Genomic DNA, 230686 nt, shown 5'->3' on the forward strand with positions numbered 1-230686 from the left:
ACCCACTGATAAACGCCGTAAGGTTTGGCTGTATAAAAAGACGATTGCGCTCTTATCTGATAGGTAAGGCAGTTTTTTTTGGTTAAATGCCGACTGGATTTTTTTAATTTTTAATTTTTAATTTTGGACTTGGGGATTGTGATGCAACGATTTTTTACATTAACGCTATTTATTTTATTTTCCATGCCTATTCAAGCAAGTAGTATATTTGTTGAGCATACTACTGACAACGATTTTGCTAGTGTTGAAGAGGATGTTGTGCTGGCAATTATAGGACAAGGTTTGGTAATCGCACATCGTTCTGATGTTGCCACTATGCTCAATCGTACTGCCAAAGATTTGACTCGGCAAGCTTTTAATATGATGACCAGTATGATGCCGGTTGCCCCTTTTAGAAATCAAGTTGTCAAAACCACTTATAGACACGGCACAGTAATAGAATTTTGTAGCGTTGATTTGTCTACATTAACAACGGCGGCGGATCCAAATAATATATTATTTTGTCCTTTTTCGATTGCAATTTTTCAATTGTTAAACGAACCTAATCGAGTGCATGTCAGTTATTTACGCCTCAGTCGATTTGCCGATACGGACAATCCAAAATCAGTATCAGCATTGACAAAAGTGGAAAATATGTTGGCTGAAATCGTAACAGAAGCGCTCAATTAACCACAATATGAGCCATCAAAATCTACTTTCCACCCAATTTGACAAGGATTGATTTTGCCAACCCCCAATCGTCAATAAAAAAATGATTGACAAAAGTAACCTTACCGCCGTCATATTAGCAGGTGGGCGCTCAAGTCGGATGATTGGTGAAGACAAAGGTTTGATTTTATTAAATGGCAAACCGATGATTGCTTATGTGGCAACTGTTGTAAAAGAAAAAGTTGGACACTTATTCATCAGCGCTAATCGCAATATTGAGCAATATCAAGAATACGGCAAAGTCATTACTGATGCACTGGATGATTTTCAAGGGCCATTAGCAGGCATTTTGCAGGCACTTCAAAGTGCAAATACCGATTATTTATTAATTTTCCCCTGCGATGCACCATTGCTCAACAAAGTGGCTGTAGATCAATTACTCAATTCCATGCGCCAAGATATGGATATAGGCGTGGCAGATGATGGCATTAGAATGCACCCAACGATGATGATTGTCAAAACGAAATTGGCACAAAATTTAGTTGATTTTTTGGCATCTGGACAAAGGAAATTAGGCTTGTGGGTTGAGCAAAATAATTTCCTTAAAATTGATTTATCCGCTTATCCAGAAATATTCACCAATCTAAACACCCCAGAAGATTTTAACAAGTGCCTTACTCCCAACACTTCGTTTGATTGACATCCGTGGTTTTTGCCTGCACCCAATGACTGCCACTTTTGGTATGCTCTTTTTTCCAAAAAGGCGCTTGCGTTTTAAGATAATCCATCACAAATTCACATGCTTCAAAAGCCGATTTTCGATGCTTACTAGTGGCAATAACCAACACAATTTGCGCATTTACTGGCAAATCACCCACACGATGAATGACAGTAATATTGCCTAATATCCAGCGCTTATGTGCTTGATTGACAATGGCAGACAAAGCCTTTTCAGTCATTTTTGGATAATGTTCAAGCGTCATTTTACTCAATGGCTTGCCATCCAAATCACGCACTGTGCCAACAAAACTAACCACCGCACCAATGCCACTATCTTCTTCTCTAGCGAGATTAACCTCAATACTCAAATCAAAATCTTCTTGCTGAACGCTTATTTTATCCATGGAATTATTTTACAACAATCTCAATTCTTTCTCATATTTTTTAGTAATGCCCATTTTTTTCCTTCCATTTTTATTTGACCGACTAAGTTATTACTTAAGTTGAGAGCTTTGCATAAATATGAATAATCATCAAGAATCCACTTTTCACCCACTTGGTGATTTTTTTAAACCCAGCCTTAGCCCTGCTAGGACAAAATTTAAGAAAATTACCAATGGCACAAAAATTGAATTTTGCTAATCATCCATATTTATGCAAAGGCCTCAAGTTATAATTTCGCAAAAATATCAGGAATCCTGATGTGGCTATTAATGTGCAAAAAAAAGGTGAATATTTATGGCATTACAAGGCAGTAGTTTATGAAAAAAATAGCAGTATTTGGCAAAAGCGGTGGCGGTAAATCCGTATTTAGCAAAAAACTATCTTTGGCGACTGGCATACCATTTTTCCCACTTGACCTTATAGAATATTCAAAAAGCGGGGAAAAAGTTTCTAAAGATGAATATTTGCAAAAGTATCACGATATTTTGAACACTGAATTCTGGATAATTGAAGGTTTTGGCACCATGGAAACTTTTATAAAGCGCCTACAAGAAGCCGATACATTGATATATATAAACCTTCCAATGCGGATACATTATTGGCGAGTTACAAAGCGCCTTCTCTTAAGTCCATTTATCAAACCCGAAGGCTGGCCTGACAAAAGCCCAATGATACGCAGCACCTATAATTGTTATGTCCATCTATTTGGCGTTGCGCCGAAGTTTTGGAATGCTAATTTTTTAAAGCGATTAGAAAGTATGTCTCAAGAGAAAACTGTGCACCACTTATCTTCAACAAAAGAACTTAATAAGTTTATTGAACAATCCATGCAACCAGAGGCTAAGAAATAAGGGAAAGCGATAACAGGTTGAGAAAAAATAAAAGTTGTAATTATTAATGCTGAATGGATTGGACAGGGCAAAAAATAAAGACAGAAAAGCATTTACCCTTCATTTTTTTCGTTCTCAATTTTTTGCAAATAAAATTTGAAAACAAGGTATAATCAGGATTTTATTATCCCCCAAAAGAAGACTTATGGGGGTGCAATAATAAAATTAAAATGAGGCCTTTGTATAAATATGGATGGTTAGCAAAATTCAATTTTTGCCCAATTAGCGATTTCTTTAAACCTTGTCTTAGTAAGACTATAGGTTTAAAAATTTCCAAGTGGGTGAAAAGTGGGTTCTTGATGATTGTTTCACTTTATGCAAAAGTCTTACAAGATGAAAAAATAAAAAACAGGAAAAAATAAACATGCAAGTAAAAACACAAAAGCAAGTTACAACATTGCAAAATAAAGCGCAGAAAGTCGCTAACAAACTTAATGAAGAAGTTATTACTATCACCAAGGGCGTTCAACACATTCAAGTTCAAGCAGGTGTGGCTTATCAATTAAACACCAAAGATTTTGACACGAAAAAATTAAATTTAATCGCTAAAAAAGTCAGTGACGATTTAGAGGTAGCACTAGAAGAGGGCGTTGTCATCTTTGACAACTATTTTAATATTTGTGCAACTGAGTTATCTTGCTTAGTTTCCCTACCTGCCAAAGACAATGGACTTTACCACATTGTTGCTGATGCATTCTTTACTTTAGAAGATGGTACACAAGTTGTGTATTTTTATGGCGAGCAATCTATTGTTTCCACAGAATCTAGCACAACAAGTGAGGATAGCGGTCAAAGTTTTGGGGATATTATCACTTCAAATATAGAAATAGCAATTGCGGCTGCGGTTGCAGTTATTGCGATTATTGTTAGCAGCAGCAGTAGTGACGACGATAAAAGAACCTTAGATGATCCAGAAATTAAAATAGTAGGAACGATACACAACAATGTAAATCAAATTACAGTGAAGGCAGAATCAGGCAGCAAAATAACCGTTGTCTTTTCTGCAAACAATGAGACTGTTACTAGGGTAATTGAATCTGCCTCAGGTGATGCACAAAATTTTTCACCTTTAACAGAAACCGAACTCAATAAATTAGGTAGTGGCTCAATCAAGATGACAGTTACCTTAACTAAAGATGGCGCCAAGGAATCTACAAGCACTAGTAACTTTATGCTTGATATTGTGGCACCAAGTAAGCCAACGATTGAAGTAGTGGCTACAGATGATGTGATTAATTTTTCCGAGAAAGGTACAACTATTACTGGCACAACGGAGGCTGATAGTACTGTTATGTTGTCTATTGGTAATAACAACAAACAGGCGACAGTTACAGGCACAACTTGGGTTTATACCTTAACAGATTCTGATATTACTGCCTTAGGTCAGGGTTCAGAAAAAATTATCACTGCAACTGCGACTGACGCTGCGGGTAACGCAACCGTATCAGAGAATAAAGTTGTTGTGGTTGATACACTCAAACCCCAACCCACAATTTCTTTAGTAGAAGACACGGGTAGTAATAACACTGATAAGATAACCAATAACAAAGCGGTATCCGTTTCGGATCTTGAAAACAACGCTACTCGCACTTATAGTTTAACGAAAAATGGCAACCAGATTGATGGTGTTACCGATGCAGCAACTTATAATGCCTATATGAATGGCGGCAGTGAAGGTAGCAAGATAGATGATGCTGTCTATAAGCTTACTATTACTGATACTGATGTTGCAGGTAATGTTGGCGATACTACATTTGAATTTACGCTTGATACAACGGCACCAAATAAGCCAACAATCAACATGGTGGCTACAGATGATATGGTTAATGCTTCCGAGAAAGACGCAGTAAATATTACTGGTACAGCAGTAGCCAACAGCACTATTATGTTAGCTATCGGCAATCAGAGTACATCGGTGGGAGTTGCAGGAGATGGCACATGGACGCACACTCTTGATGCCACTGGCTTGGATCAAGGTTCAATAATTATCACTGCAACTGCAACTGACATTGCGGGCAATGCAATCGTATCAGATGATAAAGTTATTGTGCTTGACACTATAGACCCGATAATGATGAGCGCAGATCAATCTACTACAGTTTATACTTCTACTGGAGCACCTAGTGGAACTATTGTTTTTAACGCTAAAATGACCAACCTTGTAGGTGGTGTTGAGGATGAAGGTATTACTTATAGTATAAAAGAGGGTTTGGGAGATAATGCCAGTAAATTTTCAATTACTTCTGACACTGGATACTTGGCTTACAACACAAAGCAAGATTTAGCACATAATGACGATACAGTTACCATTATTGCTACTGATATGGCAGGCAACACAAGAGAGCAGAGCGTTACTGTGTCAGTAGTAGATGCTACCTTAGCAACTACAGTTGCTTGGAGTAATTCTGGGACTGATGCTGTTATCAATATTAATGAAATGAAAACAATGGCTTTAGGTGGTACAGTTAGCGGAAATCCTGGAACAGGCTTACAAATTACCAGTATTGTTTTTAAACAAGGTGATGCCGTTATTTACACCATAGATTCTTCTCTTCCAGTTATTAATGAAACTGACAAAACTTGGGCTTTAGCCAACGACGACACTTGGATTTCAAAACTTACTGATGGTGATTATACTGTTGCTGTTAATCTTTCTGGTGATAATGCTAGTATTGGTTTAGGCGTATCAACAGCGATAACGGTTGATATGGTCATTCCAATGGCAACGATGGCAAAAGCAAGAGTTTTGGTTTCAGGCGAAGTTTCTGTTATGAGTAGTGAAAAAGGTACGGCTTATTTGGTTGAACAAGGTGCCAATATTTCTTCCGACTTTACTAAGACTGACTTTGATGGCTTAGTAACCAGTGGTACGGCAATAAATGCGGGAGTTTTGGCTAATAGCCATACAGTTATGTCAACCACAAATATGAGCTCAGGTAGTTATGTTCTTTATGTTATTAGCGAATCAGGCAATGTCTCAAGCCCTGCTGCAAATCAAATTGACATCATTGCTGGCAATAGTTTAGGGGTTACTGATAATAATGATGCCTTATTAATAGGTGGCACTAGCGATGATACGATTGAAGGTGGCACTGGCAATGATGCTCTAATAGGTGGCGCTGGTGACGATACTCTGATTGGTGGCGCTGGCAGTGATGCGATTACTGGTGGCGTTGGTAACGATACTTTAACAGGTGGCACAGGTGTAGATACTTTCTTTTACACAAAAACAACAGCTGGCAACGATACCATTGAGGATTTCACATTGGGTAGTAATGGTGATAAGTTGGATTTTAGCGAACTATTATTGGCTCACTCATTTGCTCAACTTCAAAAAGAAGTCAATGTAACAGACAGTAATGGCGACACTGCTGGTGGCGATCTTATTATTAAAGTTAAAGTAGGCAATACTTCTGATAATTATGACGGTACCAACCCAGACTTCACAATTACTTTAAAAAATGTGGGCAGCACTGGCACTACTGACCTAATGGCTTTATTGGCTGACAACTTTATTATAAATACCCCCCCTGTCGTTGAATCATGGGCAATTGGTTCATCACCATCAGGTCAACTTGGTTTCGGCAAAGGTGATGTCGTTACCTTAACTTTGACATTTAATGAGGCATTGCAACTAGGTGATATAACAGGCTCTAAAGTAGTAATTGGTGCCAAAGAATTTGAGTTAAAAAAAGACGAATCCACTACTGCTGGCAACAATAAATTGGTGTTCCAATACACTGTAGTAGAAGGTGATAACATTAGTTCTGTTGATTTTAATGTTAATCTATCTACAATGATACTTAATAATATAAAGGGTGTTGACAACAACCAACTTACCTTTGCTGACGAGACAGTCAAACTTGGTAATCGATTATTATTCTCTGAAGAAATAGGCAATAACAATCCTTTTGATGGCATAGATGTGGGTGTTTTTAGTAAGCCGACCTTTGCTGATATTAATAACGATGGCAAGTTGGATTTGATAGTCGGGAGTTCAACTAATACGCTTGAATACTTCCAAAATACAAGTTCTCAAGGAGTGCTTAGTTATACAAAAATATCAGACAACAGCAATCCTTTTAAGGATGTTATTGGGGCTCAGAGGGAATTAACCCCAGCTTTTGCTGATATTAATGATGATGGTGTTTTAGAACTGCTAGTAGGTGGTAGAAATGTAAGAGACGAAAGTTCTGGTAATGGAGGCAACAGCTTCTACTACTATGTAAAAGACTCGACCAGCGGTCAATATGTAGAGGCATCAATCAGAACTTCTTATTTTAATTTTTCTGATACTTTGGCGAACGGGTCTACTTCCCCAACTTTTGTTGATATTGATGGCGATGGTGATCTTGATTTAATATCAGGTCAATTATCGGGTGGCATACTCTACTACAAAAATGTGGGCACAAAGCAAACACCTGTTTTCGAACAGAAAAAAGGTGATGGCAATCCTTTTAATGGTCTTGATATAGCACAGTTCAATGTAGCACAGTTCATCCACCCAACCTTTGGCGATGTTGATGGCGATGGCGATTTGGATTTAGTGGTAGGTAGCACAAGAAGTGTGAATGGGGTTAATGCAAGTGTACTTGATTATTACCAAAACATAGGCACTAGTGAGAATCCTGTTTATGAAAAACAATCAAACAGCAGTAATCCTTTTGATGGTGTTGAGGTAAGTCATGGTACTCCAGTTTTGGTTGATGTTGATGGTGATGGTTATTTGGATGTAATAACTGGCGAATCTGGCGGTACCCTTCAATACTTCCGCAACCAGACTTTCTTTGTTGATACTACTGCTCCAACAGCAACAATAACAGTAACAACAATTTTGGTTTCAGCCAACATTTCTGTTATGAGTAGCGAGAGCGGAACGGCTTATTTGGTTAAACAAGACACCAGTATTCCTACTGATGCCACTAAGGTTTACTTTGATGGTTTGGACAGTAGCATAGCAGCAAGTGTAAAAGTTTCAGCTATGAATGAAATAAGTCTATCGACCACAAGTAATATGACTCCAGGTAGTTATATTCTTTACACTATTGACGAAGCAGGCAATATTTCAAGCCCCACTACAAATCAAATTGAGATTGTTGATGCTGACGACAATACCTTAACGGGCACTGATAGTGCTGATATCCTAATAGGTGGTACTGGCAACGACACCCTGAATGGTGGTATTGGTCACGACACCCTTTCTGGTGGCGCTGGCGACGATACTATTAATGGTGGTGCTGGCAATGATACCCTTGCTGGTAATGCTGACAACGACACCCTTTCTGGTGGCACTGGCGACGATACTATTGATGGCGGTACTGGTAACGATACCCTTTCTGGTAATGCTGACGACGACATCCTTTCTGGTGGCGATGGTAATGACAACCTTGACGGTGGTGCTGACAATGATAAGCTTATTGGTGGTTCTGGTGCTGATACTTTGACAGGTGGTGAGGGTGCAGATATCTTTGATTACGATGCTTATGCTGATAGTTTAAAGGCTAATTGCGATACCATTGTTGACTTTAATGTTATGGAAGATAAATTAGATTTTAGTGATCTCTTTACTGCGTATCGTGCTGGACCGATTCTAAGTAATTTATCTAAATACATTAACGCCACAGTTGATGATAGTGATGAAGCTAATGTTAACCTCTATATTGCTTCTCGTGGTATTACTGATGATGGTATTGTAGATAGTTCTAATGCAAATGCGCTGATTAAATTCACTGTAGCTGATGCTGTCGCTCAAAATGCGCTTGTTGCAGCACTTAACAATAACACTTTTGATGAATATATCTTTTAACTAACTTTTGGAAAGTAAAAAAACCACTCTTTGGAGTGGTTTTTTTTCGCCCAAGGATAATGGAATAAACCAAAACCTTTATATAAATATAAATATGAATAATCATTAAGCATCTACTTTCATCCATTGGGAAGCCCCCTGCATTAGACATATTGACTAATACCATTTTCAAAAAATAAACCAAACAATCTGGCATTCATCCTCACTCAAGTATTAACAGTAAAAATACCTATCAATAAGTAGTATAGATATTTTTACTGTTAATACTTGGGCGATTATAAGCGCTATATTGTTCATTTTATTTTTGAAAATGGTATAAAAGCCAACTTTCACTCATTTGTAAATTTTTATAAAGACTACATTAACTCTGTTAGAATAGGCTTTAATATCTTTATGTTTGTTATTTTTTTGAATTAAGGAGTGTGTTGAAAAAAATATTATAAATAACTAATATAGTTGACTTTTGGTTTGGTATAATGATATTACATTGTCCAATGGTGGATGATAAAAAAACATTGGCGTTTACTTGGATTCTATTTTCAATAGAGTTAGGTAAGCGTTTTTTTTGGCTGGTTCAAAGTTGGAATGAGTCAAAAATGGCATTGAAGCCAGTTAAGTATTTATTGTAATGATAGGTATTTAACTGGCTTTTTTTATGAGATTTTTTTGCATAAGTATGCAAGGCACTTAATAATTTAAAAAACAAGGAAATAGGATGAAAAAATTAATTGTAGTAGGCTCGGGAATGAGTGCGATGAAGGTGGTGGATGAAATTTTAAAAATAGACCCCCTAATGTATCAAATAACAATTATTGGTGCAGAAACGGTGTTGCCTTACAATAGAATTATGCTGTCTCCAGTTTTGGCAGGTGAAAAAAGTTTTGATGATATTAAAACCCATGACGAGGCTTATTTTTCCCAGCATCACATCACCTTCAAGCCGGGTTTTGAAGTTACGACAGTAAATAGAAGATTGAAAAATGTTTTGGTTACCAATATCAAAGACAAAACAACTGACAATATTATTTATGACCGATTGGTGATTTGCACAGGTTCAACGCCGTTTATTTTGCCATTGCCAGGCAAAGAATTAAAGGGTGTGGTTTCATTTAGAGATATTTATGATGTTGAATATATGCAATCAGAGGCTGGAAAATCTAAAAAAGTGGCTGTTATTGGCACGGGTTTGCTAGGACTTGAGGCGGCTAATGGGTTGAATGAGTTAGGTTTCAAGGTAACGGTTATTGGCAATATGGACTCCATTATGAATATGCAATTAGATGCTTCATCTGGACATTTATTGCAAAAAGTGCTAGAACAAAAAAACATTAATTTTAAATTAGGGGCGATAACCACCAAAATTACTGGCAAGGATAAAGTTGAGTTGTTAGAATTTGAAGATGGAACAACATTAAAGACAAATATGGTGGTTATGTCTGTCGGTATTATACCAAACGATACTTTGGCCAAGCACATTGGCTTGCAAACAGACAGAGGTATTATTGTTAATGATACGATGATGACCTCAGACCCTGCCATTTATTCAGTAGGCGAGTGCATCAAACACCGAGGTATGTCGTACGGCTTAGTGGCGCCACTTTTTGAACAAGCACGCGTGTGTGCTGAGCAAGTGTGCGAGGTGTCTCATCACATGTATACGGGTTCAGACATTTCTACCAAGTTAAAAATCTCAGGCGTGGATGTATTCTCAGCGGGTGAATTTAACAATGCGGATGATGAGGTTATGTGCTCTAAAGACCATGCACTGAATACTCGTAAGCGACTTTCTATTAGGGGCAATAAATTGGTTGGTGCAGTTTTATTTGGCGATTCAACAGATGGATTGTTTTATTTTGATTTGATTAAAAAAGAAACAGACATTAGCAGCATTCGCAAAACCTTATTGTTTGGTGATATTAATATTGACGGTTCAAGCGCTGGTGCCGCAGGCGTTGAAAAAATGGCAGACGATGAGCAAGTGTGTGGTTGTATGGGTGTTACTAAAGGCGATATCGTGAGTGCAGTTACAGGAGGTTGCGATACCTTTGAAGCCATGCAAGAAGAAACAGGCTGTGCAACAGGATGTGGTGGTTGTGGCTCAGTGGCAAAGCAAATTTTTAGTTTTGTATCGGGTGCAGAATTGGTTAGTAAAGAAACACTTTGCGATTGCAGTAGCCATTCAACTGAAGAAGTGCGCGAATATATTAGAGCGCTTGATGCCGTCAAAACCATTGATGAAGTGCGTTCAGCATTAGATTTCACCAACACTTGTGAAGCCTGTGGCGCGGCAATTAATTATTATTTGTCGTCGCAGTTTAACGATGCGTATGTGCATAACGATGCAGAGCGTCCACACAATGAAATGATGCACGCAAACAAACAAAGAGATGGCACATATTCTATTGTGCCACAAATGCAGGGTGGATTAACAACGCCAGCAGAACTTAAATCGTTAGCAGAAATTGCAGTGAAATATGAGGTGCCAACTGTGAAAGTAACAGGTGGACAGCGTATTGATTTGCTGGGCATTCCTAAAGAAAATCTGAATGATATGTGGGATGAAATTGCCGCAGCAGGTATGGAATCTGGTTATGCGTATGGCAAAGCCACTAGAACTTGCAAATCTTGTGTTGGCACAGATCATTGTATGATGGGGACGCAGGATTCAATGGGCTTATCGGTGAAGATGGAAGATGCAGTTTGGTCACACTTTATGCCACATAAATTTAAAATGGGCGTGAGTGGTTGCCCGCGTAATTGCGCCGAAGCAACGATTAAAGATTTTGGGGTAATTTGCACCGAAAAAGGCTATGAAATTCATGTGGCAGGTGCTTGTGGTATCAGAACCAAAGCGTGTTTAAAAGACCGTTTCTTTGAAACCGAAGCCGATGTGGTTGAATATCTTAAAGCCTTTGTGCAGTTATATCGCATTGAGGCAAATTACCTTGAGCGAGTTATGCATTTTGAAGAGCGTGTTGGCTTAGAATACATTCAATCGCAATTAAATACTCCAGAGAAGATTAAAAAATGGGCAGATGCACTGCCGAAAACGATTAAGAATCCATGGGAAACAACAGACCATAGAAAATCGGCTTAACTTAAGGATAAACAATGGAAGACAAATTAAATTTATTTTCATTTAAAGGTAAATATCGGATTTTACATCTAACTTGGTTTGCTTTTTTTATGTCATTTATGGTGTGGCTCAGTCTTGGGCCAATGATGCCCTTTATTCGTGATGCATTGGGATTGAGCGAACAACAAGCCAAAGTATTGCTGATTTTGAATGTGGCAATGACAATTCCTTCCAGAATTGTGGTTGGGATGTTGGTGGATAAATTCGGTCCTAGGATTATGTTTTCCTCTATTTTGGTGCTAGGTGGCATGATATCTATTGCCTTTAGTTGGATGCAAACTTATGAACAACTGGCATTATTGCGATTTTTATCGGGCTTTATTGGCGCTGGCTTTGTGGTTGGTATTCGATTGATTTCTGAATGGTTTCCAGCGAAGCAAACAGGTATTGCACAAGGCATTTATGGAGGTTGGGGCAATTTTGGTTCTGCTGGTGCGGCAGTGACTTTGCCTTTTATTGCCAGTAGTTTTGGTGATGCTGATGGCTGGCGTTATGCCATTACTATGGCCAGTCTTATGGCGATTGCGTACGGCATCTTTTATTACTTTAGCGTAACCAATACACCAAAAGGCTCTACTTATTTTAAGCCAAAAAAATCAGGTGCCATGGAGGTCAGCAGTTATGCTGATTTGGCACTTTATATTGCGATGAATATACCACTATATCTTGCCTTATCGTTATTAACATGGAAGTTATCACCTAAGGCAATGGGGATGATTTCATCAACTGTAGAGATGAGTGTCTATGTAACATTGGGTATTATATTTGCCTTTCAAGTGTTGAAAACTTGGCAATTAAATGCCGAGCATTTAAAGGCTGGTGTGCCAAAACAGCACCGTTATAAATTTAAGCAAGTTGCTATTTTGGACTGGGCTTATTTGGTCACTTTCGGCACAGAATTGGCAGTGGTGTCAATTCTTGCGATGTTTTATGTTGATTGGTTTGAATTGCCTAAAATCACAGCGGCATTGTTGGCAGGTGTTTATCCATTTATCAATTTATTCGCACGACCCGGTGGCGGTTATTTAAGTGATAAATATGGCAGAAAACTCATTTTAATGGTGGTTTTCACAGGTGTTACCTTAAGTTTCTTAGCCTTGGGCACCGTGGATAAAAGTTGGTCAATTTACCCAGTGATTGCATTAACCATTGCAGGCGGTATCTTTTCTAAGGCAGGATCGGGGGCTATATTTGCAATGGTACCACTTATTCAAAGGCGTTTAACTGGGCAAATTGCAGGTATGGCAGGTGCGTTTGGCAATGTTGGTGCGGTGATGTTTTTAACGGTAAACTCTTTGGTGGATTACGACCAATTCTTTATGTTAATTGGCATTGTGAGCGGCATTGTATTGATATTAATTGTGGTTTTCTTGGAAGAGCCAAAAGGACATATGACGGAAATTTTAGATGACGGCACAGTTGAGATAATCAAGCTGAATTAAAATGAAACAGTTGAAAGTTACCGTTAATTCTCATTCTATCGCAGGCGTTAAATCTGAAAATCAAGATGCCTGCGCCTATCATACGCCAGACAATCAAGCCCTAGAATACAAAGGCATTGCCAGCGTTATGGCAGATGGTGTGAGTGCTTGCGATAGGGCATCTGAGGCAAGCAGTTGCTGTGTAAAAGGCTTTTTGAGTGATTATTATTCAACACCAGATTCTTGGAGTACAGAGCATGCAGCGGTTAAGGTCATTTCAGCGCTTAACAATTGGCTTTATTCGCAATCTATTCGTGCAGGCGAAGAATCTTCAATGTTGTCAACGCTCAGTGTTTTTATTGCCAAATCCAATACGGCGCATATTTTTCATGTGGGTGATTCTCGTATTTATCGTTATCGTAATGGCATATTAACGCAGTTAACCAAAGACCATGTGTTAAATGTTAATAAGAAAAAAACTTATCTCTCCAGAGCAATCGGCTTTGATTTAAGGGTCAGCGTGGACTATCAAACTTTTGATATGCAAGCACAAGATTTGTTCTTATTGACCACCGATGGTGTGCATGATGTGCTGAACAAAGAAACTTTGCAAGCGTGCTTAAAGCAACAATCCAGTTGCCAAGATTTGGTTAAAAAAGCCATGGAAGCCGGCTCTCAAGACAACATTTCAGCCATGATTTGCCAAGTGCAACAATTGCCTGAGAAGAATTTAGATGAAGCATTTGATGAACTAACCCAAAAACCCGTGCCACCTGATTTGAACAAAGGTATGAAAATTAACGGCTTTGAAGTAGCGTCGTTATTGGTGTCTAGTGCAAAAACTCAATTGTATTTGGCAAAAAATATTGCCACAGGGGAATGGGTTGCGCTAAAAACACCATCGGTTAATTTTGAAGATGACACCCAATATTTACAATACTTTATGTATGAACAGTGGGTTGGGCAGCGTATTCAAAGCCCAAATGTGGTTAAAATTCACAAATCCAATGCCCAAGATAAATTCCTTGCGTATGCAATGGAATACATTAAAGGCAAAACGCTCAGACAATGGATAGATGAAAATCCATCACCAGATATGGATGTGGTGTTGAGCATTGTCAAGCAAATTATTAGCGGTATTAGAGCATTTCACAGGCAAGAAATGCTGCACTGTGATTTAAAGCCAGAAAACATTATGATAGATGAGATTGGGCAAATCAAATTGATTGATTTTGGTTCTGCCAAAATTGCAGGTGTGGTGGAATTAATAAGCCCCATTAATACTAGAAATAATCAAGGCACACAAGGTTATACCGCACCTGAAACCATTTTACAAGATGAAGTATCGCAAGCATCCGACCAGTTTAGTTTGGGTGTGATTGTCTATGAAATGTTGGCAGGGTGTTTGCCTTATGAAGACAAATTAGACAAGAATTTAACGGATAAAAAAGTATCTAAATTGTTGTACAATTCCATTCTCAAATACGACCCCCATGTGCCGATTTGGGTGGATGGTGCAGTGCAAAAAGCCTGTTGCTTAAACAAAACAGAACGCTATGAAGTGTTGAGCGAATTTTTATATGATTTGTCACACCCTAATCAGGCGTTATTTAGCACAAAAGAAGTGCTTAAACCCGAAGTTGCGTCGAAAACCTATCGCTTGTTAATCGCTTTATCGTTTTCGTTCAATATTGTTTTATTGTTATTATTGGTTCGTTAGGAGAAAATATGTTATTTGGCAGAACACAAAAAAACCCAATTAAAATTACAGATAAAAAAGTTGTAGATTGGCAGTACGCCACCTGTGGTTATTGTTCCACAGGTTGTTCAATTGAAGTGGGCTTAAATGCTGATGGCAAAGCAGTTTCCTCGCGTGGCGCAGCGGGTGCGGATGTGAATCGTGGAAAATTGTGCCTTAAAGGCATTATGGAGCATGAATTATTTGATTCTGTTGGACGCGGAGATACACCGTTGATACGCCAGCATTGGCATCAGGATTTTGCACCAACTTCGTGGGATGAAGCTTTAGACACCACTGCAGAAAACATTAAAGCCATTCAGAAAAAATATGGACGCGATGCTTTTGCCATTATTTCCACTGGACAAATGTTCACAGAAGAGTTTTACACTTTGGGCAAACTCACCAGAGGATTAATTGGCACCAACAATTATGACGGCAACACCACTTTGTGTATGGCATCTGCGGTATCGGGCTACAAGCGTTCATTCGGTTCAGACGGGCCTCCGGGTTGTTATGAGGATTTTGAACATACAGATTGTTTAATTGCTTGGGGTTCAAACTTACCAGAACAACATCCGATTATCTATTGGCGTATGAAAGAAGCCCAAGAAAAACGCAAATTCCCCCTAATTGTAATTGACCCCCGTGTTACTATGTTGGCACAAAATGCCGATATTCATCTGCCAATTACACCGGGTACCGACATTGTTTTAATGAATGCCATGATGTATGTTATTTTTTCTGAAAACCTACACGATATCGACTATATCGCAGCAAATACCAATGATTTCGACAAACTTAAAGCCGAAACAGACAAATACGACCCAACAACAGCAAGCAAAATTTGCGGCATTGATGAGGACACCATTCGTGTCGTAGCACGCCTATTTGCCAAAGCAGGAGCAGCAATGCAGATTTGGACAATGGGTATTAACCAATCCACACACGGCTCAGATGGCGTGGTAGGCATTAATAACCTTGCACTGATTACTGGGAACATCGGCAAAAAAGGCGGCACCAGCCTATCAATTACCGGGCAGTGTAATGCGATGGGCACACGAGAATGGTCATCTTGCTCAGGCTTGCCTAATCATCGTTTGCTGGAAAATGAAAGCGACCGTGAAGAAATGGCAAAATTTTGGAATATTGAGGTAGATTTTTTGCCAAAAAAACGCGGTATGTTTCAAACCGATATTTATCGTGCCATTGAAACTGGCGAGATTAAAGGCATTTGGCTAATTGCCACCAACCCCTTATCCTCACTACCGAATACCGCCCGCATTCGCAAAGCCATGGAAAAACTTGAATTTTGTGCAGTGCAAGATTGCTACCTTGATTCCGAAAGCAATCAATATGCCAATGTTTTTTTACCCGCAGGCACTTGGGCAGAAAAATCAGGCGTTATGACCAATACCGAACGCCGTGTTAATTTAATCAAGCCCATTATGCAACCCCCCGGAGAATCCAAAGCCGACTTTTGGATTTTTAACGAAATGGCAAAACGCTTTAACCCACAAAACAAAGTGCATTTCCCTCAAACCACCGAAGAAACTTTTGAAGAAATGAAAGTACTATCCGTTGATCGTTTATGCGATATTAGCGGTATGAGTTATGCCAAAATTGAAAAAAATTGCGGTATCCAATGGCCCTACACACAAACACAAGTCGAAAACAACGAAGCACCACCCGCAGGCGGCAAACGCATTTACACCAAAACCGCCGAATTCCGCTACCCCGACGGCAAAGCAAAACTCATTCCCTTGCCCTATATCGAAAACAACGAAATACCCGATGAAAAATTCCCCATTTGGCTCAACACAGGCCGCTTAATCGAACATTGGCATGGTCGCAGTAAAACGGGCAAAGTGGCAAACAACAACAAATTCAGTCCCATCCCCTTTATCGAAATCAACCCCGATTTAGCCCTTGACCTAAACATCGAAAATGGCAACTATGTACGCCTAATTTCACGCCGCAGCGACGCCATCGTCATGGCAAAATTCACCCAACGAGTAAGCAAAAATATGGTCTTCCTCCCCTTCCACTTCCACGATTGCGCCAACCGCCTCACCCTCGGACTACTCGACCCCCACTCCCGCCAACCCGCCTACAAACAACAAGCCATCCGCATTGAAAAAATCGACGACCAAGCCGCCGCTGCGAAGTTGAGTATGGAAATGCGGAAGTTTTAGAATTATGGGGATCAAGTTAAACAACAACAAAAAAGTGGTTATGCAAATAATCAGTTTAAAACAACGCTTGAAAAAGTTTGATAAAAATATTCATAGCGGTGAAGTTATGAAAATTGATAAATTAGTGGGTAAAGAAAAAACATGATGCAAAAAATTAGATGGAACCTCAGAGAGGCATAAGTTTTGGTTTAATAGTAATCAAAAACATTGGATTCACCAATTTGAATAATTATCAAAAAAAGAAAAGCTTAAATTAAATCAAAATCGTGATAGAAAATATTTATTGTTACAAAAACTACAAAATAGTAAACAAGGAAAACTATGTTTAAAACAAGAAAAAACGAGCCCCAATACGCAAAACTTTGGGACAAGGAAACTAAGAATAATAATGTGTATGGTGACAGTATAGAAACGGTTACTAAGGATGATATTCGTCGAGAGGTTAGTTTGAATATTAATGGGGATGGTGAGATTGGGGATAATCCGAACCGTTATAAGCAGCATGGTTTTTATTTTAATGCGGATAATTGTATTGGTTGTCATGCGTGTGAGTCGGCGTGTAGTGAGAAAAATGATGTGCCGTCGCATTTGGCGTTTCGTTCGGTGGGGTTTGTGGAAGGGGGGTCATTTCCTAATTATCAGCGGTTAAATATTTCGATGGCGTGTAATCATTGTGATAATCCGGTTTGTTTAAAGGGGTGTCCGACACGGGCTTATACCAAATTTGCGGAATATGGGGCGGTGTTGCAGGACCCGGATATTTGTTTTGGTTGTGGGTATTGTACTTGGGTTTGTCCTTATAATGCGCCGCAACTTGATCCGGTTGAAGGGGTGGTTTCCAAGTGTAATATGTGCGTGGATAGATTGGAAGTGGGGTTAAAGCCGGCGTGTGTGGCGGCGTGTTTGGGTAATGCGTTGGATTTTGGTGTGATTGACAATGTGCCAGAAAATCGTGAGCAGGCAAAAACCAATATACCCGGTTTTCCCACGACAGATATTACCCATCCCAATATTCGTTTTCAGCAAACTAAAGACACACAGAGAGATATGACGCGTCCTGATGGGATGCCTATTAAATATCACAAAACTGATGAAGGTGAATTTCGATCTATGCTTGACAATAAGAAGCACAGTCATCAAAAGCATTGGGGGTTGGACAAATTGTTTGCTTCGCACGAAAATGCGCATGCGATTTTTACCATTTGTGCGCAAGCGGTGATGGGTGCGACTATGTGGGTGATGGCATTGGATTTGTTGGGGTTGGTTGAGCGTCCTAGTATTTTTGTATTAAGTGTGTTGTTGGTTTTGTTGGGGTATGGGTTGTTTACATTGAATATGCATCTTGGCAAGCCACAGTTTTTTTATCGTGGATTTTATAATCTTAGGCATTCGCCAGTGAGTCGAGAAATTGCGGGGGTGAGTTTGTTCTTTATGGGGTTAATGGCAATGCTTGTCGTGCAAATATTGTCATTGGATTTTCTGTTGCCAATGGCTTATGGAGTGGCATTTTTTGGGTTGGTGTTGGGTTCGTATTATATGATGAAATTGTATCTTATTCCTGCGCGTGCATTTTGGAATCATTGGCAAACGGGTACGGCGTTTTATGGCACTATGCTTAGTTTGGGCGGTTTGTTGTTTGCTGTACTGTTGTCGGTGTTTGGTGCTAATCCTAAGGTGTTGAGTTTTGTGGCTGTGGTGGCTGTAGTTGGCTTGGTGCTTGAAAGTATTGGACTGGTTGCGCACAAAAAGGCCAATCAAAAAACTGGCGAAGGGCAGGCGGCAGATTTTGAGCAGACCACGACTTTTGGCAAAACTGAGCGACTTCGTTATACATTGCTTGGGGTGAATGTGCTATTGATGTTTGCTTTGATGTTCAATCCAAATATTTGGTTATTAGGCATTGGTTTTCTGAGTGTTTTGACCTCAGTATATTTGGGTCGGATTTTGTTTTATGCAGTGGTTATTCCAACGACTATGCCGGGGGCATTTTTCTGGAAAAACGACCAGTTTAAAGCGCATGCAATTGAATCGGGATTATCGGATATGCCACAGATGGGTGTAATGCCACAGCGTCATCATAAATTTGATGTTAAGGCGTTAATGACTGTGATTAAGCAAACCACGCTTAAAGACGCATTCGCTCAAATCAAATCAATCGTTAACGGAGGCTAAGGGAATGGAAATAGAAGGCAAAGTAATTGAATTGGACAATGAAGGGTATTTAGTTGGGCAACGCAATGTGGCTATGGAGTTGGCAAAAAGGGAAAATTTAGAATTACATGATGAGCATTGGATGGTGCTGGATTTGATGCGTGATTTTTATAACGAAGAAGGGGTTATTCCTGATGTTCGTCATATTTTTAAGCAAATGAGTGTGGATTTGAATATCAACAAGAAAGAGGCTAAAGCCAAATTGTTTTCTTTGTTTCCTTATGGGTATGTGCAACAGGCCTGTAAGATTTCTGGCATGAGACGACCTAGGGGTTGGAGTACGGGTTAGACTATGGGTAGTTTGGTTTGGCTTTGGTAGTGATGCCATTCATAGCGAACGGGATAGTTGCGGCGGTAGGTTTCAAAATTGTTGAGGTTTTGAATGGCGTTTGTGTCTTGTTGGAAATCGTAGATTGTTGTTAGCGTGTCTTTTAAGTTGTCCTGATTGACGGACAGGGTGCCGGGGTTGATTAAATGTGTAATTTTTTCATCTTGTGTTACGCCTAAAAAATCACACAGCGCCTGATACACCATAAAACTGCCCATAAATTTAGCATCAACTGAATGTCCAGCGATGTGTGGCGTTGCCCAATATGCATTTTTTTGCAGTGTTTGGTTGATGTTGGGTTCGTTTTCCCAGCAGTCAATGACATTTTCGAGGGTGTGGGTTGTTTGCCAAATTTCTTCTTTGATAACCCCCCCTCGGGCGGCATTAAAAAGGATGGTGTTTTTGTTAATATGATGAAAATTATTTTCGTTTAACAGTTGGTAAGAAGGGTGCTTTCCCGTCAATGAAAGGGGTGTGTGGAATGACACTATATCGGCGCTTAACGCATGGTTTAAATCCACAAAATGAGGCAAGTTTTCTGTGTCTTGTCGTAGCGGGTCATTTAGACGAGTTTTAATGCCTAATAATTCGGCTTTAGCGGCAAGTCTTGAGCCAACATTGCCCACACCGATAATGCCTAAGGTTTTTGTGCGATAATCAAAACCGTGTTTGTCTGCTAAATTAACAATGGCGCTAATAACAAATTCTGCCACTGCCATGGCGTTACAACCTTGGGCGGAAAAAAATGTAATATTGTGGTCTTGTAGATATTGCTGGTCAATGTGGTCTAATCCAGCCACTGTTGAGCCTACAAATTTAACGCACGAACCTGCCAGCAATTTTTCGTCAACACGGGTGCGAGAACGCACAATAAGCACCTCGGCATTTTTGACAGAATCGGCGTCAATATCACGCCCAGCCATAGCGGTAATATTGCCAAAATCACCAAATATTTTTTCGTATGCATAACACGCATCGTCTATTATTAATTTCATTTTTACCAGCTTATTGTTTTTTGATTGTGCATTTTAAGGTATTCGTTGGTTTTAGAAAAATGTTTGCAACCAAAAAAACCTTTGTGCGCTGAGAAGGGAGAAGGGTGAGCGGCACTTAAAACCAAGTGTTTGTCATGGTCAATCAGTGCTGCTTTTTGTTGGGCATACGCACCCCATAATAAAAATACCACCTGTTGTTTTTGGGCGCTGATAATGTCAATAACCCCATCGGTAAAGTCCACCCAGCCTGATTTTGCATGTGCACTGGGGGTGTTTTTTTCTACGGTTAAAACGCTATTAAGTAACAACACGCCTTGTGTTGCCCAGCGTTCAAGATTGCCACTGGCATTCGGCCCAATATTAAGGTCCAATGCCAATTCTTTGTAAATATTTTTTAGAGAAGGGGGTGTTGCTACACCATTAGGCACAGAAAAACTTAAGCCATGTGCTTGCCCATCGCCATGGTAAGGGTCTTGTCCCAAAATCACGACTTTAACCTTGTCAAATGGCGTTAATTCAAAGGCTTTAAACCAATTACTAGAGTGGGGGAAGATGATTTTATGGGCTTGTTTTTGTTGTTGTAGAAAAGTTTTTAGGCTTTGTGCCGATTCGTTTGCCAATAAAGTGGCAATTTGAGGGTGCCATTTTTTAATCATAAGCCAACCCACCAAAGTCGAATTTTATAGCCAAGCGTTGTTACATAGCCAACTTCAACAAACTGAATGTGACCTTTGGGGTTGATGAAAAAACTACTGGGCGTGGCACGCACACCGAATAATTTAGCCAAAGAGCCAGAATTGTCATTAATAATATTATCGAGACGCATATTGTGTTCATTGGCATACTTTATCAACTCGGCATTTGTGCCTGATTGCATGGCAATATTAAGCACTTTGTAATCTTTACTAAGTGCCTGAATATTGTCATTTTCAAGTGCACAAATACCACACCAAGTTGCCCAAAAATGTATTAGTAGCGCTTGATTGGACAAAGGTTTGCTATTGATAGTATCGCCACTTAGGGTTTTGGAAGTAAAACTTGGCGCCACCCCAGTAGTTAAATTTTGTTGTTGCCACGCACGAACCACAAAAACAGCTAAAATAACCATTATAAATTGCATGAGAGTTTTACGAGAAGGTCTTTTAATATTCATATTGCATATTATAAAGAGACCTTTGTGTAAGTATGGATGATTAGCAAAAATCAATTTCTACCCTAGAGGATTGCTGTGTAGTTAATCTAATTGGCGATTTTTTCAAACCCCTACGGCTGGGGTTTACCCTTTTTAGGAGGGCTATCGGGTATTTCTAGAAAAATTTCCAAATGAGTGAAAAGTGGATTTTGATGATTATTCATATTTATACAAAGGTTTCTATCAAAAAACAAAAGATAACGACTATAAAGGAGAATAACAATGATAGATTGGATACAGCGCTGGGAAAACGGAGAGACAGGTTGGCACAGGGAGGTAACGAATGACAAGTTAGTGGAATTTATTGACAGTTTGAAATTGCAGGCAGGCGGAATGGTATTTGTGCCCTTGTGTGGCAAGAGTTACGATATGATATATTTATTAAAACAAGGGTATAAAGTGATTGCTGTGGAGATGAGTGCTTTGGCAATTGAGGCTTTTTTCCACGAAAATGCGATTGCATATACTGTGCAAAAGGCTGAGAAATTCAGTGTTTATAATGCCGATAATATCCGTATTTTTTGTGGCGATTACTTTGATCTTGATGCGGATCATTTAAGCAAGGTTGAGGCTGTATATGATAGAGGGTCGTTAATTGCATTGCCTGCGGATTTAAGGGTAAAATATGCCCAACATTCGCACACTATAATACCAAGTGGTTGCCGAGTGTTATTGTTGACGCTACATTATCCGCAATCACAGATAGATGGACCTCCTTTTTCGGTAAGTGAAGCGGAAGTGGGTTCACTTTTTGAGGGATTTGAGTGTCAACAATTGCAGTGTTTTAACGATATCAAAAATGAACCTAAGTTTCAAAAAGCAGGCGTTAGTTTTGTTGAGAAAGCAACTTATTGTTTGCATAAAAAATAAAAAAGGAATAAAAGGAAAAATGGAAAAAAAAATAAAAGGTAAGGTTACTCAGTTTGGCACTAAAGGCTATGGATTTATTGCAGGTGATAATGGTAATCAATATTTTGTGCATCAGAAAAATGTTTTTAATCAGTCTCGTTTAAAAGTAGGCACGCGTGTCGTTTTTAATGCTGAGAATTCTGAAAAAGGTTGGGTGGCAATGCATGTTACTTTGGAAAAAAATGCCAAAACCCCTAAAACTGAATCTAAGTCTAAGTCATTATCGGATGGCACAGTAAAAGTTATGTTTGCCATTTTATTTATTGCTCAAATTGCAGTTATTTATAAGGTATTTAGTTAAGGGCATTTCCAGAAGCCCCAATACAATTTATGAAAAGTATAAAACAGTACCTTTTTCATCCAAAAATTCATCAAATAGCGGGCTATTCTCCTCATTTTTGGCTAAAAAATGCACTATTTTCTAATTCCCCTAAATCGCACTGGGGTTTTTGGAGATGTCCTTAATGAAGAAATTGCTATTTGTTGTTTTACTCCCCTTGATACTTTCTGGGTGTTTTTCAACACCTGCGATAACAGTGAACAACATTTGCCACTTGCTAGATGAAGAAGTTAGTTGGTATCAGGCAGCAAAAGCCAGTGAGAAAAAATATGGCGTACCTATGTATGTGCAATTAGCGATTATGTACCAAGAGTCGAATTTTAAGTCAGACGCACAACCGCCCAGAAGTAGATTATTTGGCTTTGTGCCATGGACTAGACCAACCAGCGCTTATGGTTTTGCACAAGCAGTAGATGCAACTTGGGAATGGTATCAACAAAGTACGGGTAATGCTGATGCTGATCGTGGTGATTTTGCAGATTCTATAGATTTTATGGGCTGGTATATAAATAAGTCTAATAAACTCTCTGGTATTTCTAAAACAAATGCTTATCATCAGTATCTTGCTTATCATGAAGGTCATGGTGGCTTTAATCGTAAAACGCATAACCGCAAACCTTGGCTTAAGCGGGTTGCCAAAAAAGTAGCCAGTAATGCCAGACGATATAAGCGACAATTAACGCTGTGCTCTGCACAATTGGATAAAAATAGCACTTGGAGCTTCTTCTAATGTGGGTAAAAGCACTGGATTCTGCACCCAAAGAAGGTACCATGCTCAAGGCAACGGTCAAGGGTAACAAAGTGTTTATCACGCTGAATAATGGCCTATTGTATGCAGCGGATAATCGTTGCCCCCATGAGGACATTGAATTAACACTAGGTTGTTTAAAGGGCAATCGAATCAAATGTTCGCTACATGGGTTCAGTTTTGATTTAACCACGGGAGACAGTTCGCAAGTGGATGTTGATGATTTGCGTGTTTATCCCGTCAAACAAGAAAATAATAAAATTTATATTAATATTTAAAACAATGAAAACTTCTCAAACATTAATGCATTCAATCATTCAGCGCATAGCAACAGGGCCTGATTTAAGTAAAAATATTGACCTCGAAGAGGCCAAAGCAGGCATGCAAGGCATATTGCGTGGCGAAATTGACGATGTGCAATCGGCTATCTTTTTGATTGCTTTGCGAATGAAACGAGAAACCATGGATGAGAATGAAGGCATTTTAGCAGCCATTCTTGCAGAGAGCGACAGGCAACAAGTTGAAGTTGATGAGTTGGTGGATTTGGGCGACCCTTATAGTGGTTATAATCGCTCTATTCCCGTGTCGTCATTTTTACCACCATTGTTGGCTGATCTTGGATTGCCAACGGTTATTCATGGGTTGGACAGTGTATCACCCAAGTTTGGGCTAACACATCGTCACATTAATGCCGCTTTGGGCTTGGATGTTAACCATTCAACTGCACAAGCAAAAACTCGATTAGAAACCCCTTCAATTGGCTGGAGTTATATTGACCAAGCCAGTTATTGCCGAGGTTTGCATGACTTAGTACCATTGCGTGGCAGACTGATTAAGCGCACTGTGATTAACACTGTGGAAACGCTGATTGCACCGTTGCGTGGCAAGACAACACACTCGATTTTGGGCTATGTACACAAACCTTATCCACCGATTTATGCACATTTGGTGAATGCCAGCGGTATGGACAGTGCATTGTTGGTGCGTGGCGTTGAAGGTGGGGTTATTCCTTCACTTCGGCAAAAGGGTTTAATGATTTCTTACCAAGGTTCAACTGAGCAAGGCAGGGTGGATATCGACCCTAAATCGCTCGGTATTGAGCAAACATTGCGTGCCATTGCATTCCCTGAGGGGTTAAGTGTTGAAAATGACCTTGAAAAATTGGCGCAACATACCGTTGACTTGGGTAAGGCGGCACTTGCAGGTGAAAAAGGGTTGTTTTATGATGGCTTGGTTTTGGCGGCAAGTTTGGTTTTATGGCATACTAAAAAAGCCACTTCATTGGCTTTAGCGGCTGAAATGACAAGAGCAACTTTGGATGCTGGCACAGCGTTAAAGCGTTTATAAATATATTTCAAATTAAAAGCAAAAAAAATATGAATAACACAATCAGAATCACAGTTAGTTGGATAATTGCCCTATGGACATCAAATGTTTTTCTCACCTCATTGTTTTATAAATTTGATGAAACTGCCTTAGAGCCACAACATATTTTTAGCACTATCGGCACTTGGATAGGGGAGACTTTACATGTTACATTGGGTGCACTGTTCACTGAATATGGTGCGATTTTTATTGGTTTAGCAGAGTTAGCAACTGCTTCGGTATTACTTGCTCCAATTGTTTTATGGAAACACAGAGCAAAACTTCACTGCATTGGTGGATTGATGGCGTCAGTGGTAATGGCGGGTGCAATATTTTTTCATTTATTCACGCCATTGGGTTGGAAGCCAACTTGGTCGGTGGATGATGAAGCGGCTTGTCAAGCGGTATTTTCTAATCCCGGTTTATGCACGGATACGCTATTGGCAAATGCAGCGTTGTCTATTCTTATTTTAGGTATTGTTTTATTATTCATTAATAGAAAATCTTAATACTGAATGCTGATGCAGAAAAATCTATCAAAAACAATTGATATTTTAAACCTCAAGTTTTGAAAAAATCTGAAAATTTTATCAATCATCAAAGTGTTAAAACATTAAAAGAAAAACCCAATTTGAGCACAGTGTCTCAATCTTGGAATTTCATAAATGTTAGGAGAAGCGCTTGACAGTTAAATTAATTTTTTACTATATTCTCTGGTCAATACGCCTTGGTATTCCGCCGTGGTATTATTTTCAGATTAATGCTGAGTGGTATAACAAAGAAAAAGGTTTTTATTCTAAAATTGATATGGACAAGCACATTCCTTTGCAATGGCGCTTGCAACAATGTTATTTTGATAAAAATCATTTGCCCGCTGAGTTCCCTGTGTTTTTAAAGCCAGAATGGGGGCAAAATTCCAACGGCATCGTCAGGATTGACACAAAAGCGGCATTTTTAAATATTAAGATAAAAAGCAAAATCTCCTACATTGTCCAGCAAGCGGCATCCGAAACGCAAGAATATGAAATTTTCTACATTCGGGATGTTGACAATCTGCAACAACTTGCAGTGCTAACCATTACCCAGTCGATTAACCAATCGGATGAGCGTTATCCTATTAATAACATTTACAATTCCAATGTTATGTATCAAGACTGTAGTGATACTTTTAGTCAAAATGAACTTAAAAAAATCACCTCACATCTGCAAGCATTGCCCAATTTTCGCATTGCCAGAGTAGGGCTTAGGGTTAATTCTAGAGCTGATTTATTGGCAGGGTTGTTTCATATTATTGAAGTTAATTTGTTCGCCCCTTTTCCTATAAATTTATTGGACAATAAACTGTCTAAAAAAGCCAAGCATCGGTTTATTAAAAACAGTATGCATCATCTGGTTAAAGCAAGTGGCTCTATACCCAAACAACATTTTAATCGCTTTGTGTTTTTTAAGAAAATCATCAAGCATTACCAATCAAAAGTTAAATGACAAAACCTTGGCTACATCGATTTTTATCACGATTTTTTCTCTCAGGTTGTAGTGATTACAATCCACTTGAAGTGCGTCGTGCCTGCCGTTCTAAATCACAAGCACGAACAGCTTTTGCGCAAAATAATCTGCCGTATGCACAAGGCAGCACCTTTGTTAATCCAATCAGCGCTCTAAAGTTTGCCAAAAAACACGCCTTCCCCTTGGTGGTTAAACCCAATGTTGGCGGCTTTTCCAGAGGTGCGTATTTCCCCATTAACAACAACACCGCATTGTTAAAAGCCAGTATTGGCGTTAAAAAATGGTGGCCAGTGAGCATTATTGAGCAATATTTATTGGGTAAAAATTATCGTGTGGTTATGACCAAACTTGGTGTAATGTCTATTCTTAGGCGCTACCCTCCTTTTGTTATTGGCAACAGCACGAGCGATATAAGTCAACTGATTGATGACGAAAATTTAATTAGAAAACAGATGGATTTATTACCGATTGTCCATCCTATTCCTAAAAATTCAGCCATTAAACGACACTTAAAGCAACAAAAAATGTGCCTTTCTAGTGTGCCTGTGGCGGGGCAAAAAGTGTATTTGCATCACAAAATAGCGCTGAAATTAGGTTCTAGCGTTGAAATTATTGATAAAAAAGTCTTAACCAGGCAAAACAAACAGGATTTGGAAAAAATACTCACTTTTTTTGATGCCAATATTCTCGGCATTGATGTGATTTGTGAGCAAGGCATTGAGGTTGATTTTAATGCGCAAGCCTGTATTTTTTTAGAACTTAATTCACGCCCCTTTCTAAAAATGCACGACAAGCCCAGATATGGGGAGCAAGAAGATTTGTCTGATTTTTACCAACAATTAAATAAAATAAAGGTTACTGATAATGAAAAATACTAACAAAAAATATCTGTTTTATGGGTTTATTGCGCTCAATATAGCCGTCGTTGCTTACCTATATTTGATAGATTATAAAATTGATCCCGAGATGATTAAGGCTGTTTTAACTGAGCAACATTTTTTAATTGCCTATATTGGTTATATTTTAATTCTGATTATCAGAGGATTAACGCTGTTACCCGGTACCGTATTCTTATTGGCAGGCATTTACCTTTTTTCTTTCATTCAAGTGTTTTTTGCTATTCAAATCGCAATTATCAGCTATTGCCTGATAATTTATCATTTTTCCCATAAACTTAATTTCAAAGTGCCAGAAAAAATACTTCAATTTGAACAAAAAATCAAAAGTAAAGAAATCCCCATTATTTTTTCCCTATGCTTTATTCCAGGCGTTTCAATCAATGTGCTAATCTACTTTCTTTCTATTATCAATATCAAACTCAAAAATATCCTCATTGGTGTCATTGCTGGCACCTCCATCACCTCAGCAATCTACATTTCCATTGTTACTGGTGTGTATAAAGCAACAAGTAGCGTTGTTTAATGTTATTTTCTTTGAAAATGGCGTAAGCCATCATTATTGACACCTTTATTTTCTTTCATTCGAAGTGCGTTCAATTTTATTTCCCTTAAAACGCTCAAACAATGCCTTGTGGGCGCTTAATGAAAACTCATCTTCTCTAACAGGATAATCACTTACCCATTGCAATAACATACCTAAGTTTTTATTTTGCGCTTCTGCAGTTTTGTATTTATGAGGCTCCCAAGGCCGAGCTTTGCAATTACTTGTACAAGTATCGACACCGGGGTTTAAGAAAATCATTTTTGTCGCAATACTTTCTAGCAAATCAAGCAAATCTGAATAACAACCTTCAATAACCCAACTCTTATTTTTTTTCACAAATGCATTAATGAGCCTAGCACTTTCCTTCAAAGGCTTACGCTCAGGTATTTTTGTATCCAACCACGCCAATTCATCAAGATCCAAGTGTGGAAGATCGTGCTTATCAGCATAGTTTTTAGCCAAAGTGGTTTTGCCTGAACCAGCATTGCCAAATATTAAGATTCGTTGAGTATTGTTATTGCGCATAATGCTTGATTTTACCTGTGTGGTTTTTGTAGAATTTGGTTTGTATCTGTTGGCAGCATAATGAAGTAGCTTATTGGAGAGAGAAGTCCAGGGTGTTTTGCGTTAAGATATTTTTTTTGACTGGGTAAAGCATTATTAATAAACCTTTTTTTTTGCTACAATGTATAAATTAATAGAGTATTTAAATGCACTTTAAGGTTTGAGTTGCCTTTAGAATAACGATTGTAAATAATATAACTATACTGACAATGTGTTTGAATACTTTGTGTATTATTGGTTGTTTATTGCACGGTTTTAAAAGATGGAAAATCGCTATTGGCGAGGCATCGTATCTATAAATTTAGGGGAATATAAAAAATGAAAGCATCTGATTTATTTGTAAAAGCATTGGAAAACGAAGGCGTGGCGTATATTTTCGGTATTCCTGGTGAGGAGAATTTGGATTTATTGGATTCTTTGAGGTCGTCATCCATTCGCTTTATTCTTACTCGTCATGAGCAAGGGGCGGCTTTTATGGCGGCGACTTATGGGCGTTTAACGGGTAAGGCGGGGGTGTGTTTAGCGACGCTTGGGCCGGGGGCGACCAATTTGGTCACTTGTGCGGCATATGCGCAACTTGGGGCTTTTCCGATGTTGATGATTACAGGGCAAAAGCCGATTCATTCTAGCAAACAGGGGCGGTTTCAGATTATTGATGTGGTGCGGATGATGGAGCCATTGACCAAATCTAGTCGGCAAATTGTGAATGGCGGTATGATTCCACCAATGGTGCGGGATGCGTTTCGTTTGGCAGAGGAGGAAAGGCCGGGGGCAGTGCATTTGGAATTGCCCGAAGATGTGGCTGCTGAAGAGGTGAAAGAGTGGCGTTTGTTTCCTGTGAATGAAATTCGTCGTCCTGATGCGGACAAGCAGGCGATAGAAATTGCGGTGGAAATGATTAAAAAGGCTAAAAATCCGTTGGTTTTAATTGGTGCTGGTGCCAATCGGAAAAAATTGTTTAAACCCATGCAAGATTTTATTGATAAAACTTGTATTCCTTTTTTTAACACACAAATGGGCAAAGGCGTGGTAAGTTGCAAAAGCCCTTTGTTCCTTGGTACGGCGGCATTGTCAGAGGGTGATGTGTTGCACAGAGCGGTTAAAATGGCAGATTTGATTATTAACATTGGGCATGATGTGGTGGAAAAACCGCCGTTTTTTATGCGTGAAGGTGGTACTCAGGTTATTCATGTTAATTTTAATTCAGCGCAAGTGGATGAGGTCTATTTTCCACAATTAGAGATTATTGGCGATATCCAAACGACTGTTAATAGACTGGCTGAGGCGCTGGATTCTGTCTTAACAAATTGCTCGTTAGAATTGTTGAATTTTAAAAACAGCATCAAAGAAGTTATTCATGAACAAGATAATAACAATGCCTATCCACTGTTGCCACAAAGAATTGTTGCTGATGTTCGTCGTGCCTTGACTGAGGATGCTATTATTGCCTTAGACAATGGTATGTATAAACTCTGGTTTGCACGCCATTATCATACTTATATGCCCAATACGGTATTGCTGGATAATGCTTTGGCAACAATGGGTGCAGGTTTGCCGAGTGCAATGGCTTGCGCGTTGTTATATCCTCAGCGACAAGTGATGGCGATTTGTGGTGATGGTGGGTTTATGATGAATTCGCAAGAAATGGAAACGGCGGTGCGACTTAAATTGAATTTGGTGGTCTTGATTATAACCGACAGTGCTTATGGCATGATTCGCTGGAAACAAGAAGGGCAAGGGTTTGCAGATTTTGGTTTGACATATAACAATCCTGATTTTGTTAAATATGCTCACAGTTATGGTGCACAAGGACACAAAGTACAAAGTACCGATGAATTTAAGCCGTTAATTGAATCTTGCTTTGCCCAAGGTGGGGTGCATATTATTGATGTGCCAATTGATTATCAAGAGAATGATAAATTATTGCCCAAACAATTACAAAAGGTATAAAAATGACAATGATAACCGTTAAACAGGCTTACACTGGCGCAGTTCTTGCTGAGTTAAAAATGCATGACAGTGCGCAGGTGGAGCAAATGTTATCCAACGCACAAAAGCGACATCAAGCAGGACGCTTGTCTGAAACTCAGCGTATTGAAATTTTACAAAAATTAGCCGATTTGGTTGAATCTGAGCATGAGGATTTTTCTCACCTAATTGCTAATGAAGGCGGCAAACCTATTCGTGATGCCAGGGTGGAAGTAACCCGTGCTATTAGTGGTATTCGTATTGCCATTAGAGAATTGGACAATATAACGGGTGAAGAAATTCCAATGGATTACACCCCAGCAGGTGCAGGGCATAAGGCACATACAATCCTTGAGCCAATTGGTGTGGTGGTGGCAGTTAGTGCGTTCAATCATCCGTTAAACTTAGCGATACATCAAGTTATTCCTGCAATTGCCACGGGTTGCCCTGTGATTATTAAGCCCGCCAGTTTGACGCCATTATGCACATTGAGATTAGCGGAATTGATTCAGCAAGCAGGTTTGCCAGTAGGCTGGGTGCAAGTGGCGTTATTGAGCAATGAAAATGCAGAAAAATTGGTTACCGATTCTCGTGTGGCATTTTTTAGCTTCATTGGCTCTGCTAAAGTTGGCTGGCATCTTAAGTCAAAACTTGCTTACGGCACTCGTTGTGCCTTAGAACACGGCGGTGTTGCGCCGTTAATTTTTGATGAATATGCAGATGAAGAAGGTTTTGTGAATGGCGTGGTTAAAGCCAGTATGTATCATTCTGGGCAAGTTTGTGTTTCGGTGCAGCGAGTTTATGTGCCTGAGAAGCGTGCGCAAGATTTGGCAGAAAAAATTGCCACTATTGCAGCAAAGCAAGTGGTCGGCGATGCAATTAACGAAAATACCGATTTAGGCCCCCTTATCTCACCGCAAGCAACTGATAGAATTGAGGCTTGGGTCAATGAGGCTATTGCCTCGGGCGCACAGTTAATGACTGGTGGAAAGCGTATTAATGCAGTGAGTTACGCACCAACTGTGTTGTTAAATCCTGCTAAAGATGCCAAGGTTTCTACTCAAGAAGTCTTTGCACCTGTGGTTTGTATTTATGGCTATAAAACGCTAGAAGAGGCTGTTGAGTGGGCAAACAGTTTGGATGTTTCTTTTCAATCCTCAGTGTTTAGTGACAATGCAGAAACGGCAATGACAATAGCAAAAAAATTACAAGCTTCTGCGGTCATGATTAATGATTACACTACTTTTAGGGTTGATTGGATGCCGTTTGCTGGGAGAAAGCATTCGGGTTATGGGATTGGCGGGATTGGCTATAGTATGCGTGATATGCTTGAGCATAAAATGATAGTGACGAAAAGGTGATATTTTTTTATACCAAGTGTTTGTAGTTATACCATTTTCAAAAATAAACTAAACAATATAGTGCCTATAATCGCCCAAGTATTGGCAGTAAAAATACCCATGCTACTTATTGATAGCACGGGTATTTTTACTGCCAATACTTGGGATGAGGATGGGTGCTAGATTGTTTAGTTTATTTTTGAAAATGGTATTAAGTGGGCGTTAAAAAAGGTTGCAAACCTTTCTCTACTTGAGGGCACCTCCAAAAACCTCAATACTATTTATGAAAAGTATAAAATAGCACTTTTTTCATCCAAAAATTCATCAAATAGCGGGCTATTCTCCTCATTGTTGGCTAAAAAATGCACTCTTTTCTAATTCCCCTAAATCGCACTGGGGTTTCTGGAAGCGTCCTTGAGTTAGTCGAATTGATATTTGTATAATGAGGCGTATTCGCCATTGGCATCAAGTAAGTCTTGGTGCGTGCCTTGCTCGACAATTTTCCCTTGGTGAAGGACCACAATCTTATCTGCTTTTTGTACCGTGCTAAGGCGGTGTGCAATGATGATAGTGGTGCGGTTTTTTTGCATTTTATCGATGGCAGTTTGCACTTGTTTTTCGGTGGCAGAATCTAGTGCTGAGGTGGCTTCATCAAGGATTAAAATTGGACTGTCTTTGGCGATTGCTCTGGCAATGGCTAATCGTTGCCGTTGTCCACCAGAGAGTTTAACGCCATCTTCGCCAATTTCAGCGTCAAACTGAGCGCCTAACGCCTGTATAAATTCATAAGCGTTGGCAACTTTGGCGGCATTTTCAATTTTTTCATTGCTCATGGTGTTGGTCTGACCAAGGGCGATATTGCCCTTTACACTGTCATTAAATAGGCGCACATGCTGATCAACAAAGGCGATTTGCGCACGCAATGAACTAAGGTCAAAATGATTGATGTCGGCGCCATCAATGGTGATAGAGCCTGAGTTTGGCGAATAAAATTTTGCCAATAATTGAATAATGGTGGTTTTTCCACTGCCTGTAGAGCCAACAATGGCAACGGTATCACCGGCTTTAATGTCTAAATTAATATTATTTAGAACGAGATTATCCTCTGCATACCCAAAACAAACTTGTTTAAATTGAATGGCACCTTTAGCGTTATTAAGTTGTTTTTTCCCTGTGTTTTCTTCTAATTTTTCATCCATCAGCCCAAACACACTTTCGCCAGCTGCCATGGCAGTTTGCAAGGGTTTGTTAATATTAATCAAACTTTTTGCAGGTTTGATTAGCATGCCCATTGCGGTGAAATAAGACAAAAAATCGCCTGCACTCATTTTTAGATAAATGGCAGAAAAATACACCACGCCACTCAGAGACAAACCAATTAAAGTATTGACAAATGCTACATTGAGAGCGCCAGTCATATCTACTTTAAAGCGTTGTTGACGAATGTTTTTAATTAAATTGCCAAACTTATTGCTTTCTTGATGTTGTGCATTATAAATTTTAATCAACGAATTGCCAGAAATGTTTTCATCAAGCAAGTGCGTCATATTGCCCATTGATTGTTGCACCTGTTTGCTGGCGTTGCGCATACGATTGGAGGATAATTTAACAGCCAAAAACATCAAGGGAAAAAACACAATCAAACTCAAACTAAGCGCCCAACTTTTATAAAACAAATAACCAATGAGAATCACCACAAACACGAAAGATTTAACAAAACTCAGCCACATTGTGGAAGCCGCACTGGCAATTTGCTCAACATCATAGGTTAATTTAGAAAGAATTTTTCCGGTTGGATGCTGGTCAAAATAAGCCTTTGGTAATTTGATTAACTTAGCGAACATATCGCTACGCAAATCCATAATTACTTTGTTAGAAACCCACGAACTGGTCGCCGTGGAAGTGAGTGAAAACAAAGAGCTTAGTATAATAATTACCAACAATAAGCCCGCATAAAATATAGCAGTTTGTTGATTGCGATCACCAATAAAGAGGTCGTCAATAATGCGTCCCGTTACTTCGGGAATTGAACTTTCTAAAGCCGTCGCTAATATTATTGTCAGCGAGGTAAAGACAAGTTTGATGATGTGTGGCTTTAGATAAAAAAACAGCCTTGAAATAAAGTTTTTGTAGCCCATTGGATGGATTTTACCTGTCGGTTGCAACGAAATAGTTAAAAAATTACAAAATTAAGGTATCATTACTTTTTCAACTTTGTTAGTTTTCAATGGCAACAAAATACATATTTATCACTGGTGGCGTGGTTTCTTCCTTGGGCAAGGGCATCGCTTCCGCTTCTTTGGCGACACTCCTTGAATCTCGTGGTTTAAAAGTAACCCTGCTGAAACTTGACCCTTATATCAATGTTGACCCCGGCACAATGAGCCCGTTTCAACATGGTGAAGTTTTTGTGACCAACGATGGGGCGGAAACGGATTTGGATTTAGGGCATTATGAGCGTTTTGTGCGCTTGCAATTGGGTAAGAGAAATAATTTTACCGCAGGGCGTGTATATCAGCGTGTGATTGAGCGGGAACGGCGGGGTGATTATCTTGGTGCAACGGTGCAAATTGTGCCGCATATTACCAATGAAATTAAAGAATTGACACAAGCTGGGGCAGTTGGAGCAGATGTTGCTTTGGTTGAGATTGGTGGCACGGCAGGTGATATTGAATCTTTGCCATTTTTAGAAGCCATTCGGCAGTTGGGGCTTGAACTGGGTCGTGAAAACACTTTATTTATACACCTAACTTTATTGCCCTATATCAAAGTTGCAGGCGAACTCAAAACTAAGCCAACTCAGCACTCTGTGAAAGAATTGCGTGGCATTGGCATTCAGCCTGATATTCTTATTTGCCGTTCTGAACATGAATTACCTGATGAAGAACGCGCTAAGATTGCTTTATTTACCAATGTAGCCTCAGATTCCGTGTTCACTTCGCTGGATGTGGATACCATTTATAAAGTGCCAAGGGCGTTGCACGATCAAGGTTTGGATGATGTTGTGGTGAAGAAATTGTCACTTGATTGTAAGCCGACTGATTTAAGCGAATGGGATACAGTGGTTGAGCGACTGAATGCACCCACTGCAAGTGTTGATATTGCCATGGTAGGTAAATATATGGATTTAACCGAGGCATACAAGTCGTTATCAGAGGCTTTATTGCACGCCAGCATCAATACCCAAATTAAAGTTAATATTCATTATTTTGACTCTGAAGACATTGAAAAAACAGGCGCAAATTGCCTAAGTAATATGAGTGCAATTTTGGTACCCGGTGGTTTTGGCAATCGTGGTGTTGAAGGCAAAATTGCCACAGTAACTTATGCGCGTGAAAACAACATTCCTTATTTGGGCATTTGTTTAGGCATGCAAGTTGCCGTGATTGAATATGCACGCAATGTGGCAAATATGGAGGGTGCTAATAGCACTGAGTTTGATTCTTCTGCACCTTATCCAGTGGTGGGCTTGATTACTGAATGGCAGGATGAAGAGGGCAATAAGCAGAGGCGTGATGAAGATTCAGATTTAGGCGGGACAATGCGTTTAGGTGGGCAGGAATGCGCTTTGTCTGCCAACTCTAAAGCCAGAGAAATTTATGGCAAAGAGGTGATTACCGAACGCCATCGCCATCGTTATGAGGTTAACAATACTTTGATTGAGCCATTGGCAGCAGCAGGTATGCGGATTTCTGGTCGTTCAATTGATGGTTCTTTGGTGGAAATGGTGGAAATTATCGACCATCCGTGGTTTGTGGCTTGTCAATTCCACCCAGAATTTACTTCTTCGCCACGAGACGGGCATCCGTTGTTTGAGAGTTTTGTTAAGGCTGCTTTAGAAGTGCGTAATCTTATTTTATCTTCGTGAATTTTGACGCCATTTGACGAGAAAAAAATTAAATCTTTGATACTCGGCAATCAATCATTGCTTATTAAATGCTGTCAACACAGTGGTAATATTGATGAGTCTTCTATTCGCATTATCCTGCTTTCAAGTGTTGAAACTATGCAAAGATTTCAATTAAAGATTGGCGTATTTTTCCGTGAAGTGCTCACAGGTTGTGCCTGTAGCGATGACCCGCTACAAGCGATAATGTATGAAAATGGATATTGTGAATTGCACGCTGAACTCAACAAAACAACAGCACTTATTTCTTTTTGAGCAAAGTGTTTTTTCAAAAAAAAGCCCCGTGAAAATGGGACTTTTTTTTGAGTGAAACTTTGGTTAAGACTCCCGTATTAGGTAAATATTAATTTGAGGGTAACTTTCACTCATTTGTAAATTTTGCCCTTTATTCAACATCCATGTCAAATAAAGACACCTCATTTAGAACTTCCAGCGGAGGGTGCCTTCGATGATGTTGCTGTAGGCTTCGTTGTTGGTGGATTGGATGCGTTGGTAGTTGACGGAGGTACTGGTATCGCCTTCTTGATAATCAATGCCGATTTTTAGTTCGATTTCTTGTTTGGCATTTTGACTGAGATAGTCCTCTTCGTCGTCATTTTGACCGAGGTTGGCTTTGTATTCTACAGAGAGAAAATGGTTCAGTTTGCTGTTTTGGTAAGCGACTTCATTGTTGATGTCGATGCCAATAGCGAAGTTGTTGTCAGTGGCCGTTTCGGAAGTAAGGATGTTGTCGGTTATTTTGATGCTGTTGATGTCGTAGCGGAGGAAGGGAGACAGGTTAAATTCGTCTGTTTGTAGGTTGGCACGGTAGGCGATGCTAGCGAATAAGCTATTACTGTTTTGATTAATAACATTGGTTTTGTGCGCCCCTTGGGTGATGCCAAGGATGGCTTCGATGCTATTTTGTTTGTCAATTTCTAATGCACCGTAGCTGGAGAGACTCCATTGGTTGGTGTCCACATCGCCTGAGAAATCGTTGCCTGTAACGGTGCGCTCTTCTTTGCCGAAACCGAGGGAGAAGCCGAGGGTTGTGTCTCGGTTTAGTTGTTTGTCAATGCCAATATTAAAGGATTTTAGACTGAATTTAGTTTTGTCTGTGTTTTCTCCGTTGCTTTCACCGATGACGATTTTGGCACTCGTCCAAGTGTCCCAAGAGTTGATTTTGGGAATTGGGGTTTTGATGGTGTTGTTGAGTTCATTGGCGTTTAATATATGGTTAACGAGAGTGTTGGTTTGGGTATCGGCAAAATTGACTTGGATGCCTTCGGCAAAGCCATTGGCGTCAAAGTTGCTGCGTTTGTTTTGTTGGTGACGGAGGTAGGATAATCTGCTAATGATGGTTTTGCTAACACGAGAGAGTAGGATTTTAACGGCAGCTTTGCTTTCTTTGCGTATGGCTGCAGCTTTGGCAATGGCTGTGGTTTCGGCGTTGTTGACAGTAACGGTGGTAGTGGTTTCAATAGTTTGTCCATCGCCTGTTGCAACCACTTTAAAGGTGAAGGTTTCACCCTCCATGACTGGGGTGGTGGTAAAGCTGATAGTTGGGGTGTTTGTTAAGTCTTTATTAAGCGGCGTGCCAGTGGTTTGTGTCCATGTGTAAGTTATTTCGCTGTCAACATCATCAGCGTGAGCAGTTAAGGTAACGATTTTGCCAGTGTCGATTTTGCCACCGCCAGTGATGATTAGGTTGGTTGGGGCTTCGTCGATATTTGTTAGAGTAACAGTGATGGTTTTGGTTGCAGTTTCATCACCTTTGGTGGCTTTTATATTGACGCTGTAAGTTTTACTGTCTTTTTCTTTTTCGTAGTCGGTGGCTTTAAAAGTTAGGTCGTTGCCATTTATGGTAAATCTACTTGCATCTGCACCCTCTACAATAACAAAGGTTGCACCTTCTTTGTTGGCAACCAAAGTTATTATTTTATCTGCATTTTCAGGTGTGACAATGTTATCGGTAATAATGGTGAGCGCACGAGTAATTGTTACACTGATACTGACTTCAGTTGTTTTGTTGTCAGTGTCAGTAACGGTTACTTTAAAGGTAAGGGTTTTCCCACTCATGGCATCGGTGGGGGTAAAGGTGGCAGTGGCAGTGTTGGCGTTTGCAAGAGTAACGGAAGGAGTGCCAGCAGTTTGCGTCCATTGGTAAGTTAAGGCGTTGTCGTCGCCGTCGGGGTCGGTGGCTGCGGCTTCAAGGGTAACTTGGGTAATGGTTTGTTTCTTGCTAACATTGACGGATGGCTTTTGTTGTAGTGGGGTGTCGTTAACGGTAATGGTAATGGTTTGTTCGGCGTTTTGGTTGACTCTGGTGCCGGTGGTGGCTTTGATTTTGACGGTGTAGGATGTTGTGTTGGTGTTGGTAGCGTTGAAGGTTAAGGTGTTGTTGTTGAGGCTGAATAAGCCACTGCTATCTTCGGTAATGCTAAAAATAGCAGCAGGGTCAATGGCAGTGAGAAGGTGGTTAAAAATAGAGCCTTTATTGGTGTTAAGGGCACTGTCCGAGGTAATCACAAGTTTGGCAAAAATAAAATTAAACTTTATGTAATCTTGAACAGCGCTATTATTTGTATTTTTGGCTAATATGGCAGTAAGGATTAGAGTGGCTGAATTGTTGCCACTCTCGTCGGCTTTCGCAAAACCGTTGTTAAGCTTAATTTTCATTTGTTGACTGTAATTAGAAACTGGATTTATAAGTTCTGTTTCAAAAACCCTACCTTGAACTGCTTCACCTACATAATATGTAGTGCCAGAATAGAGTGTTATTTTTATTGTGCTAGATGATGCGGGAAGTTTAACAGGTTGGTTAAAAGTAACGATCATCGTATTATCGCTTGTTCTTTCGACTTTTATAACGACTGGGTTTTGTGACTCATCAATGGCAAATGTTTGTGAGGCAAATAAAACCAATAAGGCGCTGACAATAAAGCGATTAAGTATATTCATAGTAAAACTCCTTGGGTTAGTAATTAAATTTTTAAGTAATGGCAAATGAAAGCGTCATTACTATGAGTATTGACTGCTGTTGCTAATACATGGTTGGATTATAGTATTATATTATCCATTTTTATTTTTGAAAATGGTATAAATGACGACTACAACATATCCAAGTGTTAAATTATCCCATAAAAACATTTTTTTATTTGAGTTTCCTATATTGGACATGTGTCTAATGTAGGAGGCCTCATTGCGGATATATCTATTTTTTCCTTAGAGATATTTTCTTAAAAAAAAGCCCCGTGAGAACAGGGATTTTTTATTCATATTCCCACGCCGTGGGGATGTGCATTAGCGTGTGGAGCGTTTTTTATAGCCATCGCCACAATCGGCTTTACCAGGTTGATCGTCATCCAGTAGGCAAAGGGTAAATCTGGCTACGATTGGCTTGGAGTCAAATACCATTGAGACGGGCTTACCTGCTTGGTAGCCTGGGTATGTTTCGCAGAATTCTGGGTGGAGGGTTTTGATGTATTCAATGGGTTTTTTGCTGGTTTTTTTGTCCGTTTGAGTTGGGCATTTTGCTAGGAGTGGGAAGCCACCAAAGTCTGCTAAAGTGAATACTGATCCAGTATGGTCAATGAGTGTTACGATGACGCCAGAGCCGCCTTCGTTTAGGTAAAGTTTTTCGCTCCAGTCGGGGTTAAGGTTGACGAAGGTTTGTTTGGGCGTTTGCATAAGTGTTTTTTTTCATTGCATGCACCTAATAAAAGCACTGATACTAGAACTAAAATTGAAGTAATGTTTTGTTTTGTTTTGTTTGCATTGTCATTGTGCTTTTTGTTGAATAATAGTAGGCAATTTTTACATAAAAATTAATGTCTTATGCATGACCCTTAAATTGAGACCTTTGTATAAATATGAATAATCATCAAGAGTCCTCGTTTCACCCACTTGGTAATTTTTTAAACCCAGTCTTAGCCCTGCTAGGACAAGGTTTAAGAAAATCACCAAGTGGGTGAAAATTGAATTTTGCTAATCATCCATATTTATGCAAAGGTCTCTTATTGATTTTTTTATCATTCCTCATGCTAAAAACTTTGCTTGATTTATCTACTCAGCGGATAAGTCGCCGTTTTCTTCTGATTAAATAATAAGCACCTAATATCATCAGCAGGATAAAGCCCATATCAAATCTAGCAGGTGCATTAGGGTTATAAACACAACCGCCACCACTGCTAGCAGGCGTTGCTATTGAAATAGTGCTTTCAACTACGCCATTGGCTTGACCACCATCGGTGTCGTTTTCGCCGCCATCTTTGATGGTTAATTTAAGGCAAGTTGCACCTACGATTAATCCAGTTTTCCAAGTGCTATCATTGGTGCAAGTGTTGTCTGTACTAGATTCAATTGTATTCTCAGTGTCAACTATAAAATTATCCCAACCACTTGTCAACGAATATTTACGCAACTCTGCATCCTTAGGAATTGCAGTAGTAAGTTCAATAATCACTTGAGTGGAGGCACCAACGGCACTTAAGCCTTCAACTATATAGTCATAGATATCGCCAGTGGTTGCCGTATCACTGGCGTTGTTGGTTAGTTTGTTGTCTGCTATATATTGTTTCACTTGTTCAAGGGTTAAACGCCCAGAATCTTTGCCCATGATGCCTAATAATACTCTAGGTTTTCCTGAGTTTGAATTTGAATTTGGGTTTGGACTTGTATTTATATCTATATCTGGATTCAAATTGGTGATGGTTTTACCCTCACCTGCTTGGATTTTATTGCCTGCGGTATTGTTGTCTTTGTTATTGGGGATGCCATCGTTGTCACTGTCGTTGTTATTACTGTCGACATCGCCTGCAATCAATTTAAGTTTCAAAACTCTTGTTGATGAATGCAGGTCATCGTTCTTAGCCTCTAATTTAATGGTCAAAATACCAGGTTCTATGTTGGCGGGGTCAAAAGAAAAAATTGTATTGGCGCTTGTGCCAGTAACATTAGACTTACTCCAATCGTAAGTGTTTGCAGTTACCAAGGCGTTTACGGTAACTGTTCCGCCATTTTTACTAATCAGCCGACCACTATTTCCACCTTGGGTTACGATGAATTGCTTGACTACTGGAGTGATGTTTGTATTAACGGCATTAAAGGCAATGTTAAAGTTTTCTGTAGAGGTTGAAGTGCCATCTCTGACAGTGATAGAGATGCGTATTGGAGATGTGAATATTTTTGCAGTTGTGGCAACACTAGATTTGACTTTTAGTTGATTGCCAGTAATTAAAAACCAACTGCTAGGATTGACCCTGTAGGTTAATTTGCTATTGTCTGTATCTACATCCGTTGCAGACAAGATGCCTACGATTGCACCAGCAGTTGCGTTGAGTGCAATGCTTACTCTAGTTAGGACAATGTTGGTGGGGGCAGTATCGTCAATGTTGCCGACTGTAAAATTGAATTTTCGATCAAAACTGTGATGGTTGCCATCGGTTACGGTAATGGTGGTGCTGAAACTGGTGGCACTCTCATAGTCTAAAGCAGCGTTGAGTTTGAGTTTGCCACCGTTAATGCTCAATATGGCATTGCTACTGGTATAGGTAAAAGTGTTGTTAGTATCGGCATCAGTGGCAGAGAGGGTGCCTAATTCAGTGCCAATGGCGGTGTTTTCATTGATGGTGAGATTGTCTTTTAAGGTGATAGCAGTAGAGGTTTCTTCATTGATGGCGAAGGTAATGGCAGTAGGAGTTTCATCGTTGAGGTCAATAAGCTTAACGGTAATAGTTTGTTCGGCATTCTCATTATTTGTATTGTTTTCAGCTTTGATTTTGACAGTATAGGATTTTTTGTTGCTTTCAAAGTCGGTAGTGGTGCCGTTGAATTTTAGGGTGGCGTTATTAGTGCCACTGAGGCTGAATAAACCGTCGGTATTTTCAATAATTCTGAAAGTGGCAGTATCGCTGGCGGCGAGAGTGTGGATAAGTTCGGTACCTTCGTTGGCATTAAGAGTATTGACGGAGATAAAGCTAAAGTGATAAAGAGAAAGATTGGTAACACTATGAGCATCAGTCATCCATTCAGTAGGATTAGAGTTATTGCTCCAGCCATAACTACGAACACGCATTTCATCAATAGTCGTTATATTGTCATTGTCCATATCAACAAGTTCTACTACTTCCATTTCCCATGCAATAGCATAGCCTTTGGTATTTGGATTGACAGCAACGACTGTTCTAGAATGTTCGCTATTACTAGTGCCCACATAAATTTTTCCATTCGTTTTCATGTATATTCCATAATTGGCATTGGGATCCCTCCCCTTAACAGGCTGATCGTGCGTAATGGTAAGTGTAGTCAAACCTGTTCTTTCAATTTTTATAACCTTTGGGATAATGGCAAATGCTTGCGAGGCAAATAACATTAATAACGAAGTGACAATAAAACGATTAAGTGTGTTCATAATAAATCTCCTAAATTAACAGACAATAAGTAATGGCGAATAAAGTCGCATGTTATAAGCGTTGTATTTTCTTTGGGTAGTGTCATAACGAGCGAATCAAGTTCTAGGTGGATTTGTTATTGTGTGAGCGTTGACGAAAATTGGAAAGCCATTAGCATAGTGCAACATATTCATTTAATAAATTATTCCATATAAACGAATAGCCGTGTAAGTTTTTTTGTCAAATGAGGGGTGCAGGTATTCACAAGTAGGGCTGGTAAACTTATTTCTACTTGAGACCTTTAAGACCCCTGCATAGCACCCTAAAACCAACCATCAAAACCCAAAACCCTCAATTTTTGACTTTTCAAAGTCAAAAAACATATAAAATCCAGCTTTCATTAAAAAAATCATCAATATCAACTATAAATCGCTCATTTTTTACTCTTTTTTGTACTGTTTCCACAAAAAAAGACACAATAATCCCTAGGTTGTATTTAATCCCTTGTTAATATAAACATTCGCCGCTCTAACTAGATTATAAGCAATAGCTTTAAGATTAACTTCGCTGGCAACTTTCTCTAAACCAATATAACGACTTCTTGCCAAACCATAAGTGCGTTTGAGCGTACCAAAGGTGCGTTCAACCACAAACCTTCTTTTGCTGATTGCTTTATTGCGTAATTTATTCCAATGACTCATTTGCTTGCCTTTGGGTTTTTTGCGCATAATACCATCTCTTAACTTTTGTGCTTTAAGTGCTTCACTATTAGCTTGAGAGGCTGCTCCTTTGTCGTATAAAACTCTTACGCCTTTTTGATTGCCTGCCTGTTTAACATTTTCTTCAAAATGAGTCATTTCACTATCATTAGCAGGGTGCGTAGTGGCTTTGTTAATTAATCCATTGGCATCAGTTGTTACTACTGATGAATATCCATAAGTGTATTTTCCCGCCTTAAATGTCCATCTTGCATCTTTATCATCTGAATATTGAATTGGGTTACTATCAATCTCATAAACCTCACCAGTTTTGTGTGTTGTAATAATCTTCTTAGTGCGTCTAGCACTTTGAATTAAGGTTGCATCCATGGCAACATGTTTGCCATTAGAGAGTTTGAGTTGATTGTTCTCAAGCATAAGATTGATGCTACTCAAAAGTCTATCAAATAGATTTTGTTTGATTAGTTTGGTTCTAAATCTGCCAATGGTTGTAGCATCAGGTTTGTTGCCACTTAGGCTAAAGTTGCAAAAGTTAATAAAGACTAAATCTCTACTAAGACTATCAGCCAACTTCTCATCAGAGAGATTGTGCCATGTGCCTATTAATAGCGCTTTAAACAGACTAACAGCAGAATAGTCAACTTTAATATGAGACAGATCTTTGGCTATAACTTCCCAATCGATAACTTTGTTAATGATGTCTAGTTGGGAGTTTGGTATGTTGATAAAACTATCAGCAAAGGTTTGTTCTTGAGTGGTTTTAACTCGCATTTTTTTGTAAGTGTCTGATAATTATAGTATTTTATCATAAATGCTAATGTTTGCATAAGGTTTTGAGGGTTGATTTGTGATTTTTTGTTGGGTTTTTTAGTTTAATGCAGGGGTCTTCCTTTGCATAAATATGGATGATTGGCAGAATTCAATTTTTGCCAACTTTTGATGGTGTATGCATTTCCATACACAGTACAAGAACGAGGCGTATAAAAAATAAATTTTGTACCTTTTGATTGGGGTGATGAGTTGTTGCTAATGACAATATAAGACCAGCTTATTTCTTTTTAATGAACTTCATTAAACGGCGTCTTTTGGCGATTTGTCTGGCGTTCAGTTCATTCTTTTTGCCTTTAAATGGATTGTCTCCACTTTTGTATTCGATTTTTAAGGGGGTGTTGGTAAGTTTTAATGCGTCAATGAAGAAGTTTTTTAAATAGCGGTCATAGGCATTGGGAACGCTTTTTAAGTGGTTGCCGTGGAAGGTTAATGTGGGTGGGAATATGTCAGTTTGATTGACATATTTAACTTTGAGCCTTCTGCCTTTTACGGGTGGGGGCTGGTGTCCAGTGTTGGCTTTTTCGAGGATTTTGTTTAATACTGGGGTGCTAAATTCGGTGCCAGCATTGGTATAGGCTTTGGTGATGGGGGCGAATAATTTACCAACGCCTGAGCCATGGAGTGCGGAAATATAATGTACGCTGGCGTAATTGACAAAAGACAATTTAACTTCTAATTTGCGTTTTACTTCTTGTTTTTGATATTCATCTAAGCCATCCCATTTGTTAATGGCAATCAATAAGGCTCGACCGCGTTCAGCAATCATTCCTAATAAGGTGGCATCTTGCTCGGTAACGCCTTCGTGAGCGTCAAGGATTAGTATTACTACATGAGAGCGCTCTAGGGCTTCGCGTGCTTTGATAATGGAGAATATTTCAATTTTTTCATGTGTGGAACGCTTGCGACGAATGCCTGCGGTGTCGATTAAGGTGTATTTTTGCCCTTCGCGTTCAAAGGGGATGTAGATGCTGTCACGGGTTGTGCCGGGTAAATCAATTGCCAAAACACGCTCTTCCCCTAGAATACGATTGATTAAAGTGGATTTGCCTACATTGGGTCTGCCGAGGACGGCAACGGCGATGCCTTCTACTGTTTCTGTTTCTTCCTCTACTTCTATTGTGGGTAATAAAGGTAGGGTGTGATCAATCAAATCGCCAATGCCTTGTCCATGTTCTGCGGATATTAAGATAGGCTCGCCCATGCCTAATTCGTAAAATTCTGCTGCTAGGGATGGGTTGAGGCCTTCGGCTTTGTTGCACACCAAAACGATGTCTTTTTTGAGTTTTCTCAATTGTGCGGCAATCTCTCTATCTAAGCCAATTACCCCATCTCTACTGCTGACGATAAAGTAAATAACATCGGATTCTTCTAGGGCATTTAGTACCTGTAATTGAATGCCGCTGTCAATGATATTGTCTTGATGGGTTAAGCCACCAGTGTCAATAATGGTGGCAAAAGTTTCACTGTCTTCGTCAAACAAAATCTCGGCGTATTGACGGTCTCGTGTTAGGCCTTCAAAATCAGAAACCAAGGCTTGGCGTGATTTGCTGAGACGATTGAAAAGCGTGGATTTGCCAACATTTGGGCGACCAACTAGGGAGATAATAGGCATAAAGGCTTTAGTCAATATCGCTGAGTTTGGTTTTAATTAAGTTTTTTAATTGAGACTTATCGGGCAATTGAGCAAGTGCTAATTGATAATGTTTTTTAGTGGCAGGAAGGTCATTTTTTACAAAGTACGCATCACCTTTAACATGATTGTATAAGGCATTAAATTCCTTGTCATCGTTGTCTTTTAATATTGAAAGTGCTTGGTCAGGATTGCCCATTTCTAAGTATAAATTGGCAATTCTGAGTTTTACAGTATGGGCAATGAATTTATCTTCATTGTCCACAAATGGCAGTAAATAATCTAAGGCACCTTGGTAATTGCCGTCGCTTACTGCTTGTTTTGCTAGGATTAAATTTGCTTGTTGTGAGTAGATGTTATCGGCATATTTTTCTTTTAAGGCATCGATGGCCTTTGCGTCACTAGGATTGTCAACCATTGCTAAATAGTAACTTCGTGCTTGCATGGTTTGCTTGTATTGTTGAGTGTTGTAATAATTAACCCCCCAGATTCCTGAAAGTCCTAGTGAGACACCAATAATAACTTGCGCTCCGTTCTTTTTGACCCACTTTTTAATTTGTTCGGCTTGTTCTTCTTCAGTTTTGCCTACTTCGATAAAATTCTTCATTTTTTTCTATCCTTTTTTGAAATATTGTATTGCATCTTCAAGGGACATTTGTTGTTGCTCACCTTGATTTTTTAAGGGCTTAATTGCCACTTCGTTGTTGTTTAACTCTTCTTCACCTAAAATAATCGCAAAATCTGCTCCAGCTTTGTCTGCTTTTTTAAATTGTGATTTGAAACTTCCCAGAGAGATGTCATTATAAAGGATTATCTCTGGTAATGCTTGTCGTAGTTGTTCGGCAATTTGTAATGATTTTAATTGCGCTTTGTCGCCTAATGCCACCATATAAATAGACAAAGGCGGGGTGCCAATTGTCAAACCTTGCGCTTGTAATAATAAAATTAAACGCTCCACCCCTAAGGCAAAACCAATGGCGGGGCAGGGCTTGCCTCCCATTTGTTCCACCAAACCATCATAACGACCCCCTGCACAAATCGTGCCTTGTGCGCCTAAATCGGTGGTTGTCCATTCAAATACGGTGCGATTGTAATAATCTAAGCCACGCACCAAGCGAGTGTTAATTTTATAAGTAATATTTAAACAATCCAAATAAGTTTTAAAGCTCTCAAAATGCTTGGCTGACGCTTCATCAAGGTGATCCATTAATTTCGGTGCGGCTTCAATTAAGCCACGCAAATCTTCATTTTTAGAGTCTAAAATCCTGAGTGGATTGGTCTTTAAGCGCCTGGTAGAATCTTCATCCAGTTGGTTTTTATGTTGGGTGAAATAATCCACTAATAGGGTGCGGTAATTTACTCGTGCCTCCGCCGAACCTAGGGTGTTGATTTCCAAAGTAACTTTTTTTAAACCTAAGTTTTGCCATAAGGTGTGGGTCATGGCGATGAGTTCAGCATCTATTTTGGCATTATCAACGCCAAAGACTTCTGCACCGATTTGGTGAAATTGGCGATAACGGCCTTTTTGCGGGCGTTCGTGGCGAAACATTGCACCTTGATAAAATACTTTTTGAATGCCTTCCCTGGGTAGATTGTGTTCAATCATTGCCCGTACTACGCTAGCAGTATTTTCAGGTCTGAGGCTTAATGAATCCCCGTTTGAATCTTTCCAAGTATACATTTCTTTTTCCACAATATCCGTTGCTTGCCCGATAGCCCGATGAAAAATATCGGTTTTTTCTACCACAGGTGTACGGATATTTTTAAAACCATAAGACATAAACAAATCAATGATTGTTTTTTCCAACGACAGCCACAAAGTAGAATCCTTTGGCAGGATGTCGTTCATTCCTCGAATGGCATTGATTTTATTCGACATGATAAAATTTAAATAATAAAGTGCGCTTATTTTACTTTATGGAGCCTTGATGATTATTCCTATTTATGTGAGACCTTTGCATAAATATGGATGATTAGCAAAATTCAATTTTTGCCCACTTGGTAATTTTCTTAAACCTTGTCCTAGCAGGGCTAAGGCTGGGTTTAAGTCTCTATGTAAAGGTCTCTTTATTTGTAATTCCATTTGGCACATGCCCAGTGGAGACATATTGGGCGGCTGATTGACAATGTTTGTGCTGGTCGTCAAAGAAAATATCAGCACCAAATTTTTTCAAAAACATACCTTTGTCAAGCCCACCTAAAAAGAAAGATTCGTCAATACGAATATCCCAAGCACGCATGGTGTGGATAACCCGTTTGTGTGATGGTGCGCCTCTGGCGGTGACTAATGCGGTTCTGATGGGATTGTCTTGTTCTGGGAATGAAGATTGAATGTCGTGTAATGATTTTAAGAAGCATTTAAAAGGGCCTGATTTGAGTTCAACATTGGCAAATTTTTCTTCATTTTTTGAAAAAGCATCAATGCCATGTTGTTGATAAACTTTTTCTGCTTCATCGGAAAACAGCACTGCATCACCGTCAAAGGCGATGCGCAGTTGTTTTTTGTGGGTGTGTTTAGACCCCGTGCCAACTATTGAGGCGGCGGCAAAGCCAGATTCAAGTGCTTTTTGCACATCTTCATAATGACTGGAGAGGAACAAATCCGCTTCAAAGGCATCTAACAAAGTGTGCGTAGGTTCGCCACGGGTAAAGGCAGCCCGTTCAATTTTTAAGCCATAATGTTCGATTGAGTTAAAAATACGCAAACCCGTATCGGCACTGTTACGAGAGAGCAGAATAACATCAACAGGGTTGTTTTGGTTATTCAAAGCCAGTAGTTTCTTCACCAAAGTAAAACCAACACCCGGTTTTAACACCACATCTTCATTTTCTTGTTGATGTTTGGCGTATGCTTCAACCCCTGCTTGTTTGTAGATTTTGTGTGATTCATCCAAGTCAAACAATGCCCTTGATGAAATGGCAACAACCAATTTTCTTTTTGTATTTACAGTGTCTGCCATAACCTTCCTTGATATTTATCTAAACAATAATCTAACCACTTTTCCATAAAAGTATTAAGCTCCCATTGTATGTTCATATCGCTGCATTGTGCAAGATATGGGTGTGAATTATTCAGTGTGCTTTCATTGCAAACTGACAGCACTTCTAACAATTTGGCATCAAAAAATACTTTGAATTTAATATCAGGTCGATTGATTGCACCTGATTCTAACGCCAAGATGTGCGTGAGGATGAAAGTGCCTGTATAAGGCGTTCTTTCTTCAACAAACAAATACAGGTCTTGTTCGTTGTCGTGATATATTACGCTGTCGCGTGTGATTTCTTTTAGCGTGGGAAGCAGTTCTAAAATCTTTTGATAATTCAACTCAAACAAGGCCGAAACTTCTGAATAAGTTTTAGGATTGTGTTGCGTGTATAGGGATTTGAGGAAATTGTCTTCTATATCCATTGCGTTTTGTATTCCAAATGACCGTTATTGTTTAGCGTGTAATGATTAAAGCCAATGCGTTTTTCATCGGTAAATTGCACAGCAGTTGAAGGGCAGGCAATAATTTTTAAACCGTTTCTTTCAAATTCTGCTGCTTCGTGTGCATGGCCAAATAACACCGCTTGTATTTTAAGGTGTTTGTCTAAGACGGTAAACAAATCTTGTGGATTTTCTAGAGAAAGAGTATCGTCCCAAGTGCTACACATCGGCACAATGGGATGGTGTAATACCACAAGAATGTATTTGGCTTGTGAATTAGCCAGTTGTTGATCCAATTCAAGCAACACATCTTTTGTTAAATAACCACTGGTTTTTTTTGCTTGCACCGAATCAACGCTAATAATATCCCACACCCCCATTGATAGAGTGTTAAACAAGCAGGCTGAAAATACAGCAGCAAGATTGTGTGGATTATCGTGATTTCCTGCTAGGACAAAAATGTTGCTTTGAACAGGGGCAAGAAGTTCTTTTAATTTTTTGTAAGAAGTTAGCGTGCCATGATGGGTTAGGTCGCCACTAATCAATAAAGCGTCACTCTGCATGGGGGCGATTTTGTCAATAATATGTGTTAGATTTTGGTGTGTGTTGACCCCCATTGACTGTTCGGCGTCATCAATATGACAATCGCTGATTTGGATAAAATGCTTCATTTTATGTGCCACGAACAACAGACACACGGCCACTAATGCCCGTTAATAATTCATAACTAAGGGTATCGCTATATTGTGCCACAGTTTCAACCCGAAGTTTTTTATGCCCCCATAAAATGGCTGTATCGCCAATTGACACAGTTATATGGCTCACATCTATTGCTATCATATCCATAGAAACACGACCCACTAAGGGACACAGAATATCGTTTATCAATACTGGTGTGCCGTTTTTTGCATGTCGTGGATAGCCGTCGCCATAGCCAATGCCAATAATGGCAATTGTGGTTGACTGATCAGCAATCCAAGTTGAGCCATAGCCAACTGTTGCTCCTGCTTGAATGGTTTTAATGGCTGTTACCGGTGCAGACAATTGCATTACTGGTTGCAGATCGTGATCATTGTCTGCAAAAGGTGATGCACCGTAGAGCATAATGCCGGGGCGTATGAAATCAAAATGTGCGGCTGGATTTGACAAAATTGCTGCGGAATTTGCCATGGAGCGATTGTTGTTATTGTCGGTTAATTGCTTAAAGGTTTTTAGTTGCAATAAATTCATTGGATGGTTTAACTCATCTGCACAGGCAAAGTGACTCATAACGCCTTTAATGGTAATCAATGCATTGGATTCAAAATCAGGCAAACATTGTCGGTATTCGTCATGTGATAAGCCCAGTCTGTGCATACCTGTATCAATTTTTAGCCAAATGCCCAGTGCTTGCGTGTTGTGGTTAATTAATACGATTTGCGCAGGGTGGTGGATGACAATTTGACACTTTAAATCAATGGCTTGTTGCAATTCTTCAGAGGTGTAAACGCCTGATAATAACAAAATAGGTTGATCGGTTAGTTGTCGTAATTTCTGGACTTCTGACAATTCACTCACTGCCAATAGATCGGCATTTTCAATCAAAGGTGTTATTAAATTTAGGTGATGACCATAGGCGTTGGCTTTAACCATGGCGATGATTTTTGCTGACGATTTGTTTTTAACAATGGATAGGTTGTGCGTTAGTGCAGATTGGGAGATTAAGGCAACAGCAGGCATATTTTTTTAGCGTTAGAATTCTTCTGTTTCGAAGTTGGGTGCATTGTTGGCATCGGCAGCATCTATTTGCCAGTCTTCAGGTGCATTTTGCATTTGGTCGTCGGGGGCAAGATTTTCAAAGCGGGTGTATTCTCCAATCCACGACAATTTAATGTTGCCAGTTTCGCCATTACGGTGTTTGGCAATTTTTAAATCTGCTTTGCCAACTTCTTCGGGGTCGGAGTAACTTTCATCGTGATATTGCTCATCTCGGTAAACAAAGGCAATAATATCTGCATCTTGCTCAATCGAACCTGATTCACGCAAATCTGACATCTGTGGCATACGGCCTTTGCCTGCTTTGGGGCGTGATTCAACGCCACGATTAAGTTGCGATAGGGCGATGACGGGCACATTGATTTCTTTGGCCAATGCTTTTAACGATCTGGATATTTCAGAAATTTCTTGTACTCGATTTTCACTTTTCCCATGCACCGTCATTAATTGTAAATAATCCACCATAATAACAGCCAATTCGGGATATTGTCTTTTAACCCGACGGGCTTTTGCACGGATTTCTGTCGGTGTAATCGAAGGGGTTTCATCAATTAAGATGTTGTTTTTTTCCATGGCACTAATTGAGTGGCTAAAACTGTTCCAATCGGTTTCTGTCATTTCACCTGCACGGATTTTTTTGCTATCAATGTGTCCAAACGAGGAAATCATTCTAAGGATGAGTGCATCAATCGGCATTTCTAGCGAAAATACCAATACTGGCTTGCTTTGCTCAATAGCCACATTGCCGACAATGTTCATTGCCAATGCGGTTTTGCCCATAGAAGGACGACCTGCAATAATAATCAAGTCGCCTTTTTGTAAGCCTGAGGTTTTTTTGTCTAACTCGGTAAAACCTGTTTCCAATCCCGTTAACGAGCCCGCAGTTTCTGCCCATTCTTGCACTAAATTAACCACATCTTTGGCTTTGTCTTTGACATTGATAACCCCTTGCTTGCCACGGGTAATTTGTTCTGCAATTTCAAATATTTTTCTTTCAGATAAATCGATTAATTCTTGCAATTCAATGTCTTTTGGACGGTAAGCAGAATCGGCAATTTCTTGGCTAATGATAATCAATTGACGATAAACAGAAAGTTCACGCACATGCTGGGCGTAGGTTTTGATGTTTGAAATGCTGGGCGTGTTTTCAGCAATTTGTGCCAAATAAGCAAAACCACCCACCGTTTCTTCATCACCTGTTTTCTTAAGTCGCTCTTTAACCGTCAAAATATCCACAGGTTCACTGTGCTCTAATAACATGTGAATGGCATCAAAAATAACACGGTGCGAGGTGTTGTAAAAATCATCTGTTACCAATACATCTGCCACCTCATCCCAAGCCTCGTTATGTAGCAACAAGCCGCCGAGAACGGATTGCTCTGATTCAATAGAATTTGGTGGTACTTTAATGTTTTCGATGTTCATAATGGTTGGTAAGTATTTCTCTTGAAATAAAAAAAACCCTCAATAAGAGGGTTTTTATTTTAACTTAACTTGAGCTCGTTACCTTAAATTTTTAAAAGATAACGAACCACTGTTTTTTTACTGCTCATCTTCCGAGGCTTCAACAACAATCTTAATGTCAATGTCGATATTGGTGTGTAGCGTAATGCTAATATCGTATTCACCAATATGATGAATGGCTTCAGATAAGTTAATGTTGCGTTTTTCAACTTCGTGACCTAACTCAGCCAAGTTTGCCACAATATCTGCTGTGGTAATAGAGCCGAATAACTTGCCTTCTTCACTGGCATTGGCTTTGAGCATGCAAACCACACCCGCCATTGCTTCTGCTTTTTCTGTTGCCATTTTAACAGTGGCCATTTCTTTCGCTTCTAAGCCAGCCTTAATTGTTTCAAATTCAGCCATATTAGCCGCCGTTGCTGGCTTGGCTTTGCCTTGAGGGATTAAGAAGTTGCGTGCATAGCCAGATTTAACATTAGCAATGTCACCTAAGCCACCTAATTTACCAATTGTTTCTAATAAAATTACTTGCATGGTTAACTCCTATTTTTTATGTTTATCAGTGTAAGGAATCAATGCTAGAAATCTAGCACGCTTAATTGCAGTCGTTAATTGACGCTGAAACTTAGCACTGGTACCGGTCATTCTTGACGGGGTGATTTTGCCACCTTCGTCAATGTTCTTTAGTAACACATCTACTTCTTTGTAGTCAATTTCTTTAACGCCTGCTGCCGTAAAACGACAAAAAGTGTTGATTTTAATTTGAGGTCTGCGTTTTCTCTTTTGTTGCTTAGCCATAATAATCTCCTATCGCTTGTTTTTGTTCTCGTCTGAGTCTTTGGCAGTCATCATAACTGAAGGCTCAGTAATTGCCGCTTTTTTAGAAATGATTAAATTTCTTAAAACAGCATCGTTAAAACGGAAGTTATAATTTAATTTATCAAGTGTTTCTTGATTACATTCAATGTTAAACATTAAGTAATGCGCTTTATAAATTTTCTTGATTGGATAAGCGAGGTGTTTACGACCCCAGTCTTCTTCACGGTGGACGCTGCCACCGTCAGAAGTAATCATTTCTTTGTATTTGTCCAACATCGTGCCAACTTGTGAAGATTGGTCGGGATGCACAATTAGTGTAATCTCATAGTGTCTCATGAGTGTTTTCTCCTTATGGTTATTAAAAAAAATAGCCTGCCAAGTCAGCACTCGGTCAAGCAAGGGAAAGCGGATTATACCCTGTTTTATATTTTTATATTGAGACTTTTGTATAAATCATGGAGGATTGACAGTATTCAATTTTTGCCTTGCTTTTATTCTTCTAGGGGTGTGTGTTAGTCTAATTGGTGGTTTCTTTAAACCTTGTTTTGGTAGGGGGAGGAACGGTTATAAACCGTTCCCTACGGTTGGGTTTGTGCTTTGAGAGGGTTGTTTATATATGAGACTTTTGTGCAAATATGAATTATCGTCAACAATCTACTTTTTACTAAATTGGCAATTTTTTAAAGCCAGCCTTAGTCCTATTAGAACAAGGTTTAAGACAATCATCAAGTTGGCAAAAATTGAATTTTGTTAATCACCCACATTTATGCAAAGGTCTCCATAAAGGTTTCATAATTAGAGTATTTTGTTTTTATGTTATTGATATAATGCTTGCTTTCCCATTGGCACTACAATAAACCTTATGTTTGAACAAACTTTTAAAAATATAGACGACATCTTGCACAAGGATAGCGGTTGCGGCAGTGAATTAGATTATGTGGAGCAAACTTCGTGGATTTTATTCTTAAAATATTTAGACGATTTAGAAAAAGACAAGCACACCGCCGCAAAACTCTCAGGCACTACTTATCAGCAAATTATTGAGGAAAAATTTCAATGGCACCAGTGGGCTGCCCCTAAATTAGCAAACGACAAAATTGATCACAACGCAAAAACAGGTGATGACCTAGTAAATTTTGTCAACAACGAACTGTTTCCTTATTTTAAAAAATTTAAAGGCAACGCCATAAATGCCAACACCATTGAATATAAAATTGGTGAGATTTTTAGCGAATTAAAAAACCGCATTCAAAGCGGCTACAATTTACGCGAAGTGGTTAATTTAGTCAACGAATTACGCTTTAGAACCCACAAAGAAAAACACGAGATGAGTCATCTATATGAAGGCAAAATCAAAAATATGGGCAACGCTGGGCGCAATGGCGGCGAATATTACACCCCTCGCCCCCTGATCAAAACCATCATCAAAGTGGTCGCCCCCGTCATTGGCGATACTATTTATGACGGCGCCGTAGGTTCAGCAGGTTTTTTGGTAGAAGCCTTTGATTATCTAAACACCAAAGACCTGTCTGCCAGTCAAACCGACATTTTGCAAAAAAACACCTTTTACGGCAAAGAAAAAAAATCCCTCGCCTACATTATCGGCATTATGAATATGATTTTGCATGGCGTAGAAGCCCCCAATATCATTCACAGCAACACCCTCGCCGAAAATCTAGCAGACATCCAAGAAAAAGACCGCTACCAAGTTATTTTAGCCAATCCCCCTTTTGGCGGCAAAGAACGCAACGAAGTGCAACAAAACTTCCCAATTAAAACAGGCGAAACCGCCAGTTTATTCTTACAACACTTCATCAAAATTTTAAAAGCAGGCGGCAAAGCAGGCGTGGTCATTAAAAACACCTTCTTAAGCAATACCGACAACGCCTCCATCGCCCTGCGCAAAGAATTATTAACCTGCTGCAATTTACACACCGTCCTCGATTTACCCGGCGGCACCTTCACAGGCGCTGGCGTTAAAACCGTCGTCTTGTTTTTCGAAAAAGGCAAAGCCACACAAAAAACTTGGTTCTACCAACTCAATTTAGACAGAAACCTAGGCAAAACCAACCCACTCAACGAACAAGATTTAGCCGAATTTATCACCCTCCAAAAAACCCAAGCCAGCAGCGAAAACTCTTGGACACTAAACACCGCCGACCTTGATCAAAATACATTAGATTTATCCGCAAAAAACCCCAATACTCCCGAAGAAGCACCCCTTAGAGAGCCAAGCGAGATTTTAGAAAGTATGGCTAAATTGGATGAAGAAAGCCAATTGATTTTGGAAACAATCAAGGATTTAATATGAACAAACAACAAGACATTATTATTTATAACACGGCTGATGGCAAAGCTTCTGTTGCACTTTACGCCAAAGATGGTGTCGTTTGGATGAACCAAAATCAACTGGCAGAACTTTTTAACACCTCTAAGCAAAATATCAGCCTTCATATTGCAAATACATTAAAATACAATGAGTTACAACAAAAATCAGTTGTCAAGGATTACTTGACAACTGCCTCTGATGGCAAAAAATATAAGGTCGCTTTCTACGCTTTAGAAATGGTTTTAGCAGTTGGTTATCGTGTGAAAAGCATAAGAGGAGTACAATTTAGAACTTGGGCAACTGACACTCTAAAAAAATATAGAGTTAAAAGTTTTTTACAAACAATTAAAGAATAGTTATGAGCGAAAATAAAGACATTAGATGGAAACAAAGATTTCAAAATTATTCAAAAGCATTCGCACTATTGCGCATTGTCATTGAAGAAAACGAAGACATCTTAACTTTATCCGACCTAGAAAAAGAAGGACTTATCAGACGATTTAAATTCACCTTTGAACTGGCATGGAGAACGCTCAAAGATAAAATGCAAGAAGACGGTATTATGATAGACAAAATCAGCCCAAAATTCATCTTAAAACTGGCGTATAACAGTAAATACATTAACAATATAAAAGTATGGATAGCAATGGTAAACGATAGAAATCTAATGAGCCATACCTATAACTTTGACAACTTTAACAAAGTTTTGAAAGCACTACAAGACACCTATTATTTCCACCTAGAAGAACTTTATATAGACTTTATGACACAAGATTTAAACGAATGATGTTTGGACTAAACACAACTCAAGCGCAAATACTACAAAGTATTTTTAAAAAACACCTTAAAACAGGATTGGTAATTGTTTACGGATCAAGGGTTAAAGGCACCTACACAAAATATAGCGATATAGATTTGGTTTTAAAAGCCACCCATCTTAACGCCCATCAAGTCGAGGATTTAATTGACGATATTATAGAAAGTGATTTTCCTTATTTGTGCGATATACAATTATTTGAAACTATCAACAATCCCAGTCTGTTAGATCATATTGATAGAATGGGAGAGGTTTTTTATCGGGGTGATGATAATGAGTAGTGGGGGTTTGAAATTGCCGAAAGGGTGGGAGGTTAAGAAACTGGGGGAAATATCTTTAGTCGGTGCAGGGAATTCTGCACCTCAAAATAAAGAGTTATTTAAAAATGGAAAGTATTTTTTTATTAGAACTTCTGATGTTGGAAAAATAAAAAAAGGACATATAAATTCGAGTAATGATTTATTGAGTGAAGAGGGAATTCTAAAATTAAAGTTACATAAAGCAGGAACAATACTTTTCCCAAAAAGCGGGGCATCTACATTTCTAAATCATAGGGTAATAATGGATATTGATGGCTATGTATCAAGCCATTTAGCAACCATAAAACCCAATAAAAGGATTAAAGATAGATATGTTTGGTTCTACTTAATTATGATTGATGCAAAGGATTTAATGCAAAATATTGCTTACCCTTCTTTGAAATTATCTGATATAAGAAAAATCCCAATCCCAATCCCATTATTCCCCGAACAAAAACGCATAGTCGCCATTCTTGATAAAGCCTTTGCCGAAATAGCCAAAGCAGAAGCCATCGCCAAAACCAATTTACAAAACGCCAAAGAATTATTTGAAAGTTATTTGGATAATGTTTTTAAAAACAAAAGTGACGATTGGGAGGAAAAACTTTTAGGGGATATTTGTAAAATAGAGTCCAAGTTAATTGATCCAAAAGAATTAAAATATCAGGATTTTATTCACATTGGAGCAGGAAATATTGTTTCAGAAAAGGGAATGCTGATTGATTTAAAAACAGCAAAAGAGGAGGCTCTTATTTCTGGAAAATTCTTGTTTGATGACTCAATGGTTTTGTATAGTAAAATACGACCGTATTTAATGAAAATTGTAAAATGTGAATTTAAGGGGTTGTGTAGTGCAGATATTTATCCATTAACGCCAATTAAAGGTAAATTGGTACAATCATTCTTATACTACTTATTGCTCTCAAGTCATTTTACAAAATATGCAATTGAAGGATCCCAAAGAGCAGGAATGCCAAAAGTAAATAGAAAACATCTTTTTAATTATTCGTTTTACTGCCCCTTGGTAAAACAACAAAAACAAATTATTCAAAAGTTAGATCAATTGCAATTTGAAATTAAAAAACTAGAGAAGATTTACCAACAAAAAAATGAAAGTTTAATAGCGCTTAGAAAATCAATCTTACAAAAAGCATTTGAAGGAGAATTATAATTATGGAAACAAGGGAGCAATATGCAAATTAAAAAAATCGAAATACTTAATTTTAGATTGTTGAAAGATTTTAGTATTGACCTTGAAGACAACCTGTCTTTAATAATTGGCAAAAATAACACTGGAAAAACATCTTTGCTTTCACTTTTGGAGCTATTTTTCTCAAGTAAGACAAACCATTTTACTTTACATGATTTTAATCTTGAATTCCAGCAAGAAATTAAAGGTATATTAGATGAAGATATAACAAAAGAAAATTACAATAATTTAGAAATTAACCTTAAATTTTATATTGAATATTTTGAATCAGATAATTTGAAAAACATATCTGATTTTATTCTTAATTTAGATCCCGAAGAAAACTATCTTGTTCTATCGTTTAGTTATGTATTGGAATATGAGAGCTATTCAAGGTTAAAAGGTGACTACAAGAAATTTAAAAATGAATTCAAAGATAAATCTGCAATAGACTTTCTTGGTAAAAATCACAAACAATATTTTTCAATCAAAAAAACAGTTGTTGAACATAACAAGGAAGAAAATGAAAAAGAAATAAAAGATGAGCAATTGTCAAAAATTATTTCACTTGAAACTATCAATGCCAAAAGAGATGTATCAAATGGAGAAAGAGGAGGATTTACAAGCAATAAAACTCTTTCAAGACTTTCGTATCAATTTTATAGTCATTCAAACAAGTCAAATCCAACTACTGTTTCAGATTTACAAAGTGAATTAATTAGAACAGATGGCAAGTTAAATAAAACTTATAAAGCAATATTTGAAAAAGTAGTTGGTGACATAAGAAAATTCAGTGTTAACGATTCAGAAGTTTTAATAAAATCAAATCTTGAAGAGATGAATATCTTAAAAGATAATACTTCTGTTGTGTATAAGCAGGGGGATATGGAATTACCAGAAGATTATAACGGTTTAGGGTATATGAATTTATTCGCCATGGTATTTAAACTTCATTTAATATTTGATTCCTTTAAAAAGAATGATGTAAATCAAGGGGGGCAAGCCGATATAAATTTATTGTTTATTGAAGAACCAGAGGCACATACCCACCCTCAAATGCAATATGTTTTTATTAAAAATATTAAAAACTTATTAGCCGAAGGAAAGGAGGAATTAAATAATTTACAAACTATTATTAGCACTCACTCTTCTCATATTGCATCTCAAAGTGAGTTTAATGACATTAAGTATTTCAAAAAAATGGATAACCAAGTTACCTGTAAAAATTTATCTAATTTGGAAAACGAAGAAAATTCTGAAGATCGCGAAAGAATGAATTTTAATTTTTTAAAACAACATCTTACGCTTTACAGAGCAGAGTTGTTTTTTGCTGAAAAGATTATTTTTATTGAGGGGGACACAGAAAGAATTTTATTGCCTGCTATGATGAAAAAAATTGATGAAGAAAAAAAAGAAGATGAAGGGTATATTCCTTTGTTGTCTCAAAATATTTCAGTTGTAGAAGTTGGTGCCTACTCTCATGTTTTTGATAAATTTTTAAACTTTCTTGGAATTAAAACTTTAATAATAACCGATATTGATTCAGTTGATTCAAGTAAAAAAAAATGTGTTGTTGATGATGGAAAAAATACAAGCAACGCTTCTATAAAGTATTTTTTAAAAGATAAGGGGTGGGATGCCTTACAAAAATTAGAGCACACATCAAAAATATTATCAAAAACTGGGTCTTTGTGGGAGAAGAATGGAGATGGATTGCTTTGTATTGCCTACCAAATAAAGCAGAATAATTACCATGCCCGTAGTTTTGAAGATTCTTTTATTTCTATTAATATTAACTTTATTGAAAACAATAAGAAGAATTTTAAAAGTTTGAAAAATATAATAAAAATAACATCGACACCCCCTAATTTTTATGAAATTGCAGATAATTGCATTGATAAAAAAACTCTTTTTGCAATGGATATTCTTTATTACAGTAGCGAAAGTTATAAAGAATGGTGTGTGCCTGAGTATATAAAAGAGGGGTTAGTGTGGCTAGCGAAATAATTAATAAAATCAAATCTCAAATTAAAATAGGCAATAATTTTCTTATAAGTGGTGGTGCAGGAAGCGGCAAAACCTATTCTTTAATGAAAGTCATAGATTTAATATATGAGATAGACTCTTCATCAACTATCGCTTGTATTACCTTTACTAATATTGCAGCAAATGAGATTAAACATAGGGCAAAACATGAGAAATTAGAGGTATTTACAATTCATGATTTTTTATGGAAATCAATAAAAAATTATCAAAATGATTTAAAAAAATCTCTTGTTGATTTAGTTATAATGGAAAAAGAAGTGGAAAAATCAGGCATTAAATATACTGGAGAAAAAGATATATCTATTGAATATTTACAGGACAAAGAAATAAATTATAAAGACTATAGAAAAATAGATAATGGCATATTGTCACATGATGATATTTTTAAAATATCAAATTATATGTTTAAAACATATCCGTTATTATGTGATGTTTTAAAGGATAAATACGGATATATTCTTATTGATGAATATCAAGATACCGAAGAACAAGTTATTGACATTTTCCTAAAGTATTTACCAAAGTCAAATGATAAAAAAAATATTATTGGTTTTTTTGGCGATTCTATGCAGTCAATATATTCGAATAGAATAGGCGACTTAAAGCAGTATATTAAAGATGGCTTAGTTTTTGAAATAAAAAAGAATGACAATTGGCGATGCTCTGAAACAGTTATTGATCTTCTTAACAAAATTAGAACTGACGATATTCAACAAACACGAAAAAGAAGAGGTGATGAGATAGATATAGATTTGAGTGGTAGTGCAAAATTCATTTATTCAAATGCTGAAGATATTGATTTTGAAAGCATAAAAATCAACCCGCTGTTTGAGCATTGGGATTTTAATGATGTCAATGAAACAAAAGAGTTGTATCTGACACATAATTTAATAGCAGATAAGGCTGGTTTTGGTAAAATATTTCAAATTTATAACAATGATGAAATTATTAAACAAGTAAAAAAAATTAAAAAAAAATCAGAGGAAGGCAGTTCATTAGATGACATTAAAAGTAAGACATTTGAAGAAGTTTTAAATATGGACATCGCCAAAGAAACACTGGCTTTTCAAGGATTTATTTCCGAGAATGGGGAGCTATTTAATCAAACTAAATCTATTTTTTTTGAGGAATTATCAAGAATTCGTTTAAATACAGACCAACTTATAGGTAATAATTCTGACAAATTATGCATTCATCTCAAAAAAATACAGGAAAGAATTGATTTATACGAAACAAAACAGGTTAATGAGTTTACAAGAAAAGTAGATTATAAAATTTTATCAATTAACGACAAAAAAGAGTTAAAAAGTGCAATAGATACCATAGTTAATCAAAAAAATGAAACGATAGAAACTATTGTTAATCTTGCAGATAGCATGAACATTGTGAAAAAAGATGATAATTTTACTAATTTTATTAATGAAAATCAATATGTGTACGATAGAGTTAAGAGTTTGCCGTTTACTGAAATAACCAATCTTTATAAATTTGAAGAAAAGAAAACCCCCTACTCTACGCAACATGGAATTAAAGGGGCTGAATTTAATAATGTTTTTGTAATCTTAGATAATGGCAAGTGGAATCTATACAATTTTAAACACTTTTTTGAAGAAACTGCTAGAAAGGAGTCTATAGTCGAGCGAACAAACAAAATGTTTTATGTGTGCTGCTCCAGAGCAAAAAAGAATTTGATTGTATTTTATCATCAACCTAGTGGTATAGCGTTAACAAAAGCAAAAGAGTGGTTTGGGCCTGAGAATGTACTGGAAATATAATGACTTTAATGTCACAAAAAAAATCATGAAAAAATGAAAAATCTACATAAATTACAATTATTCCAAGACCAAAAAATAAGAAGCCACTGGGACGAGGCAGCAGAAAAATGGTATTTTTCAATTATTGATATTGTGGAAATACTAACTGAACAAAAGGATTATCAGGGTGCAAGAAATTATTGGAAGGTTTTAAAACATCGGCTTTTAAAAGAAGGCAATGAAACGGTTACAAATTGTAACCAGTTGAAAATGTCTTCTGCTGATGGAAAAATGAGGCTAACCGATGTTGCTGATACTAAAGATATTCTGCGTTTAATCCAATCCATCCCCTCTAAAAAAGCCGAGCCCTTTAAACAATGGTTGGCACAAGTTGGCAAAGAGCGATTGGACGAAATAGAAAATCCAGAACTTGCTCAAGTGCGAATGAAAGCGCTTTATGAGCAAAAAGGTTATCCAAAAGATTGGATTGATAAGCGACTACGGGGCATTGCGATTCGTCAGAATCTTACGGATGAATGGCAGGAAAGGGGCATTAGCGAGCAGCGAGATTATGCGATTTTAACGGCTGAAATTTCCAAGGCGACTTTTGGAATGACGCCAAGTGAATACAAAGCGTTTAAAAATTTGCCGGTAAAATCAAAGGCCAATTTGCGTGATAATATGGATGATTTAGAGTTGATTTTTACAATGTTGGGTGAGCGAGTAACCACTGAAATATCCAAAGCGGAAAAGCCAGATACTTTGGTAAAAAACAAAAAAGTTGCCAAACGAGGTGGTACAGTGGCAGGTAATGCTAGAAAAGACACCGAAAAGGAATTGGGCAGAAGTGTGATGAATGCGGATAATTTGTTGGATTTGGGTAAAAAATTAGGGAAAAATAGCCGTTAGGTATTGGCAAAATAATAAGAAAAATCAGTGGGCTGTTTTTTTCTTGACTGGTTCTTGACTGTTGCAACTTATAGGTGTTAGGATAGTTAAATAAAACTATATAAATCAAACGCTTATTGTAATTTTAGTTTCTTGACTGGTTCTTGACTGTTGCAACTTATAGGTGTTAGGATAGTTAAATAAAACTATATAAATCAAACACTTATTGTAATTTTAGTTTCTTGACTGGTTCTTGACTGTGAATAAATAAGGTAAATAACTTAATGAAAATAAACACTTAAAATAATGATGAATGAAGCAGAAACGAGGGCGGAGTTAATAGACCCACAACTAAAGGCGAGTGGCTGGGGTGTTGTAGAGGGGTCGAAGGTATTGCGTGAGCGAGATGTTTGTAAAATTACTGAGGGTAGGATTCAGATTGGTGGTGGGCGTAAAAATCCGCTTATTGCGGATTATATTTTGGCTTATCAAGGGTTTAAACTGGCGGTTGTTGAGGCTAAAAGTGCTGATTTGGCGGTGGGCGAGGGGGTGGCACAGGCTAAATTGTATGCGCAAAAATTAAATTTAAATTACACTTATGCTGCTAATGGTAAAGAAATTTATCAAATCAATATGAACACTGGTGAGGAGCGGTTTGTTGCTGGTTTTCCCACGCCTGATGAACTTTGGAGAGCTGTTTATGGTGAGCAAGATAAATGCTTAGATGCGTTTTCAAAGGTGCCTTTTGAGGATAAATCGGGCACTTGGAAGCCGAGGTATTATCAGGAAATTGCGGTGAACAAGACGCTTGAGGCGATTGCAAAAAATCAAATGCGTATTTTGCTAACTCTGGCGACAGGTACGGGCAAAACAGCGATTGCGTTTCAAATTGCTTGGAAATTGTTTCATACGCGTTGGAATTTAAGCAAAGATGGGCAAAGGCAGCCGCGAATCTTGTTTTTGGCAGACCGTAATATTTTAGCCGATCAGGCGTTTAATGCATTTTCAGCCTTTAATGAGGATGCGATGGTGCGTATTAAGCCAAAAGAAATTAAGAAAAGGGGTAAGGTGCCAACCAATGGCAGTGTCTTTTTTACCATTTTTCAATCGTTAATGGCAAATGACAATACGGCTGAATTGCCAGAAGATGAGGAGCGAGATGAGGCAGAATTTGACGACAAAACTGCTTATTACCATCAATATGCACAAGACTTTTTTGATTTAATTATTATTGACGAGTGCCACAGGGGCGGGGCCAATAATGAAAGTAGTTGGCGTGGGATTTTGGCCTATTTTTCTCCTGCGGTGCAGTTGGGTTTGACGGCGACGCCAAAACGCCAAGACAATGTGGATACTTATGAATATTTTGGTGAGCCTGTTTATGTTTATTCTCTGAAAGAAGGGGTGAATGATGGTTTTTTGACCCCGTTTAAAGTCAAGCGTATTAAGACAACCTTGGATGATTATATTTATATCAATGAGGATGAAATACTGGAAGGCAATGTTGAGACTAGCAAACTTTATGAAGAAAAAGACTTTAACAAAAACATAGAGATTAAAGCGCGTGAATTTAAACGGGTGCAGATTTTTATGGACGAAGTTAATCAGAATGAAAAAACCATTGTTTTTTGTGCCTCTCAAGCGCATGCATCGATGGTTAGGGATTTGATTAACCAGTATAAAAACAGTGTTGATGTGAATTATTGTGTGCGAGTTACGGCAAATGATGGGGAGCTTGGGGAGCAATTTTTGCGTGAATTTCAAGACAATGAAAAAACTATTCCCACCATTCTAACCACTTCGCAAAAACTCTCAACGGGGGTGGATGCCCGTAATATTCGTAACATTGTGTTGATGCGAGAAGTGGGGCAAATGATTGAATTTAAACAAATCATTGGGCGTGGCACACGACTTTTTGAGGGCAAAGACTTTTTTACCATTTATGACTTTGTGGATGCTTATCAAAATTTCTTAGACCCTGAGTGGGATGGTGACCCGATTGAGCCAGAAGCGTGTTATGGCTGTGGAGAATGTCCTTGTGTTTGTGAAAAAATGCCATCGAAGTCTTGTAAAAAATGTGGACAATCTCCTTGTGTGTGCGTTAAGGGAACTTGTGAGGGTTGTGAACAAAGCCCTTGTGTTTGCATTAAAAAAGTGAAAATAGAATTGGCTGATGGCAAAGCAAGAGAAATTCAGTATATGCTCACAACTTCGTTTTGGGGTGCGGGTGGTGAGTTGATTTCAGCAACAGAATTTTTGCAAAATTTGTTTGGTGAATTGCCTAATTTTTTCAAAGATGAAGAGGAATTGCGGGAGATATGGGGGCATCCAAGCACCAGACAGGATTTGCTGCAAAAATTAGAGGTTGCGGGTTTTGGTAAACAACAATTAAACAGTTTGAAAAAACTTATTAATGCGGAAAATAGCGATTTATTCGATGTGCTTGAATATGTATTTAATAGCGATTTTCAACTGATGACCCGACAAGAAAGGGTGTCTGAGGCAAGGGCAAAAATACTGTTTTCTTTGAACGAAGTCCAGCAAGAATTTATAGAATTTGTTTTGAGTAAGTATATTGAAAGCGGCGTTGAAGAACTTAAGCGGAGTCAATTATCAACTTTGTTAACAATAAAATACCAGTCGCTGGAGGATGCTAAAGAGGTATTAGGCGAGATAGAAGACATTGTCCCTTTGTTTGTTGATTTTCAAAAATATTTATACCAAGCAAAGGTGGCGTAAATGAGTGATTATTTATCTTTATGTGAAGATTTCTTATTAATGAAAAAGCAATTATGACAATAAAAAACTGGCACGAAAACGACAGACCCAGAGAAAAAATGATTAAATTTGGCGAGGACAGTTTGAGCGATGCAGAGTTGTTGGCTATATTTTTACGCACCGGTATTAAGGGTAAAAGTGCGGTGGTATTGGCGCAAGATTTGCTTGATCAATTTGGCTCTTTGCATAATTTGTTAAATGCAAATGAGGAGGAATTTTGCAAAGGTAAGGGCTTGGGGCCAGCAAAATATGCCAATTTGCGTGGGGTGATGGCGATGGCAAAACGGTATTTTGAGTCGGGTATGAACAAGGGTGATACTTTTACTCGACCAGAGCAAATTGCCAGTTATTTGCACTTGCATATTGGCAATTCACATCGGGAGACTTTTGCGATGTTGTTGTTGGATCAAAAAAATCATTTGATTGAATTGGTGGAATTATTTACTGGCACGCTAAATAAAGCCAGTGTGCATCCACGAGAAGTGGTTAAAGCCGTGTTGCATAACAATGCAGCGGCTGTGATTTTGGCACACAATCATCCGTCAGGCGATCCAACGCCATCACAATCTGATATTAATATTACTCACAAAATTAAAGACGCATTGGCGTTGATTGATGTGCGTGTGCTAGACCATATTATTGTAGGCAACGGTGGGCGTTTTGAGAGTTTGGCACAGCGGGGTAATATGTTGTGAAGTGGTTAAAGCGCTTAATTTTATGGTTAATGTTGCTTATTGTTGTTGTTTTTTCTGCTTATCTTAATCATCTGCATGGCGTGGTTAAAGATGAATTTTCTAAGCCGTTAGATGCAAAAAATTCCACCTTATTGCTGGCACAACAGCCGCAGGCGCTTATTAATATGTTGTTAATAGTAGAAGACCAGTCATTTTTTCAGCATAATGGGGTGGATTTTAGAGAAATCACCAGAGTGGTGCGTGATTATTATTTGCATGATAAGCCCATGAGGGGTGCCAGTACCATTACCCAACAATTGATTAAAAATTCATTGCTCACGCGTAAAAAAACCCTGACTAGAAAACTTAATGAAGCGTTAATGGCATTGTTGTTGGAGGCTACATTTGACAAAGAGATGATTTTGAATCGCTATATGAACAGTGTGTATTTGGGGCAACATGGGTATTATGAAGTGCATGGATTTCAGCGTGCGGCGCAGTTTTATTTTAATGCAAAGCTTGAGGATTTACCCCTGAAACACTTAGCAACTTTGGTGGCATTGATAAAGGGGCCAAGTTATTATCATCCAACCAAACACCCGAGGCGCTTACTAAGGCGCAGAAATTTAGTGTTACAACTGTATTATAAGTATAAAAAAACGATAAAATGGCACAATGCAAAATACACAAAATACACAAAATATGCAAAACATACTGGCAATTGACACTTGCACCGAAGTTTGTTCTGTGAGTCTTTATACACAAGGTGAGATGGTTTCACGCTTTGTGCAAGATGTGGCAAAAAGTTCCAGTTTAATTTTACCGTTGTGCGATGAAGTGTTTGCCGAAGCCAATATAACAAGTGCAGATTTGGATGTGATTGTTTACACCAAAGGCCCCGGTGCATTTACAGGTGTGCGTATGTGTGTGAGCGTGGTGCAAGGAATGTCTTTGGCGCACAATATTCCCACTGTGGGGTTTTCTACCCTTGAAGTGGTTGGCTTTGGTGCTGTGCAAAAATACAAAATTGATAAACTTGCCATTGCCCTTGATGCGCGTATGAATGAGGTCTATTGGGGGATATATCAAGAAGGGGTGTTAAGTGTTGAGCGTTTGGAAAAGCCTGATTTGGTTGATGTGCTGGGTGTTGATTTTATGGGGGTAGGCACGGGTTGGGGTGCTTATGCGGAGGTACTTGCAGCACGCACAGGGATTGATAATTTTGTGGCAAATTTTTATCCAAAATCTGAGAATTTAATCGCTTTGTTTTTAGCCAAAAACACTGAGATTGGTGCCGAGTTGCCGTTGCCAACTTATTTGCGTAACAATGTTGCACAAAAATCGTTAAAATAACCAATTCAATCTTAATTTTGGAATCATCAGTATGTGGAAATGGATTCAAGCATTTGCTTCACCACAAAATTTTTATCAAACCAGTGCTAAAATTATCCCTTGGTTTATGATTCCTTTTGTTGCCCTGTCCTTGGCAGGGCTGTATTGGGGCTTAGTGGTTTCTCCCGCTGATTATCAACAAGGCGATAGCGTCCGCATCATGTATGTGCATGTGCCTGCTGCTTGGATGAGTTTATTTATTTATATGGTGATGGCAATTTCAGGTGCCATTGGCCTCATTTGGCAAATTAAATTAGCACATATAGTTGCCAAAGTATCGGCACCAATTGGTGCATTATTTACGCTTTTGGCATTAATCACAGGCAGTATTTGGGGCAAACCCATGTGGGGGACTTGGTGGGTGTGGGATGCGCGTCTAACTTCTGAACTTATTTTGTTGTTCTTATATTTGGCTTATATGTCGCTTAATAATGCCTTTGACAATCCGAAAACAGCCTCTAAGGCATCTGCTATTTTGGCGATTGTGGGCTTGGTCAACATTCCTATTATTTATTATTCAGTTGAATGGTGGAATAGCCTGCATCAAGGCTCATCTATCGGTGTAACAAAGGTTTCTATGCAAATCGATATGTTTATTTCGCTGATGTTAATCAGTTTTGCCTTTAAGTTTTTATATGGCGCATTGATGTTAATGCGTGCCCGAGATGAGGTATTGGTAAGAGAGCAAAATTCACGCTGGGTAAGAACCTTAATAGAGGGCAAAGAATGATGGATTTTTTACTATTTGATAAATACACAACTTATATATGGGTGTCGTATTTGCTCACTTTTGCCATGGTGGCGTTTTTATTTATCAGCGCCAAGGTAAATCGTACACGCGTTATTACACAATTACGCATTAAATACATTAGAGGGAGAAATGACAATGACTAAAAGGCAAAACAGAATGGTGCTTGTGGCAATATTAGTTGCCGGTGCAGTATTGGCGGTAACGCTTTTATTTCAAGCATTGGGGAATAATGCCAATTACTTTTATTCACCCACTGAAGTGGCAGAAGGCAAGGCGCCGATTGGCAAAAGTTTCCGCTTGGGTGGTTTGGTTACTGTGGGTAGTTTTAAGCGGGAAGATTTAAAATCTACCTTTGATGTTACCGACAATAAAAACAAATTTACCATCCAATACACAGGTATTTTGCCCGACTTATTTAGAGAGGGGCAGGGTATTATTGCCATGGGCTCTTTGGTGGGCAAGGTATTTATAGCAACAGAAGTATTGGCAAAGCACGATGAAAATTATATGCCTCCCGAAGTTTCTGATGCTTTAGAAAAAGCGAAGGAGTAATCATGAATAAATTCTTACCTTTGACAATTTTTGTTGTTTTGGCATGGTTTTTATATAACGGTTTAGGGCGAGATACGAAAAAAATCCCTTCACCTTTAATCGGCAAAACCTTCCCAAGTCTTGAAGTTGAAGATTTTCAAACGGGTGATAAATTTACACTACCAAGTCGCCTAAAAAACAAAGTATCGTTGGTTAATGTGTGGGCTTCTTGGTGCGTTACTTGTAGAGCAGAACATAAAATGTTGAACAATATTGCCCAAACCAGCAGTGTACAAATGGTCGGTATTAACTATAAAGACAGCAAAAAAGAGGGTGAGCGTTTTTTACGCACACTTGGCAATCCGTTCGATTTCATCGTATTTGATGATCGGGGTAAGCTGGGCTTGGAATTAGGTGTGTATGCCACACCTGAGACCTTTGTGGTTGACAAAAAAGGTGTTATCCGATTTAAGCGTATTGGCGACATTACACCAAGCATTTGGCAGCAACAAATATTGCCATTAATTGAGCAATTACAAAAATAATAGATTTTTTTCTAAAATCTATTGACAGCAAGCATTTTTACTGGATAATCCTATTTTTCAAAGTTTTTAATTTTAAACAATAATTCACACAACAAGGAGAAGTAAGAAAATGAATAAATCAGACTTAATTGATGCCATTGCATCAACAGCAGACCTTTCTAAAGCAGACGCAGGTCGTGCATTAAATGCAGTAACAGACGCAATTACAAATTCATTGTCAAAAGGTGACAATGTTGCTATTACAGGTTTTGGTAATTTTCTAGTAAGAGACCGTGCAGCACGCACAGGTCGTAATCCACAAACGGGCGCAACGATTCAAATCAAAGCATCTAAAGTTCCAGCGTTTAAAGCAGGAAAAACATTGAAAGAAGCAGTAAATTAATTTTTTTATTAAGTATAATACCTCGGTGCTTAATTAAGTATTGAGTATGTTTTTTGGGCGCTTAGCTCAGTTGGTAGAGCATCGCCCTTACAAGGCGAGGGTCACAAGTTCAAGTCTTGTAGCGCCCACCAAAAAATGGAGCGGTAGCTCAGTTGGTTAGAGTGCCTGCCTGTCACGCAGGACGTCGCGGGTTCGAATCCCGTCCGCTCCGCCATTTTTAAATAGCACTCTTTTTGAGTGCTATTTTTTTGTCCGTTAAAAAGTAGCAGATGTAAATTAATAGAGACCCTTTTGTTGGGCGTTTATGTCTAATACAAGGCTTCTAGTAGAGTAAGACCCTTGTATAAGAGGCCTTTGCATAAATATGAATAATCATCAAGAATCCACTTCTCCCCCACTTGGCATTTTTTTAACTTTGCTAGGGCAGAGTTTAAGGAAATGGCTAGGTTGGCAACCGTTGAATTTTGTCAATCACTTTTATGCAAATGGCCTTATAATATTTAATCGCCAAACTGGTTGTTTTTATTTATACAAGGACCCTTATTCCCTTTATAATAATACAAAACTTTAAAAGAGACATTAATACATCAATATGAACCATCAAAAATCCACTTTCCATTCGTTTGGTCATTTTTTAAATACAGTTTTAGCCTTGTTGGAGCAAGGTTTAAGGAATTTATTAAGTTGGCAGAAAATGAATTTTGCTAATTATCCATATTTACACAAAAGTCTTTAAAATAGCGTCTTAATGAATATTATTTACTACAATGAATCTAGTGTGTTTGACGAATTATCGTCTAATGAACGCTATCTGATTGCGATTGATTCGGATTTGGTGTCGACACATCAAGTGGAATTGCCTAAGATGAACCTTGCTAAGGCAAAAAAAGCCATTCCTTTTTTGTTGGAAGATACCTTATTGGATGACATTGAAAACTTAGATTTCTTTGTGCGAAAAACAGCAAACACCCATTATTACGAAGTGATTGTAATGGGCAAGCAGGTTATGAGCGAACTTCAAGAAAAAATTGAGCACGCACAATTGGGCGTTGAGCGTTGTGTCATTGATTTTATGTTGTTACCTAATGACAAAGAAAAAATGCATTACCAAGAAGACGAAAGAGGCATATTGTTTCGTTTTGGCGAGTTCTTAGGTGGCAGAATGGACAAAGTCATATTTGACGAGTCGCCAATAGATCAATATCAACTAATTAATGCAACGCTGGATATTAAGAACAGTCAAATTAATTTACTAGAAGTGGATTGGCTGAAGAATTGGGAAAAATCGCTACGACAATGGCGTGTTGGTATTGTGATTATTTTACTCTTGGCTGTGTTGTTGCCAGTCCATCTGATTATGGACAATTATTATTTGTCTGAGAAGGTTCAAATGCAACGCAGCGCTAACCAAAGTACCTTTAAAAAACTGTTTCCTGAAGTTAAGCGTATTGTTGACTTGCCTGTGCAAATTAAACAAAAAGTAAATCAGGCGAATAGCAGTAAGACCCGATCAAGTCGTGATTTATTAACTGAACTTAAGTTAAAAAATAAGCCTGACGCAGTCATTAAGCACCTTAAATTTAACCAACAAACTCTCACATTAAAACCATGAACTGGCATAACTTATCTAATAAAAAGAAGGCAAATTTTTTGGTTTTGGGCGTTGTTGCATTGTTGTTTGTATTATTTATACTAAGCATTGTTTTTCTTAATAGTAAAAACAGTACGCTGAATCAAGAACTCACCAGAGAGCGTGCCTTGTCGCATTCGTTGACAACCTTACAAAGTTCCGTGATTTTCCCTGCCTTATCTACGGCAAAGGCTAAAAAGATTATTCGCAAAACTTATCGTACATTCAAGGGCAAAAAGATGCACATTGATAAAAATAAGCACATTGTGTTGAGTGGGTCAAAAATACAGTTTTTTAAAATATTGAATGGATTGAGTGCACTCAAAAATAAGCACGGCATTATCGTCATTGGTGCAGATATTAAGTATGTCGATAACGGCATAGTTGATGCAAAATTGATTTTTTCATATCCATGAAGACCTTTTGTATAACTATGAATAGTCATCAAAAATCCACTTTTCAGTTGCTTGGCAATTTTTCAAACTCAGTCTTGGTTTCATCAAGACAGGGCTGGCGAAAATTGTTAATTTGGCAAAAATTAAATTTTGCTCATTGTCCATATCTACATTTACACCAAGGTTTCTTATGAAAAAATATATTTTATTGTTCTTAATGTCTTTGGCTTTTTTTCTGATTAGCAGTTTACCTGCAAGTTTATTTGTCTCGTCTATCCAGTCACAATCTCCTTATTTAAACTTTACTACTGTAGAAGGTAGCATTTGGCAAGGACACGCAAACAGCCCTAAATTGGGCAAGATTGATTGGGATTTTTCCCCATTGGCGTTGTTGCAAGCAAAATTAGGTTGGCAAATACAGATTGAGCAAGAGGCGCAGTATGCGCTTGTTTTTAACCTTAGCGTTGATGTATTCAAACAATTGCAACTTAGTGAAGTTGCCGGCACTTTATCCAGTATAGCGCTGAAAAATTTTAAATTATTGCCTGATAATGTTTTTAATGTTTCCTCGTTTGAAGTGCAAATTGATGAGCTTAATATTGACTGGGATGCAGGCAATTTGGCTGCTCGTCCAGACTTATTACAAGGGCTTTTGCAAGTGAAAAATCTTAATGTATTGGGTGAACAACTGGGGGATTACCAACTGCGTATTGACAGCAAAGATCAGCAATTAAACGGTGTCTTTACTGAGAAAAAAGCTCAAATTAAAGCCAATCTAAATGTAACGCTAAGTCTCAGCAATCAACTTAAGATTGAAGGTGACATTAAAGCCAACAATAAAGAGATGCAATCCTTGTTAAATAGTGCCAATGTTAAAGATAAAGTCTTATTCAATTATCAATTATAAGCAAGGCTGATAACATTTGAGACCTTTGCAACAAGTATAAATAATCCTTACTTGACAGTAGTCCCTTAGAAAAGCAAGCCCAACCGTAAGGAACGGTTTGTAACCGTTCCTTCTCTGAGCCCCTGCATTAGGCACAAATATCAACCAAAGGCCCATTTCCACTCATTGGTCAATGAATAAAATTTGCTTTTTATTAACACCCATGTCTAATACAGAGGCCTCAAGTTGATGAACAGCAGATTGCTTATATCCACTAAGGACTTAATTACCAGACTTGTTTGAATCAAGTACATTAATTGCTTCCCATGCCAATTTAACTTGTTCTGCAACATTAATGCCATTGATCACATCATTTCCAGCACTGGTAATCATGCCTGCTTTGGCATCATGAAATGTGGTAACTCTAGTCCATTGATTCTTATTGGCATCTAGGGCGACTTTCATTGCATTATTAATGCCTATACCCGTAACAGTAATGCCGTTATGAGTACCGCCGACTGACAATAGGTAAAACATTTTATTGGCAACAGAACTGTTGTAATGCACACCACAATAATCATTTCCACATGACGATGGCTGAACGCATATATTCTCGTCTACTATGTGCCAGTTTTCGCCTTTATAAGTATCTGGATAAGGTATGATTTCGGCTAAGGTTGGCTGGTAAACCTTACCTGCTTTTAGAATTTTATATGTTTGATGGGACGAATAACCTCTGCTTATAGAAGACGGGTTTTTTATTGAACGAAGAGGGGGGTGGTTATTCAAACCTATCGTCCAACTTTTTACACCAGTTGAATAATGTTGCTTGATAGCAATGCCAAGCCAGTCTGAAAATGCTTCGTTGAGCGCTCCCGATTCACGAGAATAGGCTAATTTGGAGAAACTATTGGTAACTGAATGTCCCCATTCGTGTGCGGCAACATTAATAACGGAAGCAAAACTTGCCTCATAGCCGTACTCTGGTTTGGCAGGCGTGTAAAAAATCCTATTGCCACCAGAAAAAGCATTAAACCACGATCCAGCATCGCTTCTTTTGCCACAAGAGAGCATGTCAAATCGAGGATATAAATAGTTAGTGGTTGCTGATAAAGTTCCCCCTTTATCGTTATAACTGTTCATGTTTAAAACATTCTTTAAATAATCGTAAACTTTGATTGAATTGGCATGGGCATCAACCCCGTCTTTATCAAAGTATTTTACCTTTGTGGCAGTGTGTTTAATATGCCTTGCGGGGGCAAGCCCAATTGACTTGATTGTTTTGATTTTTATATCAGGACTTCCTGGATTGGAAATAACCTCTTCTAAGTAATAATGTTGGTTTGATTTTAAAACTTTTAATGCAGGGTAACTGTTGTTGCCTTGTCCTTGCGCATTTATTGTTTTATGCGTTTGATCAAGTGCTTGAATAGAGCCAGCAATGGGGGGTTTATAGTAGCAAGCTTGTGTACCTATTGCTTGGATTTTAATGGTTACTGCGTGCTGGAATTGCTGTTGTACGCTAAAACGAATGACTCTATTTTGATCTGCAATGGCTTCGTCTTCAGTTGCTCCATCCTTTAATACACTGACCTGACAGCAGTTAATTTGAGCGCAAGCAAGTGTTGGTATTTCAAAGGTTCGCCTCCCTGTTGCGTCGTAAGTAAAGTAATGAGTGTCCTTTTCAAGAGAAGTGCTTTTTGTATAGCCATTTGTATCTCTATCATTTTCTATTTGAGCGGTTAAAAACTGTTTGGCATTTTCTTTACTCACCAATGTTTTACTTGCATCAAATTCATTAATATGTATTTGGAGTAAAGTGCCATAAGGCAGGTATTCTTTTGTATTTTTGGTTAAGAATCTAGAGACATCAATGCCATTATCTGGGTTGCTATCAACATCTAAGGTTTGCAATAATTGCACTATATTCCCCATCTCTAGGTTGCTAGCAGCAATATCACTTGGATATAATATATCGGCGGCTAACGATTGACCCAAATATAAATCACCCAAATAGAATTTAATGCGTTCCCCTGCTTGGTATTTAAAAGCGCCAGATTCATCAGTTGTGCCAGTAAAGGTTTCAGTGGCGTACTTTAACCCTTTAACGGCACTACCTTTGAAATAACCAGTTATTTCGTTAGCAACTGGATTGGTTGGCGTGCTAAACCTGTTTTCTGATACACCCATTAAATCTTTAAAGATGACCCTTACTTTAATTCTTTTGTCAATATGATTTTGAGTTAGGAGGAATGTTTTATTGTTTGCCCCATCAACAAGATTGTCATCAGCATACCACTGATAACTGATGCCGTTATGCGGCACACCACCGGGGTCTTGAATCTCAGCTGTTAAAGTCGTGTTTTTTACGGCATGACCGTTAATATAAACAGTTGCTGGGGCATTGGCAACACCATATTTATTGAGTGTTTGAACTAAATGCTCTTGAGCCTTATTTTTCGTTACTAAAGTTTTACTTGAAAAAGTATGGCTATCAATATAATCTTGCGTTAAATCATCATTAGGCAATGTAGTATCAGCACCTTTAAATTGTTTACTCACATCGATGCCATCGTCTAAATTGTTGTTGCTATCCAAGGTTTGTAACAATTGTGCAATCTTAATACTATGTTCATAATCTGTTGCGATATTATGAGGGTAAAGTGCTTCACTTGCTATGGCACTACCCAACACCATATTACCCAAAGAAAAAGTAATCCTCTCTCCTGCTACATATTGGTAACTGCCGAGTTTATCAGTTGTGCCACTTTGTGTTATGGTCGTGTAGTTTAGTCCTTCAACTGCACTGTCTCTAAAATAGCCAGTTTCAACGGGTGCATTATCACCACCACCACTGCCACCACCACAAGCAGATAGCAATAACACACTAAGTAGAGTAAAACACCGAATGCCTTTAAGCTGTAATGGTAAAGTTATCATTAGTATTTAATGTCCTCTATTTTTGATAGAATATTGGGTGGATTGCTATCACTAACACGATAAATAGTTTCTATGCCGTTAACCGATAATCGCACTTGCCAAATAACATAAGGTTGTGTTTGTATAATCATGGGCTTGATGGACAATACTTTGTGTTGTTTTTGGTCAATAAATGCCAATACTTTGTCAGCAGTTAATTGGGTTTTTTCTTGATTAAGGTGTGCGTCAATTTTACTTTTAAACGAAGGTGATAATAATTGCTGATAACCACTAATGCTACTAACAGCCTCTTGGTCAAAGTGGACAATAATCTGCATTTTCTCCACCTCAATGCCACGGTATGTGGTCTTGAAACGCAAATGCTGATTGCCGAACCTGTCGGTATTGGTTTGTTGAAAAAGTAACGCCCCATCACTGCTAAGATTTAATTGAGCCCTGTGTTCTAGAATGCTTGAACGGGCTTGCTCAAGTGTTGTTGCAGATCCGCCCATGCTATCCGCACTTAGAATATTGTCAACATCAAGATGAAAAAATCCACCCCAAGCATAGGTACTGCCTAGGTAGCCACATAAAATTAAGGTACGAATCATTGTTGCCATAGTTTAAGATTTGATAGAGTAATTACAAATGTAAGATTATACTTTTGTTAAGCCTTGAAAAGCGTGTAAATGACTGGAGCAGGTTGTCAATCTAACTACAATTCTGACAATATTTTAAAAAAAGTGGTGGTATAATAAATATACCAAAATTTTTACAAAAGTCTTGAATGTGGCAATCAAGTTTCAATCGCCTCACTTAAAGACAGTAATATCGTCGTTGGCATGGCAAGCCATGAGACAAATATTTACGATTCAAAAACACCAGATGTAGACATTACTCACGCTAATGCTAATCTTGTTAAGCCCGTTCAGAAGACAGTATGTGAGTGCAAAAGAAGTGCTAGGGGTAGAAAATATCTTATCTAAAAACCCCTTGAAATGAGATAACCGTTATCAGTGAGATAAAAGTGCAAGTTGTGCAAAAGACAAGTGGTAATTGAGCCTTGTCATTGGACATTTTAAGGTAGATTTTAGAAAAAAGTGGAGATTTATATTATTACAAAGATTTGGGCGTAAAGTAAAGAAACCATTAAAAAAATTAAACAAAAGAGGCGGAAAAAAAATGAACAAATTTCTTATAGTAATCACATTAATTGTTACATTAATATCTTGTGGTGGTAGCGATAATGGCGACAAGGCTGTTGGACTTAAAGGTGTTGCCCATGCAAATTATGTTAAAAATGGCGTGATAAAACTATATGGCGTTAAGGACGATAATAGCAAACAGTATATAGCCTCTGTAGTCACGAACGACACAGGGCATTATTCTTTTTTAGAAAGCCATATTACTTATGGTTATAAAGCCTATATTATTGAAGCAGTTAGTGGAACTTATATTGACGAAGCAAAAATAAGAGCCGCCAAAGCTAACGGTAAAACAGATGCTGAGGCTGAAATTGAAGCCACCATGGTTTTAAACTCTCAAGAACCAATACAAAGTATTACTTACCTAAAGGAAGGTGGGATTGAAGAGGTTGCCATCACACCAGCAACAGATATTGTTGTTAAAATATTAGAGAGAGAAGGTAATTTCTCAGAGGCAACCAGAAGGGTAGCGGCTCAAAATACAGTAAGAGGGTTATTGGGTGCGGTAGCGCCTGATGATCTAAATTTGTTTACGACGCAGCCGGTTGATTTAAATGAGTCATTGCAAGTTGAAAATTCTCAGAGTAATCAAAAAGTGTATTCGTCATTGATGTCGGGTTTGTCTCAATTGCAACAAGACACCAAAAAAAGCATAGCAGAGATTTCTACAGAACTCTCGCAAAATATTAATGTTCAGAATCAAGGTGAAGCGGTTCAAGATTCTGCACTATTATCGCAGTTCAGAGAAAGTTTCGAGATGTCAACAAAGCAAGACAACCAAGCAGGTAAAGATACTGGCATTGAGATGTTTGCAGATGGGGCGACTAATGTTGTTACTACCAATGCGTATCTAGCGAATGTGGCTTACAAGCCGAATGACAAAGTGGTTAAAGATGGCGTTGAATACACATGTAAAGCATGGCCAGATGGGGCTTGGTGTGCCTCCCCCGTTTATCAACCGGGTTCGGCCTTGTCATCCAGGGCATGGAATACTGATGGTGGCACTGCTAATATCGTTGAAAGTGACACAGATATTAACAACATAAATTACTGGTCAAACCAAGCTTATGTGGCTGGCAACAAAATATATTACAAGGGTGATGCTTATGAATGTAAAGGCTGGCCTTATACAGGATGGTGTCAATTAAGGGAACCGGGTACCAATGGCTGGCAAGATGCTTGGAGAGAATATACAGGTCATTACGATGTGGCAGACAATGTTAAACAAGACAATGATAAGAAGAACAGTGACGATGATGCTGTCCAAGAAGAGCAAGAGAATCAAGCTGAATTAGCTTTAGAAAGGCCTTTGTTGCAATTAGACCAAAGTGATGGACAATATACTTTGTTGATATACGCCACTTATACCAATAATTCAAACAGACCTGATGGCTATATATTGTATAAAGATGGGCAACAAGTAAAAGAAGTTGCGTGGTCTAATACGCAAGATACAATAGCCAATGAGCATGGCTTGAAAGATGACGATGTTCATCGATATTTCGTTAAAACTTATCGTATTCTTGCTCGTTCTGCCAATGAAAGGGATTATTCCAATGCCAGTATTATTCAAATTATTAAGGCAAAGAAAGTAACTGGGACAGCACTCAATCAACCACAATCTTTATTAACAACGAGTACCTTGTCCTTTGCAGGGGCAGTTGGTCAAAATAGTGGAAAAATTTATATCAATGGCGGTGATGGCGACGGCAATTTGATTGTCAGCAGTACAAATACAAGCATCGCCCGAATAACTGCAATCCCCAATTATGCCAATCAATTTATCATTGAAGCAATAGCAGTAGGTAACACTTCTATTGCCATTCAAAAAGCAGCAAGTAGTGATCACGCCTTTGTAGCGAGTAATGTTATTAGCATTCCCGTTGTCATTAAGGACACCACACCGGTTGTTACCTCTGACAAAACCCCAGGCAAGCCCATTATTGCTTGGTTGGCTGCCTCTGTAGTTTATGGCGATTTTGGATTAAAATGGAATATGTGGTGGGGAGACAGAGCCACCACTGCAAAACTATATGTTGATGATGTGGTAGTAGCAACAGCAACATTGGATGATTTTAGCGCAAGTAAAGGCGCACAAAGAGGTGGGTTCGGATACGCAAATGCGGTTACTGCTGATACAGACCATATATTTAAGGTAGCCTTATGTAATCATGATATTTGTACTGTTAGTAATGAAAAAACGGTTACATTTTTAGCACAAAATAGCACGCCACCAACAACGCCTACAAATCCCACAAACCCTACCAATCCCACAATTCCCACAATTCCTACTGAGCCACCACCTGCACATTTTAGTAGTGATCATTTTGCAGTAGGTTATTTACCTTCTTGGGGTATTAATTGGTTTAGCAAAGCAAATGCATCAAGTTCACAGATGGTTAACATAGATCCGCTTTATACCCATGTGGTTATTTCGTTTGCGCAGCCAAATATTACTTATGTTAAGAATAGCAACAGTTTTCAAGGCACGGGTATTGGGTTTAGCGCTACATTTGATGCGGTTAAAGAGGCTGTTAAACTATTAAAAGCCAAAAATGTTAAAGTATTGTTGGCAGTTGGCGGTGCTACTTATAATAATTGGAGTGCTTTGGCGAACAATGCAGGCGCACACAGACAGGCTTTGGTTGATCTGATAACCGATTTAGACTTAGATGGACTTGATGTGGATTACGAAATTAGCGGTACAGATGATGGAAATATCGTACAGTATTACAAGTCCATTGAAGTTTTGTATTCTATTACTCAACAAACCAATACCTTATTAAGTATTGCAGGCTGGTCAACAGGGGCTGATTGCACAGCACAAACCCAAAGCGACACCAGTTGCAAAGATAAAACCTCTTTTTGGCAGGGCAATGCTGGGCGTGAACGCCTTGTTTTTAACAAGATGAGAGCAGATAATTTAGAGCCGAATGATGTTTTTGATTACACTGCTATTATGTCTTATGATGGTAGTTTCAAGCGATTTGATCCTATTTTATTATATAAAAATTATCAAGAAATATACAGTGGAAAACTTGCTATTGGTTTTGAACTGGCAACCGAAGCTTGGGGTGGTGCCGAGTTGGTTTCCACAGATGTTGAAGCCAGAAGTTGTGATGGGGTTAGTAAATCATCCATGTTGGCAGGAGATTCTTATCGTGTTTTTGATACAAAAAAACCTTATTCGGTTGAACGCCTTGTTAACTTTATAAAAACTCAACCCAATAGTGGCATTATGTTGTGGTCTATGTATAAGGCAGCAGGGGCGTCTCCATCCTGTAATAAGGCTTTAAGTTATCAGGCTTTCAATGCATCCGCTAGACATTTTTTAGGTGGCAAGGCTTTAACTGAAGATGAGCAATTGGCCAAAGATATTGACGAGGTTAATGCGCAAATATCTACCTTTAAAAGCATTCCAAAATACATTAAATTGGTAAATGATGCAAATACATTAGATGGGTTTACTCTTGATATGACGGCGATTACTACTGCGATTTCAGATGCTGCAAGTGCTTATTCTGGTGCAAAAAATGCTGCATTAAAAACCTCTTTAGAAAACTATTTAAAGGTGATAAACGATACTTTTTTACAGCAAAAATCAAACTATGAAATCGCTTTATTAAGGCACAATGCAGAAATTGAAGCAGCAAGAGAGCAAGCACGAACTGTAGAAGTGTATCAAAATCTTAGGATTAAAGTTAATGCTGGCATATTAGATATTGAAGCAAGTTTTGAAGCCAGCATTACCACGGCTTTAGCAAGAGAAATTTTTAATAACGATGCAAGGACTGAGGTTCAGGCTGAAATTGACAAACAAAAAATACTTGTTGACCAATTTAAAACCAAGGTTACTGCAAAAACAAATATTTTAGCAATACTATTTGGGCAGATAGGCAGCACCTATTCAGAGGAAAATTCACAAACTCTGATGGCATTAGAGCAAACTTATATTGTTAAAAAACAAGCGCTGAAAGTTGAATTTGCCTCATTAATAAATACAGCAATAGTCACCATTAATGCATTAAAACCTGATGATGATAAAGTAAATGAAGATGACGAAGGGACAGGCACAACCCCGCCCCCTTCAAATGGTGGTGATAACGCTGTTAGAGAACTCAATATATTAAGTTATTTTGATCAACAAACTGTGGCAAATGGTTCAGGTGTTTCCATTATTTTGACATATAAAAAAGAAGCGGATATCTATTTTAGAGATGCCAAAATTGTGATCAGTGGCGATGCCCAGTACACACCAGATATTGTTGCACCAACTCTGAGTTGGGTCAACCCAAGAGAAGAGTATGATTATGACAATACCACTCAAAGAGTTTTAACCACACTGGTATTTGATACTTTTGCCAAAAAGTATGTTGATACTTTGTTTGGCGGTATTGGGTCAACAATAACAATAAATTTTTGGCCAGCAGCACCAATCAATTTAGATCACATTAGTGTTGTACAGGTAACCCCAGGAAAAGTAACCATAGCACAAGAGGATGCCACAAAAGCCAAGCCAAACAGAGCAGATTCGGTCGCCTTAAAAGTCAAAGGCTGGCCAAGCACATTGGCCATGGGAACGGTAACTGACAATGATTTTGGGCTTAATCAAAGATTTTTTGACAGTAAAGTAGATGCGATTTTCAAATACGAAGGTGATGGTTTTGGCGATAGAGGCGATGTCATTGAGCCTATTGTTACAACACAAACCATCAGACAGGCGCGAGAAATAGAAGCGTTATACGGTGCAGATAAAACCAGAGTAATGCCAACCTTGGTTGTTTATACCGCCAATGGCAGTGGTGGCGGTTTGGCACAAAATGATATTAAGACCAATTACAAAACAGTGAACGCCATAGACAGTTCTAATAACACAGTGATTGAAGACAGTAATTTGGTTAAACATTTTAGGAACACCATTAGAATGGTTGCCAATATGCAAGCCAATAAAGATGATGAACATCCTAATCCAGCGACCATTGTATTAAATGCTGATTTATTTGGCGAGTGGCAAAAGAACAAGTTGAATGGCTCTTTCCAAAATGAGTATTGTGGGGGTAGTGATGATATTGACTGCGAGAATTATCAGACCATATTAGTTAGAGAAGCAATGGTTGCCGCTATTGAGGCGGAAAAAAACTATATGGTTAAAAAATATTCATCTGCTGCGACTAATGCCACCAAAACTGTGGAAGTGGATCGATTGGAAATAGCCTATCAACTTGATGATATTAAGGCAAAAATTACCGAAACCAATATTAAAAACAACATTAAAGGCTGGGTTCAAGCGCAAAACTTTATGATTAAAGAATTTGCTCCCGATGTTGCTTTTGGTTGGGTGATTAATTTATGGAATCCTGGTAGTGCGCATTGGGTGCATAAAAAATATACGGGTGAGCGTGATGTTTGGAATAATGCCTCAAAAGGCGTGGCAGTATTTTCCAAGTGGATTGGTGCTTACGATGATAATGATTATCGCCCCGATTTTTTAACTTTTGACAAATACGAACGAGATGGTTTTGGGGCAGCAGGCAAGCCCAGTTATGCTTTTGCCTCTAGGGAATGGGACAATTATTTAATGTATGTTAAACAAATTACCGATTTCATTGGAACGCCAGCAATGTTGTGGCAAATTCCAGGTGGACACATGGTTACTAAAACAGAAAACTTGAGTGGCGAGTCGAAATTGTGTGCCAACAATGAATCAAGTGAGTGCTTTAGACATTTAGATACGGATACCCATGGCGGTCATTCTGCTTCGGGTGGGTCGTATTTTATGGGAGACAAAAAAATTGGTACAGATACGAACAACATTAGGCAGGATGTTTTAGATATTTCTCTTAGCGGTTCTCATTACAATGGCGCCACTAAGGTTGGCGACTTGTTGGCTCAAGATTCAAGCCACGACTGGGGCGTTAGTGAATTGAGACATGCTGTGTTTTCCAATGCCTTTGCTGTCTTATGGGGGGGTGGTGAAACAACAGGTTCTGTGCCTATTTCTACCAATAAAACGGGTGGTTATAATTGGCTAAAAAATAAGATAGTTGACTACAGAGCGAAAGGAGGCATACCTTTATATCATCAAAAGAAAGCGGGTGACAATGATATTAACGCCTTAACTTCTGCTCTTGGTTTGAATACAATATTAGCCAGTGCAAGTGTTGCAAATGAAATGAATAGCAATGTATTTCTATTCAATGATGCACCCGGAAGTTGGATACCTTCTTCCATTTATAAGTGGGAAGATTTTTTAAATGCTTTAAAGGCGATGCACAATACAGGTATTTCGGGTGACAAATACTGGCTGTTTGATGACAGTGATAGTGATGAGAAAAAGCAAAAATATGGCGCAGTTGCTATCGCTTCTTTCTTGGCACAAAGTATGCAAGAAACCATTCAATATAATGCGTGCGATGAAAATTCTTGGCAATTTTTCAAAGATGCCAACACCAGCAAGGCAGTTGCCGATTCTATTGCCAGAGGTGATTTTACGGTCGATCAGCCAATGGATGCCTCCTGTGGGCAATTAGGTCAAGTTTATGCAGATTATGGCGTTGACAGTTACGGCGTTGACAATCCTTATTCATGCCCAAGAGCGCCAAAAATGGAAGTAACGGCAATAACCAATGCTAAATATTATGCTGCTGCAGCACCTATATTTGCAGCGCCAGATGCCGTGTTGAGCGATTTAGGATTGTTACTTGATGGCAAACCCGGTCGCTGGGAAGATTCAGGTGATTGTGCTGGTAAGCCAGCAACTGCTGATGACTTTGAAGACCCTAAAATTGAAGGTTGGGCAAGAGACGAGTGTAAAATTTACAAAGGTCAAAAAGCCGGTAGTTTTGTTTGGGACGGTTCTAGCAAGCGCTCACTTGAAGGTTGTGGTTGGTGGGGTCGTGGCGTTATCCAAACAACTGGTAGGGAAAACTTTGGCAAACTTAATCATTTTGTTGGCAGAAGCCATGTTGATAAAGATTTGATTGGCAGTCATGTTGATTGGCAAGGTGGCGTTGTTGAAGTTAAAGCACCCCCTGAAAATCCACTGTATGCAGACATGGATTTATGCGCCAATCCAGAATTAATTTGTAGTTCCACAGAACACAAAGAAATTAAATGGGTTGCAGGATTGTTTTACTGGATGAATTCAGTTCAAGCATACACAGGCGGTGGCAAATACCAAGATTGGCATTATCAAACAGAATTGAAAAAATATGTTGACAGTGATTTTGGTCAAAACAATTACCAGCCCTTAAATGGCATTCCTTTTGTTGATGCTATTTCTGGCATTGTTAATCGTGGCTGCCCTGATAGCACATGCCCCAATACTGGTGATGTGCATGCCAAAAAAGAAAGGGCTGATAACTTTAAAAAAGTAATGCAAGGGTTTGGTATTGCGCTTGATAATTAGTCACTTTTTAGCCGATATTTACTAAAAATTGTATTTTTGGTAAACACGAACCACAATGAAGTTAAAATAGCAACAAATAAATTTAATTCTAAAACGAGAGAATATTTGGAATTTAAAATGCCTTAATTAGGTGTTTTTAGAGAGATGATCGTTAATTGGAAATGGTGTGGTATTTATCCAAGAATAACAAAAGAAGAGTAGCGACAAAATCAAAATCTAGGAGAAGTAAGTATGCAAGTAAAGACACAAAAACAAGTTATGGCATTACAAGATAAAATGCAAAAATTTTCTGATAAACTTAACAAAGAAGTCGTTGCTATTAGCAAAAGCGTTCAACACATTCAAGTTAAAGCAGGTACGGTTTATCAATTAAACACCAAAGATTTTGACACTAAAAAGGTAAATCTAATTGCCAAAAAAATCGGTGATGACTTGGAAGTAACACTAGAAGAAGGTGTTATTATTTTTGACAACTATTTTGATATTTGTGCAACTGATTTGTCCTGCTTAGTTTCTCTCCCCGCCGAAAACGGCGGACTTTATCACATTGTTGCTGATATATTCTTCACTTTAGAAGACGGTACCCAAGTTGTGTATTTTTATAACGAGCAATCTATTGTTTCTACAGAATCTAGTGTAATTAATACAGAGGGCAGCCAAAGTTTTGAAGACATTATCTATTCAAATATAGAAATCGTAGCCGCAGCTTCAGTGGCAGTTATTGTTATTGCTAGCAGTGGCGGTGGCGGCGGTGGTGGCAGTAGTAGCAATAATGACTTTTTTGTTACACTTATGGCAGGTCCAGTATTGGACAACACAGGCATCAAAATTGCTGCTTATGACAAAGATGGAAAGTTGATAGCCGAAGGCGAAAAACAAGCAGACGGTCGTTATAAGTTCGATAAGAGCAAAATAACTGGCATTGTTATTTTTAAAGCATACGACACCAATAATGCTGTTGACTATCAAGATGAAAAAGGCAATAAAATGGATTTAGACATTGCCTTGTTAGCAGTGACTAACACAGAAGGTAAAAGTGTAGCGGCAATCACCGTGTTAACCACAATAGCCGCAAAACAAGCAGGTATTACAGACGATGGCAAGGCTGAGGCTGGTGGCGTTACAGTTTCTTCAACTCCATTAACTGAAACAATAGTCAATGCAAAAAACGAAGGTGTTGGCAACGCATTTGGGGTTAATGACATTAGCAGTATCCCCAAAGCCATGATTGACAAAGACGGCAAAGCCACCCATAGTGCCGATAATTACGGTCAAGTTTTGGCGGCAGTTTCTGGTGTAAGTATGGTTAAAGATGTTGTTGAAAAATACGATACCATGAGTGAATGGGATACTGCAACACAAAACGACGGCACCTTTAAGGATGTGGTAAAACAAGAATTTGTTAATGGCGCTGCCAAAGTAGCGGCAAGCAACGATGAAATTGATGAGGTTCCTTTAAACGCAGTATTAACGGGCAATGGCAGTATTACAGCGCAAGTGCTTGTTACTATTACTAGCAATAAAACAGGCATCGCAACCGATGACATTATCTTTACTTTTACATTTGATCAGGCGCTAACACATCTATCAGATTTTGCCATTAGCGACATTCGTGTTACTGGTGGCATTGCAGCCAATTCATTTAAATCAGGCTCAACGACTACCATTTATCAATTAATCGTTACCCCAGATGCCAATACTGAAGGCGACATAATAATAAGTGTTGATGCCAAACTGAGCAAATACGCTTCAGCAATAAACTTCATCCAAGCCTACGATGTTAAGGCCCCATCCGCTCCAGAAAATTTGGTATTAGCAACTAATGACGACACAGGTCTTAGCGATAGCGATAATATAACCAACAAAACCGCCGTAACTATTGTTGGTGAAGCAGAAGCAGGCTCAACAGTAGAATTGTTTAATGGCGATATTTCATTGGGCGAAAAAATCACTGTTGATAATAACGGAAATTTTAGCAAAACAATTATTTTAGCAGCAAATGTAACCACAAATATTACCGCCAAAGCAACCGATGCCGTTGGCAATACAAGTCCAGTCTCTGACGCTTTGTCAGTTAGCGTAGACACTATAGTTCCCACTTTCACCAGTGGCAGTACAGGGGTAGGTGTTATTAATCAAATTAACCCTGTTTATAACGCAGAAGTTGACGGCGGCGATGCCAGTGTTAAATACACACTTAGAGCGGCTGATTTACTTAAATTTAACATTGATGCAGATAGCGGTATCGTTACTTACAAAACTGCTCTAACTGCAGCTACCCTCACAGCAGATAACATCGTCATCACTGCTACCGATATTGCAGGCAATACCAGTATCCGCAATGTAGCAATCACAGTAGTGGATCAGCCTTTGGTTGTTATTGCCAGTAATAAGCCCAATGGTACCAATGGTGCATTTGAACTAACTTTTACCTTTACTGAAAAAGTAAACGGTTTTGAACTGAGCGACATTGTCTTTACAGGTGCAGGCACGAATGATGTAAACATTAGCAAAGGCACTTTAACAACCGCCTCTTCAGGGGCTAATCAAAACAAAGTTTTCACCTTAATGGTCACCCCAGAAACTACACTCACAGATGGCGACATTACCGTTGATGTCGCTGCCAATGCAGCAACAAGTGCAACTTCTAATAAAACCAATATTGCCGCCACACAATTTATCCAAAAGTTTGACGAGACCAAACCAGCGACACCAAATGCTATATTAACAGACAGCGGTAGTAATGCAACAGACAATACTACCAATGATGCCACCATCAGTGCGCCTACTAATACAGAAACCAATGCAACGGTAGAATACAAAATTAACGAGGGTGCTTGGCGTGAAACCTATACCAAGCCCACAACGGATGGCGCTTACGCAGTAAAAGTAAGACAAACAGATGGAGCGGGCAATATCTCCGACGAACAAACCTTTTTTTTCACACTAGACACAAGTGTTGCAATCCTCACAGCAGCACTGGAAACCGACACAGGTGGCTCTAACTCTGACAACCTTACCAAAGACGCAACCGTCAATATTACAAATCTTGAAACAGGTGCCACTTGGGAATACAGCAAAGACAACGGCACAAACTGGACAACAGGCACAGGCACCAGTTTTGAACTTGCAGAAAACACCGTTTATGCTGAAAACGCTATTCAAGTCAGACAAACTGACAAAGCAGGTAATGTTAGTGACATTACCCAAATGGCTGCCATTACCATAGACAATATTGCCCCAATTATCAACACTGCCAGCATTAATTCTGGCACTACTTTGTTGGTATTAACCTTAAGCAAAGGGGTAATTGGTACACCAGATAAGGGCGACTTTGTCGTTAAGAATGGCGCTACTGATTCATTGACTGATAACATTGTAACCGCTGTTACTGTGAGCGGTAACACCATAACCTTGACCTTGACCACTGCTGTGGATCAAAGAGACGGTGTTACAATTGCCTATACTCAAAACACAGACGCTAACAAACAACTTAAAGGCAGTGCGGGTAATTCGGTTGTCAGCGATCTGCTAACGACAACAACAGTGGTGGACATTTCCGCCCCAATTGTTACTGGTGCTGTCAACCCAAGTGCCACCGAAGTGATTAAAGCAGGTGATACACTGTCAATTGAATTGACTTTAAGTGAAGAAGCAACACTGGCCAATGGAGAAATAGCAACCATTGTCTTATTGATTGATAAAATCGACAGTTCAGGCGTTATGGAAGTAATAGCCACTGCTACTGGCAATGGCTCAAGTAGCAATAAACTTACCTTTACCACTCTAGCCTTACCAAATGGCTTGGCGGACAGCGATGGTGTTGAGATTAAAGCCAGTTCACTCGTCTTTTTAGCAACAGTTTTTAAAGACGCTAGTGGCAACGATGTTAGCAAGATTTTCAGCAAGGTGAATGCCGTTAGTAATGAGCAAGTGGATAGCGTGGCTCCAACTTTCAATAGTGCTGTAGTGGTTGATGTTGTCGTTAATACAGCTATTGCAGTAGTCATTTATGATGCTCAAGCCACTGATAATGGTGGTGTTAATGACGCTGGTATTACTTATAGCATAAAAGATGCGGCTAACAATAAATTTGATATTAACGCAACAACAGGTTGGTTAACTTATCAGGAAATACAAACAACAGAGCATAGCGACACAGTTACTATTGTTGCCATTGATACTGCAGGTAACAGCAATGAGCTTGTTGTTACAGTTCGTGTTAAAAATTTCTTTACCAGTATTGATTGGGTTGGTGCAACTGCTGATAACTATATCAATAGCATTGAAAAAGCTGGTGCCACTTTGTCAGGAACTATTGTTACGGTAGGGGATCCAGTAACAATCGACAGTATTCAAATTGTTAAAAATGACAACACCACAATTGATATTGAAAAAGCCAACATAATTTCAACAGGCGAAAATTGGAAATTAAATAGTATTGCAAAAGCCCAGATTGCTAATTTAGCCGATGGCATCTACACCGCTAAAGTAAGTTTAAAAGACAGCAACAATCAAGTAGTCGTTTTAGACAGCAAACAAGTTACCTACGACACCATAATAAACCTTGATATTAATACAGTTGCAACTAACGACATTATTAATTTTGATAAAAAAAATGTAGGATTTGATGTTACAGGTAGTTCTGATGCCATTGGTCAAACCGTTACCGTCAGCTGGGTTGGTACAGAGAAAACTGCAATTGTTCAAGCTAATGGTGTATGGTCTGTTGCTTATGTAGCAGCCGACATTACTTACAATGCCGATAGTAGCGTTATCAGTGCTACAGTAAATGATGCTGCTGGCAACGAGAAAACAGTCGAACATACGGTGCATATTGACATTACTTCAGCGACACTTAGTATCAACACAGTTGCCACGAATGACGAAATTGATGCCGTCGAGAAAAATGCAGGTATTGTTATTAATGGCAAATCTGACGCTCTTGGTCAAACTGTTACCGTTAGTTGGGGTGGCAATGATAAAACAGCCATCGTTGATGACATTACAGGGGTTTGGTATGTTACTTATGCAGCCGCCGATGTTCCCGCTGATGCTATTAGTAGCATTATCAGCGCCAAAGTCAGTGATGCTATTGGCAATCCAGAGACCATTAGCACACGCACAGTGCTTATTGATACCATGGCCACTGAGCAACCAATCATTACTATTAAAGATGGCGAAGATGCGTATGTTAACAGTATTGAAACAGGGGTAAATCTGCAAATATCTGCCGTGGGTATGGCGGTAGGAGATGAAATTCAACTTAAAAAAAGCAGTGATGTCAGTTTGGGCGATGCATATATCGTTACTGCTGACGACATTAGCAACGGCAAGGCAACCATTAGGATTGCTAAAGCAGATTTAGGTTCAACTGGCGATGTAACAGAAATTACTGCCACCATTACCGATATCATGGGTTATACCAGCGTGCCAAGCAGTGCAATAAGTATCACTCTTAATACCCTCATTCCATCAACTCTAACCATAACCCTCACAACCGATACTGGCTCATCCGATGGCATTACCCAGAATGGCGATATGACGATTAGCGGCGTAGAAGAAGGTAATAGTTGGCACTATAGTACTGATAGTGGTAGCAATTGGCATATAGGCGGAGGTAGTAGTTTTGTGCTAAATGTAGGTACTTATGCCGTAGATAGTATTTGGGTAAAACAAACCGATGTGGCTGGCAATGCTTCAAGCATTAGTAAAAACAGTCAAGCCATTACTGTGGATACCATTGCACCCACTCTCACCATTAATATAGATGATACTAATTTAACAACAGGAGAGAGTACCACGCTAAAATTTAATTTTAGTGAAATACCGGCAGTAGACAGTTTTGATATTAGTGATATTACTGCCTCTAATGGCAGTATCAGTCAATTAGTTGTTGATAGCGAAGATGCTTCGCGCTACACAGCCTTATTTACCCCAACTGAAAATATTGATGAAAGCACTAATGTCATTAGTGTTGGCACCGATTGGACAGATATAGCGGGCAATGCACCAACAGCCATCACAAATTCTGTTAATTATCAAATTAATACGAATGTGGATGCCGACACCATGGTACCAAACTTACAAAGCCCACCAGTCTTAACTGTTACTGGCGGTGGCAATAGTATCGGCGATACAATTGTACTTACATTCGTCTTTAATGAAATGGTTAAAGGACTTGAAACAGGTACTACCAACAATATTTTTACAGTGCAAAGTACTCCTGTTGAGGCCACTTGGTCGGGAAGTAATAACACCGCAACAAGAAGCCTCACTTACACTATTGCAGCAGGTCAAAATGGCACAGTCATTATTGACAAAGCCGCCCTAAAAACGGCTCTGATTGCTGGTATTACTGATACCTCAAACAATGCTTTTGATAGCACTGCCACGATTGCCGGTATTGACATTAGCGCATTGGTTAGTATTGATGGCACTGTTCCAGAGATAAGTATCACTCATGATGTTACTGAAACACTTAAAGCGGGCAATGTCATTACCTATACTTTTACCTTTGATAATGCAGTTACAGGCTTTGATAAGGATGATATTGTTGTAGACAATGGCACAAAAGGGGCATTTGTCAAAACTGGCGACACAACTTACACCTTAGTTGTTACGCCAACGGCAAACTTTACTGGCAACCTAAATATTGAAATAGCCGCCAATGCAGCAACAGATAGTGCTGGTAACAGTAGTGCTGCAATAACCTCAACACCTGTAATAGTCAACACAATACGACCCAGTGTAAGCATTAGCATAGGTAATACTAATTTAACATCTGCTGAAAACACTACTTTAAGCTTTAACTTCAGCGAAGCACCAGCAGTAAACAGTTTTACTTCTGACGATATTATCGCACCCAATGGTACTATCACCAATTTAACCGTTGATAGTGCTGATGCTAAACATTACACAGCAACCTTTACTGCGGCACAAGGCGTAGCAGACGATAGCAATTATATTAGTGTTGGCACCAATTGGACCAACATAGCAGGTAATGCGCCAGAAGCGCTTACCCAATCAATCAACTACAAAATAACCGATACGCATGCACCAACGATTGTTATTACAGACGATGTGGCTGGAGATATTGGTATTGGTGCCAATATCACTTACACTTTTACCTTTAGTGAAGCCGTTACTGGTTTTGACCAGGCCGATATCAGCGTCAGTAATGGCACAAAAGGGCAATTTACCAAAGTCAGTAATGCAGTTTACAGTTTAGTTGTTACGCAAACAGGTGTTGACAATATAACCGTTAATGTCGCCACTGGTGCAGCCAAAGACGGTGCCAACATTGACAGTATTGCCGCACAATCCGTGCAAACAGCAGACTTACAAAGACCAACTGTGGCCATCAGTATGAATAACACTGATTTTCTGCGAACTGGCAATACTGCAACCATCAGTTTTAACTTTAGTGAAATAGTTAAGGATTTTGACCTAAGCGATATCACCACCGACAAAGGCACCATCACTAATTTGGTTGTTGATAGTACCGACGCTAGCCTTTATACTGCCACCTATACGGCAACACAAAATATAGAGTCTAAGTATATTGACTTTACCATTACCGCTACAGGTTGGACAGATATGGCTGGCAATACACCTGAGGCCGTCGTGCAAGTATCGGTAACCTCCAGTTTTCAAAGCCCACCAATCTTGGCGATTCAACAAGGCGAAGACCGCTATCTTAATGCTACAGAAGCCACTATTGGAATAGAAGTTACCTTGCAACAAGATGCCCAGGTAGGCGATAGCGTTCAGTTTAAAACAAAGTCAGGTGCAGTGGGAGAACTGTATGTTATTCAACAAAGTGATATAGATAATAAGAAGTTTTCACAACTTATCAATAGAGTAGATTTAGGTGAAAACGGCACGGAAGCAGAAATTACTGCCGTGATAAAAGACCAATTGGGTAACACCAGTCACGACAGTAACGCACTATTGATCATCATAGACGAAGCATCGCCATTACTATTAAGCAGCAGTTGGCATATTAACACACCGCCAATAGGACAAAACTCCTTCATAGTGGATGACATTATTGAACTCAGTGTTACCACTAGTGAGCCATTAAAATTTGGCGACACCACTGGTTCTCAGCTTATTATGGGCGGCAAAATATTCGTTCTTGATGTTGCTAAATCCAGTGAGAACAGCAATAAAAAGTTGGTTTTTACCCATCAAGTTAGTGTCGATGAAACAATGGCACAACAAGAAGCCATTATCAAAACCGACCAAATCACGCTCAACGGTGTTACCGATATGGTGGGCAATGCGCTGGCCTTACCTTCCTTGGTTATTGCCACAAGCCTTTATCAGAATGCAATTTTTCATCAATCAACCACCAACCCTTTCACCAATATCGACACCAGTACCAACACCAACGCCAACGCCACCCCAACCTTCGCCGACATTGACCAAGACGGTGATTTAGACCTTATTATCGGCTCAGCAGCAGGCACACTGAGTTATTACACCAATGTTAACAACAATTTTGTCAAAGCAACCGACAGCCCTTTCCAACATATCCGCCATACTAGTGCCGCCCCTACTTTTGTTGACCTTGACCAAGATGGCAATTTAGATTTAATTGTTGGTGATTTAGAAGGCAAACTCCATTTTTATAAAAACATTCAATACGGCAACACAGCCACCTTTAATTTGGTAGCAGCACAATTTAATCCGTTGAGTGATATCGATATTGGTAGCAACGCCACCCCAACCTTTGCTGACATTGACCAAGATGGCGATTTAGACCTTATTGTTGGCAGTGCCACAGGCACTTTGACCTATTATCAAAGCAACAATAACAACTTTACTGAAACAAGCAACAATCCGTTCCAAAATATTAGCCACGCTTATTCAACCCCAACTTTTGTGGATGTTGACCAAGATGGCGATCTAGATTTGGTTGTTGGCTATGTTAATGGTGCACTGCATTATTACCAAAACAACGACACTGTATTTAGTGTCAAAACTACCAGTAACGCACTGTTTTCCAGTATTAAAGTCGGCAACAACGCCGCCCCTACTTTTGCTGATATAGACAACAACGGCACCTTGGATTTAATCCTTGGCGCTCAAGATGGCTCATTACAATACCAGCAACGCCAACAGTCTGAAGTGATTGATGCTCAAGCACCGAGTTTAAGCATCGTGGTTACCCAAACCACATTGCTTAAAGGTCAGAGTAGCCAGATAATACTGAACTTTAGTGAAGCGGTAAAAGGCTTTACACTTGATAACCTAAGTGCCGAGAATGCCACCCTGAGTAACCTAAAACTCAATCCCAATCGTCACAGCACCCAGCCATTTTCTTACCTTGCCACGCTCACTCCAAACGACAACATCAACCAAGCCAGCAACCGCATTAGCGTTAACAGCAACTGGCAAGATTTGAATGGCAATACACCGGCTAGTAATTTTAGTTCAAACATTTATCAAGTGTTTACCGACACCAATTCTACACAAATCCAAGGCTGGACAAGTAACACCCCATCTAGTACACAAATAGCCTTTACTCAGGGTGATACCATTACCATTAGTTTAAGCCTTAGCGCCAATGCTAAGGTCAATAACAGCCAAGCTTATATCGTTATTGATGAAAAACGCTTTGACATTGACAAAGACGATTTTAACGCTGCAAGCGACAAAACCGTCCTCAATTTTAACTACACCGTACAAGCCAACGATACTTTGAACTTACCCGACTTTGTGGTTAAGAGAGATCAAGTATTTTTAAACGGCGTAACCGACACTTATGACTATAACCTTGATTTGTCATCAATGCCAGAACAAGTACTATTAGGAGAGCGAGCGTTGTTCAAGTTAGAAAGTTCGTTGGACATTACACAACCTAAAGATGATAGAATAAACAATGCATTTTATGCTGATGTCAATGCTGATGGTTATATGGATGTTATTTCAACAGACGCTTACAATCATGATGGTGGTGGCAATTACGCCAGTTTGAGTTTTTATTTTTTCCAAGGTTCTGCCACAGGTTTGACTTTTAGAGAAGGGGCAGGCACGCCTTTTTATCAGTGGGATAAGGGAGGTCAAATTGATGCGGAGGCTGGTGGCTCTCTACGCACAGCCGCTTTTGCCGATGTTGATAATGATGGCGATTTAGATATGCTTGTTACTCAACGCAAACTTTCTTACAATATAATAAAATTTTTCGACAACCAAGACGGTATTTATATCATGCAAGGGTCGCATTCACTCGCTAACATTAGCGCCACCAGTCTAATTATCCCCACTTTTGCTGATATTGATGGCGATGGCGATGCTGATTTGGTGGTAGGCGATAGCGAAGGTACCTTAAAATATTATACTAACCAGCAAAGCGTGTTTACCCAACAAACAGGTGTTAATAATCCTTTTACCATGGATGTGGGTACACACGCCGCACCGACCTTTGCTGATATTGATAACGATGGTGATCTAGATCTACTGATTGGCAGTAGCTCAGGCTGGCATTATTATCAAAATATCAACGGTGTATGGATAGCGCAAACAGGTGTTAATAACCCTTTTAGTGGCGTAGCAGGTGGTATTCCTAACTTTGTGGATGTTGATTTTGATGGCAATAAGGATTTGGCCATTACCGCACTAAAACACACTTATTATTATCGCAATACTCACCGCACGGTTATCGACACCCAAGCCCCAGAAACCCCAAGTATTAATATCCATGACATCTCGCTTTCCGCTGGCGACAGCACTAAAGTTGAATTCCATTTTGCAGAAAAAGTTTTAAACTTCACATTGGATGACATTACTGCTGAAAACGCCACCCTGAGTAACTTTAGACAAGACACCAGCCTAGGTACTTTTGTATGGACGGCAACCCTAGCACCAGACTCAGGCGTTAACGATAGCACTAACACCCTGAGCATAGGCAGAGATTGGCATGATAGCGCTGGCAACAAACCCAGTCAAATTACCACCTCAAGCAATTATATGGTCAGCAGCCAAGTCGCAGCAAACATCAGCAGTAATGTTAGCGACTGGGTTTTCAGCAGTCCACCAACAGGACAAGATTATTTTTCTATTGGCGACACTATGACGCTAACCATTAGCATGAGCAAAGCTGTGCAGGTAACTGATGGTAGTGCTTATCTTATGTTAGCCAACAGGCGTTTCAACATTGACAAAGCCGCTTTTGACCTTGCAAGTGACAAAACCAAGCTCAACTTTACTTATACCGTGGTTGAGGGTGATTATTTAATCAGCAGTGATTTTGTTGTTAACAGTACCCATCTAACAGGGGTCAGCGATGTTGCAGGAGTAGCGGCTAATGACTTGAGCGCAGAGTTGGTTTTGTTGAGAAACAGCGATACTTTTGAGCGATCTCATGCTAGCATACCAGGCATTGAAAAAGGCACTTTCAGTACAGTAAATTTTATAGATTTGAATAATGACGGCGCTGAAGAATTGGTTATTGGCCTAGACTTGGATAGTGGTTCTGATAGAAGTCTCTATTATAAGATCACTCCAGATGGAGGAAGTAACAGTTTTGTAAAAATTACCGGGAACGCCGATCCATTTCGTGAGATTGACTTTGCTGGCGATGCTATTCTTGCATGGGCTTTTGCTGATATAAACAGGGATGGTTACTTAGACTTTTTGACAAGCAAAGGTTATTACATATATTCGGGAGACAAATTCTTATTGCAAACAGGCGTCAACGATCCTTTTTCTCATCTTGATTTAAGCAAGAATCAAATGCATAATTTGGTGGATTTAGACAATGATGGTGATTTTGATCTTGTCGCTGCTGAAGATAATGGTACTCTTTCTTATTATGAAAATAATAATGGTGTTTATGCACTAAAAACAGACCATGTGCTATCAGGAATAGATTTAGGGTCAGGTATTGAAATGAACTTTAGGGATTTAGATGGTGATGGCGATTTAGATTTAACATCAGGTAGCTTTTATGGAACAAATAACCGTGAAGCCATTAGTTATCGTGAAAATGTTGGCACGATTAACAACCCAATTTTTAGCCATCAACGCGGTGATAGTAATTTCTTTGATCATCTTGATAATAAAGGGCTTTATATCGGATCGCCTGGCTTTAGTGATATTAATGGTGACGGCATATTAGATTTTGTAACCGCACAATACAGTAACTATGTGCAATACTACAAGGGTGTTACCAACCCCCTTAAAGTCAAAACCGTCCATTATCAAGATATGGACGGTATTACTTCAATCGCCGCCAGTGATAAACTCATTGAGCATTTTCACTGGAACAGACTCAGTGCTGACAAAAAATATGTCAGCCTTAAGGATGCCACTATTACTAATTTTGATTTAAGCCATGACACCCTTGATGTTTCTGCTTTACTCTTACACTTGGAAAATGATAACGCCAAACAGGGTCATATTAATATTCAAATCAATGGTGAAGACAGTGTTTTAAGTATTGATAATTTTGATATTACTTTGATAGGTGTTAATGCTAGCGTTGAAACACTTATTGAAAATAAAGTGCTTCGCATCTCTAGTGACAAAACAGACACAATTAACACCAACCCTTTCGCCAATATCGACACCAACACCAACGCCAACGCCACCCCAACCTTCGCCGACATTGACCAAGACGGTGATTTAGACCTTATTATCGGCTCAGCAGCAGGCACACTGAGTTATTACACCAATGTTAACAACAATTTTGTCAAAGCAACCGACAGCCCTTTCCAACATATCCGCCATACTAGTGCCGCCCCTACTTTTGTTGACCTTGACCAAGATGGCAATTTAGATTTAATTGTTGGTGATTTAGAAGGCAAACTCCATTTTTATAAAAACATTCAATACGGCAACACAGCCACCTTTAATTTGGTAGCAGCACAATTTAATCCGTTGAGTGATATCGATATTGGTAGCAACGCCACCCCAACCTTTGCTGACATTGACCAAGATGGCGATTTAGACCTTATTGTTGGCAGTGCCACAGGCACTTTGACCTATTATCAAAGCAACAATAACAACTTTACTGAAACAAGCAACAATCCGTTCCAAAATATTAGCCACGCTTATTCAACCCCAACTTTTGTGGATGTTGACCAAGATGGCGATCTAGATTTGGTTGTTGGCTATGTTAATGGTGCACTGCATTATTACCAAAACAACGACACTGTATTTAGTGTCAAAACTACCAGTAACGCACTGTTTTCCAGTATTAAAGTCGGCAACAACGCCGCCCCTACTTTTGCTGATATAGACAACAACGGCACCTTGGATTTAATCCTTGGCGCTCAAGATGGCTCATTACAATACCAGCAACGCCAACAGTCTGAAGTGATTGATGCTCAAGCACCGAGTTTAAGCATCGTGGTTACCCAAACCACATTGCTTAAAGGTCAGAGTAGCCAGATAATACTGAACTTTAGTGAAGCGGTAAAAGGCTTTACACTTGATAACCTAAGTGCCGAGAATGCCACCCTGAGTAACCTAAAACTCAATCCCAATCGTCACAGCACCCAGCCATTTTCTTACCTTGCCACGCTCACTCCAAACGACAACATCAACCAAGCCAGCAACCGCATTAGCGTTAACAGCAACTGGCAAGATTTGAATGGCAATACACCGGCTAGTAATTTTAGTTCAAACATTTATCAAGTGTTTACCGACACCAATTCTACACAAATCCAAGGCTGGACAAGTAACACCCCATCTAGTACACAAATAGCCTTTACTCAGGGTGATACCATTACCATTAGTTTAAGCCTTAGCGCCAATGCTAAGGTCAATAACAGCCAAGCTTATATCGTTATTGATGAAAAACGCTTTGACATTGACAAAGACGATTTTAACGCTGCAAGCGACAAAACCGTCCTCAATTTTAACTACACCGTACAAGCCAACGATACTTTGAACTTACCCGACTTTGTGGTTAAGAGAGATCAAGTATTTTTAAACGGCGTAACCGACACTTATGACTATAACCTTGATTTGTCATCAATGCCAGAACAAGTACTATTAGGAGAGCGAGCGTTGTTCAAGTTAGAAAGTTCGTTGGACATTACACAACCTAAAGATGATAGAATAAACAATGCATTTTATGCTGATGTCAATGCTGATGGTTATATGGATGTTATTTCAACAGACGCTTACAATCATGATGGTGGTGGCAATTACGCCAGTTTGAGTTTTTATTTTTTCCAAGGTTCTGCCACAGGTTTGACTTTTAGAGAAGGGGCAGGCACGCCTTTTTATCAGTGGGATAAGGGAGGTCAAATTGATGCGGAGGCTGGTGGCTCTCTACGCACAGCCGCTTTTGCCGATGTTGATAATGATGGCGATTTAGATATGCTTGTTACTCAACGCAAACTTTCTTACAATATAATAAAATTTTTCGACAACCAAGACGGTATTTATATCATGCAAGGGTCGCATTCACTCGCTAACATTAGCGCCACCAGTCTAATTATCCCCACTTTTGCTGATATTGATGGCGATGGCGATGCTGATTTGGTGGTAGGCGATAGCGAAGGTACCTTAAAATATTATACTAACCAGCAAAGCGTGTTTACCCAACAAACAGGTGTTAATAATCCTTTTACCATGGATGTGGGTACACACGCCGCACCGACCTTTGCTGATATTGATAACGATGGTGATCTAGATCTACTGATTGGCAGTAGCTCAGGCTGGCATTATTATCAAAATATCAACGGTGTATGGATAGCGCAAACAGGTGTTAATAACCCTTTTAGTGGCGTAGCAGGTGGTATTCCTAACTTTGTGGATGTTGATTTTGATGGCAATAAGGATTTGGCCATTACCGCACTAAAACACACTTATTATTATCGCAATACTCACCGCACGGTTATCGACACCCAAGCCCCAGAAACCCCAAGTATTAATATCCATGACATCTCGCTTTCCGCTGGCGACAGCACTAAAGTTGAATTCCATTTTGCAGAAAAAGTTTTAAACTTCACATTGGATGACATTACTGCTGAAAACGCCACCCTGAGTAACTTTAGACAAGACACCAGCCTAGGTACTTTTGTATGGACGGCAACCCTAGCACCAGACTCAGGCGTTAACGATAGCACTAACACCCTGAGCATAGGCAGAGATTGGCATGATAGCGCTGGCAACAAACCCAGTCAAATTACCACCTCAAGCAATTATATGGTCAGCAGCCAAGTCGCAGCAAACATCAGCAGTAATGTTAGCGACTGGGTTTTCAGCAGTCCACCAACAGGACAAGATTATTTTTCTATTGGCGACACTATGACGCTAACCATTAGCATGAGCAAAGCTGTGCAGGTAACTGATGGTAGTGCTTATCTTATGTTAGCCAACAGGCGTTTCAACATTGACAAAGCCGCTTTTGACCTTGCAAGTGACAAAACCAAGCTCAACTTTACTTATACCGTGGTTGAGGGTGATTATTTAATCAGCAGTGATTTTGTTGTTAACAGTACCCATCTAACAGGGGTCAGCGATGTTGCAGGAGTAGCGGCTAATGACTTGAGCGCAGAGTTGGTTTTGTTGAGAAACAGCGATACTTTTGAGCGATCTCATGCTAGCATACCAGGCATTGAAAAAGGCACTTTCAGTACAGTAAATTTTATAGATTTGAATAATGACGGCGCTGAAGAATTGGTTATTGGCCTAGACTTGGATAGTGGTTCTGATAGAAGTCTCTATTATAAGATCACTCCAGATGGAGGAAGTAACAGTTTTGTAAAAATTACCGGGAACGCCGATCCATTTCGTGAGATTGACTTTGCTGGCGATGCTATTCTTGCATGGGCTTTTGCTGATATAAACAGGGATGGTTACTTAGACTTTTTGACAAGCAAAGGTTATTACATATATTCGGGAGACAAATTCTTATTGCAAACAGGAGTCAACGATCCTTTTTCTCATCTTGATTTAAGCAAGAATCAAATGCATAATTTGGTGGATTTAGACAATGATGGTGATTTTGATCTTGTCGCTGCTGAAGATAATGGTACTCTTTCTTATTATGAAAATAATAATGGTGTTTATGCACTAAAAACAGACCATGTGCTATCAGGAATAGATTTAGGGTCAGGTATTGAAATGAACTTTAGGGATTTAGATGGTGATGGCGATTTAGATTTAACATCAGGTAGCTTTTATGGAACAAATAACCGTGAAGCCATTAGTTATCGTGAAAATGTTGGCACGATTAACAACCCAATTTTTAGCCATCAACGCGGTGATAGTAATTTCTTTGATCATCTTGATAATAAAGGGCTTTATATCGGATCGCCTGGCTTTAGTGATATTAATGGTGACGGCATATTAGATTTTGTAACCGCACAATATAGTAACTATGTGCAATACTACAAGGGTGTTACCAACCCCCTTAAAGTCAAAACCGTCCATTATCAAGATATGGACGGTATTACTTCAATCGCCGCCAGTGATAAACTCATTGAGCATTTTCACTGGAACAGACTCAGTGCTGACAAAAAATATGTCAGCCTTAAGGATGCCACTATTACTAATTTTGATTTAAGCCATGACACCCTTGATGTTTCTGCTTTACTCTTACACTTGGAAAATGATAACGCCAAACAGGGTCATATTAATATTCAAATCAATGGCGAAGACAGTGTTTTAAGTATTGATAATTTTGATATTACTTTGATAGGTGTTAATGATATTAATTACAACATGCTGATTGATAATGGCATAGTTATTATTTAAATCTAACTTTGTTGGCGCCTTGGATAAGGCTATTTATAAGAATATCTGCGCTTATCAATAGGCGGTATAGGTGTTTTTTACTGTTAATACTTGGGTGATTGTAAGTGCCATATCGTTCATTTTATTTTTGAAAATGGTATTAGAAGCTACACGAAAGGATTTTTTTTTGCTTTTTATATAAGAGACCTTTGCATAAATATGAATAATCATCAAAAATCCACTTTTTACCCACTTGGTAATTTTTTAAATCCAGCCTTAGCCCTGCCAGGACAAGGTTTAAGAAAATTACCAAGTGGGCAAAAATTGAATTTTGCTAACCATCCATATTTATGCAAAGGTCTCAATAAAATTTTTAGAAAAAGTGGCAGAACCAACAGTGTAAATTCATTGTAAAATAGCGCTCATGGATTTAAAGACTGTATTACCTGCCAATTGGATACGCATTAAGAGATTAAGCGTATCTTACCAAGATAAAATTAGAGTTGGCATTACGCTATGCTTGGTGGTTTATTTGGCTTATGTTTGTGCACAGTTGGCATTGGGTTTGTTTATTAATGCACAAAGCCAAGTTGTAGCAGCGATTGATATAAAAACACCTCGGTCAAATACTAACAATATGAGAGCGTACAATAATTTGTTTGGCCAGTTTCAGCGTGTTAAAATTCGTCAGGATTATAAGAAAGTTAAACTCACTCCCCTTAATTTAACTTTGGTAGGGACGGTTTTTAAGAGGCGAAATGCTTTGGCTATTATTAAAAATGGTAGAAAAAAAGCCAAAATTTACCGACAAGGTGACAAGATTATTGCTGGTGTATTGCTGAAAGATATTGCTAAAGATTATGTGGTGATTGAAAGAGGTGAGAAGTTAGAAAAAATATTAATTAAGTTTAAGTATGTTGATCCTAACGCTAATTCTCGAAGCAAGGTAGTTGAATTAGATGAATTTAAACAAAATAAATTTTCTTCAACCGCATTGTCGGTAAAACAAAAAAACAAGTTAGGTGGCTATTTAAAAGAAATTTCCAAAAATCCAAGAGGGCTATTGTCTTTAATTAGGATTGAACCAAACTTTAGTGATGGTAAACTTATCGGCTTTAGAATAAATTCTAGCAAAGAAAAGCACCTATTTAAAGAACTAGGCTTTAGAGAGCATGATGTGATAACTCGTATTAATGACACGATGCTTGACAGTTTATCTGCTTCTTTTAAAATAGTCGGACTCTTGAAAAAAACAAAAAACTTTGATATTTATCTTGACCGAGAAGGCGAGCAACATATTATTACTATTGACTTAAACTAACATTTCTTATTTATGAAACAACACATTAAAATTATTCTATTGTCGACATTGTTATTCACTTCATCTGCCCAAGCTTTAGTGCTTAATTTGAAAAACACCGATATTCGCACGCTTATCAATACTGTTTCTCAAGCGACAGGCAAAAATTTCATTATTGACCCTAGAGTTAAAGCCAAGGTGAATGTGGTGAGCAATCAAAATGTTGACGATGCTAAACTTTATCAATTTTTTGCTTCTATTTTGCAAGTGCATGGATATGTGATTATTCCTGGTGATGATTTTGACAAAATATTACCTAAAAATGCCACTAAAAACACTTCACCTACCCTACTTGCTGATGACTTAATTGTTAGTGCTGTACTTGCAGTCAAAAATGTGCCAGCAAAAGAGTTGATTTCTATTTTGCGCCCGTTGGTGTCTCAATATGGCTATTTAACTGCCTATCATCCTTCTAATAGCATTGTAATGACAGACACCAATGCCAGCATTAAGCGTATTAAAGATATGATTGAGACACTGGACAGGCAAGTGGATGAGGACTATGAAATTATCACCTTAAAACACACAAGCGCACAAGAAGTGGCAAATATTATCAAGTCATTATTAGCAAAAAAATCTGGTAACACGCTGGTTATTAGCGTCAACACACAGACCAACCAAATTATTATTGGCGGTAGCAAAAGTAAGCGCCTTAAGGCACGCTTTTTAATTGCTGAACTTGATAAAGACAACGGAGAAGAGGGCGGCACTTCTGTGATTTACTTAAAACATGCAAATGCAAAAGATATTTTGCCGATATTGCAAAGTGTCGTCAATAGTAAATCTAGTGGCAAGAATAAAACTACTGCCACTAATATTCAGGCGGATGAAGCGACCAATGCTATTATCGCCACTGCACCACCAGCGATAATTTTAAAGCTTAAAAAAATTATTGGCAAACTTGATATTGAGCGTGCACAAGTGCTGATTGAAGTGGTAATTGCTGAAATTCATTCTTCTGAATCAAATGAACTGGGTATTGGTTTACTAGGTTTTGGTTCAAAAATTGGTGTTATGGCAACCGATTTTAATCAACAAGTAACAGCACTTTTAGGTAGCATTAGTAGTGGCACACCTTCTTTGAAGGCAGGTGCGAACTATGTTCTTGGTAATTTTAATAAAGAGGGGGGTAATTATACCAGTGGACTGGGTGCAATTATTAGCGCACTGGACAGCATGGGTAATGCCGATATTCTTTCCACTCCTTCTATTGTTACCTTGGACAACGAGGAAGCTGAAATTGTCGTGGGTAATGAAGTGCCGTTTATCACCAACACACAATTGAGTAGTAGCAACTCTAATCCTTTTCAAAATTATGAGCGTAAAAATGTTGGCTTAACACTCAAGGTTAAACCCCAAATTAATGAAGGTGGTGGTATTAAACTCGTTATAGAGCAAGAAGTGTCGAATGTTTTGCCTTCAGCCAGTGCCGTTGATGTTATTACTTCTAAGCGTAAAATTAAAACCACAGTTATGGTTAAGAATAATAGATTATTGGTATTGGGTGGTATGATTGACAATACCATTAGAAACACACAGCAAAAAGTGCCTTTATTGGGTGACATTCCAATTTTAGGGCGTTTGTTTCGCTTTAACAGAAGTTCCAGAGAGAAGCGCCATCTAATATTATTTATCAGACCTACCATCTTGTCCGAGGACAATGTGGGTAACATTAGTAAGCAAAAATACAACTATATTACAGCCAAAAGCCTCTTGGATGATACCGAAGGATTGTTCCCTGATTACAGTAAAACTGGCAACCCCCAAGCGAAGCCTAAAGCAACAGAAACGCTTATTAAAATACCAGTATCAAAGGCACCTGTAAAAACAAACACATCAACTACATTTTTCGGATCGGTAGCATCCAAATCAAATGAAGATGATTTTTATGAAGATGATTTTTATGCGAGTGATGATGAGGATTAATGAAAAATTGCCATTAAGGCAACTTGACAAGCATGGCAATATTATTAACATACCCTTAAAGACTCGTTATTAAAATGACAAACAAACTTTCATTGCCCTATTTATTTGCCAAAAAATTCGGTTTGTTATTGGAAGGTAACAAGCTCAGTTACGAAACGCTACCTGATATTTCTACTTTGCTAGAAATTTCTCGCAAACATGGTGCGTGTCAACTGGAAAAGACCAGTAAAGTATCTTTAATGCAAAGAATACAGACGCATTACGAAAGCGGAGCGCTGAGTAATTTACAAGATTTTAGCGACAATGCTGAGCAAGATAAAACACTTGATGACATTGCCATGGAGTTGTTTGAGCCAATAGAATTGTTAGATTCCGATGATCAGGCTCCCATTATTAGTTTGATTAATGCGTTGTGTGCGCAGGCAATTTTACAGGGTGCTTCGGATATTCATATTGAGCCTTATGAATCTCGTATTCGTATTCGCTTTCGCCTCAATGGCATCTTAAGCGAAGTGCTTGAACCGCAACAAAAAATTGCTCCTCTGTTGGTGTCACGCATTAAAGTAATGGCCAATCTTGATATTTCCGAACGACGCTTACCTCAAGACGGCAGAATTGCTTTACAATTAGGCGGGCGAGCAGTGGATATACGCGTCTCCATTATTCCTTCTGGTAAAGGTGAAAAGGTGGTAATGCGTTTATTGGATAAACAAGTAGGGCGATTGCAACTTAAGCAATTGGGCATGGACGATGCCACCTATGAGCAAATCAGTCAATTGATTCACAAGCCGAATGGCATTGTCTTGGTTACCGGTCCGACTGGTTCCGGAAAAACCACCACACTTTATGCCGCACTTAGCGTGCTGAACAATCAATCCAGAAACATTACCACCATTGAAGACCCGATTGAATATCACATTGATGGTATTAATCAAACGCAAATTAACGACAATATCAAGATGTCATTTGCCAAAGGTTTGCGTGCCATTCTACGCCAAGATCCCGATATTGTAATGATAGGTGAAATCCGTGACCAAGAAACGGCTGAAATTGCCGTCCAAGCCAGTTTGACTGGGCATTTGGTTTTTTCTACCTTACATACAAACAGTGCAAAAGATGCCATAATACGCCTTAAAGATATGGGTGTGGAGCCGTTTTTATTGGCGTCCAGTCTTTCAGGTGTTTTGGCACAAAGATTGATTCGAACTTTATGCCCCAAGTGCAAAAAAACGCACACAACAGACGAAAAAGAACAACAAAGATTGGGATTAGATCAGCCCCAAGTTATTTACAGTCCTTCCTCTTGTGAGCACTGTAATCACAGCGGATTTTCAGGGAGAATTGGCCTGTATGAATTGCTGGTTGTTGACGATGAACTTAGGGCAATGATTCACAATGGTGCCAATGAAAATCAAATCTCAGCCCATCTTGATGGAAAAATGCTTACCTTAAAAGACCAAGTTAGAACATTGGTTTCGCAAGGACTTTGTAGTTTAGACGAAGCCATTAGAGTTATCTCTATATAAATATGAGTGTTTTTGAATATAAAGCCATCAATCAAAAGCAGCAAAAAGTTAGCGGCTTAATTGAGAGTGACCATGTTAAGAATGCACGCATTCAACTTAAGGAACAGCAGCTTATTGTTTTAAGCATTGAGTCCACAAAACAACACGCAGCTAAGACAGAATTTTTTCAAAAACACCTTAGCACGACTGATATTGCCATGCTTACACGCCAATTGGGTTCTTTAATTCAGGCTGCTATCCCCATTGACCAAGCCCTAAATACGATTTTGCAAAATCACCATAAGAAACACCTTGTTAAAATCATCAAACAAACCCATTCGCAGATTTTGCAAGGGCAGACCTTGGCAAAATCGCTCGCTTCAAATCATGGACAATTTCCCGATTATTACATCGCTACTATTGAACTTGGTGAAGCCAGCGCTAAATTAGGCACCATCTTAGAGGCGTTAGCAATTGATATTGAAAAGCAACAACAATTCAGAAGAAAAGTCTCTGCTGCCATGATTTATCCGATGGTTGTTTCTATTATTGCCCTCGTTGTGGTTTACTCATTATTGGTTTTTATTGTGCCACAAATTGCAGCAGTTTTTCAAGAATCTGGTCAAGAATTACCTGGTATTACTGTCTTTGTCATCGGTCTAAATAAATTTTTAACCGAACACTCTCTGACTATTTTTAGCGTTTTATTTACGCTTATTTTGGGTGTGAAATTACTCCTTAAAAAGCCCAATATCAAGGAAAAAATGCAAAGATTGCTCGTTAAAGTCCCTGCCATTGGCAAAGTATTGGTAACCACTAATGCCATTCGTTTTGCCCGTACTTTTGCCTTGTTATATGAAAGTGGCGCCCCTATTATCGGCGCCTTAAATAATTCAGCCATGGCGCTTAACTACTTGCCCATGCGTCAGGCAATACTTAAAGCCAGAGAAAAAGTCCGTGAAGGCTCGTCACTTTTCTCAGCTTTCAAACAATATGAAGCCCTACCACCTGTTACTCTTTATATGCTTGCCAGTGGTGAAACCAGTGGACAACTTGCTAAAATGCTTAACAAAGCTGCCCAAAATCAAGAAAGCGAAATCGACCATTACACCACAAAATTGGTCAATGTCTTTGAGCCAGTGATGATACTCGTTATGGGGGGTGTTGTACTTTTTATCGTTTTAGCAATGCTTTTACCCATTTTTGAACTTAATCAAATCCCTTTATAGGTTAATGATTATACGGTTTGTTTTTACGCTTAGCCTAGGCATCTTAATCGGTTGGTTTGTAAATGGATATTGGTACAACGCTACCACAGTTATAGTCGCAAAAATCCAAAAACCAACCATTACACCCAAACAATCAACAGTTGCACTTAAGCAACCAGCGGTTGTGGTTAAAAAAGTATTGGCTGAAGCGTCCCAAGTCTCAGCACCCATGCCACACCCTCAATCTATTAATGTGAGTGATGCTTATGCACCTAAAGTTTTGATAGAACGCAGTAAAGTGGCAATTGACAAAGGTGATTATATTACTGCACTAACACATCTTGAGGATCTTCTTGTTCAAGTGCAAGACCTTTATCCCAGGGCATTCGTAGAAACTTTATATGTTAATACCAGTAAGCAATATATTCAAAAATTAGGCGACAATCAACCGCAACAAACGATAGACTTTTTAAACAGTGCCATCAATGTTTTGCCCAATTATTTAGAATTCCATTACTTACTGGCGCAATTATTTCTAACCCTTGAGCAGTATTCACAAGTGCAATACCAGCTCAGTTTTCTAGCAAATAACATTAAATGGAAAGTGCAATTTGACCGTTTACAAGCCCAACTTGATTACATTAAAACCTTCCAACAAGGCGATATTGAAATCCCACTCATTGCCTTACCTAATGCATGGCATATTAATGTTATGATTGACAACACCCCCGCCCAACTAGTCCTAGACACAGGTGCAAGTATTACCACACTAAGCGCTCATTTGGTTGCAGACAGTTATCAATCTTTAGGTGATATTATTCTCAGCACTGCGAATGGCACATTGTCTGCTTTTAAAGTTAATATTGACACTTTCTCAGTAGGTGCTATTACCAAGCAAAATTTCCCTGTCGTTGTGCTACCCAAAGAAAAATTACCTCAAGATGTTGATGGATTGTTAGGGCTAGATTGGCTACAAGATTTTAACTTTATTATTGATAAGAAAAATGCCTTGTTGCGCCTTACCCCTATTTCTTATTAAGCCTGTCATTTTTTAGATTAAAAAAAACTATGCCAGTTATAAAAAAACATCAGCCTCATTCTGGCATACGATTGCTTGGGTTAGTTACTGCTAGGTAAGGGCAAATTTAGTTTAAAGGTTATCTTGTTTGCTTGCCTATATTTATCTATAATATGACCTGATATTAATTAATTGTAAAAAGGAGCAAATGAAAACAAAACAAAGCAACAGAGGTGGTGGCAAGCAACAGGGTTTCACTTTGATTGAAATCTTAGTGGTGGTTGCTATTATTGGTATTTTGGCAAGTATTATTGTGCCTAAATTAACCAGCAAGGTAGGTCAAGCACGGGTGCAGAAGGCACACCATGATATTAAAACCCTTTCTTCAACACTTAGTTTGTATAAGTTGGATAAGTTTTCTTATCCAAGTTCTAATCAAGGTTTGAGTGTACTGGTTGGTGATTATTTAGACAAATTGCCCAAAGATCCTTGGAACAGAGAGTATCTTTATTTAAGCCCTGGAACACATGGTGTTAAATCTTTTGATTTATACAGTTATGGTGCCGATGGTGTTGCTGGCGGAAGCGATGAAGACAAAGACATTAACAACTGGGACTAGTCTAAAAACCAACGCAGGCTTTACTTTAATTGAATTATTGGTAGTAGTGGCTATTGTGGCTATTTTGGCGGGTTTTGTTACTTTGAGTGTTAAACTTGCTAAACCTTCTGCGGTCAATGTTTTAAAAGCGAAAATACAACAACATATCACATTGGTGAAGAATCATGTGCAATTGTATAATCAGCCTATTCGCCTACAGATAAATCAAGATAATATGCAAGCATTTAGTTTTCAGCCAGAACCCAGTAAGAACACTGAGGACAAAGAGGGGGTGCCATTAGAAAGATCATTAGAGAAATCACTTTGGCAACCTAATTCAGAACTCCAGCCGCTGGCATTTAAGCCTGTTGAAGTAAGTATTAGCAGGGCAAATGCTGGGAAGGGAAGTGTTAGCATCGATAGGATTGAAATACTGCCCAATGGGTTTATTACTGATGCTATTATTACGCTATCTCAAGGTGATGAGTCCATTTCATTAAAGACAATTGCAAATGAAAAAAAGTAGAGGCTTTACATTGGTTGAAGTTTTAATCGCGCTGGTGATTGTCGCTGTGTCTCTTAGTGCCTTGGTTACTGCTGATCAGCAGAATACTGACAGCATTGGGTATTTTCAGCGTAAAACATTGGCAAATCTAGTTATTGGCAATTTAAGTGTGGACAAGCGTGTTGGGCTAAAGCCAAATATGGGTTATCAATCTGGCGAATATAAAATGGGTAAAAGAGTTTGGTACTGGAAAACAAATACACAAAAAACTGCCAATCAAAATGTTATTAAAACAGATTTATCTCTTTATTCGAATATTAGTAAGCGTGATTCTAAGCAATCAGTTGCCACTTTGGTGCTATATTTAGAACGATGAAACAATACGGCTTCACTTTGGTAGAATTATTGATAGCAATTACGATATTGTCGGTTATTGGGGTGATTTCTTATGGGGCATTAGATGGCACATTAAAACACCAAACTGCCCAAAAACACCACAGTCAAAATTTGACACAATTACAAAGAATATCACTTTATTTGGATCGGGATTTTTCCCAAGTTTTTCAGGGAGAGGTTACATTAAGTAAAGATAAAATTCAGCTTAAAAGCGTGCAAAATGATACTTTACTTACCATTGATTATCAGTTTGGTGACAATACAATTACCCGCCACGCCACTTCTAGTATAGGAAAATCTGCAAAATTGATTTTCTTGAAAGAAGTTAAAGAATTTAAAATTCGGTTACTTGATAACAAAAACAAGTGGCACACCACCTGGAAATTTAAAAACAACAAAAATCGCTTAAAAGCCATAGAGGTTAAATTCACTCACCCTTATTGGGGCGATATCAAAAAAGTGGTGGCAATATAGATGCAAAAATCACATGAAAAAGGCGTTGTGTTGATCAGTGTGCTAATTATAGTAGCAATGATTAGTCTTGTTGTAAATATGATGTGGCAACAACAGGCGTTGAGTTTGAAGAATACTGAAAATAGTATTTACACCCAGCAGGCTGTTAATTATCTTTATAGCATGGAATCTTGGGTGAAAAGCATTTTAAAAAAAGATGATCATAAAATTGATGAGTTGGGCGAAGATTGGGCCACTACCATCCCCCCAATTCCAGTGCCTAATGGCACTATTGAAGGAAAAATATTCGATTTGCAAGCGCGTTTTAATATTAATAAGTTGCTTCAGACCAAGAAAGATGAAAGTCGAGTTTATATTGATCCAGATTATCGTGGCTTTTTAGATATGCTTAACACAATGTTAGAGCAAGACTATATGAGCGACCCTATTCTTGAGCATATCAACGCGCAACAATCATTGCCAAAATTTGAACACATTTCACAACTTAAATTGGTTGAAGGCATATCACTGAAAAATTATCTAAAAATAAGACCCTATCTTTATGCTTATGAAAACATTGAAGCCAAAGTAAATATTAATACTGCCAGTGAAGAGGTGATAACCGCCTTATACCCAGATTCAGTTGAGGAAATCATTAGTGGCAGACCCTTTAAGTCAACTGATGATGTATATAAAATAATACGCAAGCCCCTCACTGGCACTGCCTTGAGACAAGCCAAGAAAAAATTCGAAACATTGATTGATATTAAGAGCGACTATTTCTTACTTGAAGCAAATGTTAATATTAACGATATTCACTTAAAGGCTCAAACTCTATTTCATCGGCAGGAAAAATCAATCAACATTGTTGAGCGTACTTATCGTCAAATTTTACAATAAAAAATACAAAATCCTTATGAGACCCCTGCGTTAAACATAAATGTTAAAGCGCAACTTCTGCTTATTTGTAATTTGTTTTTTATCCAACATTTATGTCTAATGCAGGATTTCCCTTGTGTAGATACGGATTCTTGATGATTATTTGGTCTCTTAAAGAGACTTTTGTATAAATATGGATGATTAGCAAAATTCAATTTTTTCCCACTTGGTGATTTTCTTAAACCTTGTCCTAGCAGGGCTAAGGCTGGGTTTAAAAAATTACCAAGTGGGTGAAAAGTGGATTCTTGATGATTATTTATATTTATGCAAAGGTCTCTTAAAGTGTTATTTTTTTTGTTCACTCGAAATTTTTAGCTTTTTTCGTTTATAATCTACCCCTTTTTGAGTTATTAATAAAATAAATTATGTTAAGTGCTATTAGAAATAAAATTAAAGGTTGGGTTGCTTATGTGATTATTGCCCTAATTATCGTTCCATTTGCTTTGTTTGGTGTTAGCGAATACTTTACAGGAACTTCGAATATTGTGGTCGCATCAGTGAATGGTGATGATATTTCCAAAGGAGAATTTTTACCAAGATTTGAGGGCGCTCAAAGGCGCTTACAAAAAAAATTAGGCGACAAATACCCTGCTGAGTTAAACCGTGATCTAAAACTTTCGGTCATTCGATCAATGATAGACGGGCGTGTATTGGCACAATTGGCAAGTAAGTTGGGCTATGTGGTAACCAAACAAGAGTTACAGGAATTCATTCAATCAAGCGATATATTTAAAGAGGAAGGCAAGTTTTCAATAGAAAAATACAAGCGCCTGTTAAGGCTTAATGGTTATTCGGATATTGGATATGAGCAACTTCAAATCAAGGAATTACTGAAAAATCAAATTAAGTACAACTTTCTAAATTCTGCATTTTTAACCCCATTGATGCTTAATCGTATGCAATCGTTAAACGACCAACAGCGAAAGTTTAGTTATATTCAACTTAATACAAAAGATTATCTTGACAAGGCAGAGATTAGTGTGGATAGCATAAAGAAAGTTTATGAGTCAGAAAAGGAAACATTCTTAGAGCCACAAAAAGTTAAAGTTGATTTTGTCACATTATCGCTTGAAAAAGTGGCTAAAGATACTGTTGTAAGTGAGGCTGATTTGTTGAGTTTTTATGAAGAAGAAAAGCAGCGTTTTAGCACTGAAGAAGAGCGTAAAGTACAGCATATTCTAGTGGAATCCGAAGTGCTTGCGAACAAACTTGTTGAGCAAATTAAGCAAGGCGAAGATTTTGCCAAGTTAGCCATTAAACATTCAAAAGACGCAGGCTCGAAAGACAGTGGCGGAGATTTGGGATTTTTCACCATAGGTGCTATGGTGCCAGAGTTTGAAGCCAAGGCATTTTCGATGAAAGAAGGGGAAGTGAGTGCGCCAGTTAAGTCAGATTTTGGTTATCATATTATTAAATTAAACAAGATTAAAGCAGCAACAGCAAAGCCTTTTGAAGAGGTGCGTGATGAATTGAGTAAAACTTATACCGAGCAAATGGCGCAAAAAACCATTTATAATTTAACCGAACAGTTGGGTAATTTGGCGTATGAGGCAAGTTTGGAAGAGGTTGCCGAGCAAATGAATTTAAAACTCGAAACTTCTGATTTCTTTGCGCAAGATTCCATGATGCAAAATCGTATCTTTATGACAGCGGCTTATAGTGATGTGGTGCTGAACAAGGGCGAAAATTCTGAGTTGCTTGAGATTTCTAAAGGCAGTTTTGTGGTACTTAGGCTAAATGAAAAAGTGGCAGAAAGACAGCAAACATTTGACGAAGTGGAGTCATATATTAAAAAGCGTTTGGTTGATACATGGGCAAAGGAATTTGTTAAAGAAATTGCTGATAAGATTGCAGATTCGTTTATCAAGGGTGATATTGATGCCGCCAAAGCACTCATGAGTAAAAATAAATTGACTTGGAAGGATGTCGATTGGGCTACAAGGAGTTCAAGATTGGCAAGTGCTAGCATTATCAAGCATATATTTTCTTTACCCAAGCCGAATGACGGCGCTATTTATAGTACTGAAAGTTTAGATCAACAGGCAGTTGTATTAAAGTTATCAGAAGTCAAAACACCTAAAAATGAACCTAATAGAAGTCTTCCAGGTCGTATGCTTAATATTGAATCTGATGAAGTATTTAGAAGTATCTTAGAGACATTGAAGGAAGATTCTAGTATAGAGATTTTTGAAAGCAGATTGTAATCTGCAGAGAATTTTTCTACCTGCATAGGTTTTTTTTGATGATGTGTAATACCATTTTCAAAAATAAACCAAACGAGACCTTTGCATAAATATGAATAATCATCAACAATCCACTTTCCCCCACTTGGTAATTTTTTAAACCCAGCCTTAGCGCTGCCAGGACAAGGTTTAAGAAAATTACCAAGTGGGAAAAAATTGAATTTTGCTAATCATCCATATTTATGCAAAGGTCTCATTAAGTGTAAAAATATTTGATTGATTATAAGAACACTGCATTATTCATTTTATTTTTGAAAATGGTATGGACGCTTAAAAAAATAAGAAATAGCGCCATACCACTTGATGTTTGCGACTCTGTGTTTATAAATCTGGCCCTTTGTCGTAGAAGTTGTAACCTGAATCAATGTAAGTTATCTCGCCTGTAATGCCTGAGGCTAAATCTGAACATAAAAAGGCAGCCGCATTACCCACTTCTTCGGTGGTTACATTGCGCTTGAGTGCCGACGAATCAGCAGCATATTCCAGTAATCTACCGAAGTCCTTAATACCAGAGGCCGCCAAGGTTTTAATGGGTCCAGCAGAGACGGCATTAACACGAATGCCTCTTTCAGGGCCCATTGCTGCTGCCATATAGCGCACATTAGCTTCAAGTGATGCCTTGGCAACACCCATTACATTGTAATTTGGAATGGCACGAATACTGCCCAAATAACTGACGGTTAACAATGCACCATTGTCGTTAAGCATTGAATTTGCTGCTTTTGCTAATGCGGTAAAACTATAAGAACTAATGTCATGTGCTACCGCAAAGTTTTCACGCGTAGTGGCTTCGATATAGTTGCCATCTAACGCCTCACGGGGGGCAAATGCCACCGAATGAATTAAGATGTCAAAATTATCCCAATGTTGTTTGAGTTCGTTAAAAGTAGCCTCAATGCCACTATCAGTGCCAACATCACAAGGAATGACAATATTGGAATTACAAACTACTGCACATTTGTCCACTCGTTTTTTCAATTTTTCGTTTTGATAGGTTAGTGCAATTTCACAACCTTGCTTTGCCATTGCCTCGGCAATGCCCCATGCAATTGAACGATTTGACGCCACACCGACAACCAGTGCTTTTTTTCCGTTTAAAAATCCCATAACATTCTCACTATATTAAAATAAACAAATTATAATAGGATTTTTTTATTTATTGAGCTGATATGTTAGATATTTTACTAACCCCCATTAAAGCCATGCGTTTACGCTATATTCCCTTGTTGTTGGTGTATTTTGCTTATGGAAGTAGCGTTTTTACAGCCATTGCTGAAAATTTCTGGGTAAAAGAGACGCTGGATATGAGTGCCGCAAATTTAGCAGAGTTGGGAATATGGCTTACTGTACCATGGACAGTGAAGATGATTTTTGGCTCATTGGTTGACAGTGTGTTGATTTTTGGCTCTAATCGAAAATCTTATGTTTACATAGGTGCATTGCTGATTACCCTTAGTTCTTTAATGATGATTGCGGTGGTTGGTGATTATTCAATTGTGGCAGAATTTTCTAAAAAAAGCGTGTATATTTTTGCCAGCGTGATTGCAGTCGTGGGTTTTGTGATGCAAGATGTGGTGGCAGATACGATGAGTACCGAGGTGGTGGATAAAAGCCAGTCTAAAGAAGAAATCCATCGAGAGTTAGCCAGTATTCAAGTGTTGGCACGCTTGTCATTAGGATTTGCAATTTTTATCACAGGCTGGATTGGGGGTGAATTGGCCAGTGTGTTTAAGGACAATCGTGAAGTGGTCTTTATGATGGCGATGTTCGTGCCACTTTTGTCAATCCTTGGAGTAACGCTGGTCAATCTTAATCCTGTGCCAGTGTCTAAGGTTAACCGACAAGTGTTATTTGGTGGGTTAATTTTTGCTATATTTGTGGTAACGATGGGCTATGCACAAGTGCCTTATTCGCAAGAGATTGTGTTTGTTGTTTCCTTGGGCATTGTGTTGTATTTGCTGAATGATTTAATTGCAGATTTGAGTGAAGATGCTATTCGTCACATTAAAATGGCAATGATTATTATTTTCGTCTATCGTGCAATGCCATCAGTGGGTATCTCCTTGCAATGGTGGCAGATTGATATACTTGGATTTGATGAGTCGTTTTTTGCTAAATTATCAGCAATTGGTGGCGGTATTGCCCTAGCAGGTATGTGGTTTAGTGCCAAGTTTATTGTTAAACGCAACATTGCCGAAGTGCTGATTTTCCTCACTATTATTGGCACTTTGTTGTCTATGCCAATTATCGCAATGTATTATGATATTCATACCATGCTTGGCGTTGAAGCACGGACAGTGGCATTGGTGGACACAGCATTAGCATCGCCTTTTGATTATATTGCCCAAGTGTTAATGCTAACTTTGGTGGCAATTCACGCGCCTGAAGGCAAAAAAGGCACTTGGTTTGCATTGATGGCATCGCTGATGAATATTGCCTTATCAGCAGGCGGCTTGTTGACCAAATATTTGAATAAAATCTTTGTTGTTAGTCGTGAGGTTATTACCGATGGTGTGGTAACCACAACACAGGATTACTCGCAACTTGGTGATTTATTGTGGGTGGTGATTGTCGCAGGATTTGTGATTCCAATTGTTGTTATTGTTAAATTTAACCCGAGTAAAGCATGAAAATAAAATATTTTTTATTGGCAGCACTGTTGGTTGTGCTTGATCAACTAACCAAACTACTGGCTCATGAGTATTTAGGTGTTGGTGCCTCTGTTGATATTACCCCCTTTTTCTCACTTTCGTTTGCGCACAATTATGGTGCCGCCTTTAGTTTCTTAGCAGACCAAGGGGGCTGGCAACGGTATTTTTTATCTGCTATATCGGTTATTGCCAGTATTACTATTGGCGTTTGGATGATAAAAATATCGACACAATATCAATTTAAATTAATAAGTTTAACGCTTATTTTGTCAGGTGCCATTGGCAATATGATTGACAGGGTGGTGAATGGCTTTGTGGTAGATTTTATTGATTTTCATTATCAAGGTTTTTACTGGCCAATTTTCAACTTTGCCGATATTTTTATCAGTATTGGCGTGGTTATGCTGATTATTGCCGATTGGAAAAAATGACCATTACCTCAATTTCCTATTACCCCTATAACAATGGAGAATCATTGCTATGCACATTATGAGCGCTAATCAACAACAGTTTTTATGGTTAATTTTGGCAATGTTTTTCTGGGGTGCTTCTTGGCCAATTGCCAGTATTATGTCCGCTTATGTGGATGTACATGAGTTTATTACCTACCGATATTTTTTCGTCACGCTGTCCATGGCGCCTGTGTTGTGGTGGATGCGATTGTCTTTTAAAATTGGGTTTATTGATTTTGTCATTGCCTGTATTGCCGCTTTGTTTTTAGTGCTTTATTCAAACTATTATTTTTTAAGCGTTACTCATGGCGCACCTGGTTTGGCGGGTGCTGTGGTAACGACATTAATGCCAATTTTGGTTTATTTATTGATGTTATTTAGCAAACAAAAAAAACCACGATTTAAAGATTGGTTGGCATTACTTTTGGCAGCCATAGGCGTGCTAATTACCATGGGTATTTGGCAGTTTCAATTAAGTGAAATATTGGCAACTGGCAATTTGTATATGATAGCCGCCTCTCTATCTTGGGCGCTTGTGTCCATTACCAGCAGTTATGCCAAGCCACTTAATCCATTGGTGTTGAGTTTTTATATTTATCTAATTACCACCATATTAGATTGGTTGTTATTTTTTCAACCGACACATGGCTCGGTGTTTGCCATGGACGGTATTTTTTGGATTAATTTTGTGATTGTTAGTTTGGGCTCTACTACCTTTGCCACGACAATTTATTTTGCCAGTGTTCATAGTTTGGGTTCCAAGAAGGCCAGTGTTTTTACTTTTTTGGTGCCTTTTTTTGCACTTGGAACAAGCGTCTTATTCTTAAATGAAACATTACAATGGACTACTTTTTTAGGTGTGCTAATGACTATTATTGCCTTGATAGTTCTTAATGACATTAAATTGAGGCCTTTGAATAAACATAAATAATGCCATTTTTAAACAAATAGAGACCTTTGCATAAATATGAATAATCATCAAGAATCCACTTTTTACCCACTTGGTAATTTTTTAAATCCAGCCTTAGCCCTGCTAGGACAAGATTTAAGAAAATTATTAATTGGATAAAAATTGAATTTTGCTAATCATCCATATTTATGCAAAGGTCTTAAATAATCATCCACAAGTTGACAGTAAGTGGGTTTTGAAAAATGGTATTAATGTTGGCATTTTATCGTGTAGATAAAAAAATTGAACAGATAGTAGTATCATATTCAACTAAAGTGGAGGTGTAAGGATAATGAAAAAAAGCAAGGGCAACAAGGGTCGAATTCTTTTACAGGCTATTAAAAAGTTGTTGAATGAGTGATTGTTTAATCATTGGTGGCGGTGTAATTGGGATAACGACTGCAAGAGCGATGGCAATGGCGGGTGCAAAGGTAACTTTGCTAGACCAAAGGGCGTGTGGCAAGGAGTCTTCTTGGGCAGGAGGTGGTATTATTAGTCCGCTTTATCCTTGGTTATATAGTGATTTGGTGAATGAGTTGAGCAGGGCATCGCAAGGGGTTTATGCGCACTTATGTGCAGAATTATTTGAAAATACGGGCATTGATCCTGAGTATATTCGTTGTGGATTGTTGATGATGGATAAATATAACACGCCTGAGGCACAACAATGGATGGGCAAACACTCACTTAATTTTCAAGTGCATGATAAAGGCGCATTGTTTAAAGACATTGCACAAGTGCGTAATCCGAGGTTGTTAAAAGCACTAAAAGCCGATATACTTAAACTCGGGGTTCAAGTTGTTGAGCAAGCCAAAGTGAATGGACTAATGACTGAGAAGGGTGCCACACTTGGTGCGATAACTGAAAATAAAAAGTATTATGCCGATAACACGATTGTTTGTAGTGGTGCCTGGAGTTCATCTTTACTTGATATTAAAGACACCATTTATCCGATAAAAGGGCAAATGATTGTAATTAAAGCCAAAGCAGGTGCGGTTAAACATATTATTCTTGATCAAGGCAGGTATATTATTCCTAGAAAAGATGGGCGACTTTTGATTGGCTCGACGATGGAAAATGTCGGCTTTGACCGCAGTATTCAGACGCAAGTGGGTGCCGATTTGCTGGCATTTGCGGTTAATCGATTTCCACAATTAAAAAACACCAATATCGAACACCACTGGGCAGGGTTTCGCCCCGCCAGTAGTGCAGATGTCATTGTTGGCAAACATCCACAATTGGCAAATTTGTATATCAATGCTGGGCATTTTCGCAACGGCTTAAACATGGCACCTGAAAGTGCTAACAGGATCAAGAAATTACTATGCTAACCAGAAAAATAGACAACACCTTATTTGCCTCTTATTCAGACGATATCCCTTCATTTTTAAAGAAAATTTACAGTGCCAGAGGTGTTTCCGAAGCGCAACTTTCTTTAAACCTAACAGGATTGTTAAAGCCCAATTTTGCGCAATTAAACACCGCATTAACCTTGTTAGAACACGCACTTGTTGAACAAAAAAGAATTTTAATTATCGGTGATTTTGATTGTGATGGGGCAACTGCATCAGTGGTAGCAGTCAAGTCGTTGCGACTAATGGGGGCAAAATTTGTTGATTTTTTAGTCCCCAATCGCTTTGAACACGGTTACGGACTCAGTCCTGAGATTGTGAAATTGGCAATCAAGGAAAAACAGCCTGATTTGATTATTACCGTTGATAACGGCATCTCCAGTTTTGACGGCGTCCAATTGGCAAAAAAGTCCAATATCCAAGTCATTATCACCGATCACCACTTGCCCAGTAAAAACCTGCCCGAAGCAAATGCAATCATCAATCCCAATCTTAAGAACTGCGAATTTTTAAGCAAAAATCTGGCAGGCGTCGGCGTTTGTTTTTATCTAATGTCCGCATTAAAAACCCACCTAAGCGCCAACAATTATTTCCCCAAGCACAACATTCCCCTACCAGATTTACGCACCGTATTAGATTTGGTCGCACTCGGTACCGTAGCCGATGTCGTGAAGCTTGACCAAAATAACAGGATTTTAATAGACCAAGGCCTACAACGCATCCGCCTCAAACAATGCTCCCCCGGCATCCTGGCACTACTAGAAATTGCCAACCGCCCCGCACAAAGCCTGCAAGCCAGCGACTTAGGCTTTGCTATTGGCCCCCGCCTAAATGCCGCTGGCCGTTTAAGCGATATTTCCCGTGGCATTAAATGTTTGCTCACCGATGATATAAACGATGCACGCCGTTACGCCGCTGAATTAGAGCAATTTAACCAAACCCGTAAAGAAGAACAAGCCCGCATGCAAGCCGAAGCACAAGCCGTTATTGACACACAATCCGTTGCCACAGGCAAATTTGCCCTCAGCCTATTTGACCCCTCATGGCACGAAGGCATTGTCGGCATTGTCGCTGGCAAACTCAAAGAAGACTACCACTGCCCAGTCGCAGTTTTTGCCCAATCAGGCGCCGATTTAAAGGGCTCAATTCGCTCCATTCCTAGCGTCCATATCAAAGATTTACTAGATCTAATTGACAGACAAACCCCCGATTTAATCCTAAAATTTGGTGGTCACGCTATGGCAGCAGGCCTCAGTATCAAAAAAGACAACTTCCCCCAATTCGAAATCGCCTTCTCCAACGCCATCCAAGCCCATCTTAACAATCAAATCCCCAAGGTTGAACTCCTTACCGACGGCACCCTTGAAGCCTCCGACATCTCTCTCAGCAACGCCCAATTACTGGTCAAAGCAGGCCCTTGGGGACAAGGTTTTGAAGAGCCCATTTTTTACGGAAAATTCGAATTGATTGAGCAAAGAGTGGTCGGCGAAAAACACCTAAAATGTCGCCTAAAACTCGTCAACTCCCCCACCATCCACGATGGCATCGCCTTCTTTCAAGCACCCGTTAAAAACACAACAGTGCAGCTCGCCTATAAGTTATCCATCAACGAATGGCGTGGTAACACTAACTTGCAACTGATGGTTGAACAAATCTATGAATGTGATGTATAGTGGGTTATCTAAAATACATAGTCATACATAGCAAGGCTGTTGAATTATAAAAAACCCAAAAAAACTTAATGCTCAAACTCATTGAATTTTGCTAATCATCCATATTTATGCAAAGGTCTCTCTTAGTAAGAGCATATAATAATAAACATTTTATAATTTAAAAAAAGATATGTCAGAAAAAAATAAAATTCCAAGTGAGCAAATAACATTAAAAAATGTCGGAGAATTAACTGGTTTGGGGATTGCCTACAGATCTTCAACAGTTGATAATGAATTTATTCTTGGTCTAACAATGGATGTTGTGGATCCAGAACCTGGAAAATCTTATGAAGGCTGGTTGGTTAAAAAAGAAGGAAAAAAAATTATTGATTTTTATTCAACAGGAATGGCCTACAAGGCCAGCAATAAAGTTTGGGTTGTTTCCTACGCCATTCCTTTGAACGAAAAATCTTATTATAGAAATGTTGTGATTACGGAAGTAACTGGCGATGAGGGAAAAACTAATGGAGTGCCGGGAAAATATTTATACGAAGGCGTTTTTGTAAAATAAAAAGAAGAAGGGTGTCCAGAAAAAAATAGTATAGATAAACGCTAAAGCGTTACAAATCGAACAAGATATAGCCATTGAGAAGTGAGTTATTGTTTCGTCGTAAGATAAAAAAAGGCTATTTATTTACCCTTCAAGAGAAAAAACTAGGTTGATTAAAATATTTAAATGTTATTCGAGACCTTTGCATAAATATGAATAATCATCAAGCATCCACTTTTCACCAAATTGGCAACAATTGAATTTTGTTCACCATCCATATTTATGCAAAGGCCTTATTTAGATAAAATAACCAACAGGCACCTAACAATATAGATGATTTTAAAAACAATTTGATTGAAAAAATGAAAAACGAGATTAAACAAAAAACTAAAAGAGATGCACGCCCCCAAACAGAACTTAAGAATGAGGCTAAAAACAGCATAAAAAATTTGAATATTCCTTTTCAAACAATAGACTGGAAAGGCATCCAAAAAACAGAGCATATAGGAGAAACGGGAGTAGCATATTGGCAAACAATACAATTTGAAGGTTTGCGAATTAGATATGTAGAATATTCAAAAAACTACAAAGCCAATCACTGGTGTAAAAAAGGCCATATCGTTTATTGCCTCAAAGGCGAGGTAACCAATGAACTGGAAAATGGAGAGCAGTCTGTTTTACTTGAAGGTATGTCATATATTGTTTCTGATGACTTAAGTTCTCACCGTTCCGTTACAAAAAATGGTGTTCATTTATTGATCATTGATGGCGATTTTTTAAAATAGAATACCTGAAAAAATCTCTCATCTAAATGTTGATATGTCCAATAATTAGGGGGTTTATGCGTTTTTGTTTCCACGCTATACATGGGAATACGATGCTATCAACCAACAACACTTTTTATTCAAACTTAAAATATACAACAAAGACAAACTGTCTATCAATGAATGGTGTGGCAGTATTAATTTACAACTTAGGCTATTTTTTGAAATTGTGAACGAATAAAGTTACACACAGAAGACAGGCGTATTAATAATAAGGTAAAATTCATCTTTTTTATTTTCCTATGATTCATTCATGCCAATAATTACTCTGCCCGATGGAACTGAAAGATCTTTTGATCAAGCGGTTAGTGTGTTTGAAGTTGCCAAGTCGATTGGCTCGGGATTGGCTAAGGCGACGCTTGCTGGTAAGGTGAATGGCGAATTGGTGGATGCTGCGTTTGTGATTGAAGCTAACAGCACTTTGTCTATTGTTACCGATAAGGATGCAGAAGGGCTTGAGGTAATTCGTCATTCTACGGCGCATCTATTGGCACAGGCGACGCAAATGCTTTATCCTGATGCACAGGTTACGATTGGACCGGTGATCAAAGAGGGTTTTTATTATGATTTTGCGTATAAAGATGGGTTTTCAGAAGACGATTTAGCCAAGATTGAAAAAAATATGAACAAGCTGGTTAAGCAAAATCTCAAGATTGAACGAAGTGAGATGTCGCGTGACGAAGCAGTGCAATTTTTTAAGGACAAAGGCGAGCATTATAAAGCGGAAATTATTGAATCTATTCCTGCGGAACAAACCTTGTCTTTATATAAGCAAGGTGATTTTATTGACCTTTGCCGTGGGCCACATGTGCCTTCAACTGCCAAACTTAAAGCCTTTAAATTAATGAAATTAGCAGGCGCTTATTGGCGTGGCGATTCTAATAATGAGATGTTGCAGCGGGTGTACGGTACGGCTTGGGCAAGCAAACAAGATTTGGAAACGCATTTGCACCGATTGGAAGAAGCGGAAAAGCGTGACCATCGAAAAATTGGCAAAACGCAAGATTTGTTTCATATGCAGGAAGAGGCACCCGGTATGGTGTTTTGGCATGAAAAAGGGTGGGCGTTATATCAAATTGTTGAACAATATATGCGTGGTATTTTTAAAGACAATGATTATAAAGAAGTGCATACGCCACAGTTAATTGACAAGAGTCTTTGGGAAAAATCAGGGCATTGGGACAAGTTTGGTGATGCCATGTTTACTACCAGCAGTGAAAATCGTGATTATGCGGTTAAACCGATGAATTGCCCAGCACACATTCAAATTTACAATCAAGGACTTAAGTCTTATCGTGATTTACCGTTGCGTTTGGCAGAGTTTGGCTCTTGTCATCGTAATGAGCCATCAGGCACGCTACATGGCATTATGCGGGTGCGTAATTTTGTGCAAGATGATGGGCATATTTTTTGTAGCGAGGCGCAAATTCAGAGTGAAGTATCTACTTTTATTGACTTGACTTTTAGTGTTTATCAGCATTTTGGTTTTGAAAATATTGACATTAAGCTCTCTACTCGACCAGAAAAACGAGTGGGCTCCGATGAAGTATGGGATAAGGCAGAAGCAGCACTTGCGCAAGCCTTGAATGACAAAGGCATTGAATGGGAGTTACAAGAGGGCGAAGGCGCTTTTTACGGACCAAAAATTGAATTTGTGCTTAAAGATTGTCTAGATAGAGAATGGCAGTGTGGCACTTTGCAGGTAGATTTTTCCATGCCAGAGCGTTTAGATGCACAATTTATTGCTGAAGATGGGTCAAAACAAACGCCTGTGATGTTACACCGTGCAATCGTTGGTTCGTTAGAGCGATTTGTGGGGATTTTGATTGAGCATTATGAGGGTGCGTTTCCATCTTGGTTGGCGCCAATTCAAGCGGTTATTTTAAATATTTCTGAAAAACAAGCGGATTTTTCTATCGATGTTGAGAAAAAATTAAAAAAACAAGGAATTAGAGTGATTTCGGACTTGCGGAATGAGAAGATAGGCTTTAAAATACGAGAACATTCTATGCAACGCTTTCCTTATTTATTGGTTGTGGGTGATAGAGAAATGGAGAACGGTGAAATTTCAGTACGAAAACGCGGCGGTGAAGACCTCGGGTCTATGTCAATTGAGGCGTTCATTAAGTTAGTAAAAGAGGATTAATCATTAAAAAACCAAATAGAATACGCATCAATCAACATATTAAAGCATCTCAGGTGCGTTTGATTGATAGTGAAGGTGAGCAGGCCGGTGTGTTAAGTACAACTCAGGCATTAGAGATGGCAAAAAAATCTGGACTGGATTTAGTGGAAGTATCGCCAAATGCAGAACCACCTGTTTGCAAGGTGATGAATTTTGGCAAGTATCGTTATGAGCAAAAGAAACAGCTCAGCGACCAAAAGAAGAGGCAAAGGAAAACCACTGTTAAAACCATTAAATATCGCCCCGGTACAGAAGAAGGTGACTATCAAATTAAATTTAGAAATTTGGTTAAATTTTTAGACAATGGTGACAAGGTTAAGGTCAGCATTTGGTTCCGTGGTCGTGAAATGCAACATCGTGAGTTAGGCATGGATATGCTAGACAGAATTGAGAAAGACACAGAAGAATTTGCCAATGTAGAGCAAAAAGCAAAGATGGAGGGTCGTCAGCTAGGCATGATGCTGGCACCCAAATCGAAGAAAAAATAAGCACCGCTTATTTTATGTTTAATAAAATCATTCTTAAGAATGATAAATATGTCCAAAGGACAAGGAGAAAATTATGCCAAAGTTAAAAACCAATAGAGGGGCTGCAAAGCGCTTCAAAAAAACTGCCAGTGGCGGTTATAAATGTAAACACTCTCACTTGCGTCATATCTTGACCAAAAAGAGCACTTCTAGAAAACGCAGTTTGCGCGCACCAGACACAGTTGAAAAAGCTGATGTACCAATGGTTCGTAAAATGTTACCGTATAGTTAATTTAGGAGTATAAGAAAATGGCAAGAGTATCAAGAGGTGTGCAGGCGCACGCAAAACATAAGAAAATTTTAAAGAAAGCGAAAGGCTATTATGGCGCAAGGTCAAAAGTCTATCGTGTTGCTAAACAAGCAGTTATTAAAGCAGGTCAATATGCCTACAGAGACCGTCGTCAAAGACGCCGTCAGTTTCGCAGACTTTGGATTGTGCGTATTAACGCAGAAGCGCGTAACAATGGTTTGAGTTATTCAAGAATGATTGACGGTATGAACAAAGCAGGCATTGAAATTGATCGCAAAGTTTTATCAGACATTGCAATCTTTGACAAAGCGGCATTTGCTAAAATTGCTGAGCAGGCGAAAGCGGCTTTAAGCAAATAAGTCGTTTTACCGGTGATTGACGATATTCTCAATAGGGCAAAAGGTGCCATTGAAAAAGCGCAAAACTTAAATGATTTAGAAGATTTAAGAGTTGCGCTTTTAGGTAAGAAGGGCGAGTTAACTGCCCTACTTAAAGGCCTTGGGCAGTTGAGTGCAGAAGAGCGACCAAAGATGGGTGGGGTAATTAACCAAGCCAAAGGTGTGGTGCAAACGCTATTAACTGAGCGAAAAAATGCATTAGAAACCATTGAGTTGGAAAAGCGCCTGCTTAGTGAAAAAGTGGATGTTTCTCTACCGGGGCGTAATGCTGAAATGGGCGGGCTTCACCCTGTTACTATTACCCTTAAGCGCATTCAATCCTTGTTTGCAAAAAACGGTTTTGAAGTAGAAACTGGTCCTGAAATTGAGGACGATTTTCACAACTTTACTGCACTTAATATTCCCGAACATCATCCAGCGCGTGCAATGCACGATACTTTTTATTTTGACGATGGCTCTGTGCTTAGAACACACACTTCTCCCGTGCAAATCCGCACTATGGAGAATCAAAAACCGCCCGTGCGTATTATTGCGCCAGGTCGAGTGTATCGTTGCGATTCAGACATTACCCATACGCCGATGTTTCATCAGGTAGAAGGGTTGATTGTTGATAAAGAGGCAAACTTTGCACAACTTAAAGGTTTGTTGATTGACTTTTTGCGTGCCTATTTCGAAAAAGAAGATTTGAAAGTGCGCTTTCGCCCTTCGTATTTTCCCTTTACCGAGCCTTCGGCTGAAGCAGATATTGAATGTGTTATTTGCGGCGGCGAAGGTTGTCGTGTTTGCAAAAAAACAGGCTGGCTAGAGGTTTTGGGCTGTGGCGTCGTGCATCCGAATGTTCTAGAATCGGTGAAGATTGACAGTGAGGAATACACGGGGCTGGCTTTTGGTATGGGTGTTGAACGGTTGGCAATGTTGCGTTATGGCGTGAACGATTTGCGTCTTTTCTTTGAAAATGACATCCGCTTTTTAAGGCAGTTTAAATAATGAATATTTCAACAACATGGTTGCGTGAATGGATTGACCCAAAGGTTAGCGATGAAGTGTTAGCCGAGCAGTTAACCATGGCAGGTTTAGAAGTTGACGGCATGGCACCTGTTGCTCCTTATTTTGAAAATATTGTGGTAGGACATGTGCTGTCTTGTGAAAAACACCCCGATGCTGATAAGTTAAATTTGTGCCAAGTGGATGTTGGCAAGGGTGATGCCCTGCAAATTATTTGTGGTGCCAATAATATTCGTGCTGATTTAAAAGTGATTGTTGCCACAGTTGGTGCTGTGTTGCCGAATGGATTGAAGATTAAAAAAGCCAAACTTCGTGGTGTTGAATCATTGGGTATGATTTGTTCTGACAGTGAATTAGGTATGGCAGATTCATCTGAAGGCATTGCTGAATTAGACGCTAATGCCCCTATTGGTGAAAATATTAGAAAATATTTAAATTTAGATGACAATATTATTGAATTAGACATTACACCTAATCGTGGCGATTGTTTTTCAATATTAGGAGTGGTGCGTGAGGTAAGTGCAAATTACGAATTGCCTTTTGAATTGCCCAGCTTTCCCGTTCAAACACAAGTCAAATCAAGTATTAATACCAGTGTTAGCAACACCACAGCTTGCCCTAAATACTTAAGTAGAAGTGTTTTGGGTATTGATAATACGGTTAAAACACCGCAGTGGATGATTGACAAACTTGTTCGCTCTGGTCAAGCACTCCATTCGCCTGTGGTTGATATTACTAATTTCGTTTTAATGGAGTTGGGGCAACCAATGCACGCTTTTGATGCGACCAAAATTAACGGTGCAATTGAAGTTAGAAACGCAAAAGCAGGTGAGAAAATTGCATTGCTAAATGAAACAACGGTAACGCTAAACGAGGATACTTTGGTCGTTGCCGATAGCGGTTCAGTGCTTGCAATCGCAGGTGTGATGGGTGGATTAGACAGTGCCACACAGAGTAACAGCACAGATATTTTATTGGAAAGCGCTTTTTTTGAGCCCGTATCGATTGCAGGCAAGGCCAGAAATTATGGCTTACATACTGAATCCTCATTGCGCTTCGAACGAGGCGTGGATTTTGCCATTACCGAGTTGGCACTGGATAGAGCCACGCAATTGATTATTGAAATTTGCGGCGGACAAGCGAGCGATGTTAATGCTTGCATTGATAAAGCCTCTTTGCCAAAATTGCTGCCTATTACCATTACCCAAGATAAAATTCATAAAATTTTAGGGTTTGAGTTAGAAGCCAAGTGGATTGAAAAGAAATTTATTGGATTGGATTTTGAAATCAGCAGCAAAACGGACAACACTTGGACTATTGTTCCGCCAAGTTTCAGATTTGACATCCGCCTTCCTGCTGACTTGATTGAAGAATTGGCAAGGCTATACGGTTATGACAAAATACCCGTGCAAAAACTCTCACTTGATGCCAATATTAACGCTGTTGAAGAGGCGCAAATTGACAAATATGATATTGCACAATCTCTGGTAACACGAGGCTATCAAGAAGTTATTACCTATAGTTTTATTTCAGAAAAATATCACAATTTGATTAATGCTAACGCCAATAAAATTGCACTGTCCAATCCTATTTCAGCCGAACTGTCGGTGATGCGTTCATCGCTTTGGGCAGGGTTGTTGCAAAGCGTTGAATCCAATCAAAGGCGCGGGCATAATAACGCTAGATTTTTTGAAATTGGTTTGTGTTTTTCGGGTGTTAAAGCCAATGAACAATCGAATAAATTGGCAGGTATTATTTCGGGAAATCGCTTTGATGCGCAGTGGTCGGGTGATTTAATGCCAGTAGATTTTTTCGATGCCAAGGCTGACCTAGAATCGTTGCTTAAATTAACAGGTGTCACATTTGAATTTAGTGCAAGCGAACACCCCGCCTTGCAAAAAGGTCAAACTGCCAAGATAACATTAAACGACAAACAAGTCGGCTGGATTGGTGCCTTAGCACCAAATGTTGCTAAGGAATTGTCATTGCCAAAATGTTATTTATTTGAAATTGATTTACCGGTGTTGCTCGCAGGTAAAATTGCCAAATACGAAGCCTTTTCTCAATACCAGCAATCTCAACGGGATATTGCACTGGTATTAGATGAGGCAACACCTGTGGCTGTATTGATAGACAGTATTGAAGCAATGCAACAACAAAATTTTGTTGGTGTAAGTTTATTCGATGTCTATGCAGGTGAAAATATTGAAATTGGACAAAAAAGTATTGCGCTTAATCTGGTTTACCAATCGCTTGAGGCGACAATGGATGATGCGCAAGTAAATAACAAAGTGGATAAGGTGTTAGATTTGCTGCAAAGCAAATTTGGTGCCGTACAAAGATAATGTCATTAACCAAGAAAAATATTGCCGATTTATTGGCAGAACAAGTAGGTATTAGTCAAACCCAAGCATTGTCATTAACCAATGATTTTTTTGACACCATCAGAGATTCTCTTGCCAAGGGTGAGGATGTTAAATTATCTGGTTTTGGCAATTTTGTCATCAAAGAAAAAGTCGCTCGCCCAGGCAGAAATCCAAAAACAGGCAAGCCTGTAATGATTTCAGCCAGAAAGGTAACAACTTTTAAAGCAGGGTTAAAACTCAAGGAAATCACAAAGTCAAGTGGCTAAAAGCCATTTAAAGACTTTGTATAAGATTGAAGTTTGTTAAGCGCCCATATTTATTTTGATATAGCACTCATAAAGCCTTTTAAGACAGGCATTGTTTTGTCAATCAGTGCCTGGTCTTGTTCAATATTTCTAATTTGATCTTCCAGTGACTTGTCGGTTGTTTTGAGTGTTGCCTGATAATCGTCATCAAATTCAAATGCAATAAAATAAAAGCCCTTGCCTTTATTTCTGGTTGAATGCACTGCTAAAAAATCCGTTTCCCAAGCAAGTTCTGCCTGATAAGTAGCCGATGAATCTGTCAGATCTTTTTGCACCAAAATAAGCGTATTGCCAAAGTGAAAAATAAACCTTTCGGCACTACAATCGGACGCTGATTTGATTTGTAACTCATTGTTGTTTAGTGCATCAGCAATTTGTTTCAATTGCGGGCCACTTAGTTGAATATACTTGGCATCTAAATAATTGCCAATATTACTATCGGGATAATTGTTTTCTAGGAATTTAATCAGTTTTTTTAACATATTTGCTCTTGTTGGAGAAAAAAACCTATTATAATCGCAAAATCTATGAATAACACTCAACAAAACACCTTATTAGGTTTGCTATTAGCATTTTTAGGTACTTTTTTGTTTGCTTTAAAATCTATTTTTATTAAATTGGCTTATCTTGAGGGGCTGAATAGTGATATCGTACTTATGTTACGCATGGCAATTGCATTGCCTATTTATCTTGGTATATTGGGTTATCTTTTTTGGAAAAAAGACAAATGTAAAGTGCTTACTCGAGCAACATTTTTCAGTATTGTTGGATTGGGTTTTATCGGATATTTTTTAGCATCTTTGCTTGATTTAAAAGGGCTTGAATATATTTCTGCCGGCTTAGAGAGATTAACTTTATTCACCTACCCTATCTTTACTGCCATTTTGGGTGCACTATTTTTTGCCACCCCATTATCTAAGCGCATTATTATTGTCCTCCTCACCACTTATCTAGGTTTGTGGATTATGTTCAGCCAAGAAAGCCTATTAAGTGGTAACAACAACAATACCCAAACTGGCGTTATATTGGTATTTTTTTCGGCATTGAGTTATGCATTTTATGTATTGCTCAGTAAAAATATCATTGGTAAAATTGGCTCCGTTTTATTTACTGCGGTTGCTATGAGCATCTCCAGTGTATTTGTTTTGTTCTTTTATTTCTTATTGTTTGATTTTTCTCAAATATCTATTAGCCATAATGCTTGGTTGTGGATATTTTTATTGGCAATAGTTAGCACAGTCATCCCCAGTTTTTTAATCAGCGAAGCAATTCACAGAATTTCTCCCTTGCAAACAAGTATTGTAGGTATGTTGGGACCCGTTGTTACCATTATATTGGCTGTATTTATTCTTTCTGAGCCGTTTGGTATTTATCAATTTTTGGGCGTTAGTTTGGTTGCATTGGGTGTGGGATTACTAACTTTTAGGCGCTAAATTGAAGTTTATTGTATTGAAAAAATGGGGTAAATTTTATGAATGCCATATTTTTATACGAATCTTTTCTCCATTATACCAAAATATCATTATAATCTTTGTTAGAATTTTCTGCATAAGACACAAAAAATTAATTTTTTTTTAATTATTTATGTTTATGCTAAAGGTTTTTATTGACACCGTTATCAGATTGTTTTTGTTACTAATATTATTTTTATGAACAGTAATCAATTGATGTATTAAATTAAAGGGGAATGTAAATGGATGTTAAAACGATAGATTTATTTGACAGTGTAATTTTAAGAAAGCACAATATAATTCAAAATAGCGAGGAATGGAAGGAGCTTGCTAGGCGACAAAGATTGATGCGATTAAATATTGCTGATGATACAACAACATACTTGATGGACAAAGGGCTTCATTCTGCCAATCATATTGCAGCAATGCCATTGAGTCAGTTTTTAGAATTGTGTCAAGATTTTCCCGATAACAAACAGTTAGAAGATGCTCACAAAGCAGCACAAGCCATTCGGTCTACTACCATGCATATGATGGCCAATATGAAGAATTTACATCCCTCTGGTCATTTTGCTAGCACCAAAGCATTTACAGCAGATCCCGAGCTTTCTGCTTCCTTTAAAGGCTCGCCAAGTTATGAGAGTTTGTTTGGCAGTTTGGATTATTATGAATGTTCCGAGTTTTCTTCTATTTTTGGCCCTGCAGCTTATTTGTTAGATCTAATGCGCATTACCCAAATCTATATTAGTGATACCAATGCGAAAACCATCCCTTCAGGATTGCATTTTTTTGACAGAAGACCCGATATAAAGGAGTTGGTATTAACAGAAAATAATGTTACCACCGAAGTCTTAAAATTGAAAATTGTCAACGAAAGAATTGATGCATTATTGAAAAAACTTATTCCTGAGGCAAAAAAAGATTATGTTGCTTGGTTAGATCAAGCGGTTTATCCATTCAGCTTGCCTTTTTGCTTGCCATTAACACAAATCCGCTCTGGGCTTGATCAGGTTGAACTTGATTTATTGGCCATTTATAAAACATTGCAAGCAGATGAAAAATATTGTTTTCGTGAATTATTAACTTTGTCTCCAGAGCAATATAAATTAATAACAACAGAAGATGTAAAAAGACAAACGACGCTTTGGGATGAGGATTCGTTAGCAAAAATGCAACTGTGCGCTTTGTTTTCTAAAAAAGCTGATTTTGACGCCAAAGATTTAATAGATTTATTTCAACAGAATTTAGATCTTGACAAAGAAAAAGAAAGTGCCAAAAACTTTTACATTGGCAAGCACCTTGCTAAGCATAAAGCAGTTACCGAGCATTATCTTTATATTAAAAAAGATTCTAAAGGGGATTTCATTCAAAACCTAAATGTGGACAGTGACAAAACTGTCGTTGCTGACAATCTTGATATGATTGGGCGCTTTATTCGTTTCTCTCAATATATTGGGTTTTCGTTTCAAGAGGCAGATTGGTTATTGAATGTGGCAGAATTTTTACTTACTGGCATAGCACCCTATGATAGCGGTGCCAACAGTAATCGTATTGATGCCTTGTGCGGGGATCATCTAACTGCGGTTAGCAAAATCTATCAATTGGCAGACTTATTAGAGCAACCTGTTGTCAATATATTAGATGGTTTGGGTATTGTAAAAACTTATGGTGTTGGTATTGGCGTTGCTTCTGAGGCACCTTTTGATATTATCTTTAACGGCGCTAATGAAGTCCCTTATCATCCCTCCTATGCGGGAAACCCCACTTATAAAGATACAGTGCAAACTTGGGATTTGTCTAATAAAGAAATACCTTTGTCGGTAATTAACATATTAAGTCAATTGGGATTGGGGAAAACAGAGTTACTGGCATTGGGTAAGTATGCATTAAAAGTTCTTAGTATTTCTAATAAATCGTTGCCATTGAGTGTTGAAAATTTGTCATTACTCTATTCTTATAGTTCAATTGCAAATTGGTTGCATATTAATATTGTTGAATTTGTTTTAATCAATGAAAATTTAAACAAAATTCAAATACAAGCACAGGGCTGGTCCAATCCGATTGATGATTTGATATCACTGGTTAATACTGCAATGTGGATGAAAAAACACAATACCAATGTTTTTAAAGTGGACTATATTATCAATGGCAATATGAGTCGTTATGTTGACCTGGGTTTTTCTATCAAAGATTTCCCACAATGGTTGAAATCTACTAGGGCATTGACCCCATTGGAGGTAGGTAAGGTAACCGATGAAACCGTGTCAAAACTTATTGATATTATTGCCAATTACCTCAATGTATCGCAAGAGATAATGCAGGCATTGTTTCGTATGAATTCTACAGATTGGGTGCTTGATTTTTTAACAACTGATAGTCTCAAAGATGCTCAATTGCCTATTATCAGATTTTCACGACTTTTGGCACTTAATAATTTTTTACAAATTAACACCCCTGTTTTATTATCTAGTGTTAATCAACATCCAGAGTCATATGGCTTTAAGAAATTTCCGGCTAGCAGTATAAAAGTTGGTATTAATTTAACGCAATTACAAAATTTGACTGCTTTTAGAGGTTTACAAGAGCAATTTAATGACACGCAGAATGATTTTATTCGTTATATAGACAAACAAAGCTTTATGCCGAATTTCAATCAAGGCAAGGGCTATACAATTACAAATGTTAACACTATAACAAATACCTCTAAAGTTGAAAGCTGGTCTCAAAGTATTGCTTTTTCATCAGATATCGTTAAGAATGGAAAGGTTTCTTTTAAAATGGGGCAAGGAAATACACAAGTTATGTTTGGTCTTGCTGTTACTTTTGCAAGTACATTTTATAGTACTATTAATTATGCTATATTTGCAAACCAAGGGTTGATATTTGTTGTAGAAAAAGGAAAGAATAAAATGCCTGCATTTGGCTCATATACGACTGATGATGTCTTATCTGTTGAAAGGTATGGAAATACTGTTGGTTATTATAAAAATGGCGTTCTTTTTTATACATCAACTATAAAAGAAACTAAGGATATGTATCTATGTGTTACTTTTGCAGATGTGGGTGGCTTTATTACTAATGTGTCACAGAGCGACTATTGTCTTTCCGAAAGAGACGGTATATTGCATCATCTTACTAATTGGGATATAGATCAAGTTCAGGCAATATCGTCTCGTTATACAAAATATAACAAAGATATTGTCGCTCTAATTGTTTTGGTTAACGATATTTTCTCTTTAACTAAGCATCTTGGCGATGATGTTAATATGTTGTTTTCTTTGGCTGATAAAACAACAACGGATAAGCATGCTAATATGCAAGCAGCATCAGAGTTACTTTTTGCACAATTAAAATCTTGTTATACGACTGATAACTTTCAAGTAACGGCGCAAATTATATCAGGGAAGGTTTTGGAGAAAAAGCGTGATGTTATCGTGGGGGCTGCAACTTGGGCTTTAAGGAAAACTTATACCGATATACAGTCGACAAATAACTTGTCCGAGTATTTGCTGACAGATGTTAGTGTGTCAGCAAAAATTAAAACTTCTTATATTAAAGAGGCCATCAGTGCAGCACAACTTTACTTGCAACGAGTAAAACTTGATGTTGAGCAATTTATTGTACATATGGAAATAAAAGATATATGGTGGCAATGGATTAGTAATTATCGTATTTGGGAGGCCAATAGAGAAGTTTATTTATACCCAGAAAACTATTTAGAGCCGAGTTTGCGAAAAAATCAATCTACACTATTTCAAGATTTTTCTCAAACTATATTAAAGAATAATATTACCCCAGAAGCCACACAAAAAGCGTTTGAGAAATACTTTCAAGGTTTTGAACAATTGGCGGATATGAAATATTTATCCAGTTATTACACTGAGGACAAGAACCAGGCGCTTTATTATTTCTTTGCTGTGAGTGCAACGCACCCACCACAATATTATTATTGCACTTATAGTCATCCACTTAATAGTCATTTTGATTTTGAAAGTACAGGTATGTGGTCGTCATGGAATAAAATTGATGTTGCTATTAAAGGTAAGAACATTACACCGATTTATCATGCTGGTAAGTTGATGATACTTTGGGTGGAAGTTGAAAAATCCAGCACTTCTGATGTCTCGTCACCATCATCAAAAAAAGGTGGAAGCAATAGTGGCGGTGTTGCTACCAATCGTTTGGATGTTTATAAGGCAAAGATTGAATATATTGTTCTTCAAGGTAATAACTCTTGGGGGAGTGCGCAAACATTAATACCAGAAGAGATTGTTTATGTTGACGATCAACAGGGTATTGGTCTAAATAAATTAGAAACAGGCATTCTCTTTAACGGTGTGTTTGATGATATGGATTCTGATGAGTGGAATACTGTTTATGCTACTAATGTTGGTAACGATATTGCAGTATATTACGGACCTTTTCTTGCTCAATTTAACGATAAATGGGGGGAGCCTTTCAAAAACGGACTGAAGACAGAAAGTATAGAGGAATTAAGTATATTTGAATTGCGTTTATACAAATCAATGGTTTTGTATGCAAGTATGCAAAATTCAGAACAGGGTTGGATAGAGATAGATGACGCTATGATGAATTTGCCTTACATTGATGTCAGAGTGTTTAACCAAGAATTAATGCCAACAGAGGTAAAATTAGCAAAAGGCTATGTGGCTACAAGTTCCTTTTGGTTATCCTCTTTTCTAGATGGAGACCTGAGGTTTTTAATGAGTGGCAACGACAATATGTTGTATGCAAATCTAGCGAGTAATATATATGACAATTATCAATTTGGCAACACTCTACCTTTAGGCGAGTTTCAAACAAGTAAAAAATTTACGATCTTAAATTTTGAGATTTTGGCATCAGAATTGCCAGATGGTATGTCTATTGCGCAGCTTATAGACAAGTTAAAGGGTCAAGGTTGGCTAGAGTTAATGCGTTCTGTTAGTTATTGTGCGACAGTAAAATATCCTGCCATATCCCAAAAGCAGAAGACTAGATTGGCGCAATTAACTAAAATACTTAACTTGAAATCGGGAGAACACCAGAAGTTTCTTTTAAGTGTCGACAACTTCTTGATGACTGGGATTAATAATAGAGTGTTGTTATTGTTTAATGGCATCTACAGTAAATATAGTAAACAATTTTCTGTAAAAAATAAGTCAGGCACTTTCTTATATAAAAATAAAAACAACGCTTTGTTTTTAGACTTGCAAGCAAAAAATACAAGTCAATCTAGCATTATTTCCCCATCCTTACACTTTGGCACACCTAAAATATCAGTAAGGAGTTTTTATTTTCCAAAAACAAGTGAGATGACCTTGCTCATATCAAAAAGAATATTTGCCGCTTTTTTGGCCGATGGTTTTATCAAGTTAGCTTCAGACAAATCCGATTATGGCTTTGTTGATATAGAGAAATTTACAAAAGTTATGAAGGTTAATAATTGGGAATGGATGGACACTTATCTTAATAAGAAAAGGATAGATGTTTTAGGCGAAAATAGCCTAGAGGTACTTTGTGTAATGCTTGCTTCTCCTAAAGTTTCTAGTGCATTTTTTGTTAATCCTTTGGTGAATCTATCACAAAGTGAGGCGATATACCAGGCTTTTATCGAGAAAGGCGAAAGGATAATAAGTATACGACATAGCCTCTGTCGCCAAAAAATTATTGATATGGGTATTGCAGGGGTGAGGGGAATACTGATTCGGAACAAGATTTTTATATCAGAACAAGCTCTTTATTCTATATTTGATCGAACTATCAACTGCAATTCATTGATTGCAATTTTCAATACACCTTATAGTCAGCCATTATCCAAGGTTAAATATAGTATAGATGATTGTGGAGATTTAAATTGTAATGTCATGCGTTTGGATACAAATGCTTTTGTGCGACTTAAAAAACAACTAATGACAGAGGGGATAGGCAAGACATTGTCATTAAATAATCAACAAATTCCAATAACGACAGGAAATTGGATAAGTGATTTGCAGCCCGCTAAAAATCTCAAGTTGCCTAGCCTTCTAAATGGCGATCAAGTTGACTTTGTTCGAGGGCCTTATGCTCAATATTACTGGGAATTATTTTTTCATGCTCCTATCTTGGTTGTTAAAAACTTAAGTAATCAAAATAAATTTGAGGAAGCAATTAATTGGTTAAGGCATATTTTTAATCCCTCCAAAAAGCGTAAGCATATAACAGAAAAAACTTTTTCCACTGAGGCACCCGAGCAAATTAATGCAACAACATCTGCCGCTGCTTTTAAGTTGTTACAAGAGACAAAATTAGATGAAAATCCTTATATTGATAGTAATGGTGATGTTAATAAAAATTACAAAGGCAACGAAAAATTAGATTTTTTAAAGTTAAGTGTAGTGCAAACTCGAATTATTCGAAGTATACTGAGTAATTACCACATTGTTAATCCAATTAACAGTTATTGGAACTTTGAACCTTTTCGCAATCACACCTTGCAAACTTTAAAGGACATGTTGACAAATAAGGCTTCTATACAGCGATACGAAGACAATCCTTTTGATCCATTTGCCATTGCACAACTTAGAATTGGGGCGTTTGAAAAATATGTGTTAATGTTGTATATTGATATCTTGATTCAGTGGGGAGATAGCCTATTTACTATTGATACACGCGAATCCATCAATGAGGCGACCATGCTGTATTTGTATGCCTATGATATGCTAGGCAGTAAACCAGAAAACTTGGGCAGAAAACATTCGCAAAACCCTGCCAGTTTTGCAACGATTTTAGCCAAATATGGTAAGTCAAGTGCCATTCCAGAATTTTTGATTGATATGGAAAACCATTTTCATTTTAAAAATTTGCCAGCAACAAAGATGGTAAATTATCCGTTTAATGATTTACCCAGTTATTTTTGCATACCAGAAAATAAACATCTAATAGCGCGTTGGGATACCATTGAAGATCGGTTACAAAAAATCCATAACAGCCTAGATATTAAAGGTAATTTTCAAGAACTGGCTCTATTTGCACCACCTATTAATCCTATGGATTTAGTTAGAGCGACTGCTTCGGGCGGTAATGCACTAAGTGCCAATTCTCAGAATGGTAAGACTGTGCCAATTTATCGCTTTGCCTCTATTGTGCAGTTAACTAAACAATGTATCGATAGTGTGGTGTCATTAGGTAGATTATTGGAGGGTGATTTAGAAAAATATGAAGCCGAGGATTTGTCTTTATTGCATACTACCCAAGAAGGTGTAATGTTAAACTTAATTAACAATCTTAAACAGGATAATATTGAACAAGAGGAGAATGTTTTAGGTGGGTTAAATAGTAATTTAAAATCTGCTATAGATAAGAAGCGGTATTATGACGGATTAATTAAAACAGGTATCTCTAGCTACGAAGAAACAGCGCAAGTGCTAGAAGATGTGTCCATTGGATTTGGCATTGCCTCTGGTATATCCTTTGCTGCCGCTTCATATGCCTTTGGACTTCCTCAATATGGATCGCCTTTTGCGCTAACTTATGGTGGCGTTCAGTTGGGTGGAAAATTATCAGCTATTGGTCAAACATTCTCACTTGGTGCGAGCATCTCCACTTTTGCTTCGCAAAGGGCGTTAACGGATGGTAGTTACGATAGGCGCAATCAAGAATGGGTTTTTTCTTCAGATCAAGCAGGTGACCAAATAGAAGAAATAAACAATCAAATGTTGGCCAGTAGAGTTAGAATCAAGATGACGCAACAAGAATTGGAAAACAATAAGACGCAAATTCAACAGAATCAAGTTGTCGCTGATTATTTGCATCATAAGTTTACCAATAAAGAACTTTATCAATGGCTAGCAGGCCGTATTTCTGCCTTGTATTATCAACAGTATCAGTTGGCATTAAAAACTGCGACATTGGCGCAAAAATCCTATCAGTTTGAATTAAATAGCGAACAGGAATTTATCAACATTGTGTATTGGGATACGACACATAAGGGGTTATTAGCAGGAGAAAGTTTATTGGGTAGTTTGACCACTATGGAGCAATCTTATAAAACATATTTAAAAAACAGAAAATTAGAAATAGAAAAAACCATTTCTTTGAAAGAATTTAATCCAGCGGCATTAAAGGACTTTAAGAAAGGGAAGTGTACTTTTGAATTAACGGAAAGACTGTTTGACAATGACTTTCCAGGTCATTATCAGCGTCAAGTTAAAAGTATTTCTATTAGCGTTCCAATGATTATAGGGCCTTATGAAAATTTACATGCGACTTTATTGCAATTGCATAGTGCCGTGGTATTGCAGCCTGATATTGAAGCGGTTAAATATTTGTTAAAGCAGGATGGTAGCAAGAAAAATATTCGTAATGATTGGCGTAATAATCAAAAAATTGCCATTTCTCGAGGTATTGAGGATGCAGGTGTGTTTCAACTTGATTTTAGAGATGAAATGTATTTACCATTTGAAAATACAGGTGCAGTCTCAACATGGGTATTGTCTATGCCTGTAAGTGACAACAAAGGCATTGATTACACCAGTATTTCTGATGTTATTATCAATTTGCGTTATAGTGCTATTGCTGGCAGTCCAGCCTTTACTAAAGCAGTGAGGGAGGCATTAAAACAAGGAGCGACTTACCCAGCCGCACTTTGTTATGATTTAAAGCAAAGCTTTTTGAGTAATTGGCACACCTTTATGCAGGATCATTCCGATCTTAGCAAGCAGCAACTTGAATTTTCTTTTAACTTTAATGTTAAGGGGTTGCGCTATTTTGATTTTGTAAGTCTAGATAAAGTGGTTGTTAGGATTACCACTAGCGCAGGTATTAACATTGAAAAATCAGATATATTGTCGCTTAGTATTAGAGACAAAGTGACCAAAGTTGATATTAATAATAAAATCTTAACAGACAATGGCGAATATGCAGAGATTAAAGGTTGGCGTGAGGGTGAAATAGACAATGTTAAAGATTCTGAGAGCGTTGATACTGGCTGGGCAACTGATTTGGACTTAAAGGGTATTGATGCAATTAATGCCAACTGGGTGTTGTCATTTGACTTGAACGCTATTGCCAAAGATGATAATCTTAAGGCGATACTTAAAGATGGCTTTATTGATCCAGATAAGTTATTAAAAATTGAGGTGTTATCTTTGTATTTTGGGCGACCAACTAAATAGCATGAAGAAGGCAATAACATTACCAAAATTATCTATTCCCAAAAGTGGCGGTTCTTTTGAGGCGAGAACAGGGGGGTATGAAGTAGGCAATCAAGGAGAAGGGTCGTTTGCCATTCCATTGGCTGTGCCAGTTGCAAGAGGTATAAAGCCACCTTTGCACCTGTCTTATAACTCGGGTTCTGGTATGGAGGTATTTGGCTTGGGTTTTGCTTTGACTACGCCTCATGTAGTAAGAGATCTAGAGCGTGGCATACCCACTTATACAAGCGACGATACTTTTATTTTAAGCGATTTGGGTGAATTGTTAGAAGTTAAGCGACAAACGAATAACGATATTCTGAGCATTTCTTACTTACCAAGAATTGAAACAAGTTTCGCTAAAATTAAACAGATATTTACAACCAAATATGATTCATATTGGGAAGTAATTGGTCATAACGGCATGGTGCACATTTACGGTAAAGGCGATAATGACAAGATATTTGATCCGAATGCCAAATCTAGAGTTTTGCAATGGAATATTAGCAGCAGCTGGGATGCCAAGGGCAACGGCATTATTTATCATTATAAAAGAGAAGACGATAAAAATGTTGATAAAACAAAGCCCAGTGAGAAAAACAGAGTAATTGGTGCTAATGTTTATCCTGCTAGTATTGAGTATGGCAATTGGCGAGCAAAGGAGGCAAAGACAGATTCTTATACTTATAAAATTGTATTTGATTATGGTGAATATGATTTGTCTAATCCAGAAGCCCCAGCAAAAGACTGGAAATTAAGATCAGACCCCTTTTCTCATTATAAAGCTGGTTTTGAAAGACGATGTTATCGCTTGTGTAGAAATATTTTAATTTATCACCAATTTCCAGCAGAAAACAAAGGGCAACCCTTTTTAAACCATGTGTATAGTTTTACTTATAAGACCGAAAAATTGGTAGGCTTTAATCAGTTGACTGCCTACGAGCAAACAGGTTATAGAAAGCAAAAAAATACTTATCAGATGCAAAAATTACCAACAACTACCTTTGGTTATGTTGAGCATCATTTTAGTGATAATGATTACAAAGACATACAAATACCTAATCATTTGAAAATGTTGGAGGGTAGTCGAAATTTTGAATTTATTGATTTAAATGGCAATGGAATTCCTGGCATTATTTACAGAGACGACACTAACTTTTTTTACGCCCAACCCCTAGGCAAGGGTAAGTATGAAGAATTTTCTTCTGTTGATATTCCAAGTTTTCATCACCAAATGAAAACAGAAAGTTTTGCCGATTTAAATCATAATGGTAGGTTAGATTTTGTATATGGTAATGCGCTTTATGGTGGTTTTTTTCTTCGATCAGATGACGATAAATTTCAGCCGTATCAGAGTTTTGAAAAGTATAGCCCTGCTTTTGCTAATCAAGCCATTGCTAATGAACATATCGATATCAATGGCAATGGGCAGAGTAGTTTGCTGCAAATTCATCAGAATTATATTGTTGTTTACGAAGGTTTGGATGAAGAGGGGTTTGGCAATCCTTATCAAGTTGATAATGACAACAATGTCCCTACACTTAATTATGACGCCAAACACTGGATAGGCTTTGGTGATTTATTTGGTGATGGTCGGGTTCATCGTATTAGAATTATTGATGGATGTGTAGAGAGTTGGGCTTCTTTAGGCAAAGGCAGGTTTGCTAAAAAAGTTACCTTTGATAATGCACCTACCTTTGCAAATTTTGATTCAAGTAGATTACATTTGGTTGATAGTGATGGATCTGGTGTTGCTGATATTCTTTATTTTAACGCAGATAATTTTCTTATTTATTTTAATCAATCGGGCAATGGATTTTCCAGCCCCATTACGATAAAACTTAAAATTCCTTATACCAATCGTTCTAGAATTTGGATTAGCGATATCAAGGGTTCAGGCAGTTATGGTTTTGTTTTGTCCACACCTGGGTTTGACTCTGTTTGGTATGATTTTTCCACTGATGGAAAACCACATTTACTCTGTCATAGTGACAATGGTTATGGGGGTGAATACACCGTATCTCACTGCTCTTCAGTAGATTATTTTCTTGCTGACAAAGCACAAGGTAAGCCTTGGAAAATGAATGTGCCTTTCCCTATTCAGGTGGTTAATAAAATTGAAGTAATAGACAATTTAACGGACTCAAAATCTTGTGTAAATTATGCTTATCACGAGGGTTATTATGATTCTTATGAGAGAAAATTTAGAGGATTTGCTTATACTGAATCTTGGGATAATGAACAGACGCATTTGTTAAATAACACCTTGGATCAGCCAACTGTCTATAGCAAACAGTGGTATTTTATTGGTGTTGTGGATACAGATAACAGTTTCTATCAGCATTTAGCAACTGAGTTTTATCAACAAGATTCGCGTGCTTATCATTTGCCTATTAACAATTTCGTTAGTAAAAATGACAAAACTTTACAAGAGTCGTATCAGGCATTACAAGGGCATTTATTGAGAAGTGAGGTTTATGCTTTGGACAAAACCAAGCAAACAAAGAACCCCTATCAAGTCATTGAACACAATTATCAATTATTGTTACTGCACGAAGCCGACACCACCAAAGATGCGTGGCATGGATTTGCCTCCTTTTTTGTTAGTAATAATGAAACGCTTGATTATCATTATGAAAGAGACCCTTTTGATCCAAGAGTAGGGCATACGGTGTTGTTGAAACTTGATAAATATGGACACCCTTTGTTGTCTTGTAATATTGTTTATGGGCGTAGAAACAATAACAACACTGCCTTGGAAACCAAACTATACCCACAGCAAAAGCAAGTGAAATTATCACTTGGTCAGCATAGTTATTTCAATCAAGATGACCAAGATTTATTTTTATTAAGTGTGCCTATTAATACGACAAGTTATGAAATACACGGTATTAAAACACCTGATTTTAGCAAAACTGACCACTGTTTTACTCGAGCGTATTTATTAAATGTAATTAAGACGGCTTTGGCAAATATCATTGCTTATGAGCAACCATTTGCAGATAAAAAAATACAAGCGCGTATGTTAAACAGTGTTAATCAGTTCTATTGGGATAAACAACAACAAAAAGCATTGCCTTATCAGCAAGCGACCTTGCCATTATTAAAGCATCATCATGAGTCTAGTATTTATACAACAGGCCTTATTGCCCAAGTTTACAAAGACAAGGTGGCAAGTAGTGATTTAAAAAGTGCCGGCTATCTTTTGAAAGATAAAATTTATTGGATGCAAAGCGAAGTAGTGTATTGCCAAGAGAAATATTGCTTAATTAGTGGTGTTAGCAATGTATTTGGAAAAGATATTCAATTTAAGTACGACGATCAGGCTTTGTTTGTCGTTAAAGCGACCCATGTGTTGAAAGATGACTTTTCGAGTAAAGTCGTCAAGCAATCATCTGTTGGAAAAATTGATTATCAAGCACTCAAACCTTGGCAATTGATTGACAATAACAATATAACTCACGAAGTGGCTTACGACCCCTTAGGCCGTGTTTATGCTGAAACAATGTACGGTAAAACCAATGGTAAAGCTGAGGGCAATGAAGCCATTAGTCATTATCAAAAACAAGCCCAACCAACCTTGGCAGATATTCTAAAACATCCAGATAAATATGTTCAATCAGCAGATACTTATATTTTCTATGATGATTTCTCTTGGCAAAACAATAAGCAACCAATGCACGATGTATTTGTTAAACGGGATATTTTTGTACATCACCAAGGTGTGAAAAGTCAAACACAATACCCCCTTAAAATCACTTATTTTGATGGGTTGGGTCGTGCCTTAGAAGTCAAAATGCAAACCCAATATAATAACAAAATAACCTACATCTGTTCTGGCAGATCTGCTTACAACAATAAGGGTAAAAAAGTTAAGTTTTATGAAAATTACTACACTGAAAATCCCAACTATGATGCCAGTTTCCCTGTTGACATATTGCCACCGGGGTTAATGTATTATGACCCACTTGGTAGGCTATATCAGACACAAACCCCAAAGGGTTTTATTACAAAAACCAAGTGGAGTGGCTGGCATGAGGGGAATTATGACAGATGTGATACCGTTAAAGATAGTCCGTATTTTAAAGGGGTAATGTCTGGCAAGATACCCGCTACAAAGGATGAAAAAACAGCGTTACAAAATTCTAGTATTTTCTATAAAACACCAGAGTATAAGATATTGGATTCACAGGGTTATGTCTTTTTGCATTTGTCAGTTTTGTTGGATGCCAAGGATAAAGATCCGCAATATTTGGCTACCACCACAACTATTGATTTCCAAGGTCGAGTCATTGCACAAGCCGATCCACGATTAGGCGCACTCAATCCACCTGTGCAAAATATTCAGACTATTTATAATATGGGGCATGGTAAAACTTCTGTGATGGTATGGAACAATGTCGACAGTGGCATACATATTAGTTTTTTTGATATTAGAGGACTGCTATTGAAAAAATGGGACAGTCGCGGTTTTTGCAGTTCAATGGCGTATGATAATAATGGCAGACAATTCTACAAGCAAGTTACAGGGCAAGAGGGTGAATTGAAAATGAATCACAGGGTGCATCAATTTCATTATGGTGATTTTTTACCCAATGCATCAACGAACAATTTAAATGGAAAGACAGTTGTAATTGAAGACTCCTCAGGTAGAACAGAAAATTTAATTTATAATATTACTAATAATTTATGCGCTCAGAAAAAAACTTTTTTAGTGGATTATAAGCAGCAGCCAGATTGGAGGAAAAACCCAAAATTAGAAGACACACATTACCAAACCAATTGGCAATTTAATGCACTTAACAGAGTAATGCTATTGCAAACTGCTGATGGTACTCAACAACAATATCAATATAATTTAGTATTGCAGCCCATTGGCTTAACCACAACATTTAACAATAAAACGCAAGTAACCCACATAAAGTCACTTGATTATAATGCTCAAGGACAAGAAGAAAAAATACAGTACGGCAACGGTATTGTCGTTGTGCATTCCTTTGAAAAAACCACACATCGAGTTATTAAAATACAAAGCAAAGATAAAGCAGGAAAATTGGTGCAAGATTTGCTACATGTTTGGGACCCAGAGGGCAATTTGAGTTTCCTAACAGATAACACTATTAAATTATTAATGCCTAAGGCTAAAGATTTGGATTGCAAAAGTGTTTATACTTATGATTCGCTATATCGATTAAAAACTTCTACTGGTTATCAACATGTAGGCATCAAAAAAGACACACATGTGTCTGGATTTAAACAAAGCATCTATATGCCTTTACCAGATTCTAAAAAACAATGAGTGTGGTTAAATCTTTAGCAAACTTGCGTTATGCGACATAAATAATACTATTTTTAGAAGCAAACCAATGGGTCTTTTGTATTGGACATACATAGAGACCTTTGCATAAATATGGATGATTAGCAAAATTCAATTTTTGCCCACTTGGTAATTTTCTTAAACCTTGTCCTAGCAGAGTTAAGGCTGGGTTTAAAAAATTACCAAGTGGGTAAAACGAGGATTCTTGATGATTATTCATATTTATGCAAAGGTCTCACATATTAACCAAAGACCAGTTTCCACTCATTTGTAAATGTTTAATGATATACAATGAAATCAGTTTCAATAGATTGACAAAAATTAAAACTTTCTTTATATTAATGATAAAAATACCTAGTTTTTTGGAGTCTTACCGTCAAACTTATGCTTACGATGTGGGTGGTAACTTAATTCGTCTAGCACACCAAGCCCAAAGCAATACTTGGCAACAAACCATCAGCCCCCATCCACACAGCAACCGTGGCACTGAAAACAATAACCCAAATAACTTTGATGCCAATGGTAATTTATTAAATTTAGACAACATTGGCACTCTAAACTGGCATTACAACAACACCCTTAACAAACTCACCAAACAACACCAAGCCAATACCACAGAATACTATGTTTATGACCATCAAGGCAACCGAGTCCGCACTGCAATAGAATCTAACTATCAAGCACAAAGCCAAAAAACTTACCTCCCTTCACTAGACATTTTAACCAATATCAACAATCCACAAATCAACACCCTGCACATTGGCACCCACATTCTCAGCGAACAAACTAAAGACAGTGTACAAACCCGCTACCAACTCTCCAACCACCTAAAAACCAACACCTTGGAACTTAACGACCAAGCCCAAATCATCAGTTACGAACACTACTACCCCTATGGTGGCACTGCTATCATCGCCGGCAAAGACAAAACCCAAGTCCAGCAAAAACGCTACCGCTATACAGGCAAAGAAAGAGACGACAGCAGCGGCCTATACTATTATGGCGCCAGATACTTAGCCCCTTGGCTAGCAAGATGGATAAGCCCAGATTCAGCAGGCAGTGTTGATGGTTTGAATTTGTATGTTTATGTTGGTAATAATCCGCTTAAATATATTGACTCAATGGGGAATGTCAAGGTTTTTTCATTGACAGGATCGTTCTTTTATGAGATGGATGTATTAAGCCCAGTTGAAAGGGCGAATCACAATAATAGCACATTCTTGTTTCCAGAGGCATATCAAAGAGTGGTAGATATTGTTAGAAACATCCCCGCTGATCAATACAGTAAGTTAGAGGCTAGAACAGAATTTATTGTAGATTCAGAGGGAGATCGAGGGATTGCACTAGAAATAGAAGTTGAAACTGCAGTAACGACTGATCGCTTCCTTAATGCTATGAATTTTTCTACAGGAGTGCTAACCTTTAAGGCAAATTTTATGAACGATCATAAGCGCCCCGGCGATGACCTTGAGTTGAATGCAACACAAGTAACGGCTTATCAATATTTGGGAATGACAAAAATAGCAAAAGCACCAGATAGATTGCCTAAAATTTTTGTAAGAGAAAAGATAGGGAATAAGCTTGCACAATCAATAATAGCGACTTATGAAGCTAATAAAAACTACACGGAATTTAAAAAAGATTTTCTTAATGAGAGTGATAATGGCAGATCTTCTGTAAGAATTTCCCGTGCCTTTGGACTTGAAATAGCCGCCATAGAATTATCATATAGTCGTAACGACGCACATAATGTGCGCTTGCACTTAAGGCGACAATCTCCTTTGGATTCAACTACAACACCTTTTGTTTTGCCACCTCGTACCATGATGGACATGCATGGAACTAGAATGACACCGAAAAGAAGACAAAGGCAAAGGCAAAGACAAAGTCGTTGTATCATCTTATGAATCTGCTAGAACCTTATCAACAAATTTATATCTACGACACGGGTAGTAATTTAGTTTGCCTATCACACCAAGCCAAAAGCAACATTTGGCAACAAACCATTGGTATTCATCCAAACAGCAACCGTGGCACTGAAAACAACAGCCCAAATAACTTTGATGCCAATGGCAATTTATTAAATTTAGACAACATCGGAAAGTTAAATTGGCATTACAACAACACCCTTAACAAACTCACCAAACAAGACCAAGCCAACACCACAGAATACTATGTTTATGACTACCAAGGCAATAGAGTTCAAACCGTAATAGAATCTAACCATCAAGTGCAAAGTCAAAAAACCTACCTCCCTTCACTAGACATTTTAACCAATATCAACAATCCACAAATCAACACCCTGCACATCGGCACCCACATCCTCAGCGAACAAACTAAAGACAATACACAAACCCGCTATCAACTCTCCAGCCACCTACAAACCAATACCTTAGAACTCAACGATCAAGCCAAAATCATCAGTTATGAACATTATTACCCCTACGGTGGCACCGCCATCATCGCTGGCAAAGACAAAACCCAAGTCCAACAAAAACGCTACCGTTACACAGGTAAAGAAAGAGACGACAGCAGTGGCCTATACTATTATGGTGCCAGATACTTAGCCCCTTGGCTGGCAAGGTGGATAAGCCCAGATTCAGCAGGTAGGGCTAATGGTTTGAATTTGTATGTTTATGTGGGTAACAATCCGCTTAAATATATTGACCCAACAGGACATGTCAAGGTTTATTCATCCAACGGCCAGAATTACGATATGGATGTATTAAGCCCAGTTGAAATGGCAGACCACAATGATAGCACATTCTTGTTTCCTGAGGCATATCAAAGAGTAGTAGATATTGTTAGAAATATTCCTGCTGATGAATATCATAAGTTAGACCATGGAACGAAATTTTCTATAAAACCAGAAATAAATCACAGAAATGTACTGGCAGTTGAAGCCGAAACTCAAGTAACGACCGCTCTTTTTAGCAATGTTATGGATTTTCATACAGGGGTATTAACCTTTGAGGTAAACTATGCATGCAATCGTAAACAACCCGATTTTGACCTTAAGTTAAATGCAACACAAATAACAGCTTATCAATATTTAGGGATGACCAAAATATTCAAAGCAACAAATAGACTGCCTAAAACTTTTTTAAGAAAAAGAATATCGAACGACCTTGCAAACATAATAATAACGACTTATGAGTCTGACCAAAACTATTTAACATTCAGGAAAGTTTTCCTTAATGAAAGTGATAATGGCAGATCTTCTTTAAGAATTGCCTATGCTTTTGGCCTTAAGGTAACCTCTATAGAATTACATTATAATGGTGGTCGCGATGTTCACTTACACTTAAAGCGACAATCTACCTTAAAGTCAGTTGAAAAGCCTCTTGTTTTGCCGCCTCGCACAATGAATCCAGATGGAAGCAAAATACAACAACCAAGAAATCAAAGATGCTGCACTATCTTATGAATTTACTAGAATCTTATTGCCAAGATTACACCTACGATGTGGGTGGTAACTTAATTCGTCTAGCACACCAAGCCCAAAGCAACACTTGGCAACAAATCATCAGCCCTCATCCACACAGCAACCGTGGCACTGAAAACAACAACCCAAATAACTTTGATGCTAATGGCAATTTATTAAATTTAGACAACATTGGCACTCTAAACTGGCATTACAACAACACCCTTAGTAAACTCACCAAACAAGACCAAACTAACGCCATAGAATACTATGTTTACGACCACCAAGGCAATCGAGTTCGCACCGTAATAGAATCTAACCATCAAGTGCAAAACCAAAAAACTTACCTCCCTTCACTAGATATTTTAACCAATATCAACAATCCACAAATTAACACCCTACACATTGGCACCCACATTCTCAGCGAACATACCAAAGACAGTACACAAACCCGATACCAACTCTCCAGCCACCTAAAAACCAACACCTTGGAATTCAATGACCAGGCCCAAATCATCAGTTACGAGCACCACTACCCCTACGGTGGCACTACCATCATTGCTGGCAAAGACAAAACCCAGGTCCAACAAAAACGCTACCGCTACACAGGTAAAGAAAGAGACGACAGTAGTGGACTATACTATTATGGTGCCAGATACCTAGCCCCTTGGCTGGCAAGGTGGATAAGCCCAGATTCAGCAGGTAGTGTTGATGGTTTGAATTTGTATGTTTATGTGGGTAACAATCCGCTTAAATATATTGACCCAACAGGACAGGTCAAGGTTTATTCATTTAGAAACCGGAACTTTTACGATATAGACATATTAAGCCCAGTTGAAAGGGCAGATCACAATGATAGCACATTCTTGTTTCCTAAAGCATATCAAAGAGTGGTAAATATTGTTAGAAACATCCCTACTGACCAATACAGTAAGTTAGAGGCTAGAACAGAATTTACTATAAATTCAGAGGGGGATCAAGGGAATGCACTAGAAATTGAAGTTGAAACTTCAGTAACGACTGATCGTTTTTTTAATGCTATGAATTTTTCCACAGGAGTGCTAACCTTTAAGGCAAATTTTATGAGCGATCATAAGCAACCTAATGTTGACCTTAAGTTGAATGCAACACAAATAACAGCTTATCAATATTTAGGGATGACCAAAATAGCCAAAGCAATAAATAGATTGCCTAGAATGTTTTTAAGAGAAAAGATATCGAACACCCTTGCGAACATAATAATAACGACTTATGAGTCTGACCAAAACTATTCAACATTCAGGGAAGATTTTCTTAATGAAAGTGATAATGGCAGATCTTCTTTAAGAATTGCCCATGCTTTTGGCCTTGAGGTAACCTTTGTAGAATTACATCATAATGAGATTTATAATAGTGATGTTCGCTTACACTTAAAGCGACAATCTACCCTAAGGTCAATTGAAAGGCCTTTTGTTTTACCACCTCGCACAATGAATAAAGATGGAAGTAGGATAATACAACAAAGAAACCGACGCTATACTATCTGATGAATTTGCTAGAATCTTACCGTCAAACTCACACCTATGATATAGGTAATAATTTAATTCGTTTATCACGCCAAGCCCAAAGCAACGCTTGGCAACAAACCATTGATATTCACCCAAACAGCAACCGTGGCACTGAAAACAACAACCCAAATAACTTTGATACCAATGGCAATTTATTAAATTTAGACAACATCGGAAAGTTAAATTGGCATTACAACAACACCCTTGCTAAACTCGTTAAACAAGACAAAATCAACGCCATAGAATACTATGTCTACGACCATCAAGGCAATCGAGTCCGTACCGTAATAGAAACTAACCATCAAGCACAAAGCCAAAAAACTTACCTCCCTTCACTAGACATTTTAACCAATATCAACAATCCACAAATCAACACTCTGCACATTGGCACCCACATCCTCAGCGAACAAACTAAAGACAGTGCACAAACCCGTTACCAACTCTCCAGCCATCTACAAACCAATACCTTAGAACTCAACGATCAAGCCAAAATCATCAGTTACGAACATTACTACCCCTACGGTGGCACCGCCATCATCGCCGGCAAAGACAAAACCCAAGTCCAACAAAAACGCTACCGTTATACAGGCAAAGAAAGAGACGACAGCAGCGGCTTGTGCTATTACGGTGCCAGATACTTAGCCCCTTGGCTGGCAAGGTGGATAAGCCCAGATTCAGCAGGCAGTGTTGATGGTTTGAATTTGTATGTTTATGTTGGCAATAATCCACTTAAGTATGTAGATCCGACAGGATATGCCAAGGTTTATTCATTTAAAGGCTTGAATCTTTACGATATAGATGTATTAAGTCCAGTTGGAATGTCAGTTCACAACGATAGTACATTCTTGTTTCCTGAGGCATACCAAAGAGTCGTGGATACTGTTAGAAATATTCCTGCTGATGAATATCATAAATTAGACCGTGGAACGAGATTTTCTATAAAATCAAGAGGAGATCGCGGAAATGTACTGGCAGTTGAAGCCAGAACTCAAGTAACGACCGATCTTTTTACCAATATGATGGATTTTTCTACAGGGGTGCTAACCTTTGAGATAAATTTTGCATGCAATCGTAGGCAACCCAATTCTGACCTTAAGTTGAATGCAACACAAATAACAGCTTATCAATATTTAGGGATGAGCAAAATAGCCAAAGCAACAAATAGATTGCCTAGAACTTTTTTAAGAGAAGGTATATCGAACGCCCTTGCAAACATAATAATAATGACTTATGAGTTTGACCGAAACTATTTAACATTCAGGAAAGATTTTCTTTATGAAAGTGACAATGGCAGATCTTCTTTAAGAATTGCCCACGCTTTTAGCCTTAAGGTAGCCTCTATAGAATTACATCGCAACAATGGTCGTAATGTTTATTTATACTTAGAGCGACAATCTGCCTTAGAGTCAGTTGAAAGACCTTTTGTTTTGCCACCTCGAACAATGGATAAAAATGGAAATAGAATAATAGAACAAAAAAATTGTACCATCTTATGAATTTGCTAGAATCTTACCATCAAACTTACGCCTACGATATAGGTAATAATTTAATTTTCCTGTCACATCAAGCCCAAAGCAACACTTGGCAACAAACCATCAGCCCCCATCCACACAGCAACCGTGGCACCGAAAATAATAACCCAAATAACTTTGATGCCAATGGCAATTTATTAAATTTAGACAACATCGGAAAGTTAAATTGGCATTACAACAACACCCTTGCTAAACTCGTTAAACAAGACAAAATCAACGCCATAGAATACTATGTTTACGACCATCAAGGCAATCGAGTCCGTACCGTAATAGAATCTAACCATCAAGCACAAAGCCAAAAAATTTACCTCCCTTCACTAGACATTTTAACCAATATCAACAATCCACAAATCAACACCCTGCACATCGGCACCCACATCCTCAGCGAACAAACTAAAGACAGTGCACAAACCCGTTACCAACTCTCCAGCCATCTACAAACCAATACCTTAGAACTCAACGATCAAGCCAAAATCATCAGTTACGAACATTACTACCCCTACGGTGGCACCGCCATCATCGCCGGCAAAGACAAAACCCAAGTCCAACAAAAACGCTACCGTTATACAGGCAAAGAAAGAGACGACAGCAGCGGCTTGTGCTATTACGGTGCCAGATACTTAGCCCCTTGGCTGGCAAGGTGGATAAGCCCAGATTTAGCAGGCAGTGTTGATGGTTTGAATTTGTATGTCTATGTTGGCAATAATCCACTTAAATATACAGACCCAACAGGGCATGGTAAAACAGACGGTGCTGAGGAAAATGTTATTAACACAATAGGTTTGAATGAATTTTTAACGAGGGTAAAGGGGCAAGCAAGTACTAATGAATTAAACATTTGGATTGGAGAAAGACATAGTGAACCAAGTGGATACAAGTTGTTGTTGGCTTTGACAGAAAGCATTGATTCTAGTTTCATTGGAAATTTAGTGCTTGAAGGTGTAAATGTTTCTGAAAGTCAACAGCTTATGCCAATACAAGATCTAGAGAGGTTTCGAGAGTCAGAAATTCAAAAGGCGAATTTAACCAATAAAAGTATTCAAAAAGCCCTAGAAACTGCTAATTATAAGATAAAAGCAAGTAGGCTAATAGGTGGGAAGCATAACTTTATGGGTTCTTTTATTGGTAGAAAGAGGTGGGCGAATCCCCGGTCAGAAATTTCAAGAATAACAGGTAGTTTATTTGCAGTAGTCGGTGCTGCTCACCTATTAACAGCCATAATACCTGAAGAATGTTTAGGTATTATGCATCAAGACGCATTACCTGTTCAAGATCATCTTAGGCCTGACACAAGTATTGCTTTAATCCCACAAAATATCATTTCTCACGTCAGCGAAGTCTCCTTCGCCTTTAGGGGGAACAATTCAGGCGTTGAACTTGCATTATGGGTTAGAGGCAAAAACAATACAATAGACGATGCATTTTTAGTGGTGGGCAGGGGGAAGGCAATGAAAAGACTGTTTAGTGATATAGCCAAACCAATTTTAACGGATTTAAGTCAATTAGGTCCTATTAGAGGACCCTTGCCGTGTGCAGCAAATTATCATGCAATAAAAGAAACCTTTGTATAGAGACCTGTGCTATTTATTGACAGCCCAAATCATCAAAACCCAAATCCAACAAAAATGCTATCGTTACAGGCAAAGAAAGAGATGATAGCGGTGGTCTGCACTATTACGGTGCGCTCCTTGGCTGGCAAGATGGATAAGCCCAGATTCAGCAGGCAGTGTTTATGTTGATAATAATCCGTTTAAACATATTGACTCAATGGAGAATATCAAGGTTTTTCCATTGATAGAATCGTCCTTTTATGAGATAGATGTATTAAGCCCAACTGAAAGGGCGAATCACAATAATCACCTCAGCATTGACCTTGAGTTGAATGCAACACAAGTAACGGTTTATCAATATTTGGAATGACAAAAATAGCGAAAGCACCAGATAGATTGCCTAGATTTTTTGTAAGAAAAAAGATCAAAAGTGCATTTGTACAAGCAATAATAGCGACTTATGAGGCTAATCAAAACTACCCGAAATTTAAAAAAGTTTTTCTTAATGAAAGTGATAATGGCAGATCTTCTGTAAGAATTGCCCATGTTTTTGGCCTTAAGGTAATTTCTATAGAATGACATCGTAATAATAGTTGTAATGTTAGAGCGGAAATCTACCTTAAGGCCAATTGAAACACCTTTTGTTTTACCACCTTGCACAATGAATCCAGATGGAAGTAAAATACAATCAAGAAATCAAAGACTCTGTACTATCTGATGAATTTACTAGAATCTTATTGCCAAAATTACACCTACGATGTGGGTGGTAACTTAATTCGTCTAGCACACCAAGCCCAAAGCAACACTTGGCAACAAATCATCAGCCCTCACCCACACAGCAACCGTGGCACTGAAAACAATAACCCAAATAACTTTGATACCAATGGTAATTTATTAAATTTAGACAACATTGGCACTCTAAACTGGCATTACAACAACACCCTTAACAAACTCACCAAACAACACCAAACCAACACCACAGAATACTATGTTTATGACCACCAAGGCAACCGAGTCCGCACGGTGATAGAGTCTAATAATCAAGCACAAAGTCAAACAACCTATCTCCCTTCACTCGACATCCTAACCAATATAAACCACCCACAAACCAACACCCTACACATCGGCACCCACATTCTCAGCGAACACACCAAAGACAGCACACAAACCCGCTACCAACTCTCCAACCACCTAAAAACCAACACCTTGGAACTTAACGACCAAGCCCAAATCATCAGTTACGAACACTATTACCCCTATGGTGGCACTGCTATCATCGCTGGCAAAGACAAAACCCAAGTCCAACAAAAACGCTACCGCTACACAGACAAAGAAAGAGACGACAGCAGTGGCCTATACTATTATGGTGCCAGATACTTAGCCCCTTGGCTAGCAAGATGGATAAGCCCAGATTCAGCAGGCAGCGCTGATGGTTTGAATTTGTATGTTTATGTGGGCAACAATCCGCTTAAATATATTGATCCGACAGGGCGTGTTAAGGTTTATCCGATTGCAGGCTCACCGCCTTATGAGATAAATATATTAAGTCCAGTTGAAGAGGTAGAGCATAATGACAGCACATTCAAGTTTCCAGAAGCGTACCAAAGAGTGTTGGATATTGTTAGAAGCATTCCTGCTGATAAATACCATGCGTTAAACACCTCCACAGAGTTTACTATCGAATCAGAAAGGGAGCACGAGGATGCACTGAAAATTAAGTCCACCACTATAATAATGTTTGATGTGTTTATTAATGCCATGGATTTTTCTACAGGTGTATTAACCTTTAGAGAAAATTTTAAACATAATGTTCCTGATTTTGGTTTGAATGCATTGCAAATAACGGCTTATCAGTATATAGGAATGACAAAAATAGCCAAAGCACCAGACAGACTACCCAGAACTTTTTTAAGGGAAAATATGACAAATGTTCTCGCAAAAAATATAGCAATGACTTATGAAGTTGACCAAAAATATCTGAAATTTAGGGAAAACTTTCTTAATGAGTCCGATAATGGCAGATCTTCTTTAAGGATTGCCCACACTTTTGGTCTTGAGGTAACTCATATAGGGTTAGAGAGTTATTATAGTGTTCGTTTGCATTTGCAGCAGCAGACCCCCTTAAGAGATATTTTTGTTTTGCCACCTCGCACAATGAATCCAGATGGGAGTAAAATAAGACGACCAAGAAATCGAACCTCCTGTGCCATCTTATGAATTTACTAGGATTCTATCAACAAACCTACACCTACGACACAGGTAGTAATCTAATCCACCTGTTGCACCAAGCAAAAAGCAATACCTGGCAACAAGCCATTATCCCTCAACCGCATAGCAACCGTAGCACTGAAGACAATAACCCAAATAATTTTGACGCCAACGGCAATTTATTAAACCTAGATAACATTGGCAACCTCGATTGGCATTACAACAACACCCTTAACAAGCTCACCAAACAAGACAAAGCTAACACCATAGAATATTATACCTATGACCACCAAGGCAACCGAGTCCGCACCGTTATTGAAGCCAATAACCAAATACAAAGCCAAAGAAACTATCTTCCTTCACTAGATATTTCAACCAACCAAACCAAGCAAACCAACACTCTACATATTGGCACCCGTATCCTCAACGAACAAACCAAAGGCAGTAATCAAACCCGCTACCAACTCTCCAGCCACCTGCAAACCAATACTTTAGAGCTTAATGACCAAGCCCAAATCATCAGTTACGAACATTATTACCCCTACGGTGGCACCGCCATTATCACTGGCAAAGACAAAGCCCAGGTCCAACAAAAACGCTACCGCTACACAAGCAAAGAAAGAGACGATAGCAGTGGTCTATATTATTACGGTGCCAGATACCTAGCCCCTTGGCTAGCAAGATGGATAAGCCCAGATTCAGCAAGCAGCGCTGATGGTTTGAATTTGTATGTTTATGTGGGCAACAATCCGCTTAAATATATTGACCCAACGGGACAGGTCAAGGTTTATCCATTTAAAAGCCTAAGTTTTTACGATATGGATGTATTGAGTCCAGTTGAAATGGCAGATCACAATGATAGTACATTCTTGTTTCCTGAAGCGTACCAAAGAGTAGTAGATATTGTTAGAAATATTCCTGCTGATGAATATCGTAAGTTAGACCATGGGACAAAATTTTCTATAAAATCAGAAGAAAGTCACGGAAATGTACTGGCAGTTGAATCCAGAACTCGAGTAACGACCGATCTTTTTATCAATGATATGAATTTTTCTACAGGCGTATTAACCTTTGGGATAAATTTTATATGCGAGCACAACATGCCTGCTCTTGACCTTAAGTTGAATGCAACACAAATAACAGCTTATCAATATTTAGGGATGACCAAAATAGCCAAAGCAATAAATAGGCTGCCTAAAATGTTGTTAAGAGAAAGCATAGGGAACCCCCTTGCAAAAATAATAATAGCAACTTATGAGTCTGACCGAAACTATTTACAATTCAGAAAAGATTTTCTTAATGAGAGTGATAATGGCAGATCTTCTTCAAGAATTGCTCATGCTTTTGGTCTTGAGACAACCTTTATAGAATTACATTGTAATGGCAAGGACCGTGATGTTCATTTACACTTAAGGCAACAACTTGTCTTGGAGCCAGTTGAAAAGCCTTTTATTTTACCACCTCGCACAATGAATAAAGATGGCAGCAGAATAATACGACAAAGAAACCGAAGTTCTACTATCTGATGAATTTACTAGAATCTTACCATCAAACTTACACCTATGATATGGGCGATAATTTAATTCGTCTAGCACACCAAGCCCAAAGCAACACTTGGCAACAAACTATTAGCCCCCATCCACACAGCAACCGTGGCACTGAAAACAATAACCCAAATAACTTTGATGCCAATGGTAATTTATTAAATTTAGACAATATTGGCATTCTAAACTGGCATTACAACAACACCCTTAACAAACTCACCAAACAACACCAAACCAACACCACAGAATACTATGTTTATGACCACCAAGGCAACCGAGTCCGCACGGTGATAGAGTCTAACAATCAAGCACAAAGTCAAACAACCTATCTCCCTTCACTCGACATCCTAACCAATATAAACCACCCACAAACCAACACCCTACACATCGGCACCCACATTCTCAGCGAACACACCAAAGACAGTACACAAACCCATTACCAACTCTCCAACCACCTAAAAACCAACACCTTGGAACTTAACGACCAAGCCCAAATCATCAGTTACGAACACTATTACCCCTATGGTGGCACTGCTATCATTGCCGGCAAAGACAAAACCCAAGTCCAACAAAAACGCTACCGCTACACAGGCAAAGAAAGAGACGACAGCAGTGGCCTATACTATTATGGTGCCAGATACTTAGCCCCTTGGCTAGCAAGATGGATAAGCCCAGATTCAGCAGGCAGCGCTGATGGTTTGAATTTGTATGTTTATGCGGGCAACAATCCGCTTAAATATATTGACCCAACAGGACGGGTTAAGGTTTATCCATTTGACACCCAAGCAAAGCCTTATTCCGTAGATGTGTTAAGTTTAGTTACCAATGTAGAGCCAAGAGCTAATTTATTTTTCCTTCCTGAAGCGTATCAAAAAATGGAAAATATTGTGAGAAACCTACCCGCTGATATATATCGTGAACTAGATGCCACGACAACATTTCATATAAAATCAGAAGGAGGGTTGTATCTGGGGGCAAAAACCAAACCAGGACCTGGTCTATATGATAATTATATAGATTTTTCTGAAGGAGGCCTTATCTTTGGTTTTAATATTAAGAATGAAGAATTTGAGAAACATTTCCTGAGCATAAATGCAACACAAATAACAGCCTATCAATATTTAGGAATGTCAAAAATAGCCAAATCATCAGGTTATTTACCCAGAACTTTTTTAAGAAAGCAGGTAGTAAATGATGCCGCAGAAAAAATATTAAAGACTTATGAGTTAGATAAAAATTATTCACAATTCAGGGAAAACTTTCTTTTGAAGTCTGATAACGGCAGATCTTCTTTAAGAATTTCTGATGCCTTTGGTCTTGAAATAACTTCTGTGCATATGGAGCGTACTATTACTAAGTATTATGATGTTCGCTTACGGTTGCAACCACAAAATCCCTTGAGATCTATTGAAAACCCTTTAGTTTTACCGCCCCGAATCCCTTAAGAGACCTTCTGCATTGGACATAAATATTAATTAATGAGTATTATATTTACTCCAAAAACCCCTGATAACTTAATTCGAGACCTTTGTATAAATATAAATAATCATCAAGAGTCCGATTTTTACCCACTTGATAATTTTTTAAACCCAGCCTTAGCCCTGTTAGGACAAGATTTAAGAAAATTACCAATGGCACAAAAATTGAATTTTGCTAATCATCCATATTTATGCAAAGGTCTCAATTGGTAATACCTGTTGCTTTATTTTCAATTTATTTAATAATTTTCTTAGAGAATCAAAGTGTTTAGGTGTTGTGTTTTTTTAATAACTTTGTCTGATACATTGATTAAAATCGCAAGATTTGACGCTTCCCAAACGGGTAAATCACGCATATGGTCACCTATATAATCAAATTTTTGCGCGCCAAAGCGCTCAATTAATTTTTTGGCTTTGTTGTGTGAAGAGAGATTAAAGTCTTTGTTGCTTGCCATTACATCGTTAAATAATTTTAGGTGTTTTGCGACGGAGAGTGCGTAAACTTTGTGCGAGGCGGTGGCAAGAATGATAATGTCACCTTGTTTTTTGCGTTTCTTAATATAGGCAATGGTGGTTGTGTTGTAGGGTAGTTTGCTGATGTCTATTTCACAGCGCTTAACCAATTGTTCTTTTAAGTATCCTTTGCCGATAAAAAACCAAAAAGGATAAAGTAATATTAACCACGGGCTTTTTTTTAATACTACCATTGAGGATTCATACAACAAATCAGTGTTAATGAGCGTGTGGTCTAAGTCAACAATGAGTGGGGTCATTCTAATGTGCTCCATTTTTCATAATAACGCGCCAAATCGGCTTCTAATCTTGATAGGCGAACGAGCGCCTCTTGGGATTCTGGTTGTTGGAAAAATTCAGGGTCTGCGAGTTGTAATTGTATGGCCTTAATTTCAGCTTCTGCTGTTTCGATTTTATGGGGTAATTTTTCCAATGCTTGTTGTTGTTTGTAACTCAGTTTTTGCTTAGGGTTACCAGGTGTTTTCTTCTCTTGTTTTGATTTGGATTGCACTTTGGTTTTGACTTGATTGTCTAAATTGTCTTGTTTTTGCGTTAGATAATCGTCATAACCGCCAGCATATTGATTGATGACACCATCGCCATCCATGACAACGGTAGAGCCTACGACATTGTTCAAAAAAGTTCTATCGTGTGAAATTAAAATTAATGTGCCTGTGTATTCCACCAACATTTCTTCTAGCAGTTCCAAGGTTTCCACATCAAGGTCATTGGTTGGCTCATCAAGCACTAATAAATTGGCGGGTTGAGAGAGAATTTTTGCCAACATTAGGCGGTTTTTTTCACCACCAGAAAACATTTTAATGGGTGCCATTGCCTGCTTTCCAGTAAATAAAAACTGACGCAAATACCCGATTATGTGTTTGCTTTTGCCACCAATATTAATATGCTCGCTACCACCTGAGACAAAATCCATTGCCTTCATATTGGGCTTTAACATTTCACGCATTTGGTCAAAATAAGCCAATTTAATGGTTTTGGAACGGCGTATGCTGCCGCTGCTGGGCTGTAATTCATCAAGCAATAATTTAATAAAGGTTGATTTGCCTGAGCCGTTGCCACCAATGATGCCGATTTTTTCCCCTTTCAACACCAGCATAGAAAAGTCTTTGACCAATTGCAAATCGCCAATAGAGTATGACATTTTTTTGATTTCAAATACCAGTTTTGAGGCACGCTTTTCATCTTCTGCCACTGAATGTATCTTAACTTTGCCTTGTTTTTGTCTGCGATTAACAAAAGAATTGCGCATTTCTTGCAAGGCACGCACACGGCCTTCGTTGCGGGTTCTTCTGGCTTTGATGCCTTGACGAATCCACACTTCTTCTTGAGCCAGTTTTTTGTCAAATCTTTTGTTTGCCATTGTTTCTGAGTTAAGCAAATTGTCTTTGCGCTTTACATAGTCTTGGTAACCACATTCAAACACCGCTAGATTGCCACGGTCCAAATCAAAAACTTTATTGACAATGCCGGCAATAAATGCACGGTCATGACTAATGAGCACCAAAGTACCGTGATAGTCTTTGAGCATTTTTTCTAAGTCAAGAATAGCGGTAATATCCATGTGGTTCGTGGGCTCATCAAGTAGCAACACATTCGGTTCTTGTATCAATGCACGGGCTAACATTACTCGTCGTCGCCAGCCACCAGATAGGGTGGATAAAATGACTTCTGCGTTGAGTGTAAAACGATTCAGAATGGTTTCAATCTTGTGTAAATATTGCCAACCATCAAGGCGATCGATTTCTTCTTGCAATTCGGCGGCTTCGTCCAGTTTTTCGTCTGCCATAAAATGTTGATATTTTGTCAATACAATGCCAATATCCCCCAAACCTTCAGCAACAATATCAAATAAATTTTTGTCATTGTCTTCTGGCGGGCTTTGCTCTAAATAACTGATTTTGATGCCATTTTTAACTTTGACTTTGCCATCATCTGGTTCAATTGCGCCAGCAAGCACACGCATAAAAGTGGATTTTCCTTCGCCATTGCGTCCAATGAGGGCGATTTTATCGCCTTTTAAGATGGTGGTGCTGACTTCATTTAGGATTAATTTTTCAGAAAAATTAAGGGAAATATTATCAAGTGTAATTAGTGGCATAGGTTAAAATTATTTATTTTTGATTAATAGAGATCTTGGTGTAATTATTCATAATTATGTAAAGATCTTGACAAGGTTTAATTATGCGTTATTTTATTCAATTTTTACTACTATTGACACTTATTAATCCTATCTATGCTGAAAGTATTGAGGCAAACACTTTTGTTAACGCTCAACAAGAGCGGCGTTATCGTGCTTTGATTGATGAAATTCGCTGTCCTGTGTGCCAAGGACAAAGTATTGGTGGCTCAAATGCAGGGTTGGCAAAAGACTTAAGAGAGAAGGTTAGAGCGTTGATTTTAAGTGATAAAACCAATGATGATATTCGTGCATTTATGGTGGCGCGTTATGGTGATTTTGTGGTGTTTAAGCCACCTGTTAATAAAAGCACTTATTTATTGTGGTTTTTGCCTTTTGTTTTTTTGGCATTTGGATTGTTTTTCCTTGTGCGCTTTTTTCGTGTCAAAAAACCTTTGGTCGAAACGATTGACACAACCAAAGCCAAAGAACTGCTTAAATGACAGCGCTTGTTGTTAAAACCAAAGGTCGTGGTGCCATTGAAATTACCCAGCAAGTGAATGCAGTTTTGGCACAACAAGACGCCAAATTGTGTCATTTATTTGTTGCCCATACCTCAGCATCACTGATGATTACGGGTAATGAGGACCCTGATTTGTTATTAGATATGGAAGATTTTTTGCAAACAAGTGTTGTTGATGCAAATCCAAATTACCGACATAATGGCGAAGGTGATTTTGATATGTCGGGGCATATTCGCAGTGTTTTAACGGGTGAAAGTAAAAGCATTCCAGTGATTGACAACAAACTTGCCTTGGGTAAGTTTCAAGGTTTGTTTTTATACGAGCATCGTGCTAAGGGAAGTAACCGTAAACTTGTCGTTACTTTATTATGAGTGGCGCAACAGAACTTAGCGATTTAATGGTGTTGGCTTACACACATCAAAAAAAAGGGGAGTTGTCTAAGGCAATTCAGGCGTGGAATGGGCTGCTAAATCATCAGGCTGCAGATAAAGCATTAAAAGCCAATGCTCATTTGAGTTTGGGTAATCTTCATCAGTTACAAGGCAACAGTGATTTGGCAATGGAAAGTATGTCAAATGCGATAAAATCTAATCCAAATAGTAGCGAAGCGTATTTTTGCCTAGCAAGCATGGCGCAGGAAAAAGAGGATTTTGACTTGGCAATTACCTATCTTGAAAGTGCTTTAGCATTGAATGACAAGGATTGTGGTGCGTTTAATAATTTGGGTAATTGTTACGATAGATTGGAAAAAACTGAACAAGCCATTGAGGCTTATTCTCAAGCAGTGGCACTGGATGAAACTTATATTGCCGCTATTTATAATCGTGGTAATGCGTTTTTAAAGTTAGGAAAAGAGGCGTTGGCGTATCAAGATTTGTCAAAATCTATCAATTTAGACACAAATTTTTATCAAGCCTATTATAATCGTGCAACTTTGTTAAAACGCATGGGAAAAATTAAGCAAGCCAATGCAGATTTTTCCAAGGCAAAAAGTTTGGCAAAAAAAGAGTTGGAAGGGCTTCAGGAAGTCAAAAAAGATAAACACACACATTAGGAAAGTATGAATAATCAAGAAGACAATAAATTAGTAGCAGAAAGAAGAACAAAATTAGCAACGCTGAGAGTGGCGGGAAATCCATTTGTTAACGATTTTAAGCCACAGGATTTTGCCGCATCTGTTGTGGCAGAATTTGACCAATTTTCAAAAGAAGAGTTAGAAGAGAAATCTATTGAAGTGTCAATGGCAGGACGCATGATGTTAAAGCGGGTGATGGGCAAGGCAAGTTTTGCACATATTCAGGACTCTAGCGGAAAAATCCAATTGTTTGTAACCCGTGATGAGTTGCCCGAGGGTTTTTATAATGAGCAGTTTAAAAAATGGGATATTGGCGATATTATCGGCACCAAAGGCACCTTGTTTAAAACTCAGGTTGGCGAATTGTCGGTGCGAGTGAGTGAGATAAAATTATTAACCAAATCGTTACGACCATTGCCAGATAAATTCCACGGTTTAAGCGACCAAGAAATTCGCTATCGCCAGCGTTATGTAGATTTGATTATGAACAAATCTTCACGCGATACCTTTAAACGCCGCTCGCAAATTGTTGCTTATATTCGCAATTTCTTTAATCAAAATGATTTTATCGAAGTAGAAACACCCATGTTGCAAAGCATCCCAGGGGGTGCTACTGCCAAGCCGTTTGAAACTCATCATAACGCATTAGATATGCAAATGTTTTTGCGTATTGCACCTGAACTTTATCTAAAACGATTGATTGTTGGTGGCATGGACAGGGTATTTGAAATTAATCGTAATTTTAGAAACGAGGGTTTGTCCACTCGTCATAATCCAGAATTTACCATGATTGAGTTTTATCAAGCGTATGCCACCTATCATGATGTGATGGATTTGACCGAAAATTTGCTTAGAGGGATTGCAGTGGATGTGTGTGGCAATGCAGTTGTGCCGTATCAAGGTGATGAGTTTGATTTTTCCAAAACCTTTGAGCGTATCAGCGTATTTGATTCAATTTTGCATTATAACGCAGATTTATCTGCTGCCGATTTGAGTCAAGATAATGCCGCCACTACGGCTGAAAAATTAGGCATAACGGTTAAAGATTCGTGGGGTTTGGGTAAAATTCAAATTGAAATTTTTGAAGCCACTGTTGAAGAAAAACTCATTCAACCTACCTTTATTACCGAATATCCAACCGAGGTTTCTCCACTTGCTCGGCGCAATGATGACAACCCCTTTATTACCGATAGATTTGAGTTATTCATTGGTGGTCGTGAAATCGCCAATGGCTTCTCTGAGTTGAATGATGCAGAAGATCAGGCTGAACGCTTTCATAAACAAGTGGCAGAAAAAGACGCAGGCGACGACGAAGCCATGCATTATGATGCTGATTATATCCGTGCTTTAGAATACGGTATGCCACCTACAGCAGGCGAAGGCATTGGTATTGACCGTTTGGTGATGTTATTTACCGACTCTCCCTCTATTCGTGATGTGCTATTGTTTCCGCACATGAAATTAGAGTCTAAAAATTAAATTGATACAAAAGTCTCGTTTAAATTATACAAAAAAGGTTATTAAATGAATCAAGATTCCTACCAATCAATGCTGACGACCATTCAAGCATTTCACGATAAACACGATTTTAAAAATAATGGTGGCGAGGATTTGGCCTACCGTGTAGCGTTAATGGCAGAAGAGTTGGGGGAAATATCAGCGTGTGTGACCAAAGGAAAATCCAAAGCCGATTTAGCAGAAGAATCCGCTGATTTGTTGATTTTACTCATAGGCACAGCGATTAGTGCTGACTTTGATTTGAACGAAGCATTTTGGCAAAAAATGGAAAAAATTAACCAAAGAAAATCCAGAATGGTTAACGGTAAAATCCGAGTGTCGGAATTTAAAGGGGTTTGAGTTGAGTAAGGAATTGCCAATGAATTGTTTTTTAGGTTTATTCGGATACAACACCTTGAGATTGAGTTTAATTGTGTAAACACAGGATTTAAAGTAAAAGATGAATAATATTTTAACAATTGACGGCCCAAGTGGCGTAGGTAAAGGGACAATTGCACGGGTTATGGCGCAAAAACTGGGTTGGGATTTGCTTGATTCTGGGGCAATTTATCGTGCTTTTGCTTTGGCAGTTGATGCCAAAGGAGTGGATATTGACGATGAAAAAGCGTTGGAAAAAATCGCACATACTTTGGATTTGGCGTTTAAAACTGAGGTGGGCAGTGAATTGGTCAGTGTGTTTTTAGAAGGCAAAGATATTTCTAAAACTTTACGCACTGAGCAAACAGGCGAAATGGCATCCAAAATAGCAGCCATTGGCGTGGTGCGTAGTGCGCTGTTAAAGCGTCAACAAGACTTTGCACAAGCCTCAGGGTTAGTTGCAGACGGGCGTGATATGGGGACGGTAGTTTTTGCAGAAGCAGCGTTCAAGGTCTTTTTAACCGCCAGTGCGCAAGAGCGTGCAGAAAGACGCTTAAAACAATTGCAAGCACAGGATACTGTAGGTATAATGTCCCAAATCTTAGCAGATGTAGTGGCAAGAGATGAGCGTGATTCTTCGCGTAAAAATTCACCACTCAAGCCTGCCGAAGATGCCCTTATCATTGATACCACTGAGTTGTCAATTGATGAAGTGGTCGCTCAGGTGAGCGCATTAGTAACAAAAAGCCAAAGTCTAAGCGGTTAGACTTTATTAAAAATTAACCCGATAAATGCCAACTTATACCGTTGTTGGAGTTTTTTACCGGTCAACATCTAAAAAAAACAATATGTCAGAATCATTTGCAGAACTATTTGAGAATAGTGTAGAACAACAAAATGTAAAAGTAGGTGCCTTATTAATGGGTACTGTCGTTGCTATCAATCGTGAAAAAGCGGTTATCAATGTAGGATTAAAATCGGAAGCTTTTGTTTCTCTTGATCAATTCAAAGACCCTAAAGGAGAATTGGAAATCGTAGAAGGCGATGTGGTAGAAGTCGCACTAGAATCTATTGATGACGGCTTAGGACATACTTTATTGTCTCGTGAAAAAGCCAAGCGTATTAAGTTATGGCAAGCATTAGAAATTGCAATGAATCAAAAAGACATTGTTACTGGTATCGTAACTGGTGCTGTTAAAGGTGGTTTGACGGTTGATATTGGTGTTGTTAAGGCATTTTTACCTGGTTCATTGGTGGACACTCATCCTGTTAAAGATTTCTCATACCTTACGGGTCAAGAAATTGAAGCAATTGTTATTAAGATGGACGAAGTTAGAAACAACATTGTTATTTCTAGAAAAGCGGTTATGCAAGAAGCCAACTCTGCAGACAGAGAAGCCTTGCTTGAAGGCCTTGAAGAAGGTCAAGAAATTGAAGGTGTGGTTAAAAACCTTGCAGACTATGGTGCATTTGTTGACCTTGGTGGTGTTGATGGTTTATTACATATTACAGACATCTCATGGCAGCGTGTTAATCACCCGTCTGAGAAATTGGTTATTGGTGATAAGATTACCGTTAAAATTCTTAATTATGATAAAGAGAAAATGCGTGTATCACTAGGTCTTAAGCAGTTAACTGCCAGCCCTTGGGATAACATTTCTGACCGTTTACCACTGGGTAAGAGAGTCGCAGGTACCGTGTCTAATTTGACAGATTATGGTGCATTTGTACGCATTGAAGAGGGTGTTGAAGGTTTGGTTCATGTTTCAGAAATGGATTGGACTAACGCCAATGCTCGTCCTTCTAAGATTGTTAAATTAGGTCAAGAAGTTAATGTTGTGGTCTTGGATGTCCAAGAGTCCAAGCATCGTATTTCTTTGTCAATGAAACAAGCACAAGAAAACCCTTGGGAAGCATTTGAAGCGACACATAACAAGAATGATAAGATTGATGTTACCGTTAAATCAATTACAGACTTTGGTTTGTTTGTTGGTCTTCCGGGTGGCATTGATGGTTTGATTCACTTAGCCGACCTTTCTTGGGAGAAGTTGCCAGCAGATGAGTTGGTTTCTAACTATTCTAAGGGTCAAGAACTTGAAGTGGTCATTTTGAATATTGACGCCGAAAAAGAGCGTATTTCTTTAGGCATTAAGCAACTCGAAGAAGATGACTTTATGTCTTATGCTTCTATGAACAAAAAAGGTGCTATTGTTAAGGTAACCATTGCTGAAGTTACACCAAAAGGTGCGATAGTTGCTTTGACAGAAGATATTACAGGTTATTTAAAAGCAGGTGAAATCTCCGAAGATCGTGTTGACGATGCGTCAACTGTCTTAAAAGTAGGTGAGGAAATTGAAGTAGCCATTGTTAATATTGATAGAAAAACACGCAATATCTCTGTTAGTATTAAGGCAAAAAATTCAGCTGAAGAAAAAGCAGCAATGGCAGACTACAATAAGCAGTCTTCCGATGCAGCAGAAGGCGCTACTTTAGGTGACTTGTTGAAGAAAGCCAAGCAGTAAATTTTGAAAAAAACTGACCTTATCCTTGATTTATCAGAAAAACACACGCTGTCTAAAACAGAAGTAAAGACTTGTGTGGATGTCATTTTGTCGATACTTGTCGATGGCATTGCGACTGGTGAAGGTGTTGAAGTGAGAGGGTTTGGTAGTTTTTCTAGAAAGCATAAAAACGCACGCCTAGGGGTCAATCCTAGAACTGGAAAGAAAACCCAGGTTGATGCAAAATTTATGCCATTCTTTAAGCCAGGTAAATTACTTAAAGAAGTTGTAAATAATTAAAAAATTAGGGTTTATATTACTGTATAATCTTGATTTTTTATGGGGCGTTAGCTCAGTTGGTAGAGCATCGGACTTTTAATCCGCTGGTCGAGCGTTCAAATCGCTCACGCCCCACCATATTAAAAAAAGGCTTATCGTTAGATAGGCCTTTTTTATAACATTTTTTAATGAAATATTAATCATACGAGACCTTTGTATAAATAGGAACAATCATTAAGAATCTCTATTAATACAAAGGTCTCATAAAAACCAAGGTAAACAGATGACAATAAAAAAAGATAAAGTAGTTGAAATGCATTGCACGCTAACGGACGACAAAGGCGAAGTGATTGATTCAACCAAAGGACAAGAAACCATGGTGTTTTTACAAGGGCATGGTAATATTGTGCCTGGCTTGGAAAAAGCGATAGAAGGGATGAAGGTTGGCGAATCTGGTGATATTGTTGTGCAGTCAAAAGATGCGTATGGTGATCACCATGCTGAGGGCGTTCAAACAATCCCAAAAGAAGCGTTAGAGGGTATTGACGATTTGACAGTAGGCATGGAATTACAATCTAAAGACGAGCAGGGTAATCCATTCATTGTTTGTGTTAAAGAAATTAATGCAGACACAATTATTGTTGATGCTAACCACCCTTTAGCAGGGAAAACATTGCATTTTAATATCAGTATTGAGAGTGTTAGAGAGGCAAGCAAGGAAGAATTGGAACATGGGCATATTCACGCCCATGGCGACTCTTGTTCGCATTAAACACCTGTGGCAGATAAATTCTGCCCATTGTGTCATTCTGAGAGTATTCAGCCTTATTATCAAAACAAGGGTGTTGGTTATTTAAGTTGCCCTCAGTGTGCACTGGTGTTTATGTCAAAAACTCACCATCTTAGCGACACAGAAGAAAAGTTGCGTTATGACGCACATCAGAATAATCCAGACGATAAGCGCTACCAAGCCTTCTTATCTCAAGTGTTTAATCCTGTTATTGATCATCTTAATAAACAAGGTCTTGATTTTTCCAAGGTTGGCGCAAAGGGTTTGGACTTTGGTTGTGGACCGGGCCCGACTTTGTCATTAATGTTTGAAAAACAAGGGCATCAAGTGAATTTATTTGATAAATTCTATGCAAACAATCCAGCGGTTTTTGAGCAAAGTTATGACTTTATTACCGCTACCGAAGTGGTAGAGCATCTAAGTGCGCCAAATGTTGAGTTGCATCGCTTGTTTGGTAGCCTTAAAAAGGGTGGCGTGCTGGCAATAATGACTCAGATGATGGACGATAAGACTGATTTTTCTACTTGGTATTACAAAAACGACCCTACGCACATTTGCTTTTTTTCGAAAAATACGATGCGTTACTTGGCAAAAAAATGGCGTGCAAAAGTTTCATTTTTTGGTAACAATGTTGCTTTATATTATTTTCCAAAATAAACCAAGCAATTTAGCGGAGACCTCTGTATTCAACACCCATATCTAACGCAGAGGTCTCATTATCTACAATTTTAAAGCCTTTATTCTTTTTCCGATGCCTTAGTTGCGTCAAATTTTGGTAACAATGTTGTCTTGCTTATGTCATAATAAGACCGTTGTGCCAAGCCATCACAATTTATTCAGTGCATACGAGTATTTTCTGCACTCTAAATCGTTGGTGACTTTAGTCATTGTGCTTTTATTCGGAGGGGTTATGCGTTATTTTTTGATAATGAGTGTTGTTTTTGTTTTAACTGGGGTTAGTGCAATTAATGCCCAACCATCTAAGCAGGCGTTAGTGAATATCAACACCGAGGCACTTATAAAGATTTTGGATGAAGATGCAAGCGTGGTGTTAATTGATGTGCGTGCACCGTTTGAAATCAAACACACTGGCACCATTAAACGCGGACAAAATGTCAATATTATGCGTGGCTGGATAGAGGCTCAAATTGAGGATTATGTGCAGGATAAAGACACGCCAATTGTTGTGTATTGTGGTTTGAATATTCGCTCACCATTGGCAGCAAGAACCTTGATGGAAATGGGTTATACCAATGTTAAAAATTATTCTGATGGTTTTTTGACTTGGAAGAAGGCGCTGAATCCAGTTAAAATTAGTGACTACGAACCCAATAGTATTCTTTATCGCAAGCCAGTTAAAGTTATAGAAAGCGTGTACTCGGCGACTGGCGCAACCCAGCCCAATACTTATGAAAATTCAAACCACAACAATAATTTATCGTTTATTGTCACCACTGATGGTGTTTTGGTATTTAATGCTGGGGGCAGTTATTTAGTCGCTCAGGCATTGCATGACGAGATTAAAAAGATAACACAACAGCGTGTCAAGTATGTGGTGCTTGAAAATTCTCAAGGACATGCGATTTTAGGTGTGAATTACTGGAAACAGCAGGGTGCAGTGATTATTGCACACAGCAAAACGGACAAAGAAATTGCAGAACATGGTAATGCTATTTATATGCGTATTTTAAGTCGACAAAAAGACAAAATGATTGGCACGAAAGTTATGCGTCCAGATGTGTTGTTTGACAAGCAATTTAATTTAAATATGGGCGGTACTCAGATTGAATTGTTACATATTGGCGCATCACACTCGCCAGACGATATTCAATTATGGATGCCAAAGCAAAAATTGCTGATTAGTGGCGATACAGCATTTAATGAGCGATTACTCCCTGTATTCCCCCATACCGATATTGCGGCGTGGATTAAAACTTGGGATAAAATTGAAGCGTTACAGCCTAAAATCATTATTCCTGGGCATGGGCATCCAACTGATTTGGCAACGATAACTAAATTTACAAAAGACTATTTACTGACTATGTATAGTGAAGTTAAAAAAATCTTAGACAATGATGGCGATTTGGCTGATGCCTATAATATAGATCAATCTGCCTACCGAGACTGGGGTACATATCGAGAGTTGCATCGGCAAAATGCCGAACGAATTTTTAAGCAAATGGAATTTGAGTAAAAAACGAACTCTGAATTTCAATTGGCAATTAAGTTTAAATAACTGTGGTAACGCTTAGGGTGAATATGGTTGGCATTTAATGCATTTTTGATGGCGCAACTGGGTTCATTGGCGTGCGTGCAATTTCTGAATTTACATTGACCAATAAAAGGGGAAAATTCTTTAAATCCATTAAGAATTTCTTTGTTACTCAAATTGTCCAAGTGAAATTCACGCACCCCCGGAGAATCAATTAAATCGCCACCCGATGGAATGTGGTAAAGCGTGGTATTGGTGGTGGTATGTTTGCCAAGTTTACTTTTGGCGGATATTTCATTGACACGCAAATTCAGGTCGGGTATCAACTCGTTGATTAAAGATGATTTTCCCACACCTGATTGCCCGAGAAAAATATGCGCTTTGTCATTGAGTTGCTCTTTAAATGTATTCGTGCCTATTCGCTCTTTAACGCTTAAATAATTAACAGAATAGCCAATGGATTCATACATAGCAAAGTCTTTTTTGACTTGCTCAATGTTGTTAGATAGTTCAATTTTATTGACAATAATGCGAATGGGCAAATTGCTGTTTTCTGCAACCACTAAATAGCGGTCAATTAAGTCAAATTGATAGTGAGGCGCTATCGCAACTACCAGCCATAATTCGTCAATATTGGCAGCAATGAGTTTGTGTGAGCGCTCTAAAATATTGTCACGCGCTAATAATGCAGTAACAACCCCTGTATTTTTATCCACCATTTGAAAGATGACTTGATCGCCAGCAACTGATAAATCAATATGGCGTCTGGCACTGCATTGGATTAAATCACCCGCTTTACTTTCAACCAATAAACGCTGACCGTAACGAGTAATTACTAGGCCTATTTGCGCCTCAGCATTATTGTCTGCTAAATCTTGAGCGTCATCAGCCACTCGATTAGCTCTGGCAATGCGCTCAGCTTGAATCTTTTCAATACGCCATTTTTGGCGTCGTGTTAGGCTCAATGTTTAAATTGATAGTATTTTTTGTTCAAGTAGTCAACCACGGCTTGTTCTTCATCGGGGAACCAGCCTGTGTTAAATGCCTGGGCACAACGACTAACTTGTCCGCTTAATTTAGGCAATGAGATTATTTTACGATTTTGACGCATATAAAAATTATCATCGTGCTGCACAACATGACATGCCACACAGGTTTTGTTGTGTAATGCCTCACCTTCTTTGTTGGCAAAGGTTGCCGTCGATAGCAGGGCGATTATTATTAGTAAGTTTTTCATTATTTTGTCCTTAAATGTTTTATTCGAATGGATGCACTGGGGTGTGAATCGTGAAACGCTGAGTATAACTTATCTGGCGTCAGCGTTGATGCATTATCACGATAAAGCTTAACCAGACTTGAAATTAAATCATTAGCATCAGTATGTTTAGCAGCAAAGGCGTCCGCCTCAAACTCGTGTTTTCGTGATAAAGCATGGCTAATCGGTTCAATAAAAAAACTGAATATGGGCAGCGTCAAAGTAAACAACACCAAAGCAGCATGGTTACTCATTGCCTCAATGCCCAAGCCGTAAAAAAACCAAGGCTGAGTAATAAGGTAGCCTAATAACGCCAACCCAAGCAGTGAAGTAAGAAAGGAGATTAGCATTTGTTTGCGAATATGTTTATGGTGAAAATGCCCCAACTCGTGCGCCAAAATCGCCTGCACCTCATTGTCATTCATACCTTTGAGCAAGGTGTCAAAAAACACAATGCGCTTGTTTTTACCAATTCCCGTAAAATATGCATTGCCATGTGATGAGCGCTTTGAGCCATCCATTACAAAAATCCCATCACTTTTAAAGCCAGTGCGATTAAGCAAATCGTCAATCTTGGCTTTGAGCGCTTGATTCTCTAAAGGGTTAAACTTATTAAACAGCGGTGCAATAAATGTAGGATAAAGCCATAATAATAACAAAGAAAAGCCCGTCAACACCAGCCAAACAAAAAACCACCAATATTCACCCATTTCATTCATTAAATACAGCACCACATACAACAATGGCACACCAATAACCAATGCCAGCCCAAAGCCTTTAATTGTGTCGCTAACCAGTGTACTTATTGTGGTTTTGTTAAAGCCAAATTTTTCTTCTAAAACAAAAGTTCGGTAAAGACCAAATGGCAAGTCAATCAAAGTACCTATCAACATCAAACTAAGAATAAAGCCCACACCAACAAATAGCACATCATCACTAAATGCACGCCAAAAGCCATCTAACCACTCCAACCCACCACCCAAAGTCCAAGCCAACAAAACAAACGCTGAAAAAACCACCTCAAAATAATTAAGGTTTAATTTAGCACATGTGTAATCAGCTGCTTTTTGATGTTGCTCTAAGGTGATTTTTTGACTAAATTCACTGGGAACAGCACCAGAAGAGCTAGTAACCGCTTTGTTTTGACGAATATTAAGCCATAGAAGGGTGATAACATAAGAAAAAATTGCAATTAAAAAAAGCAAAGTAAAGAAATTAAAAGCCATGATTGAATGTTGTGAATAAAAAGGGCTTATTTTACCGCTAATTGCCAATATCTTTAACTCTAATATAAAGGGTGAGCAGCAAAAGCCAGTCAATTTTTTACCGTTACAGTCTTTATCAAGAGGTACTCATGGTTTGTCATTAAAATATAGGTGAGTATATCGGAGTGGTATTTTATGCAAACATTCTTTAATATTTTGTATCACCCTAAAAATCCATGGCAACTTGTTAAAATTTCTTATCTCTCATAAAATCTTCGGTAATTGTAAAGTTCAATATAATCACCCATATAAAAGACTTTAAATGGAATTACAAATGCGTTTACAGAATATACCGAGAACTGGAGCCAAATCTAAGAATCAAGCCAAGGAAAAGAATTAAAAGAGATAAGTTTGAGGCACTGATCCAAGCAAAATCAATCAAATTTGGTCAATGGTTTTATGTCGGATTCACTCACTAATGGCAGAAGCATTAAAACCTTCAATGTAGTGGATGATTACAATCGAGAAGGACTCAGATTTGCCACTGCCAGCAAGAAGGGTTATCCAATCATTAGAACGCTTAGTTGAATGGCGTGACAAACCAAAGGCAATCAGATGTGATAATGGTTCTGAGTATATCAGTCAAGCACTACGAGATTAGGCACAAGCCAGTGATATTGAACTTAAACATACTCAACCAGGCAAGTCAACACAAAATAAGACCCCTGCATTAAACTAAAAAACCCAACAAAAAATCACAAATCAACCCTCAAAACCTTATGCAAACATTAGCATTTATGATAAAATACTATAATTATCAGATACTTACAAAAAAATGCGAGTTAAAACCACTCAAGAACAAACCTTTGCTGATAGTTTTATCAACATACCAAACTCCCAACTAGACATCATTAACAAAGTTATCGATTGGGAAGTTATAGCCAAAGATCTGTCTCATATTAAAGTTGACTATTCTGCTGTTAGTCTGTTTAAAGCGCTATTAATAGGCACATGGCACAATCTCTCTGATGAGAAGTTGGCTGATAGTCTTAGTAGAGATTTAGTCTTTATTAACTTTTGCAACTTTAGCCTAAGTGGCAACAAACCTGATGCTACAACCATTGGCAGATTTAGAACCAAACTAATCAAACAAAATCTATTTGATAGACTTTTGAGTAGCATCAATCTTATGCTTGAGAATAATCAACTCAAACTCTCTAATGGCAAACATGTTGCCATGGATGCAACCTTAATTCAAAGTGCTAGACGCACTAAGAAGATTATTACAACACACAAAACTGGTGAGGTTTATGAGATTGATAGTAACCCAATTCAATATTCAGATGATAAAGATGCAAGATGGACATTTAAGGCGGGAAAATACACTTATGGATATTCATCAGTAGTAACAACTGATGCCAATGGATTAATTAACAAAGCCACTACGCACCCTGCTAATGATAGTGAAATGACTCATTTTGAAGAAAATGTTAAACAGGCAGGCAATCAAAAAGGCGTAAGAGTTTTATACGACAAAGGAGCAGCCTCTCAAGCTAATAGTGAAGCACTTAAAGCACAAAAGTTAAGAGATGGTATTATGCGCAAAAAACCCAAAGGCAAGCAAATGAGTCATTGGAATAAATTACGCAATAAAGCAATCAGCAAAAGAAGGTTTGTGGTTGAACGCACCTTTGGTACGCTCAAACGCACTTATGGTTTGGCAAGAAGTCGTTATATTGGTTTAGAGAAAGTTGCCAGCGAAGTTAATCTTAAAGCTATTGCTTATAATCTAGTTAGAGCGGCGAATGTTTATATTAACAAGGGATTAAATACAACCTAGGGATTATTGTGTCTTTTTTGTGGAAACAGTACAAAAAAGAGTAAAAAATGAGCGATTTATAGTTGATATTGATGATTTTTTTAATGAAAGCTGGGTTTTATATATTTTTTGACTTTGAAAAGTCAAAAATTGAGGGTTTTGGGTTTTGATGGTCGGTTTTAGGGTGCTATGCAGGGGTCTTAAAATGCCTATATTGAGAGATTTAATCGAACAGTAAGGCAGGATGCTTAGATCTTCATTTGTTTGATTCAGTTGAGTTAGCACAAAATCTAACCACATCGTGGTTATGGGTTTGTAATAACGAGCGTCCACATTTTGCACTGGGTGGAATACCACCAAGAGCAAAGGTGGCGTAACAAAATGACTGCAAACAGTCAAGCCTCTACTTTGTAGTTGTACGGAAAATGGGGGCAGATTTGTTCGTAGAGTTTGCCGATGTAGGTGGTGGTAATGGTGGTGTTACTGTTGACTTTGGTTTGGATTTTTTTGGTATCAGCTTCTGTTAGGGGTTTCGCCTTATTCAATTTTTCTTATTATTTTAAAAACTATATACATGTAAATACATAATAAAATTAAAGAAACAATGCTATTGATATATTTGTATTCCGCGTTTTTGTTTATTTGCTCTATATAAGATACATTGAAGTCATTTTGATAATAATAACCTTCTTTTAAGGTTTGAATAATTATTTTTGATTTTATTAAATCCTGGTCAGCAATAGAATTTTCTAACGCAATAACCAATTTTTCCATATTGCTTTTTGTGTCAACTATTTGTATAGCCGTATAATTGTGCAATATAACTATTAGTGTTATCAAACGAATGGCAATAATGAATGGAAGAATGTATATTAAGTTTAAGTACTTTTTGTGTAATTTTTTCATTTTCTAAAATCCTATATCCTCTAACGATTTTTCCTGTTTTCTATAATGTTCATTCATATTATTCCTGAGCTTTATAACTGAACTATTTGGCTCGAAAACTTGGTCTACACTCATTTTCATATCATAAATTTCCATTGTTCCACCTGTGCTTATCATACTATACCCAATTCCTTTGGCAAAAGGGTGTGGTACAAGTGCTAATGCACCACCAACTTCTGCAAAGATAACACCAGTCGGAGCAGCCCATCCATTATATGTATTTTTAGGCGTATTCATAACTTTATGCACTTGTGCAAGGTCATTAAACATCCTATTAAACGCTACACTTATCTCGCCATTTTTAAACTTATCACCACTTAACTCAGCAGCAATCCCACCAACCACATAAGAAGCAACAACATTTTGCGTTTCCCCCCCCCCAAGTGACAGCCTGACTACTAATGCCTGCTGCTTCATAGGTGCCTGACCAACTTGCACCATAACTTATAGCCGATCCTAAAAATCCACTTTTAAAACTACCACCAGATAATCGACTGCGTATACCGAGTTAATCCATGAACAATAAGTTTGTTAAAGCCTGCTTTCATTGGATGCAATACACCAGCATTAAATCCTGCTGTAAATGCACCTAGCGCCCTTTGTTTTAAGTCAATCATGCTTGATAAAAAAACCTGCTACATAAATATTTACCCCTGAAATAAATAGAATATCAATAGAGGCAATCTGCCTACCGTATTTTTTATAAAATTTGGCTATATTTCTCCGAGCTTTGCTAAACCAACCAAAACCATTCATATCTACATATTTCAATGGATTATTAGTGGCATAAGAATATCTGTTATAGTCTTGCGTGTTATAAGGGTGTAATGGTTGGATCGGCACTAAGGAAGCGTCCTATCTGTGGATCACATACCCGTCCATTCATATGAATAAAGCCCATTTCATCAATGTGCTCGTGTCCAGTGAAGCCCTCTGTTGGTTAGAGTTAGAATGATGGGGAGTAGTGGGTCGCTGGTACTGGCGTATTTGTCCGAAGGCGGTGTATGTCATGCGTTTAACGATGTTGTTTTGGCCGTCGGTGATGATGTCGATGAAGTCGGTCGTCGGCGTAGATAAAGTGTTTGTGTTCGGTATTGGTGAAGCGTTTGGGTTTGTTGAAGGAAGTCCATTGAATGAGTTTGTTGCTGTTTTGGGTCATGTTGCTGTCGTAGAGGTAATTGCCTGATGGGCTTGGTGTGATGTTGGTGTTACTGCCAGGTTACTGCTGCTGTTAGGGTATAGGTGTCTGTGTTGTTGCTATAAGCGCCTGCTGAGATGTAGTAAGTGTTGCTTGTGTTGGCAGTGAAGGTGACTTTTGAGTTACTCCCAATGCCACCATTGTCGTTGGTTGTGTTTGAGGTAAGTACCTGACATATGAATCCTTTGAGTGTTGTAGCGTATGTTGATTTGGGTTTGCATGAGGTAACATTCTACCTTGTTGAGTTTTTAAATGGAGGGGGTTTTTGGCATGTATTCCTAAGCGGAGCTTGGGAATGAGAGTATATTTTGCAGGATAAGAGGGTATTTGAGCGCTTGTTGTAAAAATGAAATTAGTTCAACAGATGCATTGGCGTTGGTTTTTAAGGAGAACTCCCTAGGTTTACGGGAGATTTTTTTTTGATCGATAGTTACAAATAATCTTACACAAAATAAAACTTATAAAAGAGAGTGCCCCTGAAATAACCAATATTGCTGAGAATTCAACCAAAAAATCAGGGACTATCCTTTTATATCCAAACATATAAAATATAAAATAATCATGCTTAAACGGAAGGTTTAATATAATATCTCTGTGTATTATTTCCCAGGCAATCCCCATGTTGATAATCAATATATCTAAACTATTGTCACAAAGTTCTGGCCATTTAAAGGTATTTTTCAGGCAGGTATTTATATCTATCTTGATTAAAGCAAGCCATAGTAGTTCAAACAATATTGAGGTTATAAAAATTATTAAGCTAAATCTTGAGCAATAAACATTGTTCATCGTTGTCTGGGGCGGTAGCCATGTCCAATGTGTTGCCATGCATCAGGATTCATTTCGCGTGCTATTTCATTCTCTATTGCTGTGGCTTTGTTAAAATAAACTGAGTTATTCTTCGCCCAATGACTTGTATATCTGTCAACCATTAATGCATGTCCAGCCTCATGTGAAACAGATCTCATCGCCCCCTCAATGTGCCAACCACCATCTTTAGTTGGTACTTCGTATGAGGATAAATTGTCTGTATTAATAACAATATCATAAATGCCATCTACAAAAGCACCAGAAGTTTGCCTATCTTTGCTAAATCTAAATGAGTATGTTCTGTCGGATTCTCTCAATGCCTTAAATATAGTTACACCTGTTTCTGATTTTTTTTCGATTTTTTGAATAATCCTTCCAGATCTAGCGTCATGCATAACTTCATTAAACAAATACCTAAACACCCCGTCTGAGCTCCATTAGCAAACTTACCTTCACCAACTACCGATATGGTGCCACCAACAATTGCTTCTCTAGCAGTATTGCCAATCAGTTCGTTTGCATTTCTTGCATTGCCTAATGAACCCAAGTAAGAGCCAAGTGATCCCACTAAGAAACCAGCACCAAAACTATCACCCATTCTGTCTTGTACAATACCACCTACCAACCCTAAAGCCTGATTTGATGGTGAATAAGTGGGGTTGTATTCTTGTTCAGTGGATAAGCCCGATGATGTAGACAGTGAGGTGGCCTGCGGAAAATAATGAGGGTGGGCTACTTTTATCATATTTTTTTATTTTTTGGTCTTTTTCTTGAATTTAAAGTTGAGGATAAACCGTATTTATTTTCTATTTTTACAGTCCAGTTCTTATTACTAAGTGGCGCTTGCCTGTTAACGCTGTTCCTAATTTTATCTAATTTTTTTTGATAAATTGGCGTATTTACACAATCCACCCAATCATAAAGCTTGAGATAAGGTTAGTGTATTCTGCTAATGTATATTTTCCAGTCTTGTGTTGTTTTACTTAAAGCAGTTCTTGAGAAAAAAGGAGTGCTACCACTTTTTTAGGTTTACCAATTATTTTGCTATTTCCTTTAAAAAGGGTAGCGCCCCCTTATTTTCCCGATTTTATCTTTTGCCAAGGTTTGTATGTTAATTTTATAAAATCATTATTTATAAAAGAGAATAAACTACTGTAACTAGTCTTTATTATATTGGTAGATATAGTAATAAATCCACATGATTTTACTATTTTTTTATTTCTATACCAAACTTTTTCAGTGACCATTCCCTTTGAAACTGACAACAATATTTCCTCAATATTATCTATATTGTTTGCCTCTTTGGAGCAAGAAGACCCTTCAAATATTATATTTTCTCCAATCCAAATATCAGGATTAATAGTATATTTTTGACTTAGGACAAAAGATATTTGACATATTTTTTTATTTGGCGTTACAATATTGATAATGTAAAAACTGTTATTCTTTTTTTCCTCAACTTTAACATGATAGTTTGAGCAAAAATTATCAATAATATTAAAGAAATCTTTATTATGTTTGGAAATCATTTTTTTGGATTTTTTATAGGAAATAAATCTTTATGCTTATTTCCATTATACTCTGCAGCACTGGTTGAGGCAAACGAAACTACTGCTGCTTTAAATATGTCACCATCATTACCACCTGAGAGGTATGCCATTCTAGCAGAGAAAGCGGCGGCTCCTGCCGGCCCTCCAAACGCGCTTGCAGCCATCATGCCAATGGCTCTAAGGGTGGAGTTCTTCATCATGGCCTTTTCAATAGATCTTTGTATTGCGTATCCTATGGGCGAAAACCTCTTAGAGATTTTGTCTGATAGTTCAAACATTTTCCGAAGAAAAAAACCACTAGGATCGGTGTACTTCAAAGGATTGTTCAAAACATAAGAATAACGATTATAACTTTGCGTATTATAAGGCGCTTGAATATTCGGATCGGCACTCAAAAATCGCCCAATACTCGGATCATACACCCGTCCATTCATATGAATAAATCCCATTTCATCAATGTGCTCGTGTCCAGTGAAGCCTCTGTTGGTTAGGGTTGGGATGATGGGGAGTAGTGGGTCGTTGGCACGCCAGTCACCTTGGCGTCTTTGTCCGAAGGCGGTGTATGCCATGCGTTCAACGATGTTGCCTTGGCCGTCGGTGATGGTGTTGATGGAGCCGAGGTTGTTGTTTGGGGTCATGTTGCCGTTGGCGTCGTAGAGGTAATTGTCTGATGTTGGCACTATTAGGGTGTAGTTGTTATTGTAAGTGCCTACTGAAATATAGTGAGTGTTGCTTGTGTTAGTAGTGAAGGTGATTTTTGAGTTGTGACCAATGTCGCTATCGTCGTTGGTGACACCTAAGATTAGAGTGCTAGTGTTGCCATGGATGCCTTTGGGGCAGGTGTTTGATGTATAAATCCTTTGGATGTTGCGGCGTATGTTAATTTGAGTTCGCATGAGGTAATATTCTACCTTGTTGAATTTTTAAATGGAGGGGTTTTGAGTTTTACGCTTACTAATATGAATTTAAGATTTTTTTGTTTTTCATTGTTCGGTTTTTTTTGCAAGCAAAAAAATAAAAAGCATTTGTATTAAATTTACAGAAAAGAGATTGTAGTGCTATTATATGGTGGGGTTGTTCTTTAATAATCAACCTTGATTGCTTTGGTGCAGTTGTAATACCCTTAAAAAACCAAACCACTCATAAGTAGAAAATTCTATAATAAACAACTAAAGATTCACATGAAGAAATCAAAATACACAGACACACAAATCGTTAATACACTAAAACAAAACTAAGTAAATATATCCGTGGCTGAATTGTGCAGAGAATATTCAATATCTCAAGCAACATTCTACAAATAGTGTTCAAAATATGGCGATGCAGACATCTCGCTTAAAAGAGCTTGAATTAGAAAATACTCAGTTCAAGCGTATGGCTGAGAGTGAGTTAAAACTGCAAATTATAAAGGATGCTTTGGCAAAAAATTTTTAAAGCCATCTCAAAGGTGTGAGATGGCTTTAAATATTAACAAACAAAATAAGACCACAAGTATTAAACTTGTTTGTGAAGTTTGTAACATTAGCAAAAGCACTTATTACCACAAACCCAAACTCAGTGATGAAAATACCATAATTGCTGACTGGCTACCAAGGTTGGTCACAGCGCATAAGCGTTGGGGTTTTAAACTCTGTTATTTATATTTACGCAACATAAAAGACTTTAAATGGAATTACAAAGTGTTTACAGAATATACCGAGAACTGGAACTAAATCTAAGGATCAAGCCAAGGAAAGGTTTATTCGTTTTGTAATAGTTCAAGCACGAGTTTAGTCTTGAATGCAGAGGTGTATTTAGTTCGTTTTTTACTCCGATTTTTTTGTTTAGTTTAATGGGTTTAAAGTAAGAAAAATTAAATTGTTGTCTGAAATTGTTAGGGTTTTATAGTCTTTGTCAAGATAACTGGTAAGGCTATTTTTTAAATGGAAGTGTTGTACTTGTGGGTTGAATTCGCCCATTTATTTTAATTTTAAAACTTTAACCTCATGATGAAGATCCATTTCTAAATGAACTTCTTGATTTTTTGCATCAAAAATTCTTAATGAATCATCACTAATATTTGAGTCATATTCTTCTATATTACAAGATATGTCATAAAGATTGTTTAACACCCAAATATCTTCTATAGAACTATCATTGTTATAAAAAATTGCTTTTAACGGAAAGATTGGTTTATTCATATCTGCCATCCACCTCGATACGGTCTATGTTTTCCCTAAAAAGCAGCCTGCTTCCATTATTTTTTAAGACCTTGGTGTTTTTATATTTCACTCTATAAACAAACCAAAAATAAAAAATTACACCAGCAAACATAATACAAAAAGATAAAAACCAAAGAAATTTATATTTCAAATTTTTATTTTTGATTAAATGATAAATCATCCAAAAGAATAATATAACTCCTGAAAACCAACTTTGCAAAAAAATAATTTGCATAACCAAATCTGGGTCAAATATAAGTCCAGAAAAAAATATGTATGCAAACATAACCCAATTAAAACAAAGATAATATCCAAAATATAATTTAAATTTATTCATAGTTAATACGCTAGTTACATTATCCTAAAACCCCTGACAACTTTTTAAAATTTCTTATAGCCCAATTTAAGAAGCCTTCGCCTTTTCTTGATTTAATTTTACACGCTCCCGACACACATACATTGGTTTTCTATACCCCAATGTTTCATGAAATCTTCGATGATTATAAAACTTAATATAATCATCCGCATCAACGATCAACTCACAAATAGATTGATACTCGTTCAGATAAACCCTTTCGCATTTTGCACTTCGCCAAAAGCGCTCAATGCAGATATTATCTGTGGCTCTGCCTTTACCATCCATAGATATTTGAATACCTAAATCTTTTAGCCGTTTAATGTGTATCTCGCTGGTGTATTGGCTATCTTGGTCGGTATTAAATATCTCTGGATGTGGATGCTTTTCTAAAGCATCATTGAGTATACTCATCACTAACTACGAATCCATAGTATTGAATATCTTGTGTGATAGCACCGCTTTAGAATACCAATCAATAATGGCTGCCATATGCACCATACCGCCTGCAATCTTGATATAAGTAATGTCTGTAGACCAAACTTGATTGGCATGATTGATACCAAGGTCTAGAAGCTTGTAACTGTACTTCTTATGCGTTTTGATTGATATGGTTGTATTAACTTGTTTAACTGCTAATACTGCTTTTAAGCCCAGTTCTTGACGATAGCGTGCAACGGTGTTTAGACTTACTTTGTAGCCGTCTTCAAGTAATTGTTGGTGTACTTTTTTTTCGCCGTAAATAGGTATGCGTTCAAACACTTTGGTAATGTGGTTTTTGATGGTTTGCTTAGTATCGTTTGTTTTTGGTTTGTAATATAAGCCACTTCTGTTAATGCTCAATAATTGACATTGATAATTAACGGATAAAGAGGATGAAGATGGCTTGAAATCAACTAACTGCTTGAGATTAGATGAGTCCAAGCTTTTTAGCTTTTTTGCCAACCACTTCTCTACTGTTACTTTGCCTACTAGGGTAGTTAGACGCTCATTCTGTTGCTGTGCTTTGACAAGTTCTTCTTTGTATTCTTTAACAGCTTTAGAGGGCTCCATGGCAATTTCTGCGTTAGCAAGAAAGGTTTTCTTTTAATTTTGTAGGTTCTGAGGAAGGATGTTATGCTTGCTAGCAATCTGCACTAAGGTTTGTTCGTTTTGCAATAGTTCAAGCACGAGTTTAGTCTTGAATGCAGAGGTGTATTTAGTTCGTTTTTTACTCATTTTTTTACTCCGATTTTTTTGTTTAGTTTAGCGGGTTTGAAATAAGGAAAATCAAATTGTTGTTTGAGATTGCTGGGGTTTTATAACCCCCTAATTTAGGGGTAATTTAAGGGTTTGTTGTTTATTTTTTTAGTTTTTTGAAGTAAACTACAAATCCTTAAAATGACGATGGTGCATGGTTTGAGAATTATTGATTTAAATGGTGAAACTGGATAGTTAGGAATTTTGGGGTAATGTAAAACGACCAGTAAAAGAATGTTGTTATACCAAAAATTGGTTGATTTATATATGGATTTTTTATTGTTATAAAATAAAATTTTATGTGGTTTTTAAAGGTTGACTAATTATTCTTTTGCTTCAAGCTTACTGATAGTAAGTAAACTAAAATCAAGGCCACAAGCCAAGTTAAGCCAATATTTGATAGAGAGCTGATGCTTTGCGAGTGAGTTTGTGTTACATTCGCAAATGATAAAAAAGCAAAAGAAAGTGATAAATAAAGTATATCTAACTTATTGTAGAATTTTACAAAATAGGTCAAGTATACTTATTGATGTAAATTCAAGGCTTTTTGTTTTTTTTACTGTGCATATTTTTGCAAGTAAAAAAATGTTTATGTTGAATTTACAGAAAAGAAATTACAGAGCCTCGCAGAAAAATACATCACAATTGCGATTACCCCTTTGGGTTGTGTGGATGTGGAATATTGGCAAATACGCTTCCAGTTTGTCTTGGCATTTGAGTGCTTTATCATAAAAAAGGCGCCCCTTGTTTTTGATTTTTATTCCCTAAATTTTGCCTTATCAATCCACCAATGCCCACTTAAAGAAATAGTTTTAACACTTGGTTTTACTATTTCATTAAGAATTTGATATTTAGGGAAATTCGGCACATAAAACTTAATGTGTTCTAAAAAAGAAAATAGCATTTTTTCTTTGTTTTCACATTCGTATTCGTATTGACTGTACATGAATTCTGGCTTTATGTTCTTACTGTATTCAAACACAATATTTGCCCTGAGTAACTTCAATTTATCTTGATTTGTCCATATTAATGTTTGCGCTTCATGAAATTTATTATTAACTTCAAGTCTTTTTTCTTTTGTTAACTCCTTATCCCAATACAATTTAACTTTGGTAATGCATTCACTTCGTGTATAAGTTTTTTCACATGAACTAGTAAAAAATATTAATAAAATTAGTAATAGTATTTTTCTCATAATTAATCGCTGTGATAAATATTAATATGATGCCCATAACTATTATTATGAGTAGAAGGTTGCAATGGAATGCTCACTTTCCAATAAGTCCCATATTTATTATACGGACCTGAGTCTATCACTCTAGTGCTACCCATGCCAAAATCACCACTAGATGTGTAATAGCCCCAATCTATTGGTGCAATAACAGAACCTAGGGAGCCATCAACTTTTAATGGATATCCTCTAACCTCATATCTAAATGAATCAAAACCTGCGGTACCACTTCTGCTTTCTATTTTTAAGAATCTGCCACCAATAAAACCGTGGCTACTATTATCAAATATAGTTTTTTTTTGTTTCCACTTTTTAGAGATACTCCCACCCTCCGCATTAAACAAATGCACAAACGCCGCACTCCTCGCTCCATTCGAAAACTTACCCCCACCCAACTCTGCGGTAATCCCACCTGCAGTAGCAGCAATAGCTGTTCGTCCCGCAATATCTGACCAATCTCCGCCTTTACCCATACTTGAACCTGCTATTGAACCTATAAAACCACTGATAAACCCATCTTGGAAACTTCCACCTGATATTTGGCTAATTGCCCCTTGAGCTAAACCGTGGGCTATTGCCTTATTGGTCGCCCCTTCTACTATTGATCCACCATCTGCATCCCCATGTCCAATATACTCCGCAGCACTGGCTGAGGCAAACGAAACTATTGCTGCTTTAAGTATGTCTCCATCACTAGCACCTGAGAGGTATGCCATTCTAGCAGAGAAAGCGGCGACTCCTGCCGGCCCTCCAAACGCGCTTGCAGCCATCATGCCAATGGCTCTAAGGGTGGCGTTCTTCATCATGGCCTTTTCAATAGATCTTTGTATTGCGTATCCTATGGGCGAAAACCTCTTAGAGATTTTGTCTGACAACTCAAACATTTTCCGAAGAAAAAAACCACTAGGATCGGTGTACTTCAAAGGGTTGTTCAAAACATAAGAATAGCGATTATAACTTTGGGTGTTATAAGGCGCTTGAATATTTGGATCAGCGCTCAAAAATCGCCCAATACTCGGATCATACACCCGTCCATTCATATGAATAAATCCCATTTCATCAATGTGCTCGTGTCCAGTGAAGCCTCTGTTGGTTAGGGTTGGGATGATGGGGAGTAGTGGGTCGCTGGCACGCCAGTCACCTTGGCGTCTTTGTCCGAAGGCGGTGTATGCCATGCGTTCAACGATGTTGCCTTGGCCGTCGGTGATGGTGTCGATGGAGCCGAGGTTGTCGTAGTGGAGGTAGCGGGTTTTGTCGGGGATGGAGGGTGTGTTTGCTGTGGTGTTGGTTTTGATGTTGATGGCGATGAGTTGGCCGTCGGCGTAGATGAAGTGTTTGTGTTCGGTGCTGGTGTTTTGTTTGATTTGTTCGTAGAGTTTACCGATGTAGGTGGTGGCAATGGCGGTGTTGCTGTTGTTTTGGGTCATGTTGCCGTTGGCGTCGTAGAGGTAATTGTCTGATGGGTTTAGGGTGATGTTGGCGTTGCTGCCGGTTACTGTTGCTGTTAGGGTGTAGGTGCCTGTGTTGTTGCTGTAAGCACCTGCTGAGATGTAGTAAGTGTTGCTTGTGTTGGCAGTGAAGGTGACTTTTGAGTTGAGTCCAATACCACTATCGTCGTTGGTTGTACCTAAGATTAGAGTGCCGGTGTTGTCATAGATGCCTCTGAGGTAGGGGTCTGATAAGGTGCCAGATTGAGTTGGTTTGCCTTCTAGGTCAAAGGTTACTTGTTGGCCTGCTGTTAGGGTTATTTTAAACCAATCTTTGTCATTTTTTGTTTCGATGTCGCCAGTAATACTGCTGTTAATAGTGAGCATGCCTGTGGTTGTGGTGTTGGCGTTATAGTCATCGGTTGATGGGGAAGAGGTTGAGGATGGATTGTTGTTAATTGAGGCAATGGCGTGGGGTTTTTGGGTGTTATAGCAATAATTGCCGATGTCGGATTTGTGGGTGATGTTGCCGTTGATATTGTATTGGAAGTCTTCTGTGAGTCCGCTTTGGTGGTTTTGGCGTTGGGTGATATTGTTCATTAGGTCGTATTCGTATTCAAGACTGCGGATTTCCTTGGCGGGGCTAAAGCCTGATTTGATGGTGAATAAGTGACTTGTGGCTGGGTTGTATTCTTGTTCAGTGGATAAGCCCAATGATGTAGTCAGTGAGGTGGCCTGCGGAAAGTAATGCGGATAGGCTATTTTTATCATATTTTTTTATCTTTCGGTCTTTTTCTTGAATTTAAAGTTGAGGATAAATCGTGTTTATTTGTTATTTTTACAGTCCAGTTCTTATTACCAAGGGGTGCTTGTCTGTTAACGCCACTCCTAATTTTATCTAATTTTTTTTGATAAATTGGCGTATTTACATAATTTACCCAATTATAAAGTTATAGATAAGGTTGTGTAATAATGTTTGATTCTTAGAAACTTTTTTTGCTAATGTATATTTGCCAGTCTTGTGCTGTTTCACTTAAAGCAGTTCTTTAAAAAAGTGCTGCCGCTTTTTTTTAGGTCTGCCAATTATTTCACTATTCCCTTAAAAAAGGTAGCGCCCCTTATTTACCTTGTTTAAACATTCTGTAAGATAAGGGGCATCGTATATATTGTAAAAAATAACTTTCTCATTATATCCATTACGAGTAATAACTACACTTTTAAGTTCAGTAAAAAATTTCTCTTTATTTTCAATAGAAAATTGAATTTCTCGTGTAAAGTCACCTATCTTTTGCTTTTCCTTGAAAAGCTTATTTTTAGATTTAGGTTTTTTACGAAAAATAGGTGGGGTAATTTTTTGAAAAGAGATGCTGTAGTAACCTAAATTAGATTCATGGATATATATTGTATCTTCATCTGCTGAAAAATAACTGGGGGTACTTATTTTTGTAAAATAACTAGGGACTTTCCAAGTACACCCTAAATATTGAATTTTCTCAAAATTACATAACCCTGGAATATATCTCTCGTTTGCAATAAAACAACCTAAATTTTGAATAGCCTTACTATTCTTATTTGACAACAAGAACAACGAAATAATAGAGCTCATTAATAGAGATAATACTACAATCAAAACAAATATCAACTTCAATACTTTTCTCATTTTTTACCATATCCAGAAACATGACAATCTATTCTCGAACATTTATAATGTATTATATACTTTGTATTTGTATTAAGTGTGTTATAGAGACCAACAGCATTTAAAATTGAACCAAATATTCCTAGTTTATTTCCCATCATTGAAACAGGATCCGATGCAATATCATAATAAGTTGGCTTAAATTGTTTATTTATTCCATTACTCACTATTTTTGTTAAATCAGTTTTTAAGCTAAGCTTACTAAGAAAAACATTATCTTTGTCAGTGCCGCCAGTATAACCATATTGAGAAAATTCATTATTATAAGCGCCTTCACTAAGTCCAAAGATTCTCCTAATTTCACCCCCTGCAGTTTTTGCTAAACTCATACCTTCGCCATTAAACAAATGCACAAACGCCGCACTCCTCGCCCCATTCGAAAACTTACCCCCACCCAACTCTGCGGTAATCCCACCTGCAGTAGCAGCAATAGCTGTTCGTCCCGCAATATCTGACCAATCTCCGCCTTCACCCATACTTGAACCCGCTACTGAACCTATAAAACCACCAACAAACCCATCTTGAAAGTTTCCACCTGATATTTGGCTAATTGCCCCTTGAGCTAACCCATGAGCTATTGCCTTATTAATCGCACCTTCTACTATCGGTGCACCATCTACACCCCCATGTCCAATATACCCTGCAGCACTGGCTGAGGCAAACGAAACTATTGCTGCTTTAAGTATGTCTCCATCACTAGCACCTGAGGGGTATGCCATTCTAGCGGAGAAAGCGGCGGCTCCTGCTGGCCCTCCAAACATGCTTGCAGCTGCCATGCCAATAGCCCTAAGGGTGGCGTTCTTCATCATAAGGTTTTCAGCCTTCCCTGCAAAATCTTCTAACCACTCAAACCAAAATCCACTGGGATCGGTATACTTCAAAGGGTTGTTCAAAACATAAGAATAACGATTATAACTTTGGGTGTTATAAGGGGCTTGAATATTTGGATCAGCACTCAAAAATCGCCCAATACTCGGATCATACACCCGTCCATTCATATGAATAAATCCCATTTCATCAATGTGTTCGTGTCCAGTGAAGCCTCTGTTGGTTAGGGTTGGGATGATGGGGAGTAGTGGGTCGTTGGCACGCCAGTCGCCTTGGCGTCTTTGTCCGAAGGCGGTGTATGCCATGCGTTCAACGATGTTGCCTTGGCCATCGGTGATGGTGTCGATGGAGCCGAGGTTGTCGTAGTGGAGGTAGCGGGTTTTGTCGGGGATGGAGGGTGTGTTTGCTGTGGTTTTGATGTTGATGGCGATGAGTTGGCCGTCGGCGTAGATGAAGTGTTTGTGTTTGGCGCTGGTGTTTTGTTTGATTTGTTCGTAGAGTTTACCGATGTAGGTGGTGGCAATGGTGGTGTTGCTGTTGGTGAAGCGTTTGGGTTTGTTGAAGGGAGTCCATTGGATGAGTTTGTTGTTGTTTTGGGTCATGTTGCCGTTGGCGTCGTAGAGGTAATTGTCTGATGGGTTTAGGGTGATGTTGGCGTTGCTGCCGGTTACTGTTGCTGTTAGGGTGTAGGTGCCTGTGTTGTTACTGTAAGTGCCTGCTGAGATGTAGTAAGTGTTGCTTGTGTTGGCAGTGAAGGTGACTTTTGAGTTGAGTCCAATGCCACTATCGTCGTTGGTTGTACCTAGGATTAGAGTACCGGTGTTGTCATAGATGCCTCTGAGGTAGGGGTCTGATAAGGTGCCAGATTGAGTTGGTTTGCCTTCTAGGTCAAAGGTTACTTGTTGGCCTGCTGTTAGGGTTATTTTAAACCAATCTTTGTCATTTTTTGTTTCGATGTCGCCAGTAATACTGCTGTTAATAGTGAGCATGCCTGTGGTTGTGGTGTTGGCGTTATAGTCATCGGTTGATGGGGAAGAGGTTGGGGATGGATTGTTGTTAATTGAGGCAATGGCGTGGGGTTTTTGGGTGTTATAGCAATAATTGCCGATGTCGGATTTGTGGGTGATGTTGCCGTTGATATTGTATTGGAAGTCTTCTGTGAGTCCGCTTTGGTGGTTTTGGCGTTGGGTGACATTGTTCATTAGATCGTATTCGTATTCAAGACTGCGGATTTTATTGGTGGGGCTAAAGCCTGATTTGATGGTGAACAAGTGACCTGTGGCTGGGTTGTATTCTTGTTCAGTGGATAAGCCCGATGATGTAGGCAGTGAGGTGGCCTGCGGAAAGTAATGCGGATAGGCTGTTTTTATCATATTTTTTTATCTTTCGGTCTTTTTCTTGAATTTAAAGTTGAGGATAAATCGTGTTTATTTGTTATTTTTACAGTCCAGTTCTTATTACCAAGGGGTGCTTGTCTGTTAACGCCACTCCTAATTTTATCTAATTTTTTTTTGATAAATTGGCGTATTTACATAATTTACCCAATTATAAAGTTATAGATAAGGTTGTGTAATAATGTTTAATTCTTAGAAACTTTTTTTGCTCATGTATATTTGCCAGTCTTGTGCTGTTTCACTTAAGGCAACCCTTAAGAAAAAAAGAGTGCTGTCACTTTTTTAGGTCTACCAATTATTTTACTATTTCCTTAAGAAAAGTAGTGCCCCATTATTTTCCGTCATAAATAGACATGTAGCCCCTCATTTTTTTGTTTTTATTTTAATTTTAAAACTTTAATCTCATGATGAATATCTATTTCTAAATGAACTCCCTGATTTTTTGCATCAAAATTTTTTAACGAATCATCACTAATATTTGAGTCATATTCTTCTATATTGCAAGATATATCTTTAATGTCATTTAAAATCCAAGCGTCCTCTATTCCTCCATCATCTTTATAAAAAATAGCTTTTAAAGGGAATGACGGTTTATATTCAGCGGTTTTTTTTAGTTGGCTTACACAAAGACCTCTCGTGTTTTATTATAGTCATTAAATATATTGAGGATAATATAAAAAATATCCCTAAAGAAACTATAAAAAATTTATCTCTGATAATTACACCGCTATAAGGTAATACTATGTATTCGGAAAATAAAGTAAACACACCTCCAAAAAACAGCATAACTATAAATAATATTTTATACATTATTTCCAAAATTCATACTCTAAATTTTCAGGTGAAAATCTTGGAATTATAGAACTTCCAGTTCCTATGATTCCTGGCCAATTAGAGGGTTGACTTGGTGGTATATACTTTCCTCCAATAAAATCTACAACCTTTGGAATGTGAGGTGTACTCCTATAATAAACACCTTTAGTAGTATTTGCCAAAGGTAGGGTTCCTCTAACTACTGGAATCACTGTAATGGCCTTCATAATATTATTGACTCTTGCCTGATCTTTTTTGGTAAATTCAGCACCATCCGCACCTTTTGCTATAAAATTTTTAACTTGATCGTCAATATTACTAAAACTTTGCGTAAAATCATCTGTAAGATCGTTAAACATCCTACTAAACGCCACACTCATTCCACCATTTTTAAACTTGCCATCACCTAACTCAGCAGCAACCCCACCAACCACATAAGAAGCAACAACATTTTGCGCTCTTTGCCCCCAAGTGACAGCCTGACTACTAACGCCTGCTGCTTCATAGGCACCTGACCAACTTGCGCCATAACCTGTAGCTAATTCTAAAAACCCACTTTTAAAACTACCACCAGATAATCGACTGCATATACCGCCAGTTAATCCATGAGCAATAAGTTTGCCAAAGCCTGCTTTCATTGGATGCAATACACCAGCATTGAATCCTGCTGTAAATGCACTTAGCCCCCCTTGTTTTAAGTCACCTTTACTATCAATCATGCTTGATAAAAAACCTGCTGCATAAATATTTACTCCTGGAAATATAAATAGAACACCAATAGAGGTAATCTGCCTACCGTATTTTTTAGAATTGGCTATATTTCTCCGAGCTTCGCTAAACCAACCAAAACCATTCATATCTACATATTTCAATGGATTATTAGTGGTATAAGAATATCTGTTATAGTCTTGCGTGCTATAAGGATGTTGAATGGTTGGATCGGCACCAAGGAAGCGTCCTATCTGTGGATCATACACCCGTCCATTCATATGAATAAAGCCCATCTCATCAATGTGCTCGTGTCCAGTGAAGCCTCTGTTGGTTAGGGTTGGGATGATGGGGAGTAGTGGGTCGTTGGCACGCCAGTCACCTTGGCGTCTTTGTCCGAAGGCGGTGTATGCCATGCGTTCAACGATGTTGCCTTGGCCGTCGGTGATGGTGTCGATGGAGCCGAGGTTGTCGTAGTGGAGGTAGCGGGTTTTGTCGGGGATGGAGGGTGAGTTTGCTGTGGTGTCGGTTTTAATGTTGATGGCGATGAGTTGGCCGTCGGCGTAGATGAAGTGCTTGTGTTCGGTGTGGGTGTTTTGTTTGATTTGTTCGTAGAGTTTGCCGATGTAGGTGGTGGTAATGGTGGTGTTGCTGTTGGCTTTGGTCTGGGTTTTTTGGTATCGGTTTCTGTTGGGAGCGTAGGCGAAGGCGGTGGTGTCGTTGCTGCTGGTGAAGCGTTTGGGTTTGTTGAAGGAGGTCCATTGGATGAGTTTGTTGTTGTTTTGGGTCATGTTGCCGTTGGCGTCGTAGAGGTAATTGTCTGATGGGTTTAGGGTGATGTTGGTATTGTTACCGATTATTGTTGCTATTAGAGTGTAGTTGTTATTGTAAGCGTCTACTGAAATATAGTGAGTGTTGCTTGTGTTAGTAGTGAAGGTGATTTTTGAGTTGTGACCAATGTCGCTATCGTCGTTGGTGACACCTAAGATTAGAGTGCTAGTGTTGCCATGGATGCCTTTGGGGCAGGTGTTTGATGTATAAATCTTTTGGATGTTGTGGCGTATGTTAATTTGAGTTTGCATGAGGTAATATTTTACCTTGTTGAATTTTTAAATGGAGGGGTTTTGAGTTTTACGCTTACTAATATGAATTTAAAGTTTTTTTTTGTTTTTCATCGTTCGGTTTTTTTTGCAAGCAAAAAAATAAAAAGCATTTGTATTAAATTTACAGAAAAAGACCCCTGCATAGTATCCTAAAGCCAACCATCAAAACCCAAAACCCTCAATTTTTGACTTTTCAAAGTCAAAAAACATATAAAATCCAGCTTTCATTAAAAAATCATCAATATCAACTATAAATCGCTCATTTTTTACTCTTTTTTGTACTGTTTCCACAAAAAAGACACAATAATCCTTAGGTTGTATTTAATCCCTTGTTAATATAAACATTCGCCGCTCTAACTAGATTATATGCAATAGCTTTAAGATTAAACTTCGCTGGCAACTTTCTCTAAACCAATATAACAACTTCTTGCCAAACCATAAGTGCGTTTGAGCGTACCAAACCTTCTTTTGCTGATTGCTTTATTGCGTAATTTATGCCAATGACTCATTTGCTTGCCTTTGGGTTTTTTGCGCATAATACCATCTCTTAACTTCTGTGCTTTAAGTGCTTCACTATTAGCTTGAGAGGCTGCCCCTTTGTCGTATAAAACGCTTACGCCTTTTTGATTGCCTACCTGTTTAACATTTTCTTCAAAATGAGTCATTTCACTATCATTAGCAGGATGTGTAGTGGCTTTGTTAATTAATCCATTGGCATTAGTTGTTACTACTGATGAATATCCATAAGTGTATTTTCCCGCCTTAAATGTCCATCTTGCATCTTTCTGAATATTGAATTGAGTTACTATCAATCTTATAAACCTCACCAGTTTTGTGTGTTGTAATAATCTTCTTAGTGCGTCTAGCGCTTTGAATTAAGGTTGCACATTAGAGAGTTTGAGTTGATTGTTCTCAAGCATAAGATTGATACTACTCAAAAGTCTATCAAATAGATTTTGTTTGATTAGTTTAGTTCTAAATCTGCCAATGGTTGTAGCATCAGGTTTGCTGCCACTTAGGCTAAAGTTGCAAAAGTTAATAAAGACTAAATCTCTACTAAGACTATCAGCCAACTTCTCATCAGAGAGATTATGCCATGTGCCTATTAATAGCGCCTTAAACAGACTAACAGCAGAATAGTCAACTTTAATATGAGACAGATTTGGCTATAACTTCCCAATCGATAACTTTGTTAATGATGTCTAGTTGGGAGTTTGGTATGTTGATAAAACTATCAGCAAAGGTTTGTTCTTGGGTGGTTTTAACTCGCATTTTTTTGTAAGTGGCTGATAATTATAGTATTTCATCATAAATACTAATGTTTGCATAAGATTTTGAGAGTTGATTTGTGATTTTTTGTTGGGTTTTTTAGTTTAATGCAGGGGTCTTCATTTGGGTATTCTATCATAAAAAGGGTGGCGCCCCTTATTTCCGAGATTAGATGAGCCCAAGATTTTTAGCTTTTTTTGCTAAGCACTCCTTCTTTACTGTTACTTTGTCTACTAGGGAGTTAGGCGTTCATTCTGTTGTTGTGCTTTGACAAGTTCTTCTTTGTATCCTTTAACGGGTTTAAAGGGTTTCATGGCAATTCCTGCGTTAGCAAGAAAGGTTTTCCTCCAATTTTGTAAATTCTGAGGAAGGATGTTATGCTTGCTAGCAATCTGTACTAAGGCTTGTTCGTTTTGCAATAGTTCAAGCACGAATTTAGTCTTGAATGTAGGGGTATATTTAGTTTGTTTTTACTCATTTTTCTTACTCCGATTTTTTTTGTTTAGTTTAGCGGGTTTGAAATAAGGAAAATTAAATTGTTGTCTGAAATTGCTGGGGTTTTATATTTTCCCTTTACGAAAAAGGGTGTCACCCCTTTTATTTCTCCGATCCATTTATACAATTATTCAAAAAAAGATCGATATAAGCTATATTAAAAAATCTCACGGCACCCTTATAGTTGTCTCTTGTTATTTCTGTAAATAAAATTGATCTGGAAGGATTGTGAGAAACATATGTTTTTATTTTTAAATCATTTGACACTCTTTCTTTATCACTGGGAGCTTTAATTGGTTGGTATTTATCGTTATAAAAACTAATGGAAGAACCAATATGTAAAGAGGAACTTATAGTAAACCAGAATCTCTCCTTATTTTTTTTATATTTCATATAATGTGGCACCCTCCAGATACAACCTAAATGCTCAACATTTCTAAATTGGCAATTTATTCCGTATGGATATTCATCCGTTAAACATTGCGCATAAAGGATACTTCTTTCTTTTTTTACTAAAATATAAATACTAACCATACTGATTAAGAGTGAAAACATAACAATCAAGATAACAAATATTTTTAATATTTTTTTAAGCATAATTATTGCTTGATAGAGTAATTATCTAACTGACAAGAGCCATTAGGGTAACTATAATGAAACTGATAATCTCTAAAATTAGGGGCACTCAAGATATTAAAGATATTTGATATTCCAAGAAATATACTAACTTTGGAAAATATTCCACCAGTCATATCTGCAGTTAAAGATTTAGCATATGAATTACCTGATATTTCCTTAATAGATCCACTAAGTATTTTTACACGCACATCGTTTTCCAAGTGTAACCTGTCTGATTCAAAATCAAAACCTTGCTCGTAACCGAGAGATGAAAATTCATCTTTAAATTCATTAAGACTTAACCTTTCTACTCTATTGGATTCTAGGCTCCCAGCTGTCAATAAAGAGATAGTACTCAATTCGCTATTAAACAAATGTACAAACGCCGCACTCCTCGCCCCATTCGAAAACTTACCCCCACCCAACTCTGCGGTAATCCCACCTGCAGTAGCAGCAATAGCTGTTCGTCCCGCAATATCTGACCAATCTCCGCCTTCACCCATACTTGAGCCCGCTACTGAACCTATAAAACCACCAACAAACCCATCTTGAAAGTTTCCACCTGATATTTGGCTAATTGCCCCTTGAGCTAACCCATGAGCTATTGCCTTATTAATCGCACCTTCTACTATCGGTGCACCATCTACACCCCCATGTCCAATATACCCTGCAGCACTGGCTGAGGCAAACGAAACTGCTGCTGCTCTAAATATGTCACCGTCATTACCACCTGAGAGGTATGCCATTCTAGCAGAGAAAGCGGCGGCTCCTGCTGGCCCTCCAAACGCGCTTGCAGCTATCATGCCAATGGCTCTAAGGGTGGAGTTCTTCATCATGGCCTTTTCAATAGATCTTTGTATTGCGTATCCTATGGGCGAAAACCTCTTAGAGATTTTGTCTGATAGTTCAAACATTTTTCGAAGAAAAAAACCACTAGGATCGGTGTACTTCAAAGGATTGTTCAAAACATAAGAATAACGATTATAACTTTGCGTATTATAAGGCGCTTGAATATTCGGATCGGCACTCAAAAATCGCCCAATACTCGAATTATACACCCGTCCATTCATATGAATAAAGCCCATTTCATCAATGTGTTCGTGGCCAGTGAAGCCTCTGTTGGTTAGGGTTGGGATGATGGGGAGTAGTGGGTCGCTGGCACGCCAGTCGCCTTGGCGTCTTTGTCCGAAGGCAGTGTATGCCATGCGTTCGACGATGTTGCCTTGGCCGTCGGCGTAGATGAAGTGCTTGTGTTCGGCATTGGTGTTTTGTTTGATTTGTTCGTAGAGTTTGCTGATGTAGGTGGTGGTAATGGTGGTGGTGCTGTTGGCTTTGGTTTGGGTTTTTTGGTATCGGTTTCTGTTGGGGGCGTAGGCGAAGGTGGTGGTGTCGTTGCTGTTGCTGTTGGTGAAGCGTTTGGGTTTGTTGAAGGAGGTCCATTGGATGAGTTTGCGGTTGTTTTGGGTCATGTTGCCGTTGGCGTCGTAGAGGTAATTGTCTGATGGGTTTGGGGTGATGTTGGCGTTGCTGCCGGTTACTGTTGCTGTTAGGGTGTAGGTGCCTGTGTTGTTGCTGTAAGCGCCTGCTGAGATGTAGTAAGTGTTGCTTGTGTTGGTAGTGAAGGTGACTTTTGGGTTGTGCTCAATGCCACTATCGTCGTTGGTTGCGTTTGAGATTAGGGTGTCAATGTTACCATTGGTGCCTTTGAGGTAGGTGCTTGACATATGAGTCTTTTGAATGTTACGGCGTATATTAACTTGGGTTTGCATGGAATAATATTCTACTCTATTGGATTTTTAAATGGTGGGGTTTTGAGTTTTACACTTGTTGAGACCTTTGTATAAATATGAATAATCATCAAAAATCCGCTTTTTATCAACTTGGCAATTTTTTAAACTTAGCCTTAACTCTACCAGGACAAGGTTTAATAAAACCACCAATTTGGCAAAAATTGAATTGTGCCAATCATCCGCATTTATGTAAAGGTCTCTTATTGATGTAAATCCAAGATTTTTTTGTTTTTTACTGTACATATTTTTGCAAGCAAAAAAAATGTTTATGTTGGGTTTACAGAAAAATACATTACAATTGCGATTACTTCTTTGGGGTATATGTGGAATGTTGGCAAATACGCTTCTAACTTGTCTTGGCATTAGGGTAGCGCCCCTTATTTCCGAGATTAGATGAGCCCAAGATTTTTAGCTTTTTTTTTGCTAAGCACTCCTTCTTTACTGTTACTTTGTCTACTAGGGAGTTAGGCGTTCATTCTGTTGTTGTGTTTTGACAAGTTCTTCTTTGTATCTTTTAACGGCTTTAACGGCTTTAGCGGCTTTCATGGCAATTCCTGTGTTAGCAAGAAAGATTTTCTTCCAATTTTGTAGGTTCTGAGGAAAGATGTTATGCTTGCTGGCAATCTATACTAAGGTTTATTCGTTTTGCAATAGTTCAAGCACGAGTTTAGTCTTGAATGCAGAGGTGTATTTAGTTCATTTTTTACTCATTTTTTTTACTCTGATTTTTTTTGTTTAGTTTAACGGGTTTGAAATAAGGCAAATTAAATTGTTATTTGAAATTGTTGGGGCTTTATACTTTAAGTGAAAAAAGGGGGCACTGCCACTTTTTTAGGTCTACCAATTATTTTACTATTTCCTTAAAAAGGGTGGCATCCACTTATTTTCAGACATGCAATAACCTCAACTTGATTCAGAAACGGTTGAGCCCTTTTACTCCAAGATCTTAGTATCTTTGTATTTCACTCTATAGATAAACCAAAAATAAAAAATAACACCAATAAACATTACACAAAAAAATAAAAACCAGAGGGGTTTATATTTTAGATTTTTATTTTTAATTAAATGCCATGTCATCCAAAAAAACAACACAATTTGCAGTATCCATATATATATATATATATATATATATATATATGAGCAAAAATTGAAAAATAAGCGGAGAAATAAAATGCTCAAATTGTAAAAAAAATACAATAAATACAAAAAACCAATTAAAAAAAACATGATATCCGAAATACAATTTAAATTTATTCATATCTAATATACCGGTCTTCCGAAAATCATATTTCCCACAGGTACATCAAAATCATATTGCCAATCTAGATTTCCTCTCCTAAATCCAATACCAGTTTTATATACAAAACTGCCATTGTTATTTACACCCCAGTCTGAAGCAAAACCATAAATTGGCGTTGACCATGTCTTTCCTAAATCGTAAGAATATCTTGTCCTGCTAACGCCAAAGCCAAATATAGTTCCAGAATACTTGGAGGATAAAACTGAATTAGAATTATAAGGGTTTTGCATATTAATCTCTAATGTTGCAGGATTAAGATTGACAGTTAAAACCCCAATTTTCCCTTCAAACCCTGGAACAACAATAGAATCAGGCGTTAAAGCCTTACTAATATTTCCACCCTCATGATTAAACAAATGCACAAACGCCGCACTCCTCGCCCCATTCGAAAACTTACCCCCGCCCAACTCTGCGGTAATCCCACCTGCAGTAGCAGCAATGGCTGTTCGTCCCGCAATATCTGACCAATCTCCGCCTTCACCCATACTTGAACCCGCTACTGAACCTATAAAACCACCAACAAACCCATCTTGAAAGTTTCCACCTGATATTTGGCTAATTGCCCCTTGAGCTAACCCATGAGCTATTGCCTTATTAATCGCACCTTCTACTATCGGTGCACCATCTACACCCCCATGTCCAATATACCCTGCAGCACTGGCTGAGGCAAACGAAACTGCTGCTGCTTTAAATATGTCACCGTCATTACCACCTGAGAGGTATGCCATTCTAGCAGAGAAAGCGGCGGCTCCTGCTGGCCCTCCAAACGCGCTTGCAGCTATCATGCCAATGGCTCTAAGGGTGGAGTTCTTCATCATGGCCTTTTCAATAGATCTTTGTATTGCGTATCCTATGGGTGAAAACCTCTTAGAGATTTTGTCTGATAGCCCAAACATTTTCCGAAGAAAAAAACCACTAGGATCGGTATACTTCAAAGGGTTGTTCAAAACATAAGAATAGCGATTATAACTTTGCGTGTTATAAGGCACTTGAATATTCGGATCGGCACTCAAAAATCGCCCAATACTCGGATCATACACCCGTCCATTCATATGAATAAAGCCCATTTCATCAATGTGCTCGTGTCCAGTGAAGCCTCTGTTGGTTAGGGTTGGGATGATAGGGAGTAGTGGGTCGCTGGCACGCCAGTCGCCTTGGCGTCTTTGTCCGAAGGCAGTGTATGCCATGCGTTCAACGATGTTGCCTTGGCCGTTGGTGATGGTGTCGATGGAGCCGATGGAGCCGAGGTTGTCGTAGTGAAGGTAGCGGGTTTTGTCGGGGATGGAGGGTGTGTTTGCTGTGGTGTTGGTTTTAATGTTGATGGCGATGAGTTGGCCGTCGGCATAGATGAAGTGTTTGTGTTCGGTGTGGGTGTTTTGTTTGATTTGTTCGTAGAGTTTGCCGATGTAGGTGGTGGTAATGGTGGAGTTGCTGTTGGCTTTGGTTTGGGTTTTTTGGTATCGGTTTCTGTTGGGGGCGTAGGCGAAGGCGGTGGTGTCGTTGCTGTTGGTGAAGCGTTTGGGTTTGTTGAAGGAGGTCCATTGGATGAGTTTTTTGTTGTTTTGGGTCATGTTGCCGTTGGCGTCGTAGAGGTAATTGTCTGATGGGTTTGGGGTGATGTTGGCGTTGCTGCCGGTTGCTGTTGCTGTTAGGGTGTAGGTGCCTGTGTTGTTGCTGTAAGCGCTTGCTGAGATGTAGTAAGTGTTGCTTGTGTTGGCAGTGAAGGTGACTTTTGAGTTGCTTCCAATGCCGCCATCATCGTTGGTTGTGTTTGAGATTAGGGTATCGGTGTTGCCATGGGTGCCTTTGAGGTAGGCGCTTGACATATGAGTCCTTTGAATGTTGCGGTGTATATTAACTTGGGTTTGCATGGGGTAACATTCTACCTTGTTGAATTTTTAAATGAAGGGGTTTTGAGTTTTATACTTATTGATGTAAATTCAAGATTTTTTTGTTTTTTATTGTGCATATTTTTGCAAGCAAAAAAAATGTTTATGTTGAGTTTACAGAAAAAAATTACAGTGCCCCGCAGAAAAATACATTACAATTGCGATTACCTCTTTGGGTTATGTGGTGTGGAATGCTGGCAAATACGCTTTTGGCTTGTCTTGGCATTTGAGTATTTTATTATAAAAAGGGGTAGCGCCCCCTTTATTACTTTAATTATATTCAATTTTAATATTTATTTTGGTCTAACCTTCATAGCGAACAAATACTTCTCTTTATTATCGTAAGTAACAATGATAAACGATATGTAATCTAAGTTTTGAAAATAACCTTTATGTTTCATTGAAAGAGAAAAGCGAGGGCTTGATATATTTCTATATTTTAACCTTAGAAGTTCTTTGAGCTCATAAACTGCATAAGGGCTAAAAACATAAATACCATGCTCAATCCATAATGTTTTTTTGTATTTAGGTGTTATTGCTTTGCCAGTAGGTACAAAAATAACACTACCTGATGAATGCTTTTTTTCTTTAAATCCTACTCTAAAAAAATTATCTGCACTTTTATAAGCACAGAAATCATTTTTTTTAATATATGCCTGAGAAGATAAAAAGAAAAACTTTGTTATATTGTCAGCGAGCAACTTTCCTTTAAATTTTGTTTTTTCAGATTTTGTCCAAGGGACTGTATCATGACATACTAGACCTTTCATTGTCACCTGTTCTTCTGTATAAGCACTTAGACTAACAAACAAAAACAAACAAAAAATAATATTGTATATCATTACCAGTGTCCCTCCCAAATCCCATCTACATTAAAATTCTGACCATTAGGATTAGGGTACCACTTTCTAAGCCTTTTTCCTATTGCTCGTCTAAATGGATTTTCATGGACTTGAACATTGCCAACAGGGCAACTTGAGCAACCCCCTTGACCTCGATAATCAACATACCCACCTCCAAAAATTGTGTGGCCCATTTCATGAGCAAGAGCAATAGGATTTCTGCCATTGTAATTTATTGACATCCTTCCAATGGATGCGCTAGGATCGTCACCATTGTCTGGGTATATTGTTAAAGTCCCCCTTTGAGACATTACTTTAGCACCCACTGGGGTTTGAGCATACATTAAAAGTTGGTCACGCACTTTCATAGAGGCGTTAGGATCTTCAGCCCCAGCATTGTATGCCTCTTCTCCATTACTATACATACCGTCAATTTCATCATCTCCCCCAGAAAACCTAACCTTCAACCTCTGTGCAGGTCTTATCGACTCACGAAACAAATGCACAAAAGCCGCACTAAGCGCCCCATTAGCAAATTTACCCCCACCTAACTCTGCTACAACCCCACCTGCTGCAGCGGCAATGGCTGTGCGTCCTGCCCATCCAGCACTACCTTGACCCATGTATCCACCTGCTATTGTACCTATAAGTCCGCCAATAAACCCGTCTTGAAAGTTTCCACCTGATATTAGACTGATTGCCCCTCCAGAAAGACCTCCGACCATTACTTGGCTAGCGCCACCACTTATTCCTGCAACATATTCTGAGGCATAAACCGAAGCAAGTGAGGCTAATCCCGCAGTTATTCCTGCTTTAATTACATCACCCTCACTGCCACCTGCGAGGTGTGTTAATCTGGCAGAGAGTGCAGCGACTGCTGCTGGCCCTCCAACTGCAAATGCGGCTACCATGCCAATAACTCTAAGGGTGCGGTTGCGTACCATAAGATTTTCAAGTTTACTTACAAAATCTCCTAACAACATAAACCAAAATCCACTGGGATCGGTATATTTCAAAGGGTTGTTCAAAACATAAGAATAGCGATTATAACTTTGAGTGTTATAAGGGGCTTGAATATTTGGATCAGCACTCAAAAATCGCCCAATACTCGGATCATACACCCGTCCATTCATATGAATAAATCCCATTTCATCAATGTGCTCGTGTCCAGTGAAGCCTCTGTTGGTTAGGGTTGGGATGATGGGGAGTAGTGGGTCGTTGGCACGCCAGTCGTCTTGGCGTCTTTGTCCGAAGGCGGTGTATGCCATGCGTTCGACGATGTTGCCTTGGCCGTTGGTGATGGTGTCGATGGAGCCGAGGTTGTCGTAGTGGAGATAGCGGGTTTTGTCGGGGATGGAGGGTGTGTTTGCTGTGGTGTTGGTTTTAATGTTGATGGCGATGAGTTGGCCGTCGGCGTAGATGAAGTGTTTGTGTTCGGTGTGGGTGTTTTGTTTGATTTGTTCGTAGAGTTTGCCGATGTAGGTGGTGGTAATGGTGGTGGTGCTGTTGGCTTTGGTTTGGGTTTTTTGGTATCGGCTTCTGTTGGGGGTGCAGGTGAAAGTGGTGGTATCGTTGCTGTAAGCGCCTGCTGAGATGTAGTAAGTGTTGCTTGTGTTGGCAGTGAAAGTGGCTTTTGAGTTGCGCCCAATGCTACTATCGTCGTTGGTTGTGTTTGAGGTCAGGGTGTTGGTATTATCATGGGTACCTCTGAGGTAGGTTCTTGACATATGAGTTCTTTGAATGTTGCGGTGTATATTAACTTAGGTTTGCATGGGGTAACATTCTACTCTATTGAATTTTTAAATGGAAGGGTTTTAAGGATTTACACAGTTTAATTTACGCTCTCGCCGTCAACTTTTAATGGGTATCCTCTAGCCTCATATCTAAATGGATCAAAGCCTGTAGTGCCACTTCTGCTTTCTATTGCACATATTTTTGCAAGCAAAAAAAATGTTTATGTTGAATTTACAAAAAAGAAATTACAATACCTCGCAGAAAAATACATCGCAATTGTGATTATCTCTTTGGGTTATGTGTGGAATATTGGCAAATATGCTTCTAACTTGTCTTGGAATTTGGGTATTTTATCATAAAAAGGGTAACGCCCCTTTGCCCCTATATTTTTACCTTACATTATCTTTTTTCTACATTAAAGGAAAAGTTATTGATCATAAATCCATCTTTAAAAACAATTTTATTATTTTCTTTATCAAAGAAATTCATTTCATTTAATTTAATTTCATTATGCAATTCCTCAAAATACATAATTAAAGTATTGATATCTTTAACTAATGTAATATCTTGACTATCCTCTGGGTCAATAATCTTTACTGGAAGTAGTTTTTGAAATTTTTTTTCCGTTTTCAAATCTACTTTTTTAGTAGTTAAAAAGCCAAACATATTACCAGCCTCCTTCATATGGCCTATGTTTTTTAATTCCTGGCCTTCTATGGTAATGTAATTTAATTTTATCTACACTTTTATAATTAATTTTATGAATATCTACGCCAAATTGCCTTCTACCATTTTTTAATACATTTATACCAACTCCTCCTACTTTTTTATAACGCCAAACTTTCAAAGCATAACCTGCCCTAGAAAGAACAGATACTCCGCCGCCAACTGGCAGAGTAGCCAAACCCAACGCAACATCTTTGGCCAATGCTTGCTGCTCTGCTTCTGGCATAAAATTAACATCACCATGATCAACGCCATGACAACCACCTAAGCATAACCACTTTTCTGCTAAATGTTCATCATTAAACAAATGCACAAACGCCGCACTCCTCGCCCCATTCGAAAACTTACCCCCACCTAATACTGCTACAGCCCCACCTGCAGTAGCAGCAATGGCTGTTCGCCCCGCAATATCTGACCAATCTCCGCCTTCACCCATACTTGAACCTGCTACTGAACCTATAAAACCACCAGTAAACCCATCTTGAAAACTTCCACCTGATATTTGGCTAATTGCCCCTTGAGCTAAACCGTGGGCTATTGCCTTATTAGTCGCACCTTCTACTATCGATCCACCATCTACGCCCCCATGTCCAATATACTCCGCAGCACTGGCTGAGGCAAACGAAACTATTGCTGCTTTAAGTATGTCTCCATCACTAGCACCTGAGAGGTATGCCATTCTAGCGGAGAAAGCGGCGGCTCCTGCTGGCCCTCCAAACATGCTTGCAGCTGCCATGCCAATAGCCCTAAGGGTGGCGTTCTTCATCATAAGGTTTTCAACCTTCCCTACAAAATCTCCTAACAACATAAACCAAAATCCACTGGGATCGGTATATTTCAAAGGGTTGTTCAAAACATAAGAATAGCGATTATAACTTTGAGTGTTATAAGGGGCTTGAATATTTGGATCAGCACTCAAAAATCGCCCAATACTCGGATCATACACCCGTCCATTCATATGAATAAAGCCCATTTCATCAATGTGCTCGTGTCCAGTGAAGCCTCTGTTGGTTAGGGTTGGGATGATGGGGAGTAGTGGGTCGTTGGCACGCCAGTCGCCTTGGCGTCTTTGTCCGAAGGCGGTGTATGCCATGCGTTCAACGATGTTGCCTTGGCCATCGGTGATGGTGTCGATGGAGCCGAGGTTGTCGTAGTGGAGGTAGCGGGTTTTGTCGGGGATGGAGGGTGAGTTTGCTGTGGTGTCGGTTTTAATGTTGATGGCGATGAGTTGGCCGTCGGCGTAGATGAAGTGTTTGTGTTCGGTGCTGGTGTTTTGTTTAATTTGTTCGTAGAGTTTGCCGATGTAGGTGGTGGTAATGGTGGTGTTGCTGTTGGCTTTGGTTTGGGTTTTTTGGTATCGGTTTCTGTTGGGGGCGTAGGCGAAGGCGGTGGTGTCGTTGCTGTTGCTGTTGGTGAAGCGTTTGGGTTTGTTGAAGGAGGTCCATTGGATGAGTTTGTGGTTGTTTTGGGTCATGTTGCCGTTGGCGTCATAAATGTAATCGGCTAATGTGTTTGCGGTGCTGGCAGTATCCTCGTCCGAGGGGGAGCTCAAGGGGACGATTCGTGGACCGTCGCTAATTGAAGTGGTGGCGTGAGGTCTTTGGGCGTTATAGTAATAATTGCCGATGTCGGATTTGTGGGTGATGTTGCCGTTGATGTCGTATTGGAAGTTGGTGCTGTTGTTATAGGTGACGCCTTCTATGGTGCCTGTGGTGTTGGACTGGGTTAGTCTGTCTAGTTGGTCGTATTGGAAGTCTTCTGTGAGTCCGCTTTGGTGGTTTTGGCGTTGGGTGACATTGTTCATTAGGTCGTATTCATATTCAAGGCTGCGGATTTCATTGGTGGGGCTAAAGCCTGATTTGATGGTGAATAAGTGACCTGTGGCTGGGTTGTATTCTTGTTCAGTGGATAAGCCGTTGCCGATGATGTGGCCAGTGAGGCGGCCTGCGGCGTCTCTGCTTTTGGCGCGCCAGAAGTAGATGTTGTTGGTGTCGGCGAGCATGGCTTGGTAGTGGTTTTTATTGACTACTGATTTACGCCAGTATTTTGCTTGATTGATAAACTTTTGGGCTCGTTCTAAGTATTTATGTGATTGGTTGGTGTACTGCACTGTATAACTGGCCCAAATATTAGCGTTTTTATCATAAATATCTGCTTTCTGATTGACAAAGGTTTGTCTTTCTGTGCCTGAGGAATTGATATATTTTTGTGCTAATTCTAGCGTTTGTTCTGCCTGATTTGCATAATGGGCAGCATTTTGCCTTGACGAATTTGCCCAATAAACACAGGCGGCTTGATTGTTGCACCATGCGTAACCGTTGGTGTTGGATTTGGCATTAATATTACCGTTCGTGTCAGAAAAACTACGATCCCCTATCTTGCTATTAGTATTACTATCAATATAACTTCTGGCTTTGTTGTTTGTTACATTAACATTGGATAAATGTTGGAAGCGTCTCACTGCAATAAGATAAGCTTTGCTTGAATCGGTGTATGACTTTGCCTTTTTTTGTAATTGGCTGGCTACTTCTTCAAGTAAATCAGCATTGTTTCTAAGCGCTTGTGCTTTTTTTGTAAATTGTGCTGATGTATTGTTGGCAGAATTTGCATATTGTCTATAGGTATTGGCACGAGAGAGGTAAAGGTTAGCTCTTTCCTCGGATTCATTGGCTCTGGTTGATGCTTCTGTTGCATTGGTTAAACTTTGTTGTGTTAATTGCGTTAAATGTGTCCAGTCATAGTCATTAACCTGTGATTTAGGGGCACGCTTTGCGATTAGGTAGCCGTATTGGTTGTAGACATTTTCTACTTTGAAGCCTTGTGGACGGGTTTGGATGCTGAGGCGAGAATACTGGTCGTATTGGTTGCGAATGTTGAAACTTTGGTTGTTGGCGCGCGTGGTGGTTTTGCTGACTCTGCCTAGGTTGTCGTAATGGTATTCTTTTTTGTAGCCTAAGGGGGCGGTAACAGAGGTAAGTTTGCCGATGCCTTTGGTTTGGGTGTCGTAGATCCAATTGGTGGTGCCTTCGCCTTCGACTCTTTGGGTCATTCTGCCGAGTTTGTCGTAGGTCATGGTGCTGGTTTGTTTTTTGGCATCGGTTTGGCTGATGAGTTCGCCTAGGGCATTGTAGGTGTAAGTCCAGTTGCCCATGTCGGGGTCGTTCATTGAGATTTTGTTGCCACGGTTGTCGTAGGTCATGGTGGTGGTGACACCGCCAGCATTGGTTTGAATGAGGTTGCCGATGGCGTCGTGTGTGTGGATGAGCCAAGCGCTTTCGGGTTCGTCTATGCGGATGATTTTGCCAATGGCGTTTTTGGTGGTGGTTTTTTGGTGGCCTAGGGCGTTGGTGCTGATGGTGGTGAAGCCGTTGTAAGTGGTGGAATCGGTGGCGGTTTTGCCGTAGTCGGCGGGTTTGGTGATGCTGGTGAGTCTGCCGATAGCGTCATATTGGGTGGCGATAAAGTAGCCTTGTTCGTCTGTAAAGTAGGGCAAGGTGGCACGATTTACTCTGCCTAGATTATCGTAGTAAGTGTCGCTGTTGATTTTACGGCCGTCAAAGCCGGTGTGTTGTTCTCTGACTTTGCGGTTGAAGGCGTCAAAATAGGTGGTTTTGGGGCTGGATCCGTTGGTTGTAGTGATAACTTTGTATAGGCTGTTGGGTGAGTCGTCTTCTGCCCATTGGTAATGGGTGCTAGTGGTAGTGGCATCGGCTCGGGTTTCTAGTTTTTTCCTGCCTAAGGCGTCGTATTGCCAAGTGGTGGTTAAGCCGTTGGGGCCTGTGAGGGTTAGGATGTTGCCAGTTTTGTTGTCAAAGGTTTTGGTTTCGGAGTGTCCTAGGGCGTTGGTGGTTTTGATGGGGAATTTGCCGTTGGTGCTGTATTTGGTGGTGGTGCTTCTGCTGGTGATGCCGTTGGCACTGGTGGTGGCTTTGATTTTGTTGCCAAAACTATCGTATTTGTAGGTGGTGGTTAGTGCTTTGGTGGTGTTGGGTTCAATGGTTTCTGATTTGAGTAGGCCTTTGTTGTTGTAAGTGAAGTGAGAGGTGCGTATTATGTTGGTGGTATCGGGGGCATGGTGGGTTACTGTGGCGGCGGTTAGTCTGCCTAGGTGCCACTTGGTGGTGTTATTGTTATAAGTGTTTCGGGTGGTTTTGATAGAAGTGAAAAAAGTGTCGTTTTTGCTTTTGGTGGTGACTTTGACGGTGCCGATATTGCCGTAATTGTCAATATTGGATTGTTGGGTGGTAATGGTTGTTAGTAGGTTGCCTGAGTTGAAGTCGTAGGATTTTTCTTGGCTTTGAGTTAGGTAAGAGGTGTGTATTCTGTTGCTATGGCTTATTTTGTTTCGATAGATATTGGTTTGACTGTTTAACAATTGACGACTGCCGTTTTGTTCAATGTATTCCTTGCTGAAAGCGATTTGACCGACATGAGGATAAGTTTGATTGTATTGAGTGCGAGTGAGTTTGTTGGATTGTAAGTCTTTTTTCTCGATCCAACCGAAGCCTAAACTGCCTCTGCCTTTAATGTTTACCTTGGCGTTACCGTATTTATAAGTGGTGGTGTTTTGCCCACCTATGGCATTATCAGTGACCACGGAAGAGACAACTTGGCGGGCATTCTTGGTAACAATGTTGGGGTAAGAGCCTTTAATGCTCTTGGTATAAACAGATGAATCAGTTAAAGACTTGTAATTAATAGTGGTTTGAATACCAAAGCCATCAGTAATGGAGGTAAGTTTCATTTGTGTGCCTCGATTAATACAGGTACGCCTATAGGTACCCCTGTTATTTTGACTTCTAAGTACATCTATTAAGCCATCGCTATTTAAATCAACAAAGCGCGTGCCAACATCTTCATGGTCTGAATTGACAATTTGCACAGGGATTTGATAATTGTAGTTTCTAACCCATTTGTTGCCTTTATTAATATAGACTTTTCTGTTTGTGTTAAAGCCATTTAAAACATCAACCAAACCATCGCTATTAACATCTACAAAACGGATGCCAGTGTCTTTACTGTCGCTAGTTAAAATTGCCCCAGGGAGGGTAAAGTTGTGTGCTGTTGACCAACCCTTGCCCGTATTTAAGTAAACCGATCTATCATTATCTTTTCCATATAACATATCAACTAGACCATCGCCGTTAATATCTAATAGAACAACGGGCGAACTATAACTATAAACACTTGTTTGAATTGGTTTTGGCAAGGCATAGTTACTAGATGATTGCCAACTGTTACCTTGGTTAATATAAGTTGTTCTGGTGTTATCGTGTGCTTTAATAATATCACTCAAACCATCGTTATTTATATCAACTATTCTTACACTCATCTGTTCATAGCCAGAGTGATCCATGTCATATATATTTCCTTTAATCGTTTTGGTTATATTAATTGGAATGGCTAAATTATTATTTTCTATCCAATTGGTTCCATTATTTAGATAAGCCTTTTTATGATTGTCTTTACCATATACAATATCAATCAAACCATCGCCATTGAGTTCTGCAAAATGCATACCTGATGGTTTATTGTGTGCTGTTTGATTGTGATCGTTACATTCCCTCCACTTCTCACTCCCTATCGTTAGTACAGTGTAACAATCTCTATAAAGAAAGCTATAATCACTAACAATAGGCTGTGGCAGTACAAAACTAGCGCTCAATTGCCAGCCACTGCCTGTGTTTAAATAAACTTTCTTATAACTATTGTCGCCTCTAACATAATCCAGCAAGCCATCACCGTTAACATCTAAAAATCTAACACCTTGATCTTTGTCATCATCAATGATAGGTTCGCTTAATTGATAATTGTTATTTACTACCCAGTTACTACCAGTATTGATATATGTTTTTCTATTGTTGCCCTTACTATAGATAAAATCCACCAAGCCATCGCCGTTAACATCTCTTAACCTAACCCCTTGATCTTTACCATCGCCATTAACAATGGCCTTTTCAGGTATGTAATTAAGCGTTGGTAACCAGCTTGCATCGCTTGTTTTCCATGAAAAATTAGTTTTTGGCAAGCATTGATTATCAACACATTCTTCAATTGAAGACAATTGACTTCTCTTAGGTATGCCATGGTATTGATACTCTAAATCATAAGTTCTGACAATATTGTTATTTACATAGGCAGTGATATTGCTTAAGCGTTTAGTCTGTCGCAGTTTACTGCCTGCTTGATAAGAGGTAGAAACATCGTTTCTACCCTCGTAAGTAAAGCCAATCGAACTGTCGGCATAATCAATACTACTAAGTGTATATTCGCCATTCGCATTGTTTTCATTGTAAATATAGTTAATAGCATTGCCAGTAGCATCAATAATTTTATTTACCGCCCAAAGTCTGACGATTGATTTACCTTGTGCTTCAATTTTGGAATTTTGGGTATTGCCATACTTAAAAGTTTGCCCTGATTTGGTTTTTACAGTCCAATAATTGCCATTGTATTTAATTTTTCTGAAACTGTTTATTTTAGTGCGATATTCGCTACTTGGTTGCCCATCTGTCCCAGAGATGACAATGAGGCGTTGTCCGTTTAGACAGTATTTGTCGTGATCGTCATAGTTAACACCGCCTTTTACGCCATCAATGACAATAGTTTTGGCACAACGATGGATGGCAGACAAGCCACCTAGACTAAAGCCTACTCCTAATTGTCCATTGCCCATATTGGAATTATAGTTAATGCTAAGTTCGGGCTTCATACCAGCTATGCCTGGTGGCACGGTAATGGGGATGGCGTAGTTTGCTGTGCCTTGGTTGACGCTGAAACTGCCTGCGGTGCTGCCAACTAGTGCGGTGGTGTCAATGTTTGCGGTTGCTTGAGTAGGGGTGCCTAATAATAAAACCAGTAAAATTGGTAGGGTTAAATTAATAGATTGTTTGAATAAATCAGTCACGGTAAATCTCCTTGTAGTGCTTCTAATTGGGCTTTAATTTCATCCAGTTTGGCTTGTTGGGCTTGACGCTGGGTGTCTAATTGGGCTTGCTCGGCTTTGCTTAGTTTGATTTTGGGTAAATCAAGTGTGGCAATTAGGGCATCCATTTTTGCAACGATGGCATCGCCTGTGGCAATTAAATCATCGGTTTCTTTGAGTTTTTCTGGGTCCAATGGAGGAAAGGGCTTGGGAAAACCTGGGGGGGGGAGTGTGGGTTGGTGGTGTTGGTGGCATTGGCTTGGCTTGGGTCAAAGGGGTTGTTATTTTGTTTGTTGTTAAGTGTTGTTTTTGAAGTGCTGGATTGTGTGTTTAATTGTGTGTTGCTTGGTGTTGTTTTGGTATTAGAAGTGTTAAATATCGAGGTGGCATTGGATTGGATTGGATTGTCTATATTGAGAGAGAAAATCAAACCTACTAGGATGATAACGATGGTAACAGCGATGAATTTTTTTTGTTGCACTTGGGTCATAGTGCCTTATTGTAGATTAAAATTTAGAGAATTGCAAGGCTTTAAATTTAAAAAAATAGAGTTATATTTATAAGGTGCTAGTATTTTTTAACATTGAGACCTTTGCATAAATATGGATGATTAGCAAAATTCAATTTTTGATGATTATTTGTATTTATGCAAAGGTCTCATTAGTGAGGTTAATACAAATTCGCCTGTTTCTAAGTCCTATCTGAGGAGGTTAACCCCTTTATTTTCTTTTATTTTTAAGTTTTTTGCAATAAAAAATAGTTGAAGTCTTGCGTGCTACCATCGGGGTGAGGGTGGACTTCACTGGTGGTTTTAATTAGTTTAAAATCTGCACCTAATAGCAGGGTAATTTTATTGCTGTCATATCGCACAATGTCAAGTTCGGAGCATTGTTTTGGACCTGTGGGTGCAAAGGTAGCGAGTAAAAAATATCCGTCTGCTTTGAGGTGTTGTTTGAGTTTTTGAAGATAGGTTTGTTGGTCTTTTTTATGGGTTAAAAAATGAAAAACTGCGCGGTCGTGCCAAAGGTTAAATTGGATATTGGCTTGAAAGGTTAAAATATTTTCATTGTAAAAGTGTACTTGACCAAGGTGATTTTCTAATCGATTTTTCATTGTTTGAATAGCCATTGGTGAAATTTCTAATAGAGATAGGTGCTGGTAATTTTTCTCAAGTAAATTATCAGCCAATGTTGAGACGCCCGAACCAACATCAAGAATAGCGTCATTTTGGTTGGTAATATTCAAAATCCAATCCAATGAAATTGTGGGCTGTGATTGATGCCAACTAACTTTCTCATGGTTTTTGGTGGTATAAATTGTGTCCCAATAAGTGTGTGCGCTTGTCATTTGTTTGATTATAATGTATTGAGACCTTTGCATAAATATGAATCATCGTCAATAATTCACTTTTTTTGCCAATCAACCATAGTTCATCAAAGGCTTCATGCAAATTATAAATATAAGGAGACCTTTGTATAAATATGGATGATTAGCAAAATTCAATTTTTGCCCACTTGGTGATTTTCTTAAACCTTGTCCTAGCAGAGCCAAGGCTGGGTTTAAAAAATTACCAAGTGGGTGAAAAGTGGATTCTTGATGATTATTTATATTTATGCAAAGGTCTCATAAGGATAATAGATGAGAATTTTACACACGATGTTACGAGTTGGCGATTTGGATAAATCCATTGCTTTTTACACTGAGGTTTTGGGCATGCATTTGTTGCGTCAAAAAGACTACCCCAAAGGGGAATTTACGCTGGCATTTTTGGGCTATGGAGCCGAGGCGGACAATACAGCGCTAGAGTTGACTTACAATTGGGGCAAAAGTAATTACGAAATAGGCACGGGGTTTGGGCATATTGCTGTTAATGTGGCGGATGTATATCAGGCAACTGCTATGGCAAAAGAGCAGGGTGCTGAGGTTATCCGTGAGGCTGGGGCGATGAATGCGGGGGATACCATTGTTGCTTTTTTGAAAGACCCTGATGGCTATGAGATAGAGTTATTGTCTAAAAAGTTTGATTAGTCACCATAGTCTTTTCGCCCAGAGAGGGCATGTGCAATGGTGTTAATATCAGCATATTCAAGTTCTCCACCAATTGGGAGTCCGTGGGCAATGCGAGTGATGCGGACATCAAAATGTTTTGCCATATTGCTAATGTAGTGTGCGGTAACTTCGCCTTCGATGGTGGCGTTGGTGGCTAAGATGATTTCTTCAACATCTTGTTGGTGTAGTTTTTGTTCCAATTCATCCAAACCTAATTCGGCAGCGCCAATGCCGTCAATGGGCGAGAGGTAGCCGCTTAGGACAAAATATTTGCCTTTATATACGCTACTTTGTTCGATAGCGTGAATATCGGTGGGGGTTTCGACAATACAAAGTTGTGTATTGGTGCGATTGTTATTGGCACAAATGTTGCAAATGTCTTTTTCACTAAGTGTGCGACATGATGAGCAGTGTTTGACATGTTCCATGGCATCAACTAGGGCTTTGGCGAGGTTTAAGCCACCTTCTCGATTGCGTTCTAACAGATGATAAACAAAGCGTTGTGCGGTTTTTTTACCGACACCGGGTAAGGTGCAAAAGGCTTCGTTGAGGGATTCAATCATTTAAAAGGGTAAATTCGCACCACCCGGTAATTTCATGCCGCCTGTGGCATCCTTCATTTTGGCGGCAGAAGCATCGGCAATTTGTTGGTTGGCATCGTTAATAGCGGTTAAGAGTAAGTCTTCTAGCGTGTCTTTGTCGTCCATTACATTGGGACTGATTTGAATGTCGGTTGCCTGATGTTCGCCGTTGATGCTAATGTTGACTAAGCCACCGCCAGCAGTGCCTGTGGCAGTTAGTTGCTTAATTTCTGCTTGTGCTTGTTGCACATTTTCTTGCATTTGCTGGGCTTTTTTCATCATGCCAGCCATTCCACCTTTAAACATTTCTTGCCTCCATTTTTATCTCTTTAATTGAATTGATAGCCACCTTGGTATTAAAGGTTTGTTGTAATTTTTGCACACCTTTATCAGCCAAAAAATCTTTTTGTAAGGCTGCCATTTTTTCATTTTCAGCCTGCGTTTCTTTTTGTGCCAAGGTTTGGGTTTTGAGTTTATTGACGCTGATGTTGAGACTGAGTTTGCCAAAACTTTCTTGTAATTTATCTTGAATGGTGCGTTTGATGCTGTCCGTTAGTAGATTGGAAAATTTTTCATCCAAACTTAATGTGAGCGTTTGCTGGTCGGCACTTTCAAAGACTGTGTTTTTAATCAACATACGCGCCACTGTGCTGAATTTAAGTGTTTTTGCTGTTTCTTCCCAGTCGGATTGAGAGTTGATATTGAGTGTTGATTGTTGCGTTTTAGGCTTAATTTTAGGCGCTGACGCTAATTTAGGTGTTTTTTTTTCTGCTATTTTCGTTTCTGGTGTGTTGTTGGGTGCGACTGATTGCGTTTTATTGTGTGCATTGGAGTGAAATGCCAGCATACGCAATAGCGTCATTTCAAAGCCAATTTGTTCACTTGGTGCGAGGGGCAATTCTTTGTTACCATTAATTGCTATGTGGTAAAAAAGTTGCAAATCTTGGGTGGATATTTTTGCGGCTAAGGCTTGAATATCGTTAGAAATATCTGCATTATCAAGAAGTTGTGCAATTGATATTTGATGAAATAAGGCGCTTAAATCTTTGAGCGCTTGGGTTAGGTTTTCACCTTTGTGTGACAATTCTCGGACAAAGTTAATGCATGCTTGTGCATCTTGATCAAGCAGGTGTTTTGCCAAAGTTAGAATGTCATCGTGAAGCACCAAGCCCAGCATTGCCTTAATGTCTTTGCTCATCACAGTGCCATTGCCATAAGCAATAGATTGGTCAAGCAGGCTTAGTGCATCACGCATAGAGCCGTTGCCAAAGTCGGCAATTTGACCGAGTGCCAGTTCTTCATATTTGAGCTTTTCAGCCTCCATAATAAATTTCAGCTGACCTAAGATTTCTTCATGTGTGAGTTTTTGCAAAGTGAATTGCAAACAGCGAGAAAGCACTGTAATAGGCACTTTTTGTGGATCCGTTGTTGCCAGCAAAAACTTAATATGTTCAGGCGGCTCTTCTAGCGTTTTTAACAGTGCGTTAAAACTGCTTTTTGAAAGCATGTGCACTTCGTCAATCAAATAAATTTTATAACGATTTTTGGTGGGCATATATTGCGCATTTTCTAAAATATCACGCATATTGTCAACGCCTGTATGCGATGCTGCATCCAACTCAATTAAATCAACCGATTGCCCTTGGTCTATTTCAACACAAGTGGCACACTCACCACAAGGTTTGGAACTAACGCCGCGTTCGCAGTTAATGGATTTGGCAAAAATTCTTGCAATGGTAGTTTTACCCACCCCTCGTGTGCCTGTAAATAAGAAGCCGTGGTGTAAATTATCCGCATCAAGGGCATTAATTAAAGTTTTGGTCGTGTGTATTTGACCCACCATCTCGCTAAAGGTGTGAGGACGATATTTTCGTGCTAAAACTTGATAAGGTGCGCTCATGTTGTGTTCATTGTATTTTAAATCCTTTTGCTTGAAAAAGGATTTATATTAAAAAAGGTGGCAGTGTCAGAATAACGGCTAACACATAAAAAAATTATTACCGTTGCTTCCTTCCGGATCTGGCGGAGTTCATAACTGTTTATTGTTAGTGCACCCTGTACACTGCCGAAACTTATTTTACTTGAATTTTAGATTTGTTGATTGATTAATTCAAGGCGTTTGGGTGTGCCAATATCGTGCCAATATCCTGAATGATATTCACCGGTTAATTGTTGATTGTTAATTGCCTCTTTGAGCAGTGGGTAAAGGGCTAATGCACATTGGGTGTGCCTATAGTTTTTGAAAAAACTAGGGTGATAAATACCTATACCAGAGAAGGTAAGGCGATTATTTTTATTAAATGTAATTTTTTGTTCAGTGTCAATAGAAAAATCACCATCAGGATGGTGCTCAGGATTGTTGATCAAAACCAGATGAGCCAATGAGTTGAGCGGTAGGGCGAGTGAAGATAAATCGTAATCGCACAATATATCGGAATTAATGACAATAAAAGGCTGTCCACCTAATAAAGGTAAGGCTTGAATGATGCCCCCTGCAGTTTCTAGGGCATGCTGTTCAGTGCTATATTGAAGTTGTACGCCGAATTTTTTGCCATCACCTAAATGTGTTTTAATTTGTTCCCCCAAGTAGGCGGTGTTAATAACAATGTCGGTAATGCCTGCTTTTTTTAGCGCACTAATACTGTGTTCAATCAAGGGCTTGCCTTTGGTCTTAAGTAAGGGTTTTGGTGTGTTTTTAGTGAGCGGCATCATACGCTTCCCTCTGCCAGCGGCTAAAATCATAGCCTTCATAAAAATGCCTTTAAGTTAGCAAATTCTGGGTATTTATCGGCAATTTGTAATGCATATTTTTTAACCAATGGGATGTCATTTAGATATTGGTGCTTGCCATCACGCATTGACAGGCGTTTAAAAATGCCGAGAATTTTTAAATGGCGTTGCAATCCCATTAAATCAAATTGTTTTTCAAATTGCGAAAATTTAAGTTTGATATTGGCCTGCGTATAGTAATAGCGTAATAAAGTTTGTATTTCATCTGTTGACAGTTCAAAATAAGCATCTTTTAACAATGAGCATAAATCGTAGGTATTTGAGCCAATCACTGCATCTTGAAAATCAATAACCGCAATGTTCTCGTGAATGACCATTAAATTTCGTGCATGATAGTCTCGGTGAACAAATACTTGAGGGGAATTTTGCGCATTATCACTGAGTAATTGAAAAACATCGGTTAATAATTGCAGAGAAGGGGTTGTCTCTTTCTGGGGTAAATACCAATCAATGAGCAATTGCATTTCGTCTGTTAATAGCGCATCATCATATAGAGGCAAGTTTTCGTTTTGACAATCAATTTTTTGTATTTTTATGAGTGTATTGATGGCTTTTTTATACAGACTAAGACGCGCACTTTTATTCAGTGCTTGCAAGAAAGTAACATTGCCCAAGTCTTCTAATAACAAAAAACCTTGCACCAAATCCGCCTCAATAACTTCAGGTGCATGAATATTATTTGCGTTTAAAAGTGTGGCAATTTTAATAAACCTGTCGCTGTTTTCTTTTTCTGGTGGCGCATCCATAGCGATAAAACTGGCGTTATCACGCTCAACTCTAAAATAACGGCGAAAACTGGCATCGTCGCTAGCACTGGTAATAACAAAATTTTCGTCACCAAAAAAATACGCCAGCCAATCAGTTAAGAGGTCAAATCGTAAATCAGTCATTTTTCAGTTGCTGATAATGGTGATAAACACATGCCCAATAACGACCTACTTCTCCTTGGTTAATAACTTGCTTGTCTATTTGAGTGATGGGCATTATTTCACGAGTAGAACTGGAAATCCACACTTCATCAGCGTTTAATAATGCATCAACGGTAAATGCCGATTCATCAATAGGCAGTTTGCAAGCCAGCGCACTTTCTAGCACCAAATCTCGGGTAATGCCTGAAAGAATATATTTGCCAGTAGGGTGTGTGAATAAAGTACCTGCTTTAATCATAAATACATTTGAGGTTGCCCCCTCAGTAACAACATTGTTTCGATGCAAGATAATTTCCTCCACTTGGTTGTCTTTGGCATTTTGAGAATACAATACATTTGCCAATAACGAAGTGGCTTTAATATCGCATTGAGACCAGCGAATATCGGCTTGCGTAATCACACTAAAACCTTTTTCTAAGGCGTGCTTGGTTTTGGTTACGAGTGGATTTAATTCAATATACACAGTGGGAGTAAGTGTGTCGAAACTGTGCTTTCTTTGGGTGCCTACACCACGCGTAATTTGTAGATAAAGCGATTGATTTTCCGATTGAGAATAACCCAATAATTGATTGAGAATTTTTTGCCACTCACTATTTGTATAGGGGTTGGGTATTTTTATCGCATCTAGGCTGTTTTGCAGGCGTTTTAGGTGCGCGCTAAGGCGAAATAACTTGCCTTGATAAGTGGGAATAACTTCATACACACCATCGCCAAACAAAAAACCTCTATCCATAACTGAAATAGAGGCATTCTTTTTCGCAATAAAATTGCCGTTAAGGTAAACCATTAAAATTTAATTTTATCCAGCATGCGTGAAAAGAAACCAGCTTTAGGCGCATTTTCAAGTGCAATAACAGGAAGTTCTGCAATGTTTTTGCCTTCAAATTTAATGATTAAGTGTCCAATATTATCCCCTGCGTTAATGGGCGCTGTTAAATCGGCGTCTAATTCAATGACTTGTTGGGTTAATTTGTATTGTCCACGAGATAGGGTGATGGTTTGTGGCGCTTCAAACCCAACTTTAATTTCTGTTTTGGTTGAGCCAGAAATGGCTATTTTTTGATCAATTTTGTTAATTTCTTGTGTTTCAAAAAAGCGGAAACCATAATCTAAAATAGTTTGTGTTTGTGCGGCTCTTGCTTGTGTGCTAGTCGAACCAAGCACTGCAGAAATCAAACGCATGCCCACGCGTTTAGCACTGGCAACCAAGTTATACCCCGCTTTTTTTGTATGACCTGTTTTTAATCCATCAACAGTGTGGTCGCTCCATAATAATTTATTGCGATTAGGCTGCTTGATACCATGATAAGTAAATTCTTTTTGCGAATACCATTCATAAAATTGTGGAAAATCACGAATGGTTGCCGAGGCAAGTATGGTTATGTCTCTAGCGGTGGTGTGTTGATTTTTGTGGGGCAAACCTGAGGCGTTTTCAAAACGCGAATTGGTCATACCAAGTTCTTTGGCGTATTCATTCATATAAGTAGCAAAAGTACCTTCGGTGCCAGCAATATGCTCGGCTAATGCCACGGCTGAATCGTTACCTGATTGAATAATCATACCTTTGAGTAGTGTTTCAAGTGGAATGGTTTTACCTACTTCAACAAAACTTTTTGAGCCACCTGTTTTCCATGCTTTTTTACTAATCCGCACTTCATCGTTCAAACTAACCCTACCATCTTTAATCAGTTGAAACACCACATAAGCAGTCATTAACTTGGTCAAACTTGCTGGCGAGCGTTTTTTATCGGGCTTGTTTGCAGCAATAACCACACCTGAATTGTGATCTAATACAATATAGGCCGCCGCATTAATTGATGGGGCTTTGGGGGTGATAAAAATAGCCGCTTGTGTGTTAATCGATAAAGTGGCAAAAGCAATAAAAGTAAACAAAGGTAAGGATTTTTTTTTCATAATTTTTTAGTATTTAAAGAAGTAAATTGTTGTTTTAATTTGGCTGACAATTGAGAAGCAACCATTGCATATCTATTGTCATGATTATAACGAGTTAATATATAAAAATTCCAAAAAGTAAGCCAAGTTTCGTCAACTTTTTTCTGCGGCAGGCGAATAAATGCCAATTTGGTTTTGTTGTCAATATCTTGATCTATCTCAAAACCTTTGTTGCGCCAGTATTTGGCATTTTTTTTCGGCTTAGAATTAGAACGCTTGGCGTGTTTTAGGTGCTGGCTTTTTAGGGTAATAGGGCGTGCAATTTCCCCGAAGTCATGCCAATGATGTTTGTCAAAGTAATTGGCAATTGAACCAATGGCATCCACAGGGTTTGAAAACAAGTCAACTTTACCATCTTGATTAAAATCCACAGCATAATAGCGATACGAACTGGCAATAAATTGTGGAAAACCCATTGCCCCTGCGTATGAGCCGTTAACACTCAAAGGATTGATAGAATTTTCACGCGTCAGGAGTAAAAATTGCTCCAATTCTTTTTGATAGAAAGTGCGACGACGATAATTGCCAAATGAGCGTTTTACCAAGGTTTCAAATGTTGGGTGAGTGCCTTTTTTGTTGCCATAGTCGGTTTCCATGCCAAGAATAGCAACAATAACTTCAGCTGGAACATGATAAGTTTGCTCCGCACGCTCTAGCGCTTTGAGATTGTCTTGCCAGAATTTAATGCCATCTTGAATGCGATGTTCGGTAATAAACAAGTCTCGGTATTTATCCCATGACATCGTCGGCCTGCTAATGCGTTTGGCTTTCTTAACTTGTTTATCTTTTGCAGAGTTATCAGCAACGATAAACCCAATAGTGGAGAATAAAAATTGTAATTTATCTCTGTCAAAATCGTGCTTTTTCACCATTTTTTCAATGAATTTTTGCGTTATTTTGAAACTTGTGGCTGGCAATTTTTTCCCCTCTAAAGACAAGCAATTGCTTGATATTAGGGTTAGGAACAACAGTAGTAAAATAGATTTTTTCATAGGCTAAAATTGAGATAAATAACTGGGAGTTTTGTGTTTGCGAATGGACATAATAATACCAAAACTTGCAAACAAGGTAATCAATGACGAGCCCCCATAACTGATCAACGGTAATGGCACACCAACCACGGGCAACAAACCCGACACCATACCAATATTAACAAACACATAGGTAAAGAAAATAAGCGTCAAACTGGCACCTAATAACTTAGAAAAAGTGTCTTCCGATTCAAAAGAAATAACAAAACAACGCCAAATAATCAAACCATATAAACACAACAAAAACAACACCCCCAAAAGCCCTAATTCCTCTGCAATGACCGCAAAGATAAAGTCAGTGGCATGCTCAGGTAAGAAGTTTAATTGAGATTGAGACCCTTGCTCAATACCTTTGCCAAATAAGCCACCAGAGCCAATAGCAATTTTAGATTGTAAAATGTGATAACCAGCACCAAGTGGATCTAAACTTGGGTCAATCATGGTTAAAATGCGTTTTTTTTGATATGCCATTAACAAATAATGCCAAGCAATATAGCCACCACCAATAATGAACGCACCAATGGCACCGAAATTAAGCCAATTGTTATGCCGAATAATTTGAATACGAACACCTGAAAAAAACAGCACATAAGCACCGCTGGCACCAATGAGTAGCGAAGTGCCTAAATCAGGCTGCCTGGCGATTAACAAAACAATGGTGCTAATCGCAGCAATTGAGATAACAATAGGTAAAATTTTTGGTGGTAGTGTTTTTTCACTCAGGATTGAAGCGATGGCAATCGGCATAATGATTTTCATCAATTCCGAAGGCTGAAAACGCATCAAACCCAAATCCAACCACCGCTGAGCACCCCCACTACTAGAGCCAAATAACAGCACCAATAATAATAAGAAAATACCAAATAGCATAAAATAGGGTGAATAACGCCTCAGCAAGTAAGGGGGTATTTGTGCAATTACCAGCATCACACCAATAGCAAGCACAAAGTGCAGGATTTGTTTGTAAATTAAGTTCATGGATTCAGAAGCGCTATAAAGCATTAACAATCCAAACGCACTGGTTCCCATTAAAATTAAGAATAAGGGCGTATCCATTTTAAAATAATGCCAAAAATGACGGACTTCAGCCAGCAATGCGCGTTTCATAATAGCAGCAGCCCAACCAACCTTACATCGGCCAGTAATAAATTAAAACTACGGCACGCCGATGCATTACTCATGCTTTCAACCCCAATGCCCATTTGCTGAATTGCAACTTGTTGTTGTGGGTCTAAAAACTTGCCCGTTTTGCCAGTGCCAATAATCAGTAAATCAATATCGTCTTTTGAACTGAGTGGGAACAGCGCCATTTTATCCAGTTTTTCCAGCGTTAAATCAGGGGTTTTTATGTAATGGCTGGATGAGATAAAGCAAGGTATGGGCAATGTTACATGCGATAAGATAACTGCATTCTTATCCACAGAAATGATACTGTTATTGTTATTATCTTGCTGATTAAATTCCACGAAAATAATCCTTAAAGACCTTGGTATAAATATGAACGATTGTCAACATCCAATTTTACCCTTCTAAAGGACTGCTGAATACCACTGAAAAGGTTACCAAGCGGGTAAAAAGTGGACTTTTGATGATTATTCATATTTTACAGAGGCCTCCATTTATATAAATGTTTTAAATGTGCTAAATTATACCCAAACAACATTCAATAACTTGTGCGTGTGAATCTTGTAAAATTATGCTATTTTAAAAATAACAAAAAAAATATGTTAAATTCCAAAGAAACCGATGCTTTTAGTGCAGATCTAACCAGTGGCGTAGCTGCTTTTGATTCCAAAAATTTTTCAATGGCTTACCAATTGTTAGCACCCCTTGCCGCACAAGGCAATGCCGAGAGCCTGTGGCGACTTGGTATGATGCAGATGAATGGCTTAGGGATGGTAGGAAATCAACCCTTAGGATTTGAAAATTTTATGAAAGCAGCCGAGCAAGAACATGCATTTGCACACCATATGATTGCGGTGGCATATATGACTGGCGAGGGTGTTGAAAAAGACATCACGAAAGCAATTGAATGGTTTGAAAAAGCGTCTGAATACGGACTTCAAGGTGCAATGTACACCCTTGGAATGCTGTATGAAGATGGCAAGGAAGTTGAAAAAGACTTAGAAAAAACACAATATTGGTATGATTTAGCAGCCAAGGCGGACAATTCATGAAATCAAGATTCGCCCCTTCTCCGACAGGTTATTTACACATTGGTGGTGCACGCACTGCTTTATTCGCTTGGGCTTTTGCCAAAAAACAACAAGGTAAATTTGTCCTGCGTATTGAAGACACAGACACAGAGCGCTCTACACAAGCATCCGTTAATGCTATTTTAGACGGTATGAATTGGTTGGGATTAGACTATGACGAAGGGCCTTTTTACCAAACCCAACATTTTGAGCGCTATAAAGCCGTTATTCAGCAGTTATTAGAAGAAGATAAGGCTTATTATTGTGAATGCTCAAAAGAACGACTGAACGACCTGCGAGAAACCTTAATGAAAAAAGGCGAAAAAGCCATGTATGACGGTTGCTGTAGAGACAAAAAATTATCCTCAGGCGCTCACAGAGTTGTGCGTTTTAAGAACCCAATAGGCGGCACGGTGGTTTTTGCAGATGCCGTAAAAGGCAAAATCTCTATCGCCAACAAAGAGTTAGATGATTTAATTATTGCCCGCAACGATGGCACACCAACTTATAATTTAACCGTTGTGGTTGATGATCATGATATGGCAATTAGCCATGTTATTCGTGGCGACGACCACATTAACAATACACCACGGCAGATTAATTTGTATCAAGCATTAGGCTGGGATTTGCCAGAATTTGCACATTTGCCTATGATTTTAGGCAGTGATGGCGCACGCTTGTCAAAACGCCATGGTGCAGTTAGTGTGATGGCGTATCGAGATGCAGGTTTTTTGCCAGAAGCTTTGTTGAATTATTTGGTGCGTTTAGGTTGGTCACATGGCGATCAAGAGATATTTTCACTACAGGAAATTGTCACATTATTTGACCTAAAAGATATTAATAAAGCACCTGCCAGTTTTAATGAAGAGAAATTATTGTGGCTTAATCAAGACTATATCAAAAACGCCACACCCGAGCATTTAATTCAGCATTTAAAATGGCATTTGCACCATCAAAAAGTTGACACTGATAACGGAGCAGACTTGTCTTTGGTGGTTAAGTTATTGCAAGAGCGTTCAAAAACGCTGGTAGAAATGGTTGAAGGGCTAAAGATGTTTTATCAGGATTTTAAAGAATTTGATAAAAAACTTGCCAACAAGCACTTTAAAGACCAAGTACCACTTGAATCTTTATTAGCCAAATTAACACAACTGGACACTTGGCAAGCTGATGAAATTAAGTCTGCTATTAAGCAAGTGTGCAATGAGTTAGACATTGGTTTTGGCAAGGTAGGGCAGCCTTTTCGTTTGGCTTTAAGTGGTAATGGCAATGCCGGCAGTATTGATTTGGTGGCGGCGTTGATTGGCAAAGAAATAACATTACAGCGTTTAGAAAAATCCATTGATTTTTTTAAAGACAAACAAGGGTAAAGACATAGAGGCGTTAAATTTTTAGGTATATTTACCACCACTTTATCAATTGAAAAAATGCCAAAGTATGCGCCAACATTTTCAAAAAAAACTTTAACAAAGAAAAACTTCATACACTGTATTTTCGCTTATGGGGGCATAAAGGGCGATTCCATTGCCCTTTGGCGTTATTGTAATAACCTTTGAAAAAAAATATTGCACCACTAAACCTTTGTATAAATACAAATAACCGTTAAAATACTGGCTTTCTCATCATTTTTTATTTATACAAAGGCTTGTTATGGGTGTTGATTTAACGAAACTAAGGCGTGAATTTACCAGCAATGGCATTTCTCGTGCTGAGTTGGACGACAATCCTTTTGTGCAATTTAAGATTTGGATGACACAAGCCATTGAGGCTGAGTTGACTTTGCCGAATGCCATGAGTTTGGCGACCAGTGATAAGGAGGGAGTAGGGATTAGGACGGTTTTGTTAAAAACATTTGATGAGCATGGATTTGTGTTTTTTACTAATTACAACTCTAAAAAAGCCAGACAATTGGACAACAATCCAAATGCCGCTTTATTATTTCCATGGCTAGATTTAGAGCGCCAAGTTAAAATCTCTGGCACAGTGGAAAAGGTCTCTACTTTAGAATCCATTAAATACTTTTCCTCCAGACCTAAAGATTCCCAACTGGGCGCTTGGGCGTCAGCACAATCATCGAGGTTAAGTTCAAGGCAAGTTCTGTTGTCTGAGTTTAAGGCAATGAAGCGCAAATTTGACCAAGGCGAAGTGCCTTTGCCTGATTTTTGGGGAGGGTATCGCATAGTACCAACCACAATTGAATTTTGGCAAGGTAGGGAAAACCGTTTACACGATCGTTTTGTTTATACCAAAAGTGGCAACACCTGGGCAATCAGTCGTTTAGCGCCCTGATTGTCTTAATAACTGTCTGAGTCTCAGGTTGTTTGCCAGTCCAAAATTTAAAAGCAGCAGCAGCCTGCTCGACCAGCATACCCAATCCATCAAATACTTTTAACGCCTGATTGGCACTTGCCCAGTCCATAAAAGGGGTTTGTTGCCCATACATTAAATCGTAGCAAATCGCATTATTTGCAACACCAGTAGCGATATTTGGCATTTGTCCATCAAGCGAAGCGCTGGTGGCATTAATGATGATATCGACAGGGTCATTTTTAATTTTTTCCAAGCCAAAGCCACAGGTTTTGCCGAATTTAGCAAAATCTTTAGCCAGTTGAATTGCTTTAGAGGCAGTGCGATTGGCAATCATTATGCGTTTAGGTTGCTGTTGCAACAAGGGTAACAAGATACCTCGAGTTGCACCGCCTGCGCCTAGAATTAACACAACTTTGTTGCCTAAATCAATACCTAGGTTTTGATTTAAGTCGGTTACCAGGCCCATGCCATCGGTATTTTCACCTATCAATTCGTTGCCATCAACTTTAATGGTGTTAACTGCCCCTGCGGTTTCGGCATTGATTGAGTGTTGAGTGGCTAACTCAAAAGCATTGATTTTAAAAGGAACGGTAACATTGAAGCCATTGGCACCTGAATCAATAAAGTTTTGCGCCGTTTGTGGAAACTTATCAATCGGTGCCAGTATTTTGCTATATTCAATCTCTACACCCGTTTGTTGCGCAAATAAAGCGTGAATTTTAGGCGATAAACTGTGCTCAATGGGATTGCCAAAAACAGCGAATTTATACATCGCCGTCTTGGCTTTTGTTGCCATCGTTAGGGCTGGCCTCTGGTTTGGCAGTATTACCTGTTTGTACCTTTGGCTTTTCTTCGCTTTTTACTTCAACGGGTTTTTTGTTTTTTGGCAAGGCTTTAGCAGGCTTTTTGTTTTCTGCTGTTGCTTTTGGTGCCTGTTCTTTAGGTTGTGCCTGTGGCTTAGTCTCTTTATCTTTAGGCGTTACACTTTTAGGCTTCTCTTGAGGATTTTCCTTTGGTTCTTGCTGTTGTTGCGGTTTTTTGTTTTCCTGCGTTACTTTTGGCACCTGTTCTTTGGGTTGCGCCTGTGGCTTAACCTCTTTCTCTTTAGGTGTTACATTCTTAGGCTTTTCTTGCAGATTTTCCTTTGGCTTTTGCTGTTGTTGCGGCTTTTTGTTTTCTGCTGTTGCTTTTGGTGCCTGCTCTTTGGGTTGCGCTTGTGCTTTAATCTCTTTGTCTTTAGGCACTACATTCTTAGGATTTTCCTTTGGCTTTTGCTGTGGCTTGTTGTTTTGTTGTTTATTTTGTGGCTTGTTGCTTTGCGCTCTGTTACTTTGCTTGCCTTGTTGTTTATTTTGTGGCTTGTTGCTTTGCGCTTTATTCTGATTCTGATTGCGATTTCTATTGCGATTTTGGTTCTTATTCCTATTGCGATTTTGGTTTTTATTGGGTTGTTTTTTGTTTGACTTCTTGTCTTTTTCCTTGTCGCCAAGCCCCAATGTTGATTTAATCATACCCATGAAAGAAAATGAAGGCTTAACCTTCTTTTGATTGGGTTTGCGTGTGGTCGGGTGATTGCTGTTAATGGCTGCAATTTCTGCGTTATCTTCCAGTCCATTTTCGGCAAGATTGTACTGTGGCTTAGAAATACCTTGATAACTTTTATGGTGTGATTTTTTAGACCCTGCTTGTTTGCTGATGCTGAAATTTGGAAATTGCATGTAGGGGTTGGGCAATAAAGTGATTTTGACCTCATGTTTAACTTCTAATTGACCAATGTTATTGCGTTTTTCGTTAAGTAAATAGGTGATAACATCAACACTGGATTGAATGGTTATTTTCTGCGTTTGATTGGAGGTATTGCAGCCGTCTTCAAGTTGTCTTAAGATACTTAATGCTAGATTTGGAACGGTTGGCACTGTGCCACGACCATCGCAGGCAGGGCAGGTTCTTTCTACCGATTCTGCCACCGAACTCATTAGGCGTTGCCTTGACATTTCTAGCAAGCCAAAGCGTGAAATTGTGCCAATTTGGATGCGAGCACGGTCTGAACTGGTGGCTTTTTCCATTGCCTTTTCGATGGCTTTTCGATGTTCTTCGGAAGTCATATCGATAAAGTCAATAACCACCAAGCCACCAATATCACGCAGTTGCAACTGTGCAGCAATTTCTTTGGCAGCCTCTAAATTCGTGTTATAAGCGGTTTCTTCAATGTCGGCACCTTTGGTGGCACGGGCGGAGTTAATGTCAATGGCAGTCAGTGCTTCGGTAGGGTCAAAGACAATGGTTGCACCTGTACGCAGGGAAACTTCACGCTCAAACACACTTTTTACTTGTGATTCAACATCCATGTGGTTGAACAAAGAATGTCCAGAAGAATCAAAGTGCTTAATGCGGTCTATGTAGTGCGGTAATACGAAACTAACAAATTCTTTGGCATTTTGGAAAGTTGCTAAATCATCGATAATGACGCTGTCTGTATCTTCTCGCAGATAATCACGCAGCGTGCGAATCACAATATCACTTTCTTGATAGATTAAGAAGGGTGCTTTGCGATTTTCAGCAGCGGCGTTAATTGACTTCCACAATTCTGATAAGTAATCAACTTCCCATTGTAATTCTTCTAAATTTTTCCCCGAACCCGCTGTGCGAATGATTAAACCTGAGTTTTCAGGCATAACAATTTTGCCAATAATTTCTTTGAGTGATTGTCTATCTGTTGAGGTAATTTGTCTAGAAATGCCGTTACTTTTTGCATTGTTTGGTGTCAAAATCATATAGGCACCAGCCAAGTTGGTGTAGGTGCTTAATGCCGCCCCTTTGTTGCCCCGCTCTTCCTTTTCAACTTGGACAATAATTTCTTGTCCTTCTTTTAGCACATCGGAAATGGTGAGTTTGTCACCAGAGGCTTTTGCATTTTCTTTTAAGGTTTCAGCCACTTCTTTGAATGGCAAAAAACCTTGTTTGTCTTTGCCATAATCAACAAAAGCAGCCTCTAAAGATTGCTCAACCCTAGAGATTCTTCCCTTGTAAATATTGCCTTTATTTTTTTGATTAAGGCTGGTTTCTATATTAAGAGAGGTTAGTTTTTTATTCTTTACAATCGCAACTCTAACCTCTTCAGAGTGCGTTGCATTAATTAATATATGATTCATGATCAAGTCCTGTAATGAGACTTTTTTTCATACATAAAGTTCCAATATGGTTAGACCAAGTTGGATTTAAAATTTAATTTATTTGAGTTGTAATATTTCAAAAATCTGTTTCTTCTCGTTTTTTATAAGGTTATTAACTCATATAATTAATTATTTAATAAAACAATGAACAGTTATTATTTTTTTATGCAGCAAAAAAAAGCCGTATATTAGTTTATGTTTTGTCCTGCACCCAAAAACATTTAAAATTTTTTAATTGATGCAATTCTAATTTTTTTACATCAAACAGACGCCATTATAACATGAGACCTGCGTCTAAACATAAATAATCAGTAAGAGTCCACTTTTTATTTACTTAAATTTTTTTAAAAATCAATCTTAAAAAGCCTCTGTATCCGACATAAATGTTGAATTAAAGGGCAATCACTTTAATTGCATTTCTCAGGTAAAAATTACTGATTCAAAGTGCGCCCCCCATCCACACTAATAATTTGACCAGTAATATAAGGTGAATTTGCCAAAAATAAAACGGCATTGGCAATATCCGCTGGATTGCCTTGTTTGTTCAAAGGTATCTTACTGAGCATTTTATTTTTTTGCTCAATGTTGAGTTCCGCTGCATTTTCTGGCCAAAGAATAGAGCCGGGAGCAACGCCACAAACACGAATATCAGGTGCCAATTCTTTTGCCAGTGTTTTCGTCATCATTTCAATGCCTGCTTTTGAGATGTTGTAAATCGCATGATTTTTTAGCGGTCGTTGTGCGTGAATATCAACAATATTGATAATGCATCCATGGTTTTTTGCTAGCGTTGTAGCTAGGGATTGAGACAGGAAAAATGGCGCCATTAAGTTGCTATTAATAATCTTATTCCAATCGTTTTCGTCTGCATCTTGTAAGGGTGTTGGGTAAAAAACTGAGGCGTTGTTTATCAAAACATCCAGTGTTTGAATGGCGCTTGTTAGTGTTTTTAACGCTTGGGTGTTTGTCAATTCTGCTTGTGCAAGTGTGGCAGAGTTAGCGCGTATTTGGTTGAGTTCATCAGCCAAAGCCTGTGCTTCTTTGCCAGAATGTCGGTAGTGAATAATGACATGGTAGCCATGTGTATGTAGTGTTTTTGTGATTTGTGCGCCGATGCGTTGTGCGCCACCTGTAATTAAGGCTGTTTTCATATAAAATAGCGTTCCAATGAATCTTAAAGAAATTATTAAAAGCACCATTATACAAAAATCTGAACCCATTGGGTTTGATGAATTTATGGATTTGGCATTATATTATCCAGCCAAAGGGTATTACAGCGGTGGTGCGCAAAAATTTGGTGAACAGGGGGATTTTATTACCGCCCCTGAAACTTCGGATTTGTTTGGCTTTTGTTTGGCACGCCAATGTGCGCAAATATTAGATGGCACTAACGATATATTGGAATTTGGTGCAGGCAGTGGCGTGTTGGCAGCGCAAATTTTGTTTGAATTAGGGCGTTTAGAGCAGTTGCCAAAAACCTATTACATATTGGAACTTAGTGCCGAATTGCAACAAAGACAACAACGCACGATTGCTAAGATTTTGCCAGAATTGATGGATCGAGTGGTGTGGTTGAATGGTTTGCCAGAAATTTTTTCAGGTGTGGTGATTGCGAATGAAGTGCTGGATGCCATGCCAGCAAAACGCCTGATTTATCAAGCAGGGGAATTTAAAGAATTGGGTGTAGATTGCCAAGATGACACTTTAATATGGCAAACAAAACGCCCTTATAAGAACGACAAAATACCCTTACCCGTTGGCGTGGCACAAGGTTACATCACCGAAGCCAATGAAAGGGCAGTGGCGTGGGTTGAAAGTTTGAGCGAGATAATGGACAAAGGTTTGGTGTTGCTAATCGATTACGGCATGGGCAGGGAGGAATATTTTCATCCGCAACGAGGCGCAGGCACACTTAGATGTTATTACCAGCACAAGGCAAGTGAAAATCCATTTGTGCATATTGGCGAGCAAGATATTACCACTTCGGTTAATTTTTCTGATATTGCTGAGGCGGCAAAGCGTGGCAGTTTTGAAGTTCAAGGTTATGCGACGCAAGCCTTGTTTTTAATTGCCTTAGGCATTGATGAATATTTATTGGCAGAACAAGCGTCAGACAAGCGTGCCAGTTTGGCGCAACAAGTTAAGCAATTGGTGCTGCCAAGTGCCATGGGCGAGAGTTTTAAAGTTTTGGCATTGACAAAAGAAACACAAGTAACACTACGAGGCTTTAAAGAGCAAAATTTATTACACAAACTATAGGACACCTCCAAAAACCCCAATACAATTTATGAAAAGTATAAAACAACACCTTTTTCATTCAAAAATTCATCAAATAGCGGGCTATTCTCCTTATTTTTGGCTAAAAAATGCACTATTTTCTAATTTCCCTAAATCGCACTGGGGTTTTTGGAGGTACCCTATAACAAACTTTTGCATAAATATGAACAACCCCCAAAAAACCACTGTTTACAATCTCGCACCACAAAGAACACAAAAACCAAAGCGTGCTAATGTCCACTCAAGCGCAAAATATAATAACCATTAAACGAGCAACTATATGTTAAAAAATAAAACCACAGAACCACAACCAATTTATCGCAAAGACTACAAACCCAGCGCCTATTTAATCCACACCACCGAACTGCATTTTCAATTAGAGGAAAATGAAACCATTGTTTCCTCAAAAATCGATTTTTATCAAAACCCCAAATGGCAAGGCACAACACCCCCAAATCAATTGTTTTTAAACGGCATAGATTTAGAGTTAATAACCATTTCACTAGACGGAGTAACCCCCGATTACGAAATCACCCCAGAGGGCTTGTTACTACACAACACACCCGCACACTTTATCCTGCAAATCAAAACACGCATCCACCCAGAAACCAACACCAGTTTGAACGGACTATATCGCTCTAGCGGCAATTTCTGCACCCAGTGTGAGGCACATGGATTTCGTCAAATTACTTATTATCTAGATCGCCCCGATGTACTGAGCGTCTTTACCACACACATTGAAGCAGACCACAAACCCTACCCAATATTATTGAGCAATGGCAACCCAGTCACCCAGTCAAACGGTAGGGCAACTTGGCATGACCCAACACCCAAACCCTGCTATTTGTTTGCCTTAGTAGCAGGAGATTTTGCCGTTTTAGAAGACATTTGGACAACGCCGACTGGCAAGCAAGTGGCGCTCAAAATTTATGTAGAAGCGCACAATATTAACAAAACTCAATTTGCCATGGAAGCCCTTAAACGCGCCTTTAAATGGGACGAGGTGCGTTTCGGCTTGGCATACGATTTAGACATTTATATGATTGTAGCAGTTGATGATTTCAATATGGGTGCCATGGAAAACAAAGGGCTGAATATCTTTAATTCCGCCTGCGTGCTGGCAGACAGCAAAACTGCAACAGATGCAGATTTCATCAATATTGAAGCCATTATCGGCCATGAATATTTCCACAATTGGACCGGCAATCGCATCACTTGCAGAGACTGGTTCCAGTTGAGTTTAAAAGAGGGTTTAACGGTATTTCGTGACCAAGAATTTACTGCCGATTTACACGCCCGCTCAATCAAACGCATCGAGGATGTTAACGCACTACGCACTTTACAATTTGCCGAAGATGCAGGTCCAATGGCGCACCCCGTACGCCCTGAACATTATATTGAAATGAACAATTTTTACACACTCACCGTGTATGAAAAAGGCGCCGAAGTCATCCGTATGATTCACACCTTTTTAGGCGAAACAGGATTTCAAAAAGGTATGTTGCTATATTTTGAGCGTTTTGACGGCCAAGCAGTTACCATCGATGATTTTGTCAGCGCAATGAGCGATGCAAATAATTTCGATTTCACCCAATTCAAACACTGGTATTCACAATCAGGCACCCCCGAAATCAATATTTCCACACACTACGACCCAGACCACAAGACTTACACCGCCACAGTTACCCAAAAATTCGCACATTTCCTTCCCCTCGCATTCGCCTTATTCGCCCCCTCCGGCACCGAATTACAAAACGGCGTTCTAACCCTAAAAGACCAAACCCAAAGTTTCGTCTTTGACAACCTACCATCAGAACCCACCCCCTCTTGGCTGCGTGGTTTCTCCGCACCCGTCAAACTCACCCAAGCCTTAAGTTTTGAACAAAAAATATTCCTAGTTAAACACGAAACAGACAGTTTCAGCCGCTGGGACAATGCACAAAACCTCTGGCTATCCTTAATAATGGATGCCGACAGCATCGACACCCCCGCCTTTTTTGACGCCCTTGAATTTATGCTCACAAACACCCAAGACAAATCGCTCATTTGCGCCTTATTAACCCTACCATCCGAACGCTCATTGCACAATCACCAAGCCACTATCGATGTATTCGCCATCTACCACAAGCGTGAACAAGTCATTCAAACCATTATCCAACGCTTCAACCCCTTATTACTTGAAATATACCACACCCTAAACACCACCCAACCCTACGACATCACACCAGAATCAGTCGGACGCCGAGCCCTAAAAAACATCTGCCTCTTCTATTTAGCCAAAGGCGGCAAATTAACATTGGCACACAAACAATTTAACTCAGCCACTTGCATGAGCGACAAACTCGCCGCCTTCAAAGCCCTAATAGACACCGACAACACATACCGCACCCAAACCCTAGCCGATTTTTACCAAGAATTTAAAGACGACACCCAAGTAATGGACAAATATTTCGCCACCCAAGCCCTCAGTCAAGTCTGCACCCTTGACAAAATCACCACCCTCATGCAACACGAATTATTCTGCTTCAACACCCCCAACCGCCTCCGCAGCGTCGTCAACAGTTTTACCCACAACAGCATCAACTTCCACCACCCAGCAGGCTACCAATTCCTCACCAACATCATCCTCAAACTCAACACCCTTAACCCACAAATCGGCGCCCGCTTAGTCGCCACCTACAACCACTGGCGCCGCTTCACCCCCGAATTACAAGCCCTACAAAAACAACAATTAGAAACCATCCTCGCCACCAAAGACCTGTCCAAAGATATTTTTGAAATCGTTCAAGCCGCCCTTAAAGAAGGCTAACATTTGTTTTTTTAATCGTTAAACAATAATATATAATGAGACCTTTGCATCAATATGGATGATTAGCAAAATTCAATTTTTGCCCACTTGGTAATTTTCTTAAACCTTGTCCTAGCAGGACTAAG

At 38.6% G+C, this 230686-nt stretch carries 186 protein-coding genes, 3 tRNA genes, 1 other RNA gene and 5 pseudogenes; 115 read left to right on the forward strand and 80 right to left on the reverse strand.

What is annotated here, in order from left to right; genetic code table 11:
- Positions 1–141: 141 nt before the first annotated feature.
- On the forward strand, positions 142–669 hold the full coding sequence (locus MS2017_RS03385; RefSeq protein WP_071565083.1) for a hypothetical protein: 528 nt from the start codon (positions 142–144) through the stop codon (positions 667–669).
- A gap of 82 nt (positions 670–751) precedes the next feature.
- Complete coding sequence (gene mobA, locus MS2017_RS03390; protein ID WP_122951265.1) at positions 752–1348, forward strand: molybdenum cofactor guanylyltransferase MobA; 597 nt, start codon at positions 752–754, stop codon at positions 1346–1348.
- Here the strand turns inward: mobA and MS2017_RS03395 are convergent.
- Positions 1323–1772 carry a molybdenum cofactor biosynthesis protein MoaE gene (locus MS2017_RS03395; protein WP_071565085.1) on the reverse strand — a complete coding sequence of 150 codons (450 nt, stop codon included), beginning with the start codon at positions 1770–1772 and terminating at the stop codon, positions 1323–1325. The two genes, mobA and MS2017_RS03395, sit on opposite strands and share 26 nt — an antisense overlap.
- A 357-nt stretch (positions 1773–2129) precedes the next feature.
- On the opposite strand from MS2017_RS03395, the gene MS2017_RS03400 reads away from it, so the two are divergent.
- From MS2017_RS03400 to MS2017_RS03440, 9 genes are all read left to right on the forward strand, one after another.
- Positions 2130–2663: a P-loop NTPase family protein gene (locus tag MS2017_RS03400; RefSeq protein ID WP_122951266.1), complete on the forward strand. Its 534-nt coding sequence runs from the start codon at positions 2130–2132 to the stop codon at positions 2661–2663.
- 403 nt (positions 2664–3066) lie between these two features.
- Positions 3067–8508, forward strand: a complete 5442-nt coding sequence (locus MS2017_RS03410; protein ID WP_122951268.1) for an FG-GAP-like repeat-containing protein — start codon at positions 3067–3069, stop codon at positions 8506–8508.
- A 476-nt stretch (positions 8509–8984) separates the two neighbouring features.
- The gene (locus MS2017_RS11130) at positions 8985–9137 is read left to right on the forward strand and encodes a hypothetical protein (protein ID WP_158009406.1); all 153 of its coding nucleotides are present in this window, start codon (positions 8985–8987) and stop codon (positions 9135–9137) included.
- A gap of 86 nt (positions 9138–9223) precedes the next feature.
- The gene (nirB, locus tag MS2017_RS03415; RefSeq protein WP_122951269.1) at positions 9224–11605 is read left to right on the forward strand and encodes a nitrite reductase large subunit NirB; all 2382 of its coding nucleotides are present in this window, start codon (positions 9224–9226) and stop codon (positions 11603–11605) included.
- 14 nt (positions 11606–11619) lie between these two features.
- Positions 11620–13086 (forward strand): MFS transporter, encoded by a 1467-nt coding sequence (locus MS2017_RS03420; protein ID WP_071564875.1) that lies wholly within the window; start codon positions 11620–11622, stop codon positions 13084–13086.
- Position 13087: 1 nt separating this feature from the next.
- The gene (locus tag MS2017_RS03425; protein ID WP_122951270.1) at positions 13088–14785 is read left to right on the forward strand and encodes a bifunctional protein-serine/threonine kinase/phosphatase; all 1698 of its coding nucleotides are present in this window, start codon (positions 13088–13090) and stop codon (positions 14783–14785) included.
- 8 nt (positions 14786–14793) lie between these two features.
- The gene (locus MS2017_RS03430; protein ID WP_122951271.1) at positions 14794–16998 is read left to right on the forward strand and encodes a molybdopterin oxidoreductase family protein; all 2205 of its coding nucleotides are present in this window, start codon (positions 14794–14796) and stop codon (positions 16996–16998) included.
- Between the two features lie 321 nt (positions 16999–17319).
- Positions 17320–19170, forward strand: a complete 1851-nt coding sequence (locus MS2017_RS03435; RefSeq protein WP_122951272.1) for a DmsC/YnfH family molybdoenzyme membrane anchor subunit — start codon at positions 17320–17322, stop codon at positions 19168–19170.
- A 4-nt stretch (positions 19171–19174) separates the two neighbouring features.
- Positions 19175–19498 (forward strand): TusE/DsrC/DsvC family sulfur relay protein, encoded by a 324-nt coding sequence (locus MS2017_RS03440; RefSeq protein ID WP_122951273.1) that lies wholly within the window; start codon positions 19175–19177, stop codon positions 19496–19498.
- Here MS2017_RS03440 and MS2017_RS03445 read toward each other — a convergent pair.
- Genes MS2017_RS03445 through MS2017_RS03455 form a run of 3 tightly spaced genes read right to left on the reverse strand, consistent with a single transcriptional unit; the run spans position 19495 to position 21652 of the window.
- Complete coding sequence (locus MS2017_RS03445; protein WP_122951274.1) at positions 19495–20532, reverse strand: 4-phosphoerythronate dehydrogenase; 1038 nt, start codon at positions 20530–20532, stop codon at positions 19495–19497. The two genes, MS2017_RS03440 and MS2017_RS03445, sit on opposite strands and share 4 nt — an antisense overlap.
- A 2-nt stretch (positions 20533–20534) precedes the next feature.
- The gene (gene ung, locus MS2017_RS03450) at positions 20535–21188 is read right to left on the reverse strand and encodes a uracil-DNA glycosylase (RefSeq protein ID WP_122951275.1); all 654 of its coding nucleotides are present in this window, start codon (positions 21186–21188) and stop codon (positions 20535–20537) included.
- Positions 21185–21652: a redoxin domain-containing protein gene (locus MS2017_RS03455; RefSeq protein ID WP_241156956.1), complete on the reverse strand. Its 468-nt coding sequence runs from the start codon at positions 21650–21652 to the stop codon at positions 21185–21187. Before MS2017_RS03455 ends, ung begins: the two co-directional genes overlap by 4 nt.
- 294 nt (positions 21653–21946) lie before the next feature.
- On the opposite strand from MS2017_RS03455, the gene MS2017_RS03460 reads away from it, so the two are divergent.
- The 9 genes from MS2017_RS03460 (at position 21947) to MS2017_RS03500 (ending at position 28014) form a co-directional block, all read left to right on the forward strand.
- A complete protein-coding gene (locus MS2017_RS03460; RefSeq protein WP_071564033.1) occupies positions 21947–22594 on the forward strand; it encodes a thiopurine S-methyltransferase in 648 nt (215 codons plus the stop codon).
- Positions 22557–22934, forward strand: a complete 378-nt coding sequence (locus tag MS2017_RS03465; RefSeq protein ID WP_241156957.1) for a cold-shock protein — start codon at positions 22557–22559, stop codon at positions 22932–22934. Before MS2017_RS03460 ends, MS2017_RS03465 begins: the two co-directional genes overlap by 38 nt.
- Before the next feature lie 163 nt (positions 22935–23097).
- Positions 23098–23703, forward strand: coding sequence for a transglycosylase SLT domain-containing protein (locus tag MS2017_RS03470; RefSeq protein ID WP_071564034.1), 606 nt, complete (start codon positions 23098–23100; stop codon positions 23701–23703).
- The gene (locus MS2017_RS03475; RefSeq protein WP_071564035.1) at positions 23703–23999 is read left to right on the forward strand and encodes a Rieske (2Fe-2S) protein; all 297 of its coding nucleotides are present in this window, start codon (positions 23703–23705) and stop codon (positions 23997–23999) included. The genes MS2017_RS03470 and MS2017_RS03475 overlap by 1 nt, the downstream gene beginning before the upstream one ends.
- 4 nt (positions 24000–24003) lie before the next feature.
- Entirely contained in the window at positions 24004–25068 is a 1065-nt protein-coding gene (locus MS2017_RS03480; protein WP_071564036.1) for an anthranilate phosphoribosyltransferase, read from the forward strand.
- A gap of 29 nt (positions 25069–25097) precedes the next feature.
- Positions 25098–25595, forward strand: a complete 498-nt coding sequence (locus MS2017_RS03485; RefSeq protein WP_071564037.1) for a hypothetical protein — start codon at positions 25098–25100, stop codon at positions 25593–25595.
- 172 nt (positions 25596–25767) lie between these two features.
- Positions 25768–26571, forward strand: coding sequence for a hypothetical protein (locus tag MS2017_RS03490; protein WP_122951277.1), 804 nt, complete (start codon positions 25768–25770; stop codon positions 26569–26571).
- On the forward strand, positions 26568–27470 hold the full coding sequence (locus MS2017_RS03495; RefSeq protein ID WP_122951278.1) for a cyanophycin synthetase: 903 nt from the start codon (positions 26568–26570) through the stop codon (positions 27468–27470). Before MS2017_RS03490 ends, MS2017_RS03495 begins: the two co-directional genes overlap by 4 nt.
- Positions 27457–28014, forward strand: coding sequence for a VTT domain-containing protein (locus MS2017_RS03500; protein ID WP_122951279.1), 558 nt, complete (start codon positions 27457–27459; stop codon positions 28012–28014). The genes MS2017_RS03495 and MS2017_RS03500 overlap by 14 nt, the downstream gene beginning before the upstream one ends.
- Before the next feature lie 45 nt (positions 28015–28059).
- On the opposite strand, the pseudogene MS2017_RS03505 reads toward MS2017_RS03500, so the two are convergent.
- Positions 28060–28578: pseudogene (locus MS2017_RS03505) on the reverse strand (NB-ARC domain-containing protein); the annotation flags it as partial.
- A 339-nt stretch (positions 28579–28917) separates the two neighbouring features.
- Between MS2017_RS03505 and MS2017_RS03510 the strand changes: the two are divergent.
- Together MS2017_RS03510 and MS2017_RS03515 are read left to right on the forward strand one after the other, a co-directional pair.
- The gene (locus MS2017_RS03510) at positions 28918–30549 is read left to right on the forward strand and encodes an acetolactate synthase large subunit (RefSeq protein ID WP_071564040.1); all 1632 of its coding nucleotides are present in this window, start codon (positions 28918–28920) and stop codon (positions 30547–30549) included.
- Between the two features lie 2 nt (positions 30550–30551).
- Positions 30552–31928: an aldehyde dehydrogenase family protein gene (locus MS2017_RS03515; protein ID WP_122951281.1), complete on the forward strand. Its 1377-nt coding sequence runs from the start codon at positions 30552–30554 to the stop codon at positions 31926–31928.
- A 398-nt stretch (positions 31929–32326) separates the two neighbouring features.
- On the opposite strand, the gene msbA is transcribed toward MS2017_RS03515, so the two are convergent.
- A complete protein-coding gene (gene msbA / locus MS2017_RS03520) occupies positions 32327–34045 on the reverse strand; it encodes a lipid A export permease/ATP-binding protein MsbA (protein WP_122951282.1) in 1719 nt (572 codons plus the stop codon).
- Between the two features lie 89 nt (positions 34046–34134).
- Here msbA and MS2017_RS03525 point away from each other — a divergent pair, with 89 nt between their 5' ends.
- On the forward strand, positions 34135–35775 hold the full coding sequence (locus tag MS2017_RS03525) for a CTP synthase (RefSeq protein ID WP_071564042.1): 1641 nt from the start codon (positions 34135–34137) through the stop codon (positions 35773–35775).
- A gap of 3 nt (positions 35776–35778) precedes the next feature.
- Positions 35779–36069, forward strand: coding sequence for a hypothetical protein (locus MS2017_RS03530; RefSeq protein ID WP_071564043.1), 291 nt, complete (start codon positions 35779–35781; stop codon positions 36067–36069).
- Between the two features lie 165 nt (positions 36070–36234).
- Here the strand turns inward: MS2017_RS03530 and MS2017_RS03535 are convergent, their stop codons facing one another.
- The 16 genes from MS2017_RS03535 to rpsF all read right to left on the reverse strand — a co-directional run bounded on the left by MS2017_RS03535 (position 36235) and on the right by rpsF (position 53166).
- Positions 36235–38754: an autotransporter outer membrane beta-barrel domain-containing protein gene (locus tag MS2017_RS03535; RefSeq protein WP_071564044.1), complete on the reverse strand. Its 2520-nt coding sequence runs from the start codon at positions 38752–38754 to the stop codon at positions 36235–36237.
- Positions 38755–39096: 342 nt separating this feature from the next.
- On the reverse strand, positions 39097–39483 hold the full coding sequence (locus tag MS2017_RS03540; protein ID WP_122951283.1) for a hypothetical protein: 387 nt from the start codon (positions 39481–39483) through the stop codon (positions 39097–39099).
- Between the two features lie 379 nt (positions 39484–39862).
- A complete protein-coding gene (locus tag MS2017_RS03545) occupies positions 39863–42205 on the reverse strand; it encodes a cadherin repeat domain-containing protein (protein ID WP_122951284.1) in 2343 nt (780 codons plus the stop codon).
- A gap of 465 nt (positions 42206–42670) precedes the next feature.
- On the reverse strand, positions 42671–43675 hold the full coding sequence (locus MS2017_RS03550; protein ID WP_122950936.1) for an IS5 family transposase: 1005 nt from the start codon (positions 43673–43675) through the stop codon (positions 42671–42673).
- A 277-nt stretch (positions 43676–43952) separates the two neighbouring features.
- A complete protein-coding gene (gene der, locus MS2017_RS03555) occupies positions 43953–45347 on the reverse strand; it encodes a ribosome biogenesis GTPase Der (RefSeq protein WP_071563549.1) in 1395 nt (464 codons plus the stop codon).
- A 7-nt stretch (positions 45348–45354) separates the two neighbouring features.
- Complete coding sequence (locus tag MS2017_RS03560) at positions 45355–45972, reverse strand: YfgM family protein (protein WP_071563548.1); 618 nt, start codon at positions 45970–45972, stop codon at positions 45355–45357.
- A 6-nt stretch (positions 45973–45978) separates the two neighbouring features.
- The gene (hisS, locus tag MS2017_RS03565; protein WP_122951285.1) at positions 45979–47244 is read right to left on the reverse strand and encodes a histidine--tRNA ligase; all 1266 of its coding nucleotides are present in this window, start codon (positions 47242–47244) and stop codon (positions 45979–45981) included.
- A gap of 63 nt (positions 47245–47307) precedes the next feature.
- A complete protein-coding gene (locus MS2017_RS11140; protein ID WP_158009443.1) occupies positions 47308–47448 on the reverse strand; it encodes a hypothetical protein in 141 nt (46 codons plus the stop codon).
- The gene (locus MS2017_RS03570; protein WP_122951286.1) at positions 47417–48325 is read right to left on the reverse strand and encodes a 5'-nucleotidase; all 909 of its coding nucleotides are present in this window, start codon (positions 48323–48325) and stop codon (positions 47417–47419) included. Before MS2017_RS03570 ends, MS2017_RS11140 begins: the two co-directional genes overlap by 32 nt.
- Positions 48310–48774 (reverse strand): DUF1249 domain-containing protein, encoded by a 465-nt coding sequence (locus MS2017_RS03575; protein WP_071565115.1) that lies wholly within the window; start codon positions 48772–48774, stop codon positions 48310–48312. The genes MS2017_RS03570 and MS2017_RS03575 overlap by 16 nt, the downstream gene beginning before the upstream one ends.
- Complete coding sequence (locus MS2017_RS03580; protein WP_122951287.1) at positions 48765–49463, reverse strand: metallophosphoesterase family protein; 699 nt, start codon at positions 49461–49463, stop codon at positions 48765–48767. The genes MS2017_RS03575 and MS2017_RS03580 overlap by 10 nt, the downstream gene beginning before the upstream one ends.
- 1 nt (position 49464) lies before the next feature.
- Complete coding sequence (gene alr, locus MS2017_RS03585; RefSeq protein ID WP_122951288.1) at positions 49465–50511, reverse strand: alanine racemase; 1047 nt, start codon at positions 50509–50511, stop codon at positions 49465–49467.
- Positions 50512–50523: 12 nt separating this feature from the next.
- The gene (dnaB, locus tag MS2017_RS03590; RefSeq protein WP_071565112.1) at positions 50524–51972 is read right to left on the reverse strand and encodes a replicative DNA helicase; all 1449 of its coding nucleotides are present in this window, start codon (positions 51970–51972) and stop codon (positions 50524–50526) included.
- A gap of 117 nt (positions 51973–52089) precedes the next feature.
- A complete protein-coding gene (gene rplI, locus MS2017_RS03595) occupies positions 52090–52545 on the reverse strand; it encodes a 50S ribosomal protein L9 (protein WP_071565111.1) in 456 nt (151 codons plus the stop codon).
- 9 nt (positions 52546–52554) lie between these two features.
- A complete protein-coding gene (gene rpsR, locus MS2017_RS03600; protein WP_071565110.1) occupies positions 52555–52809 on the reverse strand; it encodes a 30S ribosomal protein S18 in 255 nt (84 codons plus the stop codon).
- Positions 52810–52818: 9 nt separating this feature from the next.
- Positions 52819–53166 carry a 30S ribosomal protein S6 gene (gene rpsF / locus MS2017_RS03605; protein WP_071565109.1) on the reverse strand — a complete coding sequence of 116 codons (348 nt, stop codon included), beginning with the start codon at positions 53164–53166 and terminating at the stop codon, positions 52819–52821.
- Between the two features lie 526 nt (positions 53167–53692).
- On the opposite strand from rpsF, the gene MS2017_RS03610 reads away from it, so the two are divergent.
- The 24 genes from MS2017_RS03610 to gspN all read left to right on the forward strand — a co-directional run bounded on the left by MS2017_RS03610 (position 53693) and on the right by gspN (position 72137).
- Positions 53693–55141 carry a class I SAM-dependent DNA methyltransferase gene (locus MS2017_RS03610; protein WP_122951289.1) on the forward strand — a complete coding sequence of 483 codons (1449 nt, stop codon included), beginning with the start codon at positions 53693–53695 and terminating at the stop codon, positions 55139–55141.
- Entirely contained in the window at positions 55138–55515 is a 378-nt protein-coding gene (locus MS2017_RS03615; protein WP_122951290.1) for a RhuM family protein, read from the forward strand. The genes MS2017_RS03610 and MS2017_RS03615 overlap by 4 nt, the downstream gene beginning before the upstream one ends.
- Positions 55516–55517: 2 nt before the next feature.
- Entirely contained in the window at positions 55518–55946 is a 429-nt protein-coding gene (locus MS2017_RS03620) for an HI0074 family nucleotidyltransferase substrate-binding subunit (RefSeq protein ID WP_122951291.1), read from the forward strand.
- A complete protein-coding gene (locus MS2017_RS03625; protein ID WP_122951292.1) occupies positions 55943–56257 on the forward strand; it encodes a nucleotidyltransferase domain-containing protein in 315 nt (104 codons plus the stop codon). The genes MS2017_RS03620 and MS2017_RS03625 overlap by 4 nt, the downstream gene beginning before the upstream one ends.
- Positions 56250–57446 carry a restriction endonuclease subunit S gene (locus tag MS2017_RS03630; RefSeq protein WP_122952218.1) on the forward strand — a complete coding sequence of 399 codons (1197 nt, stop codon included), beginning with the start codon at positions 56250–56252 and terminating at the stop codon, positions 57444–57446. The genes MS2017_RS03625 and MS2017_RS03630 overlap by 8 nt, the downstream gene beginning before the upstream one ends.
- A gap of 21 nt (positions 57447–57467) precedes the next feature.
- The gene (locus MS2017_RS03635) at positions 57468–59471 is read left to right on the forward strand and encodes an ATP-dependent nuclease (RefSeq protein WP_122951293.1); all 2004 of its coding nucleotides are present in this window, start codon (positions 57468–57470) and stop codon (positions 59469–59471) included.
- The gene (locus tag MS2017_RS03640; protein ID WP_122951294.1) at positions 59456–61285 is read left to right on the forward strand and encodes an ATP-dependent helicase; all 1830 of its coding nucleotides are present in this window, start codon (positions 59456–59458) and stop codon (positions 61283–61285) included. The genes MS2017_RS03635 and MS2017_RS03640 overlap by 16 nt, the downstream gene beginning before the upstream one ends.
- 33 nt (positions 61286–61318) lie before the next feature.
- Entirely contained in the window at positions 61319–62173 is an 855-nt protein-coding gene (locus MS2017_RS03645; protein ID WP_122951295.1) for a BRO family protein, read from the forward strand.
- A 288-nt stretch (positions 62174–62461) separates the two neighbouring features.
- Positions 62462–64891, forward strand: coding sequence for an EcoAI/FtnUII family type I restriction enzme subunit R (gene hsdR, locus MS2017_RS03650; protein ID WP_122951296.1), 2430 nt, complete (start codon positions 62462–62464; stop codon positions 64889–64891).
- Between the two features lie 53 nt (positions 64892–64944).
- The gene (gene radC / locus MS2017_RS03655; protein ID WP_071565088.1) at positions 64945–65625 is read left to right on the forward strand and encodes a RadC family protein; all 681 of its coding nucleotides are present in this window, start codon (positions 64945–64947) and stop codon (positions 65623–65625) included.
- On the forward strand, positions 65622–66329 hold the full coding sequence (locus MS2017_RS03660; protein ID WP_237731913.1) for a biosynthetic peptidoglycan transglycosylase: 708 nt from the start codon (positions 65622–65624) through the stop codon (positions 66327–66329). Before radC ends, MS2017_RS03660 begins: the two co-directional genes overlap by 4 nt.
- Positions 66280–66957, forward strand: a complete 678-nt coding sequence (gene tsaB / locus MS2017_RS03665) for a tRNA (adenosine(37)-N6)-threonylcarbamoyltransferase complex dimerization subunit type 1 TsaB (protein ID WP_241156958.1) — start codon at positions 66280–66282, stop codon at positions 66955–66957. Before MS2017_RS03660 ends, tsaB begins: the two co-directional genes overlap by 50 nt.
- A gap of 31 nt (positions 66958–66988) precedes the next feature.
- Entirely contained in the window at positions 66989–67726 is a 738-nt protein-coding gene (locus MS2017_RS03670) for a heme ABC transporter permease (RefSeq protein WP_071565091.1), read from the forward strand.
- Positions 67723–67890, forward strand: a complete 168-nt coding sequence (ccmD, locus tag MS2017_RS03675; RefSeq protein ID WP_071565092.1) for a heme exporter protein CcmD — start codon at positions 67723–67725, stop codon at positions 67888–67890. Before MS2017_RS03670 ends, ccmD begins: the two co-directional genes overlap by 4 nt.
- The gene (gene ccmE / locus MS2017_RS03680; RefSeq protein WP_122951297.1) at positions 67883–68299 is read left to right on the forward strand and encodes a cytochrome c maturation protein CcmE; all 417 of its coding nucleotides are present in this window, start codon (positions 67883–67885) and stop codon (positions 68297–68299) included. The genes ccmD and ccmE overlap by 8 nt, the downstream gene beginning before the upstream one ends.
- 2 nt (positions 68300–68301) lie before the next feature.
- Positions 68302–68823 (forward strand): DsbE family thiol:disulfide interchange protein, encoded by a 522-nt coding sequence (locus MS2017_RS03685; RefSeq protein ID WP_122951298.1) that lies wholly within the window; start codon positions 68302–68304, stop codon positions 68821–68823.
- 82 nt (positions 68824–68905) lie between these two features.
- The gene (locus MS2017_RS03690) at positions 68906–69205 is read left to right on the forward strand and encodes an HU family DNA-binding protein (protein WP_420481216.1); all 300 of its coding nucleotides are present in this window, start codon (positions 68906–68908) and stop codon (positions 69203–69205) included.
- Between the two features lie 55 nt (positions 69206–69260).
- Positions 69261–69336, forward strand: a tRNA-Val gene (locus MS2017_RS03695).
- A gap of 6 nt (positions 69337–69342) precedes the next feature.
- Positions 69343–69419: transfer RNA gene (locus MS2017_RS03700), tRNA-Asp, on the forward strand.
- A 150-nt stretch (positions 69420–69569) separates the two neighbouring features.
- A complete protein-coding gene (locus MS2017_RS03705) occupies positions 69570–69776 on the forward strand; it encodes a hypothetical protein (protein ID WP_122951299.1) in 207 nt (68 codons plus the stop codon).
- Positions 69777–69953: 177 nt separating this feature from the next.
- The gene (gspL, locus tag MS2017_RS03710) at positions 69954–70817 is read left to right on the forward strand and encodes a type II secretion system protein GspL (RefSeq protein ID WP_071565097.1); all 864 of its coding nucleotides are present in this window, start codon (positions 69954–69956) and stop codon (positions 70815–70817) included.
- The gene (locus MS2017_RS03715) at positions 70814–71251 is read left to right on the forward strand and encodes a type II secretion system protein GspM (RefSeq protein ID WP_122951300.1); all 438 of its coding nucleotides are present in this window, start codon (positions 70814–70816) and stop codon (positions 71249–71251) included. Before gspL ends, MS2017_RS03715 begins: the two co-directional genes overlap by 4 nt.
- 17 nt (positions 71252–71268) lie before the next feature.
- Positions 71269–71424, forward strand: coding sequence for a hypothetical protein (locus MS2017_RS11145; RefSeq protein ID WP_158009445.1), 156 nt, complete (start codon positions 71269–71271; stop codon positions 71422–71424).
- Positions 71421–72137, forward strand: a complete 717-nt coding sequence (gspN, locus tag MS2017_RS03720) for a type II secretion system protein N (RefSeq protein WP_071565099.1) — start codon at positions 71421–71423, stop codon at positions 72135–72137. The genes MS2017_RS11145 and gspN overlap by 4 nt, the downstream gene beginning before the upstream one ends.
- A gap of 261 nt (positions 72138–72398) precedes the next feature.
- Here the strand turns inward: gspN and MS2017_RS03725 are convergent, their stop codons facing one another.
- Together MS2017_RS03725 and MS2017_RS03730 are read right to left on the reverse strand one after the other, a co-directional pair.
- On the reverse strand, positions 72399–75056 hold the full coding sequence (locus tag MS2017_RS03725) for a M4 family metallopeptidase (RefSeq protein WP_122951301.1): 2658 nt from the start codon (positions 75054–75056) through the stop codon (positions 72399–72401).
- Positions 75056–75655 (reverse strand): hypothetical protein, encoded by a 600-nt coding sequence (locus MS2017_RS03730; RefSeq protein ID WP_122951302.1) that lies wholly within the window; start codon positions 75653–75655, stop codon positions 75056–75058. Before MS2017_RS03730 ends, MS2017_RS03725 begins: the two co-directional genes overlap by 1 nt.
- A 562-nt stretch (positions 75656–76217) precedes the next feature.
- Between MS2017_RS03730 and MS2017_RS11845 the strand changes: the two genes are divergently transcribed.
- The 13 genes from MS2017_RS11845 to gspK all read left to right on the forward strand — a co-directional run bounded on the left by MS2017_RS11845 (position 76218) and on the right by gspK (position 110218).
- Positions 76218–83648 carry a chitinase N-terminal domain-containing protein gene (locus MS2017_RS11845; RefSeq protein ID WP_122951303.1) on the forward strand — a complete coding sequence of 2477 codons (7431 nt, stop codon included), beginning with the start codon at positions 76218–76220 and terminating at the stop codon, positions 83646–83648.
- A gap of 231 nt (positions 83649–83879) precedes the next feature.
- Complete coding sequence (locus MS2017_RS03740; protein WP_122951304.1) at positions 83880–100370, forward strand: Ig-like domain-containing protein; 16491 nt, start codon at positions 83880–83882, stop codon at positions 100368–100370.
- 198 nt (positions 100371–100568) lie between these two features.
- Complete coding sequence (locus tag MS2017_RS03745) at positions 100569–100763, forward strand: hypothetical protein (protein ID WP_122951305.1); 195 nt, start codon at positions 100569–100571, stop codon at positions 100761–100763.
- A 10-nt stretch (positions 100764–100773) separates the two neighbouring features.
- Entirely contained in the window at positions 100774–101670 is an 897-nt protein-coding gene (locus MS2017_RS03750; protein WP_122951306.1) for a type II secretion system protein N, read from the forward strand.
- A gap of 39 nt (positions 101671–101709) precedes the next feature.
- Positions 101710–103635 (forward strand): type II secretion system secretin GspD, encoded by a 1926-nt coding sequence (gene gspD, locus MS2017_RS03755; RefSeq protein ID WP_164707592.1) that lies wholly within the window; start codon positions 101710–101712, stop codon positions 103633–103635.
- A gap of 74 nt (positions 103636–103709) precedes the next feature.
- Positions 103710–105161 carry a GspE/PulE family protein gene (locus tag MS2017_RS03760; RefSeq protein ID WP_071563862.1) on the forward strand — a complete coding sequence of 484 codons (1452 nt, stop codon included), beginning with the start codon at positions 103710–103712 and terminating at the stop codon, positions 105159–105161.
- A 2-nt stretch (positions 105162–105163) separates the two neighbouring features.
- Positions 105164–106369 carry a type II secretion system F family protein gene (locus MS2017_RS03765; RefSeq protein WP_071563861.1) on the forward strand — a complete coding sequence of 402 codons (1206 nt, stop codon included), beginning with the start codon at positions 105164–105166 and terminating at the stop codon, positions 106367–106369.
- A 4-nt stretch (positions 106370–106373) separates the two neighbouring features.
- Positions 106374–107387 (forward strand): retropepsin-like aspartic protease, encoded by a 1014-nt coding sequence (locus tag MS2017_RS03770; protein ID WP_122951308.1) that lies wholly within the window; start codon positions 106374–106376, stop codon positions 107385–107387.
- Between the two features lie 187 nt (positions 107388–107574).
- Positions 107575–107985 carry a type II secretion system major pseudopilin GspG gene (gspG, locus tag MS2017_RS03775; RefSeq protein WP_122951309.1) on the forward strand — a complete coding sequence of 137 codons (411 nt, stop codon included), beginning with the start codon at positions 107575–107577 and terminating at the stop codon, positions 107983–107985.
- Positions 107954–108490 (forward strand): prepilin-type N-terminal cleavage/methylation domain-containing protein, encoded by a 537-nt coding sequence (locus MS2017_RS03780; protein ID WP_071563858.1) that lies wholly within the window; start codon positions 107954–107956, stop codon positions 108488–108490. The genes gspG and MS2017_RS03780 overlap by 32 nt, the downstream gene beginning before the upstream one ends.
- Positions 108477–108845 (forward strand): type II secretion system minor pseudopilin GspI, encoded by a 369-nt coding sequence (gspI, locus tag MS2017_RS03785; RefSeq protein WP_071563857.1) that lies wholly within the window; start codon positions 108477–108479, stop codon positions 108843–108845. Before MS2017_RS03780 ends, gspI begins: the two co-directional genes overlap by 14 nt.
- Positions 108842–109339: a prepilin-type N-terminal cleavage/methylation domain-containing protein gene (locus tag MS2017_RS03790; RefSeq protein ID WP_122952220.1), complete on the forward strand. Its 498-nt coding sequence runs from the start codon at positions 108842–108844 to the stop codon at positions 109337–109339. Before gspI ends, MS2017_RS03790 begins: the two co-directional genes overlap by 4 nt.
- A complete protein-coding gene (gene gspK / locus MS2017_RS03795; RefSeq protein WP_071563855.1) occupies positions 109340–110218 on the forward strand; it encodes a type II secretion system minor pseudopilin GspK in 879 nt (292 codons plus the stop codon).
- A 14-nt stretch (positions 110219–110232) separates the two neighbouring features.
- On the opposite strand, the gene MS2017_RS11605 is transcribed toward gspK, so the two are convergent.
- The gene (locus MS2017_RS11605; RefSeq protein WP_122951311.1) at positions 110233–110559 is read right to left on the reverse strand and encodes a hypothetical protein; all 327 of its coding nucleotides are present in this window, start codon (positions 110557–110559) and stop codon (positions 110233–110235) included.
- Between the two features lie 63 nt (positions 110560–110622).
- Between MS2017_RS11605 and MS2017_RS03805 the strand changes: the two genes are divergently transcribed.
- Complete coding sequence (locus MS2017_RS03805) at positions 110623–112461, forward strand: SurA N-terminal domain-containing protein (protein ID WP_122951312.1); 1839 nt, start codon at positions 110623–110625, stop codon at positions 112459–112461.
- Positions 112462–112821: 360 nt separating this feature from the next.
- On the opposite strand, the gene MS2017_RS03810 is transcribed toward MS2017_RS03805, so the two are convergent.
- Positions 112822–113607, reverse strand: coding sequence for an enoyl-ACP reductase FabI (locus tag MS2017_RS03810; protein WP_071563271.1), 786 nt, complete (start codon positions 113605–113607; stop codon positions 112822–112824).
- A 62-nt stretch (positions 113608–113669) separates the two neighbouring features.
- Here MS2017_RS03810 and MS2017_RS03815 point away from each other — a divergent pair, with 62 nt between their 5' ends.
- From MS2017_RS03815 to MS2017_RS03880, 14 genes are all read left to right on the forward strand, one after another.
- Positions 113670–115130, forward strand: coding sequence for an MFS transporter (locus tag MS2017_RS03815; protein WP_122951313.1), 1461 nt, complete (start codon positions 113670–113672; stop codon positions 115128–115130).
- Complete coding sequence (gene lspA / locus MS2017_RS03820; RefSeq protein WP_122951314.1) at positions 115127–115582, forward strand: signal peptidase II; 456 nt, start codon at positions 115127–115129, stop codon at positions 115580–115582. The genes MS2017_RS03815 and lspA overlap by 4 nt, the downstream gene beginning before the upstream one ends.
- 58 nt (positions 115583–115640) lie before the next feature.
- Entirely contained in the window at positions 115641–116534 is an 894-nt protein-coding gene (locus MS2017_RS03825) for a DMT family transporter (RefSeq protein ID WP_164707593.1), read from the forward strand.
- A 371-nt stretch (positions 116535–116905) separates the two neighbouring features.
- Positions 116906–117883, forward strand: coding sequence for an FAD-dependent oxidoreductase (locus tag MS2017_RS03830; RefSeq protein WP_122951316.1), 978 nt, complete (start codon positions 116906–116908; stop codon positions 117881–117883).
- Entirely contained in the window at positions 117877–119577 is a 1701-nt protein-coding gene (gene recJ, locus MS2017_RS03835) for a single-stranded-DNA-specific exonuclease RecJ (protein ID WP_122951317.1), read from the forward strand. The genes MS2017_RS03830 and recJ overlap by 7 nt, the downstream gene beginning before the upstream one ends.
- A 169-nt stretch (positions 119578–119746) precedes the next feature.
- The gene (locus tag MS2017_RS03840; RefSeq protein ID WP_122951318.1) at positions 119747–120127 is read left to right on the forward strand and encodes a hypothetical protein; all 381 of its coding nucleotides are present in this window, start codon (positions 119747–119749) and stop codon (positions 120125–120127) included.
- 419 nt (positions 120128–120546) lie between these two features.
- On the forward strand, positions 120547–120891 hold the full coding sequence (locus MS2017_RS03845) for a DHCW motif cupin fold protein (RefSeq protein WP_071563272.1): 345 nt from the start codon (positions 120547–120549) through the stop codon (positions 120889–120891).
- 292 nt (positions 120892–121183) lie between these two features.
- On the forward strand, positions 121184–123076 hold the full coding sequence (gene thrS, locus MS2017_RS03850; protein WP_071563890.1) for a threonine--tRNA ligase: 1893 nt from the start codon (positions 121184–121186) through the stop codon (positions 123074–123076).
- Complete coding sequence (gene infC / locus MS2017_RS03855; RefSeq protein ID WP_084032297.1) at positions 123076–123603, forward strand: translation initiation factor IF-3; 528 nt, start codon at positions 123076–123078, stop codon at positions 123601–123603. The genes thrS and infC overlap by 1 nt, the downstream gene beginning before the upstream one ends.
- A gap of 73 nt (positions 123604–123676) precedes the next feature.
- Entirely contained in the window at positions 123677–123874 is a 198-nt protein-coding gene (gene rpmI, locus MS2017_RS03860; protein WP_071563888.1) for a 50S ribosomal protein L35, read from the forward strand.
- Between the two features lie 17 nt (positions 123875–123891).
- On the forward strand, positions 123892–124251 hold the full coding sequence (rplT, locus tag MS2017_RS03865) for a 50S ribosomal protein L20 (RefSeq protein WP_071563887.1): 360 nt from the start codon (positions 123892–123894) through the stop codon (positions 124249–124251).
- Positions 124252–124263: 12 nt separating this feature from the next.
- On the forward strand, positions 124264–125277 hold the full coding sequence (gene pheS, locus MS2017_RS03870) for a phenylalanine--tRNA ligase subunit alpha (protein WP_071563886.1): 1014 nt from the start codon (positions 124264–124266) through the stop codon (positions 125275–125277).
- Positions 125277–127640: a phenylalanine--tRNA ligase subunit beta gene (gene pheT, locus MS2017_RS03875; RefSeq protein ID WP_122951319.1), complete on the forward strand. Its 2364-nt coding sequence runs from the start codon at positions 125277–125279 to the stop codon at positions 127638–127640. The genes pheS and pheT overlap by 1 nt, the downstream gene beginning before the upstream one ends.
- A complete protein-coding gene (locus MS2017_RS03880) occupies positions 127640–127927 on the forward strand; it encodes an integration host factor subunit alpha (RefSeq protein ID WP_071563884.1) in 288 nt (95 codons plus the stop codon). Before pheT ends, MS2017_RS03880 begins: the two co-directional genes overlap by 1 nt.
- A 50-nt stretch (positions 127928–127977) precedes the next feature.
- On the opposite strand, the gene MS2017_RS03885 is transcribed toward MS2017_RS03880, so the two are convergent.
- Positions 127978–128448 (reverse strand): hypothetical protein, encoded by a 471-nt coding sequence (locus MS2017_RS03885; protein WP_071563883.1) that lies wholly within the window; start codon positions 128446–128448, stop codon positions 127978–127980.
- A 45-nt stretch (positions 128449–128493) separates the two neighbouring features.
- On the opposite strand from MS2017_RS03885, the gene MS2017_RS03890 reads away from it, so the two are divergent.
- From MS2017_RS03890 to MS2017_RS03900, 3 genes are all read left to right on the forward strand, one after another.
- Positions 128494–129399, forward strand: coding sequence for a DMT family transporter (locus MS2017_RS03890; RefSeq protein ID WP_071563882.1), 906 nt, complete (start codon positions 128494–128496; stop codon positions 129397–129399).
- Between the two features lie 260 nt (positions 129400–129659).
- Positions 129660–138572 (forward strand): Tc toxin subunit A-related protein, encoded by an 8913-nt coding sequence (locus tag MS2017_RS03895; protein WP_122951320.1) that lies wholly within the window; start codon positions 129660–129662, stop codon positions 138570–138572.
- Between the two features lies 1 nt (position 138573).
- Positions 138574–143889 (forward strand): SpvB/TcaC N-terminal domain-containing protein, encoded by a 5316-nt coding sequence (locus tag MS2017_RS03900; protein WP_122951321.1) that lies wholly within the window; start codon positions 138574–138576, stop codon positions 143887–143889.
- Positions 143890–143917: 28 nt separating this feature from the next.
- On the opposite strand, the gene MS2017_RS11150 is transcribed toward MS2017_RS03900, so the two are convergent.
- The gene (locus MS2017_RS11150) at positions 143918–144127 is read right to left on the reverse strand and encodes a hypothetical protein (RefSeq protein WP_139458112.1); all 210 of its coding nucleotides are present in this window, start codon (positions 144125–144127) and stop codon (positions 143918–143920) included.
- Between the two features lie 121 nt (positions 144128–144248).
- Between MS2017_RS11150 and MS2017_RS03905 the strand changes: the two genes are divergently transcribed.
- The 11 genes from MS2017_RS03905 (at position 144249) to MS2017_RS03955 (ending at position 157403) form a co-directional block, all read left to right on the forward strand.
- Complete coding sequence (locus MS2017_RS03905; RefSeq protein WP_122952221.1) at positions 144249–145814, forward strand: RHS repeat domain-containing protein; 1566 nt, start codon at positions 144249–144251, stop codon at positions 145812–145814.
- Positions 145811–147334 (forward strand): RHS repeat-associated core domain-containing protein, encoded by a 1524-nt coding sequence (locus tag MS2017_RS03910; protein WP_122951322.1) that lies wholly within the window; start codon positions 145811–145813, stop codon positions 147332–147334. Before MS2017_RS03905 ends, MS2017_RS03910 begins: the two co-directional genes overlap by 4 nt.
- Positions 147331–148857 (forward strand): RHS repeat-associated core domain-containing protein, encoded by a 1527-nt coding sequence (locus tag MS2017_RS03915; protein ID WP_122951323.1) that lies wholly within the window; start codon positions 147331–147333, stop codon positions 148855–148857. Before MS2017_RS03910 ends, MS2017_RS03915 begins: the two co-directional genes overlap by 4 nt.
- Positions 148857–150374 carry an RHS repeat-associated core domain-containing protein gene (locus MS2017_RS03920; protein ID WP_122951324.1) on the forward strand — a complete coding sequence of 506 codons (1518 nt, stop codon included), beginning with the start codon at positions 148857–148859 and terminating at the stop codon, positions 150372–150374. Before MS2017_RS03915 ends, MS2017_RS03920 begins: the two co-directional genes overlap by 1 nt.
- Positions 150371–151981, forward strand: a complete 1611-nt coding sequence (locus tag MS2017_RS03925) for an RHS repeat-associated core domain-containing protein (RefSeq protein ID WP_122951325.1) — start codon at positions 150371–150373, stop codon at positions 151979–151981. Before MS2017_RS03920 ends, MS2017_RS03925 begins: the two co-directional genes overlap by 4 nt.
- A gap of 196 nt (positions 151982–152177) precedes the next feature.
- Positions 152178–152330, forward strand: coding sequence for a hypothetical protein (locus tag MS2017_RS11155; protein WP_164707594.1), 153 nt, complete (start codon positions 152178–152180; stop codon positions 152328–152330).
- Positions 152327–152539: a hypothetical protein gene (locus MS2017_RS03935; protein WP_122951326.1), complete on the forward strand. Its 213-nt coding sequence runs from the start codon at positions 152327–152329 to the stop codon at positions 152537–152539. Before MS2017_RS11155 ends, MS2017_RS03935 begins: the two co-directional genes overlap by 4 nt.
- A 138-nt stretch (positions 152540–152677) precedes the next feature.
- Positions 152678–154177, forward strand: coding sequence for an RHS repeat-associated core domain-containing protein (locus MS2017_RS03940; protein WP_122951327.1), 1500 nt, complete (start codon positions 152678–152680; stop codon positions 154175–154177).
- Positions 154174–155694 carry an RHS repeat domain-containing protein gene (locus MS2017_RS03945; RefSeq protein WP_122951328.1) on the forward strand — a complete coding sequence of 507 codons (1521 nt, stop codon included), beginning with the start codon at positions 154174–154176 and terminating at the stop codon, positions 155692–155694. Before MS2017_RS03940 ends, MS2017_RS03945 begins: the two co-directional genes overlap by 4 nt.
- Positions 155694–157157 (forward strand): RHS repeat-associated core domain-containing protein, encoded by a 1464-nt coding sequence (locus tag MS2017_RS03950; RefSeq protein WP_122951329.1) that lies wholly within the window; start codon positions 155694–155696, stop codon positions 157155–157157. The genes MS2017_RS03945 and MS2017_RS03950 overlap by 1 nt, the downstream gene beginning before the upstream one ends.
- 33 nt (positions 157158–157190) lie before the next feature.
- Complete coding sequence (locus MS2017_RS03955; protein WP_122951330.1) at positions 157191–157403, forward strand: hypothetical protein; 213 nt, start codon at positions 157191–157193, stop codon at positions 157401–157403.
- Between the two features lie 38 nt (positions 157404–157441).
- On the opposite strand, the gene MS2017_RS03960 is transcribed toward MS2017_RS03955, so the two are convergent.
- Entirely contained in the window at positions 157442–157963 is a 522-nt protein-coding gene (locus tag MS2017_RS03960) for a haloacid dehalogenase-like hydrolase (RefSeq protein ID WP_084032360.1), read from the reverse strand.
- Positions 157960–159822, reverse strand: coding sequence for an ATP-binding cassette domain-containing protein (locus MS2017_RS03965; RefSeq protein WP_071564738.1), 1863 nt, complete (start codon positions 159820–159822; stop codon positions 157960–157962). Before MS2017_RS03965 ends, MS2017_RS03960 begins: the two co-directional genes overlap by 4 nt.
- 83 nt (positions 159823–159905) lie before the next feature.
- Here MS2017_RS03965 and MS2017_RS03970 point away from each other — a divergent pair, with 83 nt between their 5' ends.
- From MS2017_RS03970 to MS2017_RS04025, 12 genes are all read left to right on the forward strand, one after another.
- Entirely contained in the window at positions 159906–160343 is a 438-nt protein-coding gene (locus MS2017_RS03970) for a cytochrome c-type biogenesis protein (protein ID WP_071564739.1), read from the forward strand.
- On the forward strand, positions 160340–160735 hold the full coding sequence (locus tag MS2017_RS03975) for a secondary thiamine-phosphate synthase enzyme YjbQ (protein ID WP_071564740.1): 396 nt from the start codon (positions 160340–160342) through the stop codon (positions 160733–160735). The genes MS2017_RS03970 and MS2017_RS03975 overlap by 4 nt, the downstream gene beginning before the upstream one ends.
- Entirely contained in the window at positions 160732–161418 is a 687-nt protein-coding gene (locus MS2017_RS03980) for a tetratricopeptide repeat protein (protein ID WP_122951331.1), read from the forward strand. The genes MS2017_RS03975 and MS2017_RS03980 overlap by 4 nt, the downstream gene beginning before the upstream one ends.
- Before the next feature lie 6 nt (positions 161419–161424).
- On the forward strand, positions 161425–162918 hold the full coding sequence (lysS, locus tag MS2017_RS03985) for a lysine--tRNA ligase (RefSeq protein WP_122951332.1): 1494 nt from the start codon (positions 161425–161427) through the stop codon (positions 162916–162918).
- 45 nt (positions 162919–162963) lie between these two features.
- Positions 162964–163296: a MazG nucleotide pyrophosphohydrolase domain-containing protein gene (locus tag MS2017_RS03990; protein ID WP_071564743.1), complete on the forward strand. Its 333-nt coding sequence runs from the start codon at positions 162964–162966 to the stop codon at positions 163294–163296.
- 100 nt (positions 163297–163396) lie between these two features.
- Entirely contained in the window at positions 163397–164080 is a 684-nt protein-coding gene (gene cmk, locus MS2017_RS03995) for a (d)CMP kinase (RefSeq protein ID WP_071564744.1), read from the forward strand.
- A gap of 25 nt (positions 164081–164105) precedes the next feature.
- Positions 164106–165836, forward strand: coding sequence for a 30S ribosomal protein S1 (gene rpsA, locus MS2017_RS04000; RefSeq protein WP_071564745.1), 1731 nt, complete (start codon positions 164106–164108; stop codon positions 165834–165836).
- A gap of 3 nt (positions 165837–165839) precedes the next feature.
- Entirely contained in the window at positions 165840–166115 is a 276-nt protein-coding gene (locus tag MS2017_RS04005) for an HU family DNA-binding protein (protein WP_071564746.1), read from the forward strand.
- A 41-nt stretch (positions 166116–166156) separates the two neighbouring features.
- Positions 166157–166232 (forward strand) — tRNA-Lys (locus MS2017_RS04010).
- Between the two features lie 145 nt (positions 166233–166377).
- Positions 166378–166866, forward strand: coding sequence for an FKBP-type peptidyl-prolyl cis-trans isomerase (locus MS2017_RS04015; RefSeq protein WP_071564747.1), 489 nt, complete (start codon positions 166378–166380; stop codon positions 166864–166866).
- 111 nt (positions 166867–166977) lie between these two features.
- Positions 166978–167541 (forward strand): class I SAM-dependent methyltransferase, encoded by a 564-nt coding sequence (locus MS2017_RS04020; RefSeq protein ID WP_122951333.1) that lies wholly within the window; start codon positions 166978–166980, stop codon positions 167539–167541.
- A gap of 253 nt (positions 167542–167794) precedes the next feature.
- Positions 167795–169078, forward strand: a complete 1284-nt coding sequence (locus MS2017_RS04025; protein WP_122951334.1) for an MBL fold metallo-hydrolase — start codon at positions 167795–167797, stop codon at positions 169076–169078.
- Between the two features lie 17 nt (positions 169079–169095).
- Here the strand turns inward: MS2017_RS04025 and rsgA are convergent, their stop codons facing one another.
- From rsgA to MS2017_RS04040, 3 genes are read right to left on the reverse strand one after another with little or no spacing between them, the layout of a single operon-like run.
- Positions 169096–170061, reverse strand: coding sequence for a ribosome small subunit-dependent GTPase A (rsgA, locus tag MS2017_RS04030; protein ID WP_122951335.1), 966 nt, complete (start codon positions 170059–170061; stop codon positions 169096–169098).
- Complete coding sequence (locus MS2017_RS04035; protein WP_071564751.1) at positions 170058–170333, reverse strand: hypothetical protein; 276 nt, start codon at positions 170331–170333, stop codon at positions 170058–170060. Before MS2017_RS04035 ends, rsgA begins: the two co-directional genes overlap by 4 nt.
- A complete protein-coding gene (locus MS2017_RS04040) occupies positions 170333–171577 on the reverse strand; it encodes a M48 family metallopeptidase (protein ID WP_122951336.1) in 1245 nt (414 codons plus the stop codon). The genes MS2017_RS04035 and MS2017_RS04040 overlap by 1 nt, the downstream gene beginning before the upstream one ends.
- Before the next feature lie 278 nt (positions 171578–171855).
- On the opposite strand from MS2017_RS04040, the pseudogene MS2017_RS11665 reads away from it, so the two are divergent.
- From MS2017_RS11665 to MS2017_RS04050, 3 genes and pseudogenes are all read left to right on the forward strand, one after another.
- Positions 171856–172214: pseudogene (locus MS2017_RS11665) on the forward strand (DDE-type integrase/transposase/recombinase); the annotation flags it as partial.
- 177 nt (positions 172215–172391) lie between these two features.
- A complete protein-coding gene (locus MS2017_RS04045; RefSeq protein ID WP_122950936.1) occupies positions 172392–173396 on the forward strand; it encodes an IS5 family transposase in 1005 nt (334 codons plus the stop codon).
- A 183-nt stretch (positions 173397–173579) separates the two neighbouring features.
- Positions 173580–173752: pseudogene (locus MS2017_RS04050) on the forward strand (integrase core domain-containing protein); the annotation flags it as partial.
- Positions 173753–173770: 18 nt separating this feature from the next.
- Here the strand turns inward: MS2017_RS04050 and MS2017_RS11160 are convergent.
- The 4 genes from MS2017_RS11160 to MS2017_RS04065 all read right to left on the reverse strand — a co-directional run bounded on the left by MS2017_RS11160 (position 173771) and on the right by MS2017_RS04065 (position 175163).
- Positions 173771–173920 (reverse strand): hypothetical protein, encoded by a 150-nt coding sequence (locus MS2017_RS11160; RefSeq protein WP_164707595.1) that lies wholly within the window; start codon positions 173918–173920, stop codon positions 173771–173773.
- Positions 173913–174281 carry a hypothetical protein gene (locus MS2017_RS04055; protein WP_071564094.1) on the reverse strand — a complete coding sequence of 123 codons (369 nt, stop codon included), beginning with the start codon at positions 174279–174281 and terminating at the stop codon, positions 173913–173915. Before MS2017_RS04055 ends, MS2017_RS11160 begins: the two co-directional genes overlap by 8 nt.
- Before the next feature lie 3 nt (positions 174282–174284).
- The gene (locus MS2017_RS04060; RefSeq protein ID WP_122951338.1) at positions 174285–174761 is read right to left on the reverse strand and encodes a hypothetical protein; all 477 of its coding nucleotides are present in this window, start codon (positions 174759–174761) and stop codon (positions 174285–174287) included.
- 168 nt (positions 174762–174929) lie between these two features.
- On the reverse strand, positions 174930–175163 hold the full coding sequence (locus MS2017_RS04065) for a hypothetical protein (RefSeq protein ID WP_122951339.1): 234 nt from the start codon (positions 175161–175163) through the stop codon (positions 174930–174932).
- A gap of 93 nt (positions 175164–175256) precedes the next feature.
- Between MS2017_RS04065 and MS2017_RS11165 the strand changes: the two genes are divergently transcribed.
- Together MS2017_RS11165 and MS2017_RS11170 are read left to right on the forward strand one after the other, a co-directional pair.
- Positions 175257–175397: a hypothetical protein gene (locus MS2017_RS11165; protein ID WP_164707596.1), complete on the forward strand. Its 141-nt coding sequence runs from the start codon at positions 175257–175259 to the stop codon at positions 175395–175397.
- On the forward strand, positions 175363–175506 hold the full coding sequence (locus tag MS2017_RS11170; RefSeq protein ID WP_164707597.1) for a hypothetical protein: 144 nt from the start codon (positions 175363–175365) through the stop codon (positions 175504–175506). Before MS2017_RS11165 ends, MS2017_RS11170 begins: the two co-directional genes overlap by 35 nt.
- A 797-nt stretch (positions 175507–176303) precedes the next feature.
- Here MS2017_RS11170 and MS2017_RS04075 read toward each other — a convergent pair.
- The 4 genes from MS2017_RS04075 to MS2017_RS04090 all read right to left on the reverse strand — a co-directional run bounded on the left by MS2017_RS04075 (position 176304) and on the right by MS2017_RS04090 (position 178774).
- Positions 176304–176723, reverse strand: a complete 420-nt coding sequence (locus tag MS2017_RS04075; protein ID WP_164707598.1) for a hypothetical protein — start codon at positions 176721–176723, stop codon at positions 176304–176306.
- A complete protein-coding gene (locus MS2017_RS04080; RefSeq protein WP_122951342.1) occupies positions 176660–177073 on the reverse strand; it encodes a hypothetical protein in 414 nt (137 codons plus the stop codon). The genes MS2017_RS04075 and MS2017_RS04080 overlap by 64 nt, the downstream gene beginning before the upstream one ends.
- 328 nt (positions 177074–177401) lie before the next feature.
- On the reverse strand, positions 177402–177857 hold the full coding sequence (locus tag MS2017_RS04085) for a hypothetical protein (protein WP_122951343.1): 456 nt from the start codon (positions 177855–177857) through the stop codon (positions 177402–177404).
- Complete coding sequence (locus MS2017_RS04090) at positions 177854–178774, reverse strand: RHS repeat domain-containing protein (RefSeq protein WP_122951344.1); 921 nt, start codon at positions 178772–178774, stop codon at positions 177854–177856. The genes MS2017_RS04085 and MS2017_RS04090 overlap by 4 nt, the downstream gene beginning before the upstream one ends.
- 639 nt (positions 178775–179413) lie before the next feature.
- On the opposite strand from MS2017_RS04090, the pseudogene MS2017_RS11880 reads away from it, so the two are divergent.
- Positions 179414–179619 (forward strand): annotated as a pseudogene (locus MS2017_RS11880) (IS3 family transposase); the annotation flags it as partial.
- A 217-nt stretch (positions 179620–179836) separates the two neighbouring features.
- On the opposite strand, the gene MS2017_RS04100 reads toward MS2017_RS11880, so the two are convergent.
- The 16 genes and pseudogenes from MS2017_RS04100 to MS2017_RS04170 form a co-directional block, all read right to left on the reverse strand.
- On the reverse strand, positions 179837–180058 hold the full coding sequence (locus MS2017_RS04100) for a hypothetical protein (protein ID WP_122951345.1): 222 nt from the start codon (positions 180056–180058) through the stop codon (positions 179837–179839).
- Entirely contained in the window at positions 180051–180416 is a 366-nt protein-coding gene (locus MS2017_RS04105) for a hypothetical protein (RefSeq protein WP_122951346.1), read from the reverse strand. The genes MS2017_RS04100 and MS2017_RS04105 overlap by 8 nt, the downstream gene beginning before the upstream one ends.
- 66 nt (positions 180417–180482) lie before the next feature.
- Positions 180483–180848, reverse strand: coding sequence for an integrase core domain-containing protein (locus MS2017_RS04110; RefSeq protein WP_122951347.1), 366 nt, complete (start codon positions 180846–180848; stop codon positions 180483–180485).
- Between the two features lie 6 nt (positions 180849–180854).
- Positions 180855–181487 (reverse strand): DDE-type integrase/transposase/recombinase, encoded by a 633-nt coding sequence (locus MS2017_RS04115; protein ID WP_122951348.1) that lies wholly within the window; start codon positions 181485–181487, stop codon positions 180855–180857.
- Between the two features lie 943 nt (positions 181488–182430).
- The gene (locus MS2017_RS04125) at positions 182431–182868 is read right to left on the reverse strand and encodes a hypothetical protein (protein WP_122951350.1); all 438 of its coding nucleotides are present in this window, start codon (positions 182866–182868) and stop codon (positions 182431–182433) included.
- A gap of 2 nt (positions 182869–182870) precedes the next feature.
- Complete coding sequence (locus MS2017_RS04130) at positions 182871–185102, reverse strand: RHS repeat-associated core domain-containing protein (protein WP_122951351.1); 2232 nt, start codon at positions 185100–185102, stop codon at positions 182871–182873.
- Positions 185103–185430: 328 nt separating this feature from the next.
- Complete coding sequence (locus MS2017_RS04135) at positions 185431–185937, reverse strand: hypothetical protein (protein ID WP_164707599.1); 507 nt, start codon at positions 185935–185937, stop codon at positions 185431–185433.
- Positions 185938–185987: 50 nt separating this feature from the next.
- Positions 185988–188231 carry an RHS repeat-associated core domain-containing protein gene (locus MS2017_RS04140; RefSeq protein ID WP_122951353.1) on the reverse strand — a complete coding sequence of 748 codons (2244 nt, stop codon included), beginning with the start codon at positions 188229–188231 and terminating at the stop codon, positions 185988–185990.
- Between the two features lie 830 nt (positions 188232–189061).
- Positions 189062–190855 carry an RHS repeat domain-containing protein gene (locus tag MS2017_RS04145; protein WP_122951354.1) on the reverse strand — a complete coding sequence of 598 codons (1794 nt, stop codon included), beginning with the start codon at positions 190853–190855 and terminating at the stop codon, positions 189062–189064.
- Positions 190856–191038: 183 nt separating this feature from the next.
- The gene (locus MS2017_RS11785; RefSeq protein WP_277424497.1) at positions 191039–191167 is read right to left on the reverse strand and encodes a hypothetical protein; all 129 of its coding nucleotides are present in this window, start codon (positions 191165–191167) and stop codon (positions 191039–191041) included.
- Between the two features lie 92 nt (positions 191168–191259).
- The gene (locus tag MS2017_RS04150; protein ID WP_164707600.1) at positions 191260–191688 is read right to left on the reverse strand and encodes a transposase; all 429 of its coding nucleotides are present in this window, start codon (positions 191686–191688) and stop codon (positions 191260–191262) included.
- A 63-nt stretch (positions 191689–191751) separates the two neighbouring features.
- Positions 191752–192036 (reverse strand): transposase, encoded by a 285-nt coding sequence (locus MS2017_RS04155; RefSeq protein WP_122951356.1) that lies wholly within the window; start codon positions 192034–192036, stop codon positions 191752–191754.
- Positions 192023–192148, reverse strand: coding sequence for a hypothetical protein (locus MS2017_RS11790; RefSeq protein WP_277424498.1), 126 nt, complete (start codon positions 192146–192148; stop codon positions 192023–192025). Before MS2017_RS11790 ends, MS2017_RS04155 begins: the two co-directional genes overlap by 14 nt.
- A 230-nt stretch (positions 192149–192378) precedes the next feature.
- Positions 192379–192600 (reverse strand): annotated as a pseudogene (locus tag MS2017_RS04160) (transposase); the annotation flags it as partial.
- A 142-nt stretch (positions 192601–192742) separates the two neighbouring features.
- Positions 192743–193237, reverse strand: a complete 495-nt coding sequence (locus MS2017_RS04165; RefSeq protein ID WP_122951358.1) for a hypothetical protein — start codon at positions 193235–193237, stop codon at positions 192743–192745.
- 2 nt (positions 193238–193239) lie between these two features.
- Complete coding sequence (locus tag MS2017_RS04170) at positions 193240–195027, reverse strand: RHS repeat-associated core domain-containing protein (protein ID WP_164707601.1); 1788 nt, start codon at positions 195025–195027, stop codon at positions 193240–193242.
- Between the two features lie 77 nt (positions 195028–195104).
- Between MS2017_RS04170 and MS2017_RS11175 the strand changes: the two genes are divergently transcribed.
- Positions 195105–195260, forward strand: a complete 156-nt coding sequence (locus MS2017_RS11175; protein WP_164707602.1) for a hypothetical protein — start codon at positions 195105–195107, stop codon at positions 195258–195260.
- 1048 nt (positions 195261–196308) lie between these two features.
- Here the strand turns inward: MS2017_RS11175 and MS2017_RS04185 are convergent.
- From MS2017_RS04185 to MS2017_RS04225, 8 genes are all read right to left on the reverse strand, one after another.
- Positions 196309–198219, reverse strand: a complete 1911-nt coding sequence (locus MS2017_RS04185; protein ID WP_122951362.1) for an RHS repeat-associated core domain-containing protein — start codon at positions 198217–198219, stop codon at positions 196309–196311.
- A 311-nt stretch (positions 198220–198530) separates the two neighbouring features.
- A complete protein-coding gene (locus MS2017_RS04190; RefSeq protein WP_122951363.1) occupies positions 198531–199079 on the reverse strand; it encodes a hypothetical protein in 549 nt (182 codons plus the stop codon).
- Positions 199079–200806, reverse strand: a complete 1728-nt coding sequence (locus tag MS2017_RS04195) for an RHS repeat domain-containing protein (protein WP_122951364.1) — start codon at positions 200804–200806, stop codon at positions 199079–199081. Before MS2017_RS04195 ends, MS2017_RS04190 begins: the two co-directional genes overlap by 1 nt.
- A gap of 406 nt (positions 200807–201212) precedes the next feature.
- Positions 201213–201479, reverse strand: a complete 267-nt coding sequence (locus tag MS2017_RS04205) for a hypothetical protein (RefSeq protein WP_122951366.1) — start codon at positions 201477–201479, stop codon at positions 201213–201215.
- Position 201480: 1 nt separating this feature from the next.
- On the reverse strand, positions 201481–208446 hold the full coding sequence (locus tag MS2017_RS04210) for an FG-GAP-like repeat-containing protein (RefSeq protein WP_122951367.1): 6966 nt from the start codon (positions 208444–208446) through the stop codon (positions 201481–201483).
- On the reverse strand, positions 208443–208658 hold the full coding sequence (locus MS2017_RS04215) for a hypothetical protein (RefSeq protein WP_122951368.1): 216 nt from the start codon (positions 208656–208658) through the stop codon (positions 208443–208445). Before MS2017_RS04215 ends, MS2017_RS04210 begins: the two co-directional genes overlap by 4 nt.
- Positions 208622–208954 carry a hypothetical protein gene (locus MS2017_RS04220; protein WP_122951369.1) on the reverse strand — a complete coding sequence of 111 codons (333 nt, stop codon included), beginning with the start codon at positions 208952–208954 and terminating at the stop codon, positions 208622–208624. Before MS2017_RS04220 ends, MS2017_RS04215 begins: the two co-directional genes overlap by 37 nt.
- A 245-nt stretch (positions 208955–209199) precedes the next feature.
- Positions 209200–209811: a class I SAM-dependent methyltransferase gene (locus MS2017_RS04225; RefSeq protein WP_164707603.1), complete on the reverse strand. Its 612-nt coding sequence runs from the start codon at positions 209809–209811 to the stop codon at positions 209200–209202.
- A 291-nt stretch (positions 209812–210102) separates the two neighbouring features.
- On the opposite strand from MS2017_RS04225, the gene gloA reads away from it, so the two are divergent.
- Entirely contained in the window at positions 210103–210492 is a 390-nt protein-coding gene (gene gloA / locus MS2017_RS04230; protein WP_071564014.1) for a lactoylglutathione lyase, read from the forward strand.
- On the opposite strand, the gene recR is transcribed toward gloA, so the two are convergent.
- The 12 genes from recR to MS2017_RS11795 form a co-directional block, all read right to left on the reverse strand.
- A complete protein-coding gene (gene recR, locus MS2017_RS04235; protein ID WP_071564013.1) occupies positions 210489–211076 on the reverse strand; it encodes a recombination mediator RecR in 588 nt (195 codons plus the stop codon). The two genes, gloA and recR, sit on opposite strands and share 4 nt — an antisense overlap.
- Positions 211077–211400, reverse strand: coding sequence for a YbaB/EbfC family nucleoid-associated protein (locus MS2017_RS04240; RefSeq protein WP_122951371.1), 324 nt, complete (start codon positions 211398–211400; stop codon positions 211077–211079).
- Positions 211393–212994 carry a DNA polymerase III subunit gamma/tau gene (dnaX, locus tag MS2017_RS04245; protein WP_071564011.1) on the reverse strand — a complete coding sequence of 534 codons (1602 nt, stop codon included), beginning with the start codon at positions 212992–212994 and terminating at the stop codon, positions 211393–211395. Before dnaX ends, MS2017_RS04240 begins: the two co-directional genes overlap by 8 nt.
- 63 nt (positions 212995–213057) lie before the next feature.
- Positions 213058–213153: signal recognition particle sRNA small type (gene ffs, locus MS2017_RS04250), an RNA gene on the reverse strand.
- A gap of 29 nt (positions 213154–213182) precedes the next feature.
- Positions 213183–213845: an N-acetylmuramate alpha-1-phosphate uridylyltransferase MurU gene (gene murU, locus MS2017_RS04255; protein WP_122951372.1), complete on the reverse strand. Its 663-nt coding sequence runs from the start codon at positions 213843–213845 to the stop codon at positions 213183–213185.
- Positions 213842–214774 carry an aminoglycoside phosphotransferase family protein gene (locus MS2017_RS04260; protein WP_122951373.1) on the reverse strand — a complete coding sequence of 311 codons (933 nt, stop codon included), beginning with the start codon at positions 214772–214774 and terminating at the stop codon, positions 213842–213844. Before MS2017_RS04260 ends, murU begins: the two co-directional genes overlap by 4 nt.
- Complete coding sequence (locus MS2017_RS04265; RefSeq protein ID WP_180334722.1) at positions 214767–215600, reverse strand: D-amino acid aminotransferase; 834 nt, start codon at positions 215598–215600, stop codon at positions 214767–214769. Before MS2017_RS04265 ends, MS2017_RS04260 begins: the two co-directional genes overlap by 8 nt.
- The gene (locus MS2017_RS04270) at positions 215600–216727 is read right to left on the reverse strand and encodes a D-alanyl-D-alanine carboxypeptidase family protein (RefSeq protein ID WP_122951374.1); all 1128 of its coding nucleotides are present in this window, start codon (positions 216725–216727) and stop codon (positions 215600–215602) included. Before MS2017_RS04270 ends, MS2017_RS04265 begins: the two co-directional genes overlap by 1 nt.
- Complete coding sequence (gene mltB, locus MS2017_RS04275) at positions 216724–217758, reverse strand: lytic murein transglycosylase B (RefSeq protein WP_071564007.1); 1035 nt, start codon at positions 217756–217758, stop codon at positions 216724–216726. The genes MS2017_RS04270 and mltB overlap by 4 nt, the downstream gene beginning before the upstream one ends.
- Positions 217759–217761: 3 nt before the next feature.
- Positions 217762–218904 (reverse strand): rod shape-determining protein RodA, encoded by a 1143-nt coding sequence (gene rodA, locus MS2017_RS04280; RefSeq protein ID WP_071564006.1) that lies wholly within the window; start codon positions 218902–218904, stop codon positions 217762–217764.
- Entirely contained in the window at positions 218901–219263 is a 363-nt protein-coding gene (locus MS2017_RS04285; protein ID WP_071564005.1) for an Mth938-like domain-containing protein, read from the reverse strand. Before MS2017_RS04285 ends, rodA begins: the two co-directional genes overlap by 4 nt.
- Positions 219264–219274: 11 nt before the next feature.
- On the reverse strand, positions 219275–219397 hold the full coding sequence (locus MS2017_RS11795; RefSeq protein ID WP_275112731.1) for a hypothetical protein: 123 nt from the start codon (positions 219395–219397) through the stop codon (positions 219275–219277).
- A gap of 124 nt (positions 219398–219521) precedes the next feature.
- Between MS2017_RS11795 and MS2017_RS04290 the strand changes: the two genes are divergently transcribed.
- From MS2017_RS04290 to pdxH, 3 genes are all read left to right on the forward strand, one after another.
- Positions 219522–219974 (forward strand): tetratricopeptide repeat protein, encoded by a 453-nt coding sequence (locus MS2017_RS04290; RefSeq protein ID WP_071564004.1) that lies wholly within the window; start codon positions 219522–219524, stop codon positions 219972–219974.
- Entirely contained in the window at positions 219971–221362 is a 1392-nt protein-coding gene (gene gltX / locus MS2017_RS04295; protein WP_122951375.1) for a glutamate--tRNA ligase, read from the forward strand. Before MS2017_RS04290 ends, gltX begins: the two co-directional genes overlap by 4 nt.
- Before the next feature lie 280 nt (positions 221363–221642).
- Positions 221643–222281 (forward strand): pyridoxamine 5'-phosphate oxidase, encoded by a 639-nt coding sequence (pdxH, locus tag MS2017_RS04300; RefSeq protein ID WP_122951376.1) that lies wholly within the window; start codon positions 221643–221645, stop codon positions 222279–222281.
- Here the strand turns inward: pdxH and aroE are convergent.
- The 3 genes from aroE to MS2017_RS04315 all read right to left on the reverse strand — a co-directional run bounded on the left by aroE (position 222262) and on the right by MS2017_RS04315 (position 226626).
- Complete coding sequence (aroE, locus tag MS2017_RS04305; RefSeq protein ID WP_122951377.1) at positions 222262–223074, reverse strand: shikimate dehydrogenase; 813 nt, start codon at positions 223072–223074, stop codon at positions 222262–222264. The genes pdxH and aroE overlap by 20 nt on opposite strands.
- The gene (locus MS2017_RS04310) at positions 223067–225454 is read right to left on the reverse strand and encodes an Rne/Rng family ribonuclease (RefSeq protein ID WP_241156960.1); all 2388 of its coding nucleotides are present in this window, start codon (positions 225452–225454) and stop codon (positions 223067–223069) included. Before MS2017_RS04310 ends, aroE begins: the two co-directional genes overlap by 8 nt.
- Before the next feature lie 452 nt (positions 225455–225906).
- Complete coding sequence (locus MS2017_RS04315; RefSeq protein WP_122951378.1) at positions 225907–226626, reverse strand: pteridine reductase; 720 nt, start codon at positions 226624–226626, stop codon at positions 225907–225909.
- A gap of 16 nt (positions 226627–226642) precedes the next feature.
- Between MS2017_RS04315 and MS2017_RS04320 the strand changes: the two genes are divergently transcribed.
- Together MS2017_RS04320 and pepN are read left to right on the forward strand one after the other, a co-directional pair.
- Complete coding sequence (locus tag MS2017_RS04320) at positions 226643–227734, forward strand: class I SAM-dependent methyltransferase (RefSeq protein WP_122951379.1); 1092 nt, start codon at positions 226643–226645, stop codon at positions 227732–227734.
- A gap of 298 nt (positions 227735–228032) precedes the next feature.
- A complete protein-coding gene (pepN, locus tag MS2017_RS04325) occupies positions 228033–230561 on the forward strand; it encodes an aminopeptidase N (protein WP_122951380.1) in 2529 nt (842 codons plus the stop codon).
- The last annotated feature ends 125 nt before the right edge of the window (positions 230562–230686 follow it).

Origin of the sequence: Bathymodiolus thermophilus thioautotrophic gill symbiont (assembly GCF_003711265.1) — a bacterium.
GTDB lineage: Bacteria > Pseudomonadota > Gammaproteobacteria > PS1 > Pseudothioglobaceae > Thiodubiliella.

Excerpts from the sequence above, each read along its gene's own strand:
- MS2017_RS03385 (WP_071565083.1), top strand. The coding sequence starts at position 142 with ATGCAACGATTTTTTACATTAACGCTATTTATTTTATTTTCCATGCCT.
- mobA (WP_122951265.1), top strand. The coding sequence starts at position 752 with ATGATTGACAAAAGTAACCTTACCGCCGTCATATTAGCAGGTGGGCGC.
- MS2017_RS03395 (WP_071565085.1), bottom strand. The coding sequence starts at position 1,772 with ATGGATAAAATAAGCGTTCAGCAAGAAGATTTTGATTTGAGTATTGAG.
- MS2017_RS03400 (WP_122951266.1), top strand. The coding sequence starts at position 2,130 with ATGAAAAAAATAGCAGTATTTGGCAAAAGCGGTGGCGGTAAATCCGTA.
- MS2017_RS03410 (WP_122951268.1), top strand. The coding sequence starts at position 3,067 with ATGCAAGTAAAAACACAAAAGCAAGTTACAACATTGCAAAATAAAGCG.
- MS2017_RS11130 (WP_158009406.1), top strand. The coding sequence starts at position 8,985 with ATGATATTACATTGTCCAATGGTGGATGATAAAAAAACATTGGCGTTT.
- nirB (WP_122951269.1), top strand. The coding sequence starts at position 9,224 with ATGAAAAAATTAATTGTAGTAGGCTCGGGAATGAGTGCGATGAAGGTG.
- MS2017_RS03420 (WP_071564875.1), top strand. The coding sequence starts at position 11,620 with ATGGAAGACAAATTAAATTTATTTTCATTTAAAGGTAAATATCGGATT.
- MS2017_RS03425 (WP_122951270.1), top strand. The coding sequence starts at position 13,088 with ATGAAACAGTTGAAAGTTACCGTTAATTCTCATTCTATCGCAGGCGTT.
- MS2017_RS03430 (WP_122951271.1), top strand. The coding sequence starts at position 14,794 with ATGTTATTTGGCAGAACACAAAAAAACCCAATTAAAATTACAGATAAA.
- MS2017_RS03435 (WP_122951272.1), top strand. The coding sequence starts at position 17,320 with ATGTTTAAAACAAGAAAAAACGAGCCCCAATACGCAAAACTTTGGGAC.
- MS2017_RS03440 (WP_122951273.1), top strand. The coding sequence starts at position 19,175 with ATGGAAATAGAAGGCAAAGTAATTGAATTGGACAATGAAGGGTATTTA.
- MS2017_RS03445 (WP_122951274.1), bottom strand. The coding sequence starts at position 20,532 with ATGAAATTAATAATAGACGATGCGTGTTATGCATACGAAAAAATATTT.
- ung (WP_122951275.1), bottom strand. The coding sequence starts at position 21,188 with ATGATTAAAAAATGGCACCCTCAAATTGCCACTTTATTGGCAAACGAA.
- MS2017_RS03455 (WP_241156956.1), bottom strand. The coding sequence starts at position 21,652 with ATGCAATTTATAATGGTTATTTTAGCTGTTTTTGTGGTTCGTGCGTGG.
- MS2017_RS03460 (WP_071564033.1), top strand. The coding sequence starts at position 21,947 with ATGATAGATTGGATACAGCGCTGGGAAAACGGAGAGACAGGTTGGCAC.
- MS2017_RS03470 (WP_071564034.1), top strand. The coding sequence starts at position 23,098 with ATGAAGAAATTGCTATTTGTTGTTTTACTCCCCTTGATACTTTCTGGG.
- MS2017_RS03475 (WP_071564035.1), top strand. The coding sequence starts at position 23,703 with ATGTGGGTAAAAGCACTGGATTCTGCACCCAAAGAAGGTACCATGCTC.
- MS2017_RS03480 (WP_071564036.1), top strand. The coding sequence starts at position 24,004 with ATGAAAACTTCTCAAACATTAATGCATTCAATCATTCAGCGCATAGCA.
- MS2017_RS03485 (WP_071564037.1), top strand. The coding sequence starts at position 25,098 with ATGAATAACACAATCAGAATCACAGTTAGTTGGATAATTGCCCTATGG.
- MS2017_RS03495 (WP_122951278.1), top strand. The coding sequence starts at position 26,568 with ATGACAAAACCTTGGCTACATCGATTTTTATCACGATTTTTTCTCTCA.
- MS2017_RS03500 (WP_122951279.1), top strand. The coding sequence starts at position 27,457 with ATGAAAAATACTAACAAAAAATATCTGTTTTATGGGTTTATTGCGCTC.
- MS2017_RS03510 (WP_071564040.1), top strand. The coding sequence starts at position 28,918 with ATGAAAGCATCTGATTTATTTGTAAAAGCATTGGAAAACGAAGGCGTG.
- MS2017_RS03515 (WP_122951281.1), top strand. The coding sequence starts at position 30,552 with ATGACAATGATAACCGTTAAACAGGCTTACACTGGCGCAGTTCTTGCT.
- msbA (WP_122951282.1), bottom strand. The coding sequence starts at position 34,045 with ATGGGCTACAAAAACTTTATTTCAAGGCTGTTTTTTTATCTAAAGCCA.
- MS2017_RS03525 (WP_071564042.1), top strand. The coding sequence starts at position 34,135 with ATGGCAACAAAATACATATTTATCACTGGTGGCGTGGTTTCTTCCTTG.
- MS2017_RS03535 (WP_071564044.1), bottom strand. The coding sequence starts at position 38,754 with ATGAATATACTTAATCGCTTTATTGTCAGCGCCTTATTGGTTTTATTT.
- MS2017_RS03540 (WP_122951283.1), bottom strand. The coding sequence starts at position 39,483 with ATGCAAACGCCCAAACAAACCTTCGTCAACCTTAACCCCGACTGGAGC.
- MS2017_RS03545 (WP_122951284.1), bottom strand. The coding sequence starts at position 42,205 with ATGAACACACTTAATCGTTTTATTGTCACTTCGTTATTAATGTTATTT.
- MS2017_RS03550 (WP_122950936.1), bottom strand. The coding sequence starts at position 43,675 with ATGCGAGTTAAAACCACTCAAGAACAAACCTTTGCTGATAGTTTTATC.
- der (WP_071563549.1), bottom strand. The coding sequence starts at position 45,347 with ATGCCTATTATCTCCCTAGTTGGTCGCCCAAATGTTGGCAAATCCACG.
- MS2017_RS03560 (WP_071563548.1), bottom strand. The coding sequence starts at position 45,972 with ATGAAGAATTTTATCGAAGTAGGCAAAACTGAAGAAGAACAAGCCGAA.
- hisS (WP_122951285.1), bottom strand. The coding sequence starts at position 47,244 with ATGTCGAATAAAATCAATGCCATTCGAGGAATGAACGACATCCTGCCA.
- MS2017_RS11140 (WP_158009443.1), bottom strand. The coding sequence starts at position 47,448 with ATGGAATTACAAATAAAGAGACCTTTACATAGAGACTTAAACCCAGCC.
- MS2017_RS03570 (WP_122951286.1), bottom strand. The coding sequence starts at position 48,325 with ATGGCAGACACTGTAAATACAAAAAGAAAATTGGTTGTTGCCATTTCA.
- MS2017_RS03575 (WP_071565115.1), bottom strand. The coding sequence starts at position 48,774 with ATGGATATAGAAGACAATTTCCTCAAATCCCTATACACGCAACACAAT.
- MS2017_RS03580 (WP_122951287.1), bottom strand. The coding sequence starts at position 49,463 with ATGAAGCATTTTATCCAAATCAGCGATTGTCATATTGATGACGCCGAA.
- alr (WP_122951288.1), bottom strand. The coding sequence starts at position 50,511 with ATGCCTGCTGTTGCCTTAATCTCCCAATCTGCACTAACGCACAACCTA.
- dnaB (WP_071565112.1), bottom strand. The coding sequence starts at position 51,972 with ATGAACATCGAAAACATTAAAGTACCACCAAATTCTATTGAATCAGAG.
- rplI (WP_071565111.1), bottom strand. The coding sequence starts at position 52,545 with ATGCAAGTAATTTTATTAGAAACAATTGGTAAATTAGGTGGCTTAGGT.
- rpsR (WP_071565110.1), bottom strand. The coding sequence starts at position 52,809 with ATGGCTAAGCAACAAAAGAGAAAACGCAGACCTCAAATTAAAATCAAC.
- rpsF (WP_071565109.1), bottom strand. The coding sequence starts at position 53,166 with ATGAGACACTATGAGATTACACTAATTGTGCATCCCGACCAATCTTCA.
- MS2017_RS03610 (WP_122951289.1), top strand. The coding sequence starts at position 53,693 with ATGTTTGAACAAACTTTTAAAAATATAGACGACATCTTGCACAAGGAT.
- MS2017_RS03615 (WP_122951290.1), top strand. The coding sequence starts at position 55,138 with ATGAACAAACAACAAGACATTATTATTTATAACACGGCTGATGGCAAA.
- MS2017_RS03620 (WP_122951291.1), top strand. The coding sequence starts at position 55,518 with ATGAGCGAAAATAAAGACATTAGATGGAAACAAAGATTTCAAAATTAT.
- MS2017_RS03625 (WP_122951292.1), top strand. The coding sequence starts at position 55,943 with ATGATGTTTGGACTAAACACAACTCAAGCGCAAATACTACAAAGTATT.
- MS2017_RS03630 (WP_122952218.1), top strand. The coding sequence starts at position 56,250 with ATGAGTAGTGGGGGTTTGAAATTGCCGAAAGGGTGGGAGGTTAAGAAA.
- MS2017_RS03635 (WP_122951293.1), top strand. The coding sequence starts at position 57,468 with ATGCAAATTAAAAAAATCGAAATACTTAATTTTAGATTGTTGAAAGAT.
- MS2017_RS03645 (WP_122951295.1), top strand. The coding sequence starts at position 61,319 with ATGAAAAATCTACATAAATTACAATTATTCCAAGACCAAAAAATAAGA.
- hsdR (WP_122951296.1), top strand. The coding sequence starts at position 62,462 with ATGAATGAAGCAGAAACGAGGGCGGAGTTAATAGACCCACAACTAAAG.
- radC (WP_071565088.1), top strand. The coding sequence starts at position 64,945 with ATGACAATAAAAAACTGGCACGAAAACGACAGACCCAGAGAAAAAATG.
- tsaB (WP_241156958.1), top strand. The coding sequence starts at position 66,280 with ATGCAAAATACACAAAATACACAAAATATGCAAAACATACTGGCAATT.
- MS2017_RS03670 (WP_071565091.1), top strand. The coding sequence starts at position 66,989 with ATGTGGAAATGGATTCAAGCATTTGCTTCACCACAAAATTTTTATCAA.
- ccmD (WP_071565092.1), top strand. The coding sequence starts at position 67,723 with ATGATGGATTTTTTACTATTTGATAAATACACAACTTATATATGGGTG.
- ccmE (WP_122951297.1), top strand. The coding sequence starts at position 67,883 with ATGACTAAAAGGCAAAACAGAATGGTGCTTGTGGCAATATTAGTTGCC.
- MS2017_RS03685 (WP_122951298.1), top strand. The coding sequence starts at position 68,302 with ATGAATAAATTCTTACCTTTGACAATTTTTGTTGTTTTGGCATGGTTT.
- MS2017_RS03705 (WP_122951299.1), top strand. The coding sequence starts at position 69,570 with ATGAATAATCATCAAGAATCCACTTCTCCCCCACTTGGCATTTTTTTA.
- gspL (WP_071565097.1), top strand. The coding sequence starts at position 69,954 with ATGAATATTATTTACTACAATGAATCTAGTGTGTTTGACGAATTATCG.
- MS2017_RS03715 (WP_122951300.1), top strand. The coding sequence starts at position 70,814 with ATGAACTGGCATAACTTATCTAATAAAAAGAAGGCAAATTTTTTGGTT.
- MS2017_RS11145 (WP_158009445.1), top strand. The coding sequence starts at position 71,269 with ATGAATAGTCATCAAAAATCCACTTTTCAGTTGCTTGGCAATTTTTCA.
- gspN (WP_071565099.1), top strand. The coding sequence starts at position 71,421 with ATGAAAAAATATATTTTATTGTTCTTAATGTCTTTGGCTTTTTTTCTG.
- MS2017_RS03725 (WP_122951301.1), bottom strand. The coding sequence starts at position 75,056 with ATGATAACTTTACCATTACAGCTTAAAGGCATTCGGTGTTTTACTCTA.
- MS2017_RS03730 (WP_122951302.1), bottom strand. The coding sequence starts at position 75,655 with ATGGCAACAATGATTCGTACCTTAATTTTATGTGGCTACCTAGGCAGT.
- MS2017_RS11845 (WP_122951303.1), top strand. The coding sequence starts at position 76,218 with ATGAACAAATTTCTTATAGTAATCACATTAATTGTTACATTAATATCT.
- MS2017_RS03740 (WP_122951304.1), top strand. The coding sequence starts at position 83,880 with ATGCAAGTAAAGACACAAAAACAAGTTATGGCATTACAAGATAAAATG.
- MS2017_RS03745 (WP_122951305.1), top strand. The coding sequence starts at position 100,569 with ATGAATAATCATCAAAAATCCACTTTTTACCCACTTGGTAATTTTTTA.
- MS2017_RS03750 (WP_122951306.1), top strand. The coding sequence starts at position 100,774 with ATGGATTTAAAGACTGTATTACCTGCCAATTGGATACGCATTAAGAGA.
- MS2017_RS03760 (WP_071563862.1), top strand. The coding sequence starts at position 103,710 with ATGACAAACAAACTTTCATTGCCCTATTTATTTGCCAAAAAATTCGGT.
- MS2017_RS03765 (WP_071563861.1), top strand. The coding sequence starts at position 105,164 with ATGAGTGTTTTTGAATATAAAGCCATCAATCAAAAGCAGCAAAAAGTT.
- MS2017_RS03770 (WP_122951308.1), top strand. The coding sequence starts at position 106,374 with ATGATTATACGGTTTGTTTTTACGCTTAGCCTAGGCATCTTAATCGGT.
- gspG (WP_122951309.1), top strand. The coding sequence starts at position 107,575 with ATGAAAACAAAACAAAGCAACAGAGGTGGTGGCAAGCAACAGGGTTTC.
- MS2017_RS03780 (WP_071563858.1), top strand. The coding sequence starts at position 107,954 with ATGAAGACAAAGACATTAACAACTGGGACTAGTCTAAAAACCAACGCA.
- gspI (WP_071563857.1), top strand. The coding sequence starts at position 108,477 with ATGAAAAAAAGTAGAGGCTTTACATTGGTTGAAGTTTTAATCGCGCTG.
- MS2017_RS03790 (WP_122952220.1), top strand. The coding sequence starts at position 108,842 with ATGAAACAATACGGCTTCACTTTGGTAGAATTATTGATAGCAATTACG.
- gspK (WP_071563855.1), top strand. The coding sequence starts at position 109,340 with ATGCAAAAATCACATGAAAAAGGCGTTGTGTTGATCAGTGTGCTAATT.
- MS2017_RS03805 (WP_122951312.1), top strand. The coding sequence starts at position 110,623 with ATGTTAAGTGCTATTAGAAATAAAATTAAAGGTTGGGTTGCTTATGTG.
- MS2017_RS03810 (WP_071563271.1), bottom strand. The coding sequence starts at position 113,607 with ATGGGATTTTTAAACGGAAAAAAAGCACTGGTTGTCGGTGTGGCGTCA.
- MS2017_RS03815 (WP_122951313.1), top strand. The coding sequence starts at position 113,670 with ATGTTAGATATTTTACTAACCCCCATTAAAGCCATGCGTTTACGCTAT.
- lspA (WP_122951314.1), top strand. The coding sequence starts at position 115,127 with ATGAAAATAAAATATTTTTTATTGGCAGCACTGTTGGTTGTGCTTGAT.
- MS2017_RS03825 (WP_164707593.1), top strand. The coding sequence starts at position 115,641 with ATGAGCGCTAATCAACAACAGTTTTTATGGTTAATTTTGGCAATGTTT.
- MS2017_RS03830 (WP_122951316.1), top strand. The coding sequence starts at position 116,906 with ATGAGTGATTGTTTAATCATTGGTGGCGGTGTAATTGGGATAACGACT.
- recJ (WP_122951317.1), top strand. The coding sequence starts at position 117,877 with ATGCTAACCAGAAAAATAGACAACACCTTATTTGCCTCTTATTCAGAC.
- MS2017_RS03840 (WP_122951318.1), top strand. The coding sequence starts at position 119,747 with ATGTCAGAAAAAAATAAAATTCCAAGTGAGCAAATAACATTAAAAAAT.
- thrS (WP_071563890.1), top strand. The coding sequence starts at position 121,184 with ATGCCAATAATTACTCTGCCCGATGGAACTGAAAGATCTTTTGATCAA.
- rpmI (WP_071563888.1), top strand. The coding sequence starts at position 123,677 with ATGCCAAAGTTAAAAACCAATAGAGGGGCTGCAAAGCGCTTCAAAAAA.
- rplT (WP_071563887.1), top strand. The coding sequence starts at position 123,892 with ATGGCAAGAGTATCAAGAGGTGTGCAGGCGCACGCAAAACATAAGAAA.
- pheT (WP_122951319.1), top strand. The coding sequence starts at position 125,277 with ATGAATATTTCAACAACATGGTTGCGTGAATGGATTGACCCAAAGGTT.
- MS2017_RS03880 (WP_071563884.1), top strand. The coding sequence starts at position 127,640 with ATGTCATTAACCAAGAAAAATATTGCCGATTTATTGGCAGAACAAGTA.
- MS2017_RS03885 (WP_071563883.1), bottom strand. The coding sequence starts at position 128,448 with ATGTTAAAAAAACTGATTAAATTCCTAGAAAACAATTATCCCGATAGT.
- MS2017_RS03890 (WP_071563882.1), top strand. The coding sequence starts at position 128,494 with ATGAATAACACTCAACAAAACACCTTATTAGGTTTGCTATTAGCATTT.
- MS2017_RS03895 (WP_122951320.1), top strand. The coding sequence starts at position 129,660 with ATGGATGTTAAAACGATAGATTTATTTGACAGTGTAATTTTAAGAAAG.
- MS2017_RS03900 (WP_122951321.1), top strand. The coding sequence starts at position 138,574 with ATGAAGAAGGCAATAACATTACCAAAATTATCTATTCCCAAAAGTGGC.
- MS2017_RS11150 (WP_139458112.1), bottom strand. The coding sequence starts at position 144,127 with ATGAATAATCATCAAGAATCCTCGTTTTACCCACTTGGTAATTTTTTA.
- MS2017_RS03905 (WP_122952221.1), top strand. The coding sequence starts at position 144,249 with ATGATAAAAATACCTAGTTTTTTGGAGTCTTACCGTCAAACTTATGCT.
- MS2017_RS03910 (WP_122951322.1), top strand. The coding sequence starts at position 145,811 with ATGAATCTGCTAGAACCTTATCAACAAATTTATATCTACGACACGGGT.
- MS2017_RS03915 (WP_122951323.1), top strand. The coding sequence starts at position 147,331 with ATGAATTTACTAGAATCTTATTGCCAAGATTACACCTACGATGTGGGT.
- MS2017_RS03920 (WP_122951324.1), top strand. The coding sequence starts at position 148,857 with ATGAATTTGCTAGAATCTTACCGTCAAACTCACACCTATGATATAGGT.
- MS2017_RS03925 (WP_122951325.1), top strand. The coding sequence starts at position 150,371 with ATGAATTTGCTAGAATCTTACCATCAAACTTACGCCTACGATATAGGT.
- MS2017_RS11155 (WP_164707594.1), top strand. The coding sequence starts at position 152,178 with ATGGAGAATATCAAGGTTTTTCCATTGATAGAATCGTCCTTTTATGAG.
- MS2017_RS03935 (WP_122951326.1), top strand. The coding sequence starts at position 152,327 with ATGACAAAAATAGCGAAAGCACCAGATAGATTGCCTAGATTTTTTGTA.
- MS2017_RS03940 (WP_122951327.1), top strand. The coding sequence starts at position 152,678 with ATGAATTTACTAGAATCTTATTGCCAAAATTACACCTACGATGTGGGT.
- MS2017_RS03945 (WP_122951328.1), top strand. The coding sequence starts at position 154,174 with ATGAATTTACTAGGATTCTATCAACAAACCTACACCTACGACACAGGT.
- MS2017_RS03950 (WP_122951329.1), top strand. The coding sequence starts at position 155,694 with ATGAATTTACTAGAATCTTACCATCAAACTTACACCTATGATATGGGC.
- MS2017_RS03955 (WP_122951330.1), top strand. The coding sequence starts at position 157,191 with ATGAGTATTATATTTACTCCAAAAACCCCTGATAACTTAATTCGAGAC.
- MS2017_RS03960 (WP_084032360.1), bottom strand. The coding sequence starts at position 157,963 with ATGACCCCACTCATTGTTGACTTAGACCACACGCTCATTAACACTGAT.
- MS2017_RS03965 (WP_071564738.1), bottom strand. The coding sequence starts at position 159,822 with ATGCCACTAATTACACTTGATAATATTTCCCTTAATTTTTCTGAAAAA.
- MS2017_RS03970 (WP_071564739.1), top strand. The coding sequence starts at position 159,906 with ATGCGTTATTTTATTCAATTTTTACTACTATTGACACTTATTAATCCT.
- MS2017_RS03975 (WP_071564740.1), top strand. The coding sequence starts at position 160,340 with ATGACAGCGCTTGTTGTTAAAACCAAAGGTCGTGGTGCCATTGAAATT.
- MS2017_RS03980 (WP_122951331.1), top strand. The coding sequence starts at position 160,732 with ATGAGTGGCGCAACAGAACTTAGCGATTTAATGGTGTTGGCTTACACA.
- lysS (WP_122951332.1), top strand. The coding sequence starts at position 161,425 with ATGAATAATCAAGAAGACAATAAATTAGTAGCAGAAAGAAGAACAAAA.
- MS2017_RS03990 (WP_071564743.1), top strand. The coding sequence starts at position 162,964 with ATGAATCAAGATTCCTACCAATCAATGCTGACGACCATTCAAGCATTT.
- cmk (WP_071564744.1), top strand. The coding sequence starts at position 163,397 with ATGAATAATATTTTAACAATTGACGGCCCAAGTGGCGTAGGTAAAGGG.
- rpsA (WP_071564745.1), top strand. The coding sequence starts at position 164,106 with ATGCCAACTTATACCGTTGTTGGAGTTTTTTACCGGTCAACATCTAAA.
- MS2017_RS04015 (WP_071564747.1), top strand. The coding sequence starts at position 166,378 with ATGACAATAAAAAAAGATAAAGTAGTTGAAATGCATTGCACGCTAACG.
- MS2017_RS04020 (WP_122951333.1), top strand. The coding sequence starts at position 166,978 with ATGTCAAAAACTCACCATCTTAGCGACACAGAAGAAAAGTTGCGTTAT.
- MS2017_RS04025 (WP_122951334.1), top strand. The coding sequence starts at position 167,795 with ATGCGTTATTTTTTGATAATGAGTGTTGTTTTTGTTTTAACTGGGGTT.
- MS2017_RS04035 (WP_071564751.1), bottom strand. The coding sequence starts at position 170,333 with ATGAAAAACTTACTAATAATAATCGCCCTGCTATCGACGGCAACCTTT.
- MS2017_RS04040 (WP_122951336.1), bottom strand. The coding sequence starts at position 171,577 with ATGGCTTTTAATTTCTTTACTTTGCTTTTTTTAATTGCAATTTTTTCT.
- MS2017_RS04045 (WP_122950936.1), top strand. The coding sequence starts at position 172,392 with ATGCGAGTTAAAACCACTCAAGAACAAACCTTTGCTGATAGTTTTATC.
- MS2017_RS04055 (WP_071564094.1), bottom strand. The coding sequence starts at position 174,281 with ATGAAAAAATTACACAAAAAGTACTTAAACTTAATATACATTCTTCCA.
- MS2017_RS04060 (WP_122951338.1), bottom strand. The coding sequence starts at position 174,761 with ATGGTGCAAGTTGGTCAGGCACCTATGAAGCAGCAGGCATTAGTAGTC.
- MS2017_RS11170 (WP_164707597.1), top strand. The coding sequence starts at position 175,363 with ATGATGTCGATGAAGTCGGTCGTCGGCGTAGATAAAGTGTTTGTGTTC.
- MS2017_RS04075 (WP_164707598.1), bottom strand. The coding sequence starts at position 176,723 with ATGCATGACGCTAGATCTGGAAGGATTATTCAAAAAATCGAAAAAAAA.
- MS2017_RS04080 (WP_122951342.1), bottom strand. The coding sequence starts at position 177,073 with ATGATAAAAGTAGCCCACCCTCATTATTTTCCGCAGGCCACCTCACTG.
- MS2017_RS04085 (WP_122951343.1), bottom strand. The coding sequence starts at position 177,857 with ATGATTTCCAAACATAATAAAGATTTCTTTAATATTATTGATAATTTT.
- MS2017_RS04090 (WP_122951344.1), bottom strand. The coding sequence starts at position 178,774 with ATGCGAACTCAAATTAACATACGCCGCAACATCCAAAGGATTTATACA.
- MS2017_RS04100 (WP_122951345.1), bottom strand. The coding sequence starts at position 180,058 with ATGAATAAACCAATCTTTCCGTTAAAAGCAATTTTTTATAACAATGAT.
- MS2017_RS04105 (WP_122951346.1), bottom strand. The coding sequence starts at position 180,416 with ATGAATAAATTTAAATTATATTTTGGATATTATCTTTGTTTTAATTGG.
- MS2017_RS04110 (WP_122951347.1), bottom strand. The coding sequence starts at position 180,848 with ATGAGTATACTCAATGATGCTTTAGAAAAGCATCCACATCCAGAGATA.
- MS2017_RS04115 (WP_122951348.1), bottom strand. The coding sequence starts at position 181,487 with ATGGAGCCCTCTAAAGCTGTTAAAGAATACAAAGAAGAACTTGTCAAA.
- MS2017_RS04125 (WP_122951350.1), bottom strand. The coding sequence starts at position 182,868 with ATGAGAAAAATACTATTACTAATTTTATTAATATTTTTTACTAGTTCA.
- MS2017_RS04130 (WP_122951351.1), bottom strand. The coding sequence starts at position 185,102 with ATGATAAAAATAGCCTATCCGCATTACTTTCCGCAGGCCACCTCACTG.
- MS2017_RS04135 (WP_164707599.1), bottom strand. The coding sequence starts at position 185,937 with ATGAGCTCTATTATTTCGTTGTTCTTGTTGTCAAATAAGAATAGTAAG.
- MS2017_RS04140 (WP_122951353.1), bottom strand. The coding sequence starts at position 188,231 with ATGATAAAAACAGCCTATCCGCATTACTTTCCGCAGGCCACCTCACTG.
- MS2017_RS04145 (WP_122951354.1), bottom strand. The coding sequence starts at position 190,855 with ATGCAAACTCAAATTAACATACGCCACAACATCCAAAAGATTTATACA.
- MS2017_RS11790 (WP_277424498.1), bottom strand. The coding sequence starts at position 192,148 with ATGCGAGTTAAAACCACCCAAGAACAAACCTTTGCTGATAGTTTTATC.
- MS2017_RS04165 (WP_122951358.1), bottom strand. The coding sequence starts at position 193,237 with ATGCTTAAAAAAATATTAAAAATATTTGTTATCTTGATTGTTATGTTT.
- MS2017_RS04170 (WP_164707601.1), bottom strand. The coding sequence starts at position 195,027 with ATGCAAACCCAAGTTAATATACGCCGTAACATTCAAAAGACTCATATG.
- MS2017_RS11175 (WP_164707602.1), top strand. The coding sequence starts at position 195,105 with ATGAATAATCATCAAAAATCCGCTTTTTATCAACTTGGCAATTTTTTA.
- MS2017_RS04185 (WP_122951362.1), bottom strand. The coding sequence starts at position 198,219 with ATGCAAACCCAAGTTAATATACACCGCAACATTCAAAGGACTCATATG.
- MS2017_RS04190 (WP_122951363.1), bottom strand. The coding sequence starts at position 199,079 with ATGATATACAATATTATTTTTTGTTTGTTTTTGTTTGTTAGTCTAAGT.
- MS2017_RS04195 (WP_122951364.1), bottom strand. The coding sequence starts at position 200,806 with ATGTCAAGAACCTACCTCAGAGGTACCCATGATAATACCAACACCCTG.
- MS2017_RS04205 (WP_122951366.1), bottom strand. The coding sequence starts at position 201,479 with ATGTTTGGCTTTTTAACTACTAAAAAAGTAGATTTGAAAACGGAAAAA.
- MS2017_RS04220 (WP_122951369.1), bottom strand. The coding sequence starts at position 208,954 with ATGACCCAAGTGCAACAAAAAAAATTCATCGCTGTTACCATCGTTATC.
- MS2017_RS04225 (WP_164707603.1), bottom strand. The coding sequence starts at position 209,811 with ATGACAAGCGCACACACTTATTGGGACACAATTTATACCACCAAAAAC.
- gloA (WP_071564014.1), top strand. The coding sequence starts at position 210,103 with ATGAGAATTTTACACACGATGTTACGAGTTGGCGATTTGGATAAATCC.
- recR (WP_071564013.1), bottom strand. The coding sequence starts at position 211,076 with ATGATTGAATCCCTCAACGAAGCCTTTTGCACCTTACCCGGTGTCGGT.
- MS2017_RS04240 (WP_122951371.1), bottom strand. The coding sequence starts at position 211,400 with ATGTTTAAAGGTGGAATGGCTGGCATGATGAAAAAAGCCCAGCAAATG.
- dnaX (WP_071564011.1), bottom strand. The coding sequence starts at position 212,994 with ATGAGCGCACCTTATCAAGTTTTAGCACGAAAATATCGTCCTCACACC.
- murU (WP_122951372.1), bottom strand. The coding sequence starts at position 213,845 with ATGAAGGCTATGATTTTAGCCGCTGGCAGAGGGAAGCGTATGATGCCG.
- MS2017_RS04260 (WP_122951373.1), bottom strand. The coding sequence starts at position 214,774 with ATGACTGATTTACGATTTGACCTCTTAACTGATTGGCTGGCGTATTTT.
- MS2017_RS04265 (WP_180334722.1), bottom strand. The coding sequence starts at position 215,600 with ATGGTTTACCTTAACGGCAATTTTATTGCGAAAAAGAATGCCTCTATT.
- MS2017_RS04270 (WP_122951374.1), bottom strand. The coding sequence starts at position 216,727 with ATGAAAAAAAAATCCTTACCTTTGTTTACTTTTATTGCTTTTGCCACT.
- mltB (WP_071564007.1), bottom strand. The coding sequence starts at position 217,758 with ATGAAAAAATCTATTTTACTACTGTTGTTCCTAACCCTAATATCAAGC.
- rodA (WP_071564006.1), bottom strand. The coding sequence starts at position 218,904 with ATGAAACGCGCATTGCTGGCTGAAGTCCGTCATTTTTGGCATTATTTT.
- MS2017_RS11795 (WP_275112731.1), bottom strand. The coding sequence starts at position 219,397 with ATGAATAATCATCAAAAGTCCACTTTTTACCCGCTTGGTAACCTTTTC.
- MS2017_RS04290 (WP_071564004.1), top strand. The coding sequence starts at position 219,522 with ATGTTAAATTCCAAAGAAACCGATGCTTTTAGTGCAGATCTAACCAGT.
- gltX (WP_122951375.1), top strand. The coding sequence starts at position 219,971 with ATGAAATCAAGATTCGCCCCTTCTCCGACAGGTTATTTACACATTGGT.
- pdxH (WP_122951376.1), top strand. The coding sequence starts at position 221,643 with ATGGGTGTTGATTTAACGAAACTAAGGCGTGAATTTACCAGCAATGGC.
- aroE (WP_122951377.1), bottom strand. The coding sequence starts at position 223,074 with ATGTATAAATTCGCTGTTTTTGGCAATCCCATTGAGCACAGTTTATCG.
- MS2017_RS04310 (WP_241156960.1), bottom strand. The coding sequence starts at position 225,454 with ATGAATCATATATTAATTAATGCAACGCACTCTGAAGAGGTTAGAGTT.
- MS2017_RS04315 (WP_122951378.1), bottom strand. The coding sequence starts at position 226,626 with ATGAAAACAGCCTTAATTACAGGTGGCGCACAACGCATCGGCGCACAA.
- MS2017_RS04320 (WP_122951379.1), top strand. The coding sequence starts at position 226,643 with ATGAATCTTAAAGAAATTATTAAAAGCACCATTATACAAAAATCTGAA.
- pepN (WP_122951380.1), top strand. The coding sequence starts at position 228,033 with ATGTTAAAAAATAAAACCACAGAACCACAACCAATTTATCGCAAAGAC.